General features: G+C 66.2%; 194 protein-coding genes, 2 tRNA genes, 3 pseudogenes and 1 riboswitch (1 of these 200 cut by a window edge). Of the genes and pseudogenes, 85 read left to right on the forward strand and 114 right to left on the reverse strand.

Going from position 1 to position 230,686, the window contains the following annotated elements:
* Nucleotides 1–304: 304 nt before the first annotated feature.
* The 7 genes and pseudogenes from ASG86_RS07650 to ASG86_RS07670 form a co-directional block, all read right to left on the reverse strand.
* A complete protein-coding gene (locus tag ASG86_RS07650) occupies nt 305–5,473 on the reverse strand; it encodes an Ig-like domain-containing protein (RefSeq protein ID WP_442854292.1) in 5,169 nt (1,722 codons plus the stop codon).
* 25 nt (nt 5,474–5,498) lie between these two features.
* Nucleotides 5,499–5,901: pseudogene (locus ASG86_RS21190) on the reverse strand (hypothetical protein); the annotation flags it as partial.
* A 1-nt stretch (nt 5,902) separates the two neighbouring features.
* Nucleotides 5,903–6,645, reverse strand: a pseudogene (locus ASG86_RS20975) (Ig-like domain-containing protein); the annotation flags it as partial.
* Between the two features lie 381 nt (nt 6,646–7,026).
* On the reverse strand, nt 7,027–8,238 hold the full coding sequence (locus ASG86_RS07655) for an adenylate/guanylate cyclase domain-containing protein (RefSeq protein WP_156386145.1): 1,212 nt from the start codon (nt 8,236–8,238) through the stop codon (nt 7,027–7,029).
* A complete protein-coding gene (locus tag ASG86_RS07660) occupies nt 8,228–8,842 on the reverse strand; it encodes a PH domain-containing protein (RefSeq protein ID WP_056332194.1) in 615 nt (204 codons plus the stop codon). The genes ASG86_RS07655 and ASG86_RS07660 overlap by 11 nt, the downstream gene beginning before the upstream one ends.
* Nucleotides 8,835–9,743, reverse strand: a complete 909-nt coding sequence (locus tag ASG86_RS07665) for a biotin--[acetyl-CoA-carboxylase] ligase (protein ID WP_056332196.1) — start codon at nt 9,741–9,743, stop codon at nt 8,835–8,837. Before ASG86_RS07665 ends, ASG86_RS07660 begins: the two co-directional genes overlap by 8 nt.
* A gap of 98 nt (nt 9,744–9,841) precedes the next feature.
* The gene (locus ASG86_RS07670; protein ID WP_056332199.1) at nt 9,842–10,729 is read right to left on the reverse strand and encodes an SDR family oxidoreductase; all 888 of its coding nucleotides are present in this window, start codon (nt 10,727–10,729) and stop codon (nt 9,842–9,844) included.
* A gap of 215 nt (nt 10,730–10,944) precedes the next feature.
* Between ASG86_RS07670 and ASG86_RS07675 the strand changes: the two genes are divergently transcribed.
* The 5 genes from ASG86_RS07675 (at nt 10,945) to ASG86_RS07695 (ending at nt 17,102) form a co-directional block, all read left to right on the forward strand.
* Nucleotides 10,945–12,528 carry an acyl-CoA carboxylase subunit beta gene (locus ASG86_RS07675; protein ID WP_056332201.1) on the forward strand — a complete coding sequence of 528 codons (1,584 nt, stop codon included), beginning with the start codon at nt 10,945–10,947 and terminating at the stop codon, nt 12,526–12,528.
* A complete protein-coding gene (locus tag ASG86_RS07680; RefSeq protein WP_056332203.1) occupies nt 12,525–12,776 on the forward strand; it encodes an acyl-CoA carboxylase subunit epsilon in 252 nt (83 codons plus the stop codon). The genes ASG86_RS07675 and ASG86_RS07680 overlap by 4 nt, the downstream gene beginning before the upstream one ends.
* A gap of 95 nt (nt 12,777–12,871) precedes the next feature.
* Nucleotides 12,872–14,557 carry a DUF885 domain-containing protein gene (locus ASG86_RS07685; RefSeq protein WP_056332205.1) on the forward strand — a complete coding sequence of 562 codons (1,686 nt, stop codon included), beginning with the start codon at nt 12,872–12,874 and terminating at the stop codon, nt 14,555–14,557.
* A 104-nt stretch (nt 14,558–14,661) separates the two neighbouring features.
* The gene (locus ASG86_RS07690; protein ID WP_056332207.1) at nt 14,662–15,531 is read left to right on the forward strand and encodes a phosphatase PAP2 family protein; all 870 of its coding nucleotides are present in this window, start codon (nt 14,662–14,664) and stop codon (nt 15,529–15,531) included.
* A gap of 119 nt (nt 15,532–15,650) precedes the next feature.
* Nucleotides 15,651–17,102 (forward strand): dicarboxylate/amino acid:cation symporter, encoded by a 1,452-nt coding sequence (locus tag ASG86_RS07695; RefSeq protein ID WP_056332209.1) that lies wholly within the window; start codon nt 15,651–15,653, stop codon nt 17,100–17,102.
* Between the two features lie 92 nt (nt 17,103–17,194).
* On the opposite strand, the gene ASG86_RS07700 is transcribed toward ASG86_RS07695, so the two are convergent.
* Entirely contained in the window at nt 17,195–17,758 is a 564-nt protein-coding gene (locus tag ASG86_RS07700; protein WP_056332212.1) for a hypothetical protein, read from the reverse strand.
* Nucleotides 17,759–17,923: 165 nt separating this feature from the next.
* On the opposite strand from ASG86_RS07700, the gene ASG86_RS07705 reads away from it, so the two are divergent.
* The 6 genes from ASG86_RS07705 (at nt 17,924) to ASG86_RS07730 (ending at nt 24,967) form a co-directional block, all read left to right on the forward strand.
* The gene (locus ASG86_RS07705; RefSeq protein ID WP_056332214.1) at nt 17,924–18,601 is read left to right on the forward strand and encodes a TetR/AcrR family transcriptional regulator; all 678 of its coding nucleotides are present in this window, start codon (nt 17,924–17,926) and stop codon (nt 18,599–18,601) included.
* Between the two features lie 18 nt (nt 18,602–18,619).
* On the forward strand, nt 18,620–21,142 hold the full coding sequence (locus tag ASG86_RS07710) for an MMPL family transporter (protein ID WP_056332216.1): 2,523 nt from the start codon (nt 18,620–18,622) through the stop codon (nt 21,140–21,142).
* A gap of 9 nt (nt 21,143–21,151) precedes the next feature.
* Nucleotides 21,152–21,796, forward strand: a complete 645-nt coding sequence (locus tag ASG86_RS07715) for a Maf family protein (protein ID WP_056332218.1) — start codon at nt 21,152–21,154, stop codon at nt 21,794–21,796.
* A 129-nt stretch (nt 21,797–21,925) separates the two neighbouring features.
* Nucleotides 21,926–23,737, forward strand: a complete 1,812-nt coding sequence (locus ASG86_RS07720) for an acetyl/propionyl/methylcrotonyl-CoA carboxylase subunit alpha (RefSeq protein ID WP_056332221.1) — start codon at nt 21,926–21,928, stop codon at nt 23,735–23,737.
* 17 nt (nt 23,738–23,754) lie between these two features.
* Nucleotides 23,755–24,192, forward strand: a complete 438-nt coding sequence (locus ASG86_RS07725) for a YybH family protein (RefSeq protein WP_056332223.1) — start codon at nt 23,755–23,757, stop codon at nt 24,190–24,192.
* Between the two features lie 43 nt (nt 24,193–24,235).
* Nucleotides 24,236–24,967: a glutamine amidotransferase gene (locus ASG86_RS07730; protein WP_056332225.1), complete on the forward strand. Its 732-nt coding sequence runs from the start codon at nt 24,236–24,238 to the stop codon at nt 24,965–24,967.
* Nucleotides 24,968–25,024: 57 nt separating this feature from the next.
* Here the strand turns inward: ASG86_RS07730 and ASG86_RS07735 are convergent, their stop codons facing one another.
* On the reverse strand, nt 25,025–26,437 hold the full coding sequence (locus tag ASG86_RS07735) for an MFS transporter (RefSeq protein WP_056332227.1): 1,413 nt from the start codon (nt 26,435–26,437) through the stop codon (nt 25,025–25,027).
* Nucleotides 26,438–26,713: 276 nt separating this feature from the next.
* Here ASG86_RS07735 and ASG86_RS07740 point away from each other — a divergent pair, with 276 nt between their 5' ends.
* The 3 genes from ASG86_RS07740 to ASG86_RS07750 are packed head-to-tail and all read left to right on the forward strand — an operon-like array spanning nt 26,714 to nt 31,891.
* On the forward strand, nt 26,714–28,126 hold the full coding sequence (locus ASG86_RS07740) for an MFS transporter (protein ID WP_056332229.1): 1,413 nt from the start codon (nt 26,714–26,716) through the stop codon (nt 28,124–28,126).
* Between the two features lies 1 nt (nt 28,127).
* Entirely contained in the window at nt 28,128–30,332 is a 2,205-nt protein-coding gene (locus tag ASG86_RS07745; protein WP_056332231.1) for a molybdopterin oxidoreductase family protein, read from the forward strand.
* Complete coding sequence (locus ASG86_RS07750; protein WP_056332233.1) at nt 30,329–31,891, forward strand: FAD-dependent oxidoreductase; 1,563 nt, start codon at nt 30,329–30,331, stop codon at nt 31,889–31,891. Before ASG86_RS07745 ends, ASG86_RS07750 begins: the two co-directional genes overlap by 4 nt.
* Before the next feature lie 40 nt (nt 31,892–31,931).
* Here ASG86_RS07750 and ASG86_RS07755 read toward each other — a convergent pair whose 3' ends face one another.
* From ASG86_RS07755 to ASG86_RS07785, 7 genes are all read right to left on the reverse strand, one after another.
* Complete coding sequence (locus tag ASG86_RS07755) at nt 31,932–32,180, reverse strand: hypothetical protein (protein ID WP_056332235.1); 249 nt, start codon at nt 32,178–32,180, stop codon at nt 31,932–31,934.
* Between the two features lie 139 nt (nt 32,181–32,319).
* The gene (locus ASG86_RS20745; protein ID WP_156386146.1) at nt 32,320–32,703 is read right to left on the reverse strand and encodes a hypothetical protein; all 384 of its coding nucleotides are present in this window, start codon (nt 32,701–32,703) and stop codon (nt 32,320–32,322) included.
* A 9-nt stretch (nt 32,704–32,712) separates the two neighbouring features.
* Complete coding sequence (locus tag ASG86_RS07765) at nt 32,713–34,299, reverse strand: radical SAM protein (RefSeq protein ID WP_056332236.1); 1,587 nt, start codon at nt 34,297–34,299, stop codon at nt 32,713–32,715.
* A 16-nt stretch (nt 34,300–34,315) separates the two neighbouring features.
* Entirely contained in the window at nt 34,316–34,681 is a 366-nt protein-coding gene (locus tag ASG86_RS07770) for a hypothetical protein (RefSeq protein ID WP_056332238.1), read from the reverse strand.
* 1 nt (nt 34,682) lies between these two features.
* Nucleotides 34,683–35,030 (reverse strand): hypothetical protein, encoded by a 348-nt coding sequence (locus ASG86_RS07775; RefSeq protein WP_056332240.1) that lies wholly within the window; start codon nt 35,028–35,030, stop codon nt 34,683–34,685.
* Nucleotides 35,027–35,785 (reverse strand): prolipoprotein diacylglyceryl transferase, encoded by a 759-nt coding sequence (locus ASG86_RS07780; protein ID WP_056332242.1) that lies wholly within the window; start codon nt 35,783–35,785, stop codon nt 35,027–35,029. The genes ASG86_RS07775 and ASG86_RS07780 overlap by 4 nt, the downstream gene beginning before the upstream one ends.
* Nucleotides 35,786–35,851: 66 nt before the next feature.
* Nucleotides 35,852–37,267 carry an NAD(P)H-quinone dehydrogenase gene (locus ASG86_RS07785; protein ID WP_056332244.1) on the reverse strand — a complete coding sequence of 472 codons (1,416 nt, stop codon included), beginning with the start codon at nt 37,265–37,267 and terminating at the stop codon, nt 35,852–35,854.
* A gap of 103 nt (nt 37,268–37,370) precedes the next feature.
* Between ASG86_RS07785 and ASG86_RS07790 the strand changes: the two genes are divergently transcribed.
* On the forward strand, nt 37,371–38,189 hold the full coding sequence (locus tag ASG86_RS07790; protein ID WP_056332247.1) for a purine-nucleoside phosphorylase: 819 nt from the start codon (nt 37,371–37,373) through the stop codon (nt 38,187–38,189).
* A gap of 56 nt (nt 38,190–38,245) precedes the next feature.
* A complete protein-coding gene (locus ASG86_RS07795) occupies nt 38,246–39,994 on the forward strand; it encodes a phospho-sugar mutase (protein ID WP_200946194.1) in 1,749 nt (582 codons plus the stop codon).
* 70 nt (nt 39,995–40,064) lie between these two features.
* Here the strand turns inward: ASG86_RS07795 and nirD are convergent, their stop codons facing one another.
* Nucleotides 40,065–40,445, reverse strand: a complete 381-nt coding sequence (gene nirD, locus ASG86_RS07800; RefSeq protein WP_056332251.1) for a nitrite reductase small subunit NirD — start codon at nt 40,443–40,445, stop codon at nt 40,065–40,067.
* Between the two features lie 258 nt (nt 40,446–40,703).
* Between nirD and nirB the strand changes: the two genes are divergently transcribed.
* The 6 genes from nirB (at nt 40,704) to ASG86_RS07830 (ending at nt 47,799) form a co-directional block, all read left to right on the forward strand.
* Nucleotides 40,704–43,346 (forward strand): nitrite reductase large subunit NirB, encoded by a 2,643-nt coding sequence (gene nirB, locus ASG86_RS07805; protein WP_056332253.1) that lies wholly within the window; start codon nt 40,704–40,706, stop codon nt 43,344–43,346.
* A 2-nt stretch (nt 43,347–43,348) separates the two neighbouring features.
* On the forward strand, nt 43,349–44,380 hold the full coding sequence (cobA, locus tag ASG86_RS07810) for a uroporphyrinogen-III C-methyltransferase (protein WP_056332254.1): 1,032 nt from the start codon (nt 43,349–43,351) through the stop codon (nt 44,378–44,380).
* Nucleotides 44,381–44,394: 14 nt separating this feature from the next.
* Nucleotides 44,395–45,576, forward strand: a complete 1,182-nt coding sequence (locus tag ASG86_RS07815) for a uroporphyrinogen-III synthase (RefSeq protein ID WP_056332256.1) — start codon at nt 44,395–44,397, stop codon at nt 45,574–45,576.
* Between the two features lie 224 nt (nt 45,577–45,800).
* Nucleotides 45,801–46,673 carry an FAD-dependent oxidoreductase gene (locus ASG86_RS07820; RefSeq protein WP_056332258.1) on the forward strand — a complete coding sequence of 291 codons (873 nt, stop codon included), beginning with the start codon at nt 45,801–45,803 and terminating at the stop codon, nt 46,671–46,673.
* Between the two features lie 90 nt (nt 46,674–46,763).
* Nucleotides 46,764–47,483, forward strand: a complete 720-nt coding sequence (gene deoC, locus ASG86_RS07825) for a deoxyribose-phosphate aldolase (RefSeq protein ID WP_056332261.1) — start codon at nt 46,764–46,766, stop codon at nt 47,481–47,483.
* 52 nt (nt 47,484–47,535) lie between these two features.
* Nucleotides 47,536–47,799: a hypothetical protein gene (locus tag ASG86_RS07830; RefSeq protein ID WP_056332263.1), complete on the forward strand. Its 264-nt coding sequence runs from the start codon at nt 47,536–47,538 to the stop codon at nt 47,797–47,799.
* A 126-nt stretch (nt 47,800–47,925) separates the two neighbouring features.
* Here ASG86_RS07830 and ASG86_RS07835 read toward each other — a convergent pair whose 3' ends face one another.
* Nucleotides 47,926–48,738 carry a metal-dependent hydrolase gene (locus ASG86_RS07835; protein ID WP_056332264.1) on the reverse strand — a complete coding sequence of 271 codons (813 nt, stop codon included), beginning with the start codon at nt 48,736–48,738 and terminating at the stop codon, nt 47,926–47,928.
* Between the two features lie 6 nt (nt 48,739–48,744).
* Nucleotides 48,745–52,386 (reverse strand): transcription-repair coupling factor, encoded by a 3,642-nt coding sequence (mfd, locus tag ASG86_RS07840; protein WP_056332916.1) that lies wholly within the window; start codon nt 52,384–52,386, stop codon nt 48,745–48,747.
* A gap of 380 nt (nt 52,387–52,766) precedes the next feature.
* On the opposite strand from mfd, the gene ASG86_RS07845 reads away from it, so the two are divergent.
* Genes ASG86_RS07845 through ASG86_RS07855 form a run of 3 tightly spaced genes read left to right on the forward strand, consistent with a single transcriptional unit; the run spans nt 52,767 to nt 55,039 of the window.
* A complete protein-coding gene (locus tag ASG86_RS07845; protein ID WP_056332266.1) occupies nt 52,767–54,272 on the forward strand; it encodes an SDR family oxidoreductase in 1,506 nt (501 codons plus the stop codon).
* Between the two features lie 44 nt (nt 54,273–54,316).
* Complete coding sequence (locus ASG86_RS07850) at nt 54,317–54,814, forward strand: DUF2505 domain-containing protein (RefSeq protein WP_056332268.1); 498 nt, start codon at nt 54,317–54,319, stop codon at nt 54,812–54,814.
* Between the two features lie 3 nt (nt 54,815–54,817).
* Nucleotides 54,818–55,039, forward strand: a complete 222-nt coding sequence (locus ASG86_RS07855; RefSeq protein WP_056332271.1) for an SCO4848 family membrane protein — start codon at nt 54,818–54,820, stop codon at nt 55,037–55,039.
* A 95-nt stretch (nt 55,040–55,134) separates the two neighbouring features.
* Here ASG86_RS07855 and sufU read toward each other — a convergent pair whose 3' ends face one another.
* The 9 genes from sufU to ASG86_RS07900 form a co-directional block, all read right to left on the reverse strand.
* The gene (gene sufU / locus ASG86_RS07860; protein ID WP_056332273.1) at nt 55,135–55,584 is read right to left on the reverse strand and encodes a Fe-S cluster assembly sulfur transfer protein SufU; all 450 of its coding nucleotides are present in this window, start codon (nt 55,582–55,584) and stop codon (nt 55,135–55,137) included.
* A gap of 23 nt (nt 55,585–55,607) precedes the next feature.
* Nucleotides 55,608–56,933 (reverse strand): SufS family cysteine desulfurase, encoded by a 1,326-nt coding sequence (locus tag ASG86_RS07865; RefSeq protein ID WP_056332275.1) that lies wholly within the window; start codon nt 56,931–56,933, stop codon nt 55,608–55,610.
* Between the two features lie 561 nt (nt 56,934–57,494).
* A complete protein-coding gene (locus tag ASG86_RS07870) occupies nt 57,495–60,086 on the reverse strand; it encodes a helix-turn-helix domain-containing protein (RefSeq protein ID WP_082566713.1) in 2,592 nt (863 codons plus the stop codon).
* Between the two features lie 52 nt (nt 60,087–60,138).
* The gene (locus tag ASG86_RS07875; RefSeq protein ID WP_056332278.1) at nt 60,139–62,874 is read right to left on the reverse strand and encodes a helix-turn-helix transcriptional regulator; all 2,736 of its coding nucleotides are present in this window, start codon (nt 62,872–62,874) and stop codon (nt 60,139–60,141) included.
* Between the two features lie 109 nt (nt 62,875–62,983).
* Entirely contained in the window at nt 62,984–63,589 is a 606-nt protein-coding gene (gene pth / locus ASG86_RS07880) for an aminoacyl-tRNA hydrolase (protein ID WP_056332280.1), read from the reverse strand.
* A gap of 106 nt (nt 63,590–63,695) precedes the next feature.
* Nucleotides 63,696–64,313, reverse strand: coding sequence for a 50S ribosomal protein L25/general stress protein Ctc (locus ASG86_RS07885; protein ID WP_056332283.1), 618 nt, complete (start codon nt 64,311–64,313; stop codon nt 63,696–63,698).
* Between the two features lie 269 nt (nt 64,314–64,582).
* Entirely contained in the window at nt 64,583–65,563 is a 981-nt protein-coding gene (locus ASG86_RS07890) for a ribose-phosphate diphosphokinase (protein WP_056332285.1), read from the reverse strand.
* Between the two features lie 2 nt (nt 65,564–65,565).
* Complete coding sequence (glmU, locus tag ASG86_RS07895) at nt 65,566–67,044, reverse strand: bifunctional UDP-N-acetylglucosamine diphosphorylase/glucosamine-1-phosphate N-acetyltransferase GlmU (RefSeq protein WP_056332286.1); 1,479 nt, start codon at nt 67,042–67,044, stop codon at nt 65,566–65,568.
* 101 nt (nt 67,045–67,145) lie between these two features.
* Nucleotides 67,146–67,217: transfer RNA gene (locus tag ASG86_RS07900), tRNA-Gln, on the reverse strand.
* Nucleotides 67,218–67,350: 133 nt separating this feature from the next.
* Here ASG86_RS07900 and ASG86_RS07905 point away from each other — a divergent pair.
* On the forward strand, nt 67,351–67,977 hold the full coding sequence (locus tag ASG86_RS07905) for a TetR/AcrR family transcriptional regulator (protein ID WP_056332288.1): 627 nt from the start codon (nt 67,351–67,353) through the stop codon (nt 67,975–67,977).
* Nucleotides 67,978–68,322: 345 nt separating this feature from the next.
* Here ASG86_RS07905 and ASG86_RS07910 read toward each other — a convergent pair whose 3' ends face one another.
* The 5 genes from ASG86_RS07910 to ASG86_RS07930 all read right to left on the reverse strand — a co-directional run bounded on the left by ASG86_RS07910 (nt 68,323) and on the right by ASG86_RS07930 (nt 74,500).
* The gene (locus ASG86_RS07910; protein WP_056332290.1) at nt 68,323–70,152 is read right to left on the reverse strand and encodes an ABC-F family ATP-binding cassette domain-containing protein; all 1,830 of its coding nucleotides are present in this window, start codon (nt 70,150–70,152) and stop codon (nt 68,323–68,325) included.
* Nucleotides 70,153–70,185: 33 nt separating this feature from the next.
* On the reverse strand, nt 70,186–71,163 hold the full coding sequence (locus tag ASG86_RS07915) for a 4-(cytidine 5'-diphospho)-2-C-methyl-D-erythritol kinase (protein ID WP_056332291.1): 978 nt from the start codon (nt 71,161–71,163) through the stop codon (nt 70,186–70,188).
* A complete protein-coding gene (gene rsmA, locus ASG86_RS07920) occupies nt 71,160–72,032 on the reverse strand; it encodes a 16S rRNA (adenine(1518)-N(6)/adenine(1519)-N(6))-dimethyltransferase RsmA (protein ID WP_056332293.1) in 873 nt (290 codons plus the stop codon). Before rsmA ends, ASG86_RS07915 begins: the two co-directional genes overlap by 4 nt.
* 111 nt (nt 72,033–72,143) lie before the next feature.
* Nucleotides 72,144–73,337 carry a resuscitation-promoting factor gene (locus tag ASG86_RS07925; RefSeq protein ID WP_235565134.1) on the reverse strand — a complete coding sequence of 398 codons (1,194 nt, stop codon included), beginning with the start codon at nt 73,335–73,337 and terminating at the stop codon, nt 72,144–72,146.
* Nucleotides 73,338–73,594: 257 nt separating this feature from the next.
* The gene (locus ASG86_RS07930; RefSeq protein WP_056332298.1) at nt 73,595–74,500 is read right to left on the reverse strand and encodes a TatD family hydrolase; all 906 of its coding nucleotides are present in this window, start codon (nt 74,498–74,500) and stop codon (nt 73,595–73,597) included.
* Between the two features lie 163 nt (nt 74,501–74,663).
* Here ASG86_RS07930 and ASG86_RS07935 point away from each other — a divergent pair, with 163 nt between their 5' ends.
* Genes ASG86_RS07935 through ASG86_RS07945 form a run of 3 tightly spaced genes read left to right on the forward strand, consistent with a single transcriptional unit; the run spans nt 74,664 to nt 79,774 of the window.
* Entirely contained in the window at nt 74,664–75,761 is a 1,098-nt protein-coding gene (locus tag ASG86_RS07935) for an AAA family ATPase (RefSeq protein WP_156386147.1), read from the forward strand.
* Between the two features lie 9 nt (nt 75,762–75,770).
* Entirely contained in the window at nt 75,771–77,252 is a 1,482-nt protein-coding gene (locus ASG86_RS07940) for a DUF58 domain-containing protein (RefSeq protein ID WP_056332299.1), read from the forward strand.
* Nucleotides 77,249–79,774: a transglutaminase family protein gene (locus ASG86_RS07945; RefSeq protein WP_056332301.1), complete on the forward strand. Its 2,526-nt coding sequence runs from the start codon at nt 77,249–77,251 to the stop codon at nt 79,772–79,774. Before ASG86_RS07940 ends, ASG86_RS07945 begins: the two co-directional genes overlap by 4 nt.
* Nucleotides 79,775–79,834: 60 nt before the next feature.
* Here ASG86_RS07945 and ASG86_RS07950 read toward each other — a convergent pair whose 3' ends face one another.
* Both ASG86_RS07950 and rsmI read right to left on the reverse strand, forming a co-directional pair.
* Complete coding sequence (locus tag ASG86_RS07950; RefSeq protein ID WP_056332924.1) at nt 79,835–81,334, reverse strand: NAD-dependent succinate-semialdehyde dehydrogenase; 1,500 nt, start codon at nt 81,332–81,334, stop codon at nt 79,835–79,837.
* Between the two features lie 182 nt (nt 81,335–81,516).
* Nucleotides 81,517–82,392: a 16S rRNA (cytidine(1402)-2'-O)-methyltransferase gene (gene rsmI / locus ASG86_RS07955; RefSeq protein WP_056332303.1), complete on the reverse strand. Its 876-nt coding sequence runs from the start codon at nt 82,390–82,392 to the stop codon at nt 81,517–81,519.
* Between the two features lie 45 nt (nt 82,393–82,437).
* Between rsmI and ASG86_RS07960 the strand changes: the two genes are divergently transcribed.
* Together ASG86_RS07960 and ASG86_RS07965 are read left to right on the forward strand one after the other, a co-directional pair.
* A complete protein-coding gene (locus ASG86_RS07960; RefSeq protein WP_056332305.1) occupies nt 82,438–84,165 on the forward strand; it encodes a dolichyl-phosphate-mannose--protein mannosyltransferase in 1,728 nt (575 codons plus the stop codon).
* Between the two features lie 67 nt (nt 84,166–84,232).
* Nucleotides 84,233–86,062, forward strand: coding sequence for an AMP-dependent synthetase/ligase (locus ASG86_RS07965; protein WP_056332307.1), 1,830 nt, complete (start codon nt 84,233–84,235; stop codon nt 86,060–86,062).
* Nucleotides 86,063–86,070: 8 nt separating this feature from the next.
* Here the strand turns inward: ASG86_RS07965 and ASG86_RS07970 are convergent, their stop codons facing one another.
* The gene (locus tag ASG86_RS07970) at nt 86,071–87,282 is read right to left on the reverse strand and encodes a TIGR01906 family membrane protein (protein WP_056332309.1); all 1,212 of its coding nucleotides are present in this window, start codon (nt 87,280–87,282) and stop codon (nt 86,071–86,073) included.
* 124 nt (nt 87,283–87,406) lie between these two features.
* On the reverse strand, nt 87,407–88,399 hold the full coding sequence (locus ASG86_RS07975) for a stage II sporulation protein M (RefSeq protein ID WP_200946196.1): 993 nt from the start codon (nt 88,397–88,399) through the stop codon (nt 87,407–87,409).
* Nucleotides 88,400–88,487: 88 nt separating this feature from the next.
* Here ASG86_RS07975 and ASG86_RS07980 point away from each other — a divergent pair, with 88 nt between their 5' ends.
* Entirely contained in the window at nt 88,488–89,288 is an 801-nt protein-coding gene (locus ASG86_RS07980) for an RDD family protein (protein WP_056332311.1), read from the forward strand.
* A gap of 1 nt (nt 89,289) precedes the next feature.
* Here ASG86_RS07980 and ASG86_RS07985 read toward each other — a convergent pair whose 3' ends face one another.
* The 4 genes from ASG86_RS07985 to ASG86_RS20120 all read right to left on the reverse strand — a co-directional run bounded on the left by ASG86_RS07985 (nt 89,290) and on the right by ASG86_RS20120 (nt 92,828).
* The gene (locus tag ASG86_RS07985) at nt 89,290–90,528 is read right to left on the reverse strand and encodes a L,D-transpeptidase (RefSeq protein ID WP_056332314.1); all 1,239 of its coding nucleotides are present in this window, start codon (nt 90,526–90,528) and stop codon (nt 89,290–89,292) included.
* A gap of 64 nt (nt 90,529–90,592) precedes the next feature.
* On the reverse strand, nt 90,593–92,059 hold the full coding sequence (ahcY, locus tag ASG86_RS07990; protein WP_056332315.1) for an adenosylhomocysteinase: 1,467 nt from the start codon (nt 92,057–92,059) through the stop codon (nt 90,593–90,595).
* 75 nt (nt 92,060–92,134) lie between these two features.
* Nucleotides 92,135–92,362, reverse strand: coding sequence for a Trm112 family protein (locus tag ASG86_RS07995; RefSeq protein ID WP_056332930.1), 228 nt, complete (start codon nt 92,360–92,362; stop codon nt 92,135–92,137).
* 79 nt (nt 92,363–92,441) lie between these two features.
* The gene (locus tag ASG86_RS20120; protein ID WP_082566715.1) at nt 92,442–92,828 is read right to left on the reverse strand and encodes a DUF3499 domain-containing protein; all 387 of its coding nucleotides are present in this window, start codon (nt 92,826–92,828) and stop codon (nt 92,442–92,444) included.
* Between the two features lie 117 nt (nt 92,829–92,945).
* On the opposite strand from ASG86_RS20120, the gene ASG86_RS08000 reads away from it, so the two are divergent.
* Nucleotides 92,946–93,458 (forward strand): metallopeptidase family protein, encoded by a 513-nt coding sequence (locus tag ASG86_RS08000; RefSeq protein WP_056332317.1) that lies wholly within the window; start codon nt 92,946–92,948, stop codon nt 93,456–93,458.
* 26 nt (nt 93,459–93,484) lie between these two features.
* Here ASG86_RS08000 and ASG86_RS08005 read toward each other — a convergent pair whose 3' ends face one another.
* Genes ASG86_RS08005 through ASG86_RS20125 form a run of 3 tightly spaced genes read right to left on the reverse strand, consistent with a single transcriptional unit; the run spans nt 93,485 to nt 99,154 of the window.
* Nucleotides 93,485–95,233 (reverse strand): DUF5719 family protein, encoded by a 1,749-nt coding sequence (locus ASG86_RS08005; RefSeq protein ID WP_235565135.1) that lies wholly within the window; start codon nt 95,231–95,233, stop codon nt 93,485–93,487.
* Nucleotides 95,226–98,591, reverse strand: a complete 3,366-nt coding sequence (locus ASG86_RS08010; RefSeq protein ID WP_056332320.1) for a glycosyltransferase family 2 protein — start codon at nt 98,589–98,591, stop codon at nt 95,226–95,228. Before ASG86_RS08010 ends, ASG86_RS08005 begins: the two co-directional genes overlap by 8 nt.
* A gap of 29 nt (nt 98,592–98,620) precedes the next feature.
* The gene (locus tag ASG86_RS20125; RefSeq protein WP_082566716.1) at nt 98,621–99,154 is read right to left on the reverse strand and encodes a WhiB family transcriptional regulator; all 534 of its coding nucleotides are present in this window, start codon (nt 99,152–99,154) and stop codon (nt 98,621–98,623) included.
* Nucleotides 99,155–99,542: 388 nt separating this feature from the next.
* On the opposite strand from ASG86_RS20125, the gene ASG86_RS08020 reads away from it, so the two are divergent.
* Nucleotides 99,543–100,244: a TIGR03089 family protein gene (locus ASG86_RS08020; RefSeq protein WP_056332321.1), complete on the forward strand. Its 702-nt coding sequence runs from the start codon at nt 99,543–99,545 to the stop codon at nt 100,242–100,244.
* 12 nt (nt 100,245–100,256) lie between these two features.
* Here the strand turns inward: ASG86_RS08020 and ASG86_RS08025 are convergent, their stop codons facing one another.
* Nucleotides 100,257–100,817, reverse strand: a complete 561-nt coding sequence (locus tag ASG86_RS08025) for a GtrA family protein (RefSeq protein ID WP_056332323.1) — start codon at nt 100,815–100,817, stop codon at nt 100,257–100,259.
* Between the two features lie 222 nt (nt 100,818–101,039).
* On the opposite strand from ASG86_RS08025, the gene ASG86_RS08030 reads away from it, so the two are divergent.
* The 4 genes from ASG86_RS08030 (at nt 101,040) to manA (ending at nt 105,790) form a co-directional block, all read left to right on the forward strand.
* Nucleotides 101,040–102,188 carry a 5-(carboxyamino)imidazole ribonucleotide synthase gene (locus tag ASG86_RS08030; protein ID WP_056332325.1) on the forward strand — a complete coding sequence of 383 codons (1,149 nt, stop codon included), beginning with the start codon at nt 101,040–101,042 and terminating at the stop codon, nt 102,186–102,188.
* The gene (purE, locus tag ASG86_RS08035) at nt 102,185–102,769 is read left to right on the forward strand and encodes a 5-(carboxyamino)imidazole ribonucleotide mutase (protein WP_056332328.1); all 585 of its coding nucleotides are present in this window, start codon (nt 102,185–102,187) and stop codon (nt 102,767–102,769) included. The genes ASG86_RS08030 and purE overlap by 4 nt, the downstream gene beginning before the upstream one ends.
* Nucleotides 102,770–102,779: 10 nt before the next feature.
* Nucleotides 102,780–104,432, forward strand: a complete 1,653-nt coding sequence (locus tag ASG86_RS08040) for an LCP family protein (protein WP_056332330.1) — start codon at nt 102,780–102,782, stop codon at nt 104,430–104,432.
* Between the two features lie 113 nt (nt 104,433–104,545).
* Nucleotides 104,546–105,790 carry a mannose-6-phosphate isomerase, class I gene (gene manA / locus ASG86_RS08045; protein ID WP_056332332.1) on the forward strand — a complete coding sequence of 415 codons (1,245 nt, stop codon included), beginning with the start codon at nt 104,546–104,548 and terminating at the stop codon, nt 105,788–105,790.
* 74 nt (nt 105,791–105,864) lie between these two features.
* Here the strand turns inward: manA and ASG86_RS08050 are convergent, their stop codons facing one another.
* Nucleotides 105,865–106,920, reverse strand: a complete 1,056-nt coding sequence (locus ASG86_RS08050; protein ID WP_056332334.1) for a lipid II:glycine glycyltransferase FemX — start codon at nt 106,918–106,920, stop codon at nt 105,865–105,867.
* An 87-nt stretch (nt 106,921–107,007) separates the two neighbouring features.
* Nucleotides 107,008–108,030, reverse strand: coding sequence for a class II fructose-bisphosphatase (gene glpX, locus ASG86_RS08055; RefSeq protein ID WP_181422425.1), 1,023 nt, complete (start codon nt 108,028–108,030; stop codon nt 107,008–107,010).
* 225 nt (nt 108,031–108,255) lie between these two features.
* Here glpX and ASG86_RS08060 point away from each other — a divergent pair, with 225 nt between their 5' ends.
* The 5 genes from ASG86_RS08060 (at nt 108,256) to ASG86_RS08080 (ending at nt 113,568) form a co-directional block, all read left to right on the forward strand.
* Nucleotides 108,256–108,936, forward strand: coding sequence for a DUF4245 domain-containing protein (locus ASG86_RS08060; protein ID WP_235565153.1), 681 nt, complete (start codon nt 108,256–108,258; stop codon nt 108,934–108,936).
* A gap of 9 nt (nt 108,937–108,945) precedes the next feature.
* Nucleotides 108,946–109,560 (forward strand): carbonic anhydrase, encoded by a 615-nt coding sequence (locus tag ASG86_RS08065; RefSeq protein ID WP_056332338.1) that lies wholly within the window; start codon nt 108,946–108,948, stop codon nt 109,558–109,560.
* 87 nt (nt 109,561–109,647) lie between these two features.
* A complete protein-coding gene (locus tag ASG86_RS08070) occupies nt 109,648–111,075 on the forward strand; it encodes a class II fumarate hydratase (RefSeq protein WP_056332340.1) in 1,428 nt (475 codons plus the stop codon).
* A 139-nt stretch (nt 111,076–111,214) separates the two neighbouring features.
* Nucleotides 111,215–111,886, forward strand: coding sequence for a TetR/AcrR family transcriptional regulator (locus ASG86_RS08075; RefSeq protein ID WP_056332342.1), 672 nt, complete (start codon nt 111,215–111,217; stop codon nt 111,884–111,886).
* On the forward strand, nt 111,883–113,568 hold the full coding sequence (locus ASG86_RS08080; protein ID WP_056332344.1) for an MDR family MFS transporter: 1,686 nt from the start codon (nt 111,883–111,885) through the stop codon (nt 113,566–113,568). Before ASG86_RS08075 ends, ASG86_RS08080 begins: the two co-directional genes overlap by 4 nt.
* A gap of 21 nt (nt 113,569–113,589) precedes the next feature.
* Here ASG86_RS08080 and ASG86_RS08085 read toward each other — a convergent pair whose 3' ends face one another.
* Nucleotides 113,590–114,060: an NUDIX hydrolase gene (locus ASG86_RS08085; protein WP_056332346.1), complete on the reverse strand. Its 471-nt coding sequence runs from the start codon at nt 114,058–114,060 to the stop codon at nt 113,590–113,592.
* Between the two features lie 41 nt (nt 114,061–114,101).
* Entirely contained in the window at nt 114,102–114,647 is a 546-nt protein-coding gene (locus ASG86_RS08090; RefSeq protein WP_056332348.1) for a prepilin peptidase, read from the reverse strand.
* A 59-nt stretch (nt 114,648–114,706) separates the two neighbouring features.
* On the opposite strand from ASG86_RS08090, the gene ASG86_RS08095 reads away from it, so the two are divergent.
* Together ASG86_RS08095 and ASG86_RS08100 are read left to right on the forward strand one after the other, a co-directional pair.
* Nucleotides 114,707–115,507: a hypothetical protein gene (locus tag ASG86_RS08095; protein WP_056332350.1), complete on the forward strand. Its 801-nt coding sequence runs from the start codon at nt 114,707–114,709 to the stop codon at nt 115,505–115,507.
* Between the two features lie 36 nt (nt 115,508–115,543).
* Nucleotides 115,544–116,191 carry a GNAT family N-acetyltransferase gene (locus ASG86_RS08100; RefSeq protein WP_056332351.1) on the forward strand — a complete coding sequence of 216 codons (648 nt, stop codon included), beginning with the start codon at nt 115,544–115,546 and terminating at the stop codon, nt 116,189–116,191.
* Between the two features lie 373 nt (nt 116,192–116,564).
* On the opposite strand, the gene ASG86_RS08105 is transcribed toward ASG86_RS08100, so the two are convergent.
* Nucleotides 116,565–117,983, reverse strand: coding sequence for a PhoH family protein (locus ASG86_RS08105; protein WP_056332353.1), 1,419 nt, complete (start codon nt 117,981–117,983; stop codon nt 116,565–116,567).
* Nucleotides 117,984–118,222: 239 nt separating this feature from the next.
* On the reverse strand, nt 118,223–118,984 hold the full coding sequence (locus ASG86_RS08110; protein WP_056332355.1) for an isoprenyl transferase: 762 nt from the start codon (nt 118,982–118,984) through the stop codon (nt 118,223–118,225).
* A gap of 146 nt (nt 118,985–119,130) precedes the next feature.
* Between ASG86_RS08110 and trhA the strand changes: the two genes are divergently transcribed.
* Entirely contained in the window at nt 119,131–119,874 is a 744-nt protein-coding gene (gene trhA / locus ASG86_RS08115) for a PAQR family membrane homeostasis protein TrhA (protein WP_442854293.1), read from the forward strand.
* Nucleotides 119,875–119,916: 42 nt separating this feature from the next.
* Here trhA and ASG86_RS08120 read toward each other — a convergent pair whose 3' ends face one another.
* On the reverse strand, nt 119,917–120,258 hold the full coding sequence (locus ASG86_RS08120) for a hypothetical protein (protein WP_056332358.1): 342 nt from the start codon (nt 120,256–120,258) through the stop codon (nt 119,917–119,919).
* 98 nt (nt 120,259–120,356) lie between these two features.
* Complete coding sequence (gene mca, locus ASG86_RS08125) at nt 120,357–121,262, reverse strand: mycothiol conjugate amidase Mca (RefSeq protein ID WP_056332360.1); 906 nt, start codon at nt 121,260–121,262, stop codon at nt 120,357–120,359.
* Between the two features lie 128 nt (nt 121,263–121,390).
* Between mca and ASG86_RS08130 the strand changes: the two genes are divergently transcribed.
* Both ASG86_RS08130 and greA read left to right on the forward strand, forming a co-directional pair.
* Nucleotides 121,391–121,849 (forward strand): DUF4307 domain-containing protein, encoded by a 459-nt coding sequence (locus tag ASG86_RS08130; protein WP_056332362.1) that lies wholly within the window; start codon nt 121,391–121,393, stop codon nt 121,847–121,849.
* Between the two features lie 151 nt (nt 121,850–122,000).
* Nucleotides 122,001–122,495: a transcription elongation factor GreA gene (gene greA / locus ASG86_RS08135; protein WP_056332365.1), complete on the forward strand. Its 495-nt coding sequence runs from the start codon at nt 122,001–122,003 to the stop codon at nt 122,493–122,495.
* 117 nt (nt 122,496–122,612) lie between these two features.
* Here greA and ASG86_RS08140 read toward each other — a convergent pair whose 3' ends face one another.
* Genes ASG86_RS08140 through ASG86_RS08155 form a run of 4 tightly spaced genes read right to left on the reverse strand, consistent with a single transcriptional unit; the run spans nt 122,613 to nt 126,811 of the window.
* Nucleotides 122,613–123,230: a rhomboid family intramembrane serine protease gene (locus tag ASG86_RS08140; protein WP_056332367.1), complete on the reverse strand. Its 618-nt coding sequence runs from the start codon at nt 123,228–123,230 to the stop codon at nt 122,613–122,615.
* Nucleotides 123,231–123,238: 8 nt separating this feature from the next.
* Nucleotides 123,239–124,477, reverse strand: coding sequence for a threonine ammonia-lyase (ilvA, locus tag ASG86_RS08145; RefSeq protein ID WP_056332369.1), 1,239 nt, complete (start codon nt 124,475–124,477; stop codon nt 123,239–123,241).
* 3 nt (nt 124,478–124,480) lie between these two features.
* Nucleotides 124,481–125,812 (reverse strand): AI-2E family transporter, encoded by a 1,332-nt coding sequence (locus ASG86_RS08150; RefSeq protein ID WP_056332371.1) that lies wholly within the window; start codon nt 125,810–125,812, stop codon nt 124,481–124,483.
* 36 nt (nt 125,813–125,848) lie between these two features.
* Nucleotides 125,849–126,811 (reverse strand): aldose 1-epimerase family protein, encoded by a 963-nt coding sequence (locus ASG86_RS08155; RefSeq protein ID WP_082566731.1) that lies wholly within the window; start codon nt 126,809–126,811, stop codon nt 125,849–125,851.
* Between the two features lie 109 nt (nt 126,812–126,920).
* On the opposite strand from ASG86_RS08155, the gene galT reads away from it, so the two are divergent.
* Both galT and galK read left to right on the forward strand, forming a co-directional pair.
* Nucleotides 126,921–128,078 (forward strand): galactose-1-phosphate uridylyltransferase, encoded by a 1,158-nt coding sequence (galT, locus tag ASG86_RS08160; RefSeq protein ID WP_056332374.1) that lies wholly within the window; start codon nt 126,921–126,923, stop codon nt 128,076–128,078.
* On the forward strand, nt 128,075–129,253 hold the full coding sequence (galK, locus tag ASG86_RS08165; protein ID WP_082566718.1) for a galactokinase: 1,179 nt from the start codon (nt 128,075–128,077) through the stop codon (nt 129,251–129,253). The genes galT and galK overlap by 4 nt, the downstream gene beginning before the upstream one ends.
* A 107-nt stretch (nt 129,254–129,360) precedes the next feature.
* Here galK and ASG86_RS08170 read toward each other — a convergent pair whose 3' ends face one another.
* The 28 genes and pseudogenes from ASG86_RS08170 to ASG86_RS08305 form a co-directional block, all read right to left on the reverse strand.
* A complete protein-coding gene (locus ASG86_RS08170) occupies nt 129,361–130,281 on the reverse strand; it encodes a Bax inhibitor-1/YccA family protein (protein WP_056332376.1) in 921 nt (306 codons plus the stop codon).
* Nucleotides 130,282–130,432: 151 nt separating this feature from the next.
* Nucleotides 130,433–131,146 carry an ABC transporter ATP-binding protein gene (locus tag ASG86_RS08175; RefSeq protein WP_056332379.1) on the reverse strand — a complete coding sequence of 238 codons (714 nt, stop codon included), beginning with the start codon at nt 131,144–131,146 and terminating at the stop codon, nt 130,433–130,435.
* The gene (locus ASG86_RS08180; protein WP_056332380.1) at nt 131,133–132,080 is read right to left on the reverse strand and encodes an ABC transporter ATP-binding protein; all 948 of its coding nucleotides are present in this window, start codon (nt 132,078–132,080) and stop codon (nt 131,133–131,135) included. Before ASG86_RS08180 ends, ASG86_RS08175 begins: the two co-directional genes overlap by 14 nt.
* Entirely contained in the window at nt 132,077–133,324 is a 1,248-nt protein-coding gene (locus tag ASG86_RS08185; protein ID WP_056332383.1) for a branched-chain amino acid ABC transporter permease, read from the reverse strand. Before ASG86_RS08185 ends, ASG86_RS08180 begins: the two co-directional genes overlap by 4 nt.
* Entirely contained in the window at nt 133,321–134,328 is a 1,008-nt protein-coding gene (locus ASG86_RS08190) for a branched-chain amino acid ABC transporter permease (protein ID WP_056332384.1), read from the reverse strand. The genes ASG86_RS08185 and ASG86_RS08190 overlap by 4 nt, the downstream gene beginning before the upstream one ends.
* 157 nt (nt 134,329–134,485) lie before the next feature.
* The gene (locus ASG86_RS08195; protein ID WP_056332387.1) at nt 134,486–135,718 is read right to left on the reverse strand and encodes a branched-chain amino acid ABC transporter substrate-binding protein; all 1,233 of its coding nucleotides are present in this window, start codon (nt 135,716–135,718) and stop codon (nt 134,486–134,488) included.
* Between the two features lie 241 nt (nt 135,719–135,959).
* Nucleotides 135,960–136,033, reverse strand: a tRNA-Leu gene (locus ASG86_RS08200).
* A gap of 60 nt (nt 136,034–136,093) precedes the next feature.
* The gene (locus ASG86_RS08205; protein WP_056332389.1) at nt 136,094–137,560 is read right to left on the reverse strand and encodes an NAD(P)/FAD-dependent oxidoreductase; all 1,467 of its coding nucleotides are present in this window, start codon (nt 137,558–137,560) and stop codon (nt 136,094–136,096) included.
* A 34-nt stretch (nt 137,561–137,594) separates the two neighbouring features.
* Nucleotides 137,595–139,004 (reverse strand): S8 family serine peptidase, encoded by a 1,410-nt coding sequence (locus ASG86_RS08210; RefSeq protein WP_056332391.1) that lies wholly within the window; start codon nt 139,002–139,004, stop codon nt 137,595–137,597.
* A 3-nt stretch (nt 139,005–139,007) separates the two neighbouring features.
* Nucleotides 139,008–139,955, reverse strand: a complete 948-nt coding sequence (locus ASG86_RS08215) for a Ppx/GppA phosphatase family protein (RefSeq protein WP_056332393.1) — start codon at nt 139,953–139,955, stop codon at nt 139,008–139,010.
* Complete coding sequence (locus tag ASG86_RS08220; protein ID WP_056332395.1) at nt 139,952–140,623, reverse strand: DUF501 domain-containing protein; 672 nt, start codon at nt 140,621–140,623, stop codon at nt 139,952–139,954. The genes ASG86_RS08215 and ASG86_RS08220 overlap by 4 nt, the downstream gene beginning before the upstream one ends.
* A gap of 27 nt (nt 140,624–140,650) precedes the next feature.
* Nucleotides 140,651–141,331 (reverse strand): FtsB family cell division protein, encoded by a 681-nt coding sequence (locus tag ASG86_RS08225; RefSeq protein ID WP_056332397.1) that lies wholly within the window; start codon nt 141,329–141,331, stop codon nt 140,651–140,653.
* Between the two features lie 122 nt (nt 141,332–141,453).
* Nucleotides 141,454–142,734, reverse strand: a complete 1,281-nt coding sequence (gene eno / locus ASG86_RS08230; protein WP_056332399.1) for a phosphopyruvate hydratase — start codon at nt 142,732–142,734, stop codon at nt 141,454–141,456.
* A gap of 118 nt (nt 142,735–142,852) precedes the next feature.
* Nucleotides 142,853–143,443, reverse strand: a complete 591-nt coding sequence (locus tag ASG86_RS08235) for a MazG nucleotide pyrophosphohydrolase domain-containing protein (protein WP_082566732.1) — start codon at nt 143,441–143,443, stop codon at nt 142,853–142,855.
* A gap of 61 nt (nt 143,444–143,504) precedes the next feature.
* On the reverse strand, nt 143,505–144,641 hold the full coding sequence (locus ASG86_RS08240) for an adenosine deaminase (protein ID WP_056332403.1): 1,137 nt from the start codon (nt 144,639–144,641) through the stop codon (nt 143,505–143,507).
* Between the two features lie 53 nt (nt 144,642–144,694).
* Nucleotides 144,695–145,420 (reverse strand): DedA family protein, encoded by a 726-nt coding sequence (locus ASG86_RS08245; RefSeq protein WP_056332405.1) that lies wholly within the window; start codon nt 145,418–145,420, stop codon nt 144,695–144,697.
* A gap of 134 nt (nt 145,421–145,554) precedes the next feature.
* Nucleotides 145,555–146,184, reverse strand: coding sequence for a DedA family protein (locus ASG86_RS08250; protein ID WP_056332407.1), 630 nt, complete (start codon nt 146,182–146,184; stop codon nt 145,555–145,557).
* 6 nt (nt 146,185–146,190) lie between these two features.
* Nucleotides 146,191–147,507 (reverse strand): thymidine phosphorylase, encoded by a 1,317-nt coding sequence (locus ASG86_RS08255; RefSeq protein ID WP_056332409.1) that lies wholly within the window; start codon nt 147,505–147,507, stop codon nt 146,191–146,193.
* Nucleotides 147,504–147,911: a cytidine deaminase gene (locus ASG86_RS08260; RefSeq protein ID WP_156386148.1), complete on the reverse strand. Its 408-nt coding sequence runs from the start codon at nt 147,909–147,911 to the stop codon at nt 147,504–147,506. Before ASG86_RS08260 ends, ASG86_RS08255 begins: the two co-directional genes overlap by 4 nt.
* Nucleotides 147,912–147,916: 5 nt before the next feature.
* Nucleotides 147,917–149,242, reverse strand: a complete 1,326-nt coding sequence (locus ASG86_RS08265) for an ABC transporter permease (protein WP_056332413.1) — start codon at nt 149,240–149,242, stop codon at nt 147,917–147,919.
* The gene (locus ASG86_RS08270) at nt 149,239–150,627 is read right to left on the reverse strand and encodes an ABC transporter permease (RefSeq protein ID WP_056332415.1); all 1,389 of its coding nucleotides are present in this window, start codon (nt 150,625–150,627) and stop codon (nt 149,239–149,241) included. Before ASG86_RS08270 ends, ASG86_RS08265 begins: the two co-directional genes overlap by 4 nt.
* A pseudogene (locus ASG86_RS08275) lies at nt 150,620–152,178 on the reverse strand (ABC transporter ATP-binding protein). Before ASG86_RS08275 ends, ASG86_RS08270 begins: the two are co-directional and overlap by 8 nt.
* Nucleotides 152,179–152,358: 180 nt before the next feature.
* Complete coding sequence (locus tag ASG86_RS08280) at nt 152,359–153,468, reverse strand: BMP family lipoprotein (protein WP_442854294.1); 1,110 nt, start codon at nt 153,466–153,468, stop codon at nt 152,359–152,361.
* Nucleotides 153,469–153,724: 256 nt separating this feature from the next.
* A complete protein-coding gene (locus ASG86_RS08285) occupies nt 153,725–154,741 on the reverse strand; it encodes an NADP-dependent oxidoreductase (protein ID WP_056332416.1) in 1,017 nt (338 codons plus the stop codon).
* Entirely contained in the window at nt 154,738–155,169 is a 432-nt protein-coding gene (locus ASG86_RS08290; protein ID WP_056332418.1) for an organic hydroperoxide resistance protein, read from the reverse strand. The genes ASG86_RS08285 and ASG86_RS08290 overlap by 4 nt, the downstream gene beginning before the upstream one ends.
* A 43-nt stretch (nt 155,170–155,212) precedes the next feature.
* Entirely contained in the window at nt 155,213–155,647 is a 435-nt protein-coding gene (locus ASG86_RS08295) for a MarR family winged helix-turn-helix transcriptional regulator (protein ID WP_056332420.1), read from the reverse strand.
* Nucleotides 155,648–155,799: 152 nt separating this feature from the next.
* A complete protein-coding gene (locus tag ASG86_RS08300; protein WP_056332422.1) occupies nt 155,800–157,017 on the reverse strand; it encodes an amidohydrolase in 1,218 nt (405 codons plus the stop codon).
* A gap of 100 nt (nt 157,018–157,117) precedes the next feature.
* Nucleotides 157,118–158,251: a mannose-1-phosphate guanylyltransferase gene (locus ASG86_RS08305; RefSeq protein ID WP_056332424.1), complete on the reverse strand. Its 1,134-nt coding sequence runs from the start codon at nt 158,249–158,251 to the stop codon at nt 157,118–157,120.
* Between the two features lie 276 nt (nt 158,252–158,527).
* Between ASG86_RS08305 and sdhC the strand changes: the two genes are divergently transcribed.
* From sdhC to ASG86_RS08330, 5 genes are all read left to right on the forward strand, one after another.
* The gene (sdhC, locus tag ASG86_RS08310) at nt 158,528–158,908 is read left to right on the forward strand and encodes a succinate dehydrogenase, cytochrome b556 subunit (RefSeq protein ID WP_081620212.1); all 381 of its coding nucleotides are present in this window, start codon (nt 158,528–158,530) and stop codon (nt 158,906–158,908) included.
* A 3-nt stretch (nt 158,909–158,911) separates the two neighbouring features.
* The gene (locus tag ASG86_RS08315; RefSeq protein WP_056332426.1) at nt 158,912–159,373 is read left to right on the forward strand and encodes a succinate dehydrogenase hydrophobic membrane anchor subunit; all 462 of its coding nucleotides are present in this window, start codon (nt 158,912–158,914) and stop codon (nt 159,371–159,373) included.
* A 108-nt stretch (nt 159,374–159,481) separates the two neighbouring features.
* Nucleotides 159,482–161,281: a succinate dehydrogenase flavoprotein subunit gene (sdhA, locus tag ASG86_RS08320; protein WP_056332427.1), complete on the forward strand. Its 1,800-nt coding sequence runs from the start codon at nt 159,482–159,484 to the stop codon at nt 161,279–161,281.
* 1 nt (nt 161,282) lies between these two features.
* Nucleotides 161,283–162,065, forward strand: coding sequence for a succinate dehydrogenase iron-sulfur subunit (locus ASG86_RS08325; protein WP_056332430.1), 783 nt, complete (start codon nt 161,283–161,285; stop codon nt 162,063–162,065).
* 91 nt (nt 162,066–162,156) lie between these two features.
* Nucleotides 162,157–162,930, forward strand: coding sequence for an alpha/beta hydrolase family protein (locus tag ASG86_RS08330; RefSeq protein ID WP_056332432.1), 774 nt, complete (start codon nt 162,157–162,159; stop codon nt 162,928–162,930).
* A 68-nt stretch (nt 162,931–162,998) separates the two neighbouring features.
* Here ASG86_RS08330 and ASG86_RS08335 read toward each other — a convergent pair whose 3' ends face one another.
* Nucleotides 162,999–164,300 carry an ABC transporter substrate-binding protein gene (locus tag ASG86_RS08335; protein ID WP_056332434.1) on the reverse strand — a complete coding sequence of 434 codons (1,302 nt, stop codon included), beginning with the start codon at nt 164,298–164,300 and terminating at the stop codon, nt 162,999–163,001.
* Nucleotides 164,301–164,439: 139 nt separating this feature from the next.
* On the opposite strand from ASG86_RS08335, the gene ASG86_RS08340 reads away from it, so the two are divergent.
* Nucleotides 164,440–166,674, forward strand: coding sequence for a hypothetical protein (locus tag ASG86_RS08340; RefSeq protein WP_056332437.1), 2,235 nt, complete (start codon nt 164,440–164,442; stop codon nt 166,672–166,674).
* A gap of 31 nt (nt 166,675–166,705) precedes the next feature.
* Here ASG86_RS08340 and ASG86_RS08345 read toward each other — a convergent pair whose 3' ends face one another.
* The 10 genes from ASG86_RS08345 to glyA all read right to left on the reverse strand — a co-directional run bounded on the left by ASG86_RS08345 (nt 166,706) and on the right by glyA (nt 175,993).
* Complete coding sequence (locus ASG86_RS08345) at nt 166,706–167,680, reverse strand: YihY/virulence factor BrkB family protein (RefSeq protein WP_082566719.1); 975 nt, start codon at nt 167,678–167,680, stop codon at nt 166,706–166,708.
* 58 nt (nt 167,681–167,738) lie between these two features.
* On the reverse strand, nt 167,739–168,443 hold the full coding sequence (locus tag ASG86_RS08350; RefSeq protein ID WP_056332441.1) for a 2'-5' RNA ligase family protein: 705 nt from the start codon (nt 168,441–168,443) through the stop codon (nt 167,739–167,741).
* A gap of 4 nt (nt 168,444–168,447) precedes the next feature.
* Nucleotides 168,448–169,491, reverse strand: coding sequence for a tryptophan--tRNA ligase (gene trpS, locus ASG86_RS08355; RefSeq protein ID WP_056332444.1), 1,044 nt, complete (start codon nt 169,489–169,491; stop codon nt 168,448–168,450).
* A gap of 16 nt (nt 169,492–169,507) precedes the next feature.
* The gene (locus ASG86_RS08360) at nt 169,508–170,341 is read right to left on the reverse strand and encodes an exodeoxyribonuclease III (RefSeq protein ID WP_056332950.1); all 834 of its coding nucleotides are present in this window, start codon (nt 170,339–170,341) and stop codon (nt 169,508–169,510) included.
* Between the two features lie 10 nt (nt 170,342–170,351).
* On the reverse strand, nt 170,352–170,915 hold the full coding sequence (locus ASG86_RS08365; protein WP_056332446.1) for a hypothetical protein: 564 nt from the start codon (nt 170,913–170,915) through the stop codon (nt 170,352–170,354).
* A gap of 61 nt (nt 170,916–170,976) precedes the next feature.
* Nucleotides 170,977–171,849, reverse strand: a complete 873-nt coding sequence (locus ASG86_RS08370) for an ABC transporter permease (RefSeq protein ID WP_056332448.1) — start codon at nt 171,847–171,849, stop codon at nt 170,977–170,979.
* Entirely contained in the window at nt 171,846–172,691 is an 846-nt protein-coding gene (locus tag ASG86_RS08375; RefSeq protein ID WP_056332451.1) for an ABC transporter permease, read from the reverse strand. The genes ASG86_RS08370 and ASG86_RS08375 overlap by 4 nt, the downstream gene beginning before the upstream one ends.
* A complete protein-coding gene (locus ASG86_RS08380; RefSeq protein ID WP_200946223.1) occupies nt 172,684–173,628 on the reverse strand; it encodes an ABC transporter ATP-binding protein in 945 nt (314 codons plus the stop codon). The genes ASG86_RS08375 and ASG86_RS08380 overlap by 8 nt, the downstream gene beginning before the upstream one ends.
* Nucleotides 173,629–173,787: 159 nt before the next feature.
* Nucleotides 173,788–174,690 carry a bifunctional methylenetetrahydrofolate dehydrogenase/methenyltetrahydrofolate cyclohydrolase gene (locus tag ASG86_RS08385; protein ID WP_056332459.1) on the reverse strand — a complete coding sequence of 301 codons (903 nt, stop codon included), beginning with the start codon at nt 174,688–174,690 and terminating at the stop codon, nt 173,788–173,790.
* A 4-nt stretch (nt 174,691–174,694) separates the two neighbouring features.
* Nucleotides 174,695–175,993 (reverse strand): serine hydroxymethyltransferase, encoded by a 1,299-nt coding sequence (gene glyA, locus ASG86_RS08390; protein WP_056332461.1) that lies wholly within the window; start codon nt 175,991–175,993, stop codon nt 174,695–174,697.
* 146 nt (nt 175,994–176,139) lie between these two features.
* A riboswitch (ZMP/ZTP riboswitch) is annotated at nt 176,140–176,225 on the reverse strand.
* A 43-nt stretch (nt 176,226–176,268) separates the two neighbouring features.
* Here glyA and purU point away from each other — a divergent pair.
* Nucleotides 176,269–177,129 (forward strand): formyltetrahydrofolate deformylase, encoded by an 861-nt coding sequence (gene purU, locus ASG86_RS08395; protein ID WP_056332463.1) that lies wholly within the window; start codon nt 176,269–176,271, stop codon nt 177,127–177,129.
* Nucleotides 177,130–177,211: 82 nt separating this feature from the next.
* On the forward strand, nt 177,212–177,736 hold the full coding sequence (locus ASG86_RS08400) for a gamma carbonic anhydrase family protein (RefSeq protein WP_056332464.1): 525 nt from the start codon (nt 177,212–177,214) through the stop codon (nt 177,734–177,736).
* Here ASG86_RS08400 and ASG86_RS08405 read toward each other — a convergent pair.
* Complete coding sequence (locus ASG86_RS08405; RefSeq protein ID WP_200946200.1) at nt 177,733–179,469, reverse strand: flavin monoamine oxidase family protein; 1,737 nt, start codon at nt 179,467–179,469, stop codon at nt 177,733–177,735. The two genes, ASG86_RS08400 and ASG86_RS08405, sit on opposite strands and share 4 nt — an antisense overlap.
* A complete protein-coding gene (locus tag ASG86_RS08410) occupies nt 179,466–180,896 on the reverse strand; it encodes an amino acid permease (RefSeq protein WP_235565154.1) in 1,431 nt (476 codons plus the stop codon). Before ASG86_RS08410 ends, ASG86_RS08405 begins: the two co-directional genes overlap by 4 nt.
* A gap of 267 nt (nt 180,897–181,163) precedes the next feature.
* Here ASG86_RS08410 and ASG86_RS08415 point away from each other — a divergent pair, with 267 nt between their 5' ends.
* Nucleotides 181,164–182,771, forward strand: a complete 1,608-nt coding sequence (locus ASG86_RS08415; RefSeq protein WP_056332958.1) for a PucR family transcriptional regulator — start codon at nt 181,164–181,166, stop codon at nt 182,769–182,771.
* Nucleotides 182,772–182,797: 26 nt separating this feature from the next.
* Here the strand turns inward: ASG86_RS08415 and ASG86_RS08420 are convergent, their stop codons facing one another.
* Complete coding sequence (locus ASG86_RS08420) at nt 182,798–183,667, reverse strand: nitrilase-related carbon-nitrogen hydrolase (protein ID WP_056332465.1); 870 nt, start codon at nt 183,665–183,667, stop codon at nt 182,798–182,800.
* 239 nt (nt 183,668–183,906) lie between these two features.
* Between ASG86_RS08420 and ASG86_RS08425 the strand changes: the two genes are divergently transcribed.
* The 4 genes from ASG86_RS08425 to ASG86_RS08440 all read left to right on the forward strand — a co-directional run bounded on the left by ASG86_RS08425 (nt 183,907) and on the right by ASG86_RS08440 (nt 189,267).
* Entirely contained in the window at nt 183,907–185,097 is a 1,191-nt protein-coding gene (locus ASG86_RS08425; RefSeq protein ID WP_056332466.1) for an ROK family transcriptional regulator, read from the forward strand.
* A gap of 132 nt (nt 185,098–185,229) precedes the next feature.
* Nucleotides 185,230–186,789 carry a multiple monosaccharide ABC transporter ATP-binding protein gene (mmsA, locus tag ASG86_RS08430; RefSeq protein WP_056332467.1) on the forward strand — a complete coding sequence of 520 codons (1,560 nt, stop codon included), beginning with the start codon at nt 185,230–185,232 and terminating at the stop codon, nt 186,787–186,789.
* Nucleotides 186,790–186,834: 45 nt separating this feature from the next.
* Entirely contained in the window at nt 186,835–188,118 is a 1,284-nt protein-coding gene (gene mmsB / locus ASG86_RS08435; protein WP_056332469.1) for a multiple monosaccharide ABC transporter permease, read from the forward strand.
* 45 nt (nt 188,119–188,163) lie between these two features.
* Nucleotides 188,164–189,267, forward strand: a complete 1,104-nt coding sequence (locus ASG86_RS08440) for a substrate-binding domain-containing protein (RefSeq protein WP_056332472.1) — start codon at nt 188,164–188,166, stop codon at nt 189,265–189,267.
* A gap of 78 nt (nt 189,268–189,345) precedes the next feature.
* Here the strand turns inward: ASG86_RS08440 and ASG86_RS08445 are convergent, their stop codons facing one another.
* On the reverse strand, nt 189,346–190,590 hold the full coding sequence (locus tag ASG86_RS08445) for a pectate lyase family protein (protein WP_235565137.1): 1,245 nt from the start codon (nt 190,588–190,590) through the stop codon (nt 189,346–189,348).
* Nucleotides 190,591–191,083: 493 nt separating this feature from the next.
* On the opposite strand from ASG86_RS08445, the gene ASG86_RS08450 reads away from it, so the two are divergent.
* The 7 genes from ASG86_RS08450 (at nt 191,084) to ASG86_RS08480 (ending at nt 199,085) form a co-directional block, all read left to right on the forward strand.
* A complete protein-coding gene (locus ASG86_RS08450; protein ID WP_056332473.1) occupies nt 191,084–192,511 on the forward strand; it encodes an ABC transporter permease in 1,428 nt (475 codons plus the stop codon).
* A 2-nt stretch (nt 192,512–192,513) separates the two neighbouring features.
* Nucleotides 192,514–193,218, forward strand: a complete 705-nt coding sequence (locus tag ASG86_RS08455; protein ID WP_056332474.1) for an ABC transporter ATP-binding protein — start codon at nt 192,514–192,516, stop codon at nt 193,216–193,218.
* Nucleotides 193,219–193,342: 124 nt separating this feature from the next.
* Nucleotides 193,343–194,413 carry a Gfo/Idh/MocA family protein gene (locus ASG86_RS08460; RefSeq protein WP_056332476.1) on the forward strand — a complete coding sequence of 357 codons (1,071 nt, stop codon included), beginning with the start codon at nt 193,343–193,345 and terminating at the stop codon, nt 194,411–194,413.
* Nucleotides 194,414–194,659: 246 nt separating this feature from the next.
* Nucleotides 194,660–195,592 (forward strand): hypothetical protein, encoded by a 933-nt coding sequence (locus ASG86_RS08465; protein WP_235565138.1) that lies wholly within the window; start codon nt 194,660–194,662, stop codon nt 195,590–195,592.
* 91 nt (nt 195,593–195,683) lie between these two features.
* Nucleotides 195,684–197,021 carry a hypothetical protein gene (locus ASG86_RS08470; protein WP_056332479.1) on the forward strand — a complete coding sequence of 446 codons (1,338 nt, stop codon included), beginning with the start codon at nt 195,684–195,686 and terminating at the stop codon, nt 197,019–197,021.
* A 283-nt stretch (nt 197,022–197,304) separates the two neighbouring features.
* A complete protein-coding gene (locus tag ASG86_RS08475; RefSeq protein ID WP_056332481.1) occupies nt 197,305–198,567 on the forward strand; it encodes a serine/threonine-protein kinase in 1,263 nt (420 codons plus the stop codon).
* Nucleotides 198,564–199,085 carry a hypothetical protein gene (locus ASG86_RS08480; protein WP_082566720.1) on the forward strand — a complete coding sequence of 174 codons (522 nt, stop codon included), beginning with the start codon at nt 198,564–198,566 and terminating at the stop codon, nt 199,083–199,085. Before ASG86_RS08475 ends, ASG86_RS08480 begins: the two co-directional genes overlap by 4 nt.
* Before the next feature lie 92 nt (nt 199,086–199,177).
* Here ASG86_RS08480 and ASG86_RS08485 read toward each other — a convergent pair whose 3' ends face one another.
* The gene (locus tag ASG86_RS08485) at nt 199,178–201,397 is read right to left on the reverse strand and encodes an NADP-dependent isocitrate dehydrogenase (RefSeq protein WP_056332483.1); all 2,220 of its coding nucleotides are present in this window, start codon (nt 201,395–201,397) and stop codon (nt 199,178–199,180) included.
* 329 nt (nt 201,398–201,726) lie between these two features.
* Between ASG86_RS08485 and ASG86_RS08490 the strand changes: the two genes are divergently transcribed.
* Nucleotides 201,727–202,713, forward strand: a complete 987-nt coding sequence (locus ASG86_RS08490; protein WP_056332485.1) for a trypsin-like serine peptidase — start codon at nt 201,727–201,729, stop codon at nt 202,711–202,713.
* Nucleotides 202,714–203,008: 295 nt separating this feature from the next.
* On the opposite strand, the gene purH is transcribed toward ASG86_RS08490, so the two are convergent.
* The gene (purH, locus tag ASG86_RS08495; protein ID WP_056332488.1) at nt 203,009–204,694 is read right to left on the reverse strand and encodes a bifunctional phosphoribosylaminoimidazolecarboxamide formyltransferase/IMP cyclohydrolase; all 1,686 of its coding nucleotides are present in this window, start codon (nt 204,692–204,694) and stop codon (nt 203,009–203,011) included.
* 143 nt (nt 204,695–204,837) lie between these two features.
* Here purH and ASG86_RS08500 point away from each other — a divergent pair, with 143 nt between their 5' ends.
* On the forward strand, nt 204,838–206,190 hold the full coding sequence (locus ASG86_RS08500; RefSeq protein ID WP_056332490.1) for an MFS transporter: 1,353 nt from the start codon (nt 204,838–204,840) through the stop codon (nt 206,188–206,190).
* Nucleotides 206,191–206,201: 11 nt separating this feature from the next.
* Here ASG86_RS08500 and purN read toward each other — a convergent pair whose 3' ends face one another.
* A complete protein-coding gene (gene purN / locus ASG86_RS08505; protein ID WP_056332491.1) occupies nt 206,202–206,783 on the reverse strand; it encodes a phosphoribosylglycinamide formyltransferase in 582 nt (193 codons plus the stop codon).
* A 39-nt stretch (nt 206,784–206,822) separates the two neighbouring features.
* Between purN and ASG86_RS08510 the strand changes: the two genes are divergently transcribed.
* Entirely contained in the window at nt 206,823–207,254 is a 432-nt protein-coding gene (locus ASG86_RS08510) for a hypothetical protein (protein WP_056332492.1), read from the forward strand.
* A 3-nt stretch (nt 207,255–207,257) separates the two neighbouring features.
* On the opposite strand, the gene ASG86_RS08515 is transcribed toward ASG86_RS08510, so the two are convergent.
* Together ASG86_RS08515 and ASG86_RS08520 are read right to left on the reverse strand one after the other, a co-directional pair.
* Entirely contained in the window at nt 207,258–208,574 is a 1,317-nt protein-coding gene (locus ASG86_RS08515) for a cell division protein PerM (protein ID WP_056332493.1), read from the reverse strand.
* A 439-nt stretch (nt 208,575–209,013) separates the two neighbouring features.
* Nucleotides 209,014–209,886 (reverse strand): DUF2382 domain-containing protein, encoded by an 873-nt coding sequence (locus ASG86_RS08520; RefSeq protein WP_056332494.1) that lies wholly within the window; start codon nt 209,884–209,886, stop codon nt 209,014–209,016.
* A gap of 258 nt (nt 209,887–210,144) precedes the next feature.
* Between ASG86_RS08520 and ASG86_RS08525 the strand changes: the two genes are divergently transcribed.
* Nucleotides 210,145–211,299, forward strand: coding sequence for a glycosyltransferase family 4 protein (locus ASG86_RS08525; RefSeq protein ID WP_056332496.1), 1,155 nt, complete (start codon nt 210,145–210,147; stop codon nt 211,297–211,299).
* Nucleotides 211,296–212,666 (forward strand): UDP-glucose dehydrogenase family protein, encoded by a 1,371-nt coding sequence (locus tag ASG86_RS08530; RefSeq protein ID WP_056332498.1) that lies wholly within the window; start codon nt 211,296–211,298, stop codon nt 212,664–212,666. The genes ASG86_RS08525 and ASG86_RS08530 overlap by 4 nt, the downstream gene beginning before the upstream one ends.
* Nucleotides 212,667–212,696: 30 nt before the next feature.
* On the opposite strand, the gene ASG86_RS08535 is transcribed toward ASG86_RS08530, so the two are convergent.
* A complete protein-coding gene (locus ASG86_RS08535) occupies nt 212,697–213,560 on the reverse strand; it encodes an HAD family hydrolase (RefSeq protein WP_056332500.1) in 864 nt (287 codons plus the stop codon).
* A 318-nt stretch (nt 213,561–213,878) separates the two neighbouring features.
* Here ASG86_RS08535 and ASG86_RS08540 point away from each other — a divergent pair, with 318 nt between their 5' ends.
* Together ASG86_RS08540 and ASG86_RS08545 are read left to right on the forward strand one after the other, a co-directional pair.
* Nucleotides 213,879–214,148 (forward strand): GlsB/YeaQ/YmgE family stress response membrane protein, encoded by a 270-nt coding sequence (locus tag ASG86_RS08540; protein WP_056332502.1) that lies wholly within the window; start codon nt 213,879–213,881, stop codon nt 214,146–214,148.
* A 202-nt stretch (nt 214,149–214,350) separates the two neighbouring features.
* Nucleotides 214,351–216,483 (forward strand): putative bifunctional diguanylate cyclase/phosphodiesterase, encoded by a 2,133-nt coding sequence (locus ASG86_RS08545; RefSeq protein WP_082566721.1) that lies wholly within the window; start codon nt 214,351–214,353, stop codon nt 216,481–216,483.
* A 30-nt stretch (nt 216,484–216,513) separates the two neighbouring features.
* Here the strand turns inward: ASG86_RS08545 and ASG86_RS08550 are convergent, their stop codons facing one another.
* On the reverse strand, nt 216,514–216,891 hold the full coding sequence (locus ASG86_RS08550; protein ID WP_056332505.1) for a hypothetical protein: 378 nt from the start codon (nt 216,889–216,891) through the stop codon (nt 216,514–216,516).
* 224 nt (nt 216,892–217,115) lie between these two features.
* Here ASG86_RS08550 and ASG86_RS08555 point away from each other — a divergent pair, with 224 nt between their 5' ends.
* Nucleotides 217,116–217,667, forward strand: a complete 552-nt coding sequence (locus ASG86_RS08555; RefSeq protein ID WP_056332506.1) for a dihydrofolate reductase family protein — start codon at nt 217,116–217,118, stop codon at nt 217,665–217,667.
* Nucleotides 217,668–217,804: 137 nt separating this feature from the next.
* On the opposite strand, the gene ASG86_RS08560 is transcribed toward ASG86_RS08555, so the two are convergent.
* A complete protein-coding gene (locus tag ASG86_RS08560) occupies nt 217,805–218,155 on the reverse strand; it encodes a DUF3846 domain-containing protein (protein ID WP_056332966.1) in 351 nt (116 codons plus the stop codon).
* Between the two features lie 71 nt (nt 218,156–218,226).
* On the reverse strand, nt 218,227–219,177 hold the full coding sequence (gene mmuM, locus ASG86_RS08565; protein WP_056332969.1) for a homocysteine S-methyltransferase: 951 nt from the start codon (nt 219,175–219,177) through the stop codon (nt 218,227–218,229).
* Between the two features lie 122 nt (nt 219,178–219,299).
* On the opposite strand from mmuM, the gene ASG86_RS08570 reads away from it, so the two are divergent.
* Genes ASG86_RS08570 through ASG86_RS08580 form a run of 3 tightly spaced genes read left to right on the forward strand, consistent with a single transcriptional unit; the run spans nt 219,300 to nt 221,302 of the window.
* Nucleotides 219,300–219,749 carry a hypothetical protein gene (locus tag ASG86_RS08570; RefSeq protein ID WP_056332508.1) on the forward strand — a complete coding sequence of 150 codons (450 nt, stop codon included), beginning with the start codon at nt 219,300–219,302 and terminating at the stop codon, nt 219,747–219,749.
* Complete coding sequence (locus ASG86_RS08575) at nt 219,746–220,495, forward strand: cyclase family protein (protein ID WP_056332510.1); 750 nt, start codon at nt 219,746–219,748, stop codon at nt 220,493–220,495. Before ASG86_RS08570 ends, ASG86_RS08575 begins: the two co-directional genes overlap by 4 nt.
* A 30-nt stretch (nt 220,496–220,525) precedes the next feature.
* The gene (locus ASG86_RS08580) at nt 220,526–221,302 is read left to right on the forward strand and encodes an IclR family transcriptional regulator (RefSeq protein ID WP_056332512.1); all 777 of its coding nucleotides are present in this window, start codon (nt 220,526–220,528) and stop codon (nt 221,300–221,302) included.
* Nucleotides 221,303–221,313: 11 nt separating this feature from the next.
* On the opposite strand, the gene ASG86_RS08585 is transcribed toward ASG86_RS08580, so the two are convergent.
* A complete protein-coding gene (locus ASG86_RS08585) occupies nt 221,314–222,090 on the reverse strand; it encodes an IclR family transcriptional regulator (protein ID WP_056332515.1) in 777 nt (258 codons plus the stop codon).
* 148 nt (nt 222,091–222,238) lie between these two features.
* Nucleotides 222,239–223,678 (reverse strand): amino acid permease, encoded by a 1,440-nt coding sequence (locus ASG86_RS08590; RefSeq protein ID WP_056332518.1) that lies wholly within the window; start codon nt 223,676–223,678, stop codon nt 222,239–222,241.
* Nucleotides 223,679–223,966: 288 nt separating this feature from the next.
* Between ASG86_RS08590 and ASG86_RS08595 the strand changes: the two genes are divergently transcribed.
* On the forward strand, nt 223,967–225,019 hold the full coding sequence (locus ASG86_RS08595; protein WP_056332521.1) for a homoserine dehydrogenase: 1,053 nt from the start codon (nt 223,967–223,969) through the stop codon (nt 225,017–225,019).
* Nucleotides 225,012–226,439, forward strand: coding sequence for an aldehyde dehydrogenase family protein (locus ASG86_RS08600; RefSeq protein ID WP_056332523.1), 1,428 nt, complete (start codon nt 225,012–225,014; stop codon nt 226,437–226,439). Before ASG86_RS08595 ends, ASG86_RS08600 begins: the two co-directional genes overlap by 8 nt.
* On the opposite strand, the gene ASG86_RS08605 is transcribed toward ASG86_RS08600, so the two are convergent.
* Complete coding sequence (locus ASG86_RS08605; protein ID WP_056332972.1) at nt 226,436–226,897, reverse strand: Lrp/AsnC family transcriptional regulator; 462 nt, start codon at nt 226,895–226,897, stop codon at nt 226,436–226,438. The two genes, ASG86_RS08600 and ASG86_RS08605, sit on opposite strands and share 4 nt — an antisense overlap.
* Nucleotides 226,898–227,102: 205 nt before the next feature.
* Between ASG86_RS08605 and rlmC the strand changes: the two genes are divergently transcribed.
* Complete coding sequence (gene rlmC, locus ASG86_RS08610) at nt 227,103–228,230, forward strand: 23S rRNA (uracil(747)-C(5))-methyltransferase RlmC (RefSeq protein ID WP_056332524.1); 1,128 nt, start codon at nt 227,103–227,105, stop codon at nt 228,228–228,230.
* 9 nt (nt 228,231–228,239) lie between these two features.
* On the opposite strand, the gene ASG86_RS08615 is transcribed toward rlmC, so the two are convergent.
* Together ASG86_RS08615 and ASG86_RS08620 are read right to left on the reverse strand one after the other, a co-directional pair.
* On the reverse strand, nt 228,240–228,863 hold the full coding sequence (locus tag ASG86_RS08615) for an FMN-binding negative transcriptional regulator (protein ID WP_056332525.1): 624 nt from the start codon (nt 228,861–228,863) through the stop codon (nt 228,240–228,242).
* Nucleotides 228,864–228,882: 19 nt separating this feature from the next.
* The gene (locus ASG86_RS08620; RefSeq protein ID WP_056332528.1) at nt 228,883–229,809 is read right to left on the reverse strand and encodes a DMT family transporter; all 927 of its coding nucleotides are present in this window, start codon (nt 229,807–229,809) and stop codon (nt 228,883–228,885) included.
* Between ASG86_RS08620 and ASG86_RS08625 the strand changes: the two genes are divergently transcribed.
* Nucleotides 229,808–230,686 carry the 5' portion of an aminotransferase-like domain-containing protein gene (locus tag ASG86_RS08625; protein ID WP_056332531.1) on the forward strand. Its footprint extends 531 nt past the window's final position, so 879 of the gene's 1,410 nt are visible here — the first part of the coding sequence; the start codon lies at nt 229,808–229,810; its stop codon lies beyond the right edge, outside the window. The genes ASG86_RS08620 and ASG86_RS08625 overlap by 2 nt on opposite strands.

Below are 230,686 nucleotides of genomic sequence, written 5' to 3' on the forward strand. Positions count from 1 at the left end.
CCCACACGCCACCGTCATTCAACTCCACCTCAGTGGTCTTAAACCCCGGATACAACACAGCACCCGTCACCACCACCGCCACCACAGCACCAAACGCAGTACCAGAGGCCAGTTTCCTATGCCGCTTTTTCAGCCCAAGCTTCCCCAGCAGAGTTGTCACAGCGTTACTTTTCCCTCAGATTGTGTGGCCGCACGGCAGCCGTGTCAGAGACCGGGACAAGGCTCTCTTTTCCCCGGCGCAAGCCTACCGAACCGGCGCAACCCCCGCGATGGGGAGCCCTCCCCACGTGCGGGCATGGGCCGCTCATGGCGTTGCCCCAACCGGGAAGGTGCACAGCGGCACGCCGCTCTGGGCGGGCGAACCGATGGAGGTGTGCAGCGACTGGATCCAGCGCGTGGCGTTCGGCGAGCCGCGCATGATGTAGTACCACTGGCCGTCCCCGCTGTACGTGGTGCCATGCGGTTTCCAGCACATGACGTCGAAGGTGTCCAGGTGCGACATCCAGGGCCGGTCGTAGCCGCCTTGGCCGTCGCAGGTATTTCTTGCCGGGTCGTAGGACGTGGCACCCGGCAGGTCGGTGCAGCTGCGGTCCATCCCGGAACCAAGCCGGGTAGTCCAGCGGGTCTTGGCCGCGCCCGACTGTGCGGATGCCGAGGCGATGGGGCCGCCGGTCCCCCGCGAGTTGACGGTCTGGACGTCGATGGAATGCCGCTCGCTGAAGCCGCCGGTGTTGATGGTCCGGCTGCCGGAAGCTGCTACCCGTTCCCAGCCTCCGCCGTCGATCCGGATCTGGGTGTAGGCGATGTCATGGCTTCCGGCAGGCGGGGACGCCCAGTTCAGGGTCAGGTTCTTTTGGTTTTCGGCCCCGTCCGTGCCGGACGCGGACGGCGTTCCGGGTGCACCATAAGGGTTGGCGGTGGCCGCGGCGCTGGCGTCCGAGCTGGGTGCGACGGCGGAGTTCGCTATCACGGTGATGGCGGTGGCGTCGCCGTTGGTGAAGCCGCCCACGGTCTGCCCGGGCCTGATGGGACCCGTTTGACCCGTACTGGCACGGAAGGTGTAACTGACCTCAGCGTATGTTGAGCCGTTGCGTTCGGCGGCGTTGAGCTCGCGGAAGTTGATGGTGACGGAGCGTCCGGCGCCCCCGGTGTTGGCTTCCGTTGCACTCACGCCCGAGACTTGGGCGAGCTTGCCCGTGGCACGGCGCGGAGCCGAAGGCGCACTGACCGCCCCCTTGCCGGCCTTGTTCTCCGCCTGGACCGTGAAGGTATACGAGGCTTCGGAGTTGTTGGCGGTGAAGTTGGCGGTCCGGACGGTTCCCGCCACGACCTGGGTCTGGTCCGCCCCGCCTCCGCCGCTCATGGTCACGTAGTAGTTCCTGATGGCGTCGCCGTTGATGTTCGGCTCGTTCCAGTCCACCTTGAGCTGGTTGGTGGTTCCTACGGCGGACGCCACGGACGACGTCGGTGCTCCCGGAGCGGCGGGGACGCCGGCAGGGTTGTCCTCGGCGGAGTAGAGGCCCCAGTCGGAGGGCCCGAGTTCGTTGACGGCCTGGGCGCGTACCTTGTACCGGACGCCGTTGGTCAGCCCGGTCCAGGTGTAGCTCAGCCCCGTCACGCCGTTCTTGACCGCTGCCCCGTTCGCGGGCGGCGGCGAGATCTCGAGGTTGTAGTTCTTGACCGGGGAGCCCTCTGTCCTGGCAGCAGGCCAGGAGATCTCCATGGTTTTGTCCCCGGCCTTGACGGCAGGGGCATCCGGCGGCGAGGGCTTCTCGTCCGGCCGGATCTCGTTGGACGAGGGCGAAGAATCGGATTCGTTGACCTCGTTGGTGGCGGTGACGGTGAAGACGTATTTGACGTCGTTGGTCAGGCCGGTGAGCGTGCAGGTGGTGGTGGCGCAGTCCTGGCTGAACCCGTTGGCTGAGCGGACGGTGTACTTGGTGATGGGGGCGCCGTTGTCCGACGGGGGCGCCCATTTAAGCACCGCCGTCCGGCTGCGTACATCCGTGGCCGTGGGCGCCGAGGGCGCGTCGGGCCGGTCCCGGACAGTGATCCGGACCCGCCCGTCCGTCTGCCGGGACACGTCTTCTGTCTTGTCCATGATGGTGTACCGCACCACCATCACGCCCTTGAATCCGTTGGCGGGAGTGATGGTGATCGAGTCGCCGGAGACGGCAGGCTGCCCAGCGGCGGAGCCCGTTTCCACGATGGCGGAGGTGATCCGCAGCGGGGTCTCCGGGAACGGGTTGAAGTCGTTGGCCAGGACGTTGATGGTTTCAGTCTTGCCGGCGTTGGCCTTGTCCACCACGTCTTCGCTGGCCGCGGGCAGCGGGCGGTTGGAAGCGACCACTGTTGCGGTGACGGTGGCCCGGACGGGTTCGGAGCGGCCATCGGTGACCTTGAGCGGAATGCTGCCCTTCCAACCCGCGGCCTTCGCGGAATCCGGGGTCACCTTCAAGGAGGCGTTGTCCAGAGTGGCCTTGAAGCCGTCCGGCAAAGCACCATCGAGTTCGAACTTGAGCTTGTCCTGGTCGCCGGAATCCACGTCCTTGGCCAGGTTTCCCAGCTCCAGGCTGGCGGATTCACCGGTGGGCACATCAAGCGTGGCACCGCTGAAGGTGGGCGGGTGGTTGGCGTTCGGGTCCGGGATGACCTTGGTGATGATGCTGAGCGTGGACTTGAGCCCGGCGGGATCGTCCGGTCCCGCGCCATCGGTTACCTCGAAGGTGACCGAGCCGGGACCTACATAGTCCTTGAGGGCTGCGTAGCGCAGGGCGTCGCCGTTTCCGGCCACCACGTTATCCGGCTCCGCACCCAAGACGCGGACCTTGTCCACCTGAGTGATGCGCGGTGTGCGGCCCTCCCGGACACGGACGTACTCGGCAAGGTCCAGGTTGATGTCCTTGCCTGCCATGACTTCGACGACGTCGGTCCTGGCGAGCGTGGGGTGCTGTGCACCCTGCCCGGGAACCCAGACGACCGCCGTCGCGCTTTGCCCGTCAACGTCCGTGACGGTGTACGGCACCAGCTGGTCCGCCGGCCCAAGCGTGACCCGGACCGTCCCATCGCCGGTGGCGCGGGCGTTGGGGTTGCCGTCGGGAAGGCTGATCTTCAGCTCGGAGGCCACGCCGTCGGGATCCGCGTCATTCTTGAGAACAGGGACATCGACGGCGGACTTGCCCAGCGTCTCCGCCTGGCTGACCACGTCGTCCTTGGCAACCGGGATCTTCAGCGCGGCGTCAGGGCTGATCTTCACCCGGATCACGGCGCCGGCCTGGGCCTTTTTGTCATCCTGGATCTTGTAGCTGACGCTTTCGTTCCCTGCCGCAGCCGGTGCCGTGAGCAGGACCTTCCCGCCCTCAACTGCCTCGACGGCGAGGTCGGGACGCGCTTCGAAGCCGTTCGACACCAAGGTGATGGGATCGCCGTCGGGGTCGGAATCGTTGGTGAGCGCGTCGACGGCGATCTTCCGGCCGGGCCGGACGTCGACGGCGTCGTCAACGGCAATCGGCTTTTGGTTGGTGGCTTCCGCGGGGGCGATACCGACAATCACGGTGCCGGTGTTTTCAGCGCCGATGCGGTCGCGGACACGGTAGGTGAACGTGTCCGTGCCAGCTGCGTTGCCGGCGGCGGTGAACTCAAGGTAGCCGTCCCTGAGCAAAGCGGTTCCCATGGCGGGAGCCTTGTCCACGCCTGTCAGCTGGACGGAGTCACCGTCAGTGTCGATGCCATCCAGGGGTACGGGGATGCGCACGGTCATGCCTGCGACCACCCGGGCGGTCAGGTTCTTCGGTTCTGGCCGGGTGTTGAGCTGGTCATCGCGGGCGCGGATCCGGATGGTCACCTGCTGGGAATCGGATTGGCCGGATTCGTTGGTGACCTTGTAGATCGCGTATACCGTCTTGGCCACATCCCCTGCGATGAACCGGATGGAGCCGCCTGACGTAAAGATGCGCCCGTCGGCGGGGTCCGGCTTCTGCGGCAGCTCCGGTTCGAGGGTGAGCTTGCCGCCGTTCGGATCGGTGTCGTTGGCCAGCACCGGGATGGTCACCACGTCTCCGGCGCGGACAGTTGCCTCGTCCGGTTTGGCCTGGGGCGCCTGCAGTTTCGCCGGCGCGGGGACCACCAGCACGGCGATTTCGCCGGTGGCCGAGGCCTTGCCGTTGGAGATGGTGTATTTGACCGTCAGCTGGCCCTGGGCGCGGACGTCGGTAATCCGGACAACGGAATGGTCCAGCACGGCGACGCTCAGCGGCAGCCCGTCCGCTGCGGTCACGGACTGGACCACCAGCACCCCGCCCGAGGGGTCGGAGTCGTTGCCGAGGACGTCCACCAGTACGCTGCCGCCACTGGGCAGGAGCGCCGTGTCGCGGACGGCCACCGGAGCGCCGTCGCCGCCACCGGGCACGACGTCGACACGCACCAGTTGCTGTGCGCTGGCCGGTCCGTTGGTGGCCAGGTAGGTGACGTAGTGCGCGCCCACGGCGGTGGAATTGAACCTGAAGGTTTGCTGGTCCGCGCCCATGGTGGCGGTTGAGTTGCCGTCCGGGGTCACCTGGGCAAGCCGCAGCGCGCCGCCCTGCGGGTCCGAGTCGTTCTTCAGGGGTGCGATCACCGTGTCCACCCCGGCGACGGCAACCACGTGGTCCGCGTTGGCGATCGGCGGCAGCGCTCCGGGCGCCCGCACGTCCACGGTGACCTTGCCGTCTGCCGTTGACCGTCCATCGGAGACGGTGACCGTCACGGTCTTCCGCCCCGGGTCCGCCCCGGAGTCCTGGAAGCTGAGCAGGCCGTCGGGGCGGATGCGAACCTGGTCGCGGGGGTCGCTGCCGGTGGCGCCCACCACGAAGAGGTCATCGCCGTCGGGATCGATCCAGTCGGGAAGGATATTCTGGCTGACCGCCTTGCCCGCCTGCACCACCAGGGTGGTGTTGCGGTTCGGTTTCTGCCGCGGAGCGGAGTTCTCCCCCGGCGGGACCACGTTGAGTGTGACGTCGGCAGTGGCCGAAAGGCCGCGTCCGTCGTCGACGGTGTACTTGAAGGTTTCCGCGCCGCTCTTGTCGGCGCCAACGCTGACCTGTAATCCCGTGGCTCCGTAGATGGGTGCGATGAGGCCTGACTGGACCGGATCCGGCGCCCGCACGGTGAGGACGTCGCCGTCGGGGTCGGAGTCGTTGTCCAGGATGGGGAGGATGGAGGTCTTGCCGGCGCGCACGCCGAAGGTGTCCGGTTTGGCCACCGGGGCGCTGTTGGGTTTGGTGCGGTCCGGCAGGACGGTCTGCTGCACTTCGTCGGCGGAGTCCTTGTCGGCGTCGTCCGAGGTCAGCTGCGGCGGGATGACGTCGTCCCAGTTGTTGACCAGCTGCATGTTCTGGTTCACCAACCACACATTGCCCGAGTTCACATCATTCAGGACCACCAGGTCCCGGTTCACCCGGAAAACATACGACGGCGACGCACTCGCCTTGGGCACGTCCACCTTCTTATCGTCCCCATCNGAGTTCACATCATTCAGGACCACCAGGTCCCGGTTCACCCGGAAAACATACGACGGCGACGCACTCGCCTTGGGCACGTCCACCTTCTTATCGTCCCCATCATTGACACAATCCCGGACGTACTTGTTCGCCCCCGACCACGCCGCATGCACACACCCGCCCAACTGCACCGGCGCAGCCGGAACACCCTCGCCGTCGAACCCCACCGTCTTCGCCGTGGAACCATCAAGGGGCTGCTTCAACAACGCCTTCCGCGTCGCCACCGCAACAACRTCACTGCCCGGGCCCGCCTGCTGCAACTTCGCATCCCGCGCCCCCTCCAACGCCAACCGCTTACCACCGGGCAAAAACAGGTTCCCCGCCGCAGCATCCTGGCGTCCCTGGGCATGCAGCCTGTCTCCTGNTCACTGCCCGGGCCCGCCTGCTGCAACTTCGCATCCCGCGCCCCCTCCAACGCCAACCGCTTACCACCGGGCAAAAACAGGTTCCCCGCCGCAGCATCCAACACCACCGGCTTATCCCCCACCACCGTGAGCTGCAGATCCCCGGCACCCTTCAACCCATCCCAGGTCTCCGACTCCGACGACACCACCGCCCCGTTCGCRTCAACCCCCGTCACCGACACMACACCGGTCTTCGGATCCGCCGAATARATCCGGTCATCAGCCCCCACCGCAGACACAAGACCCGCAGAACCCACCAACACCGGCTCCGACGAYTCCTTATCAAAACCATTCACCGTGGACGGCGACACCGCCCACACCTTCCCCGACGCAGCATCMGTCACCGAAATCGTCCGCGCCCCAAAACTCACATCAGCAGCCCCCGGCAACTGCTTATCCCCACCCAGACGCATATTCGCCGGCGAMACCTGGTTCAACGTCGAACCCGTCTCATCATCAACAAACACCTCGCCCGCATGCTGCAGGACATCAAACGTCGTCGACGCCGGCGTCACCGCACCATCAAGCACCCGGGAAGGATAATTCAACCGCCCCACAGCATTCYTCGACTTCGACACCACCCACACGCCACCGTCATTCAACTCCACCTCAGTGGTCTTAAACCCCGGATACAACACAGCACCCGTCACCACCACCGCCACCACAGCACCAAACGCAGTACCGGCGAGCCGGCGGGAGCGCAGAAATCCGCTGGCTTGTGACGTGCCTGCAGCAGATCAGGCGCAGCAGCACCCACACGCCACCGTCATTCAACTCCACCTCAGTGGTCTTAAACCCCGGATACAACACAGCACCCGTCACCACCACCGCCACCACAGCACCAAACGCAGTACCGGCGAGCCGGCGGGAGCGCAGAAATCCGCTGGCTTGTGACGTGCCTGCAGCAGGACTTTTAGGGCGCGCTTGTCCGCGACGGTTCATGGCTGGAAATCCCCCAAATAATCTCGGCGCTTTGCCGGCAGCCGGGGTCACAGGACCCCGGGCACCACAACCATACCGCTATACACCAACAAGTGGACAAATTCGTTCGGACCGGCTGCGGCAGCCCAGGCGTGGGCTGCCTGCTAGTCCAGGACCAGGCCCTTGCCGCGGCCGCGGGTGAGGCGGACGGGGTTGATTTCGCCGAAGCCGCGGACGTTTTCCGGGGCCTGGGGAATCATGACGAACCGGTCGTCGTGCTCCAGGGCGGAGGCAGTCATCGAGTCCACCAACACAGTGCCGGGGTCGGCAAGGGTGGTCAGGCGGGCCGCCAGGTTGACCGTGGGGCCGTAAATGTCGCCAAGCCGGGAGAGGATCCTGCCCCATACCATGGCCACCCGGGCTTCGGGAAGGATCTCGTCCTCGGTGAAGGCCTCGGCCAGCGCCAGGGAAATCTCGGCACCGGCCGCCGGAGTTTCGGCGATGTAGAGGACTTCGTCGCCCACGGTCTTGACCAGCCGGCCGCCGCCCACAGAGATGATTTCGGCGCACTTGTTTTCAAATCGCTGGACCAGCCGGGCCAGGGTCTTTTCGTTCATCCGGCGGGACAGGCTGGTGTAGGAGACCAGGTCCGCGAAACCCACCGCACGGGCCAGGGGCAGCGGAGCGTCGTCCTCATCGCCCTCCCGGCCTTCCTCGCTGGCCTGCAGCCCTGCTTCGGCGCGCACCGCCAGCCGCTGAACCCCGGCGTTGAGCTGGCGCCGCCAGGAGTACACCAGGACCTCTTCAAGGGCATCCACCAGCGCGGGAAGTTCGTTGACCAGGCGTTTGCGGGCCACGGCATCGGTGACGCCCTGCTCGTGGACCATGTCCTCCACCAGTGCTTCGATCTGCCAGACCACCATGCGGTCCGTCATTTGCCCGATGGAGCGGGTCACCGAAATGGCAGCTTCTTCCGTCAGCTTTCCGGCCCGGACCAGATCCACCACAGTGGACAGGGCGGCCTGGTCGCGTTCGGTGAAGGCGACGTCCTCGTCGCCGAAATTCGGGAATCCAAGGGCACGCCAGAGTTTGCGGGCAGAGAGGAGGGACAGTCCCGCGCCGGCAGCAACTTCACGACGGCGGAGCTTGCGTTCCCCGCCCAGGAGGCGGGCTTCGAGGGCCTTCATGGCCAGCCGCTCGGCGGACATGGCCCCGGTGGGCGGGTGCCGATCCACAGCCGGCGTGGCCGGGGCCGCGTCCGGTGTGGGCGCCGCGCCGCCGGCAGGGTTCAACCTGGCGGATGCATCGGCTGGTTCAAAGGCGGCAGTGGCAGGGGCGATGCTGTCAACGCGTTCCTGCTGGGCCTCATCGGTCATCCCGTCCACCTTCTCTCATGTCCTCCGGAAAAGCACCGGCGGGGTAATGCGTCGCGCCACCCGGCTGTGGCCCGCTGAAATCCGGGCTGTCATCCGGCAGTTCCCCGATGGCGTCGAGGATAAAGTCGCGGAACCTGGCAACCTCAGGCACGTCGCGAAAGATCACCACGCCCTGGTGCCCGGCTTCCAAGGATATATTCCCCGAGCGCACCAATCGCTGCGGCAGGGATTCATGGACTGTCAGGTTACGCACCGATGCCAGGTTCACCTGCTGGTCCCGCCTGTTGAGGAGTCCGTAACGGGCCACGATGCGCTGGCTGGTCAGTGTGTATCGGGTTCCCTGCCAGCGGAGGAGACGGGGCAGGCAATAGGCCAGCCATACGGCCGCGGCGGCGGCCACACATGCGGTGACAAGCCACGGCGTCCACTGGCGGCCAAGGGCAGGCGCCAAACGGGTTGCCCCGCCGCGGATGATCCAGGCACTTGCGTAGGCCGCCAATGCCGGCGCCAGCACGAAGGCCACCGCTGCCCCGGCCAGTTTCCTGCTGGGCTGGGGGCGGGTCGTGACGATGACCTGCTCCCCGGGAAGGAGGGTTCTACGCATAACCGCCTTGGTTGGGCGCGTCCGGTGCCGTCCAGGGCCGCAGGTGAACCACGTCTCCGGCGGTCACCACGTGCTCCCGCGCGTCACGGTCCACCACCAGCAGGGAGCCGTAGTCATCCAGGCGGGACGCGTGTCCGATGATTTCGTGGTCGCCGGGCAGCTGCGCGCGCACCTGCTTGCCCAAGGTGACCATCACGGCTTCCACCCTCTTGTGCAGGGACGGACCACCCGCCATTCCTGCCGCGGGGTCGCCGTCGGCGTTGCAGAAACTGCGGTACAGGACAGCAAAGTTGGTCAGGTAGCTCTTGAGCAGCGCCGTGCGGTCGGTGGTACGGGCACCTTCCAGGGCCACGGAGGTGGCGGTGGGAACCGGAAGTTCGCTTTCGCGCAGGGTGACGTTCAGGCCGGTCCCCAGGATGACCGGGGGCACATTGCCGTCGACCATGGGGCCCAGCTGGGCCAGGATGCCGGCGATTTTCCTGCCGCGGACCAGGACGTCGTTGGGCCACTTGAGTTCGGCCGGGATGCCGGCAGTCTCCAGGAGGGTTTCACGCAGCGCCAGGGCTGCGATCAGGGACAACCAGGAGTAGCTCTGCGTGGGCAGGGGCCGCCCCTCGGCGTTGACTGGACGCAGCACCACGGATACTGACACCGAGCTCAGCGGCGGAGCTTCCCACCGCCGGTCCAGCCGTCCCCTGGCTGCGGTCTGGTACTCGGCAGTGAGAACGGAGAGGTCCGGCCATGCCGACGGTTCCACGGTGACACCGCGCAGGAGGTCCGCATTGGTGGAGCCGGTGGAGTCCACGACATCGATCCGCGGTATTCCGGTGGCAGCGAGGAAACGCTGGTCGGCCAGGTCGCCTCGGTTCAGGGGGGTGCCCGGTGCGTGTGCGTCGTCCATATCCAAATCCTACCGAGCCCGGCCAGTCCCACCGAGCCGGTCACTGCCCAGCCCGTCACTGCACGAACTGGACAGTCCGGTCACGGCAGGAGATGCGGCTAAAGGAAGATGTCGGGAACCAGCTGGTCTTCGGGTGCTCCCAGGCTGTAGGGGCGGAAATCGTTGACTCCCGCTGCCGCCAGCACCTGCTCGTCGGTGTAGAAATTGCCCGACGCCGGGTTCCCGGTGGACAGGTTGCCGCCGGTGAGGATGGCGTGCGCTGCGTCCGCCATGATCTGCGGGCCGCGGGCGGCCAGCACCATAGTTTCGCCGTGCGGCATGTTGCGGATGGCGGCGGTGTCGATGAGGGTGCATGGCCACAGGGAGTTGACCCTGATGCCGTCAGCCTTCAGTTCCTCCGCAAGCCCCAAGGTGGTCAGGCTCATCCCGTATTTGGCCATGGTGTAGGCAAGGTGCTTTCCCGCCCAGGAGGGGTGGAGGTTCAGCGGCGGTGACAGCGTAAGGATGTGCCCCTGTTCCGATTTCCGCAGTGCCGGGAGCGCCAGTTTGGACAACAGGAAGGAGCCGCGGACGTTGATGTCCTGCATCAGGTCGTACTTCTTCATGTCCACGGCGTCCGTGGTGGAGAGGTCGATGGCGGAGGCATTGTTAATGACGACGTCGATGCCGCCGAACCGTTCAACAGCTGCGGCCACGGCGCCCGCCACGTCTTCATCCCGGCGCACATCGCCCACCAGCGGCAGCGCCTGGCCGCCCGCCTGCACCAGTTCCTCGGCCGCCGTAAACACGGTGCCGGCGAGTTTGGGGTGTGGCTCGCCTGTCTTGGCCAGGAGCACGATATTGGCGCCGTCCCGGGCCGCCCTTGTGGCTATGGCCAGCCCGATCCCGCGGCTGCCGCCGGAGATCAGGATGGTCCTGCCCGCCAGGGAACCTGCTGCCCGGTAGGGGCTTTCAGGGGCATGCACAGCATCATCGCTAGAAGTCATGGGAACACTGTAACCCAACTAAGTTACCGGTGAGTAACATTGGAGTGGTGCTGGTGGAAACTTAGAAAATTGTAGGTTCCCTACAGCTGTGGGGGCCTAAAGCGTCACTAGACTTGCCAGCAGGGTTGGTCTTTTGTGTGGATGCTACTTAATGCTCCGGACAACACAGGCCGCCAGCCAACAGAACTGACCTGCTACAGAGCCGGAGACACTTGATGAGCCACGATCTGACAACGACTGCGGGAAAGATTGCCGATTTCCGCGACCGCCAGGCGCGCGCCGAACAGCCCTCCGGCCTTGAAGCCATCGAAAAGCAGCACGCACGCGGTAAGAACACGGCCCGTGAACGCATTGCCCTGCTGCTGGACGAAGACTCATTTGTTGAATTCGACGCCCTCGCCGTGCACCGCTCCACCGCCTTCGGCATGGAGAAGAAGAAGCCCCTGGGTGACGGCCTGGTGTCCGGCTACGGCACCGTCGACGGCCGCCTGGTGGCGGTCTACAGCCAGGACTTCACCGTCTACGGCGGCTCGCTGAGCCAGGTCAACGGCGAAAAAATCGTCAAGGTCCAGGAGTTCGCCCTCCGCAACGGCTGCCCCGTGGTCGGAATTTTGGACGGCGGCGGCGCCCGCATCCAGGAAGGCGTGGCCTCCCTGGCCATGTTCGCGGACATCTTCCGCAACAACGTCCACGCCAGCGGCGTGGTGCCGCAGATCTCCCTGATCATGGGCCCGTCCGCCGGCGGCGCCGCCTACTCCCCCGCCCTTACCGACTACGTGGTGATGGTGGACAAGACCTCGCACATGTTCATCACCGGCCCCGACGTCATCAAGACGGTTACCGGCGAGGACGTGGACATGGAGACCCTGGGCGGTGCCCGGCAGCACAACGCCAACACCGGAACCTCCGCCTACCTGGCCTCGGATGAAACCGATGCCATCGAGTTCGTGCGCGAACTGCTGGACTTCCTGCCCTCCAACAACCTTTCCGAAGCACCGGTGCTGGGGCACCAGCAGGAGTTGGAGGTCGACGACGACGACCTCGCCCTGGACACGCTGGTCCCGGATTCGGCCAACCAGCCCTACGACATGCGCGCCGTCGTCGAACAGATCGTGGACGACGGGCACTTCCTGGAGATGCAGGCCCTCTACGCCCCCAACGTAATGATCGGCTACGGCCGGGTGGAGGGCCACACCGTGGGCATCGTGGCCAACCAGCCGCTGCAGTTCGCCGGCACCCTGGACATCGCCGCGTCGGAGAAGGCAGCCCGGTTCGTGCGGCACTGCGACGCCTTCAACATTCCCATCATTACGCTGGTGGACGTGCCAGGGTTCCTCCCCGGGAAGGACCAGGAGTTCCAGGGCATCATCCGCCGCGGCGCCAAGCTCCTCTACGCATACGCCGAGGCCACCGTCCCCAAGCTCACCGTCATCACCCGCAAGGCCTACGGCGGCGCTTACATCGTGATGGGCTCCAAGAAGCTCGGCGCCGACCTGAACCTCGCATGGCCCACCGCCCAGATCGGCGTCATGGGCGCGCAGGGCGCGGTGAACATCCTCTACCGGCGCGACCTCGCCGCCGTCGCGCAGGACGGCGGGGACGTTGAGGCGCGCCGCGCCGAAGTAATCCGCCAGTACGAGGAAGAACTCCTCAACCCCTACCAGGCAGCTGAGCTGGGTTACGTGGACGCTGTCATCGCCCCCTCCGACACGCGCATCCAGATCATCAAGGGACTGCGGGCCCTCCGCGACAAGCGCGCCAGCCTCCCCGCCAAGAAGCATGGAAACATCCCGCTGTGACCGCCGCACACGATCCCGAGGCGGGGGGAGTTGAAACTTCCGAAGCCCAGGCCGCTCCCCTGCTCTCTGTTGTCAAGGGACAGCCGAACGCCGAGGAACTCGCCGCGCTGACCGCCGTCGTCCTTTCCCTCGGCGGCGCGGAACCGGCGCGCGCGAACAAACCGTCGGTGCGGCACTGGGTGCGCCGGCAGCAGCTCAAGCTGGACCCCACGCCCGGTCCCGGCGCCTGGAAACGAAGCCGCGGCTGATCCCCACCGCCTCCCAAATCTCGCTTCGCTCGACTTGGGTCCCTCGGCGGCGTGGGCCCAAGCTTTCACACGGTCCGGGCGATTAGTCTCGTGATGTGACTACAGACACTGCACCCGCCGCGCGCCCACATACCCGGATCGACGCCGTCGCGGACAACTACACGGACACCCTGATCAGGCTCAATCCGACGTTCGCCACCACCCTCGGCCTGCCCGGACATGAGACGGAGTACCAGGACTTCTCCCCTGCCGGCATCGCCGGATTCGCAGAGGCGGCACGGGAAGCCCTGGCTGCCCTGGAGGGCCTGGAACCGGAAGACGACGTGGACACCGTCACCCTGGACGCCATGCGGGAACGGCTGGGCCTCCAGCTGCTGATCCATGCCTCCGGCTGGGAATACGCGGACCTGAACAACATCGCCTCCCCAGCCCAGGACATCAGGGCCATCTTCGACCTCATGCCCACGGATACCGAACAGGACTGGGAGCACATCGCCGGGCGCGCCCACAACGTGCCCGCTGCCATCAGCGGCTACATCGAGTCCCTCCGCATGGCCAGGGACTCCGGCAGGGTGGCCGCCGCCCGCCAGGTGCGGATCGTCATCGAGCAGGTGGCCAGGTACGCCGCTCCGGACGGCTTCTTCGCCAAGCTCGCCGCGGAGGCCGCCACCGCCGGCGGGCCGCTTCCCACTGCCCTGCAGGACAGGCTCGACGCCGGCGCTGACGCCGCCCGGGGTGCCTACACGCGGCTGGCGGAATTCCTGCGCACCGAACTGCTCCCCGCCGCGCCCGAGAAGGACGCCGTGGGCAGGGCCCGCTACGCGCTGGCTTCCCGGTCCTTCCTGGGTGCGGAAGTGGACCTGGAAGAAACGTACGCGTGGGGTGTCGAAGAACTGGACCGGCTCATCGCCGAACAGGAACGCGTTGCCGGCAGCATCAAGGCAGGCGCCACGATCGCCGAGGCCAAGGAGATCCTCAACATCGATCCGGCACGCCAACTCAAAGGCACCGAGGCGCTCCGCGCATGGATGCAGGACCTTTCCGACAAAGCCGTTGCCGAACTCGCCGGGGTGCACTTCGACATCCCCGACATCATGAAGAAACTCGAATGCCGGATCGCCCCCACCGACGAGGGCGGCATCTACTACACCGGCCCGTCCGACGACTTCAGCCGCCCCGGCCGGATGTGGTGGTCCGTGCCCGCCGGCGAGGACACCTTCACCACCTGGGCCGAAACCACCACCGTCTACCACGAGGGCGTTCCCGGCCACCACCTCCAGGTGGCCACCGCTACCTACCGCCGGGAACTGCTGAATAAATGGCGCCGGAACGTCTGCTGGACCTCCGGCCACGGCGAAGGCTGGGCACTCTACGCGGAGAAGCTCATGCAGGAACTGGGCTACCTCAACGATCCCGGCGACCACATGGGCATGCTGGACATGCAGCGCATGCGTGCCGCCCGCGTGGTCTTCGACATCGGCGTGCACCTCGAACTCGAGATGCCCCCGCGCTGGGGAACCGGCACCTGGACCGCCGACAAGGGCTACGCCTTCCTCAAGGAAAACCTCCCCATCAGCGAAGGCCAGCTCAACTTCGAGTTCACCCGTTACCTCGGCTGGCCCGGCCAGGCACCCTCCTACAAAGTGGGCCAGCGCCTCTGGGAACAGATCCGCGCCGAACTCGAAGCCCGGCCCGGGTTCGACCTCAAGGAGTTCCACACCAAGGCCCTCAACATCGGTTCCGTGGGACTGGATACCCTCCGCCGGGCGCTGCTCACGTAGCCCGCCCACTTCCCGGCCGGGGTCCTCCCCCATCACGTGGTGGACGTCGGGCAGTGTAATCAATAAGCTTGCTTACTAAATTGCGCTGTGCTGCGAATTGCCAAATGAACAGGGAGACCGCATTGTCTGACTTCCAAGGGACACCGGCCGGGACGGGAGTCCGGGGTGAACTGCGCCAGGACACGTCCGTAGGAGGCAAGGACCTTACCCGATGGGACAGCCGAACGGGCCGGGGCCTGGTAGGAGCGGTCCACCGCATCAGCCAGGTGCTGGGCCCGCACGGCGCACTGATCCTGACCCTGCTGGTGGGTGCAGTCATTTCCGCTGCCCTGACCGCCGCCTTCAGTGAGGTCTATGAGGCAGTGGTGGCGGCCGACGGGGTGGCGGGACTGGACCATCCGGTTTTGGCGGCCAGCAAGGACCTCCGCACCCCCGCGCTGGATCTGGTTGTCACCGCCTTCACGGATGTGGGCGGGACTATCGGCATGCCGGTCCTGGCCATCATCATCATGGCGGTTCTCGCCTTCCGCCGCCGCTCCTGGACTCCGGTCATCCTGATCATCACGGCAGGCCTGGGATCGCTGCTGATGACCATTGCCGGCAAGCGCCTGGTGGGACGCACCCGTCCGGACCTGAGCGACGCCGTGCCGCCCTACGAACACTCTGCCTCTTTCCCCAGTGGACATTCGCTGAACGCGGTAGTGATTGCAGGCATCGTGGCCTACCTCGTCATCCTGCGGCTTCATTCGAAGCGGGCCCGCATCCTCACAGGGGCAGCAGCAGCCCTTTTCGCCGTGGCGATTGGCCTGAGCAGAGTCTTCCTGGGCCACCATTGGCTCACGGACGTCCTGGCCGCCTGGGCCCTGGGTGCCGCCTGGCTGGCGGTCGTGATTACTGCCCACCGCCTGTATCTGACGGTGCGGAAACACCACGCCTCGCGAGATATTAAGCACACGACGCCTGGGAATAAGTAACAAACCCCTGCATCGGACTTGATTTCCCGGGGCTTTAGGGCTCCGGGCGCAAATATAGGTGCGTAATATTTCTCAATATTCTTTCGACGTGGTATTTGCTGGGGGTCTAGCTTGTTCTGGTGAGCACTCAGACAAGCACCCCCTCCCCCGCAGGGAAGACCGGATTCCAGCTGCCCAAGTGGGCGGGCTCGTTCGGCTTCCAGATCATCGCCGCCCTCATCGTGGGCCTGGGCCTCGGCCTGCTGGCAAAGTACACCGGCAGCACCAAGGCCAACCCCAACGCCCTCGGCGCCACCCTGCAGACCATCGGCTCAAGCTATGTGTCGCTGCTGCAGACCGCTGTGGTCCCGCTGATCTTCACCGCCGTCGTCAGCTCCATCTCCAATCTGCGCCAGGTGTCCAACGCCGCGCGGCTGGCCTGGAACACGCTGCTCTGGTTCGCCATCACGTCACTGATCGCCGTGCTGATCGGCATTGGCCTGGGCGTGCTGCTGCAGCCCGGCGCCAACACCGGCATCAGCGGGGACGCCAAGTACACCGGCAAATCCGGTGACTGGTGGGCTTTCCTCGTGGGCCTCTTCCCCAAGAACTTCCTGGGCCTGGGTGCCAGCTCCACCGTCGCCGAGTCCGGCGCCGTCACCACCTCCATCAGCTTCAACGTCCTGCAGATCCTCGTGATCGCCATCGCCGTGGGTGTCGCCGCACTCAAGGTGGGCAAGGCCGCGGAGCCGTTCCTGAACCTCAACGCCTCGGCCCTTGCCGTGATCCAGAAGGTCCTCTGGTGGATCATCCGCATCGCACCGCTGGGCACCGTTGGCCTCATCGGCAACGCCGTAGCCGTCTATGGCTGGGACACCATCGGCTCGTTGGGCAAGTTCACGGTGGCCATCTACGCCGGCCTGGTCCTGGTGCTGTTCGTGGTCTACCCCATCCTGGTCCGCAGCCACGGCCTGTCCATCAAGCAGTACTTCTCCGGTGTATGGCCTGCCGTCCAGCTGGCCTTCGTGTCCCGCTCCTCCGTGGGAACTCTGCCGCTGACCCAGCGCGTGACCGAACGCAGCCTGGGCGTCCCCCGCGCCTACGCCTCCTTCGCCGTGCCGCTGGGCGCCACCACCAAGATGGACGGCTGCGCCGCGATCTACCCGGCAATCTCGGCGATCTTCGTGGCCCAGTTCTTCGGCATCCACCTGGACTTCAGCCAGTACCTGCTGATCGCCCTTGTCTCCGTGCTCGGCTCCGCCGCAACCGCCGGCACCACCGGCGCCGTGGTGATGCTCACCCTGACGCTCTCCACGCTGGGACTGCCGCTGGCCGGCGTCGGACTCCTGCTGGCCATCGACCCCATCCTGGACATGGGCCGCACTGCCGTGAACGTGGCCGGCCAGGCCCTGGTCCCCACCATCGTGGCAAAGCGCCAGGGCATCCTGGATGAGTCGCTGTACAACGCGCCCCGCAACGGCACGCCCTTTGTTGAGGAAGAATCAGGCAGCGTCGCCGACAACGGCGAATCCGCCACCGACGGCACCACCGCAGACACCGCACCCCGCGAACTGCAGGATGCCAAGGCGTAACCAAACGCCGCCATAAGGAACGTCCCCGGGAGATTCTCCCGGGGACGTTCCTTGCTTTAAGGGATCAAATACCCGTCACCCGCCAGCTCAGGTCAGCGGCCGCCACCTCCGATGATCCCGTTCTGGACCGCTTTGGTGACGGCGTCGGCCTCAGCCTGGGTCAGCTTGCCGTCGGTGACGGCCTGGTCCAGGCGGGTCTTGAGCCCGGCGGCGCGTTCAGCCTGGGCCTCGGTGCGAAGCTCCTCCAGGGCCTGGGTCACCTTTGCCTCGTCGATACCCAGCGATTCAGCCAGCGACTTGGCCAGGGCCGCCTCGCGGGTGGCCGGATCAGGCTTCTGGCCTTCAGCGGGCGGTGTGGTGGGCTTGTTGGCGTCACGGAAGGCCTTCAGCGCGTCGCTCACTTTGGCTTCGTCCACGCCAAGCTTGGCAGCGAGGGCGGAAGCCTGCACCATGCCGTGGCCGCCCCGGCCGCCGTGGCGTCCCATGCCGTCAGGGGCCGTGCCGGTGCTTCCATCGGCCGAGGCGCTGGAGCTTGCGCTCGGTGAGGGGCTGGGTGTGGTGGTGGTCGCTGAGGCCATGCCGGCGAAACCGATGCCGGCAGCAAGCGCCAGCGCTGCCCCCGACATGCCCAGGGTCATCTTCTTCGTGGGGTTCATATCGTGTCTCCTGATCGAGCCGCCGCCTGACGGCTACTGGTGATGTGCCTCGTGGCGAGACATACCAAGCATCGCCAGGCCACTTCAGGAGAGGCTGTCGGGAACCTTTCGTTCTCCTGTGAATGTAAGTTGCATGGAGTGCAAACTTGCACATAGTGTAAGAGTGTGACCGATCCGATCGCACATACCGACGCCGGGCCTGCAGCCCCTACCCGGCGCGAACTGAACAAGGCCGCCACCCGCCAGGCAATCACCGACGCCGCGCTGGGACTCCTGCGGTCCAAAGGGCCGGGAAACTTCACTGTCGAGGACATCGCCGACACCGCGGGGATCTCCCGCCGCACCTTCTTCAACTACTTCAGCAGCACCGACGCCGCCCTGGCGTCCATCGTCCACGGCTTCCTGGACAACGCGATCAAGCAACTGCGCCTGCGTCCGGTGGACGAGCCCATGCTGGAATCGGCCCAGGCCGCGTTGATGGCGCTTGCCGACCCCAGGGCCGTGGCCCCGCTGGCAGAACTGTTCACGCTGACCCAGCAGAGCCCGCTGATGTCGCACACCGAACTCGAGGCATGGGACCACTGCCGGGCGCAGGTCTTCACCGTGGCCCGCGAGCGCCTCGCCGGAACCCCCGGAGCGCAGGACGAGTTGTACATCCACGCCCTGGCCGGCTCCATCATCTCCTGCGGAAAAGCCGCCATGGAGGTCTGGTTCAGCCGGCGCGGCCCGGACCTGACACCCGCATCCCTGGCAGAGCTCCGCCAACTGCTCATCGATGCCATGGCCCTGCTGGCCACCGGCTTCAACACCCCCGCTCCACCATCCGCCACCCGTTCCTCCTGATCAGATCGGTTCACCCGCATGGCACTCCTCCTCTACCGCCTCGGCACGTTCTCCTACCGCCGGCGCTGGCTGGTCATCTCCCTGTGGCTTGCCGTGCTGGTGGCCGTGGGCGGCTCGGCCGCGGCATTCCACGGCACCCTGTCCAACAACTTCCAGATCCCCGGAACGGAAACCCAGCGGATCGCGGACAAGCTCAAGCAGGAACTGCCCTCGGCCTCCGGCGGCAGCGCCACGATCGTTTTCGAAGCCCCGGACGGCGGCTTCACGGCCGAAAGCCGGGCGGCCGTGACCGATGCCCTGAAGAAACTCCAGACCCTTCCCGACGTCCGCGGCACGGTTGATCCTTTCGCCACCCAGGCGCAGGTGGACCAGGCCGGCAAGGCCATCACCGACGGCGAGCAGCAGTTGGCGGCCGGACAGGCACAGCTCGAGGCATCCCGGACCCAGCTGGAGGCCGGCAAGGCGCAGCTGGCCGCGGCCGAGCAGCAGCTCGCCGCCGCCGGGGCACCGGCAGCACTGATTGAAGCCCAGCTGGGCCAGCAAAAAGCAGCTTTGGCGCAGGGCCAAGCGAAGCTCGACGCCGGCACCCAGGAACTGGCGGCCAACAAGGCCAAGCTGGAACAGGGCAAACGTCAGGCCCAGGCAGCATCGGCCATCCGCTTCGTATCAGAGGACAACAAGGCCGCGGTGGCACAGGTGCAGTTCAAGACCTCCATCAACGGACTCGCCCCGGCCGTGCGTAAGCAGGTGCAGGCGATCGCCCACGAAACCTCCGCCGCCGGCGTCACCGCGCTGGCCAGCAAGGAAATCACCGAGGACATCTCAGCCCTGTTCGGCACCGCTGAAATCGTGGGCATTGCCGTGGCAGCGCTGGTCCTCATCCTCATGCTGGGCACGCTGATCGCCGCAGGGCTGCCGCTGCTGATGGCCATCATCGGCGTCGGCGTGGGTGTCGGCATCACCTTCGCGCTCTCCGGCTTGTTCGACATGAGCTCCATCTCCCCCATGCTGGCCCTCATGCTTGGCCTCGCTGTGGGCATCGACTACTCCCTGTTCATCGTCAACCGGCACCGGACCCAGCTGCTGGCCGGGATGGACCCCCAGGAGTCCGTGGCCCGGGCCAACGGCACGTCCGGCAACGCCGTCGTATTCGCCGGCCTCACCGTCATCATCGCCCTTGCCGCCCTGGTGGTCCCCGGTCTGCCGTTCCTCACCGTCATGGGCCTCGCGGCAGCGGGAACCGTGGCAGTGGCAGTCCTCGTGGCCATCACCCTGACGCCGGCCATGCTCTCCCTGATTGGCCCGCGCATCATCTCCAAGAGGGCCTGGGCCAAAGCGGAAGCCCACAACGCCGAACCGGACCATGAAGCGGCAGACCTTGCCACCGACCGCGAACGCAGCACCCGCGGCTGGGGCGGCCTGGTCACCCGGCACCCGTGGGTTGCCCTGGTCGCCGGTGTCCTCCTGCTCGGCACGCTGGCCCTTCCTGCCGCCCAGCTGCAGCTGGCCCTGCCGGACGGCGGCTCCGAGCCCGTGGAATCCGAGGCCTACCAGGCCTACGACCTGACCGCCCGCAGCTTCGGCGAAGGCGTCACGGGACCCATCGTGGCCGTCGGTGAGTTCCCCGCCAACCTGGACGAAGCGCAGGCGCAGACGCTGCAGTACGACATCGCCGACAAGCTTCGCGCCGTGGACAACGTGGTGGCCGCCGTGCCGGTGGCGCTCAGCGAGGACCGACGCACCGCCGTGTTCCAGGTCATCCCCAAGGAAGGCCCGGCCAGCGCCAGCACCGTCAAGGTGGTGTCCGAACTGCGCGGGCTGAACGGTGAGATCAAGGCGGACTACGACGTCACCATGGGCCTGACGGGGCAGACCGCCGGCAACGTGGACGTCTCCACCAAGCTCGGCGACGCCCTGCCGCCCTACCTGGCGATCGTCGTCGGACTCTCCCTGGTCCTCCTGCTCCTGGTGTTCCGTTCCATCGTGGTCCCGCTGCTGGCCACGGGCGGTTTCCTGCTGTCCCTGTCCGCGGCCTTCGGTGCCGTGGTTGCCGTGTACCAGTGGGGCTGGCTGGGGAACGTGTTCGACGTGGCCAACCCCGGCGCGGTGCTCAGCTTCCTGCCCATCATCCTGATCGGTGTGCTGTTCGGCCTGGCCATGGACTACCAGGTGTTCATCGCCTCCGGCATGCGCGAGGCGTACATGCACGGATCGTCCGCCAAGGAAGCGGTGCGGGTTGGCTTCCGGCACGCGGCCGCCGTGGTCACCGCCGCCGCGATCATCATGGTCAGCGTCTTCTCCGGCTTCATCTTCAGCCACCTCACCATGGTCCGGCCGCTGGGCTTTGCCATGGCGTTCGGCGTCCTGTTCGACGCCTTCGTGGTCCGCATGACCATCGTCCCGGCCGTGATGTACCTGCTCGGCGCCAGGTCCTGGTGGCTGCCGCGGTGGCTGGACCGGATCCTGCCGGACGTGGACGTGGAGGGCGCCAAGCTCAACCGCGGCAAGGCGGCACCGGTCTCCGGCGAGCTGGTCCACTAGGCTGAAGCGGTGCTCCATCTGATCCTCGCCTCCCAGTCCCCCGCCCGCACCAAGCTCCTGGCCGAAGCCGGCATCCGGCACACCGTGCTGGTGTCCGACGTCGACGAAGCAGCCGTGCAGGCGCACTATGGCGTCACGGACCCGCACGACACCGCTCTGCTGCTGGCCCGCGCCAAGGCCGAGGCCGTGGCGGCCCTGCCGGAAGCGGACGGTGCCCTGGTGCTGGGCTGCGACTCCGTCTTCGAGTTCGACGGCGAGGCGCACGGCAAGCCCTACACCGCCGACGTCGCCCGCGAGCGGATGCTCCGGATGAGCGGCAGCGCCGGGGTGCTGCACACGGGGCACTGGCTGGTGGACTGCAGGGACACGGACGACGCCGGCAGCGGCGGCCGCGGCTCGGGCGCCACGGTGGGGGCGGTCGCCTCAGCCGAGGTTTCCTTCCTGGAAATGGACCCGGCAGAGATCGACGCCTACATCGCCACCGGTGAACCACTCCACTGTGCAGGCTCTTTCACCATCGACGGCCTGGGCGGGGCCTTCATCCGAAAGGTCGACGGCGACCCCCACGCCGTCGTCGGCCTTTCGGTCTCCACCCTGCGCGGCCTGCTCGCGTCCGCCAACGTGCGCATCACGGACCTCTGGCCGCCGCGGTAAAACGCTCCCTTTCCGCACAGCTTGTAGCTTCCCTACAAAGGAAGGCCGCTTTACACGCGGATTCCGCAAGTAATATCGGCGGAACCCTCAAAACCGCGCTAGGCTCCCTGAAGGAAAGAAGGAGACGCCTTGTCAGCAAATTTGGAGCAGTCCGCAGGTACCACGCAGCCCAGCCTCACAAAGGTGCTGATCGCCAACCGGGGTGAAATCGCCGTGCGCATCATCCGTGCTGCGCGCGATGAAGGCATCGCCTCCGTGGCCGTCTACGCAGACCCGGACCGTGACGCGCTGCACGTGAAGCTCGCCGACGAGGCCTACGCCCTGGGCGGCACCACCGCCGCAGAGTCCTACCTGGTAATGGACAAGCTGATCGAGGTGGCCCTGCGCTCCGGCGCCGATGCCATCCACCCCGGCTACGGCTTCCTGGCCGAAAATGCCCAGTTTGCCGCACGCGTGATCGAAGCCGGCATCACCTGGATCGGCCCCTCCCCCGAGGCGATCTCCGCACTGGGCGACAAGGTCCAGGCACGGCACATCGCCGAGAAGGTCGGCGCGCCGCAGGTCCCCGGCACGGCCGATCCGGTGGAATCCGCCGAGGAAATCCTCGAATTCGTGGACAAGTTCGGCCTGCCCGTGGCCATCAAGGCAGCCTTCGGCGGCGGCGGACGCGGCATCAAGGTGGCACGAACCCGCGAAGAGATCCCCGAACTGTTCGAATCCGCCGTCCGCGAAGCCACGGCCGCCTTCGGCCGCGGCGAGTGCTTCATTGAACGCTTCCTGGACGCACCGCGGCACGTCGAGACCCAGTGCCTCGCCGACGCGCACGGCAATGTGGTCGTTGTCTCCACCCGCGACTGCTCACTGCAGCGCCGCAACCAGAAACTGGTCGAAGAGGCCCCGGCACCATTCCTCACCGACGAACAGAACCAGCGGCTCTACGAATCCTCCAAGGCCATCCTGAAGGAGGCCGGCTACCTCGGCGCCGGCACCTGCGAGTTCCTCGTCGGCCAGGACGGCACCATCTCCTTCCTTGAGGTCAACACCCGCCTGCAGGTGGAGCACTGCGTCTCCGAGGAAGTCACCGGAATCGACCTGGTCCGCGAACAGTTCCGGCTGGCCCGCGGCGAGGAACTGGGCTACGGCGACCCCGAGGTCCGCGGCCACTCGATCGAATTCCGCATCACCGGCGAGGACCCCGGCCGGAACTTCATGCCCGCCCCGGGCACCATCACAGGACTGAAGAACCCCACCGGCCCCGGCGTCCGGATCGACTCCGGCGTGGAGCAGGGCGACGTCATCAGCGGCAACTTCGACTCCATGCTCTCCAAGCTGATCATCACCGGCGCCAACCGCACCCAGGCCCTGCAGCGCTCCCGCCGCGCCCTGGAGGAAATGGTGGTGGAGGGTATCCCCACCGTCATCCCGTTCGACCTCGCCGTCGTCTCCAACCCCGATTTCGCCCCCGCCGAGGGACCGTTCAAGGTCCACACACGCTGGATCGAGACGTCCTTCGTGAACGACATCCCCGCCTGGACCCCGGACGGCACCGCGGACGCCGACAGTTCCGCCGAGGAGCGCCAGCGCGTGGTGGTGGAAGTGGGCGGCAAGCGCCTTGAGGTGGTCCTCCCCGCCTCCCTGGGCACGCCGGGCACGGCGGCAGCCGCCGCCGGCAAGCCGGGCAAGTCCAAGAAGCGGTCCCGTTCCGCCGGCCCCGCAGCCGCCACGGGCAACGCCCTCACCTCCCCCATGCAGGGCACCATCGTGAAGGTGGCCGTGACGCACGGGGACGTGGTGTCCGAAGGCGACCTGGTGGTGGTCCTCGAGGCCATGAAGATGGAGCAGCCCCTCACCGCACACCGGTCAGGCACCATCACGGGCCTGACCGCGACGGCCGGCGAAACGGTATCCGCGGGCGCCATCATCGCCACCATCGAAGACTAGAAAGCAGCCCGGCAGCCATGCTCGCACCAAGCTTCCAGGAAGAAGTGGACCGTTACCACCAGGCGGTTCCCGAAATCACCCAGGGCAACCCGGCCCCCATCAAGGAGCTCTACTCCCGCCTTGACGACGTCACCCTGGCCAATCCCTTCGGCGGAATAGCCCGCGGCTGGGCGCAGGTGGAGGCCCGCCTGGACCAGGCGGCACGGCAGTTCCGCGACGGCGAGATGCTGGGCTTCGATACCGTCACCTCCTATACGGCCCGGGACACCGCCTACCTGGTGGAAACCGAGCACTTCCGGGCACGCCTGGACGGGGCAGCCGCCACCGAGGAGTTCGCGCTTCGCGTGACCAGCATCTTCCGCCGCGAGGAAGGGTACTGGAAGCTGGTGCACCGTCACGCCGACCCCGCAGCCCGTCCTCAGTCCCGCCGGTCGCTGACCCAGCCCGCCGGCTGAGCGGGTGCTGGCAGGGGCCGCCGCCAGGATGCAGACTTAGCTCATGCTGCCTTTCCTGCTCCTGGCCTCCCGCGCGGAGGACGCCGCCGCGGAGGACGAATACGCCGCCTACCTGAGGTACGGCGGCCTGGAGGAACGGGAGCTGCGCCGGGTTCGGCTCGAGGCCGCTCCCCTGCCCGCGCTGGATCTGTCGGAATTCTCCGGCGTCATCGTGGGCGGCAGTCCCTTCACGTCCAGCGACCCGCCGGAGCAGAAGAGTCCGGTTCAGCACCGGGTGGAGCGGGAGTTGTCAGCCCTCCTGGACCAGCTGGTGGCCCGCGATTTCCCGTTCCTGGGGGCGTGCTACGGGGTGGGCACGCTGGGTAAACACCAGGGCGCCGTCATCGACCGGACCTATGGCGAGCCCCTGGGCGCCGTGGAGATCGAACTGACAGAGGACGGGCTGCACGATCCGGTGCTGCAGGGCATGCCGCGGACCTTCACGGCCTTTACCGGACACAAGGAGGCCGTCAGTTCGCTGCCACCGCATGCGGTGCTGCTGGCGAGCTCAGCCACCTGCCCGGTTCACATGTTCCGGATCAAGACCAATCTCTACGCCACCCAGTTCCACCCCGAGCTGGACGCCGACGGCCTGGTGACGCGGATCGACATCTACCGGCACGCCGGCTACTTCCCCCCGGAATCCGCCGAGGAACTGATGGACAACGCCCGAAGGTTCACCGTCACCGAACCCATGGCCGTGCTGAAGAACTTCGTGGCCCGCTACGCCCGCTGAACATGAGAATGCCCGGCGGGCCGGATGGCCGCGCCGGGCATTGCCGCATTCAAAGAGTCAGGCCACGTTGTTCTCGTAGTCCAGGTCGCGGGTTTCGCGGGTGAGGAACAGCGCAACCAGGGTGAGCACGGACATGGCAGTCAGGTAGACGCCCACCAGGACGGGGCTGCCCTTGGCCGCTTCCCACAGGGCCACGGCGATGAACGGAGCCACGGCGGCACCCAGGATGCTGGAGAAGTTGTAGCTGATGGCCGAGCCGGTGTACCGGACGTTGGTGGGGAACAGCTCCGGCAGCAGCGCTCCCATGGGTCCAAAGGTGAGGCCCATGAGGGAGAACCCAAGGATCAGCAGGCCCATGGTGCCCACAAAGCCGCCGCTGAACAGCGGCACGAACAGCAGGCCGAACACGAAGATGCCCGCAGTGACGGCCAGGAGCATCTTGCGGCGGCCGTACTTCTCGGCCAGCGGTCCGGAGACCAGGGTGAAAATGCCGAAGAAGACGACGCCGGCAATCAGCATCCAGAGGAAGTCGTTGCGGGTGTAGCCAAGGCCCGGAACGAACGCGGCAGCAGCCGCCTCGGTCATCGGCTTTCCGGCCTTTTCGGCTGCTGCCTTGGCAGCCTCGACGCTCGCGGGCCGCGTGCCGTAGGTCAGGGTGAAGGTGGTCATCAGGTAGAACAGCACGTACGTGGCCAGCATGATGAAGGTGCCCAGGATCAGCTGGCGCCAGCTGGTCTTGAAGACGCGGCCCAGGGGCAGCTTGGCCACCTCCTTGGATTCCACCACCTTGGTGAAGGCGGGGGTTTCGATGAGCTTGAGACGCACGTACAGGCCAATGATCACCATGATGGCGCTGAGCAGGAACGGCACGCGCCAGCCCCAGTCCATGAAGGCCTGCGGAGACAGCGTGTAGCTGGCCACCAGGAAGATCACGTTGGCGATGATGAAGCCGATGGGTGCGCCCAGCTGGGGGAACGTGCCGTAGATGGCGCGCTTGTTGGCGGGGGCGTTCTCGGTGGCCAGCAGTGCGGCACCGCTCCATTCACCGCCGAGGGCCAGTCCCTGGGCGAAGCGCATCACCACGAGCAGGGCCGGAGCCCAGAATTCCCAGCCTTCCACCTTTGCCGTGGGCAGGCAGCCGATGAGGAACGTGGCGATACCCATGGTCAGCAGCGAAGCCACCAGCGTGCCCTTGCGGCCGAATTTGTCGCCGAAGTGCCCGAAGACGATCGAGCCGAGGGGGCGGGCAATGAATGCCACGCCGAACACTGCGAACGAGCTCAGCAGCTGGGTGGTTTCGTTGGCGCTCGGGAAGAAGAGCTGGGGGAAGACAAGCACGGCTGCGGTGGCGTACACGTAGAAGTCGTAGAACTCCACGGTGGTGCCGATCAGGCTCGCAACAATGACGCGGCCGCGGGAGTTCACCGGCTGGTGCGAACCGGGCACCGTGCTGGTATCGGTGGATGACATAGGTAAACGCTTTCGTGAGACCGGCCGGGCACAGCGGACTGCCTCCCGGCTCGAATAGTTAGAGTTCGATCTTACTTCCCCCCGTCCAGTCAATGGACGAAACGTCCATTATGCGGACCAGTGTTGTGAGTCTCACGTTCTGGTCCTTCACCGGCGCCTCACGCTGCCGCCGCAGGCCGGATAGGCAAAAGTCACAGTGCGGAAACATAGATCGCCTGTCCTCGAAACGCGCCGTCCCTACCTTGGAGGAACAACATCCCCCAAAGGAGGTAACCCGTGACTGTTGACCGCACTGTCGATGCCGGCGTACAGCCCGGCCCTACCAGCACCACAGACACCCTTGCCCTTGAATTCCGCCCCGGCCGCTGGATCGCCAACTGGGATGCCGAGAACAAGGAACAATGGGAAACCGCCGGCCGCGCCATCGCCCGCCGCAACCTGAACTGGTCCATCTTCGCCGAATTCCTCGGCTTCGTCGTCTGGCAGCTGTGGTCCATCGTGGTGGTCCAGCTTCCCGCCGCCGGCTTCACCTTCTCCACCTCGGAAATCTTCTGGCTCATCTCGATGCCAAGCCTCGTGGGTGCCACCCTCCGCATCCCGTACACCTTCATGGTTCCCCGCTTCGGCGGCCGCAACTGGACCATCGTGTCCGCCCTGCTGCTCCTTATCCCCTCCACCGGACTGGCCCTGTGTGTCTCCAACCCGGAAACACCCTTCGGCGTCATGCTGCTCGTGGCCGCCCTCGCCGGCTTCGGCGGCGGCAACTTCGCCAGCTCCATGGCGAACATCACGTTCTTCTACCCGGCCAGGGAAAAGGGCTGGGCGCTGGGCCTGAACGCCGCTGGCGGAAACCTGGGCGCCGCCGTCGCACAGCTTGCCGTTCCCATCGTGATCACCCTGCTGGCCGCCGGCACCGTCAACCTGCCCATGGCCGGCTGGATGTGGGTTCCCTTCATCCTTCTGGCGGCCTTTGGCGCCTTCAAGTACATGAACAACCTCACCAGCGCCAAGGGCGACGTGGCCGGCTCGGTCGCGGCGCTCAAGGAACCACACCTGTGGATCATGGCGCTGCTGTACATCGGTACCTTCGGCTCCTTCATCGGCTTCGCAGGGGTTTTCCCCAAGCTGATCAAGGACTACTTCCCCGCGTTCTCCTCCATCGGAGTAGGCACCGTGGCACTGTCCCTTGCATTCCTGGGCCCCCTGGTGGGCTCGCTGGCCCGCCCCTACGGCGGACGCATGGCGGACCGCATGGGCGGGGCCCGGATGACCGTGGCTGCCTTCGCTTCCATGGCCGTCATCACGCTCACCATGGTCTGGACCCTGCCGTTGAAGAACTTCTGGCTCTTCCTGGTCCTCTTCCTGATGCTGTTCACCGCCAGCGGCTTTGGAAACGGCGCCACGTACCGGATGATCCCGGTCATCTTCGCCACCTCCAGCCGGGCCGCACGCAGGGGCGCAAGCCCGGTGGCCACCCAGCGCCTGGCGTCCTCGGCCCTCGGGCTGATCTCCGCGATCGGGGCGTACGGCGGGTTCGTCATCCCCCAGGTCCTGAACGCCTCCAGCACCGCCAGCGGCTCCTACACCCCGGCCTTCTACGGATTCGTTGGCGCCTACGTCCTGATGCTGCTGGTCTGCTGGGCCTGCTACATCCGCAACGCCGGCCGGAACGCGATGGGACACGTCTAACATGACCAAAAGCGCCGACACGCACTGCCCCTACTGCGCCCTGCAGTGCGCCATGACGCTCACGTCCCCTGCGGACCTGGCCCCGGCTGCCCAGCCGGGGCCAGGCCCCGCGCCTGCACTTCCCGCTCCTGCACTGGAGGTTGCAGGCCGGGACTTCCCCACCAACCGCGGCGGCCTCTGCCGCAAAGGCTGGACCTCCCCCGCACTCCTGAACCACGCCGGCCGGATCACCGAACCGCTCCTGAAAGGTCCCGACGGCGTACACCGGCCCATTACCTGGGACCAGGCCCTGGACCTCGCCGCCCAGGCCGTGAAGGACGCCCGGGCCCGCTACGGTGCGGACGGCGTCGGCGTTTTCGGCGGCGGTGGCCTCACCAATGAAAAGGCCTACATGCTGGGCAAGTTTGCCCGCCTGGCCCTCGGCACCTCCCGCATCGACTACAACGGCCGGTTCTGCATGTCCTCCGCCGCCGCCGCGGGAATGCGTGCATTCGGCGTGGACCGCGGCCTGCCCTTCCCACTCGAAGCGCTGGACACCGCCAGCACCATCCTGATGCTCGGTTCAAACGTTGCCGAGACCATGCCGCCGTTCGTGCAGCACCTGCGCGGAGCCCGCGACGCCGGCGGGCTGGTGGTTGTTGATCCCCGCCGTTCCGCAACGGCAGCCTTCACCGCGGACGGCGGCGGCCTCCACCTCCAGCCGCTGCCCGGCACCGACCTCACCCTGCTGCTGGGCCTGTCCCACGTGGTCATCCACGAGAACCTGGTGGACACCGCCTACATCCAGGCGCGCACCTCGGGCTACAGCGCCGTCGTCCGCAGCGTCAACGCCTTCTGGCCCGAACGCGTCCAGTCGTTGACCGGCGTCCCCGCGGACCTTATCCGCCAGACTGCCCGCATGCTTGCCACGGGGGCACGGGAAGGCGGGAGCTACATCCTCACCGGACGCGGCGTGGAACAGCACGTCGACGGCACCGACACCGCCACCGCCGCCATCAACCTCAGCCTCCTGCTGGGCCTGCCCGGTACGGCCCGCAGCGGTTATGGAACCCTCACCGGCCAGGGCAACGGCCAGGGCGGCCGCGAGCACGGCCAGAAGGCGGACCAGCTGCCCGGGTACCGCAAGATCACCGATCCCGCCGCCCGCTCGCACGTCGCCGCCGTCTGGGGCGTTCCGGAGGAGACCATCCCCGGCCCCGGCCTTCCCGCCGTACAGCTGCTGAAGTCATTGGGAAAGCCCGACGGCGTCCAGTGCCTTTTCGTGCACGCCTCCAACATTGCGGTGGCAGCACCGGACGCGAACGCTGTGATCGAGGGGTTGCGGAGCCTGGACTTCCTGGTGGTCTGCGACTTCTTCATGTCCGAAACCGCCGCCGAGGCGGACCTGATCCTCCCCGTGCTGCAGTGGGCCGAAGAGGACGGGACCTTGACCAACCTGGAGGGACGCGTGCTGCGCCGCCGCCGCGCCATTTCCCCTCCCTCCGGCGCCCGCAGCGAGCTGTGGATCATGGCCCGCCTCGCCGCGCGGCTGGACGCCCCATCCACCTACAGCGAGGATCCGGAATCAGTTTTCGAGGAACTGCGCCGTGCCTCCGCGGGCGGGCTGGCCGACTACTCGGGCATCGACTACGCCATGCTGGACCGCGGCGAGGCCGCCTACTGGCCCTACCCGGCCGGCAGCAGCGGAACACCGCGGCTGTTTGCGGATGGCTTCGCGCACCCCGACGGGAAGGCGCAGATGGTCCCGGTGGTGCCGCGCCGCCGTCGTACTCCTGCCAATAACGCCGCAGCCTCCGTGGACCCCGCCGGCAAAGCCATGACCCTCATCACCGGCCGGCTCCTGGAGCATTACCAGTCCGGCGCCCAGACCCGGCGCGTGGCCGAACTCGTCGCCGCCCAGCCTGAAGCCAGGGTCCAGATCCATCCCTCTGCGGCAGACGCCTTGGGCATCGCCGCCGGATCACTGGTCTCCGTGGTGAACGGGCGCGGTGAGGTGGTCTGCCGGGCGGAACTGAGCACCGCCATCCGTCCCGAGACGGTCTTCCTTCCCTTCCACTTCCCCGGCGCGGAAAGCGCCAACCGCCTCACCGAAGCCGCCACCGATCCCATCTCAGGGATGCCCGAATTCAAGTTCAACACCGTATGGGTCCGGCCCGTGGCCTCACCCAATTCCGCCCGCATGCTGCAAACGACGGAGGCCTCATGACCGAGCAGATTGTCATCGTGGGATTCGGCCCCGTGGCCGCCAGGCTGGTGGACGAGCTCCTCCCCGCTGTGCGGACAGGCCAGGTCAAACTCACTGTGCTCGGCGAGGAAACCGAGGCCGCCTACAACCGCGTCCTCGTGGCCGACCTCGGCGTTGGCCGGACCACCGCCGACGCACTGGCCCTTGCCGACGCCGCCGAACTCGCCGCCGAGGGCGTGGAGGTCCGGCTGGGCGTGCGCGTCAAGCGCGTGGACAGGGCCCGGCAGCAGGTCCTGCTCGCCGAGGGAGCACCGGTGCACTACGACCGGCTGGTGTTTGCCACCGGGTCCCGGCCCGTCATCCCTAACCTGACCGGAATCAACCCGGATCCGGCCTCGCCCGTGCTTCCCGCAGGTGTCACAGCGCTGCGGGACCTCCGTGACGCCGCCGTCCTGCGGCAGGCGGTGTACGGCGGCAAGCGCGTGGTGGTCCTGGGCGGCGGAGTCCTGGGCCTGGAAACGGCGCTGGCCGCCGCCGAGGAAGGCGCCACCGTCACAGTGGTCCACAACGGGCCGCACCCCCTGGGCCGCAGCATCGACCGCGGCGGCGGAGCCGTCCTGGCTGCAGGACTCCGGCGCTGCGGCGTCCGCGTGGCCGGCAACGCCCGCTCCACCGGCGTTGAGCACAACGCTCCCGACGGCGGCTTCTCCGCTTTGCTGCTGGACGACGGACAGGCGATTGACGGCGACCTCCTGGTCATCTCGTGCGGCGTGCGTCCCCGCACCGAGCTGGCCGATGGCTGCGGACTTTCCACCGGGACCGGGATCCTGGTGGACCACCGCCTGCGGGCACACCACGAACCGCACATCTTTGCCATCGGCGACTGTGCTGAGGTCCGCTGCCCGGACCCCGGCTGCGCCGCGTGCCGGAACTCCACCGGGCCGTTCGGGCTGGTGGGCCCGGGCTGGCGGCAGGCCGAGTGGCTGGCTGGCTATCTCATGCTGCTGGCCGCCGGGGAGGCGGAAGAGGCGGAACTGTTGCCCGCCCTGCCGCCTGAACAGCCCGGCGTCGTGGTCCTGAAAGCCCGTGGCATGAACATGGCTGTGGCCGGGAACAACGCCGCCGATCCCTGGGATGACGAAGCGCTTACGGCCGGGGCAGCCAACGGCAGGGCCCGCCTGCAGGTAGCCCAGTGGGCTGATCCCGAGCATGGCCGGTACGTCAAGATGACCACGCGCGGCGGAGTGCTCGAAGGCCTGGTGGCGGTGGGCATGCCCCGCACCGCCTCAGAACTGGTGGGACTCTTTGAACGGGGCGCCGAACTGCCTGCCGACCGCTCGCTTCTCCTCCGCCTGGACGGGCCGGACCAGCTGCCGGGGAATGCCGTTACGGACCCCGCCGGGACCGTGTGCAGGTGTGCGGGCGTCAGCGGTGCTGCCATCCAGGGAGCGGTGGAGGAAGGGTGTTCCACGGTGGCGGACGTCTCCAAGGCCACCCGCGCGGGCACTGGCTGCGGCGGCTGCCACGAGGACATCAAGGGCCTCATCGAACGGCACTTCCAGGCGGTGCCGGCAGCCTGACCGGGCCCTGCACAGGATCGGCAGGGCCGGCCGCCGCTTTCTAGGCCGTACCTGCCGGGTCAAGCTCCCCGTTGGCCACGGCCTCCGCGTACTGGGTCAGGTCCGGACCCGGCTGGAAGTCCACGAACTGGTCCTTGAGCTTTTCAAACAGGAATTTGTACACCTGGTCCTTGCCAGATCCGGACAGCGACGACGCCGCTTCGCGGACAGCCTCCTGCAGGGCCCGGTCGGCGTCCAGCAGGATCTTTTCCCGCGCCTGCTCGTTCCATTTCACATCCTGCAATTCCATGGGCTTCTCCTCGCTTTGACGGGTCAAAAAGGTACGGCCGGGAACTTCATTGGAAATTCCCGGCCCTGCCTTGTTCGAGTCTATGCAGATGCCCGTTTAGCGGTCCAGCCTCCAGGACATCCTGCTGCCGGGCGCCCTTTTACACCCCGAACATACGTCCCGCGAGCAGGTAGATTCCGTAGACACCGGAGGCCAGGAGGACACCCAGATAAGCCAGCACCAGCCGCGTATCGCGCAGGTAGCACTTGGACTTCTTGAGGCCGCGTCGGCGCGCTTTCCAGTATCCAATGAGTCCTATGGCCGAAAAGACGGACAGCGCCAGGGGGCCCGCGAGCCACCCCAGCAGGGCAATTGTGGCGAAGATGCACAGCCGCAGGGGGTCAAAAGGCGCTTCTTCCGTGCTGCCAGGGCCGGAACCCGGTGGGACCGAGGGTGTTTCACGAGCGGTGCCGTGCCTGCCGCCCAGCAGCTGTGAGGGCAGCGGCCCGGCGGCGATCCGCCTGGCACCCGAGGCTGGGTCCATCATTCCTCCCTAAACCTGGCGCATCGGGAGCAGCCGGACCCCGGTGGCGGTGCTCATGCGCTGCCTCGCCAACGAAGGCCATGCCTGCACGGCGCAGAACGGAGCGCACTGGTGGGCGCCGGCGTCGCTCTTGGTTCCTACGTGGACGCAGCATTGGGTCAGCCGCTCCTCGATCATCGTGGAGATGTCCATGAAGGGTTTGACCATGATCCGGGTGACGCGCTCCGCAAGGAGCCTGCGAAGGCGTTGTTGCTGGCCAGGGAGCTTGCCTGCCGCCAGGGTGGTCAGCGTCCCAATGCCCAAGTCGCACTGGGAGCAGATGTTCTTCCAGAGGTCCATGGTGCGGGGGTGGGACAGCGATGCCTGCTCGCTCAGCAGGTCCAGCAGCGAGGTTTTCATCAGGTTCCGCAGCTCCAGGGGGATGGAGCTGTCAGCGATCCGGTTCGCAAGGCTGTCAGGGTTCAACTCCAGCCACGTCAGCAGTTGGTCGTGCCCGATCAATGCCGTCAGGGACCTCCAGACTCCCGCGTCGTCCTTCAGCATGTAGCCCACGGAGGCGCAGTGCGGATGGGAGCACGGCAGTGCCGTCAGGTCATGCCAGGACACCACACCGTTGGTCTGCGCAGCCAACCTCTCCAGGACGCCTGTATGGGTGAGCCGGTCCAAGGGATCGATGCCGTGTCCGCGTCCTGAACCGAAGACGGGTTGCAGCGCCACCCCTCCAATAAAGGGAGTCTCCAGGGCGCGCATCACCACGGCACCGACTTCGCCGTCGTTGACGCCAAGGGATGCCGTCATGGTCAGCGTGGTGAAGATGCCGGCTTCCGACAAGCGGGAGATTGCCGCGTCTTTGTAGCGGGTCAGGTCCCCGCCGCGGTGGTAAATCGACGATTCCCTGGACGGACCGTCGTACTGGAGGTACACCTCCACCCTGTCCCGGTGCCGTGCGAGCAAGGCGAGGAGGTCGTCATCGGTAGCAATCAGCATGCCGTTGCTGTTCACCATGATCCGGACAATTGGCCGGGAAACGAGTTCGTCCAGCAGCTCGGCAAGATAGGGGTACAGCGTAGGTTCACCGCCGGAGAGCATCAGCACATCCAGCCGGTTGTTCTCCCGGCCCAAGCGGGTGTCCACATTGTCAAGCACCTCGTGGAGCGGTGCGACTCCCTGCAGTTGCGGGCCCGACGCCGTAAAACAGGTGGGGCAGCGCAGGTTGCAGTGCTCGATAATGTCCTGCAGGAGGATGCAGGTGTGCTGCGTCTGCATGGCCGGAAGCCCGAAGGCATAGGCCTCAGGGACAGGGCGGAAATTGTCGGTCTGGTCAGGGATGTGCTGCTTCGTGGGCGCCTGCCACTTCTCCAGGTAGCGCAGGATTTCCGCCGACTCGTCGTACAGGGTGCGGACCAGGCCATGGTCCGGGCAGCCGCGTTCGAGCCACACCCGGCCGTCACGGACAAGCAGCGCCCCGGACAGCCGCCGGACCTCGCTGAGTGGCGGGTTGGTTTCGTGGCATTGGGGGCAGAAAGCGGTCACGTAACGGTGGATCCTGTCACCGCGCAGCGGCTGGCCTGGCCCTGGCAACTGTTGAGTCCTCATGATTCGGCGCCCTTCTTTAAATTTCGGTCTGTGTGAGGGCACCCACGCAAAGTCCCCCGCCGAGCAACGTGAAAATGCCGAGCCCAATCAGCATCCCCGCTCCGGTGCGTGACGTGCGGGGACTAACGGCAAGAACTATGGCCAGCCCCAGATAGACGGCGATCGGGACGAAGGCAGCCGGCCCGGCGAAGATGCTGTGTGCCCATGCATTCGGTGGTCCGATGTTCGGCGCTCCGATGCCGATTGTTGCCCAAAGGTAGAGGATGTACAGGGCCAGAGCGCCGAACAAGGTTCCGGACCCCAGATAACCACCCCGGTTTTCCCGCTTCTGCCCGCTCCCCTGTTCCCTTGGCGGCGGAACCGGCTGGTCGTCGTGGTTCATGTCAGCCCCGGACCTGGGCGAGGAACGTAACGCAAAGGCCGCCGCCCAGCAGCAGGAAGGCGCCCAGGCCGATCAGCAGCCCTGTCCCCAGGCGCGAAGTCCGGGGAAAGACTGCCAGTGCGATCGCCACCACCAGATAGAGGGCGATGGGGATGAACGGGGCCGGTATGGAGAGGAATGTGGCCGACCAGGCATAAGGCCCCCGCGCCATCGTTCCCAGGACATAGATGGCGTACAGCGCCAGGGCCCCGAAAAAAGCCCCCATGCTCATTGAGCCGGATTTCGGGGACGGCGCCGGTCCCTCCCGGTGCGGCGGTGACGTCGGGATGTCGGGCGTGTCGTCACTCATGCTGCGGTTCCTTCCATCTCCCGGCGGAGCGGTGAACCGAAGACACGCCGGACCCGCCACACCAGGAGGGGCAACACCGCCAGCAGGAACCATTGGGGCCGGCTCATCCCCAGCCACAGCACCTCGTTGCCCCGGACGAATTCGACGACGAACCTGAAGAGGGCATAAGCGCCGACGAAGCAGATAAAGAGGTCGCCGGGGTGGGGCAGGCGGTCACGGTAGCGCCACATCAGGGCAAAGGCCGCAACGTGGAAGACAATCTCATAGGCGAACGACGGATGAAGTCCCACCCCGGCTTGGGCCCCGGTCAGCGCGGCCTGCTCAGGAGTGAGGATGACTCCCCAGCTTCCCCCGGTCGGCGTTCCGGGGAGCTCTGTCAGGAGGCAGCCGATACGCCCGATGATGAGCGCCAGGGCTACTGCCGGGGCCAGCAGGTCGCCCGTCGGATGCCGGTAACCGGTCAACCGTTTGGCCAGGAGGACGCCGAGCCAGGCCCCCACCAGGCCGGCCAGGATGCTGCGGTCACCATTGCCCCACCAGTCAGCCAGTGAAACCTGACGGGAGATGTCCCAGGTGAGCACCCGGGAACCGATGGCCCCGAACGCAACGGCAAAACCTGCAATGGGCCACAACCGGGGATCGCTGAGCCCGCGGCGGCGCTTCTCATACGCGTAGAACAGCAGGGCTGCGAGGATTCCCAGCCCGACGAAGCCGGCATGTACCAGCCCGTTTCCCGCGAAGGGAAGCCCGATCATGAGCAGAGTGTAACAACGTGTTGCCCGTGGAATGCGGGCCCTTCGGCCCTTACATGGGCGGGTGCCCTACATGTGGACGTGCAGGCGGCGGGCGGCCTCGGAGATGGATCCGGTCAGCGACGGGTAGACGGTGAAGGTGCTGGCGAGGTCGTCCACATGCAGCTTCTGCTTGACCGCGATGGAGATCGGGAAGATCAGTTCGGAGGCGTTGGGGCCCACCACCACGCCGCCGATCACCGTGCCGGAGCCCTTGCGCGCGAAGATCTTGACGAACCCGTCCTTGGCGTTGCGCATCTTGGCGCGGGCGTTGCTGCGCAGGGAGAGCTTGACGACGTCGGCCTGGTACTTGCCGGACTCGATGTCGGCTTCGGAGACGCCAACGTTCGCGATTTCGGGCGAGGTGAAGATGTTGGATGCCACCTGGTGGAGCTTAAGCGGGGTGACGACGTCGCCCATGAAGTGCGCCACGGCGATGCGGCCCTGCATGGCGGCCACGGAGGCCAGCGGCAGGACGCCGGTGCAGTCACCGGCGGCGTAGATGTTGGGGGCGGTGGTGCGGGAGACGCCGTCCACCTTGATGTGGCCGCTTTCGCTGACGGCCACGCCGGCTTCCTCGAGGCCCAGGCCTGCCGTGTTGGGGATGGACCCGAGGCAGAGCAGGCAGTGGCTGCCGGTTACCGTGGAGCCGTCGGAAAGGGTGACCAGCACGCCGTCGTCCGTACGTTCCACGGTCTGGGCGCGGGAGCGGGACAGGACCCGGACCCCGCGGCGTTCGAAGACTTCCTCCAGGACAACGGCGGCGTCAACGTCGGAGCCGGGCAGCACCCGGTCGCGGCTGGACACCAGGGTGACCTTGGAACCGAGGCCGTTGTAGGCGGAGGCGAACTCCGCACCGGTCACGCCAGACCCCACCACGATGAGTTCCTCGGGCAGCTCGTCCAGGTTGTAGATCTGGGTCCAGTTCAGGATCCGCTCGCCGTCCGGGCGGGCCGTCTCCAGCTCGCGGGGGTGTGCGCCCACGGCCAGCAGGATGGTGTCCGCTTCCACGGTTTCGGTGCCGTCCACCGTCAGGACTTCGATGGTGTGGCTGTCCAGGAGCCTGCCCGAACCGGCAATGATCCGCACGCCCAGCTTCTCCAGGGCGTCGCGGATGTCATGGGACTGGTTGCGCGCCAGGTTCAGGAGCCGGTCGTTGATGTGCTTGAGGTCGGCCCGCATCACCGGCACGAAGTCGCCGCCGTCGACGTCGAACTTCACCCCCAGCTCCCCGGCCTCGGCCACGCGGGTCATCAGGTCAGCCGTGGCAATGAGGGTCTTGGAGGGAACCACATCGGTCAGCACCGCGGATCCACCCAGGCCCGCGCGTTCGATGATGGTGACCGTCGCCCCGAGCGAGGCGGCCACCATGGCGGATTCGTATCCGCCCGGGCCACCTCCCAGGATTGCGATCCGGGGGGAACTGAAATCTGGATGCGTAGTCACAGTCATCCATTCTCGCCCATTTGCCGCTGACCACCAAGAAGACAGGGCCCTTCCCGGGCCAGCCGTGACGGGGGCAACACGGGCGGCACGATAACTTGTACTGGTGAGTACAACAGACTTCCTGAACACGGACCCGTTTGCCGCTGCCCGCGCCGCGGCGGACTACATCGCCGAAGAGACAGGCGTGGACCGGCACGATACCGCCCTGGTCCTCGGCTCCGGGTGGGGCGAGGCAGCAGACCTCATCGGCGAGACCACCGCCACCCTGTCTGCCGAAGAAGTTCCCGGCTTCCACGCCCCCGCCGTGGAGGGCCACGTAGGCACCATCCGCTCCATCCTCACCCCCTCGGGAAAGCGGGCCCTGGTGCTTGGCGCCCGTACGCACTACTACGAGGGCAGGGGCGTCCGGGCGGTGGTCCACGGAATCCGGACCGCGGCGGCCGCCGGGTGCGGCACCCTGGTACTCACCAACGGCTGCGGCGGACTCAACGAGGACTGGGCCCCCGGCACCCCGGTACTGATCAGGGACCACATCAACCTCACCGCAGCTTCCCCTCTGGAGGGCGCCACCTTCGTGGACCTGACAGACCTGTACTCGCCCCGGATCCGCGGCCTGGCCCGCGAGGTGGACCCCAGCCTGGCGGAGGGCGTGTACGCCCAGTTCCCCGGCCCGCACTACGAGACGCCGGCCGAGGTGCAGTACGCCAAGCGGATCGGCGCCGACCTCATCGGCATGTCCACGGCTTTGGAAGCCATCGCCGGGCGGCACGCCGGCATGGAAGTGTTTGGTATTTCGCTGGTCACCAACCTCGCAGCAGGGATCAGCCCGCAGCCGCTCAGCCACCAGGAAGTGATCGAATCCGGCCGCGCGGCGGGCCCGCGCATCTCCAGGCTGCTGGCCGATATCATCGCCCGGCTCTAACGCCCGCGGCGCCCGGGTGCGCCACGGGGCCGGGCAATGACGATAGCGTTATGCCCATGACGTCTTCCGATGCCGAACTTCGCCTGCTCACCGAGGCCCGCGAATGGGCTGCCCAGGACCCGGATCCCGCAACGAAGGCGTCGCTCCTTGAGCTTGTCCGCCTTGTTGAGGACGGCGATCCGGTGGCCCGGCAGGAACTGGACGACAGCTTCCGCGGCACCCTCCAGTTCGGCACGGCCGGGTTGCGCGCCGCACTGGGCCCGGGGCCGAACCGGATGAACCGGGTGGTGGTGCGCCGCGCCGCCGCAGGACTCGCCGTTTTCCTGCTGGACGCAGTGGCCAAGGCTGCGCCGGGCACCCGGCCGCGCGCCGTCGTCGGCTATGACGCCCGGCATAACTCCGACGCCTTCGCGGCCGAAACGGCGGCGATCTTCACGGCCGCCGGCATCGAGACCTTCCTGCTCCCGGCACCCCTCCCCACTCCCCTGCTGGCCTACGCCGTCCGCGCACTGGACTGTGACGGCGGCGTCATGGTCACGGCTAGCCACAACCCGCCCCAGGACAACGGCTACAAGGTGTACCTGGGCCGGCATGCCGTGGCGTCGGACGGTGAGGGCGCGCAGATCGTGGCGCCCTACGATGCGGAAATTGCCGCGCGGATCAGCGCCGTGGGACCGCTGGAATCCATCACGCTGGCAGAGGGCGGCTGGACCGTCCTGGATGGCTCGCTGGCGGCTGGGTATGAGCGGGCGACGGCGGCACTCACCATGCCGGACCGCTTTCCCGCCCGCGACCTGAAGATCGTCCTCACGCCGCTGCATGGCGTCGGCGGCGGAACGGCACTGGACGTCCTGAAGGCGGCAGGTTTCACAGATGTCACCGTGGTGGCCGAACAGGCCGAACCGGACCCCGATTTTCCCACCGTCAGCTTCCCCAACCCGGAGGAACCCGGGGCCCTGGACCTTGCCCTCGAAGCGGCGGCGCAGCTGGACGCCGATATCGTCATTGCGAACGACCCGGACGCCGACAGGGCCGCCGTGGCGGCAAAGGACCCCGACAGCGGGGCGTGGCGGATGCTCCGGGGCGACGAAGTGGGTTCCCTGCTGGGCGCCCATATGGTGGCGCGGCTCTCGGACGGCCAGGCCGGCGCGGAGGCCGACGGCCGGGGCGTCTTTGCCAATTCGATTGTTTCCTCGCGGCTGCTTGCCCGCATCGCCGCCGCAGCCGGCTTCGCCCACGAGGAAACACTGACCGGCTTCAAGTGGATTTCCCGGGTTCCCGGCCTGGTGTACGGCTACGAGGAGGCGCTGGGGTACTGCGTGGCACCGGACCAGGTGAAGGACAAGGACGGCATTTCGGCCGCCGTCCTGATCGCCGAACTCGCTGCCGCCGCCAAAGCCGCAGGCAAGACCGTCTTCGACACCCTGGATGAGCTGTACCTCCAGCACGGCCTGCACGCCAGCGACCAGTTGAGCATCAGGGTGGCGGACCTGGGCCTTTTGGACGCCATGATGAACCGCCTGCGGGTTTCGCCGCCGGAATCTTTCGGGCAGTCAGCGGTGGAAGTCTTCACGGACCTGGCCGAGGGCAGCACCCAGCTGCCGCCCACCGAGGGGCTGCTCTACATCACCCGCAACCTGACCCGGGTGATCATCCGGCCCAGCGGCACCGAGCCCAAGCTCAAGTGCTACCTGGAGGTTATCCACCAGGCAGGCTCCGCCGCGGAGTTGCCGGCAGCGCGCCAGGCCGCGCGTGCCTCACTGGATGAGGTACTGCACGACGTCAGCGAGGCGCTGGGTCTTTAACACTGCCGGGTTAAACGCCGAAGGGGCGCCAGGGCCGCTAAAGGCCCTGCGCCCCCTGAAGGTTCAGGTGCTACAGCTGTACCTCGACGAAGCCGTCGATGACGCGGGTGCTGAATGCTGCCAGCCGCAGGCCCGGGCTGGTGAAGCATTCGCCGGTCTCAAGGTCGTAGACCTCCTTGTGCAGCGGGGAGGCGATGGTAGGCCTGGTCCCCCTGGAACCAAGGATGCCGCGTGCCATGACATGGGCTCCTGTGGCCGGGTCCTCGTGTGCCACGGCGAATACTTCGACGGGGCCGGTACGGAAAAGCGCCACCTGGCGGCCTGCCACCAGGGCGGCCTCGCCCCACGCCGGTTCGAGGTCCTCCACCGTGCAGACACGGTGCCAGCCGGTATGGAATCCAGCGAGGTCTGATTCGGCGGCGAGCGCCCCAAGTTCCAGTGTTGCCGTCATGTCCGGCTCCTTTCCCTGTGCCTGTTGTCCGTGCAGCCGCTGCTTTTGCGGCCGTGTCCCACGCTAGGCTCCAGGTGTTTCAAGGGGGTGCGGCGAATGTGTCCGGCGCGTAAAAGAGTCCTAACCCGGCCGGAAATGCGTTCGTGATGCAGAAGTTAAGTTGGCGAAACAATTGGGAAACTGAGGCGAAACTGCCCCTCCCTAGGCTGGAGGCACAAGCTGCAGAGCACCGTCTGCGGCCCATGCGAAAGGCCCACAGTGACCGAACAGACTTCAAGCACAGAGACTCCGCGCCGCATCGTCGTCGCCGGCGGCGGCCCAGCGGCCCACCGTTTTGCGGACGCCATGCATGCCCGCGGCCTCGATGGCTGGCATGTCACGGTCCTCACCGAAGAAGCCCACCTCCCCTACGACCGGGTGGCACTCTCCAAGGCGCTGACCGATACCGGGGTGGACCTGACCCTGGGTACGGCTTCGATGTGGGACCACGGCTCCCTGGTCCTGAAGACCGGCGAGCGCGTGGTGAAGATCGACGCAGGCGCAAAGACGGTGCAGACTGCTGCCGGGAACGCGTACGAATATGACGAGCTGGTGGTGGCCACCGGCTCGGACGCCGTGCGCCTGCCCATCCCCGGTGCCGAGCACGCCCATGTCTACCGCACCCTTGAGGACGTGTGGGCCATCAACAAGGCCATCGCCGAACTCACCGCCAAGCTGGGCCGCAAGGTCAACGCCGTGACCATCGGCGGCGGTCTCCTGGGGCTCGAGTCGGCTGCCGGCACCGAGCAGCTGGGCGCCACGCCCGTTGTCATCAACGGGGCTCCCTGGCTGATGAACACCCAGCTGGACGAGGGCGCCGGCCAGGCCCTGGGCCGACTCATCGAGGCGAAAGGCTTCGAAGTGCACGGCGGCGTGTTCCCCTCAGAGATGTTGACGGACGACGACGGCCAGGTCACCGGAGTGCTGATGGCGAACGGGCGCATCATCCCGGCCGACCTGGTGATCGTCGCGGTCGGCGTCCGGCCCCGGGACGAGCTGTTCCGCGCCGCCGAGGGCGAAGACCAGCTCTTCAGCCTGGGCCAGCGCGGCGGCGTGGTCATCAACGACTACTGCGCCACCGAGGTGGATGGCATCTGGGCCATCGGTGAAGTGGCCAACTACGGCGGCATGTGCCTGGGCCTGGTGGCACCCGCCAACACCATGGCGGAAATCGTCGCCGACCGCCTGCACGGCGGGGACGCCACCTTCCCCGGCTTTGACACCGCCACCAAGCTCAAGCTTTCCGGCGTTGACGTGGCCAGCTTCGGCGACGCCTTCGCCCGCACCGAACACGCCCTCGAGATCGTCTACGCCGATCCCGCCCGCGGCGTCTACCAGAAGATCGTGACGACAGACGACGCCAAGACCCTCCTGGGCGGCATCTTCGTCGGCGACGCCTCCCCCTATATGAGCCTGCGCCCCCTCCTGGGCCGTGAACTCCCCGCCGAGCCCGGCGCGTTCCTGAGCGCTGCCGGCGGTGGCGAGGCCCCAGAAACCGAACTTCCCGACGACGCCACCCTCTGCTCCTGCAACAACGTCACCGCCGGCAGCATCCGCGACGCCATCAACGGCTGTGGTGCCTGCGAGGGCAACGCCCCGGTCCAGGAACTGGGTGAGCTGAAGGGCTGCACCCGGGCCGGCACCCAGTGCGGTTCCTGCGTCCCCATGCTGAAGAAGCTGCTCGAAACCGAGCTGACCAAGTCCGGCGTCGAGGTCTCCAAGGCCCTCTGCGAGCACATCGAACTGTCCCGCCAGGAACTCTTTGACGCCATCCGCGTCCTCGAGCTGACCTCCTTCGAGGAGATCATGGCCAAGTACGGCACCGGCGCCGGCTGCGACATCTGCAAGCCCACCATCGCCAACATCCTGGCCAGCCAGAACAGCGCCTATGTCCTGGACGCCGGCCGGGGCACCCTGCAGGACACCAACGACCGGGCCCTGGCCAACATGCAGAAGGACGGCACCTACTCCGTGGTGCCCCGCATCGCCGGCGGCGAGATCACCCCCAAGAAGCTTGGCGTCATCGCCGCGGTGGCCGAGAAGTACGGGCTCTACACCAAGATCACCGGCGGCCAGCGGATCGACATGTTCGGCGCCCGGCTGGAGCAGCTGCCGGAGATCTGGAAGGAATTGGTGGATGCCGGGTTCGAGTCCGGCCAGGCCTACGGCAAGAGCCTGCGGACGGTGAAGTCCTGCGTCGGGTCCACGTGGTGCCGCTTCGGCGTCCAGGATTCGGTGGCCATGGCCATCCAGCTGGAACTGCGGTACCGCGGCCTGCGCAGCCCGCACAAGCTGAAGATGGGCGTCTCCGGCTGCGCCCGTGAATGCGCCGAGGCGCGCGGCAAGGACGTGGGCGTGATCGCCACCGCCGACGGCTGGAACCTGTACGTGGGCGGCAACGGCGGAGCCACCCCGGCCCATGCCCAGCTCCTGGCCAAGGACCTGGACGACGAAACCCTCATCAAGTACATCGACCGGTACTTCATGTACTACATCCGCACCGCGGACCGCCTGCAGCGCACGGCCCGCTGGCAGGAGGAGCTCGACGGCGGCATCAAGCACGTTGAGGACGTGGTGGTCAAAGACACCCTGGGAATCGCAGCGGACCTTGAAGCCGCCATGGCGAAACACGTGGACACCTACGTGGATGAATGGGCGGACACCCTTAAGGATCCCGAGCGGCTGCGCAGGTTCCGCTCGTTCGTCAATGCACCGGACCAGAAGGACGACTCCATCACGTTCGTCCCGGACGAGCGCGGCCAGATGCGCCCCGCCACAGCCGAGGAAAAAGGGAAGGTCCTGATCGGCGCGTCCATCCCGGTCCGCCCCGCCACAGCCGAAACCATCGGAAACGAGGCATAGCCATGCAGCTCAGTATCGACCTCACCGGCCGGAACGTCCTGGTGGCCGGCAGTCCCGCTGCCGCGCGGCAGGCGGTGCGGCGGTACGAGGCCGCGGGCGCTGTCGTACACCGCCTGGGCAGCCCCGCCGAGGCCCTTTTCGTCCACCTGCCGGAGCGGCTGTTCCTGGTTGCCGCCGTCGAGGACGGACAGCCCGGCTGGGACGCCTTCCTGGAGCGCTGCCGGAACACCGGCATTCCCGTCGCTGCCGAGCCGGCCGCAGGCCCCGCCGGACACGTCACCCTTGTGGGCGGCGGCCCCGGCACCGGGGACCTGCTCACCGTGGCAGCCGTCAAGGCGCTCCGTGATGCCGACGTCGTGTTCTACGACCGCCTGGCGCCCTACCAGGAACTGCCGCTGCTGACGTCCGCGGACCTGGTGGACGTCGGAAAGAAACCCGGGCACCACAAGGTCAGCCAGTCGGACATCGAAAAGCTCATGGTGGAAAGCGCGCTGGCCGGAAACAACGTGGTCCGCCTCAAGGGCGGCGACCCCTACGTCTTTGGCCGCGGCGGCGAGGAAGTTGCCGCCTGTGTGGCCGCGGGCCTCAAGGTCCAGGTGGTGTCCGGCGTCACCAGCGCCATTTCAGTCCCGGCCGCCGCCGGCATCCCGGTGACGCACCGCGAAGTCAGCCACATGTTCACCGTGGTCTCCGGGCACGCGCCGCTGACGGAGAAGGAGCACCACCACCTTGCCGGCCTGGGCGGGACCATCGTGGTGCTCATGGGCATCGGCACCCTCCACCAGCTGGCGGCCGGATTGCGCCGCGCCGGCATGCGCCCCGACATGCCCATGGCCGTGGTGGAACGCGGCTACCGGCCCGGCCAGCGCACCACCATCGCAGACCTCGGCACCATCACCTCCGCCGCTGCCGGCTGCAGCAACCCGGCAGTGCTGGTCATCGGCGAGGTGGTCCGGGTGGCTGAAGCCAACCGGAACCACGCCGCTGCCGCCGCAGACCTGGACAGGCTTGCGGCCTCGCTGCTGGGATCATGAAAGGATTGACCCCCATGACTGCACTTGCACCGGCTGAACCGGCCCAGGCTGAACCAACCCAGCCCGAACCGGCGCCGCAGGCCGACGAAGCCACCGATGCCGCGGAGTCGCCGCTGGAGGGGTTCCGCATCGGCGTGACCTCGGACCGGCGCTCGCGCGACCTGATCGAAGCCCTGGAGCGCCGTGGGGCTGAGGTGCTGCATGCGCCGGCGCTGAAGATCGCCCCTGTCCAGGAGGACATCCGGCTCATCGAGGACACCAAGGCCATCATCGCCGCCAAGCCGGACCTGTGCATCGCCACCACTGCCTACGGCATGCGCCGGTGGTGCGAAGCCGCGGACTCCTTCGGCATCGGCGACGAACTGCTGGAAACGCTCGGGAGCACCCGCATGTTCGTCCGGGGACCCAAAGCCCGCGGTGCGGTGCGCGCGGCCGGCCTTGCCGACGTCGGCATCAGCAGCGACGAAACCACTTCCACGCTGGTGGACATGCTGCTCACCGAAGGCGTGCGCGGCAAGACCGTCGCCATGCAGCTGCACGGCTACACGGATGTGCGCCAGATCGAGCGCCTGCGGATGTCCGGCGCCACCGTCCTCACTGTCACGCCTTACCGCTGGGTTAAGCCGGACGGCGAGGACAAGCTGCCGCGCCTGATCGAGGCTGTCTGCAGCGGGAACCTGGACGTCCTGACCTTCACCAGCGCCCCCGCGGTGGACGCCATGTGGAGCACCGCGCATGAGATGGGCCTCTACAAACAGCTGGTGGAGAGCCTGAAACTGAACGTCACCACCGCCGTCGTCGGTCCCGTAACCGCGCAGCCCCTCCTGGACGCCGGCCTGAGCCCGCTGATCCCGGAGCGGTTCCGGATGGGCGCCCTCATCCGGCTGGTGTGCGAGCACCTGGCGCTGAACCATGTCCGGCGGCTGGACACCCGATCGGGGAACATCGAACTTCGCGGCCGGAGCCTGCGGATCGATGGCCAGGCAGTGGAACTGGCGCCCGCTCCCCTGCTGCTCCTGCGCGCCCTGCTGGGTGCCGGCGGCGCCGTCCTGTCCCGTGAATCACTCTCCGACCTGCTGGAACTCCGTGGCTCCGTGCACGCGCTGGACATGACCGTGAGCAGGCTGCGGTCATCACTGCCCGACGGCAAACTCATTGAAACGGTGGTCAAGCGCGGGTACCGGATCCGCGTCTAATATGTCCGGGCGGGCCGCCCAGAGAGCTGGTTACGGGGAATTGTGTCCGGCGCCGAATGGATGAGAGATGGGTCACGGGTTCTGTTACCGGCCGGTAAATACTGGCGAACACGGGCCCGCGAAACAGCAATGGACAGGTAACACAACGGAAAAAGCGCGCCCCTACGCTGGGTTCCATCACGAAGTTCCGGCCGGTTTCCGGCCACCAGCGAAAGGGCCAGCACATGTCCGCTCCGGCACCCTCAACGTCCACCTCCGCCGCAACCCGCATTGTCATCGCCGGCGCCGGCCCCGCCGCCCAGGCCCTGGTGGCACAGCTCGACCGCGCACAGTTCAACGGCACCATCACGGTACTGAGCAACCGCGACGACACCCCGGAAGAGCTGCTGGAGCTGGCCATGCTGCCCCAGGTCTCCGTGCGCTTCGGCCAGCCGGCCAGCCACATCGACGCCACCAAGCGCACCGTGGCAACGGCGGATGGCATGGAATTCGCCTACGACCAACTGGTCATTGCCACCGGATCGGCTCCCGTGGCCGCCCCCGTGGACGGCGCCGGACAGTGCCTGAGCTACTCCACGATCGATGACGCCCCACGCATTGCAGACGGAGTGCAGGAAGTCGCCCGGCAGCTGGGCCGCCGCCCGGTGGGCATCCTGGTGGGCACCGGCGCAGCGGCAGGGCAGGCCGAAGCGGTGCTCCGGGCCAAGGGGGTGCGGCCCATCCGCACCACCGCCCGGCCCGCCGCCGTCATCCCCGCCGTCGTTTCCAGCGGCTCCGGTTCCCCTCTCGCCTCCTCCGCCGTGGTCTTCGAGGACGGCAGCAGCATGGCCGGCGACCTGGTGGTCCTGGCCGAGGAGCGGGTCTCCCGGGACGGCCTCGCTGCCAGCGCCGGCCTGCGGACCGCTCCGGGCGGCGGCATCGAGATCAGCCGCGACTTCCGGACGTCCGTCCCGGGAATCTGGGCCATCGGTGACGCAGCAGCGTTCGACGGCGTCCGGCTGGGGCTGCTGGTGGCAGCCGCCTCCGCGGCGGGTGCCTGCGCCACCCAGTTGCTGTCCGCGTCGTCGGCGGCACCGGCCCTGCAGGCGGCTGCCTGAGCGGGCCGCCACCGGCACGGTGCGCTGTGACAAGATGGTTCCCGAAACCGAGTCAACGCCGGGCCCACAAGGCCCTTCGAGAGGACCATCATGAGCAACGAAGCCACCGTTCACGCAGGAACCGCTGATCCGGCCGGGACCGCGGACATCGCCTCCTACATCGACCACACGCTGCTCAAGCCCGAAGCCTCGGAGGCTGACGTGCTGAAGGTCTGTGCCGAGGCGGCCGAATACCGTTTCAAGTCAGTCTGCGTCAACGCCATCTGGGTCAAGACCGTCACCACCGCGCTCAAAGGCACGGGCGTCCTCACCTGCTCCGTAGTGGGCTTCCCGCTGGGGGCCACGCCCACTGATGTGAAGTCGTTCGAAGCCCGCGGCGCCGTGCTGGACGGGGCGGACGAGGTGGACATGGTGATCAACATTGCCGCCGCGAGGGCGGGCGACAAGGGCGCCCTGACGGACGACATCGCGGCGGTTGCCGAGACCGTGCACGCGGGCGGCGCCATCCTGAAAGTCATCATCGAGACCGCCCTCCTCACGGATGAGCAGAAGGTGCTGGCATGCCAGGCGGCCGTAGAGGCCGGGGCGGACTTCGTGAAGACCTCCACCGGTTTCAACGGCGGCGGGGCCACCGTGGAAGATGTAGCCCTGATGCGCAGGACCGTTGGCCCGGACCTGGGGGTCAAGGCCTCCGGCGGCGTACGGTCCCTGGCCGACGCGCAGGCTATGATTGCAGCAGGTGCAACACGAATTGGTGCCAGCTCCGGGATTGCCATTGTCAAGGGTGAACAGGGTTCAGCCGCTTACTGACCGGAACCGGAAGCAGCCGCAGAACAAGCCCCGCGGGGCCGAGGAGGAACACATGTCCAGCCAGATCAACGCGTCCAGCCGGGACACGGCGTCCAACGCGGACTCCGTCCGGACCCCGCAGAACGAGAATAACCTCGCCACCAGCGTGATCCTCTTCGTTGTCTGCTTCGTCCTGTTCCTGGGCGCCATCTACTCACTGTCATTCCTCACCCTGGGTAACCCGTGGCCCATGGCCGCCTGCCTGGTCCTGTTTGCGCTGGCATTCTGGATCCCGCAGACCATCCTCGGCCGTTCCGACTCTGCCGGCGAGCACTAAACTCCAAGCCCAAGAACGGCACAGCAAAAACGGACCGGCGGACATTGTCCGCCGGTCCGTTGCTGTCTTCAGCCGGCATGGCTCCTTCTGCCGGCATTGCTGCCCGCTGCTGAAAGGCGCTGCCCGCTAGAACCAGAGCCTGATCCATGCGCCCGCGGCGGCGGCCACCCGGCCCCAATGGTGTTGGGCGATGGCCCATCCGGCCATGGACATGCCCACCATGGCGTAGGCACTGACCGGGATCAGCACCAGCCACTCCCGTTTGGAACCGGCCCGCCCCAGCAGGGGCAGGGACAGGGCGCCGTTGGCCCGCCAGACGTTTCGCAGCAGCGGCAGCCGGCGCAGCATTTTCGGTGGCCGGACCACCAGCGGCCACAGCAGCGGCACTCCCCCGGTGGTGATGAGGTCGCCGACGATGTGCACCACCACCCCGATCAGCATCGACGTGGGCAGCCAGGTCCACTGGTCCGGCGCGTACACCGTGACCAGGCCGGCCATCACCAGCGCGAAAATCCAGTTGGAGATGAGGCCGCTCTTGGGAAAAAGCTTCAGCGCCTTGGCCGCAATGTTGATCAGGAACATGCACAGCAGCCCGGCCCCCACGGACAGGCGGCCCCAGCCGGTGTCCATGTGCACCTGCGACGCCAAACCGGCCAGGAACACGAAGACCGCAGCACCCAGGATGGAGTGGGTGCCCTGCCGATGGCCCCCGCTGGCGTTTTCAATGCCGCGCGCGATCACGTTGGACAGCGGCGGCAGTGAATGGGCCACCGTGCTTGCCCGGTGGTCCCAGTCGCAGACCAGGGCGGTGCCCGCGGTGGCCATGCCGCCGATGAGGATTCCCGTGGGGTCCAGCGGGTACCAGCCCAGGGTGTAGGGGCCGGTGGACGCAACAGCTACCCACGCCGCGGCTCCCGACGCGGCGTGGTGTCCTCCCATCAAGTCCTAGCTCACCGCCAGCGGGGCGTCGGAGAAGATGTTCCGGATGACGCCGTTGGCCCATTCCAGGATCTCCGCGTCCTGCAGGTCCCGGCCGCCGATCCGCGCTGTCTTTGGCTTGGGGATGAGCACGGCGTCCATGGCGGGCTTGGACTGCGATCCCGGGTACATCCTGTTCAGGCGCATGGTCTTTGATTCCGGGAGGGTGGCCGGGGAGAACTTGATGAAGTTGCCCTGGAGTGCGACGTCGGACAGGCCGGCTTCGCGGGCACCAACACGGAAGCGTGCCACTGCCACCAGGTTCTGGGCGGGCAGCGGAAGGTCGCCGTAGCGGTCAACGAGTTCTGCCTGGACCTCGTCGATGGCCTCATTGGTGAGGGCCGCTGCGAGCTTCCGGTACGCCTCAAGCCGCAGCCGCTCGCCGGGAACGTAGTCGTGCGGCAGGTGGGCGTTGACCGGCAGTTCGATCTTCATCTCCGCGGCCTTTTCCTCGGCCTCGCCCCGGAAGTCGGCCACGGCCTCGCCCACCAGGCGGATGTACAGGTCGAAGCCCACCCCCTGGATGTGGCCGGACTGTTCGCCGCCCAGCAGGTTGCCGGCGCCGCGGATTTCCAGGTCCTTCATGGCCAGCTGCATGCCGGCGCCGAGCTCGTTGTGCGCGGCCACGGCCTTGAGCCGTTCCAGCGCCACCTCGCCCAGCGGCTTCTCCGACGGGTACAGGAAGTAGGCGTAGGCGCGCTCACGGCCACGTCCCACGCGGCCGCGGAGCTGGTGCAGCTGGGACAGGCCGTACTTGTCCGCGCCGTCCACGATCAGGGTGTTGGCGTTGGAGATGTCCAGGCCCGTCTCGATGATGGTGGTGCACACCAGCACGTCGAAGCGCCGCTCCCAGAAGTCAACGATGATTTGTTCCAGGCGGCTCTCGGACATCTTGCCGTGCGCCACCTCCACCCGTGCCTCGGGCACCAACTCGCGGATCTTGGCGGCCGTCCGTTCGATGGTGGACACCCGGTTGTGGACCAGGAACACCTGGCCTTCACGCATGAGTTCCCGCCGGATGGCGGCGGAGGTCTGCTTGTCCGTGTACGGGCCCACGTAGGTCAGCACAGGATGCCGTTCCTCCGGCGGGGTGGCCAGGGTGGAGGTTTCCCGGATCCCCGTGAGCGACATTTCCAGGGTGCGGGGAATCGGGGTGGCGCTCATGGCCAGGACGTCCACGTTGGTGCGCATCTTCTTCAGCGCTTCCTTGTGCTCCACGCCGAACCGCTGTTCCTCATCGACGATCACCAGGCCCAGGTCCTTGAACTCGAAGTCCTTGGCCAGCAGCCGGTGCGTGCCGATCACCACGTCGACCGCGCCGCTCTTGACGCCCTCTGCCGTTTCCTTGGACTCCTTGGCGGTCTGGAACCGTGACAGCGGCTTGACCCGCAACGGGAACCCGGAGAACCGCTCGGTGAACGTTTCGTAGTGCTGCTGGGCCAGCAGCGTGGTTGGCACCAGCACCGCCACCTGTTTGCCGTCCTGCACGGCCTTGAAGGCAGCGCGCACCGCGATTTCGGTCTTGCCGTAGCCCACGTCGCCGGACACCAGCCGGTCCATGGGAATCTCCCGCTCCATGTCCGCCTTGACCTCGTTGATGGTGGTCAGCTGGTCCGGCGTCTCCACGTACGGGAAGGCTTCCTCGAGTTCGCGCTGCCACGGGGTGTCAGGGCCGAAGGCGTGGCCTCGGGAGGCCATGCGGGCGGAGTACAACCGGATCAGTTCGCCGGCGATTTCCTTGACCGCCTTGCGGGCCTTGGACTTGGTGCTGGCCCAGTCCGCGCCGCCCATCTTGCTCAGCACGGGGGTGTCGCCGCCCACGTAGCGGGTCACCTGGTCCAGTTGGTCGGTGGGGACGAACAACCGGTCACCGGGTGCGCCGCGCTTGGCGGGCGCGTACTCCAGCACCAGGTATTCCCGGACGCCCTGGCCTCCACCGGCCACCTTGCGCTGGATGAGTTCCACGAACCGGCCAATGCCGTGCTGTTCGTGGACCACGTGGTCCCCCGCCACCAATTGCAGGGGGTCGACGGCGTTGCGCCGCTTGGAGGGCATCCGCCGCATGTCCTTGGTGGACCCGGCCGAGGTCCGGCCCAGCAGGTCGGCTTCGGTGAGCAGGCCCAGCTTGAGGCCGTCCAGGACAAAACCACGGCCGACGGCGGCAGTGGTCACCTCGATGATGCCCGCCTGGGGTTCGTGGTCCAGGCTGTCCACCCTGGCGCAGGGGATGTCGTTCTCATGGAACAGCTCTGCCAGGCGCTGGGCCGGCCCGGGACCTTCGGTGGCAACAACGATCCGCCACTGGTCGCGGACGTGCGAGCCGATGAACTCCATCATTTCGGCCACGTCACCCTGGTAGCCGCGGGGTTCGCGGGCATGCAGGTTCAGCACATCGATCTCGGGGAGCAGTTCCGCATCCTGCACCAGGGAGGTGATGGACCACCAGGACACGCCGTGCTCCAGGGCGGACCCCCGGGTGTCGGCCAGCGAGCGGAAGCTTGCCGAATGAAGCGCCGCACTCGCCTGTGAGCTGAGGTCCAAAGGGGCCGCCCCGCCGTCGGACGCCGTGGACCACGCCGCCTCCAGGAACTCCTCGTTGGTGGCGGCGAGGTCGTGGGCGCGCGTGCGCACCTTTTCCGGTTCGATCACCACGGCGATGGATTCGGCGGGCAACTGGTCAACGAACGGGACCATCGCATCCACCAGCACGGGCGCCAGGGACTCCATGCCCTCCACGGCAATGCCGCCGGCGATCTTTTCCAGCATGTCCGCCGCGGCCGGGAGCTGGGCCTTCAGGGTGGCGGCGCGGGACATGACGGACGGGGTAATGAGGATTTCGCGGCAGGGCGGGGCGTGCAGCTCGGTGGGGTGGTGGATGCCGGGAGCGGAAAGCGAGCGCTGGTCGGCCACGGCGAACCAGCGCATCTGGTCCACTTCGTCGCCGAAGAACTCCACCCGGATGGGGTGGTCCTCCGTGGGCGGGAAAACGTCGATGATGCCGCCGCGGACGGCGAACTCGCCGCGGTGCGTCACCATGTCCACCCGGGCATACGCGGCGTCGGCCAGGCTCTTCACGACGTCGGAGAATGGAACCTCCTGGCCCACCTTCAGCGTGACCGGAATAAGGTCGCCCAGGCCCGCCACCACCGGCTGGACCACGGCGCGGACGGGCGCCACCACCACCTGGAGGCGTCCCGCCGTCGAGCTTTCCGGATGGGCCAGGCGGCGCAGCACTGACAGCCGGCGGCCCACCGTGTCCGAGCGCGGCGAAAGCCGCTCGTGCGGGAGGGTCTCCCAGCTGGGGAACTCCGCCACCGCGTCCGCCGGCAGGTAGGCGCGCAGGGCGGCGGTCAGGTCCTCCGCCTCCCGGCCGGTGGCGGTGACGGCCAGCACGACGCCCGGCCCGGTCCCGCCGGCCTGTTCCGCCTTGGCGGCGAGTCCGTCCGCCATTTCCGCAAGCAGCACCGGACGAAGTCCCGCAGGAGCGCTGATCTGGTAGTCCTGTCCGCGGACGGCGAATCCCCGGGCGGCCTCGGCACGGACCCGGGCGAACGTCCGGTCCGGTTCCAGCGCGCGGCGCAGTCCGTCCAGCGACGGGGCTGGGAACATTCCGGCACTGCCCTTGCCGGCACCGCTTTTGGCGGCGCGGGACGTGCCTGTGCTGGATGTGCCGGCGGCGGACTGGCCGGGAAGACTCATGGCAGAAGCTCCTGTGGTGTTCATTGAAGACAAGCAGGCAACGCGAAAACCCGAAATTCGCTGCGAATCCCGGGTACTCCCAGCCTACCGCGCAGGAACGACATGGCAGCGCGGCACCTGTCTTCGCGGGAATGGACCTAGGCTGGCAGGACCCGCACCATATCCGTTCGTAGCCAGCCGTCCGCATGGGCGGCGGCTACGAACCACAACGGACGATGGAACCGCAAGGGACGAACCGCCTGGGGCAAACAGGGTCCGCACGGACACCGCCAGGACGAACAGGAGCCAGCATGACTGCAATGAGCGCCCCGCCAACACCGAAGACTGTGCTTGTCACCGGCGCCACCGGGTACATCGGCGGCCGTCTGGTGCCCAAGCTGCTGGAAGCGGGCCACACCGTCAAGGTGCTGGTCCGCTCGCCTGACAAGATCGCCGGCGTGCCCTGGCGGGACAAAGTGGACGTGGTGGAAAGCAGCCTGGACGACGGCGACGCGCTCCGGGACGCCCTGGCCGGCGTCGACGTCTTCTACTACCTGGTACATTCAATGGCTGCCGGGGCAGGATTCGAAGCGAAGGAACAGGCCATGGCGCGGACAGCCGCGGAAGCTGCGGCGGCCGCGGGGGTACACCGGATCGTTTACCTGGGCGGCCTGCACCCCCAGAACGTGGAACTCTCCACGCATATGCGGTCGCGGGAGGCGGTGGGCAAAGTCTTCCTGGACAGCCCGGTGGACGCTGTCGTCTTCCAGGCCGGCGTGGTGATCGGCTCCGGTTCCGCGTCCTTCGAGATGATCCGCCACCTCTCCGAAACGCTGCCCCTGATGCCGGCGCCCAGCTGGGTGCGCAACAGGATCGAAGCCATCGCCGTGCGTGATGTCCTCTATTACCTGGTGTCCGCGGCATCGCTGGAGGGCACCATCAACCGCACGTTCGACATTGGCTGCCGGCAGGTGCTGACCTACGCGGCCATGATGAAGGAATATGCCGCGGAAGCGGGACTGCCCTACCGCGTGGTGCTAGCGCTGCCGGTGCCTGCGCCCAAGCTGGCAGGCATGTGGGTGGCCCTGACAACGCCCATCCCGCTTTCCATGGCCGTGCCGCTGGTCCAGTCGCTGCAGCACGACGCCGTATCCAATGAGCACGATATCGACCAGTACATCCCCCAGCCCGACGGCGGCCTGACCCCCTACCGGACGGCGGTGGCCCTGGCCCTCGGCAAGGAGCGGGACGGCCAGGTGGAGACCACCTGGGCAAACGCCGGCGCCGACTCCGATCCCCTTCCCAGCGACCCCGACTGGGCGGGGCACAAAGTGTACATCGACGAAAGGACCTTCCACGGCGACGTTGATCCGTCCCACGTCTGGACCATCATCGAGGGCATCGGCGGCCGCAACGGCTGGTATTCGCTGCCGCTGGCCTGGCAGGTCCGCGGCTGGCTGGACAAACTGACGGGCGGCGCCGGCCTGCTGCGCGGCCGCCGGCACCCCCACACCCTGGCCGCCGGCGAGGTGGTGGACTGGTGGCGGGTGGAGCGGATCGATCGGGGCCGCCTGCTCCGGCTGAGGGCGGAGATGCGGGCGCCGGGACGGGCGTGGCTGGAGCTTTCGGTTGAGCCCGACGGCGACGGAAGCCGGTACCGGCAGCGCGCCATTTTCTTCCCCAAGGGATTGAGCGGGCGGCTGTACTGGCTCGCCGTGCTGCCGTTCCACAGCCTGATCTTCCCGGCCATGGCGCGGAACATCACCGCAGCAGCGCAGAAACTGGCAGATGCGGAGCCCTCGCCGGCCACCCCGTAGGATGTTGGAGGCGTAAATCCTTTCCCCACGTCCCAGGAGGACCCATGGCGCTGAGCGCAACCACTTCCCTTCCGCACCCCGTTGACAGCGTTGCCGCAGTGCTCGTGAATGAAGACTTCCAGCGCCACGTCAGCCAGCTGGTGGGCGGCACCCTGGAGTCATTCACGGTGGACGGCGACACTGCAGGGGCTTTCAACGCCACCTCCGTGCGCACCCTTCCCACCACCCGCCTGCCCGAGATCGCCCGGAAATTCGTGGGTGAGCACCTCAAGGTGACCCAGGTGGAAAACTGGGAAGCCCCGGCAGCCGACGGCTCCCGCCAAAGCAACATTTCACTGAAGATCGCCGGCGCGCCCGTGGATGTCACCGCCGTCCAGCGCCTCGTGGCTGATGCCGGTGGAACCCGGGTGGAGCTTGAGGGCGCCGTCAAGTCCTCTGTCCCCTTCCTGGGCGGCAAGATCGCCGATGCCGCCGAACCCATGGTGGCCAAGGCACTGAACCTGCAGGCCGCACAGGCGCAGGCCTGGCTGGAAAGCCACTAGCCCATGCAGCTCCCCGTCCTCGCCGCGCTGGTCCTGATCCTTGCCGGCGTCTGGTCGCTCGTGGTCTGGCCGCAGTTCCTGCGCCGCGTAATGAAGGATCCGCGGGCCCGCGATGCGGCAGGCAAGGCCACCCGGTTCCTGACCGTGCATGTGGTGCTGGTGAGCATCTCCATGGTGCTCGGACTTGCCACGGCAGTGATCGGCGTCCTCGGCCTGCTGGGCTGAACCCGTCTGCAGGGCGGAACCACGCCTGCCCGGCTCAAGAAACAGCCCGGACGTTCTTCCTCTTGGAAGAACGTCCGGGCTGTTTTCGGTTTGGCTTAGGCCGCCTGGTTTAGGGCGTCCTCGGCAGCCACCCAGGAAATCATGGCGCACTTGACCCTGGCGGCGTAGCGGGCAACCCCTTCGAAGGCTGCGGCATCGCCCAGCAGCTCAGGATCGGCGTGGACCTTGCCGCGGGAGCGAAGGACTTCGCGGAAGCTGTCGATGACGTCATGCAGCTCGGCCACGGTCATGCCTTCGGCGAGGTCGCTGAGGACGGACGCGGAGGCCATGGAGATGGAGCAGCCGGCGCCGTCCCAGGCAACCTGCGCCACTTTCCCGTCCTGGACGGCAAGCCGGAGGGTGACTTCGTCCCCGCATACCGGGTTCAGCTGGTGCGACTGCCCGGTGGAGGTGCCCTGCGGCGCTTCCGTAGCGGCGAGCCCGCTGCCGTGGCGGGCCTTGGAATGGTCCAGGATGATCTGCTGGTACAGCTGGTCAAGGCTCATGATCTCAACTTTCGTCGTTTCCGCTAGGCGCGGAAGTAGGCACGGACGCCGGCTACGGCTTCAAGGAAGCGGTCCACGTCGTCCGTGGTGTTGTAGAGGTAGGCGCTGGCCCGGGTGGTGGCGGTCAGTCCAAGCCGGCGGTGCAGCGGCTGGGCGCAGTGATGTCCCACGCGCACTGCGATGCCCCGGGAATCCAGGAACTGCCCCACGTCATGGGCGTGGACGCCTTCGACGTCGAACGCGGCAAGGCCGATCCGTTCCTTTCCGGCTGCCGGACCCAGGACACGGATGCCGGGGATGGACTCCAGCCCCGCCACCATGCGCTGGCCCAGTCCGGCTTCCCAGGCATGGATCCGGTCCAGCCCGGTTTCGGTCAGGTAGTTCGCTGCGGCCGCGAGGGCCACTGCCTGGGAGATGCGCTGGGTGCCGGCCTCGAAGCGCTGGGGTGCCGGCAGGTATTCGGCCCGTTCCATGGTGACGGTGGTGATCATCGACCCGCCGGTCAGGAACGGCGGGAGGATGTCCAGAAGCTCCTGCCGCCCGTGCAGCACGCCAATTCCCGTGGGGGCGAGCATCTTGTGGCCGGAGAAGACCGCAAAGTCCACGTCGAGTGCCTTGACGTTCAAGGGCAGGTGTGGCGCTGACTGGCAGGCGTCCAGGACAACCAGGGCGCCGGCTGCGTGGCCGAGGGCTGCCAGCTCCTTTACCGGGTTGATGATTCCCAGGACGTTGGAAGCATGCGTGAAGGCAAGGACCTTGGTGCGCGGGCCAATAATCCCGCCGGCCTGGTCCATCCGGAGGTTGCCGTCGTCCCCGATCGGGATGTAGCGGAGCGTGGCGCCGGTGCGGAAGGCCAGTTCCTGCCATGGAATCAGGTTGGCATGGTGCTCCATCTCGGTCACCACGATTTCGTCCCCCGGCCCCGGGGCCAGCTCCCGGAGCCGCTGGTCGCCGCGGCCCTGCGCAGCCCACAGCCCGGCATTGGACAGCGCGTAGGACAGGAGGTTCAGTCCCTCCGTGGCGTTCGAGGTCCAGATGGTTTCCTCGTAATCGGCACCGATGAAGTCCGCTATGGTCTGCCGGGCATCTTCGAAGACTTCGGTTGCCTCCACGGCAAGGTGGTGGGCGCCCCGGTGCACGGCAGCGTTGCGTTGCTCGTAGAATTCCTGCTCGGCTTCGATGACGCTGACGGGGTTCTGCGACGTGGCCCCGGAGTCGAGGTACACCAGCGGTTGTCCGTTCACCAGCTGGTTGAGGACCGGGAAGTCATTGCGGATGCGCAGCACCTCGGCGTTATCCATGACAGGCACGGCACGTTCCAGTGTGGCTGGCGTTGATACTACGGCCAAAACGAACTCCTTGGGCTGCCAATGTCTGACACCCAATTGTCCCACACACGGCTGTGGCGGCCGCCCGGGAGGGGCGGCCGCCACCGCTGCCCCGGGCTTCAGCCGAGGGAGCAGAGGGCCGGCGACGGCTGGGGGGAGAGTCTCGGTCTCAGAAGACTCTGACGTCGCCGGCCCCGTCTTGGCCCGGTCCCTGGGGACCGGAAGTTGAGAGGGCCTCAATGTCCTGTGTGGCTGCTCCGCGGCTTCCGGTCCGCCGCTTTGCTTTGCCTCCTTAAGTACATCCCGTGGGGCCCTTCCGTACACGAGTAGGGTGTACTCGAATCCCGGCAGGCGCACTACGGGGGTAGGTTCTCCCGGACACCATCCGCCGTGGCGTGAGTGGCACATATGGCCCGACGGCGGCCCGGCGGTGGGTTTCCCCGGGCAGTCACCAGGCGCGCCCGGGCAGCCAGCGGCGGCACGTTCCGACCAACGGTCCATCGGCAGGTTACCGGGCAGCGGTGCGGCGGCACAGCAGCGTGATGGCACAGGGGTGCGGCAGAGGCGCTCGAAGGCCAGGGACTACTTTGGCAGGGCCGCTTCCAACTCGTCGCGGCTGCGGACCCCGAGCTTGACGTAGGTGCGGTACAGGTGGCCTTCCACGGTGCGGACGGAGACCATGAGCCGCTGCGCGATCTCGCGGTCGGTCAGGCCCTGCACTGCCAGCTCGACGATGTCCTGTTCCCGCCTGGTAAGCCGCACTGTGGGCGCCGCGGCGATGAAGCGTCCTTCACGGAACCGCTCCCCCAGTTCGTGGTCGCACTTTTCGCGCTGGGCAACGGCCTGCCGTGAGCGGCGGCGTTCCCCGGCCTGTTCCAGTATGGTGCTGGCACGGGCGTAGGCTTCACGGGCGAGGTTGACGAAGCCTGCCTCCTCCAGCGAGGCAGCCGTAGCCATCAGGGTGTCGCCGTCGGCATGTTCCCAGGCCGTGGCCAGGGTGAGCAGTGCCTCTGCCCAACGGCCTTCCACCCCAAGCGCTGTTGACTGCACCAGGGGAATCACGGAGGGGTCCCCAAGGTCCCAGCACATGGTCAGGATTTCAAGGAAGTTCCCTGTCCTGGCGGAGGCCTCGGTGGTGGTCATCAGCGTCTGCAGCGCGGCCAGGCCCTTGCCGTCACGAATCAGGTATTCGGCGGCCGCTGCCATGTAGGCTTCGGCAAGGAGATCGTGCGCCGGCCAGCCGGCGTCGGCGTCCTTGTGATCCTGTTCCAGGCGCTGTGCCTGCTCGGTGTCGCCAAGCCTGGCTGCAGCGTAGAAGCCAAGCGCGGTGCCGAAACGGTACAGCTGCAAGGGATCGTTGAGCCGGAGCGCCTCCACGGCGGGCAGCAGGACCTGATAGGCGCGTTCCATCCGGCCCTGCCGCAGCAGCGAGTATCCCCGCAGCAGTTGCAGGCTGCCGTTGAACGTGGCGGCGCCGGCTGCGTGTCCGGCGGCGTAATGGTTGATCTCCCGCTCCGCGGACTCCCATTCACCCATGGCCAGGTAGTCGGACACGAGCCGTCCCAGGACAAACTCGGGAAAGAAGAACAGGCTCCCTTCGAGCGGGGGAAGTTCAGAGGCTGCCAGCAATGCGGCCTCCAATCCCTGGACGGGGCGCCCCGCCGAGACGAGGGCATGGGCCAGGAGACCCTCGGCCAGGGCGCGGAGGGGCTCCCCGGCTTCTGCCGGGTTCTGCTTCCGCATCGCGTCCACTTCATTGTTCAGAACCTGGAAGTTCACCTCCGCACCAAGGTGCAGCAGGTGCAGGAGTCCCTCCTGCCAGCTCGTGTCGCCGGGTCCGGAAAGCGGCGCGTGCTGTTCCACGTCCTCTGCGGTCATCCCCAGGGGATGGCCGCTGGCCTGATGGGCCCAGACGCGGAGCAGCAGGACGGCCGGTCCCTGGGGGTCTTCAGCGAGCGGGAGCCAGCATTCGTCAAGGAGGGCAGCGGCTTCCCGGTACGCACCCTCGTTATACAGCGCCCGCGCCTGGATGGCCTGGGCCAGCGGAACCATGGCGGGATCCTGGATCCGGGCCGCAATGGAACGTGCGCTGTGGTTGCGGAACCTCAACAGGGCCTCTTTGGCCGCTGCCAGCATCTCGTCGTCACTGACCCTGACGCCGCACTCCAGGGCCCACTCCACGGCCCGCAACCGGCCCTCCCCCTGCAACTGGGTGGGGTCCTGGCGGGCCTTGACCTTCTCCAGCAACTGGAGGCTGCGGGATACCGACACGGTGTTCCTGATGGCGCCGGCAAAGAGCCCGTTCCAGATGGAAAGCTCGGCGGGGATGCCGGGCGCTTCGACGATGATCTGCTGGTCCAGCAGGGACCGGACCACTGCCGCCCCGCTGATGTCTTCGATGACCTTCCTGCCGACAGGTCCGGCAAGGGCGATGAGTTTCAGGGCTTCCTGCTCCTCAGTGCGGCGGCGGAGATGGTCTTTGGCAACCACGCCTGCCAGCCGGACCCCGTCCGCGGGCAGTTGGCCCAGCAGCATCCAGATTCCGTTGCGCTTGGCGAGGACGCCGGCTTCAGCGGCGTCGTGCAGCAGGGCGTCCAGGATCCGGGGGTTGCCGCTTGATGCGTTCCAGATGGAATCCACTGTTGCATCGGGTACGGTCCCGTCAAGGACGTGGGCCAGGACCTCTTCAATCTGTTCCCGGTTGAGGGGCCGGAGGTCCACGCGTTCTGCCAGGCCGTCATACCAGAGTTGGTCCAGCGGCTGCGGCAGGCCCGGCCGCGGCCTGGCGGCTGCAACCACTGTTGCCCACCCGGCGGATATCACTTCGGCCAGCACCCCTGCGGAAGCGTCATCCAGGTGGTGGGCATCGTCCACTGCCAGCAGGACCGCTCCCGCGTGGCCGGCCTTGAGCTTCTCGAAGTATGACCACATGGAACGAAGCACCGCGACGGGTGAGACGGACTCCTCGGCAGTGAGTTCCCCCGTATAGGGGGTCAGGACCCCGAACGGCACGCCGGCCAGGGCCGAACTGGCGTGGATGCGCAGGATTTTCATGTTGCCGGCAAGGCGCTCGGTTACGGCATCAGTGACCGCCGACTTTCCAATGCCCGGGCCGGCCATGATGAAAACGGCCCGGTGGGTTCCATTGCGGACCATGGTGCAGATGCGGTCCACCGGCTCCCTCCGTCCGGTAAGGAGCCGGTGCGCAGTGGCCGGCTTGTGGCCATTAGACGAGTCCAGTCAGATCACCCCTTGAAGTCACGCCAAGCTTGGTGAAGACCTGATACAGGTGGCCTTCCACCGTGCGCACGGAAACACCCATTTCCATGGCGATGTCACGGTTGGAGACGCCGCGGCCGGCCATCCGGGCGATCTGCCGTTCCCGGCTGGTCAGCAGCGGGCTCCCGCTGCTGGGAACGATGGGAAGGTTGGCGACAGTTGCGGCCAGGATGTCCAGCCGCGCCTGCGCCGTCCTCGCCGAAAGCGAGTCCCCGGCCTGCCGCGCAAAGTCCACCGCCAGCGCCATGCACCGGGCCTCAACGGCATCGAGTTCGAGCGTTGCTGCGATTTCACCGCCGGCAAGAAGGGTTTTGGCATCCTTTGTCCTGCTGCCGACGGCGATCAACCGCGAAACGTCCGCCAGCGGACCCTGCCGGTGGCCGGCGATCTCCTCGAGGAGGCGGAAGTCCGCGTCGCTGCCATTCACGGTTGCCGCCAGCAGGTAGATGCCGGCAACCGTGTGCCTGCCCGCCTCAAGGTTCCGGCGGGCCCCTTGCTTCAGGGCTGCCACTGCCTCCGAATCGCCCAGCCAGCGCCCGGCCACGAGCGAACAAAAATCGATGATGCTCTCCGTGGCGAACCCTGCCCTGCCGGGTGTCCTCTGCAGTTTGGCCAGGTACTTGCGGGCGAGTGCGGCATTGCCGGTCTGGGCGTAAGCCAAAGCCGTAGCCGCATAGGCGGTCCGTAGCGCGGCCTGGACAGGCTGCAACTCAAGCTGGGCAGCAGCGGAGATCAACGGCTCCAGGGCTGCCTCACCCCGGCCGGAGAAGACAAAGGCCACGCCGGCCGCGAGTTCGGTGGCGGCGCTGCGGTATGGAAGCCGGTGGGTCTGCCCCGTGCTGAAGGGGCTGAGGAGGTCGATGCAGCGCCGCCACTGGCCAGTGATCAGCGCGACGAAGTAAGCCTCCCTGGCATAGCGTTCGCGGAGGCCCACGACGTGCGAGGCGTCGGTGAGCTGGCCACCGAGCTTTCGCATGAGCCCCAGCGCATCCATCTCGCGCCCGGTCAGGGCGAGTGCGCTCATCAGGATGACTGCGGACTGGAGCCGGAACCCGGTGTCGGGGTTGGCGGACGGATCGGCCGCCCGCTCGAGTGCCGGGATCATGGCCTCGTAATCGCCCGCATGGGCCTGGTATTCGAACTCACTCAAGGAGATACGGTTTGCCGCAACCGCTGCGGGTTCAGGCCAGGAAGAGTTGTTGTCCGCAGCCTCAAGCCGTTCGCGCGCCGCGGCGAGCAGTTCCCGGACCTTGCCCGCCTGGTTTGGAATGCAGAGCATGACCCGCGCCTTGGCGGCGACCACCTCCGCGTACTCCTGGGGTTCAAGGGCTTCGAGTTCGGGCCGGGAAATGGCATCCAGGGCAGAAAGGGCCTGGTCCGGCATGTCCAGCTGAAGGTACGCCGCAGCCTTTTGCCGTTGCGCCGGTGCCCACCCGGCGTGGGTCCGCTGAACCATCTCGGCGTAGGTCAGGGCGAAGCGGGGGTCGAAGAGCTGGACTGCGGCCTGGGCGGCTGCGAGCGCCAGCGCCGGACTCAGTTCGGCCTCGCACTCATGGGTCCAGGCGGCGAAAGACATGAGCTCTTCCACGGTCATGGCCGCCGGATCCGGCTCCTGGCCGCCCAGCAACATGCTGCGCAGCTCCCGGCGCCGGGAGATGCTCAGCCAGGTCCTGACGACGTCTCCGATGTATTTCTCCCGCAGCGACACCCAGCGGTGCTCGGAGTCGTCGATCTCCAGCAGGCCGCCGTCCTCCATGTCCGCAACCACATCCGCGCCGTATATCGCGGTGAGGCCGGCCAGTTCCACCCGCCGGGCACAGGAAAGCATTTCGATGACGTCCCGCGTCCCGGGTGTCTCCCGGGACCAGCGCGAGCGGACGATGTCGTCAAGGCTGGCAGCGCCGTCGAGCACCACCTTGTCCCGCAGCGTCCACACCGAATCTGACAGGACAAGGTTCCCGGAGAGCTGCTGTTCGGTGACCAGGGCTTTGAGCAGCAGGGGGTTTCCGCCCACCATCTGGTGGTAGGTGGTAACCAGGGAGGAAGCGACACGGTGCCCCAGCAATGACAGCAGGACCTGCCGGGTTTGCAGCTCGTTGAGGTTGTTGAGCCTCACCTCCGTCAGCTTCCGCTCGGTCAGCAGCCAGTGGAAGTCCGCAGGCAGGTCGCTGGCGTTCGGAGCGACGGCGATGATCTTCGCCGTACCGGTCAACAGGACATTCAACAGCACCCCGGCGCTCATGTCGTCGATACAGGCGGAGGTGTCCAGGGTAATGACGCAGGGCCGGCCCGCGGCGTCACTGCGGATAAGCGAGGTGATGCCACGCAGAATGGCGGTGGGCGAGCCCATGTAGGCCTGCGGCAGCCGGGCCAGCAGGAACGAGAGGCAGCCGTACGGGGTGTTGGAACCGGAGGGGCCGCTCCGGAGCTGCAGCGACCAGACATCGGGACCCAGGTCTGCCACAGCCGCGCGCGCAAGGGAGGACTTACCCACACCCCTGGCACCGGTGATGACGGCTCCCAGGGAGTCCTCGCTGGTCAGGGCGGTGCGGGCGGCGTCGAGGTTGGCGCTTCGTGCAGGCATGGACCATTGCTGGCCCTCCGGCGCCGCGGAGGTTGGCGTGGGCAGCAGGTCACCCTGAGGTGTTGACCCACGTCCCCAGCTGAGTGGCTCGATTGACATGAACTTTTCCCCTACATCCTGCAATAGCGGGATGTAGCCCCATTGCTCCCCCGCATAGGAAGAAGAGTACCCCGTGGCACTGACAAGGAAATAGGGTCAAAGGGAACTTTTACGATTCCGGCTGTTGTGATCCCGACTTGGCCGGGTGGAACCTCTGCTGGGCGACAGTCAGCCCGTCACGCAGCAGGAGCTCGACGGCATCGGCTGCATCGTCCAGCAGGAAGGGCAGTTCCTTCAGTTCCGCAGTGCCGAAATCACGCAGCACGTAGTCAGCGGTGTCCATCCTGCCGGGCGGCCTTCCCACCCCTACCCGGACCCTCAGGTAGTCTTTGGTGCCCAGGGCCTTGGAGATGTCCCGCAACCCGTTGTGGCCGCCCTCGCCGCCACCGAGCTTGAGCTTGACTGTATTGAACGGGATGTCGATCTCGTCGTGGACGGCCACGACGTGGTCCTCAGTGATTCCGTAGAAATTGGCCAGGGCGGAGACCGGGCCGCCGGAGACATTCATGTAGCTCATCGGCTTTGCCAGCACCACCCGCGGACCACCGATGCCCAGCCGGCCTTCAAGGACCTGGGCACGGGCCTTGTGGGTCTTGAACCCGGCCCCAACGCGGGCGGCAAGTTCATCGAGCACCATCTGGCCCACGTTGTGCCGGTTGCCTTGGTATTGCGCGCCTGGGTTGCCGAGTCCGACGATCAGCCAGGTATCTGTCATGGAGTCAATCCTATGGGGGCGGTCTTGGCGGACATGAAGCCCGGCCTGCGGACATGACAGTGGCCGGACCCTTGGGGTCCGGCCACTGTCAGGAATTGCCGGGTAATTACTCTGCTGCTGCTTCTTCGGCTGCGGGAGCTTCCTCTGCTGCCTCGGCTGCCTCTGCAGCTTCGGTCTCTTCCTCTGTAGCGGTGGCCTCGGAGATATTCACCACGAGAGCCTCTGCGTCGGTCAGGAGAGCGGAACCCTTGGGCAGGACCAGGTCCGAGGCGTGGATGTGCTCGCCGGCGCCACGGCCTTCGATGCTGACGACGACGGACTCGGGCAGGTGCGTTGCCTCAGCCTCGAGGGATACAACGGTCAGTTCCAGGTTGTGAACGGTGCCGGGAGCGGTTTCGCCTTCAACGTGGACCGGAACGTCAACCGTGACCTTCTCGCCCTGGCGAACGGTCAGGAGGTCGATGTGCTCGATGATCTGCTTTACGGGATCGCGCTGGACGTCCTTGACCAGGGCCAGGTGGCCTTCACCGTTGATGTCCAGGGACAGCAGGGCGTTGGCGGTGCGGACGGCCAGGGTGGTGGCCTTCGCCGGCAGGGTGACGTGGATGGGCTCTGCACCGTGGCCGTAGATGACGGCGGGGATCTGGTTGTTCATCCGGGCGCGGCGGGCGTAGCCCTTGCCGAATTCGGTGCGCAGTTCTGCTGCGAGCTTCTGCTCAGACATGGATATCTCCTTGAAAGACTAAACGGTGTTCAGCAAGGGCGGAGGTCTGGTGTGACCTTCAACGCCGGGCGCCGGATGGCGGCCCTTCAAGAAGGCAGTCCTTCAGCTGAAGGACTGTTCAGACCCAGTCGATAACGGAGGCTGTGCCCTCCCTCGCCAAGGTATCGCTGACAATCCTACCAGCGCCGGAACGGAATACTGAAAACGGGTCCTGCCCCGCAGCGGCTGGGCGGCAGCCGCCGGGAGCAGGACCCGTCCGGGTCTGGTGCTTAGGCCTTGCCGTCGAAGAGGCTGGTGACGGAGCCGTCGTCGAACACTTCGCGGATGGCCCTGGCAATCAGCGGTGCGATCGAAAGGACCGTCAGCTGCGGGAACTGCTGCGAGGAATTCAGCGGCAGGGTGTTGGTGACCACTACTTCGCGTGCGCCGGACTCGGAGAGACGGCGCGCGGCCGGATCCGAGAAGACGGCGTGCGTTGCGGCGATGATGACATCCTTGGCGCCGGCGTTCTTCAGGACCGTGACGGCGCCGGAGATGGTTCCGCCGGTATCGATCATGTCATCAATCAGCACGCAGGTGCGTCCCTCGATCTGGCCCACCACGGTCTTGGAGACAGCCTGGTTGGGGACAGTGAGGTCGCGGCTCTTGTGGACGAAAGCGAGGGGCGCGCCGCCCAGCCGCTCAGCCCACTGCTCTGCCACCCGGACGCGGCCGGTGTCCGGGGACACCACGGTGATGTTCTCGGCATCAACGCGGGTACGGATGTAGTCCGCCAGGAGCGGGATGGCCATCAGGTGGTCCACCGGCCCGTCGAAGAAACCCTGGATCTGGGAGGTGTGCAGGTCCACGCTCATGATCCGGTCCGCACCGGCAGTCTTGTAGAGGTCCGCCACCAAGCGGGCGGAGATGGGCTCGCGGCCGCGGCCCTTCTTGTCCTGCCGGGCGTAGGGGTAGAACGGCGAAACCACGGTGATGCGCTTGGCGGAGGCCCGCTTCAGCGAATCGATCATGATCAGCTGTTCCATGAGGTGATTGTTCAGCGGTGCGGGGTGGGCCTGGATCACGAAGGCATCGGTGCCGCGCACGCTCTCGCCGGCCCGGACGTAGATCTCGCCGTTGGCGAAGTCGTAGGCATCGACGGGAAGGAGGTCAGTGCCGAGTTCCTTGGCGATTTCCCGGGCAAGCTCGGGATGGGCCCGCCCAGTGGCGAGCACCAGCTTCTTCTCGCCGTGCGCCGTAATTTCACTCATTGTTACTTGCCCTCTTCTGTAGATGCCGGGGTACTTGAGGAGTCTTTGGTGGCCGCCTGGGCCAGTTCGGCGGAGCGGGTTCCCGGCCGGTGCGCGGGGACCCATCCTTCGGCGTTGCGCTGGGCGGCAACGCTCAGCGCCAGCGCGCCTGCCGGTACGTCCTTGCGGATCACCGCGCCGGCGCCGCTGTAGGCGCCGTCCCCCACGGTGACCGGGGCAACAAAGACGGTATTGGAGCCTGTACGGACGCCCGAGCCGATGACCGTGCGGTGCTTCTTCTCGCCGTCGTAATTGGCTGTGATGTTTCCACAGCCAATGTTGGTGTCCTCGCCGATTTCGGCGTCGCCGGCATAGCCCAGGTGGGACAGCTTGGAGCCGCGGCCGATAGTGACGTTCTTGGTTTCATAGAAGGCGCCGATTTTCCCCTTTTCGCCCAGAACCGTGCCGGGGCGAAGGTACGTGAAGGGGCCGACGGCGGCGCGCGGGCCGATCACGGAGCCGGAACCGTGGGTGCGGATCACCGTGGCGCCCTCACCCACGGTGACGTCGGTCAGGGTGGTGTCGGGGCCCACGACGGCGTCCCTGGCCACGGAGGTGGCGCCGTGCAGCTGGGTGTTGGGCAGGAGGCGGACGTCCTCGTCCAGGGTGACGGAGGAATCGATCCAGGTGGTTGCGGGATCGACGACGGTGACGCCGGCCCGCATCCAGGCTTCCACGGTGCGCCGGTTCAGCTCGGCGCCGAGGGCGGCAAGCTGCACGCGGTCGTTGGCACCCTCCACCTGCCAGCGGTCGGCGGTGACCACGGCAGCCACCCGGCCGCCTGACTCGCGGGCCAGCCCCAGCACGTCCGTGAGGTATTTCTCACCCTGGGCGTTGTCGGTGGTGACCTTGCCCAAGGCCTCGCGGAGCACCGCGGCGTCAAAGGCGTAGATTCCGGAGTTGACCTCCCGGATCAGCCGCTCGGCCCCGGTGGCGTCCTTGTGTTCACGGATGCCGGTAACGGAGCCGTCGTCGCCGCGCAGGATCCGGCCGTAGCCGGTGGCGTCGTCAAGGACTGCCGTCAGGACTGTCACGGCGTTGCCGTCACGTTCGTGGGTGGCCACGAGTTCGGTGAGCAGTTCCCCGGAGAGAAGGGGCACGTCGCCGTAAGTGACCACGACGGTGCCCGCCAGGTCCTGTTCGGCGTGCAGTGCCTGGAGCGCGGCCTCCACGGCACGGCCGGTCCCGGGAACGTCGTCCTGGTCCACGATCACTGCCTGCGGATCCAGGGCGGCGACATGGCTTTCCACCAGGTCGCGTTCGTGGCGCACCACAATGGCCAGCCGCTGCGGGTTGATGCTGCGGGCGGCCCGGAGTGCGTGGCCCACCATGGACAGGCCGCCGATTTCGTGGAGGATTTTCGGTGTCCGCGACTTCATCCGGGTACCGGCGCCTGCTGCCAGAACGATTACAGCGGCCGGGCCGGTATTCTCGGGGATCACGTACGGGCTCTCCTTGCTTGATTGTGCTCACGCTGTGCGGCGTCCGGCGGTCAGCCCGCCGGGCACCGGATGCCATCCTCATGATCGCTTTTGCGCAGCAGTTCCGCCCATAGGATTCGAACCTATACTCCACGGCTCCAAAGGCCGGGGTGCTGCCGTTACACCAGAGCGGACCGTGCCGAAGGACTCGAGGCCCGGGCACAAGTCCCTATTTTGCCATGGGTTCAGGCCGCCGCGCGACACGGGCCATTCCGTTCCTGCCGGCCCGGCGGAATCCCGCCGGCGGCAGTGGGGCATGATGGGAAGGTGAGCAACAACCTTCCACGGATGCGGATGACGGGCCTGCAGCGCCGACGCCAGCTGATCGACGTCGGGCGCGGCCTTTTCGCCGTCCGCGGCCTGGACGGGACCACCATCGAGGAAATCGCTGCCTGCGCCGGAGTGTCCAAGCCGGTCATCTACGAACACTTCGGTTCAAAGGAAGGCCTGTATACCGAAGTGGTGGACTGTGAATTCCACATCCTCCTGGACGCGATCACCGCGGCGCTCACCGAGGAAGCCAAACCCCGCGTCCTCGTCGAACGCGCCGCGCTGGCCCTGCTGACCTATATCGAGGAACGCACCGAGGGCTTCCGGATCCTGATGCGCGACGCTCCCCCGTCCCAGCCGGAGGGCGCCTTCTCCACCCTGCTCTCCCACGTCACCGCCCGCGTGGAACACATCCTCTCCGAGGAGTTCTCCCGCCGCGGCCTCAGCGGCGAGGACGGCGCCATGTACGCCCAAATGCTCGTGGGCATGGTGGCCATGACCGGCCAGTGGTGGCAGGACAGCCGACAGCCGGACAAGCACACCGTCGCCGCGCACCTGGTCAACCTGGCCTGGAACGGCCTGACCGGCCTGAAGAAGGACCCGGAGCTGCAGAGCGAAGGGTGAGCTAAGGTCACCTTCGCAGGCGCTGTGATCACCTTCGCGGCACAGGAGCCCTTCGCCGTCGCTTAGACACAACGCATAGGTGACGCTCCGGTCGCTGGGCGACCTCCACATCACGATGCGCCGCGATGCGCTCCTACGCGAAGGTCTCCTGCGCCGCTCGTGCCGGACCTCACGTTCAGATCGGCGGCCACGCTGGAAGCCGGCGCGACTTTCCGGAGGCGGGCCTTCGGAAAGTCGCGCATCGCGACGTGTCAGGGCTTGAAGGTCGCCCAGCGACCGGAAAGCCCTCTACACGTTGTGTCTAAGCGACGTCGAAGGGCCGGTTCCGGACCCAACCAAGGTGCCTCAGTCGCCGAGGAGTTCGGAGGACTCCAGCCACTCCAGTTCCAGGGTGTCCTTTTCGTCGGCCAGGTCCTTGAGCTGCCTGTTCTGTTCGGCGAGGGCGTCGAAGTCGGACTGCTCCGTGCTCTTGACCATGTCGTCGTGGAGCTTCCTCTCCTGCTGGTCCAGCTTCTTGAGCTGCCGCTCAATCCTGTTGAGGGCCTTGCGGGCGTCCCGCTTCTCGGCTTCGGATGGTCCGGTCCGGCCGGCCGGCTGCTGGCCTTGGCCACCGCTGGTGGCCGGGTTTCCGCCGCCGGTCACGGTGGAACCGGCCAGGGCGGCTTCGCGCAGTTCAAGGTACTGGTCAACGCCGCCGGGCAGTCCGCGGAGCTTGCCGTCGCCGAGCAGCGCCATCTGGTGGTCGGTGACGCGTTCGAGCAGGTAGCGGTCGTGGCTGACCACCACCAGCGTGCCGGGCCAGCCGTCCAGTACGTCCTCGACGGCGGCGAGGGTGTCGGTGTCCAGGTCGTTGGTGGGCTCATCGAGCATCAGCACGTTGGGTTCACCCACCAGGAGGCGCAGGAGCTGCAGGCGGCGCCGTTCACCACCGGACAGGTCCCTGACCGGCGTCCACTGTTTTTCGTTCGTGAAGCCGAGCTGCTCCACCAACTGGCTGGCGCTGAATTCCTTGCCGCCGACGTTGAAGGAACGCTTTTCCCGCTCAATCACCTCAATGACGCGCAGGTCGGCGACGTCGTCGAGCTCCTTGACTTCCTGGGTGAGGACGGCGGTGACCACCGTCTTTCCCCGCTTCAGCTTGCCGGCGTCGGGCGTGATCTCGCCGTTGAGCAGCTTCAGGAGGGTGGTCTTGCCGGCGCCGTTGACGCCCACCAGGCCCAGGCGCTCCCCCGGGGCCAGGCGAAGGGTGATGTTGTCGAAAAGCTTCCGGCCGTCGTCGCTGCCCTGGAAGTTGAGGGATACGTGCTCGAGGTCCAGCACATCCTTGCCCTGGCGCGCCGTGGCCATCCTGCTCAAGGCCATGGAATCACGCGGAGCGGGAACGTCAGCGATGAGCGCGTTGGCCGCCTCGATCCGGAACTTCGGCTTGGCAGTACGGGCCGGAGCGCCCCGGCGAAGCCAGGCGAGCTCCTTCTTGACCAGCTGCTGGCGCTTGCCTTCCACCACGGACGCCATCCGGTCGCGTTCCGCGCGGGCCAGGACGTACGCCGCGTAGCCGCCTTCGAAGGGGTCCACGATCCCGTCGTGCACCTCCCAGGTCTTGGTGCAGACTTCGTCCAGGAACCAGCGGTCGTGGGTGACCACCAGGAAGGCGCCCTGGTTGGCGCGCCAGCGCGTCTTCAGGTGCCGGGCAAGCCAGGCCACACCCTCGACGTCGAGGTGGTTGGTGGGCTCATCCAGCATGATGACGTCGTGGTCCTCGATCAACAGCTTGGCGAGGGCCACGCGCCTCTTCTGGCCGCCGGAGAGGGCGTGGACGTTGGCGTGCCAGTCGACGTCGGACACCAGGCCGCCCATGATTTCGCGGATCTGCGGGTTGCGCGCCCATTCGTAGTCGGCCTGGTCACCCACGATGGCGGCACCCACTGTGAGGTCGCCGTCGAGCACGTCGCTTTGGTCCAGGTACCCCACGTTGACGTCGCCGCGTTTGGTGACCCGGCCGGAATCCGGGGTGGAGCGCAGGGCCAGCAGCCGCATCAGGGTGGACTTGCCGTCACCGTTGCGGCCCACCATGCCGATCCGGTCCCCCTCCTCCAGTCCCAGGGTGATGCCGTCCAGGACGGTGCGGGTTGCGTAGGAAACCGTGAGGTTCTCGCCGCCAAGAAGGTGTGCCAAAGGGAACTGCTTTCTGCTGCCGGACTGTACGTTTTAAAGGAGGGTGTCAGAGATGATGCGCGCGCCCGGGACCGGGCCGTGGACGGGGAGGGCTGTCAGGCCGTAGTGCTGCAGGTCCTCCGCCAGCGCCTCCGCCGCAACGGAGTCATCAGCCAGCAAAGCCACGGTGGGGCCGGAACCGGAAACGATTCCTGCGATGGCCCCATGGGATTCGCCGATTCCCAGCGTATCGCGCAGGGCGGGCGACAATTCAATGGAAGCCCGTTGCAGGTCATTCACCAACACCCGGCTCAACGATTCGGCATCCCCGCCCCGCAGCGCCGTCAGGATCTGCGGATCCACGCTTGTGGGCTCACCCGCATCGACCCCTTCGGACGCCCGCAGCCGGTCCAGTGTCCGGTACACCTCCGGGGTGGACAGGCCATAGTCGGCCACCACCAGCACCCAGTGGGTCTGCGCCTTGGCCAGTGCCGGGGACAGTTCATCGCCGAGGCCCAGGCCGACGGCGGTCCCGCCCAGGAGCGAGAAGGGGACGTCTGCCCCCAGTTCGGACGCCAGGTGAGCCAGTTCCTCCCGTGACAGCCCGCTGTTCCAGAGCGCATCACAGGCCAGGAGCGTGGCGGCGGCGTCGGCGGAGCCGCCGCCCATCCCGCCGGCCACGGGAACCCGCTTGGTGATTTCCAGATGCACGCCCGTGGCGTGCTCGGAGACGTCAGCCATAATGGCTGCCGCCTTATAGGCCAGGTTGTTGCCGTCCAAGGGGATGTCGACGGCGTCGAGGTCCAGAGTGCTTTCCGGGCTGAGGCTGATGGTGATGCCGGGGGCGGCGGTACTGGTCGCTGCCACTTCCTCATAGAGGGACACTGCGAGATAGACGCTGGCAACGGAGTGGTAGCCATCGGGCCGGAGCGGGCCTACGGCCAGGGAGACATTGACTTTGCCGGGCGCCTTGACCCGGACGGTCCTGGCGGCGAACCGCCCTCGGCCTGCCCTTTCAAGTCCCGCGCTCACGGGCGGTTTTCCCTGGCTTCGGCAATCCGGGCGAACGCGGCAATGTCAATGACCTCGCCGCGTGCGGTGGGGTCGACGCCGGCTGCGAGGAGGCAGCGCTCTGCTTCCGGGGCGCCCCCGGCCCAGCCGGCCAGGGCCGCCCGAAGCGTCTTGCGGCGCTGGGCGAACGCAGCATCCACCACGGCGAACACCTGCTCACGCGTGGCGGTGGTTGCCGGCGGTTCGCGGCGGGTGAAGGCCACCAGCCCGGAATGGATTTTCGGGGCCGGCCAAAAAACGTTCATGCCGATCACGCCGGCCTTGCGCATCTGGCTGTACCAGGCGGCCTTGACCGACGGCACTCCGTAGGTTTTGGAGCCCGGGCCGGCGGCCAGCCGGTCAGCCACCTCGTCCTGCACCATCACCAGGCCGTGGCGCAGGCTGGGGAAGTGCTGCAACAGGTGCAGCACCACCGGAACCGCCACGTTGTAGGGCAGGTTGGCCACGAGGGCCGTGGGCTCCACGGGCAGCTCGGTGACCTTCATGGCATCGGCGTGGACCAGGTGGAAGGCGTCGACGGCGGCCGGCCGCCATTCCTGCACGGTTTCCGGAAGCTTTGCTGCAAGGACGGGATCGATTTCGACGGCGACAACTGCCGCTGCCGCGTCAAGCAGCCCCAGGGTGAGGGACCCCAGCCCCGGACCGACTTCGAGCACCGTTTCGTCCGGGCCCACGCCCGCTGCGGCCACAATCCGCCGAATCGTGTTGCCGTCGATCACAAAGTTCTGGCCCAGGGTCTTGGTGGGCCTGATGCCGATTTCCTCTGCCATCCGGCGTATGTCGGAGGCACCGAACAACGGTGCGGGCACGGCGGGGATCGGTTCAGTCACCTAGGTATCCTATCCCGCGCGGCACCCCTGCCCTGCCGGATTAACGGCTGTGGCCGGGCCCGGAGTACCCGGGCCCGGCCACGGCCGTTCAGTATGAGCTTGGGCTGTGGATCAGCTGGTTGCTGCCCAACCGCAGCCCCAGGGCGACAAGCCGCGCTGCGCGTAAACGCGGTTGGCGATGTCGATCTGCTGTGCCTTGGTGGCCAGGCTGGCGTTGGGGGCGTAGGCACCGCCGCCGGCTCCGATCCAGGTGCGGATGTCGAACTGGAGACCGCCGTAGTAGCCGTTGCCGCTGTTAATGCTCCAGTTTCCAGTGGACTCGCACTGGGCAATCTTGTCCCACATGGCTTCATTCATCATGGCCGGTGCTGCCGCTCCGGTGTTTGCGCCGGCAGGTGCCGCAGGTGCGGCCTGCGGAGCAGGCTTGGCCTTGGTGCCGACGGTGATCTTCTCAGTTACGGGCTGCACGGCCACGTTTTCTGAGACCAGGGTGCGGGAAGCTTCGCGGCCGTCCACGAGCACCAGCTTGAAGGTACGCTCAAGCTTGCCGGCAGCGCCCGCCTGGGTCACTTCCTTCTCGCCCTTGAGCATGTCAGCGCTTTCGACGGTAACGGTCTCGAAGGGCACCCCTTCACTGGTGACGGCCGTTTGGCTGGTGTCCACGCGGGACACCTTGATGACCATGTTGTTCACCACGTTGGCGTTGGCCGGCTGCGAGGAGCGGTCGTTGGCGCCGAGGGTCACGCCGGAATCCTCCAGTACCTTGCCAACGGTAAGGGCAGTAGTGGTGGCCGTGTTCACCTTGCCGTCAGCCACGATGCTGACGGTCTTCGGGGTGGAAATCGAAACGTAGGAACCGGCCAGCGAGAGGGTGGCATCCTTGGGGGCCGAAACAGACGAGGCACTGGCGACGCCGAGTTCGGTCACCAGGTCTTCGACATCCTGGGCCGTGGTGTTGACCGTCTTTTCAGCCCCGTCAAGGCTGACCTTGACTTCCTTGGCCTGGTTGATGTTGATGACCGTGCCGTTGTGGACGGTCGCGTCAAGGGAAGGCGATACGCGGTCGCCGGGCTTCAGTTCCAGGTTGGCGGTCTTGACCACCTGTTCCACTGTTCCGCCAAAGGACTGCACGGACGACGCTTTGCCGTCCACGTTGAGCGTGATTGTTTTGTTATTGCCCACGAAGGCTACGAGGCCCGCGACCAGGCCGCAAAGCACCAGCAGCTGGGCACCAACTTTGATATAGCTGAACTTGCCGTCCGATGTGAAGAACTTGATCACGATTGCCCGTAACTCTCGGTCCATCCGGGCACGGGGAAACGCGCAATAAAATGCCCGGAGCAACCTTGAAAAGGACGGTCCGGGCACCAGTGCGCCGCCACACTCCGCACAGCGGCATGGCCGGATTCTGGACAGGCCGGGCCGGCTGCAACTGGAGTGAAATTACCCGTTGGCCTTCCCCGACCCCGGCTAATAGTTACCCACTGTAACCGTAGCGTTATAAAGCAGCCAACATTTCTGCATACCAGATATGCATCTAGCAGCAAACGCCGGAAGGAACCTCAGTCCCAGGATCCGTATGCCCGCACGGTATTTTCGCTGATCGCAGTGCATAGTCCAGCCAGGTCGGAGCCTGTCAATTCTGCCATGCTCCGAACCGTGTACGGGACCATATAGCTGGCGTTCGGACGTCCCCTGTGCGGGTGCGGCGTCAGGAACGGCGCATCCGTTTCCACCATGAGCAGCTCCCGGTCCGCCACGGCGAGCGCAGCGCGCAGGTTCGTGGCATTCCTGAACGTCAGCGTGCCGGCAAAGGACATCCACCAGCCCTGTTCGTTGCAGGTTTTCGCCAGGTCCTCGTCACCGGAGAAGCAGTGGAACACCACCCTGTCCGGGGCCCCCTCTTCCTGGAGCACCCGCACCACGTCGCCGTGAGCGTCCCGGTCGTGGATCTGGAGGGTGAGGTCCAGGCGTTTGGCAATGTCGATGTGCCGGCGGAATGAATACTCCTGGTGGCCCAGTCCCTCACCTTGGGTGCGGTAGAAGTCGAGTCCGGTTTCGCCGATGGCCCGGATCCGGGGATGCGTGGCCAGGCGTTCGATCTCGGCAAGGGCCGTTTCCAGTTCACCGCGGGCCGCATAGTGCGGAGCATCATTGGGATGCAGGGCCACAGCCCCCAGGAGCCGTTCGTCCTGGTCCACCGCCTCTACGGTGAACCGTGAGGATTCCAGGTCGCAGCCCACCTGGACGGCGCCCTGCACCCCCACGGCCGCCGCGGCATCCAGCGCAGCCTTGATCCCTACGGGCCCCTTTCCTTCGGGGAAATCCAAGTGGGTGTGGTTGTCCATGACCGGTACCGGCAGGGGCTCGGGCGCGGGCGGGAAATCCTTCCGGCGCGGGGCGTCAGGGTCCGGAGTCCGCTCGTCGGCGGGTACCCGGTAGGCGGCGGGAATCGAGGAATTGCACATCCACCCACACTATCGGCCGAAGGTACCCCTATATTTCCCGGAACTCTCTGTCAGGCACGGCAGTTGTGTTAGTAGTCTGGAACGAACACACGCGCACGCCCACCAAGGGGCGAAGGCAGGCTTGCTGTCCCGTCCAGGTGAACCCCGGGCTGAAAGGTTGCCGATGGAACCCCACCGACGCACTGCCAACAATGCCGGCGCACCGAACCTGAACCTGGCCGGCGTCGCTGATTCCGTCAGCCACCTGAACGGGCACCGGCCGGCGGCCATGGATTCGGGGTCCTTCCACGCCGCGGCGCAGCGCATCCTCACCACGGTCAACACGGTCATCGACGGCAAATCCGATGCCGCCAAGCTGGCGCTCACAGTCCTGCTCGCGCAGGGCCACCTGCTGGTGGAGGACGTGCCCGGGGTCGGAAAGACCCTGCTCGCAAAGACCCTCGCCCGGACCATCGACTGCACCGTCAACCGCATCCAGTTCACCCCGGACCTGCTGCCCTCCGACGTCACCGGCGTTTCCATCTACAACCAGGCCTCCAGGCTCTTCGAATTCCGGCCGGGTGCGGTCTTCGCGAACATCGTCATCGGCGACGAAATCAACCGGGCATCCGCCAAGACCCAGTCCGCCCTGCTGGAATGCATGGAGGAGCACCAGGTTACGGTGGACGGTACGTCCTACAAGCTGGACGAGCCGTTCATGGTGGTTGCTACCCAGAACCCCATTGAAATGGAAGGCACGTATCCCCTGCCCGAGGCCCAGCGGGACCGGTTCATGGCCCGGATTTCCATGGGCTACCCGGACAAGGCCGCAGAGATCGAAATGCTCGAAACCCATCAGGCGGTCTCGCCGCTGGCCAACGTCTCCCCCGTCGTCACCGCGGCGGACGTGGCGGCGATGACCGCCACCGTCCAGCAGGTCTATGTCTCGGAAGCCGTCAAGGAATACACGGTGTCAGTGGGCAGGGCCACCAGGGAGAGCCCGCTGCTGCGGCTGGGCGCCAGTCCCCGCTCCATGCTGCAGTTGCTGCGCGCCGCAAAGGCCACAGCCGCCCTTGACGGACGCGACTTTGTCCTGCCGGACGATGTGCGGGACGTGGCCGAGTCCGTCCTGGCGCACCGCATCATCCTTGACCGGAAGGCGGCGGGCGCAGGCGAGAGCCCAAACAGCGTGCTGCGGGGCATCCTGTCCCGGCTGCCCGTGCCCCAGGCCCAGAACGGGCAGCCCAACCGGGCCGCGGCCGCCGGCAGCAGGAACCGCTAGGCGCGGACCATGGCCCTGCTGGAGAAGCTTCCGCGGCACCTGTTCACCCTGCGCGGCTGGGGCATGCTCGCAGCCGGGGCGTTCACGCTGGCAGCTGCCCAGGTCATGGGGCGCCGCGACCTCCTGACGCTGGCCCTGCTGCTGCTGGTCCTGCCGCTGGTTTCCCTTGCCGGCATCCGGCTGGTCAAGCCGCGCTTCCGCGTCTACCGCGAATTCAACCCCTCCCCCGTGGAAGCCTCAGCCCCGGCAACGGTGCACCTTGCCGTGGCCAGGACGGGGCCGGGCAGCGGACGCGTGGCGATGGAGGAGCGCCTGCCGGCGCACTTCGGCCAGGCACCTTCCTTCTGGTTCCCGTCCCGTTCCGCCACCGGCGGCACAAGCCGCTACGAGTACCACCTCACGTCCAGGCACCGGGGGCAGTTCAGGATCGGGCCCGTGACAGCCGAGTTCACCGACCCCTTCGGCCTCTCCCTGCACCGCCAGGCCATCGACGACGGCGACGTACTCACCGTGACGCCTGCCGCCGTCGTCCTGCCCGCCACCGGGCTGGCGGGAGCGCGCGGGAGCGACGGCGTTACCGCCACCCGCGTCCGGGCGAACCCGAGCGATGACGACATCATGACCCGTGAGTACCGCCACGGGGACCCGATGCGCCGGGTCCACTGGCCCGCCACAGCGAGGCACGGATCCCTCATGGTCCGGCAGGAGGAGTCGGTCACCACTCCTGAGGCCACCATCATCCTGGACCACCGGGCCGGTGCCTTTAGTGGCGGCCCGGGCACATCAATGCCGGGCCTGCCCGACCCGGAGGGGCATGCACCGGCCACCAGCGACACCTTCGAGTGGTCTGTTGTTGCCGCCATGTCTGTCAGCGCGCACCTCACCGAGCGCAACTACAGTCTTCGGCTGCTGGATACCGGGGGGGAACCGGCGTTCCTCCACTCCCCATCGGCCCCGGAACCGGCCATGGAGGAATTCAGCGGGGCATCCGGCCTGCAGTCAATAGCCGAAAGCCTGGCCGCAATCCACCTGTCCGGGCCGGCCCACCCCCGGCGGGACGGACTGCTTCGGGACGCCATCCGCCGGGAGGCCCCGGCCAGGCACGCGGACCGCAGGGGCGCTCCGGGGGTGCGGACGCCGGCAGGTGCGGAGCAGGGGCCTCCGGCCTTTGATGACCAGCTGATGGACAAGCTGTCCGCGCACCGGATGCGGGGGCCTTTGATCGCCGTGCTGGGACGCATTACCGCCGAGGAGGCAGCGGAGCTGGCCCCGGCCGCGGCGTATGGCACCAACTCGTTCGCCATCCTGGCGGTGGAACGGCCCACGGATTTCCAGGACGTGCTGGAAGTGCTGAGGCAGGGCGGCTGGCGGGCGCTGGCCGTTGCGCCGACCACCCGGCTTACCGTCGCCTGGGGCCAGTTGGAGCAGGATGCGGCGCTGCCGGTGGCTCCTGCATCAGAGGTCCGACGCGGAGCGGGGGTGGCCACATGACCATGGCGCCGGCCCGGCCAACGGGGGCCGGTCACGAGGCACAGCCGCGTCCTCAGATGCCCGCGGGCCGGATGCGTGCGGGCGCCTATCCATGGGCCATGGCGGCATCCATCACGGTGGCTGTCTGCGGGGCCGCCCTGTCCCTGAATGGTGTCCTGCGCGGCTGGAACTGGTACTGGCCGGTGATGACCACGGTGCTGGTGGTGGCATTCACCCTGGCCGTCCTGCGTTCCGTCCGCGCCCAGCCGCTGCTGGTCACCGCAGGCGGGTTCCTGGCACTGGGCGCCGTCCTGACGTTGACGTTCTTCCGCAGCTCCAGTTTCCTTTGGTTTGTCCCCACCGGCGCCACCGTCCCCGAGTTGGACCGGCTGATCCGGCGGGCCAGCGAGACAGTCCTGGCAGAGACAGCCCCCGTGGCACCCAACGCCGGGATCGTCATGGTGGTCTGCGCGGTGCTTGGCCTGGCGGTCATCCTGGTAGACGCACTCTCGGTGCCGCTGGGGATGCCGGCCGCCTCCGGCACCGGCTTGCTTGCCCTGCTGGTGGTTCCGGCCATGATCAAGCCGCAGAGTGTGGGGGTGTGGAGTTTCGTTGCCACCGTGGCGGGATACCTCTTGATCCTTGCCTGCAGCCAGTGGTTTGCACCTGGCGGCAGGTTGCAGGGCGCCTCGGCCCGGAGCCCCGGCCTGCTGCGCAGCGCAATGTTGACGGGCGCGGTTGCCTTGGTGGCCACTCTGCTGCTGCCCCTGGCAATTCCGGGGTTCGACCGCGGCACGTTCCCGCAGGGCTCCCGGCTCAATCCGTGGGGCGCCTCAACCGGCCTGAACCCGATGATCACCCTGGGAAGCAGCCTCCGCACGCCTGACGGAAGCGGCAGGATCACCTACGCCACCAATTCGCCCAACCCCCTCTACCTGCGCTCTGTCACGGTGGACAATTTCGACGGCGATTCTTGGGGACCGGATGACCGCACCGCGTCCAGGGTGCCCCTTGACGGCCGGATCGACCCCGGGTACGCGGTCCTGGCCGATGAGCAGGTGCGGCTGGTGACGGCCATCGACGCCGGAGCCTTCACCAGCCCCTACCTGCCGGTCCCGTACCCGCCCGAAACCATCCGCGGGCTGGGCGGTCAATGGACGTGGGATCCTGCCACCCTGAGCATCAAAGGCACCGACACCACCACGCGGAGGCAGGAGTACCTGGTGACCTCGGCAGTACCCAAGCTTTCCGCTGTGCTCCTGGCCCAGTCCTCAGCGCCGGTGCGGGGTATTCCGGACATTTTCACCCGGATTCCCGGCAACGTCCCTGACATCGTCAAGAACACTGCCCGGACCGTGACTGGAGCTGCGGGGACGCCCTACCAGAAGGCCATGGCCATCCAGAAGTACTTGCGCTCGTCCGAGTTCACGTACTCGCTGCAGTCTCCGGTGCAGGGCGGCTACGACGGCAACGGCCTTTCCGTCCTGGCTGACTTCCTGCAGCAAAAGAGCGGCTACTGCATCCACTACGCCTCGGCGATGGCGGTGATGGCCAGGCTCGAAGGCATCCCCAGCAGGATCGCCGTGGGTTATGCCCCCGGCCGGCTGACCGGGGCCACCGTAACCGTGTCCGGCCAGGGCGCCCTCCCGGAATATGAGGCGGATGCGCGCGACGCCCATGCCTGGCCGGAACTGTACTTCCAGGGCCTGGGCTGGGTGCCGTTCGAGCCAACGCCATCGCGCGGGGTGGTCCCGGACTATGCCACCGAGGCCTCCGCACCTTCCGTTCCGGATTCCCTGGGAAACAACGACGGACTCATTCCGGACACGGCACCGGTTCCCGCCGCATCCCCCAGCGCCACCACGCAGGCCGTCCCCGGTTCCGGCGGCAGCAGCACCGGCGAGGGCGCGCAACTGACGCCCTGGCTCCTGGGTGCGTCCGCCGTGCTGGGCCTTGTTCTCCTGGCGGCTGCCCCGCACTTGGTCCGCCTAGGCACCAGGTCACGGCGGCTGCGTCCAAAGGACCAGGGCCTGGCAGTCCCGCTGGCATGGAATGAGATCAGGGATCTTGGCACCGATTACGGCCTGCCCGCCGCGGACAGCGAGACCCCCAGGGCCTACTCAGCCCGGTTCCGTGCTGAACTGCTGGGCGAGCCCGGCGGCATGGACCAGGACGCGCACCACGCAGTGTCATCCTTCACGTCGGCGTTCGAACAGTACCGGTACGGCCGTCCGGGCGGCGCCGGCGCCCCTGACACCGGCACCCCTGCAGAGGACATTGCTGCCGGTGTGGCGGCCGTGGAAGCTTCCCTCCGGGCGAACGCCACCCTGCCCAGGCGCTTGGCAGCGGCCTGGCTTCCGCCGTCGGTGACCCGCAGGCTGGGCCTGCTGCTCCGGATGCCGTTCAGTGCGGCTGGCAGGGCCATCCGCAAAGCGGTGCACGCTGTCGCCAGTTTCCGGCTGGTGAAGCCGGTGCAACCGACCACAGGAGGGCGTTCCGGGGCAGGAGCGGCCGACGGCGGCAGCAGGACCGGGCGGGGCTAAACGGGCTGTGCCGGCCGGGGAAGCCCCGGCCGGCACATGAGGGTTGGGTAACCGCCGGAACTAGCCGGCGTAGGGGTCGGCGATGCCGATGTACTGCGTGTAGAGGTATTCCTCGATGCCTTCCAGCCCGCCTTCGCGGCCCAGGCCCGACTGCTTCACGCCGCCGAAGGGAGCGGCGGCGTTGGAGATGACGCCTGCGTTCAGGCCCAGCATGCCGGTCTCGAGCTTTTCGCCCATCCGGATGCCGCGGTTCAGGTCCTTGGTGAAGACGTAGGCCACCAACCCGTATTCGGTGTTGTTGGCCAGCCGCACGGCGTCGTCCTCGCTGCTGAAGGTGATGATCGGCGCCACGGGACCGAAGATTTCCTCGGACAGGATGCGGGTGCCTTCGGTGACGCCGGAAAGGATGGTGGGCTGGTAGAAGTAGCCAGGACCCTCCACCGGTCCGCCGCCCAGGACTGCCTTGGCGCCGGAGGCAACGGCGTCGGACACCAGCTCGTGGACCTTGTCCCGGCTCTTGGCGTCGATCAGCGGACCCACCTTGGACTCCGGCTCTGTGCCGCGGGCGGTGGTCATCTCCTTCATCTTCGCGGCGAACTTCTCCGCGAATTCACCGGCAATGGACTCGTGAACGATGAAGCGGTTTGCTGCGGTGCAGGCTTCGCCCATGTTCCGCAGCTTCGCCAGCATGGCTCCGGTCACGGCAGCGTCCAGGTCTGCGTCCTCGAAGACCAGGAACGGGGCATTGCCGCCCAGTTCCATCGAGGTCCGCAGCACGGTTTCGGACGCGTCTGCCAGCAGGCGCCGTCCCACTTCGGTGGAGCCGGTGAAGGAAAGCTTGCGCAGGCGGGAGTCCTTGATCAGCGGCCCGGTGGTGGCCCCCGCCGTGGAGGTGGGAATGACGTTCAGGACACCTGCGGGCAGGCCTGCCTCCTGCATGACGGCAGCGAACAGCTGGGACGTCAGGGGCGTCAGGTTGGCCGACTTCAACACCATGGTGCAGCCGGCGGCGACGGCCGGCGCGATCTTGCGGGTGGCCATGGCCAGCGGGAAGTTCCAGGGGGTGATCAGCAGGCAGGGGCCCACCGGTTTCTTGGTCACCAGGAGGCGGGACTTGCCGTCGGGCGAGACCGAGTAGCGTCCGAAGGCACGGACAGCTTCCTCGGAGAACCAGCGCAGGAACTCGGCACCGTACGTCACTTCACCGCGGGCTTCGGCCAGCGGCTTGCCCATTTCCAGGGTCATCAGGAGGGCGAAGTCTTCTGCGCGCTCGGTCACCAGGTCGAAGGCCCGGCGGAGGATTTCCCCGCGTTCACGGGGCGGGACCTTTGCCCAGGACTCCTGGGCGGCTGCGGCGGCATCCAGGGCTGCCGCACCGTCCTCGGGGCCGGCGTCGGCAATGCTCAGCAGCACCTTCCCGGTGGCGGGATCCTCGACGTCGAACGTCTTGCCTGATGCGGCGTCGCGCCACTCACCATTAATGAGCAGCCCGGTGGGAACGGAGGCCAAAAGCCGGGTTTCGCGCTCGGCGGTAACAGCCGGCTGTGCAGTGACAGTCACGATGACTCCCTCGTCAGTAGGGTTGTGGCAGCCCGTGGCCGCGGCCGAAGTGACCGGGATCATGGGGCTGATTAACAGCCAGACTACTGCGGGCCACTCCCCCGGTCTACGCCGTTGCGCACTGCGGAATCACAGCCTCGCTGTGCACCTGCACAGGAACCGGAAGATGGGTTGGGGGCTGGCTACCGGGCGGCAAGGACAGCGGAATAGAGCTCCCGTTTGCTGACCCGGACATCTTCGGCGACGGCGGCGACGGCCTCCTTCAGCCGGATGCCCTGGGCCACCAGTTCGTTGACCGCGGCCACGTGGTCTTCCGGGGTACCGGCTGCCTGTTCCGGTGCCCCGCCGAGCACCACGGCGATCTCGCCGCGGACCTCCGTGTCCTCAGCCCACTGGAGCAGTTCGCCCACAGTGCCGCGGACGACTTCTTCGTAGGTTTTGGTCAGTTCCCGGCATACTGCGATGCGGCGGTCCGGTCCGAACCGCTCGCGCAGCGCGCGCAGCATGGCTTCCAGCCGGTGCGGTGCCTCAAAGAACACCATGGTGCGCCGCTCCCCCGCAAGGTCCGCCAGGCGGGAGGCCCTTTCGCCGGCCTTGCGGGGAAGGAACCCCTCGAAGCAGAACCTGTCCGTGGGCAGGCCGGACAACGCCAGTGCAGTGAGGACCGCGGAGGGCCCGGGAACCGCGGTGACGGGAAGTCCCGCCGCGATGGCACCCTCCACCAGCCGGAAACCCGGATCAGAGACCGCCGGCATCCCGGCGTCGGTGACCATGAGGAGTGTGCTGCCGGCACGCACCTGGTCCAGGAGTTCAGAAGTCCTGGTGGCCTCATTGTGCTCGTGGTAGCTGATGACGCGTCCCGCGACGGCAACGCCCAGGCTTTGCACCAGGCGGTGGAGGCGCCGGGTGTCCTCGGCGGCCACGATGTCCGCGGTGCCCAGCAGTTCCACCAAACGGGCGGAGGCATCTCCGGTGTTTCCGATGGGAGTGGCGGCAAGGACGATCCGCCCAGTGGTCGCAGGGGCGGTTTCGGAAAGGGAGCTGGGGTTGAGGTCCACCTCCCAAGCCTACTGCCGCCGGGTCTTCCAGCCGCAAAAGGTAGCATGGGGCTCGTGACGCAGACCTCGACGCGGCCCACGGGGCCCGGAAAGCCCGGCCAGGCGGAATCCCCTGACGGAACCGGCGCCACCGGGACGAAGCCTGCAGGGAAGGTTGCCCGGCCCTGGATCAGCCGGCCTGATGAGGCGTTTACCGTCGAGGCCCTGAGGGCACGGCTCAACGGCGCCGGCACGTCCTGGCGGGACTATCCACCGACGCTCCGGCTCTGGTTCGTCCTGGTCCCGGTCCTGACGGCAGTGGCCGGCGGCCTCCTCCGCTTCATCCGTCTTGAGGTGCCGCACAAACTGGTGTTCGACGAAACGTACTACGTCAAAGACGCCTACTCCTACCTCATCAGCGGCTATGAGCGCAGCTGGCCGGACAAGGCAAATGATTCCTTCAACGCCGGCAACCCAGGCGTCCTGCTGAACACACCCGAATATGTGGTCCACCCGCCCGTGGGCAAGTGGATGATCGCAGCCGGCATGTGGCTGTTCGGGCCGGAAAACCCCTATGGCTGGCGTTTCGCCGCAGCCCTCACCGGCACCCTCACGGTGCTGCTGGTCTCCCTGATCGCCCTGAAACTGTTCCGCTCGCTTCCGCTCGCCTGCGCCGCGGGGCTGCTCCTCGCCGTCGACGGCCACCACCTGGTGATGTCCAGGACGTCCCTGCTGGACATCTTCCTGACGTTCTGGATCCTTGCCGCCTTCGGCGCCCTGCTGATGGACCGCGACGACGGGCGGCGGCGCCTGGCAGGGCGGCTGGCCCGGACCGCTGCCGGGAACGGCGGGCAGCCCCCGGCCGGGGCGCTGCTGTCCGGGCCATGGCTGGGCGTGCGCTGGTGGCGGGTGGCTGCCGGAGTCTGCCTGGGCCTGGCGGTGGGCACCAAGTGGTCCGGCCTGTTCTTCCTCGCCGGATTCGGCCTCCTCACCGTGCTGTGGGACCTCAACGCCCGGCGCGTGGCGGGCATCCGCGGCTGGATCAGCGGCGGCGTGATCCGGGACGGAATTCCCGCATTCACCGCCATGGTGCCCGTGGCAGCAATCGTCTACTCCGCCACCTGGACGGGCTGGTTCCTGTCGGACAACGCCTACTTCCGCCACTGGGCTGAGACCAACCCCTCAGCGGAATGGGGCTGGCTGCCTGACTCCGTCCGGTCGCTTGTCCATTACCACCTCGAAGCGTACAAGTTCCATCAGGGACTGAGCTCCGAGCACCCCTACCAGGCAAGTGCGTGGAGCTGGCTGGTGATGGGGCGGCCGACGTCGTTCTTCTATGAATCCCCGCCCCAGGGCACCCCGGGCTGCAACGTGGAAAAGTGCACCTCCGCCATCCTGTCCGTCGGGAACCCGCTGATTTGGTGGGGCGCAGCCATCTCCCTGGTGGTCCTGCTCTTCTGGTGGGTGGGACGCCGGGACTGGCGGGCCGGGGCCGTGCTGGCCGGCGTCGGAGCGGGCTACCTGCCGTGGTTCATGTATCCGGAGCGGACCATGTTCTACTTCTACGCGGTATCCTTCGAACCGTTCCTGGTCCTGGCACTGGTGTACTGCCTGGGACTGGCCCTGGGCCGGGCCACGGACCCCCCGTGGCGCCGGCGCTCCGGAATGTACCTGGTGGTCCTGTTCCTGGCGGCGGCAGTCCTGCTGTCGGCGTTCTTCTACCCGATTTGGGCCGCAGAGGTCATCCCCTACGTCGACTGGAAGGTCCGGATGTGGATGCCGTCCTGGATCTAGGGCAGGATGGCAACAGAGACCTGAAGGAGCCGCTGCCGCGGCATGGCAGCGGAAACGGAGACCGGCTGTGAGAGAAGCGAGCACGGAACTGCTGGTTGAGCTTGACGCCAACAGCAACGTGACTGACCTGCTGCTGGAGCAGCACTCCGCCAACCCGGCCCACGCACTGTACCGCCGGAAGGGCCCCAACGGCTGGGTGGACGTCACGGCGCAGAGATTCCTCCAGGACGTCAGTGCCCTGGCCAAGGGGCTCATCGCCGGCGGCCTGGAGCCCGGCGACACGGTCGCCGTCATGTCCCGCACCTCGTTCGAATGGACGCTGGTGGACTTCGCCATCTGGTTCGCCGGCGGCGTCACGGTGCCCATCTATGAAACGTCCTCCGCCAGCCAGGTGGAGTGGATCATCAAGGATGCAGGGGTCCGCCGTGTCTTCGCCGGAGACCGCGCCACAGTGCAGCTGGTAAGCGGCGTGGTGACCGGTTCCGCAGAGCTCAGCGACCGCCTGGTCAACGTGCTGCGGATGGATTACGACGGCGAGGCTCCGGACCTTGCCAGCCTCACCGCTGCAGGCACCGGAGTCAGCGACGCTGAACTGGAACGTCAGCGCAGCCGCGCAGGGCTGGCCGACCTCGCCTCATTGGTGTACACCTCCGGCACCACAGGCAAGCCTAAAGGGTGCGAGATTACGCACGGGAACTTTGCCCTGGTGGCCAGGAACGTCGTTGCGTTCCTGCCCGAAATCCTGCAGAAGGACCAGGCCCGCACCCTGATGTTCCTGCCGCTGGCCCACGTGCTGGCCCGCGCCGTCCAGGTGGTATGCCTTACCGCCGGGGCAACCCTGGGCCACACCCCGGGTGCCGCCCAGCTTCTGGAGGACCTCGGAACGTTCCGGCCCACCTTCCTGCTGGTAGTGCCGCGCATCTTTGAAAAAGTCCGGGCAACTGCCGCGCATAAAGCCGCTCTGGCGGGCAAGGGCAGGCTCTTTGCGGCCGCAGCAGCCGCCGCCATCGACTACTCACGCGAACAGGACCGGCACAGCCGCGGCGAGGGACCGGGCCCGGGCCTGCTGAGCCGGATCAGGCACGGCGTGTACGACCGGCTGGTCTACCCGCGGTTGCGCCAGGCGCTGGGTGGCGAGGTGGGATACACCGTTTCCGGCGCCAGCCCCCTGGCTTCCGAAGATGCCCATTTCTTCCGTGGCGTGGGCATTCCCGTCCTGGAAGGGTATGGACTGACCGAGACCACGGCGCCGTGCACTGCCAATACGCCCTCCCGCACCAAGGTGGGAACAGTGGGCATCCCCATTCCGGGCACCACCATCCGCGTGGCCGAAGACGGTGAAATCCTGGTCAAGGGAATCGGCGTTTTCCGGGGCTACCATGCCAATCCGGAGGCGAACGCCGAGGCGTTCGTGGACGGGTTCTTCCGCACCGGAGACCTTGGGGAACTCGACAAGGACGGCTTCCTCACGGTCACGGGGCGCAAGAAGGACCTCCTGGTCACGGCGGGCGGCAAAAACGTGGCGCCCGGGCCGTTGGAGGAGAAAATCCGCAGCCACCAACTCGTGGGGCACGCCGTGGTGGTGGGCGACGGCAGGCCGTTCGTGTCAGCCCTGCTGACCCTGGACCCTGAGGGGGTTGCCAACTGGCGGTCTGAGCGCGGGCTGCCGCCGCTCCCCCTCAGCGAAGCCGCGGCTGACGCAGACATCCTCGCTGCCCTGCAGGAGGCAGTGGACCTGGCCAACCAGATGGTGTCCAAGGCGGAGTCGGTGCGCACGTTCAGGCTGCTGGACGCCGAGTTCAGCGTGGAGTCAGGTCACCTGACACCATCCCTGAAACTGAAGCGGTCCGCCGTCGTTCAGGAGTTCCAGGCGGAGATCGCCCGCATCTACTGCTGATCAGGCGTTTACTGGTTTGCCTGTTCCTGATCTGCCTGTGCCGGCTTGGGCGCCAGGCCGCGGCGGCGGCGCGTCGGCCAGGTGAGCACCAGGGTCACGACGGATGCCAGGAGTACCAGGCCGGCGATCACGATGCCGGCGTCAATCCAGAACTGGCTGGGGAACAGCCGGATCAGGGTGTCGTCCAGACTGAAGGTCCAGGATCCGTCGGCGAAGAAGACCCGGTGGAATTCGGTGAAGAACTGCTGCCAGCCCAGTACCGCCAGCGTACCGAGGCCCAGGATCAGGGCCAGCGTGATGATCGAGCCGGCGAAGAGGCCGCGCCGGATCCCGCCGTTGCTGCGCCTGCGCAGGTAGAGGATGGCGATCAGCGCGAGGAGGAGCAGCAGTGCACCTGCGCCAAAGGTGGACAGGATGACCGCTTTGACGTCGGCCATGTGGCTGACTTCGCCGTCCTTGAAGAGCTTCTCGCCGCCGCGGTGCACCAGGTCGCCCAGGTACCGGGGGCCTGCCCAGTTGCTCAGGTAGTCCACGGCGTAGGAGCCGTACGTCATCCTGTCGTCCGTGCTGAAGCCGTACCCGTCCCCAGGGAAGCCTGGACGGTTGTACTCCACCCAGAGGAACAGCGGGCTGGTCACGGCCCGGACGGCCAGGATCAGCAGGATCAGCGGGTAGATGATGGCCAGCAGGACCTGCATGACGCGTGGCGCCACGGGCTTGGCATTGGCGGCGCTTTCGCGCTGGGCGTTGCGGCGCTCCACTTCCTCCTCGGGGGGACGGACGTGCAGGGCCGAGGTGGGAAGGGGTTCCTTGAAGACCGGCGAACCGGCGCTGCCGCCGGTCCCCGCCGGGGAGGGGTCCGTGGCGGACGTTCCCCCAGCGGACGTGCGGGTGGTGCCGGCTGCGGCGGTCGCGGAGGATCCGACGGCGGCTTCCGCAGCCTTGCGGTCGGCCCGGCTTCCGGGCTGGGCTGTTGCGGTCCCTGCCGCTGGCAGGTTCCGTCCGGCTTTCTCCCCGTCCGGCTCCTCCGGGGCAGACCCACCGGGACCGGACTTGTCCGCGGCGGGCTTGTCCCCCGAGGGTTTGTTCCCCACAGGTTTGTCCCCGGCGGCGGGCGTCAGCCAGGAAAACGCGGGCTCGTCGGAATCCCCGGACGTATCCAGGAAAGGTTCCGGCTGCGGCGCGGCGCTTTTGGCGCGGGCCGGTGTCTCGTCATTCACAGCAGCGTCACTTCCGTTGGGTTCCGCACCGGTCCCAGTCAGCCGGTGCGATTCATTCTGCAGACGAGCCTACCGTCCGGAAGTTCCGCTGGGCGAGGAACCACCCCGGCGGGATTACAACGATTCAGGCAGCGATTTCCGTGTACCCGGCGTCTTCGCTGCGGAGGTCGCCACGCTCCCCGGCCAGGAAAGCCCGCCTGCCCAGCAGCAGGACATACAGCCAGTACGAAGCGAGAACCACCGCCCCGATGCCGATCCTGGCCCAGGCCGGCAGCGGGCTCGGAGTGACGAACCCTTCCACAAGGCCCGAGACAAACAGCACCACCACCAGCCCCAGGGCCACCGTGATCAGCGACCTGCCTTCCTCCGCCACGGCCCTGCCCCGGGTCCGCGGCCCCGGCGAGACCATCGCCCAGAAGATCCGAAGGCCTGCGGCGGAGGCAACGAAGACGGCGGTGAGCTCCATTAGGCCGTGCGGCAGGATGTAGCTGTAGAAGACGTCTGATTTGCCGGCGGACGCGAAAATCCCGGCTGCGATGCCCACTCCCTGGGCGTTGCTGAACAGGATCATCGGCACCCAGACCCCAGTGATGCCCAGTGCCACCGCCTGCGCACTGATCCACGCATTGTTGGTCCACACGGCACCGGCAAATGACGCTGCCGGGTTCTCCGAGTAGTAGTTGATGAAGTCCTCATTCACGTATTGGGCGGCAGCGGTTTCGGAAGCCACGGCCCGGAGCGCTTCGGGGGACGTCCCGATCCAGGCGGCGTAGGCGGCAGCGATGAGCACGAAGGCGCTGCCGCATGCCAGGGTCAGCCAGGTCAGCCGGTACAGCGCGGCAGGCAAGGCCACAACGAAGAACCGTGACAGGTCTGCCATGGCGTTTGAACGGGCGCCGGTAAAGCGGGTCCGTGCCTGGGCCAGGGTGGCCGAGAGCGAAGCGGAGAGCCCGCTTTCCGGAGCCACGGAACGGACCAGCGACAGGTGGCCGGACGTGGACTGGTACAGCGCCAGCAATTCGTCGGCCTCGGCACCGGTGAGCCTGCCTTTTCCGGCAAGCTCCTGCAGGCGCGCCCACTTGTCCGCATTAACGGCGGCGAAGGCATCCATGTCCACGGCTACAGCCTAGCGCCAGGCACTAGACTTTGACGGTCTGCACCATGTGGTCGTCCGAACCACCAGATGCGAAGGGCAGGGACGCAGCGTGAGCCCGATAATTACCGGCGAGGCGGTGGTCCTCGAGCTCCGTCCGGCGAGCTTCGCCGCGCGGGCCCTGGGCCTTGCCATTGATCTCGTCGTCCACGTGGTCCTGCTCGTACTGATCATGATTGGCCTGTCCGCCGCCGGCGCGGACCTCGATGAGGCAGCCGCGCGCGCTCTTGGCCTGGCCGCCGTCGTATTCTGCCTGGTGGTGGTGCCGGTGGGCGTCGAGACCCTGAGCCGTGGCCGGTCGCTGGGCAAACTGGCCACAGGCCTGAGGGTGGTCCGTGAAGACGGCGGCGCCATCCGGTTGCGGCATGCACTGATCCGCGGACTCACCGGGTTCCTCGAGATCTACCTGACGTTCGGCGGGCTTGCCCTCGCCGTGGCCCTCTTCAACGACAAGTCCAGACGGCTCGGCGACCTTCTGGCTGGCACCTACGCCGTGCGCAGCCGGGTTCCTGCCGACCAGGCGATCCGCGTTTTTGTTCCACCCCAGCTGCAGGCGTGGGCTGCAACGGCGGACATTGGCCGCATCCCCGACGCCACCGCCCGCAGGGCCGCCCAGTTCATCCGCCAGGCGGGCCGGATGGCGCCGCTGTCCAGGGCCGGGATGGCGGAGGCCATCGCTGCGGAGCTTTCCGCCCACGTAGCCCCGCCCCCACCGCCGGGCACGGGCGCCGATGACTACCTGGCCGCCGTCGTCGCCGAACGGCGGAACAGGGAGTTCACCAGGCTGTCCCTGTCACGCCGGCGGAACACGGAGACGGGACACCGGCTCCAGCGGCTGCCGTTCGTCGGCTGACTTAGTTGTCGTACTCGCTCCACGGGATGTTCCAGTCGCCGAATCCGTCGGTGTTCGCCGCGTAGTCACCCTCGGTGTTAATGATCTGGACCACGTCGCCGGTTCCCATGTTGTCGAATACCCATGCCGCGCCGTCGGGCAGGAAGCCGATGCAGCCGTGGGACACGTTGGCGTTCCCAATGAACGGGTAGGCCGACTCGAGGGCCTGGTGGATGTATGCGCCGCTCAGGGTCAGGCGGATGGTGTACTCAACGTCCGCTTCACCGTAGTAGGCAGGATCATCGGGCTTCAGTCCGATGCTGGCCGCCCTGAAGTGGTCGTAACGGTTCTTCTCCATCAGCACCGCGTATCCCTTTGCTGACGGGAAGCGCTTGTCCCCCATGCTGACGGGCAGGGTCTTGACGGGCTGGTCGTTGACGCTGAGCGTGAAGGTGTGTGCCGTGGCATCGGCGATGGCCACCTTCTTGTCTCCAATCGAGACATTCACCTTTTTGTTGAAGTTTGCGATCTGGCCGTTGCCCAGGTCAACGCCGAAGAGCTGCATGTCCATGGTGACCGTTGAGTTCGCAGTCCAGAAGTTCTCCGGGCGGTAACGGACCATGGTGTCGCTGTACCAATGGAAGGCTCCGGCCTGTCCCGCAGTCGTGGTGATCTTGATGGCCTTTTCCACGGCGGCACGGTTGGTCACGGGCTCGCTGAAGATGATCTGCAGGGGCTGTCCCACCCCCACCTTCATGCCGTTCAGCGGGTAGATGGCGGCATCTGCCTCATGTGAGCTTGTCACGGTGTTGAAGGACTGCGTGGTGCTGGTCTCGCGTCCTGCGCCATCCTTGACCACGTACGTGTAGCTGTATTCGGTGTTGAATTCCAGGGGTCCGGTGGCGGACCACGCCGTCCCGCCGGCGTTGATGCTGCCGTCAATGGTCTTGCCTGCAGTGCTGGCCAGGGTGACGCGCTGGATTGTCCCGTTGCCCACTTTCAGGGACACCGGGGCGGCGGGATTCACCTGTTTGGCGCCATTGGCCGGCGCAGTGTCCAGAGTCACCGGCGGTACAACCGGGGAAGCAATGCCGGGGGATGTCCGCAGCGCGGAGCCTGCTTCCGATTCAAGCGGGCCGCCGGCAAGGCCCGGGGCGACGGCGGCGAAGACCCCGCCCACGGCAGCCAGGACACAGACGGCAGCCACGGCAAGGATTTTCTTGGCAGTCCCCCGGCGACGGGGCTTTACATCAGGCTCCATGTTTTCGATCCTACGTGCAAAAAATAACGGCCCGGGCGCTCGACAGCGCCCGGGCCCTTACGGCTCAGTAACGATAGTGCTCGGGCTTGTACGGACCGGCGACGTCGATGTCCAGGTACTCCGCCTGGTCCTTGGTCAGTTCCGTGAGTTCAACACCCAGGGCGTCCAGGTGCAGCCGGGCCACCTTTTCGTCCAGGACCTTGGGCAGCACATAGACCTTGTTTCCGTACTCGTGCTGGTCCCGCTTGGTCCACAACTCGATCTGCGCAATGGTCTGGTTCGCGAACGAGTTGCTCATGACGAAGGACGGGTGGCCCGTGGCGTTGCCAAGGTTGAGCAGCCGGCCCTCGGACAGGACAATGATGGAGCGCTCCTTGCTGGAGCCTTCATCGAAGACCCATTCGTGAACCTGCGGCTTGATTTCGACCTTCTTGACGCCGGGGATGCGGGCCAGGCCTGCGATGTCGATTTCGTTGTCGAAGTGGCCGATGTTGCCCACGATGGCCTTGTTCTTCATGCCGGCCATGTGCTCGGCCATGATGACGTCCTTGTTCCCGGTGGTGGTGATGAAGATGTCACCCTGGGCCAGGACTGATTCCAGCTTGGCCACCTGGTAGCCGTCCATGGCCGCCTGCAGCGCGCAAATGGGGTCGATCTCGGTCACAATGACGCGTGAGCCCTGGCCGCGCAGCGCTTCTGCCGCGCCCTTGCCAACGTCGCCGTAGCCGCAGACGACAGCGACTTTTCCGCCCATGAGCACATCGGTGGCCCGGTTGATGCCGTCGGGAAGGGAGTGGCGGATGCCGTACTTGTTGTCGAACTTGCTCTTCGTCACGGAGTCGTTGACGTTGATCGCGGGGAAGAGCAGCTTGCCCTGGTCCGCCAGCTGGTACAGCCGGTGGACACCGGTGGTGGTCTCTTCGCTGACACCCCGGATCGTGGCGGCCGTCCGGGTCCACTTCTGCGGATCCGCCGCGAGGGAACGGCGCAGCACCTCGAGGAAGATGCCGTGTTCCTCGGAATCCTCGGGATCGGCGGAGGGCACGTTGCCGACAGCCTCGAACTCGACACCCTTGTGGACCAGCATGGTGGCGTCGCCGCCGTCGTCCAGGATCATGTTGGGACCCAGCTCAGGGTTGGACTCGGCACCCGGCCAGGTGAGGATTTGTTCGGCGGTCCACCAGTACTCTTCAAGGGTCTCGCCCTTCCAGGCGAACACCGGCACGCCCTGCGGATCCTCAACGGTGCCCTTGCCCACCACAACGGCCGCGGCGGCTTCATCCTGGGTGGAGAAGATGTTGCAGGAGGCCCAGCGGACCTCGGCGCCCAGCGCGGTAAGGGTCTCGATCAGCACCGCGGTCTGCACTGTCATGTGCAAGGAACCGGCGATCCGGGCACCCTTGAGGGGCTGGGTGGGGCCGAACTCCTCGCGGAGGGACATCAGGCCGGGCATCTCGTGCTCGGCCAGGCGAATCTGGTGCCGGCCGGCTTCCGCCAGGGAGATGTCGGCAACTTTGTAGTCAAAAGTCATGGGTGGTCCTTTGCTTGGTCCGGGTCCTGGTCCAGTCCCCGTTCTGCTTTTTCTGTGCGGGCGAATACAGGTGAACTAGTGTCCTGCAGCAGCCGGATCGTGCTGGTCGGACCCTGCCGAGGCTGCCGCGGCGAGCAGTTCCGGAGGCAGCAGCAGCGGGATCCCGTCCTCGATGGCGTACCGGTTCCTGATCCCCGTATCACCGGCGGCAGTGGCCACCAGCTCTTCCCCCTCCTGGACCAGTGGCGAGCCGGTCACGGGGCAACGCAGGACGGACAACAGCTCGGGACTGATCTTTGGCATTTGTTCATGCTCCCTGGCGGGCGCGCTCGCGCCGGTAGCGGAAAAGATGTGCAGCTCCCAGCCTACCGCCAGATGCAGGTCAGGAAGGTTCCCGAAGGACCCGCAGGTGGCCCCGGCGTACACCCTCAGCGCCTGCCGGAGCTTCAAGGGCGGAATGGTGGCCCCGCTGGGTCGGCGGCTGGGCCTCCGGCGGGAGTGCAGCGGCATCCCGCACGGCGTTGGCGAGCGCCAACAGGTCGTCGGGGCCCGGCTGCTGGGGAGTTGATGGCATGGCCAGGCGCAGTACTTCCCAGCCGCGGGGAACCGTCAATGAGTCGGCATGCTGCTCGCAAAGGTCGTAGCAGTGCGGCTCGGCGTAGGTGGCCAACGGACCAAGGACTGCCGTGGAGTCTGCATACACGTACGTCAGGGTGGCTACCGCCGACTGGCGGCAGGCTGACCTCGAACACTGACGGATAGCTCCCACGACATCACAGACTACCCCTTCACCGCGCAAAAACCGCGCATTGCCGCACGGGCCGACGCGCCCCCGTGCCCGAAGGGATGTATCGCGTAAATCCGCCACCGGGTTTACAGTCGATATATGCAGTCATCGAACCATGAATCAGGTTTTTCGGTCCGGTTGGCTGACCCGGATGCCCGCGTGGCAACGGGTGTGGAGACCGCTGGCAGGAGCTTCTTCAGGCGGCGCCGGAACCGCCACGGCCGTGGCCTTCGGGGCGAGATCATGCTGCCCACCCATCCCGGGTACCGGACCCGCGCAGACCGGTTTGACGATATGGTGCTGGATTCGGCCCAGCGGCTGCACGACATTTGGGGCAAAACCCTCGACGGCGTGCGCTTTGGTGTGGACGAGATCCCGCCGGACCTTGAGCAGCTGGCCGCCAACGCCTCCACACCTCCCATGGGCTCCTACACTCCCGCTGCCGGTGAGGATGGACCAATGATCACGGTGTACCGGCGGGTGGTGGAGCAGGCCTGCTCCGGTGTGGAAGAGCTCCAGGACCTGGTTCACGACGTGGTGGTGGAACACACCGCGGAGATGCTCGGCGTGGCGCCGGAGACATTGGATCCCGTTTACCGCCGCCGCTACTAAAGCCGCCGGCCGGGAAGCCTTAACCCCTAGTAGCCCAATGCCACCGGAACTGTTTCCCGGCCGGCCGCGGCCGCGAGGAAAGCCAGGGAGGAAACGTCGTTGCGGCCGTCCTGCCCCAAGAGCACCGCTCCATAGGCGGCGTCACCGGACGCAGACACTACATAGCCCACGACGTCGGCCCCGTCGGCCTGCGCCGGAACGCTGATGGAGGCTGTTGTTCCCCCGGCGATGTCCGCAGCAGCGGCTGCCCGCACCTTTCCATCAGCCGTAATGGCTGCGTAGGTGATATTGGCCCGGGCATCAAGGGCACCGAACACCAACTGGCGAAGGCCGCCCTTGGGGACGGGAACCACGTGCTGGCTTCCCAGCCGGACGGCGGAGGGGGCCCATGCGACATCCGAGGGCTGCCCCGCTTGAAGCCCGCGGCTCATCCGTGCCGCCGCGACGAAGGACACGTCGGACGAGGCCGCCACGGTGTACTGGCCGGCAGGAACCCCGGCCAGGGATACCTCCGTGGTGGACCCCGCTTTTGCGGTGATGACGCCGCCGGAGGGAAGCGCGTGCTGCCCGCCCCGCCCGTACAGCTTGATCTCCACCACGGCATCGGAAGCACCGGGAACGGTCAGTTCAAGGGCGGGCCCCGCGTCCCCGTATCCCGGCTGCCCCGTCAGCGCAGCGAGTCCGGAGGGGTCCTGGATGTCCACGCCCGCCATCACCTGGCGGACTGCAGGCGAAGTCCCCGGGCTAATGAAATCCACGCCGCCGGGGGTGAGGCCGCGCAGGACGCTTTGCTGGATGGACGCGGCAACCGGACCACCCGCGCTGCGCACGTGCACGGTCAGCTGGGACTCGTTGGGTGCCAGGCCGGCGAGGACGACGCTGCGGGTGGTGCCGGGCGCAACCAGCAGGCCGCGGCTGCCCGGAGCCTGGATTTGCCCGCCTGCGCCGAACAGCTCCAGGCTCACGGTGGCGGGTGTGCTGGAGGCGTTGGTCAGGGCGAGCACGGAGGTGCGGCCAACAGTGGTGCCGGCACCTGCCAGCCATTGATCGTTCGAGGGTTGCCCGCACGCGGCCGCGGCACTTCCCTGCAGATCGCCGTCGCTGGCGGTGTATTTCATGGCCCCTGCAGCTGAAGCATTCTGGTTTGCAAGGGCATCAGCCCTGAGGACGTTGACCTGGTCCACCGCACGGTCGGCAACCACTCCGGCAAGGAGTTCCTGGGGGGCGCCGGCAGTGGGCGCCGGACCCGGGTCCTTGGCGATTTCGACGGCGGCTGTTCCGTCGAGGCGCGCCAGCCGGCTTCCGGGCAGCACACCGCCCGCGCTGAGCACCGCGGCACTGACCCTGGTTGCCGCGGTGGCGGACTCGGGCCGGAATTGCGCGTCCGTACCAGCGTCGGTGCCTTCCAGCAGGCGCGCGGGGCCTGGGCAGACGCCGACGCTGGCACCTGCGGGGACCGCGGCTTCCACCGCCTGCATAATGCGGCTGCTCTCAGGATGCGGCACCAATGACCCGGCGGCCACCACGGCACCTCCCCCGGCAAGGATCAGGACTCCCGCCGCAACCCCGGCTACGGATGCCGCCCGGCCCTTGCCGCCAGGCAGCCGGGTAGCGCCGCGGCCCGATGCCTTCCTGCCTGCACCGGCCGTGGCTCCTTCCGGAGCCGGTTCTCCGGCTGGAGCCGTCGTGTCGCCTGCCAGCGGCGGTTTGTTTGCACCCGGCGTTTCGGCGCCTGCCGGTGGCGTCGCCGCAGCCGGTGGGGTGTGGTCATGCATGTTGGTGTTCCTTACGCAGGGAGCCCTCGTCACGGGAGAGGCCGGTCCGCGGCCGTCGGGCCGGCATGGGAATGGCAAGGATCACCGTCAGTCCTATCACCGTGATCTGTGCGGCGGCCGCCCAGAACGACCAGGGGTTTTCATAACGGACGGTCAGTTGGCCGCCAACTGCCGGAAGGGTGAACGCCTGGGACCAGCCGGAGGTGGTGGAGGTCAGCTTCCGCCCGTCGACCCAGGCAGTCCAGCCCGGGTCAGCACGCTCGGCAAGTACCACCAAGCGGCCCTCGGCACCTGCCGGGACAGCAGCGTCGACCTCATCGGTCCCGGAGGCCACCAGGGCGGTGGTTGCCCCGCGGGGATCGACAATGCGGACACGGTGGGCAACGTCGGCAGCCTGCAGAACGGGCGGGTTGAGCGGGCTGATCCGCCACAGCCAGCCAACGTCGGTCTGTCCCACGGCCACCAGGCCGGGAACTGCATCCATCCGGCTGGCGGTCAGCTGGGCTGCGGTATCCGCGGAGCGGAGCACCACGAATCCGACACCGAGTTGTTCGAGGTCGGAACGCGGATCCACGCCTTGCCCCGCTACGAGGGTAGCCACAACGCGGCGGACCGCAGTGGTGACGTCGTCGTCCTCACGCACGGCTTCCTCGCCCGGAGCGCCAATGATGTTCCGTGCGGAGGCGATGGACGAGAGGCTGTCCAGGGTGGTGCCGCTCCCGCGCATCAGGGATGCGTTGAAGGTGCCGTCGTCGCCGGTACTGAGCAGGAGGGTGCGCGTCTGCTCGGGACCCTCGCCCCGGTCAATGGCGGTAGCAGGCAGGGAGCGCCCGGGGGCGGCCTCAACCAGCCGCGGGGCGCCCAGCGCTCCCCCGCCCGCGGAAGCGGCTGGACCGGGAACACCTCCCGGCGTTGAGATCGCAGGTGCGGCGGCGGCGCCTGGACGCAGAAGGTTCTGGGCCGACCAGGCTGCCATTCCGGCCAGCGGTCCTGCCAGCAGCACCACCAGGCCCAGGGCGATGCCGGCGCGGGCCGCGGTCCTGGTCCTTGCCGCGCCACCGGAAGTCCGGTCAACCACGGACAGCAGCTGCTCGAATCCGAGGAGGGCTGCAGCGAGGAGGGCGAAGGACGCGGCGGACACGGCCGGTCCGGTGAAAGGAGTCACCATGATCCCTGAATTCAGGCCGGTGGCAACGTGGCTGGCCAGCCATCCGCCGGCCAGTACGATAACCGCTGCCGTCCAGAACCACCTGGCAGTCCCGGCCCGGCGCCCCGGGCTGAGGAGGCCCACCAGGGCAAGGACCAGCACCGGCCCGGCGATGAGCAGCGCCAGCAGCAGGGCCCAGGGCGCTGTTCCGCCAGTGAAGGCAGCAAGCCCCTGGAGTCCCGCGGCCGGGTCGAACGACAGGGGCTGGCCCAGGAGCTGCTGCCACAGCGGGGCGGCATCGAACCCCAGCGGGAGTCCGGGATCCGCCAGCAGTGCCCTCGGCCGGTCAAGCGTGGACAGCGCGAAGGGGACGAATAGGGCCGCGCTGGGTAACAGGGCCCACCACACAGTCCGCCCGCGCCGTCCCAGCAGGAGGCCGCAGAGCACGATGACAACAGCCGCCGGGATGAGCAGGGAGGGAGCCGACGCCGTAGTGACCGCCAGGGCCAGCCCGGCCGCTGCGGCGGCCGTCCAGGAAGGCATGCCGTTGACGCCCGCCTTGGCCGGAGGCAGTTCAGCCGGCCGGCCCTCGAGTGCCGGGGCAGGGTTGAATCGGCCATGGCCTATCGCCGACCCCGTAGCGCGCAGCAGGCCCAGGACCACCAGCGGCAGCATGATGTGCGCAACCAAGGCACCGGCGCGGCCCTGGTTCAGGGCTACCTGGAGTGCCGGCGCGGCAGCCCAAAAGACCGCTGCTACGAACCTGAGCCGGCGGCGCACGGTGACCCCGCCCGCCGCGAACCACGCGGTGAGTCCGGACAGCGGGGCCCCGAGCAGGAGCAGCCATGCCATGGCGGGGTTGGCGTCGCCGCCGCCGAAGAGGCCAAGGATCCACAGCACATAGTCAAAAGGGTCGCCGTGGCCGGGAAGGCCCGCGCCGAGGCTGACCCACCAGCTGGAGGCGTTGTGCCAGATGTCCCCGAGGTGGGAGGAAACGGGAATCAGGGCGCCGCCGGCTACGGCCCCAGCGCGGAACAGTCCTGCCAGGGCCAGCAGCGAGGCGATGGCTGCAATGATGACGGCTGCAAGGGCGCCGTTACCCACCCAGCCGCGTTTCGTGGTGGCGAGGGCAGCAAAATCGTCCGCTGCATCCCCGGTTGGCTGGTGCGCGAGCGGATCCTGAACGAGGTGGTCGCTGCCTGACCCGTCGGATCCCAGCGCCTCCATCAATGACCTGCGGTGGCTCCACACTTCGCGGCGGGGTGTTTGAAGCTTGCGGATGACCGACCGGCGGATGCGCCGGGTACGTTTGGCTGTCCGCCTGGCCCTCGCCACGGCCCCGGGGCGGCCCAGGGCAGCGCAGGTGGCCAACAGCTGGGAGATACCGTGGCCTGGATCCTTAACCACAACGCTCAGGACCAGCTTGAAGAGGCTGCCCAGCAGTGCACCGATGCCGTGGACGGGCACCATCCAGAGCGGGCTGTGCTTCAGGCGCAGGTGGACCTGCGCCTTCCGGGCGGCGGACGGGTTTCCAAGGGCGTGCGGCCGGTGCGCCACGTGGAAAACGCGGGCTGCGGGGACCACCACGACGCGGTGGCCGGCCAGGCGGTTCCGCCAGCAAAAATCGACGTCGTCGCCGCTGCCGGGCAGGGCAGGGTCGAAACCTCCCAGGTGTTCCCAGATGTCCCGCCGGACAAGCATGCCCGCCGAATTCACGGCGAAGGTATCGGTGCGGCCATCGTACTGGCCCTGGTCCATCTCATCGGCGTCGATCAGGGTCAGCCGCTCGGCCCATCGACTGGTGGAAAGGCCCACATCCATCAGTTTCCGCGGGGAATGCCAGTCCAGCTGTTTACAGCCGGCAACGGTCACCGAAGGCGCCCGCTCCACCGCGCCCAGGAGTTCAGCCAATGCCTCAGGCGCCGGCGACGCGTCATCGTGCAGAAGCCAGATCCACTCGGTCCCGGCAGAGTCAGCGGTGGCGTGGAAGGGCGCCAGTGCGCCCAGCCCGGCAGAAACGGCGGCGCCCATGCCGCCCTTTCCACGGGGGTGGCGGACAACGGCACCCTCACCCAGGGCTCCCTGAAGGAGGCTGTACGAGTCGTCGCGGGATCCGGTATCAACGCCAATGGCACGATCCACGGGCCTGGTTTGGGCCGCCAGGGCCGAAAGGGTTCTGGGCAGATAGGCACTGCCGTTGTGGGCGACCACAACGGCAGTGACATGGACATCCTGAAGAATTAGATTGCTCGCTTCCTTAGCCGCCGGCGCTCGCGCTCGGAAAGGCCTCCCCAAATGCCGAACCGTTCGTCATTGGCCAGCGCGTACTCCAGGCACTGTGACCTGACATTGCAGGCACCACAGACCTTCTTGGCATCGCGGGTGGAGCCGCCCTTTTCCGGAAAGAAGGCTTCCGGATCAGTCTGGGCGCACAGCGCATCGGTCTGCCAGCCAAGTTCGCCCTCGTCGTCAAAGTCCTGCTGGAGCGGCAGGCCGATCCATACCGGCTGGGCGGTACCCGGCGCAGCCAGTTCCATTGGCGGGTCAAGATCATCTTCCGGCTCCGCACCGCCGTCAAGGAGGGCTTCATGCGCCGCGAGGAAGGCCGTGGCCTGGTCCTCGAGGACACTGCTCGAATTCCTGTTGTACCGCTCTGCAGCATCAGGATCGGCGGGATCGACGTACCAATCGCTCGGCACCCCCCGCGCACGGTATTTTGCCGTTGCCTGACCGGCCACCACGGCATCTTCCTGGATACGCTCTGCTTGCCCCACGGCGACCCTCCTGATGTTTCAGCCACTGCCTGGATACGTGGGCACTCGGTTGTGTGCCGGTATTTGCGCAATTGCTTTAGTTACCTAATTACACGTGTGTAACTAGGGCGAGTCAAGCCGTTGCCGGGATAATAGACAGTCGGGGCCCGTAAGTTTGTGTACGCCACGCCCGGGATTTCCGTCGGTCCGGGCGTGGCGGATGCGGCGGGACGACCTCCAGCTGCAAAAAAGCCCTGAACTCTCTGCAACGGCGGGAAAAATACCCGGTCCAGGCGTAAATAGCAAGTACGCTTAGCAACGAGGGTGATTAATATCACTCGCAGCTTGTGCGGACCGAGGCGCCAACCGCACCCATGACCGGAAACTCCCGAAGTGGCAGGATGAAGCCATGACGACTATCCCCGCCATCGACCTGATGGGCAGCCTCCGCTCCGGCAACTCCACTGCACCCCGCCTGACCTGGTATGGGCCGGACTCAGAGCGTGTGGAACTATCGGGAAGGGTCCTTGACAACTGGGTGGCCAAGACCAGCAACCTGCTGCAGGACGAGCTGGACGCGGAGCCGGGCATGCGCCTGCGGCTTGCGCTTCCGCCTCATTGGAAAGCCCTGGTTTGGGCGCTGGCGGGCTGGCAACTGGGACTGGAAACCGTGCTCGACGACGGCCCGGCAGACTTCCTGGCCACGGACGATCCCAGCGGCGCCGGGGATCAGCACGACGCCGTCATTGCAGTTGCGCTGCCGGCTCTCGCGATGCGCTGGACCGGGGAGCTTCCCGCCGGCTGCCTCGACTACGCCGCCGAAGTACGTTCCCACGGGGACGTGTTCATGCCGCACTCCGATCCCGATCCGTCGGCCTGCGCGGTCCGGACCCACGATGGACGCGCCATCCTGCACAGCCAGCTGGCCAGCGGTTTCGCCCTTCACCATTCGGAAGGCGCCAGGGTCCATGTTCCTGCGGGCCATGGGCTGGAATCCGCTTTGGCCAACGCGTTGGGAGCCTGGCAGCAGGGCGGCTCGGTGGTTCTGACCCACGCTGATGTGGCGCTTACCGGCAAACTGCTCGCAGACGAACGCATCCACGGCAGCTAGCAGCGGCCCAACCTACGACTGGGGGCCACCGTCGGCCGGAGTGGGGGCCGGACGCTCGGCGGCACGGGAGGGCTCCCTGTGCGGGTGGGCTTCGATGAGTTCGTGGTCGTGGGAAAACTCCGGTTCCTGGTCCAGTTCCTCGTTGAACACCAGGAAGCGGTACGCGAAGAAGCGGACCACCGTGGCAACCAGGATGCCCGCCACGCCCGCAAGGAACAGCAGGTTCTTGTCGTCGATGCCCATCCCGTACTTTGCCAGGGCGGTGAAGCCGGTGGAGATGCCGATGCCAATGCCGTTGATGAGGACGAACATGGCGAACTCGCGGAGCACGTTGGCCTGGCGGCGGTGGCGGAACGTCCAGAAACGGTTGGCCACCCAGGAGAAGACTGTGGCGACGGTGGCCCCCACGAAGCGGGCCTTCGCCTCACTGTCAGACATGGGACCGTGCATCAGGTAGTAGGTCAGCCCGTTGTCAATGACAAAGGCCACGCCGCCTACCGCACCGAACTTGGCCACCTCGCGCCAAAAGAGTGAGGCGAGCCCCCGGATACGATCTGCAAGTGCGCTAAACATGACCCTCCATGGCCGTGATGAACTGTGGGCCGCTCGGCCAAATGACTATTTTAGCCCCCAAAGCTTTGAGCCGGTGCTGTCCGGCGGCCGGCGGTTGTCCCAGCGGCGTAAAATCTCCTCCCCCTGCCGGGCCGTAAAAGCAGGATTGGGCGCCTCTTCGGTAGGCTGGCAGATGTGACTTTTCCAGTGATAGGCGTGGTTGGCGGCGGCCAGCTCGCGCGAATGATGGCCCCTGCCGCTACAGCACTCGGCTTTGAACTCCGTGTCCTCGCCGAGGGCGACGACGTTTCCGCAGTGTCGGCGGTACCCGCCACACCCGTGGGCGACTACAAGGATCTGCAGACGCTGCTGGACTTTTCCAAGGGCCTGGACGTGATGACGTTCGACCATGAGCACGTTCCAACGGACCACCTCCGTGCCCTGCAGGAGGCCGGCGTCAATGTCCAGCCCGGACCGGACGCCCTGGTCCATGCCCAGGACAAGCTGGTCATGCGTGCCGCCATCGACCGCCTGGAACTGCCCAACCCCGCCTGGGCGTCTGTGGCGGATGTCGCCGCGCTGGTCCGTTTCGGCGACGAAACCGGCTGGCCCGTCGTACTGAAGACACCTCGGGGCGGATATGACGGCAAGGGCGTGAGGATCGTGGCATCGGCAGAGGAGGCCGCGGAAGCCGAAGACTGGTTTGCCGCCATGAGTCCCCTGCTCGCTGAGGCCAAAGTCGAGTTCACCCGCGAACTCTCGGCACTGGTGGCACGCACGCCCGACGGCGAGTCGCGGGCCTGGCCGGTCGTCCACACCATCCAGGTGGACGGTGTCTGCGACGAGGTGATTGCGCCCGCAATGGACATTCCGCTGGAGGTTGCAGCCGCCGCCGAGGACGCCGCCCTGCGCATCGCCGCCGAGCTGGACGTGACCGGTGTCCTTGCCGTGGAACTCTTCGAAACTCCGGGCAGCGGCGCTGGGTTCCTGATCAACGAACTGGCCATGCGGCCCCACAACACCGGCCACTGGACCCAGGACGGTTCCATTACCAGCCAGTTCGAACAACACCTTCGTGCCGTCCTGAACCTGCCTTTGGGTGCCACCGATGCGCTGGCCCCCGTAACCGTGATGAAGAACTTCCTGGGCGGAGACAACCAGGACCTCTACTCCGCGTACCCCATGGCACTTGCCGCCGAACCGGCCGCGAAAGTCCACTGCTACGGCAAATCCGTGCGCCCCGGACGTAAGATCGGCCACGTGAACCTGGTGGGAACCTCCACGGCGGAAGTCGAGTCGGTGCGCCGCCGGGCCACGGCTGTTGCAGGCATCATCCGTGACGGACGGGTTGGCAGCGAGGAACCGTCCGCAGTATTCGAGGAGAACGCATGAGCGCCGAAGCAACCACAGCCGCCGGTTCCGGTGCCAGTCCCCTGGTTGGCCTGGTCATGGGCTCCGACTCGGACTGGCCCGTCATGGAGGCTGCGGCAGACGCCTTGGCTGAGTTCGGCATCCCCTTTGAAGCGGACGTCGTCTCAGCCCACCGGATGCCCACCGAGATGATTCGGTACGGCCAAACCGCCCACGAACGCGGCCTGCGGGTCATCATCGCCGGCGCCGGCGGTGCCGCCCACCTGCCCGGCATGCTTGCCAGCGTCACGCCGCTGCCCGTGATCGGCGTTCCCGTTCCCCTGAAGACCCTTGACGGGATGGACTCCCTGCTGTCCATCGTCCAGATGCCGGCCGGCGTGCCGGTAGCCACCGTGTCCATTGCAGGCGCACGGAACGCCGGGCTCCTGGCTGTAAGGATACTGGCCTCCGGCACCGACGAACTGGCCTCTTCGCTGCGCGCGGATCTCCTCGACTTCGCCGCCGACCTCAACGCGGTTGCTTCCCGCAAGGGCGCAAGCCTGCGGCAAAAAGTCAGCGAAGTCTTCCCCGGCGGTTCCAGCGCCCTTCGGGGCAGCCGTTAGGGCGGCGGGCATGGCCAGCAGCAGCAGCGTGCTCAACACCGGTGGGGGCACGGCCATGACAGACCCGGTGCGCTATCCGGTCAGTGCTTCACCGGAGGTCCGCACCAAGCGTGCCTTTGTCCTGGTCCTGTTGACACTCCTGCTTCCGGGCAGCGCACAACTCGTGGCGGGCGACCGCAAGCTGGGCCGCGCGGCCCTGCGCGTAACACTGTGCGCATGGGCGCTCCTGTTGCTGACGGTGGCCATGCTGCTGCTAAACCGGAGCCTGGTCATCACCATCCTCACCAACCCTGTTACGTCGCTGGTGCTCGTGGTCCTGCTGGCGGCGCTGGCACTCGGCTGGGCCTTCCTCTTCCTGAACACCCTGCGGCTCATCCGCCCTGTCCTGCTGGCACCGAAGGCACGCCCCGCCGTCGGCATCGCTCTGGTGCTCGCCCTGGTGGTGGGCAGCGGCTCGGTGGGCTACGCGGCCTACCTGCTCAATGTGGGCCGCAACGCGATCGGCAGCATCTTCGGTTCAGGTCCGGCCATGAAGCCCGTGGACGGCCGCTACAACTTCCTCCTGATGGGCGGCGACGCCGGCGATGACCGTACGGGACGCCGCCCGGACAGCCTCTCCGTCCTGAGTGTGGACGCCGAGACGGGGCAAACGGCCATTATTTCCGTCCCGCGCAACTTCCAGAACGCCCAATTCAGCGCCGGCTCCCCCATGCGGTCCATCTACCCTGACGGCTACAACTGCGGCGACGAGTGCCTGATCAATGCGATCAACACCGAGGTCACCAACGAGCACAAGGATCTTTACCCCGGCGTGGCAGATCCCGGTGCGCAGGCCACCCTTGAGGCAGTAGCCGGAACGTTGGGAATGGATATCCAGGCCTACGTCCTGGTGGACATGGACGGCTTCTCCAAACTTATCGACGCCATGGGCGGCATCCGGATCAAGGCCGGCGGCTGGGTCCCCATCAGCGGTGAAACGATCGATGAGGCCAACGGCATCCACGGCATGCCGCTGGGCTGGATCCCGGCGGGCGACAACACTCTCGATGGCTACCACGCCCTGTGGTACGGCCGCTCGCGCGAATTCGTGGACGACTACGCACGGATCGCACGCCAGCAGTGCGTCCAGCAGGCCATGCTCAAGCAACTGGATCCAGCCACGCTGCTGTCCAAGTTCGAGGATATTGCCGACGCCGGCACCAAGGTAGTGGACTCCAATATCTCTTCCTCCCAGCTGGGCAGCTTCCTGGACCTGGCCATCAAGGCAAAGGGCAAGGAAGCCAAGCGGCTCACCATCGGGCCGCCGGACTTCAACGCATCCTTCTCCACCACCCCGGATTTCGGGCAAATCCACGAGCGCGTGGACCAACTGCTGGCCTCGGCATCCGCCAAGGGTGCACAGTCAGCCGGAATTCCGGACGACGTCGTGGCGGTTCCGCAGGCAGCCGCCGGTCACGTCCAGGCTGCAGGCACTGTCCCGGCCGCCCTGCCCGCCGCAGTCAAGGCGGAACAGCAGCCCTCGCCGTCGGACTTCACGCCCGTGACCACCACCCCGGACGGCGAGCCGATCACGGAGGAGATGCTGAACCAGTTCAAGCTCGAGGGCGACGAAGAGTCCATCCGCCAGCTCGTGGCCACCAACGGGCAGTGCGCCCCGCTGTAGCGGCAAACCAGTCAGTGCCCGGCCCTTGGCCATCAATCCGTGGCCTGCCCGCCAGTGCCCATCGATAAATGCCCAGCCACAAGGGTGCCCATCCATCAAGGAACGGAACGGTTTTGTACGAGATTGAGAACGTCCTCCGGGACTACGCCTGGGGTTCGACAACCGCCATCGCCTCGCTGCTGGGCCGCCCCGAATCGGGGCGCCCGGAGGCAGAGCTATGGATCGGGGCGCACCCGGACTCTCCGTCGGTGGCGCACCTGCCCGAGGACGGGTCCCGGAGCCCGCTCGATGCCCTGATTTCCTCCGACCCGGAGCATTTCCTCGGCGCGGAGTCCGTCGGTGCCTTTGGCCCGCGGCTGCCGTTCCTGGCCAAGATCCTCGCGGCCGCGCAGCCGCTTTCCCTTCAGGTCCACCCGAGCCTGGAGCAGGCGCGGGAGGGGTTCGCACGGGAAAACGAGGCGGGAATCGATCCGCACGCCCCGAACCGGAACTACAAGGATGACAACCACAAGCCGGAGATGATCTTCGCCCTCACGCCGTTCGAGGCGCTGTGCGGGTTCCGCCCTCCAGCGGAAACCCGGAAGATCCTGCAGCACGTTGCAGCTGCCTTCCCTGACACCGGGCAGATCCCGCAACTGCTTCAAGCGCTTGTCGAAGACCTCGACGCCCCGGATGAAGGCGCGGGACTCCGGCGGGCCTTCGAACGGCTGATCATGGGCGGGCAGGACGTGGCAGACGAAACCGCCCTGGTGGTGGCGGCCTTGGTATCCGGGGCTCCGCTCGAGCCGTACCAGGCAGAACTGGGCACCGTCATCAGCCTCAACGAAAAGTACCCCGGTGATCCGGGCGTCCTGATCTCGCTGCTGCTGAACCGCATCTCACTCAAGCCGGGCGAGGCGGTGTATCTTCCTGCCGGGAACGTGCACGCGTACCTGCACGGGCTGGGCGTGGAGGTCATGGCCTCCTCGGACAACGTCCTGCGCGGCGGCCTGACGCCCAAGCACGTGGATGTGCCCGAACTCCTGCACACCATCGACTTCCGTCCGGTGGCCGTACCGATGCTGGCTGCCGAAAAGACGGTGATGGACCAGGAGCTCTTCCGTCCGCCGTTCCGGGAGTTCCAGCTGCAGCGCATCGAGCTGGGGCCGGACGCCGGCCCCGTTCCGCTGGTGCAGGCCGGCCCGGCCGTGGTCATCGTGGTGGCGGGTGACGTGTACCTGGATTCCCCCAAGGGAGACCTGGAGCTGTCGCGGGGCGGCAGCGCATTCATCGCCGCGGCGGAAGCCCCCATCAACGTCCACCGCGCGGCGGGCAGTGAGGGGAAGGCGCTTGCCTTTGCGGTGACCACCGGCCTTTAGCCGCCCGGCCTCAACATCAAAAGGCGACGGCGGCACCCGCCCGGGTGCCGCCGTCGCCCTCGTGATGTGCCCAGTCAGTTGCCCGGGCGCAGCTTCCGGACCAGCGGCAGGACCCGCCCGGCCGCGGTCTTCAGCAACTGCCGACCCTGCTGGAGCCCTTTACGCGCCAGCGGCATGGCAGTGGAGTACGCGGGGTAGAACGGCGACAAGGGCTTGTCCCAGGTGCCCAGCAGCATGTTTTCGTGTTTGGCGAACTGCTTTTTGAAGTCGGAAATGCCGTCGTTGAGCAGGCCGTTGAAATCGTACCGGCTGCAGCCGTCCTCGCGCATTGACTGCAGGGCCGCCCACTTCACGCCGTAGTTCACGCGCTGCTTCTGGCCTTCGGCGGACACTCCGCCGTAGAGTTCGAACGCGGTGGCACCGCTGCGGGACAGCCAGGTAAAGGCGAGCATCTGCTCGCCGTCGAACGCGGCAATGATCGGCGAGGCGTCGCCGAGGTTCTTGAAGATGTCGCGGTAGTACTGGTCCTCGTGGATGCCGAAGCCGGCCCGCGCCGCCGTGTCGTGGTAGATGGCCAGCACCTGCTCCAGCTCGGAGTCGTTCTTGACCTTGCGGAATTCCACTTCGCTGCGCATGGCCTTGCGGATGTTCGCCCGTGTGGACTTGGACATCTCTGCCATCAACTCGTCGTCGGACCGGGTGAGGTCCAGGATGAGCGTGCGCGGGATAAGGACGGTGTTGGCCGACTCGCGGAAGCCTGCGGCGGCGACGGCGCCGCCGAAGGCGGAGTCCTTGTCCCAGTCGGGCTCGATGCTGAGGGCCACTCCCCTGTGGCGGAGGGCAGCGTGCTCGGCCAGCCGGTTGAGGACCACCTGTGCCTTCTCCGCGGAGCACATGGGGCCACGCGGAATGTAAACCAGCGCCCGGAAGGGAACGGGTAGCCTGCGGACCAGCAGCTGGGCGGCGCCGATGGTTTCCTCCCCGGCCTTGACCAGGACCCTGTCCACGGACCAGCCGTGCATGGCCTTGGTCTCGCCCCAGCCCCACAGCTGTTGCGGATGCCCCTGGAACCGGTCGACATTTTCGTCCCAAAGGGCGCGGTCAGTACAGGGAACAACAGCAGGAATCATGGCTTAAACCCTATACCAAGGCGTTAACGGCAAAGCCCCGGTGCGCACGCGGCGCCCCGGGGCCTGACATCCTGCAATGGCCGTGGATCAGCTCTTGCGGGCGTAGCCTTCCCACTTGTCGGCGCGGTGCTCGCCGTCGACGAAACGGATGGTGCCGGACTTGGAGCGCATGACGATGGACTGGGTGAGGACCTTGTCCTTGGAGTAGCGGACGCCCTTGAGCAGGTCTCCGTCGGTGATGCCGGTGGCGGCGAAGTAGCAGTTGTCGCTGGAGACCAGGTCGTTGGTGGAAAGCACGCGGTCGAGGTCGTGGCCGGCGTCGATGGCCTTCTGCTTTTCTTCATCGCTGGTGGGCCAGAGACGGCCCTGGATCACGCCGCCCAGGGACTTGATGGCGCAGGCGGCCACGATGCCCTCGGGGGTGCCGCCGATGCCCATCAGCGCATCCACACCGGTGCCGGAGCGGGCAGCGGCGATGGCGCCGGCCACGTCGCCGTCCATGATGAACTTGGTGCGCGCACCGGCTTCGCGGATTTCCTCCACCAGCGGCTTGTGGCGGTCGCGGTCAAGGATCATCACGTTGAGCTGGTTGACCTTCACGCCCTTGGCCTTGGCGATCAGGTGCAGGTTCTGCTTGACCGGCAGGCGCAGGTCCACCATGTCAGCGGCCTCGGGGCCGGTGACGAGCTTTTCCATGTAGAACACAGCGGAGGGATCGAACATGGAGCCGCGTTCGGCAACGGCCAGGACAGCCAGGGCGTTGTTGATGCCGAGGGCGGTCAGGCGGGTACCGTCGATGGGGTCAACGGCCACGTCGCATTCGGGGCCGGTGCCGTCGCCAACGCGCTCACCGTTGAACAGCATGGGGGCTTCGTCCTTTTCGCCCTCACCGATCACCACGACACCGTTGAAGTGGACGGTCTGCAGGAAGGAACGCATGGCATCGACGGCCGCGCCGTCGGCGGTGTTCTTGTCGCCAAAACCCACCCAGTGGCCGCCGGCGATGGCCGCTGCCTCGGTGACGCGGACAAGCTCAAGGGCGAGGTTGCGGTCCGGCTCGTCGTGGCCCACCGCAAGGGACGGTGAAATCGTGGAGTACTTCTGGGTCATGGACGCTGGTGACACGTGAACCTCTTCTTCGAGTGGCGATCATTGAACCCGCCCGCCGGTGCAGCAGGACGGTGATTCCTCTGCTATCGATCATAGTCGCGGCACCGCTCCGCGGGCGGCCCATGACGCAACCACGCAATGTGCACTGCGGCTACCGCCGTGCCCCAGGCCAGGGCCGAATGGAAGTACGGCTCCGGGATGGGCGACTATAGAGGGGTGAATGACATGCAGGAAGCCACCAGTCCCAGCTCCGGCCAGGAACAGCCCGAGGCACGTTCCGGCCCTGCCGGCAGCAGTGCGGACGCCCCTGTTAAGCCCGTCATTCCGGCGGCAGCCGCCAAGCGGGCGAACGCCTCGGTGATCGGCATGATCATTGCCCTGGTGCTCAGCATTGCGGCGTTCCTGCCCGTTGTCCTCATGAATCCCCAGCCCAAGGGCGATGGCTACCGGCCGGACATCGACGTTGCATCGGTGGCACGGAATGCGGCGGATGTGGCAGGATTCACACCCGTCGCCCCTGATACCGGCAGCGCCTTCCGCGCCAACTACGCCCGGTGGGAAGCCGGCACCGGCAGCGGCGTGCCTACCTGGGAGGTGGGCTACCTGACCCCCAAAACATCCTTCATCGGTTTGGTGCAGACCAGGAACTCCAACCCCACCTGGCTCCTCCAACAGACCAAAAACGCCCCCGTCACCGGTTCGCGGAATGCCGGCGGCCGGGAATGGGAACTGCGCGACACCGGCAAGGGTGAGAAATCCATGGTGCTGAACTACCGGGGCAGCACCGTCATCCTGTCCGGCGCGGCGCAACTGGACGAATTCGCAACCCTGGCCGCCGCCGTCGTCACCTCCCTTGAGAGCAGCCCCGCCGTCACAGTTTCACCCTCGGCGGCCCCCACGCCGTAAGGTGGGGCCGTGACGACTAACCTGACCCCTGCACTGGCCTGGCGCCGCCTGCGCGAAGGCAACGAACGTTTCGTAAACGGCGAGTCTTCCCATCCGAACCAGAATGCTTCGCGACGATCATCACTCGTGGAGACGCAGAATCCCTTCGCGGTGATCTTCGGCTGCTCTGATTCCCGGCTCGCGGCAGAAATCATCTTCGACGTCGGCCTGGGCGACGTCTTCGTGGTCCGCACAGCCGGCCAGGTCATTGACGACGCCGTCCTGGGCTCCCTGGAATACAGCGTCGGCGTACTGAACGTGCCGTTGATCGTCATCCTCGGGCACGACAGCTGCGGTGCCGTCACGGCCACCAGGGATGCCGTGGAGACCGGCGAGATGCCGGCAGGATTCATCCGCGACCTCGTGGAGCGCATCACGCCCTCCGTGCTGACGTCCCTGCGCAATGACCAGCCCGAGGTCAACGACATGGTGGTGGAGCACGTCAAGCAGACGGCGCAGCGCCTTGCGGACAGCTCGCGTGTGATTTCCGACGCAATCGAAGGCGGCCGCACCGCCGTCGTCGGCCTTTCCTACCGGCTGGCTGAGGGCCGCGCGGACCTTGTTTCCGGAATCGGCGAGCTTTAGGACCCCTATGCCGGCGGCCCGGCGGGCCGCCGGCAATGCTCCCTTAACGGTTTTCGATGGGGCACCGGATCGCCATAAGCTAGCCCCATGACTTCCACTGAAGAGTTCCGCATTGAACATGACACGATGGGCGAAGTCCGCGTCCCCGTGAACGCACTGTACCGCGCGCAGACGCAGCGGGCAGTGGAGAACTTCCCCATTTCCGGCAAGACACTTGAGCGCACGCACATCGAGGCGCTGGCCCGGGTCAAGAAGGCTGCTGCCCAGGCCAACGCAGAACTGGGCGTGCTCGACGGCGAGCTGGCCAAGGCGATTGCAGACGCTGCCGACGAGGTGGCTGCCGGCAAGTACGACGGCGACTTCCCCATCGACGTCTTCCAGACCGGTTCCGGCACGTCCTCGAACATGAACACCAACGAGGTCATCGCCGAACTGGCCACCCGTGCGCTGAAGGCCGCCGGCAGCGACAAGGTTGTCCACCCGAACGACCACGTCAACGCCTCGCAGTCCTCCAACGACGTGTTCCCCACGTCCGTGCATGTGGCCGCCACCTCCGCGCTGATCAACGACCTCATCCCCGCCCTTGACTACCTGGCCGGCTCGCTGGAGCGCAAGGCCGCGGAGTTCAAGGACGTGGTGAAGTCCGGCCGCACCCACCTCATGGACGCCACCCCGGTGACCCTGGGCCAGGAGTTCGGCGGCTACGCAGCGCAGGTCCGCTATGGCATCGAGCGCATCAACGCCTCGCTCCCCCGCGTCGCAGAGGTTCCGCTGGGCGGCACCGCCGTGGGCACCGGCATCAACACACCGGCCGGTTTCCCGGAGCGCGTGATTGAGCTGCTGGCCACCGACACCGGGCTGCCGCTGACCGAGGCCCGGGACCACTTCGAGGCACAGGCCAACCGCGACGGCCTGATCGAGGCGTCCAGCCAGCTGCGCAACATCGCCATCTCGTTCATGAAGATCAACAACGACCTCCGCTGGATGGGTTCCGGCCCCAACACCGGACTCGGCGAAATCGCCATCCCGGACCTGCAGCCCGGCTCCTCCATCATGCCCGGCAAGGTCAACCCGGTCATCTGCGAGGCGTCCATCATGGTGGCCGCCCAGGTCATCGGCAATGACACGGCCATCGCCTGGTCCGGCACCAACGGTGCGTTCGAGCTCAACGTGGGCATCCCGGTCATGGCGGCCAACCTGCTCGAGTCCATCCGCCTGCTGGCCAACACCAGCCGGGTCATGGCGGACAAGATGATCGACGGCATCACGGCCAACGTGGAGCGCGCCCGCTTCCTGGCCGAGGCCTCCCCGTCCATCGTGACCCCGCTGAACAAGTACATCGGCTACGAGAACGCCGCCAAGATCGCCAAGACCGCCGTCAAGGAGGGCCTGACCATCCGCCAGGCCACGGAGAAGCTCGGCTTCGTCGGCGACGGCGAGGGCAAGGTCTCCGAGGCCGACCTCGAGAAGGCGCTGGACGTCACCACCATGACGGCCCCGGCCCACAAGGCATAGTCCACACCACCTCCTGGACGCCCGACGGCGGCCGGCACCTTTCGCACGAAAGGCGCCGGCCGCCGTCGTACTTTAAGCTTCGCCTCCCGGGACCAAAATAAATTTGCACTAATCTCATAATGATGCAAAACTTCACTCTGTGAAAGAAAGTGCAACGTCGGAGTCCGGGCTGAGGCAGCGCAAACGTGCCGCTACCCGGGGTGCCATCACGGCAACGGCCAGGGCGCTCACAGCCGAGCGTGGCCTCAACGGCTATACCGTGGAGGAAGTGTGCGAGGCCGCCGGCATTTCGCGACGCACTTTCTTCAACTACTTCCCCACCAAGGAAGACGCCATCATCGGCCACGCCGAGGACGACATCCCGGCCGATGTGATCGACGACTTCGTCGCCGGCGGCGCGGACTCCCCCGCCGGCGAAATCTCCCCCACGCTCTTCCGCGACCTCGTCCGGCTCTCCCTCCGCCTGGCAGAAGGCATGTCGGCCTCCGAAGAGGAAACCCGGCAGCTCATTGGCGTAGTCCACAAGGAACCCCAGCTGATCCTGCGGATCATCGGCGTGACGGAGCAGCGGGAAGCCCAGTTCGCCAGGGACGTCGCCCGCCGCGAAGGGCTGGCCCCGGACCACCCCGTGGTGCAAATGGCCGTGGTGCTGCTCAGCACCATCGCCCGTAAGAGCAGCGTGGCCTACTTCTCCGACGGCAACACCCGCAGCTATACCGACCTGCTGCTGGAGAACATCTCCGCAGCCAGCGTTCTTTTTTCCCAACCGTTCGATATTCCGGACACCACCGCCGCAAAAGGACAATCATGAGTACCGCCACCACCAGGACGGCCGCGGGGCCCCTGCTGCTCACGCAAAAACGCATCTGGATCATCTTCTCCGCCTTGATTGCGGGCATGCTCCTCTCCAGCCTGGACCAGACCATCGTCTCCACCGCCATGCCCACCATCGTGGGCAAACTGGGCGGCGTGGAACACCAGGCCTGGATCACCACTGCCTACCTGCTGGCCACCACCATCGTGATGCCCATCTACGGCAAGTTCGGTGACATCCTGGGCCGGCGCAACCTCTTCCTGGCGGCCATCGCACTCTTCACCCTGGCCTCCATTGGCTGCGCACTGGCCACCGACTTCTGGGGCTTCGTCATCTTCCGCGCCATCCAGGGACTCGGCGGCGGCGGGCTCATGATCCTTTCCCAGGCGATCATTGCCGACATCGTTCCCGCCAAGGAGCGCGGGAAATACATGGGCCCTTTGGGTGCCATCTTCGGCCTCTCCGCCGTGGCCGGACCGCTGCTGGGCGGCTTCTTCGTGGACCACCTCACCTGGGAGTGGGCCTTCTACATCAACATCCCGGTGGGGCTTGCAGCGTTCGCCATCGCCTGGTTCGCCCTGACCCTGCCCAACAAGAAGGCCGAAAAGCGGATCGACATCCTGGGCGTGGTGCTGCTGTCCGCCGCCACCACGTGCCTGATCTTCTTCACCGACTTTGGCGGCAAGAAGGATGAGGGCTGGGATTCACCCCTCACGTGGGCGTTTGGAGCCGGCCTGCTGGTTTCTGCGGCCGCATTCGTGATGGTGGAGCGCCGCGCCGAGGACCCCATCATTCCCCTGAGCCTGTTCCGGAACCGGATCTTTATCAATGCCACCGCCATCGGCTTCACCCTGGGCCTGGGCATGTTCTCCGCCATCGCGTTCGTCCCCACCTTCCTGCAGATGTCCTCCGGCACCTCCGCAGCCGAATCCGGCCTGCTGATGCTCCCGATGATGGCAGGCCTCATGGGCACGTCCATCTACTCCGGCATCCGGATCTCCAAGACCGGCAAGTACAAGATGTTTCCCATCCTGGGCGCCGTCCTCACCCTGGCGGCCATGCTGTGGATGACCACGCTCGCGGCCAGCACCCCCATCTGGGTCATCTGCGTCCAGCTGTTCGTCTTCGGAGCAGGCCTTGGGCTGATCATGCAGGTGGTGGTCCTGGTAGTCCAGAACTCGGTGCCGGCTGAACAGATCGGCACCGCCACCAGCACCAACAACTACTTCCGCGAAGTGGGCGCCGCCATGGGCGTGGCAGTGTTCGGCTCCATCTTCACCACCCGTCTTTCCGAGGCGCTGACCAACGCCTTCACGGGGGCAGGGGCTTCGGCCGAGCAGGCCGGACAGTCCACCCGGACCCTGGATCCGCAGGCGCTGAGCCAGCTCCCGGAACAGCTGCGGGACGCCATCGTGAACGCCTATGCCGATTCGCTGGCACCGGTGTTCTGGTACCTGCTGCCGTTCATCGCGGTGGCGCTGCTCCTGGCGGTCACGCTGAAGCAGATCCCGCTCTCCGATACCGCCGGAATGGTGGCACGCGGCGAGGCAGTGGGTGGAGAGGAAGCCGAGCGGCTGGCAGCCGGCCTGTCCGGCTCAGCTGCGCACGGGCACGGCGCCGCAGGTACCGGCGCCGCTGTGAAGGACGACGACGGCGAGCTGGTGTCGCCGGGCCGCTGACCGCCGTCGTCCGGCTGGCTTTTAGGGCTCGAAGTGGACGGCGGCGGAGGGCACCAGCGCCTGCCGGATACTGGTGAGGTGGCCGGGCATGAGGTCGGGTAGTTCATCCGGGCTGAACCAGCCAACTTCAAGGGATTCGTCGTCGTTGACCCTTGCCTCCCCGGAGACGTAGCGGCACAGGAACACAACGTCCAGGAATTCGCAGATGTCGCCGTTGGGGTAGGTGACTGGCCCAACGGCACCCACCGACACCACCCGCTCGGCCTCCGCCACGACGGCGGTTTCCTCGAAGATCTCCCGGACAAGGCCCCGGGCAGGCTGCTCCCCCGGGTCCAGCATGCCGCTGATGAGCGCCCATTGCCGGTTGTCTGCACGCTGGGCAAGCAGGATCCTGCCGGCGTCGTCGATCACGACACCCCGGACCCCGGGGACCCAGAGGGGATCGTTGCCGATCTTTTCGCGCAGCTTCAGGACGTATTCAGGTGCAGGCATACCGCCAGCCTACCGAACAGTCACCGAACAACCGGGATTGCTCAGGCGGGCAGCAGCATGGCGGCTGCGGCCCCGGCGAGCATGAACGGGCCAAATGGTATGGCCGACTTCAGGGTGCCCCGGCGGGCCGCCAGCAGGGCCAGGGACCACAGCCCGCCCAGCAGGAACGCCAGGAAGGTGCCCGCGAAGAGGTGCCCCCAGCTGAGGTAGCCAAGGTACATCCCGAGCACTCCTGCAAGCTTGACGTCGCCGAAGCCCATCCCGGGCGGGTAAATGAACCGCAGGACAAAATAGAACAGCCACAGGATTGCGGCCCCGGCCACCACGCGGAGGGCGGGGATGGCCAGGAGCCCGCCGGTGTTGCCAGCGGCCGGGACGGGACCGGCCCACGCAACCGCGGCCGCCGCCAGGAGGAGCACTCCGGCCACCGCATAGGAGGGGAAAACGATCCTGTTGGGCAGGAGGTGGTGCCGGACGTCGATGATGGTGAGCCGGACCGCCATCACGGCGAAGTAGAGGCAGGCAGCCAGTACCAGCCAGAACGCAAGCGGAGTGTGCTGCCAGAGTTCACCGAGTCGTCCAATCACCCCTCGGATGCTACTGGATCCACCATTCCGGCCGGAGCACCCGTGCGTAAAATGTGGATATGTCGACCTGGGACTCCCGGCGCCGGCCGGTTCCGGGCCCTCCTGGCGTCCCGGTGGACCTGGCCGCGATGTTCCGGAACCTCTGCCGGTCTTCCCCATGGAAGTGGCAGACGTTGCGCTTTGAGTACTGGGACCAGGCCTTTGCGTCGGCTCCCGCTCCCGGCGCACCGTTCGTCCGTGCGTGGCTGCGCCGTCCCGGGGCGCTCCGCCTTGAAAGCCCGGACGGCCGCGTCCTGCACAGCACCACAGGGATCAACGATTCCCGTGACGGCATCTACGTCAGCGCCACCCGCAAGTCCTGGCTCCTGCCCCCGCACCTCGTCACGCCCGTGTACGACGACGCCGGACTGGTGCGCCGCCGGCCCGAAGCCGCGTACGGAGAGCCCGGGTTCGGGAACGCACGATTTTCGGCCGCACTGGACCCGGTGGAGCTCGCAGGCAACGCCCCCGTGCCCATCGAGTTCCCTGGCACCAACGCCCTGGACATCCGGGACACCCGCTTCGCCGAGCATGAAGGCCGGCCCGTCCTGGAGGCGGCTGCAACTCCCAACCCCGCCTACCGCCCGGGTGATCCTGCCGCTCCCCTCTGCCTTCCCGGCCGTTCCCTCCTCCGGGTGGACACGGGCACCGGCGTCTGCGTGTCAAGTCAGTCCCTGGAGCAGGAAACAGAGGAGTATGGCCACTGGATCCGGATCCTCGCCGTGGACGAGTACATGCTCGACGACCTGTTCCTGGCCGAGTCCATGAATCTCACCGACGTCCGCCGCCACATCAGCTGGGACATCCCTGCCAAAGCGTGACAAGCCTGCCCGGCGCCCATCGGCTAGGCTTCGCGGATGACTACCCTGGGCTCCATCTGGCCGCTGTTCGACCTCACGCTGAGCACCCCGCGGCTGGAACTGCGCCCCATGACCGACCAGGACATTCCCGCGGCTGTGGCTGCGGCCCGCGGCGGAATCCACGACGCCGGCCGGAATCCGTTCAGCACTCCCTGGACGGAGCTGCCGGATGAGGAACTGGGTCCCAACATGGCCCGCTGGTACTGGCGCTGCCGCGCTGAATGCAGGCCCGAAAACTGGACACTGCTCCTCGGAATCTGGCACGAAGGCCGGTTCGTCGGCTGCCAGGATGTTGAGGCCAAAGACTTCGCGGCCCTACGGACAGTCAGCACCGGGTCCTGGCTCAAGAAGTCCGTCCAGGGCCACGGCCTGGGCACGGAGATGCGTGCCGCCGTCGTCCTTTGGGCCTTTGACTGGCTCCAGGCGGAAGTCGCCGAATCCGAGGCCGCTATCTGGAACAGCTCTTCCCTGGGCGTGTCCCGCTCCCTCGGCTACGAACTCAACGGCACCACGCGCAAGGCCTGGGGACCCAAAGCCGAAACAGTCCAGCACGTGCGCGTCACCCCGCAAACATTCAATCGCCCGGACTGGCAACTCCAGGTCAAAGGCCACGAAGCAGCAGCGAACTTCCTGAAGGTCACGTGATTGCCGCATCTTGGCTGAGTTCGCCAGGCCACGATTCTTCTCCGTCGCTTAGACACAACGCATAGGGCCACGTTCGGTCGCGGGCGACCTCAGGCGGCCGATGCGTTGCGATGCGCTCCTACGAGAAGAATCGCAGCCCGGCTTGCGCCTGTTCGTGCACCTAAGGCGCGCTTCGCACACGTCCGGTCCGGGTGCTTCGTGTAGGAGCGCATCGCCGACCAAAGCGTTGCGCAGGTCGCTCAGCGACCGAAGCAACGCGTCGGGAGGTGTCTAAGCGACGGCGAAGGACCCGGGGCGGACGAACCCGGCCGTTGCCACACACGAAAAGGGCCGTAGCCCGGCGAACCCGGCCACGGCCCTTTGCTTAGTTGATTTAGCCCTCGAGGAGTTCCGTGACGAGTGCTGCGATCGGTGAACGTTCCGAGCGGGTGAGGGTGACGTGGCCGAAGAGGGGGTGTCCCTTCAGGGTTTCGACGACAGCGGCGATTCCGTCGTGGCGTCCGACGCGCAGGTTGTCTCGCTGGGCGACGTCGTGGGTGAGCACGATCTTGGAGTTCTGGCCGATACGGCTCATGACGGTGAGGAGGACGTTCTTTTCGAGGGACTGGGCTTCATCCACGATCACGAAGGCATCGTGGAGGGAGCGTCCGCGGATGTGGGTGAGGGGCATGACCTCGAGCATGCCGCGGTCCATGACCTCCTCCACCACTTCCTGGCTGACCAGCGCCCCGAGGGTGTCGAACACGGCCTGCGCCCACGGGTTCATCTTCTCGGATTCGGAGCCCGGCAGGTAGCCAAGTTCCTGCCCGCCCACCGCATAGAGGGGCCGGAAGACGATCACTTTGCGGTGTTCGCGGCGTTCCAGCACGGCTTCAAGGCCGGCGCACAAGGCGAGCGCCGACTTGCCGGTGCCTGCGCGGCCGCCAATGGAGACGATGCCGACGGCGGGATCCATCAACATGTCAATGGCCAGCCGCTGCTCCGCGGACCGGCCATGGAGGCCGAACACGTCGCGGTCGCCCTTGACCAGGCGCACCTGCTTGTCCGCGCCCACCCGGCCCAGCGCGGAGCCGCGGTTGGACAGCAGGACCAGCCCGGTGTTGACGGGCAGTTCGGCCGCCGCCGGGATATAGGCGGGTTCGTGGCCGTACAGGGTGGCTATGTCCTGTTCATCGGCTTCGATCTCGGCAACGCCCGTCCACCCGGAATCCTTGACCAGTTCGTTGCGGTACTCGTCGGCAGTGAGGCCCATGGCGGAGGCTTTGACCCGCATGGGCAAGTCCTTGGACACGACGGTGACGTTGCGTCCTTCGTTGGCCAGGTTCTTGGCGACGGCGAGGATGCGGCTGTCGTTGTCCCCGCTGCGGAAACCCAAGGGCAGCACCTCGGAGGAGATGTGGTTGAGTTCCACCATCAGGGTGCCGCCCTCGTCACCAATGGGGAGGGGCCGGTTCAGGCCGCCGTGCTTGACCCGGAGATCGTCCAGGAGCCGCAGGGCCTTCCGTGCGAAGTAGCCAAGTTCGGGGTCGTGCCGCTTGGCTTCGAGTTCGGTGATGACCACGACGGGAACCACTACCTCATGCTCAGCGAACCGCAGGAGCGCGCGCGGATCGGAGAGGAGGACTGAGGTGTCAATGACGAAGGTGTGGATGTCGGCTTCCCTTCCGGAGACAGCAAAACCGGCCGCAGCATCAGTTGCTGCGCCGGCTTCAGAGGTAGCTCGCTCGGCGCGAGAGGTAGCTTTTCCGCCCTGTCCAAACAGGACCTCGGGCAGTTGTTCAGAAGTAGCCACATCGACTCCAGCCCCGGGCGCCAGCCCGGAATTGTTATTGGTGAGGCGGCTCGGCCAGGAGGCCGGGTCCGGCCTCCCATACAACCGGTGCGATGTTTCGCTCCATGTACTGGCCTCCCCGATCAGCCGGCGGTTTTGCCTGCTGATGGATATAACGTAAATCCACTCAGGGTAATTTCCGCAACCATTACCCGGCGATTTCCCTTGCAGGTGTATGAACTCGTTATGAACCGGGGGTTTCAGGTGCCAAAGCGGCGCTGGCGGCCGGCGTAGTCCCGCAGGGCACGGAGGAAATCCACCTTGCGGAACGCGGGCCACAGGGCCTCGCAGAAGTAGAACTCGCTGTAGGCGCTCTGCCACATAAGGAAGCCTGACAGGCGCTGCTCCCCTGATGTCCTGATCACCAGGTCCGGGTCCGGCTGGCCGCGGGTGTACAGGAAGCGTGAGATGTCGTCGACGCAGAGGTCGTCGGCAAGCTGGGAGATGTCCATGCCCTTGGCGACGGCGTCGTGGAGGAGCTCCCGGACGGCATCGACGATCTCCCGGCGGCCCCCGTAGCCCACTGCCACGTTGACGTGGATCTTTTCGCGGACGGGGGTGCGGGCGGTGAGCTTGTTGAGGCGTTCGGCCAGGTAGTCCGGGAGCAGTTCAGGCGCACCCATGGCATGGACGGATATGTTCGCGTCTTCGTCCAACCGGTCCAAGGTGTTGGCGATGATGCCCATCAGGAGGTCCAGTTCCTCGCTGGAGCGGTTCATGTTGTCCGTGGACAGCATGTAGAGGGTCACTACCTTGACGCCCAGTTCCTGGCACCAGCCGAGGAATTCGTGGATTTTGTCCGCACCGGCCTGGTGGCCCTGGCTGGTGGGTGCATTGAATTGCTTAGCCCACCGCCGGTTGCCGTCTACCATGACGCCGATATGCCGGGGAATCCGGTCGCGTGGAAGATCCTTGAGCAGCCGGCGTTCGTAATAGCCATAGAGGAACCCGGGCAACTCCACGCGTCCACTCACCTGACTTTCCTGCCGTACGTACATCCACATCCTAGGCTACCGCCCGGGCCGGAATGGGAACGCCAGCACTGGAGGGGACCCATCCCGATTGTTACTGACCAGTAACTTACCGGTCCGTAAGTTATTCTGGTGCCATGAACAGCGACTCTCCGCATGCCTTCCGGGGGCCCCAGCCGGAGGACCCCAACACAGGCGCTGAAACAGAAACCAGCGCCGTGGATGAGGCCGCCGTCCGACTGGCGGAACTCCTGATGATCAAGCCGAAGTGGCGCGGCTGGATCCACACGGTCACCGCCCCGCTGGCCCTTGCCGCCGGCATCGTCCTGGTTGTCCTTGCCCCCACGGCGGACCGCAGGATTACTTCCGCCATCTACGCTGCCACCGGCGTTTTGCTGTTCGGTGTCAGCGCCGTCTACCACCGCGGCAACTGGTCCCCACGGGTCAAGCTCGTCCTGAAACGGCTGGACCACACCAACATCATGCTGGTGATCGCCGGCACCTACACGCCGCTGGCATGGACGCTTCTCGAACGCGGGCAGGCGGTGGTTCTCCTGTGGGTCATCTGGGCCGGAGCCATCCTCGGCGTGCTGTTCCGGCTGCTGTGGACTGACGCGCCCCGCTGGCTCTATGTGCCCATCTACATCGCACTGGGCTGCGGCGCGCTGTTCTACCTGCCGCAGTTCTTCCAGGCCAGTCCGCCATCAGCCGTGCTGATCTGCCTGGGCGGCGCCCTCTACATTACGGGCGCCATTTTCTACGCCCTGAAAAAGCCGAACTTCAGCTATCACCACTTCGGTTTCCATGAACTGTTCCACGCGTTCACCGTATTCGCGTTCGCTGCCCACTTCGCGGCGATCGCCATGGCGGTCCTTGGCTAAAGCCCGTCACAGCGTGGGGCTGGCATAGCCACCAAAAGATTTCTACCTGCGCGGCCGCGGGTGTCCGTTGCCGGCCCCGTCCCCTTCGGAATCGCCAACTCCCGGGTGCGTGCCGCCGTCGAGCCCATCCTGGGCATCCGCAGCATCAACGTCTGCAGCAGCGGCGGCCGCCAGGCGCTCTTCCTCCACCTGGGCCCGGTAGCGCACCCTGCGGATGCGCCGCACCATGTCCACGATGAGCAGGGCGGTTGCCACCACGAAGAAAGCCGTCATGATGAACCCCAGCAGGCCCGGTGTCACCTGGTCCTCCGAAATCCCCTCCCGCAACGTCGGAGTCGGCAGCGGTGACGGCGTGGTGGCGAGGCGGAGGAGCAGAGATTGCACGGTTGTTACCTTCTGGTGGAACGGATGAAGCAGGAAGCGGACGGGACCGGCCGTCGCCGCACCTATCTTCTACGCAAGATAGAAATAGCCTGCCGTGTCTATCTTAGCCCGGCGAACAGGTCCTTCTCGGGGAGTTCGGAGGGCACCCTGGAATGGATCAGCGAATAGTCCTCCCAAGGCCAGACCCGGCGCTGCATGTCGGGCGAAACGGCGAAGAAGAACCCCAGCGGGTCTACTTGGGTCCGGTGGGCACGCAGGGCGTCGTCGCGCACTTCGAAATAGTCACCGCAGTCAATCTGGGTGGTGGTGGCATGCGCGGCCGGCGGCGGAGTGTGCCCCTCTGCATCGGACTCCAGCCATGCGGCCAGGCGTTCTGCGTAGGGTGACTGCAGCCCCGCCTCTTCCAGTGCAAAGTGCAGCGCCCGGAACCGCTCGGGGCTGAAGGCGCGGTCGTAGTAGAGCTTGCCCGGCTCCCACGGCTCCCCTGCCTCCGGGTAGCGTTCGGCATCGCCTGCGGCTTCGAAAGCCTCCACGGCCACCCGGTGGGCCATGATGTGGTCCGGGTGGGGGTAGCCGCCGTTTTCGTCGTAGCTAAGGATGACGTGGGGCTTGAAGGAACGCACCAGCCGTACCAGGGGCGCCGCGGCCTGGTGCAGGGGAAGGGTGGCGAAGGATCCCGCCGGGAGGGGCGGGAGCGGGTCCCCTTCGGGAAGGCCCGAGTCGACAAATCCGAGCCACCGCTGGCGGATGCCGAGGATGGCGGCCGCGCGCTGCATCTCCAGCCTCCGCGCACCGGCCATATCCCGCTTGGGGTGCGGCTCCCCCTCCACCGCCGGATTCTGGATATCGCCGCGGGATCCGTCCGTGCAGGTGGCCACGAGGACATCCACGCCGGCAGCTGCATACATGGCCATGGTCGCAGCGCCCTTGCTGGATTCGTCATCCGGGTGGGCGTGGACTGCGAGCAGCCGGAGCGGCACCTGGTTGTTGCTGGACGCTGTCATGGAGGGGACGGCTCCTTATTCTTCTTTGCACGGCTTTGGCAGCTTGTGGATGTTGTTGCGGGTGCGCTGCCTCACCGGCAGCTGCAGCCACCGCAAAGAGCAGGCGGAAAGGGAACTAAACTGGTCTGGTGACTTCCCCGGACCAGCCGGCCCAATCCGCGCCCGCAGACACTAGCCTAGCCAATCGGTATGGTGCTAAAAAGCGCCGGCTCTCCCCTACCGCCGCCCGGGTTGCGGTCGGCCTGGCACTTACTGCGGGAATCGGCTTCCTTGCGTGGGTGACCACTTCGAACTCGCTCTCCGGAGTGACGTTCAAGGACGTGGGTTACAGCACCACCGATGCCACGGTCGCGGAGGTGGACTTCCAGGTGACGCGCGAACCGGGCAAGCCCGTCAAATGCGCCGTAAAGGCACTGGATTCGAAGTTTGCAGTCGTGGGCTGGAAAGTGGTGGACATCCCGCCGTCGGCAGCGGATGGAACGGCCGACGGCGGCAGGACGGTGGCTCAGCGCGTTACCTTGCGCACGGAGTCGGAGTCCGTATCGGGTGTGGTGGACAGCTGCTGGATTCCCGGCGGGACGTCCTAATGGGTGTGATGTGGGACGCTTCCGTGTTGGGTTATCTCCAGAGGATTGACTACAATAGGGAGATACCTTTACCCCGCTGAGCTGGTTACTGTTCCACAAGTGGCCACCGTGGCGGGGTCTTTTGCATGTAGGACCACTAGAGGAGAAGTCCGTGTCTACCACCAACAGCGCATCTGCAGCCTGGCTCACCCAGGAAGCTTTTGACCGCCTGAAGGCAGAGCTGGACCACCTTTCCGGCGCAGGCCGGGCGGAGATCGTCCAGAAGATTGAAGCAGCGCGGCAAGAGGGGGACCTCAAGGAGAACGGGGGCTACCACGCAGCCAAGGAGGAGCAGGGCAAAATTGAAGCCCGCATCCGCCAGCTGACGGTGCTGCTCCGTGACGCCCACGTGGGGGAATCGCCTGCCGATGACGGCATCGTGGAGCCCGGCATGATTGTCGTAGCCAGGATCGCCGGCGACGAGGAGACCTTCCTGCTGGGTTCACGCGAAATTGCGGGCGACTCGGACCTGGATGTCTTCAGCGAAAAGTCACCGCTTGGTGCCGCCATCCTGGGCCACAAGGAGGGCGAGACCCTCAGCTACGCAGCGCCGAACGGCAAGGACATTAAGGTGGAGATCCTCTCCGCAAAGCCCTACGCACCCTAGCTCAGCAGCGCCGGCCCCAAAGCAGCCAGCGCAAAAGCAGAACGCGGCGGCCGTCCCCCAGGGGAATGGCCGCCGCTTCCGTTTAATGTCCTTCTGCCGGTTTGCGCCACCCGGGCGCTAAAACTGCCGCGGCGTAGCGGGACCGCGCGGACGCAGCAGCAGAGCCGCCACCACGCCGCCCACGGCGCCGCCAAGGTGGGCCTGCCAGCTCACGTAGCCGGCCACAAACGGCAGGGCGCCCAGGAGGATGCTCCCGTAGCCCATGAAGAGGACCACGGCGAGCAGGATCTGCCGCCAGCTGTGGTTGAAGAAACCCCTGACCAGCAGGAACGCAAAAAGCCCGAAGACCAGCCCTGACGCGCCCACGGTGACACCGTTTCCGATGAGCCATACCGTCAGCCCGCTGCCGAGCCAGCTGAAGGCCAGGGCTGTGAGGAACACGCGCAGCCCGGAGAGAAACACCAGGAAGCCGAAGATGACCAGGGGCAGGCTGTTGGAGAGCAGATGGCCCAGGTTTGCGTGCAGGAGCGGGAAGGTAAAGATGTCCAGCAGCCCGTCGGCACTCCTGGGCCGCAGGCCGAAGGTTCGGGTGAGGGCCCCCATCATCAGGGTGTTGACCACTTCGATGGCGAACAGCAGGGCCACAAAACCACCCAGCACCACCAGCCCGCCCTTGGCACGGGAGGCGATGGCCTGCCGCTCGGGGACCCGCCCGTTACCCATCAGTCCGGCCACGGCCGCTCCTAATGCACAACAATCGGCTGGAAGCCCTCGGCACGGAGTGCGCTGAGGACCTGCTCCCCGTGCTGGTGGCCCTTGGTTTCCAGGTTGACGGTGATGGAGACGTCACCCATGCTGATGGAACCTCCCACGCGGGTGTGGTCCAGGCCGGTGACGTTGGCATCGTTTTCAGCAATGATCCGGGCAATGGTTGCCAGCGAGCCGGGGCGGTCATCGAGCATCATCCGCACCGTCATGTAGCGGCCGGCAGCGGAGAGGCCGCGCTGGATCACCTTCAGCATGAGCATGGGGTCGATATTGCCGCCGGAGAGCACCGCCACGGTGGTTCCCGGGTTCTCGATCTTGCCGTCCATGAGCGCGGCGACACCCACCGCACCGGCGGGTTCAACCACCATCTTGGCCCGTTCCAGCAGGAAGATCAGGGCACGGGCCAGGGAGTCCTCGCTGACGGTGACAACATCGTCCACCAGTTCACGGATGATGCTGAACGGCAGCTGCCCGGGGCGCCCCACGGCAATGCCGTCCGCCATGGTGGAGACCTTCTTCAACGGCACCAGTGCATCGGCTGCTAGCGAAGGCGGGTAGGCGGCAGCGTTCTCCGCCTGTACCCCGATGATACGGATCTCCCGGCCAAGTTCCCTGGCACGGGCCTTGATGGCGACGGCGACCCCAGCCAGGAGCCCCCCGCCGCCCACGCCCATGAGGATCGTGTCAACGTTGGGAACCTGCTCCAGGATCTCCAGGCCCACAGTGCCCTGGCCGGCCACCACGTCCACATTGTCGAAGGGATGGACGAAGACCATGCCGGTTTCGTTGCTGTAACGCTGGGCTTCGGCGAGCGCCTCGTCCACGTTGTGCCCGTGCAGGACCACTTCGGCACCATGGCTGCGGGTGGCGGCGAGTTTGGGCAGTGCCACGCCCAGCGGCATGTAGATCCGGGCCTTGATGCCCAGGCTCTTGGCGGCTACGGCAACGCCCTGGGCATGGTTGCCGGCGGAGGCTGCCACCACTCCCCTCTTTTTCTCGTCAGGGGAGAGCCGCGCCATCCGGACGTAGGCGCCGCGAACCTTGAACGAGCCCGCACGCTGCAGGTTTTCGCATTTGAAATAGACATCGCCGCCTACCATGCCCCCCAGCGCCCGCGACGATTCCACGGGAGTGCGCGCAATAATCCCGTCAAGCAGCTTCTGCGCCTCAAGGACATCGTCCAGTGTGACGGGAAGGGTTTCAAGGATCTTCACGGACTACTCTCCTCTGGGTTCTGCTCCGGTGCCTTCCGGGGAGGAAGCGCGGGCATCACGGTGTTCGGCGGGGGTGCCGGACGCCGTGTCCCGCCCCGAACTTGGTGCAGACGGCGGTTCAACGTCCTTGATGGTGTTGTCCCCGCCTGCTCCGGCCGTGATGGGCTTCCCGGCGATTACCGGCACCTGTTCATGTTCCCACGTTCTGGCGGCGATGTAGCGAACAGCCGAGTTTGCTACGGCCAGGATGGGTACGGAGAACAGCGCTCCGGGGATCCCGGCGAGGTAGGACCCCGCCGCAACGCTGAGGATCACTGCCACCGGATGCAGCGAAACTGCCTTGCCCATGACCAGCGGCTGCAGGATGTGGCCTTCGAGCTGCTGGACCAGCAGGACGATGGCCAGCATGATCAGCGCGTTGATGGGGCCGTTTGCCACCAGGGCCAGCAGAATGGCGACGATGCCGGTCAAAAGCGCACCCACCACGGGGATGAAGGAGCCGAGGAAAACCAGCACGCCCAGGGGAAGCGCAAGCGGGACACCGATGATGGCGGCACCCACGCCGATGCCAAGCGCGTCGACAGCCGCGACAAACATCTGGATGCGGGCGTAGCTGACCATGGACGCCCAGCCCTTGCGGCCCGCACCGAACGTCGCGGCGCGGGCCTTCCGGGGAAGCATCCTGACCAGGAACGCCCAGATCCGGTCACCTTCCAGGAGGAAGAAGATGAGGATGAACAGCGAGAGGAGCATTCCGGCGGCGAAGTGGCCGGCGGTGCTGCCGAAGGACAGGGCACCGCTGAGGATGCTGCTGCTGTTGTTCTGCAGCGCGTCGGTGGCTTCCTTGATGTACTGGTCGATCTGGGCGGCGGTCAGGTGCAGGGGGCCGGCTGACAGCCAGTCCTGGACCTGCCGCACGCCTTCGAGCGCCTGGGAGTAGAGCTCGCCGAAACCAACCACGAGTTGCCTGCCCACCAGGGCCAGCGCGCCGACGATGACACCGATGAACCCAAGGACTGTCACGGCAACAGCGAGGCCTGCAGGCAGTCCGCGCCGCTTCAGCCACGCCGTGACCGGGCTCAGGAGACCGGCAAGGAGGGCGGCCACCATGACCGGGATGATCAGGAGGGTGATGTGGCTGAGCAGCCAGACAAGCGTCCCCACCATCAGGAGGATCAGGCCCAGCCGCCATGACCATGAAGCGGCGATGCGGATGCCGTACGGTATGTCCTTGTCCAGTTCACGGTCCGTCAGGACCCGCAGCGGCGCAGCAGGTGCCGGCGCGGGTAGGGGGTCCGGGTGGGCCAGGGTAACGTCGTCCTCTTTTGGCGTCATATGCCAATACTTCCGCAGCGGTGGCCCAATGGGAAACTACTGCACTGCCGTGCCGGGCTTGTAGTCGATGCCCCATTCCATGCTGAAGGACTCCCCCGGCGGCAGCCACCGCAGGCCGTCGCCGGAGTTGAATGCATTCGCAGGGCCCGTCATGGGTTCCACTGCCACTGCCCGGCTCCGGTCAGGGTAGACCGTGCTCACGTAGACGTGGACGTACCGGCAGGCCTCGTCCTGCCAGAGCGATACCTCGCTGCCGTCGGCGGCTGCGAGGGTGTGGCGGGCTGCGCCGTCCTCGAAGCGGAGGTCCGTCAGGGCAACGTCCACTGCCAGGTCCGCTATGTGCCTGCCCGAACGAAAGTCGACATCCCCGTCGACAGGGGCGGAGCTGCGCGGAATCAGCCGCTCATCAGTCACCAGCCGGGTGGCGGCGGAAACGGTCAGCTGCAATTCCTCAACCGGAGTGTCGCCAAGCCGCAGGTAGGGGTGGGCGCCGAGGACAAACGGGGCGGCTGCCGCGGAGTCATTGGTGAGCCTTTGCCTGACGCGCAGTCCCAGGTCTTCGGAAATCCGGTACTCCACCCTGTGCCGGACCAGGAAAGGGTAGCCGTGCTGCGGAAAAACGGTCGCTTCCAGGGCCACGGCCTCCGGGGACTCCGCCAGCACCGCGTAGCCGGTGTTTCGCAGCAGGCCGTGGCTGGCATTGTTGCGGGACACCTCGGTGATGTCCAGCTGCTGCTTCCTGCCATCCAGGAACCAAACGCCGTCCTCCACCCTGTTGGCCCAGGGCGCCAACGTTATGCCAGCCCCGCCGGGAGCGATCTGGTCATCGCCGTAGGTTTCGGTCAGCTGGATCCCGCCCCGGCTGAACGAGCGGAGCCCCGCGGCCAGCTCGGTGACCACGGCCACGGCGTCGCCCCGGCGGAGTTCATGTTGCCGGCCCGTAGCGCAGGAGCGGATGGATGAGCGGGTGGACGTTCCGTCGTTGGAAGAGGCTGTCATGGGCATTACGGTACATGCCGCTGCCGGAATCGGGCAGCGCCCTGCCACCTGCTCTGTTACTTTTTGTTGTTAACTATTCATTCTTGATCGTTTATGCGAAACTTTCTACATGACAGGGATCACCAGTACCAGACTCTCCGACGGGCGGGAGCTGATTTACTTCGATGACGACAGCACCAGTACCTCCCGCGCCGACCACCTCACCACCGACCACCGCGGCCTGCCCGCCCGCGGGGAGCCCGGCGAGGTGCGCTTCGATGCCTTGACGGACGAATGGGTGGCTGTTGCCGCGCACCGCCAGACCCGCACCCACCTGCCGCCGGCGGACCAGTGCCCCATTTGTCCCACCACTCCTGCCAACGCGTCCGAAATTCCAGCCGCCGATTACGACGTCGTGGTCTTCGAAAACAGGTTTCCCTCGCTGGGACCGGCGTTGGGACCCGTGCCGGAGAATGCCGCTTGGGGAACGAAGGGTCCGGCGTACGGCCGCTGCGAAGTGGTGTCCTTCACCCCTGAACACACCGGGTCCTTCAGCGGCCTCAGTGTCGAGCGGTCCCGCACGGTGATTGAAGCCTGGTCGCAGCGCACCGCGGCCCTGAGCGCCATGACCGGCATCAAACAGGTGTTCCCCTTCGAAAACCGCGGCGCCGACATCGGCGTGACCCTGCACCACCCGCATGGACAGATCTACGCCTACCCCTACGTCACACCGCGGGCCGGCACCCTGGGCGCGGCGGCGCGGAAGTACTACGATGCGCAGGACGGCAACGCCACCCTGACCGGCTCCCTGCTGCGGGCCGAACGGGAGGACGGCAGCAGGATGGTCCTGGAAGGCACGCATTTCAGCGCCTACGTGCCCTTCGCGGCCCGGTGGCCCCTGGAAATCCATCTGGTCCCGCACCGCCACGTCCCGGACCTGGCGGCCTTGAGCGGAGAGGAAAAGGATGAACTGGCACAGGTCTACCTCGACCTCCTCAAGCGGGTGGATGCGCTGTACCCCACGCCTACCCCCTACATCTCCGCGTGGCACCAGGCGCCGCTGGATGACCTCCTCCGGCCGGCGGGCTACCTCCATCTCCAGCTGACCTCCCCGCGCAGGGCGGCCGACAAGCTGAAGTACCTGGCCGGCTCCGAGGCCGCCATGGGCGCCTTCATCAATGACACCACCCCCGAAACAGTGGCCGAACGGCTGCGCACTGTTGCCGTCCCGCCGTCGACCGTTCCTGCCGCCGCCGTGGCGGCAACCCCGGAAGGAGCCTCCGCATGACCAGTCAGGACCAGGCCATGGCCGCACCTGCCGCCCAGGACCTCAGTGCCCGCTTTGAGCATGAATTCGGAAGCGCACCCGACGGCGTATGGCAGGCTCCGGGGCGCGTGAACCTGATCGGCGAGCATACCGACTACAACGAGGGCTTTGTGCTTCCGTTCGCCATCGACCGCACCGCCCGGGTGGCCGTCGCCGCCCGGGCGGATTCGACCGTGCGGCTCCTGTCCACATACGGCGACCAGGGCGTGGTCAGCACAACGCTCGACACCCTGCAGCCCGGAACAGCGAAGGGTTGGACCAAGTACCCGCTCGGCGTCATGTGGGCCCTCCGGGAGCGGGGCGTTGCCGTTCCCGGACTGGACCTGCTCCTGGACTCAAACGTGCCGCTCGGTGCCGGCCTGTCGTCGTCGCACGCCATCGAATGTGCTGTGGTCACGGCGCTGAACGACCTCACGGGCGCGGGGTTGGCGGCCGAGGACATGGTGCTGGCAACCCAGCGGGCGGAAAACGACTTCGTTGGTGCGCCCACGGGGATCATGGACCAGTCCGCGTCCCTTCGCGGTGCAAAGGGCCACGCTGTCTTCCTCGATTGCCGGGACCAGAAAGCAAACCTGGTTCCTTTCGAGACCGAACCCGCAGGCCTGGTGCTCCTGGTGATCGACACCAAGGTGTCCCACTCCCACGCCGACGGCGGCTATGCCTCGCGCCGGGCATCCTGTGAGCTGGGCGCGGAGGTGCTGGGGGTGAAGGCGCTGCGGGACGTCGGGGTGGCTGACCTCGAAGAGGCCGCCGGTCTCCTCGATGAGGTCACGTTCCGGCGGGTGCGGCACGTGGTCACCGAGAATGACCGGGTGCTCCAGACCGTTGAGCTCCTGGGCGGCGCCGGGCCAAGCGCCATCGGCCAAATGCTCGATGCCAGCCATGCTTCCATGCGGGACGACTTTGAAATTTCGTGCCCGGAGCTGGACCTGGCCGTGGACACGTCCCGGGCCCATGGGGCCATTGGTGCCCGCATGACCGGGGGCGGGTTTGGCGGCGCGGCCATTGCGCTGACGCCGGTGGACGCCGAGCAGGCGGTGCGTGCCGCCGTCGTGAAGGCTTTCGCCGATGCCGGCTACAGGGCGCCGGATATCTTCACCGTCTCCCCTGCCGCCGGAGCCATGCGCGTCGCCTAGCGCGCGTCGGGCGGCTGAGGCCGGCTGCACGTTAACGACCGTGGGCCCCACCAGTCCGGTGGGGCCCACGGTTGTTTGGTTTACGACGGCGGAAGCTGCCGGGGTGCCTAGTCGTCGCCGCGCAGGATGGCGAGCAGGCGGATGATCTCCACGTACAGCCAGACAAGCGTGACGGTCAGGCCGAAGGCGGCTGTCCAGGAGAAGCGCTGCGGGGCTCCGCTGCGGACGCCTTCTTCGATGCTGGTGAAGTCCATGATCAGCGAGAACGCGGCGAGGCCGATGGCCAGCAGGCCGATGAAGACGCCCAGCGGGATGCCGAAGATCTCAAAGCTGGTGCGCAGGCCGAACGGGCTCTGCACGGCCCCTGTCCACATCATGATCATGTTGATCAGCGCAAACACGGCGTAGCCGATGATGGCGATCATGAAGAACCGCATGGCGCGGGGCGTGGCCCGGACCTTGCCGCTCTTGAAGAGGACCAGGGTCACGGCGAAGACGGACAGTGTGCCGATGACGGCCTGCAGGCCGACGCCGGGGAACATGCCGTCGAGGATCCGGGTCAAGCCGCCTAGGAACAGGCCCTCGAGAGCCGCGTAGGCGAGGATCAGCGCCGGCGACGGCTGCTTCTTGAAGGTGTTGACCAAGGCGAGTACGAACCCGCCCAGGGCACCGACGATCATCAGCAGGGAGGCCAGGCCCTGCGCCACCACAAGGGTGACTGCGGCGCCGGCGACCACTGCGGCGAGGCAGGCAGCAGTCTTCATGATGACGTCGTCGAACGTCATCCGTCCGGTGTCCGCCGGGCCGGCCGACGGCTGGCTGTACATCTGGCGCAGCTGTTCGTCGGTCATGCTCTGGGGCTGCGTGCCCCAGCCCTGCTGACCGTACGGCTGCTGTCCGTAGGGCGCCTGGCCGCCATAAGGCTGCTGGCCATAGGGAGCGCCGTAGGGAGCCTGCGGGACAGGCGGTGCCTGGGTGGCTCCACGGAAACTCTTTCCGTTGAAGATCGGGTTGCCGCCAAGTGCCATTGCGGGATTCCTCCATGTGGATGTGGGTGATGAGCTTTTTGTTACGCTACCAATTCCCACGTGGGGCAGGCAGGGAAAGTTCCCGCGGGGCCCGGTTGCAACCGAACCGTGACCGTTGCGCCTCTCAAAGCACCGGACCCCGTTGAGCCAACTACCCCACCCCCAGGTAGGCCTCCTTGATGGACGGATCCTCAAGCAGCTGCTTCCCGGTGCCGCTGTGGGTGATCTCCCCGGTTTCCAGCACGAAGGCCCGGTGCGCCCCGGCCAGGGCCTGGTTGGCGTTTTGCTCCACCATCAGGACAGTGGTGCCCTGGTTGTTGATTTCCTTGATGATCTTGAAAATCTGGCGGATGAACTGCGGCGCCAGGCCCATGGACGGCTCGTCCAGCAGCAGCAGCTTCGGGTTGGACATCAGGGCCCGCCCGATGGCCAGCATCTGCTGCTCGCCGCCGGACATGGTGCCCCCGTACTGCTTTTCCCGCTCCTTGAGCCGGGGAAAGAGGTCGAACACACGGTCCAGGTCCTTCCCCACTCCGCTGCGGTCCTTGCGTCCGAAGGTCCCCATGTCCAGGTTTTCCATGACGGTCATGCCCGGGAAGATACCGCGCCCTTCGGGAGCCTGGGAGATTCCATGGACCACCCGGATGTGTGCCTTCATCTTGGTGATGTCCTGGCCGGCGAAGGTGACCTTGCCTTCGGAGCAGTTCAAGAGCCCCGAGATGGTCCGCATGGTGGTGGTCTTGCCGGCACCATTGGCGCCGATGAGGGCCACGACTTCACCTTCGTCCACGGTGAAGGAGATGTTCCGCAGCGCCTGGATGCGGCCGTAGTGGACGGAAACGTCCTTAAGTTCAAGCAACGTCATCTTCGGGCTCTCCTAGGTAGGCGGCAATAACGCGCGGGTCTTCGCGGATCTCGCGCGGCAGTCCATCCGCGATCTTCTTCCCGAATTCCAGCACGACGATCCTGTCTGTCACGCCCATCACGAGCTTCATATCGTGCTCAATCAGCAACACCGTGTAGCCCTCATCCCTGATGGTGCGGATAAGCGCCATCAGTTCCTCCTTCTCGGCAGGATTGAAGCCGGCCGCAGGCTCGTCGAGGCACAGCACCTTGGGATCGGTGGCCAGGGCCCGGGCGATCTCAAGGCGGCGCTGATAGCCGTACGGCAGCTGCCGGGACAGGACGTGGGCGTGGCTGCCGATGCCGACGAAGTCCAGCAGGGCCATGCCCCGCTCGATGGCGGACTTCTCCTCCCTGATGTGGGTGGGCAGGCGCAGCAGTGCCCCGCCGACGCTGGTCCGGTGCCGCGCGTCCAGGCCCACCACAACGTTCTCAAGGGCCGTCATTTCACCGAACAACCGGATGTTCTGGAAGGTGCGCGACAGGCCCAGGCGGGTGATCTTGTGCTGCTTGATGCCGTTCAGGACCTGGCCCTCCAGCACCACCTTGCCGCTGGTGGGCTTGTAGACGCCCGTCATCGCGTTGAAGCAGGTGGTCTTGCCGGCACCGTTGGGCCCGATCAGCCCCAGGATCTCGCCCCGCTTGATGTTGAAGCTGATGTTGTCCAGCGCCACAAGCCCACCGAACTTGATGGTCAGGTTCTGCACCTCGACGATGTTGTCGCCAACCTTGACTGCGATATCGCGGTCCGGGGCCACCTTCTCGGCAAGCTCCTGGTCAACCCCGGCTTCGGCAAGGGCTTCAATGTCGATCTCGGGCGCAACAGCGGCGGAACCGTCAACTGCGGGCTGCTCCTCCACGCTGCTGGAGCCTCCGTGCCTCTCCTCGGAGCTCATGCCTCCGCTCCTCTCTGTCCGGCCGCGCGGGTGCCCGGCCCGGCTGATGGATTGTCCGTGTCCTTAGGTTCGGTGCCCTCGCGGCTGGTGACCTTGTTCAGGGCCGTCCGTCCGTAAGCGAGCAACCGCTGCCGTGCCGGCAGCAGCCCCTGGGAACGGAAGATCATGATCAGTACCAGGGCGATGCCGAAGATCAGGTACTTGTATTCCGCGATGGCGGTGAACCGGAGCGGGATGTAGCTGACCAGGGCTCCGCCCAGGATGGCGCCCACCTTGTTGCCGGCTCCGCCGAGCACCACGGCGGCGAGGAACAGGATGGAGGTGGTGACGTCGAACTTCTGGTTGTTGACGAACCCCACCTGGCCGGCGAACAGGGCCCCGGACAGGCCGCCGATCGCAGCGCCGATGGCGAAGGCCCACACCTTGTATTTGAAGGTGGGAACGCCCATGATTTCGGCGGCGTCCTCGTCTTCACGGATGGCGATCCAGGCGCGGCCCACGCGGCTGCGTTCCAGGTTGCCCACCAGGAGGGTGACGATGATGATGATGGTCAGCGTCAACCAGTACCAGGGCACGCCGTTCGAGTTGGAGAAGATGGGCGTTCCGTCGGCCTCGGTCCCCGGGGGGTGGCCGACGTTCTGGAAGCCCACCTGGCCCTTCATGGCCGGGATGATGGTGGCCAGGATACGGACGATTTCGCCGAACCCCAGCGTCACGATGGCGAGGTAGTCGCCCCTGAGGCGAAGGGTGGGCACGCCCAGCACCACGCCGAAGAACATGGTGACCGCCATGGCGATCGGGATGGTCCACAGGTAAGGGATGTGCAGGAAAGGCGAGTCCGGACTGGTCAGCATCGCTGCGCAGTAGGAGCCCACGGCGAAGAAGGCAACGTATCCCAGGTCGAGGAGGCCGGCGTAGCCCACCACCACGTTGAGGCCGACGGCGATGAGTGCGAAGCGCGCCATGTCGAAGCAGGCCAGGGCGAAGTTGTTGCCGGGCTCGGTGGTGATGATGGGCGGGTTCATCAGCGGGAGCAGGTAGGCCAGTACCACGACGATGATCAGGAACGCCCACTGCTGTTGCCGGGACAGTGCGTGCCACCGGTCCGAGAAATACCCTGGCTTGCGTCTGCCCCGCTGGGCGAGGTCGCTCTTTCCTGCGGCTTTCGAGGACGCCTCGCGTTCCTCTGCTGCCTGTTCGGCAGCCGCCGTCTGCAGCGGTGTGGGGCCGTCCGTCATGCTCATGCTTTGCTCCTTCCAAGGGAGGTTCCCAGGATGCCTTCGGGCCGCAGCAGCAGCACCAGCACCAGCACCACAAACGCCACGACGTCGGTCCACTGCGAGTTGCCCAGCAGGATCTGGCCGTAGTTGCCGATCAGGCCGAGCAGCAGGCCGCCCAGCAGGGCTCCGCGGACGTTGCCGATGCCGCCGAGCACAGCGGCGGCGAACGCCTTGATCCCCAGGACGAATCCACCGCTGTATTGGACACCGGAAGGGATTTTCATGACGTAGAACAAGGCGGCGGCTCCTGCGAGCAGGCCTCCGATGATGAAGGTGGTAATAATGATGCGCTCTTTGTTGACGCCCATCAATGTTGCGGTGTCAGGATCTTGGGCAACGGCCCGGATGCCGCGGCCGGTGCGCGACTTGCTGATGAACCTGTCGATGCCCACCATCATGATCACCGCGGCGATGATGATCACCAGCTGCTGGGAATCGACGATGGTCCCGAAGACGTCGAAGATCGGCGTGGGCCGGAACATGGTCAGTGCCAGCTCGGGGCTGGGGCCGCGCCACAGGTAGATCAGGTACTGGATGGTGAAGGAAGCACCGATGGCGGTGATCAGGAAGACCAGGCGGGGGGCGTTCCGTTGCCGCAGGGGTTTGTACGCGATGCGTTCCAGCAGGAAGGCTGTTACCGCCGAGGCAACCATGGCCAGGACCAGCGCCAGCAGCAGGTTCAGGATGATGGCCCAGATGTCGAGCCGGGGAACGGAGGGGCCGAAGCCCAGGCTGCTGAGGGTGAAGAAGACTGCGTAGCAGCCGACGATGAAGACTTCCGAGTGGGCGAAGTTGATCAGGTTCAGCACGCCGTAAACCAGGGTGTAACCAAGCGCTACGAGTGCATAAATGGCCCCAAAGGTGAGGCCGTCAAAGGTGGCACTCCAGAAGTTCTGGGCCAAGGACGGTATGTCGAAGGTGATCCAGTCGTTTTCAGTCGGGAGTAGTGGGACAAGAGAGGGAAGCATGGGAACATCCTGATCCAGTTGCACGCGGCCTTGTGGGCCCGGCCGTGGGACTTGTGTCTAGTGACGTAACTTGGTCCTGGGCTGCTGCCAAGCGAAGAAAAGGCTGTGGGGGCCTGCTGATGCTGGCCCCCACAGCCGATTGCCTTTCGCCGGGCTGCTACTCCCCGATGGGGCCGACGGGAACGATCTTGCCGTTTTCCACCTTGTAGCCGTACACGGTCGGAGCCTGGAGCTCGCCCTTGGCATCCCACTTGTAGTGCTTGCTCAGGCCGGCCTTGTCGTAGGACTTGACCCAAGACAGCAGGTCGGCGCGGCTTTGCTTGCCCGCGTCGATCCCGGACAGGAGGACGGTCGCTGCGTCGTAGCCCTCGATGGAGTACGTGCCGGGCTCTGCCCCCTTGGCGATGTCCTTGTACGCGGACGCGAAATTGGGGATCAGTTCACCCGGGATGCAGGGGCAGGTGAAGTACGCGTTGCTGGACGCGTCGCCTGCCTGCTTGATGAACTGGTCATCCTTGACACCATCCGGTGCCACGAACGTTCCCGTGAACCCCTTGCCCACCAGCTGCTGGTCGAAGGGTGCGCCCTCAGCGTAGTAGCCGGCGTAGAAGACGGCGTCTGCCTTGGCGTTCATGATCTTGGAAATGACTGCCGAGAAGTCCTTCTGGCCGGTGGTCACCTTTTCCGTCCCGGCCAGCGCGCTGCCCAGGCCGGCAGAAGTGGAGGTTCCCAGCCCGATGCCGTAGTCGGAGTCATCCTGGACCAGGTAGACCTTCTTGGCGCCGAGCTTCCCGGTGAGGAACTTGGCGGCAGCCGGGCCCTGGACGGCGTCATTGCCGAGGCCCCGGAAGAAGGTGGTCCAGCCGTTGCCCGTCAGGCCGGGGTTGGTGGCCGACGGCGTGATGTGGACCAGGCCCTTCTGTTCGAAGATATTGCCCGTGGCTTTGGATTCACCGGAGAACGGAAGGCCGATAACGCCCAGGATGTCCGGCTCGCTCACCAGCTGGGTGACGGGACCGGTGGCTTTGTTTGGATCGCCTTCCGTATCGAACTTCTTGAACTGGACCTGGCAGCCGGGGTTGGCCTTGTTGTGCTGGTCGATGGCCAGCTGGATGCCGTTGAAGATGTTGACGCCGAGCTGGGCGTTGGGGCCGGTCTGTGCACCGGCGTAGGCCAGCGTGGTGGTGGCGGGGCAGGTTGCCTTGCCGTCGCCGGCAGGCATGACAGCGTCGGCGGGAACGTCCACTTTCGAAATGGCGGGGATGTTCACTTTGTTGGACGAGCCGGAGCTCTCAGTGTTGCTGGGGCCTGCTTGGTTGGCGCAGGCCGACAGCAGCATGCTGAACGTGGCTGCCGCTGCCAACGAAGTGAGGACTTTCTTTCGGTACATTAATCTGCCTTCCGAAACAGGACCGTGCGATGCGGGTGCGGAACGGGCGCGGTGGCGCCCGGAGCGGGACCAGGTATTCCTGATTTAGGTTCAAGCTAGTGCATAGACGGCGGGAAACTAAGTGACTGAGGTCACAGCCTTATAACAGTAGTTTCCTGTGGGGCATTAAACGCCGAAAGCCGCCTGCTGGGCAGGCGGCTTTCGGTGGTCCGGGCGGCGCCGATGATGGCGGGACAGTGCGTACCCCAGGTGGGACTCGAACCCACAACACGCGGATTTTAAGTCCGCTGCCTCTGCCAATTGGGCTACTGGGGCGCCGGGTCAATGGTACCTGTGAAAGGCACGTCGGCGGTGTAGAGCGGTGGAACGGGCTCGCTACTTGGCGTTGGCCGCGACCGTTTCCTTGGGAGCAGCAGTGGCGGTTGAACCGGATCCGGCCGCCGGAGCGGGTGCCGGTGCAGCCGCGGGCTTCGGGGCGGGGGTGGCCGCCGAGACGAAGGCGCCGCGGGGATTGTCCAGGTCCATCAACTGGGTGGTGTCGCGGCCGGCGAAGAAGCCGATGATCCAGTTCAGGATGACGCGGAACTTGCGCTCGAACGTGGGCATGGCCATGCCGTGGTAGCCACGGTGGGCCAGCCACGCCAGTCCGCCCTTGAGGCCGATGCGGCCCAGGAGGTTGATGTTGGCAACACCCTTCCATTCGCCGAAGCCGGCCACAGCACCCAGGTTCTTGTGCTTGTAGTCCGCCATCGGCTTGTCCCAGCGGGAAGCCCACAGGTTCTTGGCAAGGCGCTTGGCCTGGCGCAGGGCGTGCTGGGCGTTGGGGACGCAGGTTCCGTCCGGCAGGCCCTTGCCGGTGAGGTCCGGAACAGCGGCGATGTCGCCGGCGGCCCAGGCGTTCTCCACGATGCCTTCGTCGCCGGCGATGCGCAGGTCCGGCAGGACGCGGACGCGTCCGCGGGGCTCGAGCGGGAAGTCGGTGGAGCGGACCATCGGGTTGGCCTGCACGCCGGCCGTCCACACGAGGGTGTCGGCTTCGAATTCCTGGGCGGGGGTCTTGTCCGGCAGGTTGATGAGCTTCAGGGTGCCTTCGGCGCTGTCCAGCGAGGTGTTCAGGAGGACCTCGATGCCGCGGCTGCGAAGGTGCTCAACCACCCAGTCAGCCTGCTTGGCAGTAACCTCGGGCATGATGCGGCCCATGGCTTCGACCAGGACGAAGCGGACTTCCTCCTGCTTGATACGCGGGTTGTTGCGAACGGCAGCGCGGGCGAGGTCTTCCATTTCGGTGATGCATTCGATGCCGGCAAAGCCGCCACCGACCACCACAAAGGTGAGGGCCCGGGCGCGTGCAGCCGGGTCCGTCATGGTGGAGGCAACCTCGATGCGTTCCAGCAGTTTGTTGCGCAGCGCAACGGCTTCCTCGATGGTCTTCAGGCCAATGCCCTTGTCCGCGAGGCCCTTGATGGGGAACGTGCGGGTGATGGCGCCGGCTGCAAGCACGACGTCGAAGTACGGAATTTCAAAGTTTTCGCCGCCATCGGCGGGAGCCACCACGGCCGTACGGTTTTCGTGGTCGATCGAGGTGACGCGGCCCTGGATCAGTTCCGTCTGCTTGAGGTGCTGGCGGTGGGATACCACCGCGTGACGGGCTTCGATGTTGCCGCCGGCTACCTCGGGAAGGAAGGGCTGGTAGGTCATGTAGGGCAGGGGATCAACGACGGTGACGATGCCACCGGCATTCGCGATCTTCTTCTGCAGTTTCAGTGCTACGTACAGGCCGACGTACCCGCCGCCGACGACGAGTACCCTGGGACGGTCCTGGAGCTGTGGGGTGGTTGCCATAGTTTAAGGATAGCGCAGTTTGTGAAAATCTTCACTAACTTGCGCCCCGGTCAGTAATGTGCGGATTACTGCGCGAATGCACCCGTTCCACCAGCCCGGTTTCGGGCTCTTCCCGGGCAAGCGCAGGGTTCCGGGCGGCCCTCCCGAGTTGGATGGCAGCACCGGCGATGATGGCCACGAACAGGACAGCGAAACCGATAACGACGGCGGCGCCGATGGCACTGTCACGCTGCGAAGGGGCCTTGGCAGCGGGAACGGTTGCTTCGGGCAGCGTGGGTGCCGCGCTGGGCACAGAGGTGGCGGTGGGCAGCGGGGTGGCCGGCGCGGCGTTGCCCCGCCGGTGCACCCGGATCCATTCGGCGACGGTGCCGAGCGGGTTGACGGAGACCTGGGGGACGTCGGCCTTCAGCGCCGCCTCCGCATTGAGGATGCCGTAGCCGTACAGCGGGTCCTTGCCCGGTGTGCCGGCGTCCTTTGCCGTGGAGACGATCCTGTTGATCACCTGTTCGGCGCTCATGTCCGGCCACTTGGACCGGATCAGGGCGGCAACGCCGGCAACGATGGGCGTGGACCCGGAGGTCCCGGCCCATTCCGCGTAGCTCCCGCCGGGGAGGCCGCCCAGCAGGTTCTCGGCCGGGGCAGCCACCCCGATGCTGATTCCTTGTGAAGAGGCGTCCACGCTGGCCAGGTTCCTGCGGTCCAGGCCTGCGACGGTGAGGACGCCGGGAATGGTGGCGGGCGCGCCCACCTGGGTGTTGCCGCCCACGCGGTTTCCGGCCGCGGCCACGATGACCACGTCCTTTTGCTCCGCATACAGGAATGCGGCATCCCAGCTTTGGGGCCATTGCGGGGTTGTGCTGCCCAGCGAAATGTTGATCACCTTGGCGCCGTTGTCCACGGCCCAGCGGACTGCCTCGGGAATTTGGTCCTGGTCGCTCTTGCCCGAAGGATTGGCTGAGCCGAGCCAGGTGGAGACGGAAAGGAGCTGCGCTTCCGGCGCCACACCCACGATGCCGTCCGGCGGCGTGCCCTGCGGCCCCGGACTGGGGCTGGGACTGGGGCTTGCGGGCTGGTGTCCGCGGCCGGCCAGCATGGTGGCCACCAGGGTGCCGTGTTCGGGCTTGGAGCCAACGCTCTTCTGGCCGTCCGGCTGGCCTGATCCGGAGGCGTCGTAACCGCCGACGACAGCCCCCTTGAGGTCCGGGTGCTGGGCGTCGATGCCGCTGTCGATGACGGCAACCTTGACGCCGGCGCCCTTTGACACTTCCCACGCCTTGGTGATGCCCGAGTCCGCCAGCCAGTATTCCTTGTCGCGCCATTCATCAGCATTTGCGGCGGGTGCCGTGAAGAGGCCTGCGCAGAGGCAGCACGCCGCCAGGAGCACGGCCAGGACGGCGGCCGCCGCCCGGGGTACCAACGGGGTGGGAGCTGAGGTGGAGTGCATGGCCTAACCGATGCTCAGCGCGATGCCGTCAAGGATGTCGTGTTCGCTTGCGGTGGCCGCGGTGATCCTCCCGCCGCTCAACTCCCCCATCCGTTCCAGGATGCGTCGCCACACCAGTCCCCCGGCACCGATGACGTCCACGCGTCCGGGGTGCATATACGGCAATGCTGCACGGTCCGTCCGGGTCATGGACAGCAGGTCGGTGGCTGCGGCGCGTACCTCCCCGATGGGCAGTACTGCGCCGTGGATGGCGTCCGGCGAATATTCCGGCAGGCGGAGCGCATGGGCGGTGATGGTGGTGACGGAGCCGGCAACACCGACGACGGCGGTGGCGCGTTCCAGCGGCACGTCGCGTCCGGCGCGGGCCATGGCGGCGTCCACATCGGCTTCCGCGGCGGCAATCTGATCCGCGGTTGGCGGATCGGCGCGCAGGTGCCGTTCGGTCAGGCGGACACAGCCGATGTCCACGGACTTCGCTGCCGTGACCCCGGCGGAAGTGCCCAGGACGAACTCGGTGCTTCCGCCGCCGAGGTCCACCACCAGCACCTGGTGGCCGTCCAGGATTGGCAGGACGCTGCTGGCGCCGGCAAAGGACAAGGCCGCTTCCTCGTCCCCGGAGATAACTTCCGGCTCCACTCCCAGCAGGTCCCTGATGCCGTCCACGAAGACGTCCCGGTTGCGTGCATCGCGGCTTGCGGAGGTGGCTACGAAGCGGATCCGCTCCGCGCCGTGTTCCTTGATCAGGCGGGCGTAGTCAGCAGTGGCGGCAAAGGTGCGTTCCAGGGCCTCCGGGGCCAGTTCGCCCGTGGCGTCCACGCCCTGGCCCAGCCGGACCACGCGCATTTCCCTGACAACATCGGTAAGGGCCGTGTTGCCGTTGCTGCGGTTAATGTCCGCGATCAGGAGGCGGATGGAGTTGGTGCCGCAGTCGATGGCGGCCACGCGGGTCATTCCCCGGCCTCCGTGGCGCCGGCGGACTTCCGCACGGGGGCAGGGCGGCCGACGATATCGGGCAGGCCCTGCGGTCCGTGCCGGCTGAGGTCCCTGGATGGCGCCTCGCCGGTGGTGTCCCAGGCGCCAGTGCAGTAGCACCGGTCCGCGGTCCACCATTCGCTGATCATGTCCAGCGCCTGGTCCCCCAGGGGATTGACGCCGCTGCCTGCTGCCAGGGAATGACCCACCAGGACGTGCAGGCATTTGACGCGGGTGGGCATCCCGCCGGCGGAGACGCCGTCGATTTCGGGCACGGGACCGATGCCTGAGCGCTCCCCGATGGCGGCACGGGCGGCCAGGTACTCCTCGTGTGCTGTCCGGTAATCAGCTGCGAGGCCGGAATCGCCGGCCAGCTGGTCGTTCATGCTGTTCATGACGCCTGCCGCCTCAAGCCTGGAAACCGCGGAGGTGATGACCGGGTGCGTCAGGTAGAAGGTGGTGGGAAAGGGAGTGCCGTTGCTGAGGCGGGGCGCGGTGGCTGCCACCAGCGGGTTCCCACAGACGCAGCGCGCCGGAATCTCCACCACGTCGCGGACGGGACGTCCCAGCTGCCTGCTCAGTACTTCAAGGTCGTGTGCTGTCGGTTGGCGGGATTCGTCCCGGGCGGCTGCCGTGTTGTGTTCCACTGTCGCGGGCCGTCCTTCCTGTGCGGTTCAGTCTGTGGCCGCGCGCCGGATGGACTCCCACAGGGAATCCACCCACGGCAGATCGGCGGGGTCTTGTGCTGCTGCGCCGGCGGGGCTACTGCTTTCTCCGGCCGGCTCGTCGCTGCCAAAAACCCAGTAGCCGGTTTCGCCCGGCATAACCATGTTAATGCGGTCGCGGGCCTGCTGTTTGACGTAGTTGGGGTCCTGCCACCGTGAAACCTGCTGCCGGAGGGCGTCGCCTTCGGCCTGGCGTGCGGCGATATCGGCGTTCAGCGCGTCGATTTCGGCTTTCTTGTCGAAGAAAATCTTCACCGTGGGCGCCAGCATGATGGTGATGGCAATCATCACAACGGCCAGGGCCAGCATGCGGCCGGAGAACGCCTTGGCCGGGACCGGGTGCTGCTCATCATCGCCGGCCCGGGCAGCCTTGCCGTCACCGGAACTGCTGCCTTTGCGTCCGGCCGAAGGCCGGGCCTTGGCCCCCTCCCCCGCCTTCCCGGCGGCGTGTCCCCCGGCTCCATGCCCCCGGTGACCGCCCAAAGGTGGGGTAGGCGCTTTGGCCTCCGCACCCTTGCCCGGCCGGAAATCCGCCCGGATGACCTCGGCACGGCCGGAGGATCCGTCGTCGGCCGTTGGGGCTGGACGGGCGGGGGCGACCTTGGGAACTTTGGGGCGGCGGGTAGCCATGACACTCCTGAAACGCAGCCTGCCTGGGCCGCCACTATCTGTGCTGGACAAATGCTGCTGCAAACAACAGCGGTGGCTATGGTCTTTCAACCATAGCCACCGCGGATGGGTTTAGGCGGTTACTAGCCCTTGAAACGCGGGAACGCGCTGCGGCCGGCGTAGCGTGCGGCGTCGTCCAGTTCCTCTTCGATGCGCAGCAGCTGGTTGTACTTGGCAACGCGCTCGGAACGGGCAGGAGCACCGGTCTTGATCTGGCCGGCGTTGGTGGCTACCGCAATGTCGGCGATGGTGGTGTCCTCGGTTTCGCCGGAGCGGTGTGAGGTGATGGTGGTGTAGCCGGCGCGCTGGGCCAGGCTCACGGCATCCAGGGTCTCGGTCAGCGAACCGATCTGGTTGACCTTGACCAGCAGGGAGTTGGCGGTCCTGGTGTCGATGCCGCGCTGCAGGATGGAGGGGTTGGTGACGAAGAGGTCGTCACCCACCAGCTGGACTTTGTCGCCGATGGAGTCGGTGAGGGTCTTCCAGCCTTCCCAGTCGTTCTCGTCCAGCGGGTCTTCGATGGAGACCAGCGGGTAGTCTGCCACGAGCTCGGCGTAGTAGGCGCTCATCTCGGTGGCGGACAGGGACTTGCCTTCGAACTGGTAGGCGCCGTCCTTGAAGAACTCGGAGGAGGCAACGTCCAGGGCCAGGGCGATGTCCTTGCCCGGGGTGTAGCCGGCGTTCTTGATGGCTTCCTGGATCAGGTCCAGGGCTGCACGGTTGGACGGCAGGTTCGGGGCGAAGCCGCCCTCGTCGCCGAGGCCGGTGGACAGGCCCTTTTCCTTGAGCACGGACTTGAGGTTGTGGTAGACCTCGACGCCCCAGCGCAGGCCTTCAGAGAAGGTCTCGGCGCCGATCGGGGCGATCATGAATTCCTGGATGTCGACGTCGGAGTCGGCGTGCGATCCGCCGTTGAGGATGTTCATCAGCGGCACGGGCAGGACGTGGGCGTTCGGGCCGCCCAGGTACTTGTAGAGGGGCAGATCAGCGGAGGCTGCGGCTGCGTTGGCGACGGCCAGGGAAACGCCCAGGATGGCGTTGGCGCCGAGCTTGCCCTTGTTGGGGGTGCCGTCCAGGTCCAGCATGGCCTGGTCGATGCTGCGCTGGTCGGTGGCGTCGAAGCCGGTCAGGGCGGGGGCGATCTGGTCGATCACGGCGTCGACGGCCTTCTGCACGCCCTTGCCGAGGTAGCGGCCCTTGTCGCCGTCGCGCAGTTCGACGGCCTCGTGCTCGCCGGTGGAGGCGCCGGAGGGAACGGCCGCCCGGCCGATCTGGCCGTCGGAAAGCAGGACTTCAACTTCTACGGTGGGGTTGCCGCGGGAATCGAGGATCTCGCGGGCGTGGATGGCATCGATAAGCGCCATGAATTTGCTCCTTATGGGCGATTAACGGGGGGAATCAGGCAGAAAACTCGACGTACTCGTCAGGGACTAGCGTAGTCGAGAGTGCTCCGGGTTACTCAAACCGGCCAAGGCCGGGACGTCATGATGCTGCTGGATGGTTTTGGTCAGCCTGGCCGCTTTGGTAACGGCGGACCGCTGCACGCAGGGCGCGCTCGGCGTCCATGCCGCTGTCCCGGGCGGAACGCACGACGGCGAGCAGCAGGTTTCCGAGTTCGTCCTCGTTTTCGGGAACGGGAATCCCCTCGGGGAGCCCCAAGCCCGCGCGGGCGGCCCGGTCCAGCGACTTGTGGGCCTTGGCCAGCGCGGGAAGGGCGTCGGGAATGCCTTCAAAGGCATTGACCCGCTCCGGGCGTTCGGCCCGTTTGACCGCATCCCACTTCTGCTCGATCTCCTCGACCGTTGCAGGGAAGCTGTCCTGCAGGGAACCGTCGGGTTTGAAGACGTGTGGGTTGCGGCGGATCATCTTGGCACCCAGGCCGCGCGCAACGTCGTCGAACGTGAACGCGCCGCGCTCCTCGGCCAGCCGGGCATGCAGCACCACCTGGAGCAGGACATCACCGAGTTCGCCGCGGAGTTCGGCGTCCGGGTGGCCGTCGTCGATGGCTTCGGCCACCTCGTACGCCTCCTCCAGGAGGTACTCCACCAGTGAAGCGTGGGTCAGGGCCCCCATCCAGGGACAGTGCTCGCGCAGCTGCCCGACGATGGTGACCAAGTCTTCAGTTGGTGGCTGGTCAGCCAAGGTTGGCGTAGGCGTCGTTGATGTATTCCACCAGCGCTTCCTTTTCCTCCAGGGGCAGGAAGGATGCCTCGGCGGCGTTGAGGGTCAGCTCCAGCAGGTCGTCGAGGTCGTAGTCGAAGGTCTCCACCAACAGGTTGAACTCATCGGTCAGGGTGACGCCGCTCATCAGGCGGTTGTCCGTGTTGATGGTGACGTTGAAGCCCAGCTGGTAGAGCATGTCCAGCGGGTGGCTTTCGATGCCTTCGCCGAATTCCGCGATCGCGCCGGTCTGGAGGTTGGAGGAGGGGCAGACTTCCAGGGCGATGCCGCGGTCGCGGACCCAGCTGGAGAGGTCCCCGAGGGTGACCAGGCCCACGGTGTCGCCGGCTTCCTCGTCGTCGTCGAATTCCACCATGATGTCCTCCGCGATGCGGACGCCGTGTCCCAGCCGCAGGGCCCGGCCGTCCACCAGCGCGGACTGGATGCTTTCCAGCCCGGCGGCCTCGCCGGCGTGTACCGTGGCGGGGAAGTTGTGCTGGGCGAGGTAGGTGAAGGCGTCCTTGAAGCGGCTGGGCAGGAAGCCGTCCTCGGCCCCGGCGATGTCAAAGCCCACGGCGCCCTTGTTGCGGTGGCGGACGGCCAGTTCGGCGATCTCCTGGCCGCGGTCGGCATGCCGCATGGCGGTGATCAACTGGCCCACCTGGATTTCGCGGCCGCTTTCGGAGACAGCTTCAACGCCGGCCTCCAGGCCGTCCTGGACTGCTTCGACGGCTTCATCGAGGCTGAGGCCCTTCTGGAGATGCTGTTCGGGAGCCCAGCGGACTTCGCCGTACACCACGCCGTCGTCGGCAAGGTCCTCGACGAATTCCTTCGCCACCCGGAACAGGCCATCGTAGGTCTGCATCACGGCAACGGTGTGGTCGAACGTTTCCAGGTAGCGGACCAGGGATCCGGAATCCGCTGATTCCCGGAACCACTGCCCCAGGGCCACGGGGTCGGTCGAGGGAAGCGTGTGGCCAACGGCCTCCGCCAGTTCGATGATGGTGGCCGGACGGAGTCCCCCGTCCAGGTGGTCGTGAAGGGACACCTTGGGCAGGCTCTTCAGGTCAAAATCGATGGCAGGGGCAGCGTCAACAATGGGCTCAGTCACGTTCCCACCTTAGGGTGGGGCGGCATTCAATGCCAGCCGTTCAAAGCCAGCCGCTACTTGGCCGCGGGGCCGGCCTCTGCCGACGGCATGACCAGGGCCTGGGTGCCGGGGCGCCCCTCATTCCCCGACGTGGAGGTATCATCGCCCCACTCGTCAGACTCAGGCGCGTCGTTGCGGCCCAGCCGCTTGTGCCACCAGCGCAGCAGGTGGTCGATGACGATGCCCAGGACAATGGCGAATACGACGGCGATTCCCGCGCTGAGCAGGGGGTTGTGGTGCAGCCAGGGGAACGAGCTGGCAAGAACGCCGATGCCCAGGGAGTAGCCCACCCACGTGACGCAGGCGAAGGCGTCGAAAACGAAGAACCTGCGGTGCGAGAAGCCGGTGCTGCCGGCAACGTAGTTGACGGCCACCCGGCCCCACGGGATGTACCGGGCGGTGAAGATCAGGACGGCGCCGCGCTTTTCCAGCTCATAGCGCGCCCACGCGAACACCTTCCGGACTTTAGGCCGGCGCATCCAGCCCCAGCGGTCCAGGCCGATCTTGCGGCCGAGCAGGTAGGCCATGTTGTCGCCGCAGATGGCACCGATCAGGGCCGTGATGCCCAGGATCCAGAGGTTGGGTTCGCCGCTGTGCCGGGAGAATGCCGCCAACGCAACAATAAGGGTCTCGCTGGGGACCACCATGGCGAAACCGTCCACGAAGAAGAACACCAGCAAGACGGGGTAAATCCACCACTGGCCCGCTGCATGGAGCACGGCCTCATTAATAAACTCCACGCGGTGTTGCTCCTGTATAAAAAATGACACAGCCAAAGTGCCGCAGCCAAAGCGGAAATCGTTCCTAAGTGTCCCACGCGGGGGGCGCAGTCCGCTACGCCCCAATGCCCGGAATTACCCCTTAAACGCGCTGGTCAGGCGCCTGGTTCCCTGATCCGTTCCACAACGTTGGGTTTGCCCCGGAATTTGTTGATCACGAGGTCCACCACGATGCCCAGGGCCACGGCGCAGACGATGGCGATTGCCGCGCCCAGGACGTGGTTGTCTTCGAACCACTGGCCGAAGAAGAGCCCGATCGCCACGGAGTAGCCGGCCCAGAGGCTGGCCGAAAGGACGGTCAGCCCGATGAACCGAAAATGCGGATAGTGGGTGGCCCCAGCGGTGAGGTTGACGGCCACCCGGCCGATGGGGACAAAGCGGGCCACGAGGATCAGCGAGGCCGGCCGCTTCCTGAGTTCGCGGCCCGCCCACCGGAATGCGCTTTGCATGCGCGGCCCGCGCATCCATGCCCAGCGCATGGTGCCCACCCGCCGGCCCAGCAGGTAGGCGATGTTGTCACCGGAGAAGGCGCCCACAGCGGCGACCAGGGCCAGGAGCAGCGGGTTGGGAACATCGGCGGTGGCGGCGACGGCTGCCAGGCCCACCACCACGGATTCACTGGGGACGGGCGGGAAGAAGCCGTCAATGATGCAGCAGGCCAGCACCAGGACGAGCACCCAGGGCTGCCCGGCTGCGGCGAGGATGAAGTCATTGATGGCCTGCATTGGTGCCTATGCTATGCGGTCGATGATGAGCTGCTGGGCGGGCCGCGAACCTTCCGGTGCGATAACCACCGCGTGTTCCAGGGCTTCCCTGGCACGGGCAAACCGCTCCGGGGTGTCCGTGAGCAGGGTCATCAGGGGTTCGCCGGCGCGGACCGTGGCGCCGGGCTTGGCGTGCATCCGCACCCCTGCTCCCGCCTGGACTGCGTCCTCCTTGCGGGCACGTCCGGCTCCCAGCCGCCAGGCGGCCACACCCACGGCGAGCGCGTCCAGTTCCACCAGCACACCGTCCGCCGGGGCGTAGACGACGTCGGATTCCCTGGCCACCGGCAGCGCAGCCCGGGGGTCGCCCCCTTGGGCGGCGATCATCCGGTTCCAAACGTCCATTGCACGGCCGTCCTTAAGGGCGGCGGCGGGGTCGGCGTCATGCACTCCTGCACACGCGAGCATTTCCCTGGCGAGCCGGACGGTCAGCTCCACGACGTCGTCCGGGCCGCCGCCGGCGAGCACCTCCACGGATTCCTCCACCTCGATGGCGTTGCCCGCGGTGAGCCCCAGAGGCGTGTCCATGTTGGTCAGCAGCGCCACCGTGTTGACGCCGGCATCCTTGCCCAGCGCCACCATGGTTTCGGCGAGTTCGCGGGCTTTGTCCTCGTCCTTCATGAAGGCACCGCTGCCCACTTTGACGTCCAGGACCAGCGATCCGGTGCCCTCGGCGATCTTCTTGCTCATGATGGAGGACGCGATCAGCGGGATGGCTTCCACCGTGCCGGTAACGTCACGCAGGGCGTAGAGCTTCTTGTCTGCGGGCGCCAGGCCGGCACCGGCGGCGCAAATCACCGCCCCGATGTCCTGGAGCTGGGCCAGGATCTCCTCATTGGAAAGGTTGGCCCGCCACCCCGGAATGGACTCCAGCTTGTCCAGCGTTCCGCCGGTGTGCCCCAGGCCACGGCCTGACAGCTGCGGCACGGCCACGCCGAACACGGCGACAAGCGGGGCCAGCGGCAGGGTGATCTTGTCCCCCACGCCGCCGGTTGAATGCTTGTCCGTGGTGTACTTCAGGCCCCCGTCGGGCCGCCGGAGGCTGGAGAAGTCCATCCGTTCCCCGGACGCGATCATGGCAGCGGTCCACCGCGCGATCTCGGCGCGGTCCATGCCGTTGAGCAGGATGGCCATGTTCAGTGCTGCCATCTGCTCATCCGCGATCGCGCCGCGGGTGTAGGCGTCGATGGTCCAGTCGATCTGTTCGGGGCTCAACGTGCCTTTATCCCGTTTGGTGCGGATGATGTCAACGGCGTCGAACGCCTCGGTCCTGCTCTCGGTCACTGGGTCTCCTCCAGGTGTTCGGGACCAAAGGCGTCGGGCAGCACCTGGTCCATGGTCTTGATGCCTTGGGTGGTCATGAGCTGCATGTCCGGGGCACGGAATTCGTACAGCAACTGCCGGCACCGGCCGCAGGGCATGAGGACATTTCCAGCCCCGTCGACGCAATAGAACGCGCGCAGCACACCGCCCCCGGTCATGTGCAGGTTGCCCACCAGGGCGCATTCCGCGCAGAGCGTCAGCCCATAGCTGGCGTTCTCCACGTTGCAGCCGCTGACAATCCGGCCGTCCCCGGTAAGGGCCGCTGCCCCCACCGGGAACTTGGAGTACGGGGCGTAGGCATTTTTCATGGCGGCGACGGCGGCAACTTCGAGGGCCGCCCAGTCCACCGTTTGTGAGCTGTCCATGGCGGTCATCCCTTGACGTAAGGGATGCCGCTGGCGGCGGGGCCCCTGGATTTGCCAACCAGGCCGGCGACGGCGAGGACGGTCACCAGGTAGGGCAGCATGGCCATGAACTGGCTGGGCACCGGTGTGCCGATGATGGTCACGATGCTTTGGAGGTTGTCGGCGAAGCCGAACAGGAGTGCCGCGAAGAAGGCTCCCACTGGGTTCCAGCGGCCAAAGATGAGGGCGGCCAGGGCGATGAAGCCGCGCCCACCGGAGATTTCCTTGGTAAAGCTGTCAATGGCCACCAGGGTGAAGAAGGAGCCTCCGATGCCGGCGACGGCACCGCCGAGGGTGACGTTCCAGAACCGGGTAGCGTTGACGTTGATGCCAAGGGTGTCCGCCGCCTGGGGGTGCTCCCCCACTGCCCGGACACGCAGGCCCCACCTCGTCTTGAACAGGCCAACCCAGACCACTGCGACGGCCACGTACATGAGGTAGCCCACCAGCGACTGGCGGAACAGGATGGGACCGATGATCGGGATGCTGGAGAGCACGGGAATGTCGATCACATCCAGGCCCGGCGGTGAGTTGAACTGGGCTTTGTTGGTTTGCATCACAGTGCTGAACAGGAAGCCCGTCACCCCGGAGACCAGGACGTTGAGGACGACGCCGACGATGATCTGGTTCACCAGGTACTTGATGCTGAACAGGGCCAGGACCATGGATACCACCGCACCGGCGATGGCCGCTGCCAGCAGGCCGATGATGGCGTTCTTTGTCATGCTGGCGACGATGGCTGCGGTGAATGCCCCGCCCAGGAGCTGCCCTTCGATGGCGATGTTGACCACGCCCACCCGCTCGCACAGGACACCGGACAGCGACCCGAACACGAGCGGAACGGCAAGCGTGACGGACCCCGCGATGAGCCCTGCAAGCGAGATGGCCGGCGTACGGGCGCCGCCCACCACCCAGATAAGGAATGCGGCCACGAAGATCACGATGAAGGTGACGGCCAGCCAGCCCGGAGCCGGCTGGTTCTTTATCTTCAGGTAGACGGCGTATCCCGCCAATGCCACGAGGAGCACGGATAAGACGATGCCGCCGGCAAACGCGTTGATTTCCAGTGCGGGCAGCTGGAAAAAGTCTTCCCCGGTGGAGATTCCGAAGCTGGCAGTCTGGCTGGGGGCCAGGAATCCGAAGAACACCAGGGAGACCAGGGCGAAGACGGTGAGCAGGACGGGCGTCTTCCAGCTGACTGGCCTGGTGGCCGGTGCTGCGGATGGAGCACCTGCGGTGGGTCCTCCGGGCTGGGGTTTGCCCGGCCTGGACGAAGAAACTGTTGTGCTCATGCGGCACCTCCGGTAGTGGCCGCCTGCCGGGACCTGGCTGCTCGCGCGGGCTTCCTGCGCCGCGGGTTCAGTCCGAAGACGGCCCGGACCAGCGGCGGTGCGGCGATGAAAAGGACAATCAGGGACTGGACCACCAGGACGATGTCGATGGGGGTGCCGGTCTGGATCTGCATCTGGACCGCGCCGGCGCGGAAGGCGCCGAACAGCAGGCCGGCAGCGAAGGTGCCCCACGGCGTCGAACGTCCCAGCAAGGCGACCGTGATGGCGTCAAAACCGTACGTGGCGGCGACGCCGTCCGTGAGCACCTTCTCGGTGCCGGCAACCTGGGCCACACCTGACATGCCGGCGAGCCCGCCCGCGATGGCCATGACCAGGATGGTGGAGCGGGAGACGTTGATGCCGGCGGTCTGCGCCGCCTTGGGATTGGCACCCACCGCACGGAACTCAAAGCCCACTGTGGACCGGTTGAGGAGCCACCACACCAGGACCGTGGCGGCGATCGCCAGGACGAAACCCAGGTGCAGCCGGTACTGGCTTCCCAGGATCTGCGGGTAGACGGCGCTGGGATCCAGGATGGGTGAAATGGGGTTGGACTCCCCCGGCCGCTGGAACGCCGGGGTGTTCAGCAGGTAGCGCAGGAAGTACAACGCAATGTAGTTGAACATGATGGTCACGATGACCTCGTGGGCTCCGGTGCGGGCCTTCAGCAGCCCGGCGAGTCCGCCCCATAGGGCGCCGCCAACGATGCCCGCCACCAGCACCAGCAGCAGGTGCAGGCCGAACGGAAGGTGGAGGGCGAAGCCCACCCAGGCTGCCAGGATGCCCGCCACGATAATTTGCCCCTGGGCACCGATGTTGAAGAGCCCTGCCCGGAATGCCAGCGCCACGCCCAGGCCGGCGGTGATGAGCGGTGTGGCGATGGTGAGGGTCTCCATGAAGGGCGCGAACTGGGCCGCCAACCCATTGCCGCGCGGGTTGAACACCGAGCCCTGGAACAGGGCGATATAGGAGCGCGTGGCCGCATTCCAGACAGCCGCCAGCATGTCCGTGGGCCGGGCGAAGAAGTAGCCCGCCGTGGTGGCCACCTGCTTGTCCGTGCTCGCGATGAGCAGGCCGCCGATGATCAGCGCCAGCAGCACCGCCAGCACGGACACGATGCCGCTTCCAGTGAAGATCCGCCGCAGCACGGTCCCGGAGCCGCCGGGAAGCTGCCCGCTCTGGGCCGTGGCCGGAACAGCAGAGGGCTGCATGGCGCCGCCGGCGGTATCGACGGCCACAACTGCAGCCGTGTCCTCCGCGGCCGGGCTGTCCTGGCTGGCGGCGTGCTGGGTGTCTTCGACCCGGGGGTCGTCTTTGGCGTGTTTGGGGGAAGGCTGGTCAGGCATGGTCGGCTCCCTCGGCATTGGAGGTGGCGGCCGGGGTGCCGGCCTGCGGGGTCTGTGCGTGTTCTTCCGGCGGGATGCCGGCCATCATGAGGCCCAGCACGTCGCGGCTTGTCCCGGCGGGGACGGTGCCCACCAGCTTGCCTTTGTAGAGCACCGCGATGCGGTCGGCCAGTTCCATCACTTCGTCAAGCTCGGTGGAAATGATCATGACCGGGGTCCCTTGGTCACGCTCCGCGACGATCCGCCGGTGCAGGAACTCGATGGAGCCCACGTCCACGCCGCGGGTGGGCTGGGAGGCAATGAAGAGACGCAGGGGCCGGGAGAGCTCCCGGGCCATCACGAGCTTTTGCTGGTTGCCGCCGGACAGCGTTCCGGCGGCCGCTGCGGCAGAGGGGGTGCGGACATCGAATTCGCCTATGCGTGCCTTGGCGTTCTCCATGATTTTCGCCGGGCTCATGCTGATTCCCTTGGCGAAGGGCGGTTTGTCGTAAAGATCAAGGACCAGGTTTTCCGCTACGGAGAAGGTACCCACGAGCCCGTCCACTTTGCGGTCCTCAGGGACAAACCCGACGCCGGCCTGCAGGACTTCCTTGACGGACCGGCCCACGAGTTCCCTGCCGTCCAGGACGATGGAACCGCTGACGCGTTCCTGCAGGCCCAGGATGGCCTCAGTGAGTTCGGTCTGCCCGTTGCCCTGGACGCCGGCAATGGCCAGGATCTCACCGCGCTTGATATGGAAGCTGAGGTGATCCACCACGTGCTGTCCGTTGGGCGCGATGACGGTGAGGTCGCGGACCTCGAAGGTGGTTTCCCGCGGCTGGGCCGGGGCCTTGTCCAGGGTCAGGCTCACGGCACGGCCCACCATCATCGAGGCAAGCTCGGTGGTGGAGGCGGCAGGATCGGCAGTACCCACCACCTTGCCGCGCCGGATCACCGTGATGGTGTCCGAGACTGCCTTGACCTCGCGCAGCTTGTGGGAGATGAAGACGATGGAGGTTCCGCGCGACTTGAGCTGGCGCATGATGTCCAGGAGTTCGTCGGTCTCCTGCGGGGTCAGTACGGCCGTGGGCTCATCGAGGATCAGGACCCTGGCGTTGCGGACCAGCGCCTTGATGATTTCCACCCGTTGCTGGACGCCTACGGGCAGGTCCTCCACCAGGGCGTCCGGGTCCACGTCGAAGCCGTACTGGTCCGAGATCTCCTTGATGCGCTGCCGGGTCTGGTCCAGGTTGAGGAAGCCGGCCGCCTTGGTGGGTTCGGCACCCAGTGCCACGTTCTCGGCCACGGTAGCATGAAGTGCTGGTGCACCATGCCGATCCCTGCCGCCATGGCATCACCGGGACCCCTGAAGGTAACGGGCCTGTCATCGATGAGGATTTCGCCTTCGGAGGGCTCGTACAGCCCGTACAGCACGTTCATCAGGGTGGATTTACCCGCCCCGTTTTCACCAAGGAGGCAATGGATCTGGCCCGGCTCAACCACCACGTCGATGTGGTCGTTGGCCAGGAGCGTGCCAAAGCGTTTGGTGATCCCTCTGAGTTCAAGTTTCAAAACTCTGACCAATCTCGAAGCGCCCGGTGATCGACCGGACGGGATATATGGCTGCAGCACCAGCCTAGTGGCTGCAGTACCGGGAGGAGCCGGCCGGGCGCGGTAAACGTTCGGCCAGCAAAAAGCGCCACCGGCCGGCCAGTGGGTGACGGACCGGCGGTGGCGCTTCCTGTTAGTGGATCAGGCCTTGGGGCTTGCTGCGGACTCAACCTTCAGCTTGCCGTCGACGATGTCCTTCTTGATCTTCTCGAGGTCGGACTTCACTTCCGCGGGGACCTGGGAATCGAGGTCGTGGAAGGGCGCCAGCTGCACACCGTCGTTGGCAAGGGTGCCCACGTACGGGGTGTTGTTGAACTTGCCCTCCTTGTCCTCGGTGACAACCGTCTCCACGGCCTCGCCCATCTGCTTCATGACGGAGGAGAGCATGATGTCCTTGTAGTCCGGGGCGGTGAGGTAGCCGTCGGAGTCAACCCAGATCAGCTTGACGTCCTTCCCGGCAGCCTTGGCCTCGTTGAGCGCCGCGCCGGCGCCCTTGCCCACGGGACCGGCCACGGGCATCACAATGTCCGCACCCTGGTCCAGGAAGTTCTTGGTCAGCTGCTTGCCCACGTCCTGCTTTTCGAAGTCACCCGTGAAGCTGCCGTCCTGGGCGTCCTTGTTCCAGCCGAGCAGCTTGACGTTCTTGCCCTTCTGCTGGTTGTAGTACTTCACGCCGTCGGCGTAGCCGTCCATGAAAATGGTCACGGTGGGGATCTTGATGCCGCCGAAGGTGGCCACGGTGCCGGTCTTGGTGGTTCCTGCGGCCAGGTAGCCGGCGAGGAAGGCTGCCTGCGCGGTGTCGTAGATGATGGGCTTGACGTTGCTGATGGGCTTGTCGTAGCCAAAGTCGATGATGGCGAAGTGCTTGTCCGGGTTGGCGGTGGCCTGGGCCTTGGTGGCGTCGCCCAGCAGGAAGCCGACCGTGATGGTCAGGTTGCAGCCGGCCGTGACCATGGCGCGCAGGTTGGGTTCGAAGTCGTTGTTGGTCTTCGACTCGATCTGGTTGACCTTGATGCCGAGGTCCTTCTCGGTCTTCTTCAGGCCCTCGTAGGAGGACTGGTTGAAGGACTGGTCGTCGAATCCACCGGAGTCCGAAACGATGCAGCCCGTGTAGTCGCTGGCACCTGCGGATGAGGTGCTGCCGGCTTCGGGGGCTGCACCGCAGGCGGTGAGCACAAGCGCGGACGCACCGAGGGTGGCCACACCGGCCATTGAACCGCGCTTGAAGACGGCACGCAGTGATTTCTTCAATTTTCCTCCAGGGATGATGCGAGTGGCGCTACGGGCTGGAATTCAATGAGTGTCCGTTTCGGCGCTGAAATTCTGTTTTCACTGAAGGCACGCAGCACTGCGCCGGAGCGCACTGATGGCACTTACTTTAGTGGCCTGCGCCACGTCCCCATAGCACGCCAGGAGCCCATCCGGGAGATTGTTTACAAGTTGTTACCAAGCAGTAGGGGCACCGCGGAAACGCGGTGCCCCTACTGCTTATGCCTGGTTCTGGTGGCTACAGCCGGACCAGCATTTTGCCGGTGTTTGCGCCGTCCAGGAGATCCATGAATGCCTGCGGAGCGTTCTCCAGCCCGTCGACGATCGTCTCGTCGTAGCGCACGGTCCCGTCCGCCAACCACCCGGCCATCTTCTCCGCGAACTCTGCCGCATGCTGCCGCTGCCCGCCCACCAGGAAACCGCGCAGGGTCAATTGCTTGCCGATGGCCTGCATCAGGTTGTGGGGTGCGGGAGTGGGTTCGGTGGAGTTGTATTGCGCGATGGCACCGCACATGGCCACCCGGCCGCCCACGTTCAGGACTGCCAGGGCCGCCTCGAGGTGCTCGCCGCCCACGTTGTCGAAGTAGACGTCGATACCGGCCGGGCCGGCCGCCTTCTCCAGTTGCTCCACAACCGGACCGTCGTGGTAGTCGAACGCGGCGTCGAAGCCAAGCTCCAGGAGCCGGGCCACCTTGGCCGGCGAGCCGGCGGAACCGATGACACGTGAAGCCCCCATGGCCTTGGCAATCTGTCCCACCAGGGACCCAACCGCACCGGCCGCACCCGAGACAAACACAGCGTCCCCCGGCTTGAATTCGGCGACCTTCAGCAGGCCGGCGTAGGCCGTCAGGCCGGTCATGCCCAGCGCGCCAAGGAAAGCCGACGGCGGCGCCAGGTCAGTCCGGGCGGGGGTGGCAGCAGTGCCGTCAACCACCGCGTACTCGCGCCAGCCAAGGGAATGCACGACGACGTCGCCCTCCTGGTGTGCGGATGAACGGGACGCGATCACCTCGCCTACCGCGCCGCCATCGAGCGCCTTGCCCACGGCGAAGGGTGCCGAGTAGGACTTGACGTCATTCATCCTGCCGCGCATGTAGGGGTCCACGGACATGAAAAGGTTGCGCACCAGGATCTGGCCGTCTTCAAGCGCGGGCAGCGGCGACTCGGCAAGTTCGAAATTTTCGCCCGAGGGGCGCCCCACGGGACGGGAGGCCAGCCGGATTTCACGGGTGGTGGTTGCAAGGGCTGTGCTCATGCTGCGTACTCCAGAATCTTGAGGTCAACGTTGATGTTGCCGCGAGTGGCATTTGAATAGGGGCAGACCTCGTGCGCCTTGGCCACCAGCTCTTCGGCGGCAGCGAGGTCCAGCGCCGGCAGGGCAATTTCGAGCTCGGCGGCCAGCCCGAAGCCTGCACCGCCGTCCAGCTGCCCCAGGTGGATCTTCGCCGCCACTGCCGAATCCGTCAGGTCAGCTCCTGCCTTGCGGCCCACCAGGCGCAGAGCGGAGTGGAAGCAGGCGGCATACCCGGCGGCAAAGAGCTGTTCGGGGTTGGTGCCCTGGCCGCTGCCACCGAGTTCGACCGGGCTGGCGAGGGCCACTGCCAGCTTGCCGTCATTGCTGCGTGCAGCGCCGTCGCGGCCTTCACCCGAGGCCAGTGCCTCGGCGGTGTAGAGAGTCTTCACGAAAAATATCCGTCCTGTAGGTGGGATGGTGCAGTATTCGGGTTCAGAGCGATTCATGCAGGGCAGCCGTGAGCTTGCCCAGGGTGGTCCGCAGCTGTTCAAGTTCGTCCAGGGAGAGACCTGCGGCGTCGGCCAGCCGCTGCGGAATGGCACTTGCCTGGCCACTGAGGTTTCGCCCGGCGGACGTCAGGTGGATGGCAACGCGGCGTTCGTCCTCGCCGGAGCGCCGCCGTTCCACGAGCCCCAGGGCTTCCAGCCGCTTCAGGAGCGGCGACAGGGTGCCGGAGTCAAGGCCCAGCTCCCCGCCGACTTCCTTGACGCCCCGGGGTTCGTTCTCCCACAGGACCAGCATCACCAGGTACTGCGGGTAGGTGAGTCCCAGTTCCTCCAGGACAGGCCGGTAGACGGCGGTAGCGGCACGGGAGGCCGAGTACAGCGCAAAACAGACTTGCCGGTCCAGGCGGGGTGCTTCGGTCATGGTTATAACGATAGCCCACAACTAAGTTGTGCACAACTTACCGCACCTGTGGCTGCCCTTGTGCGCCGCCGTCGTCGTACTTCCCTTGTTGCTGTCCTGAAACAGCGATGCCTGATATCCCCACCCGGGGCGGGGATACCAGGCAGGGCTTGTCAGGAAACCGGGGTCTGTTCCAGGTCGCGGATGGTGCGGAGCGCCGCTGCGGTGAGGACCCGGATACCCAGGCCAAGCGAGCGCTCGTCCAGGATGTAATCCCCGCGGTGGAGGTCGTAGTCCTCGCCTCCGGGCGTCTTGGTGCCCAGGCGCATCATGGCGCCGGGAAGTTCCGCGAGGAACCACGCGAAATCCTCGCCGCCCATTGACTGCGGGGTGAGCACCACGGCGCTTTCGCCGATTTCGGCCCGGGCGGCGGCCTCGATGATGGCTGTCTCGTGTTCGGAGTTCACCACCGGCGGCACTCCCCTGGTGTGCTCCAGGTGGACGTCCACGCCGTAGGGCGCAGCCACCTGGTGGACCACTTCGTCAAGGAGTTCACCGGCGGCGTGCCAGGCGTCCCGGTCCAGGCAGCGCATGGTCCCGGCCATGTAGCCGCTGCCGGGGATGGCGTTGGGTGCCGAGCCTGCGGTGATCTGGCCCCACACGACGGAGACGCCGCTGCGGACGTCCACCCGGCGGGACAGCACGGCGGGTACGTTGACGGCGATCTGGGCCAGCGCGAACACCAGGTCTTCGGTCAGGTGCGGGCGGGATGTGTGGCCGCCGCGGCCGGAGAGTTCGATCCGGATGGTGTCCGACGCCGAGGTGATGGCACCGATGCGGGTTCCCACCTTGCCCACTTCAATGCGGGGGTCGCAGTGCAGCGCCAAAATCCGGGGGACGCCGTCCAGCACACCCTGTTCAATGCAGGAATGCGCGCCGCCGGGCATGGTCTCCTCAGCGGGCTGGAAGATGATCCTGACGGTGGCGCCGAGGGGTGATTCCTGGTGCATCCGGTGCAGCACCAGGGCGATGCCCAGCATGGTGGTGGTGTGCACGTCATGGCCGCAGGCGTGGGTGACGCCGTGGTTCTTCGACGCGAACGGCAGCCCGGTCTCCTCGATAATGGGCAGGGCATCGATGTCGCCGCGAAGCGCCGTGGCGATGGGGCCTTCGCCCACGTCCACCGTCAGACCGGTGCCTTCCAGGCGGCGGGGGCTCAGGCCGGCAGCTTCGAGCCGCTCGGCGAGCTTGTCGGTGGTGCGGAACTCCTTGAAGGACAGTTCCGGGTGCGCATGCAGGTCCCGCCGGAATTCGATCAGTTCCGGCAAAAGCGGTTCGAGCCAGGGAGCCACCAGGGCGGTGGGCTCGGCTTCAGTAGTGTAATTGCGCACTGCTTCACTCTAGCGAGGGTGTTGGCTTTCGTGCCCATTCACTGACGCCTCATTACATCCCGTAACCTGCCGGCGCGGGTTGGGCCGGCAGGTTACGGGATCAGAGAACGTCCGTGTCGCCGCTTGCCTTGAGTGCGTCAACGGCAGCCTTGACGCGTTGGGAATTGGCCATGGTGGTCACCAGCAAAGCGTCCGGCGTATCCACGATGACAACGTCCTGGATGCCGATCAGGGCGATCACGCGCTTGGTGTCGGTGACCACAACGCCGCTTGAGTTCTCGGTGAACACGCGGGCACCTTCGCCGAGGACCGTGACGTCGTCCACTTCCTTGGCGCTGTTGAGGCGCCCCACCGAGGCAAAGTCGCCAACGTCGTCCCAACGGAAGGTCCCGGGTACGACGGCGACGTCCCCGGCTTCGGCGGCGGGCTCGGCCACTGCGTAGTCGATGGCGATCTTCGGCAGCGTTGGCCAGACGCGCGCGGTGACCTCGTCGCGCCGGGGGGTGTCCCACGCGCGGGCGATTTCCTGCAGGCCCTGGAACAGTTCGGGCTGGTTCGCCTCAAGGTGCTTGAGCATCAGCGCCACCGGCGCCACGAACATACCGGCGTTCCACACGTAGTTGCCGCTGTCGACGTACTGCTGGGCCACTTCCTCGTCGGGCTTCTCGACGAACTCCACCACGTCCTGGGCGCTGGGCGCGCCCTCGATGTGCAGGTCCTGCCCGGAACGGATGTAGCCGAACCCGGTGGACGGGTGCGTGGGCTTGATGCCAATGGTGACGATCTTGCCGGCAGCGGCAGTAAAGATGGCCTCACGGACGGCCTGCTGGAACAGGTCGTCCGGACTGATGACCTGGTCTGCGGCGAAGGAACCCATGATGGTGTCAGGATCTCGCTCGTGCAGGATGGCAGCGGCAAGGCCGATGGCCGCACCGGAGTCCTTGGGCTCCGATTCGAGGACCAGGTCCGAATCGTGCAGCTCGGGCAACTGCCGGCACACGGCATCGCGGTGCGCCTTGCCAGTGACGACCAGCATCCGGCTGCCTGCCAGCGGATGCAGCCGGTCGTAGGTGGCGCGCAGCAAGGTGCTGCCCGATCCCGTGAGATCGTGAAGGAACTTGGGAGCTGCGGCACGTGACAGGGGCCAGAGGCGGGTCCCCACTCCGCCTGCCGGAATCACCGCAATGAAGCGGTCAAGGGGTGAAGCCGGGCTTGTCACTTTGTCTGTACTCATCAGGGCTACTTTAGCGGAACGGCCGCAACCGGTCCCTTTGCAGACCCACCGGACCCGCATTTTCCGGTACCGTCCCGGCCAAAAGCCGGAACAGATGTGGCGTTCGTCTCATTTCACCGGAAAATCCGCTCCAGTACTGGACACCAAGAAACTCCTAAATTGAATAAGCTGTTAGCGGAGCCTAGATTTAGGCCTGAGCTACGAGTGCTCTCGCAGCAGGCGTTCCCCCCGCATGGATCTCATGCCAGCGCCGCTGTGTTGCAGGGAGGTTTATCAGTGCCGACAAAACCAGCTGGCACCTTGTACCGCGGCCGTGAAGGCATGTGGTCCTGGGTAGGACACCGCATTACCGGTGTAGTGATCTTTTTCTTCTTGTTGGTCCACGTCCTGGACACCTCCTTGGTGCGTGTGTCACCGGAGGCCTACACCGCTGTGATCGGCGCCTACAAGAACCCCCTGATGGCGCTGGGCGAGACCGGCCTTGTTGCCGCCATCGTGTTCCACGCCTTCAACGGCCTGCGGATCATTGCGGTCGACTTCTGGAAGAAGGGCGCCAAGTACCAGCGGCAGATGCTGTGGGCAGTCCTGGCCCTGTGGGTCGTGACCATGGTCGCTTTCTCCATCCGCCACCTGTCCCTCGCCCTCGGAGGTCACTAAGCCATGACTGCAACGATCGAGAGCCCCCGCAGCGGGCGGATCGCCCCCCAGTACCGCCGCAGCGGCGGCTCCCGGGGCAATTTCGAGATGATCGCCTGGCTGTTCATGCGCCTTTCCGGCGTGGTGCTGGTGGTCCTCATTTTCGGCCACCTGTTCGTGAACCTCATGGTGGGCGAAGGCATTCACGCCATCGACTTCGGTTTCGTCGCCGGCAAGTGGGCAGACCCGTTCTGGCAGTTCTGGGATCTCGCCATGCTCTGGCTGGCCATGCTGCATGGAACCAACGGCGTGCGGACCATCATCAATGACTACACCGAGAAGACCTCCACCCGCCGGTGGCTGAAGACCGTCCTGTACGCGGCCGCCGTCGTCATCATCCTCCTGGGCACGCTGGTCATCTTCACCTTCAACCCGTGCCCTGTGGTGAACGGTGTTGCCCTTCCTGGTGGATTCTGCCCTGCCTAGCACTGGCACAACCCCGGGCCCGCGGGCTTTTCCGCGGGCCCTGTTTTGCGGAGCAGGCAAAGCCGCCCCGTTGTTTTATAGCGAATTTTGAGAGAAAGAGCATCTGGTATGCAGGTCCATAAGTACGACGTCGTCATCGTCGGTGCCGGTGGCGCTGGCATGCGCGCCGCGATCGAATCCGGTCAGCGTGCGCGCACAGCAGTACTGACCAAGCTCTACCCCACCCGCTCGCACACTGGTGCGGCACAGGGTGGCATGTGCGCAGCCCTTGCCAATGTCGAGGAAGACAACTGGGAATGGCACACGTTCGACACCGTCAAGGGCGGCGACTACCTGGTTGACCAGGACGCCGCCGAGGTCATGGCCAAGGAAGCCATCGACGCCGTGCTGGACCTGGAAAAGATGGGCCTGCCCTTCAACCGCACGCCCGAAGGCCGCATTGACCAGCGCCGATTCGGCGGCCACACCCGCGACCACGGCAAGGCTCCGGTCCGCCGCGCATGCTATGCAGCGGACCGCACCGGCCACATGATCCTGCAAACCCTGTACCAAAACTGCGTCAAGCACAACGTTGAGTTCTACAACGAGTACTACGTGCTGGACCTGCTGACCGTTGAAGAGGACGCTGTCCGCGCAGACGGCACGCCGTTCAAGCAGAAGCGCGTTGCCGGCGTGGTCTCCTACGACCTCGCGTCCGGCGAGTTGCACGTTTTCCAGGCCAAGTCCGTGGTGTTCGCCTCCGGCGGCGCCGGCAAGGTCTTCAAGACCACGTCCAACGCCCACACCCTCACCGGTGACGGCATGGGCATCGCCTTCCGCCGCGGGATCCCCCTGGAGGACATGGAGTTCTTCCAGTTCCACCCGACAGGCCTGGCCGGCCTGGGCATCCTGCTCTCCGAGGCTGCCCGCGGTGAAGGTGCCATCCTGCGCAACTCCGAGGGTGAGCGCTTCATGGAGCGCTACGCCCCCACCATCAAGGACCTGGCACCCCGTGACATCGTGGCCCGCTCCATGGCCAACGAGGTCCGCGAAGGCCGCGGCTGCGGTCCGAACAAGGACTACGTCCTCCTGGACCTGACCCACCTTGAGCCGGCGCACATCGACGCGAAGCTGCCGGACATCACCGAGTTTGCCCGCACCTACCTGGGCGTGGAACCGTACACCGAGCCGGTGCCCGTGTTCCCCACAGCGCACTACGCCATGGGCGGCATCCCCACGAACATCACCACAGAGGTCCTCCAGGACAACGACACCGTAGTCCCGGGCCTCTACGCAGCCGGCGAAGTGGCCTGCGTATCCGTCCACGGTTCCAACCGCCTGGGCACCAACTCCCTGCTGGACATCAACGTTTTCGGCAAGCGGGCAGGTATCGCCGCAGCGGAATACGCCAAGACCGCCCAGTTCGTGGAGCTGCCGGAGAACCCGCTGGCCTACACCACCGAACTGCTGGACATTGCCCGCAACGGCACCGGCGATGAAAAGGTGGCGCAGATCCGCAAGGAACTGCAGGACACCATGGACGCCAACATGCAGGTGTTCCGCACGGCGGACACCCTGAACCAGGTGCTGCGGGACATCGCCTCCTTCGAGGAGCGGTACAAGCGCATCAACGTCCAGGACAAGGGCAAGCGCTTTAACCTGGATCTGCTCGAGGCCGTTGAACTCGGCTTCCTGCTGGAGCTGGCCAAGGTCATGACCGTGGCCGCCCTGCACCGCGAGGAATCCCGCGGCGGACACTTCCGCGAGGACTTCCCCGAGCGTGACGACGAGAAATTCATGAAGCACTCCATGGCGTACAAGGATGACCACGCCCCGGCTGACGGATCGGCAGAAGCAATTGCCGGCATCCGCCTGGCCACCAAGCCGGTTGTCTTTACCCGCTACGAGCCGATGGTGAGGAAGTACTAGGATGAGCACCGAAATCGCTGAGCCAGCCTCAAAGGTCGAACTTCCTGCCGGCGTTGGCGGGGGCGGGGAAATCCCCACGTTTGACGTCCACATGCGGGTCCGCCGGTACAACCCGGAGGTTTCCGAGGAAGCCACCTGGGATGATTTCCACCTGACCATGTACGGCACGGACCGTGTCCTGGATGCCCTGCACAAGGTCAAGTGGGAGATGGACGGTACGCTGTCCTTCCGCCGCTCCTGCGCCCACGGCGTGTGCGGTTCCGACGCCATGCGCATCAACGGCCGCAACCGCCTTGCCTGCAAGACGCTGCTGAAGGACCTGGACACGTCCAAGCCCATCACCGTGGAGCCCATCAAGGGCCTGCCGGTGGAGAAGGACCTCATCGTGGACATGGAGCCGTTCTTCCAGTCGTACCGCGAGGTCATGCCCTTCCTGATCAACAAGGGCCACGAACCCACCCGGGAACGCCTGCAGTCCGCCGAGGACCGTGAGCGCTTTGACGACACCACCAAGTGCATCCTGTGCGCCGCGTGCACGTCCTCCTGCCCGGTGTTCTGGACCGATGGGCAGTACTTCGGTCCCGCCGCAATCGTCAACGCGCACCGCTTCATCTTCGACTCGCGTGATGATGCCGGTGACATGCGCCTGGAGATCCTGAACGACAAGGAAGGTGTGTGGCGCTGCCGCACCACCTTCAACTGCTCCGAGGCATGCCCCCGCGGCATCCAGGTCACGCAGGCCATCGCGGAGGTCAAGCAGGCCATCCTGGCCCGCAAGATCTAGGCGCGTTCACCAACAGATACAACGGCCGACGGCGTCGCTCACCACGTGTGGTGGCGGCGCCGTCGGCCATTTCAGCAGAAAGGGGTCCTCCTTGTCCCGCTCCGAAAAAGTGTCCTTCACCGGGTCCACCGGCGAGACGCTGTCCGGCATCATTGACGTCCCGGAGGGCCCCGTCAAAGGCTGGGGCGTCTTCTCGCACGGTTTCACACTGGGCAAGGACAGCCCCTCCGCGTCCCGCATGTGCAAGGCGCTGGCGGACAGCGGCATCGGCATGCTGCGCTTCGACAACCTGGGCCTGGGCGGCTCGGCAGGGGAATGGTCAGCGGGTTCATTCAGCCACAAGGTGGCGGACACCGTGAAGGCTGCGGAATTCATGCGCAGCCAGGGAAAGGAAATCTCCCTGCTGGTGGGCCACTCGTTCGGCGGCGCCGCGGTCCTTGCCGCCGCGCGGGAAATTCCTGAGCTGGACGCCGTTGCCACCGTGGGGGCACCCTTCTCCCCCAAGCACGTGGCCCACGTCTTCGATGCGGCGCTGGACAGGATCCTGAGCGAGGGCAGCGCCGAGGTGGACCTGGGCGGCAAGCGGGTGGAGATCCGCCGGCACTTCGTGGAGGACCTGGAGAACGCGGACCTGACGGACTGCATCAGGCAACTGCACAAGCCGTTGATGGTATTGCACTCCCCCACTGACAACACCGTGGGGATCGAAAATGCCAGCACCATCTTCCAGACGGCACGGCATCCGCGGAACTTCGTCTCCCTTGAGGGCAGCGACCACCTCCTGACCGGCAAGGGCCAGGCCGCCCGGGCAGCAAGGATCATCGCCGCCTGGGCAGACCAGTACCTCGACGCAGCACCCGCCTGAGCGGCTTCCTTGCTGCCTTCCGGATGGATGCACCGCGCCTTAGCGGAGACACCGCGGCCGCCGGAAGGCTACTTGCCGATGGCCGCCTTGCTCTCGCTGATCCACTGCTCGGCTGCCTTCTCCGGCGTGAGGCGCTTGAACAGGACGTCTGTATTGATCCGGGCAGTAATCTCGGAAACAGCCGTTGATCCGGTGGGGCCAATGTACGTGGGGGCGAAGTCCATCTTGCCGATCTGGTCGATGTACTCCGCTTCCACCTTGCCCTGTGGTGTCAACAGGCCCTGAATGGCTGTCCGCATTTCAGCGTTTCCGGGAATGCCCCTGTCGCTCTGGATGATCTTGGCCGCTGACGGGTTGTTGACCAGGAAGTTCACCAGCTTTGCGGCGGCGTCAGTGTGCTTGCTGCGGGCGGAGATGGTGTAGAACTGCGAGGACTGAAGCCAGATTCCCGGAGTGGGCTTTTCGCCGGGAAGCTTGAGCAGCCTCAGGTCAGCGCCCGAGGCCTTGCTGAGGGCTGTCAGTGAATTGCTCCATGTGAGCATCATTCCGGCCTTCCCCATGCCCATGAGGGTCTGCTCGGTGCTGACGTTGAGCTTTTCGACAGTTTCCGAGGCACTGGGAGCAGCACCGGAACCGCTCAACTCCAGGGAGTAATCAAAGTAGTCCTGAACCGTTTGCTTGCCCAAACCCAGTTGGCCGTCCTGGGTGTAGAGGGATTCCCCGCGCTGGCGGGCAAAGGCGTCCAGGGAGTCGTGGGTGAGGACGGTTGCCGTTCCGTATGTACCCTTCGGGCTCTTGTTGGTGATGTCAGTGGCGATCCTGGCGAAGTCGTCCCAGCTCCAGGTGCTGTCATCCGGAAGGGGAACGCCGGCTGCGGCGAAGACGGCCGGGTTGACCACTATCGCCAGCGCGTTGGCTCCGGTGGAGACGCCGTACTGTTTGCCCTTGACCTGCCCGTTCTCCCGCGCCCCTTGGTCAATCCTGGACAGGTCAAGCGATCCCTCCACCTTCGACAGGTCCAGCAAGGCCCCGCGGTTGGCATACTCGGCTGGATAGGCCCCACCCATGGTGATGACGTCCGGGGCGTCGTTGGCGGCCATCTGGGTGGCGAGCTTATCGAAGTAGCCGCTGATGTCGCCGTATTCCGGTTTCACTTTGATATTGGGGTTCGCTGCTTCGAATTCCGCGATCGCCTTGTTGGTCAGGTCCGCGCGGCCTGCGTTGCCCCACCAGGAAAAACGGATTTCGACCGGCCCATCCTCTGCCTTGTTGGAGGAGGGACCCGAGCAGGCGGCAGTAGTGGCCAGCAGGGCTGCGGCCGACAGGACAGCGATCGATTTACGAATACCTCGGATACCTTGACGCGTCATTGGGCAGGCTTCTTCCTCAGTCAGAAGGGGTGGGAAAACGTTTCCTGAAACGTATCAAAGGTGTATGTTGGGGTCAATAGTTTCGACTTTGAACTATTCTTCAAACGTCAACGCGGACACCAACAGGAGGGCGTGCGGAGTGCACAGCCAAAGCACCAGCGAAAGCGGGGTATCCCATGCAGGCATCGACCGCAAGGAACTCGTGCAGCGCCACAACATCAGGCAGCAGCACCTCGACCCGCGAAGCCCGGTCTCGGTGGGAAACGGAGAATTCGCTTACACCGTCGATCTCACCGGCCTCCAGACCCTTCCCGACGAATACCCTGTAGGCGCGCGCGGCGATCTGCCGCCGGGCACGCTGCTGGGCACCCAGGCCCAATGGGGATGGCACTCTGTGCCCGCTCCCCAAACATACGACCTGGCCGGCTCGACAGTTCTCTACGATTCGCCCCGCGGCCCGGTGCCCTACGTGGACATGGTGGGCGACATCGTCAACGACCGCGAAACAGATACCTCCGCTGCTGAAACCTGGCTCCGCGCGAACGCCCACCGACTGGACCTGGGACGGATTGGTCTGCGCTGGATGGAGGACGGCTCAGAGCGTGCAATCACAAGAGGTGAGGTGACGGACACCGAACAAACCCTGGATCTGTGGACTGGGGTGGTGACCAGTCACTTCACAGTTGCAGGCCAGCCGGTAAAAGTCACAACTGCCTGCCACCCGGACCGGGACGAAGTCGGCTTCCGTGTGGAGTCCCCTGCCCTTGGCTCCGGCCTGGTGGTCGGCGTCGGCTTTCCCTATGGCTCTGAGGCCTGGCACGACGCCGCCGATTGGAACAGCCCGGATGCCCACACAACGTCGCTCACTGAAGCGGTAACCGCAGAAGGCAGTGCCACCAGGATGTGGACCGCCGGCCGGAGGTTGGACAACTCCCTCTATCAGGTGATGATCACTGGGCAGGATTTCACGGTGATGCAGACGGAACAACACCGTCTGCGGATCGTGCCCGGCACTTCGGACGGGCCGGGGGGCGGAGTGTTGGACTTCTCCATTGCCTTCAGCTCCGGGGAGGACGGTGACTGCATTCCACGGGCAAACAACCGGCCGGCTGCCGGGGCGCCCAAGGGCAGCAGGCCCGCCCCAGGGGGTAACGGCGTCGTGCTTTCACCGGCGGACAGTGTGGCTTCAGCGTCCGCGGCGTATTGGCAAAAATTCTGGTCCTCGGGCGGCGCTATTGAACTTGCCGCAACGGACGACCCCCGTGCCAAAGAGCTGGAACGCCGCATTGTGCTGTCCCAGTACCTCACGGCGGTCAACTGCTCGGGATCACTGCCGCCGCAGGAAACCGGGCTGGTCTGCAATTCCTGGCGGGGCCGCTTCCACCTGGAGATGCACTGGTGGCACGCTGCCCACTTTGCGCACTGGAACCGGCCGGAACTCATCCTGCCGTCCCTCCGCTGGTATTCAACAGTGCTGGAAAGTTCCCGGCAGACGGCCAGGATGCAGGGGTTCGACGGCGTCCGCTGGCCGAAACAGGTAGGTCCGGATGGCAGGGAGAGCCCCAGCCCCATCGGAACCTTCCTGATTTGGCAGCAGCCGCATCCCATCCACTTGGCGGAACTGGTTTACCGCGCCAACCCCAGTCCGGCGGTACTCGAGGAATTCGCGGAGATCGTCTTCGAATCCGCTGCCTTTATGGCCAGTTTCGCCCACCCCACGGCGCGGGGGTTCGAACTGGGGCCGCCGCTCATTCCCGCACAGGAGAGCTATGGGCCGCTCCGTGCCACCGTCACCAATCCGACCTTCGAACTGGCCTACTGGCAGTGGGCTCTCCGGATTGCCGCAGCATGGCGGGAGCGGCTGGGCCTGGAACCGGTCCAGTCATGGATGGAGGTGGCCGATGGCCTGGTGCCTCCGCGCGTGATCAATGGCGAGTACGCAGCCATGGATGTGGAACCGTTCACCATCAGGACAGACCACCCCTCGATGCTCTGCGCACTTGGCGTCCTCCCACTGACGGACCTGATCGACGAAACCGTCATGCGGGCCACGCTCGCGGGTGTCCTTGCTGACTGGGACTGGGACAGTACCTGGGGCTGGGACTATCCGGTCATGGCCATGACGGCCGCCCGGCTGGGCGACCCTGAAACGGCTGTGGACGCACTCCTGCAGGAAACGCCCAAGAACACCGTCCTGGTCAACGGGCACAACCGGCAGACGGAGTCCCTGCCGCTGTACCTTCCCGGTAACGGCGGTCTTCTCGCCGCCGTCGCCCTGATGGCTGCCGGGTGGGACAACGGCCCGGACCGGCATGCACCCGGCTTTCCATCCGGTTGGACAGTAGCGTGGGAGGGACTGGTGCAGGCTCCTTAACTGCCAGGAGTGGAGGACCTCCTCCTGCGCCTCAGGTTTGCGGAGTTGTCCGCCGGGCCCCCAGGATCGTCTTTCGCGGCACGCCGTCCGCCTCCTGGTCTGCCTCACGGACTGCCGTCCAGCCGGCGGAGACAAGGTAGACCTGGCTGACCAGGTTGAACCAGATGAGCAGGCCGATGATGATGGCAAACGGCGCCAGGATGGGGTTGCGGCTGGCACCGCCAAGGAGTTCGGTGCTGAAGATCTGCAGGATTGTGGTGCCCACGGCGGACAGGACAGTGCCTTCGATCAGTGCCCGGCGGGACAGCTTGAGCCCGGCGGCCAGCCGGAACATGATCAGCGCCGTGACCCAGTTCAGGACCAGCGGAACAACGATCTTGACCGACGTCGTCAAGGGGCCGGCCACGGCATCTGTGAGGTGCAGGAAGTCCGCTACCCACCCGGCCAGCGTCCCGAACACCAGTGAAGCTCCGGCGCTGATCACCAGGGCCACGCCCAGCAGCAGGAGGGTTCCGGCGTCGCGCAGCTTCATCAGGATGGGATTAACCACGGGCGGAGGCATCCGCAGCACGCCGCGCAGGCCGTCCCTGATGCCGTTGATCCAGCCCAGCGATGTGATGACGGTGACCACGGCGGCAATCACCGCGGTCCACCCGAGGCCGTCCGGGTTCAGGAGGTCTTTCGGGTCCACCAGTCCTTCGCCGCCGTTGACCTTCAGGAGTCCGGGGGCGCTTTGCGCCACTGTGGCAATAATGGTGTCAAGCAGGGCCGGCTGGCTCCGGAGGACAAGCCCGGCCACCGAAAAGCCGGTCGTCAGGAGGCCGGTGATGGAGAAGAACATCCGGAAGCCAATGCCGGCGCTCAGCAAGGGGCCGTGCTGGAGATTGTAGTGCTGGAATGCCCGCATGGGCCGCAGCGTGTTGAGCTTGGCCTGCAGCCATTGGACCGTGGCCATCAGGCTCGGCAACAGCCCGCTCCCGGATCTCCTGGCCTTGCCCCATTCCATCCGCTTCTGGATGACCGCCAGCCTCAGCTGGGCGCGCTCGGTGGGCAGCGGCGGCCGGTCAGCCGCCTTCGGTTGCGGAGTCCGCGGCAGCGTCCGTGAAGCGGGTGCCGGCGTGGTTGTCAGTTTCGGTCCCAAAGTCCAGCTCTTCCCGTAGCTGCCAGATGCCCTCGGCATCATGCTCATAGAGTCCCATGCTAACCACGGGGAAGGTTGCTCTGTAGTTCTTCAGCACCGTTTCGGCCTCATCCAGGCTTTCCGGTGCGACGTCATGGGCGATGGTGACGTGCGGATGGTAAGCAAAGGGAAGTTCACGGTGGAGCGGGCCCTGCTGGAGCCTGCGGTGCAGGTCCACGCACTCATTGAACCCGTCCTCCACGTTAATGAAGACCACCGGAGAGACGGGCCGGAATGTTCCGGTCCCGGCGATGGTCACCATGAAGGGACTCTGGCAGCGCGCAACTTCACGGACGTGGCGGCGGGTCGCTTCCCAGTCCTGGGTCGGGGTGGTGGTGACCAGCGTGATGTGGGCCGGAACCACGTCCGCCAGGGGGTCGCCAAAGGACGCCCGCCAGCGCTGCAGTTCCCCGGCGATTTCGGCTGGGAAGCCAAGGATGACGCCGACGCTGATTTCTTCGCTGCCTGTCACGTCACGGTCCGTGGCCGCACTCCGGCCCGACTGGTCTTCGAAGCGGTCGGCCCGGGTCCGCTCCACCTGGCCGGCAGAACAGGCACCTCCCCTGGCGGTGACGTTTCCCGAAGACATGGCGCTAGCGGACACCTGCGAGGCTGAGGGACGGCAGGAAGCCCATCCGCTGGTACACCTGGCCAAGGGTTGCGGAGGCAATCTCGCGGGCCCGTTCCGCGCCCAGGGCCAACAGCCGGTCAAGCTCGGCGGGATCGGCCATCAGTTCGTTGGTCCGGTTTCGGAGCGGGGTGATGAAGTCCACCACCACTTCGGCCAGGTCAACCTTGAGGTGGCCGTACATCTTGCCCTGGTACTCGGCTTCAAGCTCCGCCACCGACTTGCCCGTCAGGGAGGAGTAGATGGTCAGCAGGTTGGAAACCCCGGGCTTCTCCTCGGCGTCGAAGCGGATGTCCGTGCCGGCGTCGGTCACTGCAGACTTGATGCGCTTGGCCGCGATCTTGGGATCCTCCAGCAGCTGGATGGCACCATTGGGGGACTCCCCCGTCTTGGACATCTTGGCGCTGGGATTCTGGAGGTCGTAGATCTTGGCGCTTTCCTTGACGATCGTTGCCTCAGGGACCGTGAACGTGTGGCCAAACCGGGTGTTGAACCGCTGCGCCAGGTTCCGGGTCAGTTCCAGGTGCTGCCGCTGGTCCTCGCCAACAGGCACCAGATCGCTTTGGTAGAGGAGGATGTCCGCGGCCATCAGCGTGGGATAGGCGAAAAGGCCCAGCGTGGCGGCGTCTGCGCCGGACTTCTGGGTCTTGTCCTTGAACTGGGTCATCCGGGAGGCCTCGCCAAACCCGGTGATGCAGTTCAGGGCCCAGGCGAGCTGCGCGTGCTCGGGGACATGGGACTGGACGAAGAAGATGCTCTTGTCCGGGTCGATGCCGGCCGCGATGTACTGGGCAGCCACAATGCGGGTCCGCTTGGCCAGTTCCGCGGGGTCGAAGTCCACCGTGATGGCATGCAGGTCCGGGATGAAGAAGACGGCGTCGTACTCCGCCTGCATGTCCACCCAGTTGCGCACGGCACCGATGTAGTTGCCCAGGTGCAGGGAGTCGGCAGTGGGCTTGGCGCCGGAAAGGATGCGCTTCTTGGCAGTGGGGGAAGTCTGGCTGGTCATGGAAAAACTTTCGGGCTTAGAGCTGGTAGTCCACTACCAGCGGGGCGTGATCGGAGAAGCGGGTGTCCCAGGAGGCTGCACGGTCCACCACAGCCGTAATGGCGGACGCCGCCAGTTCGGGAGTGGCCATGTGGTAGTCGATGCGCCAACCGGTGTCATTGTCGAATGCCTTGCCGCGCCAGGACCACCACGTGTACGGCCCGTCGATGTCGCCGGCAAGGGTCCGGTGGACGTCATGCCAGCCGATCTCCTCGCCAAAGAACCGGTCGAAGTAGGCACGTTCTTCCGGCAGGTGCCCGGCCTTCTTCAGGTTGCCCTTGGAGTTCCTGATGTCCCGGGGCGTGTGGGCAACATTCAGGTCTCCCACCACCAATGCATGGTCGCTGTGCTTGGTCAGCTCGGGCAGGCGGGTGCTCATGACGTCCAGGAAGCGGAATTTGTCATCCTGTTTTGGAGTCCCTACTTCACCGGAGTGCACGTAGGCACTGGCAACGGTGAGCTGCACGGGGTTCCCTGCGGAATCGCGGACGCGGAAATCGGCTTCGACCCAGCGTCCGGCGGTGGCGAAGTAGTCGTCCCCGATGCCGTTCCTGGTGTCCAGCGGCTCTTCCCGGGAGGCTATGGCGACGCCGGCACGGCCTTTCGCTTCGGCCTCGGCGTGCAGGATATGCCAGCCCTCCCCCAGCAGCTGCCGGACGATGGCATCAGGTGCGCGGACTTCCTGCAGGCAGAGGATGTCCACTTCGCGCGGCTCCAACCATGCCGCCATGCCGTTCTTGTAGGCAGCCCGGAGGCCGTTTACGTTAACGGATGCGATGCGAAGGTGGTCCTTCTTCAATGCCGAGCTCACCCGCTCCACTCTAGTCGATGATGGTTCCGGTCACCGGCTCCCCGCTGCCGCCGGCGGACTTGATCATGTCCCTGGCATTCGTGGCTGTGATCTCGATGGTCTCAAGGGCGCGGTTGATGGTGTCCTGGTTGGCGGCGGCGCCCTTGGCGCGCTCCTCCTCCACCACACGGACCTGCACCTGGACGATCTTGAAGGAGTGGTCAAGCTTCAGGTCCCGCACCTCGTCGGCCTCGGAACGTTCGTAGACCACCTGGGTGCCGCCGTGGTCGGCGGACTGGCGCGCCGGTATCCGGCCCGTTGCGGTGTTGAAGGCGCTCTGGGCCTCGGACAGCTTGGCACCGGCCTTCTTGGCGGCACGCTGGATGCTGAAGACAACGAACGCAGCCAGCGCCAGCCAGAAGGCGGCAATGACGGCGACGACCCAGCCCACGACGTCGTTCTGGTTCGCAGCGAAGATGACGGCAACGATGAACGCCGTCACCAGGACCATCAGGCCCGGCCCGCTGATCCGGAACATCGAAAAACCGCCACGGGCGGGTTTGGAGGATGACGAGGAGCTGCCCAAAGTTCGCATGCAGCTATTGTCTCAAACAGCGCACTGTGCTCCCGCCGCCTTCCACCCCCGGCGAACAGGGCTACTTCAGGAACAGGCTTCGCAGGCGCAGGGTGGTCAGCAGCATGCCGGCGGCGGTCATCACCAGGTAGTAGCCAACATGCACCGGCGTGGCAACCGTAAAACTGCCGACGCTGATCTGCCGCAGCAGTTCCACGCCGTGCCAGAGCGGCATGGCCTGGATGAACCACTGGATGGGCTGCGGGTAGACGCTGAGCGGGTAGAACGTGGCACTGAAGAGGAACATGGGCAGCAGGATGAAGTTGATCCAGTCCATCTGCTGGAAGGTCTTGAGGAAACTGGTGATGCCCATGCCCAGGCTGGCGAACCCAAAGGCGATCAACACCGACGCAGGAATCATCAGCACCGCCCAGGCCGTGGTGATCAGTCCCATGACGCCCATCACCGCCGTGAAGCCGGTGGCGTAAAGCATTCCCCGCAGCAGGGCCAGGAAGATCTCGCCCAGCGCCACATCCAGCGGACCCAGCGACGTGTACAGCATCCCCTGGTAGAGCTTGGCAAAGTTCATCTTGAAGAACACGTTCCAGGTGGAGTCATAGACCGCGCCGTTCATCGCGGAGACGGCCAGCAGCGCCGGCGCGATGTAGGCCGCATAGCTGATGGTGGTGCCGTCGGGCCCCTGGACATCGCCCACGAGGCCGCCCAGTCCCACCCCCATGGAAATAAGGAACAGTACCGGTTCGAAGAAGCCGGACACCATCACCAGCCAGTTGCTGCTCCGGGTGGCCATCAGGCCGCGGGCAATCACCGCCCTGGCGTTGTGCGAATACAGGGGTCCGAACGTGCGGCTGCGCGCCTGCTCCGCCGCACTTCGCGGGGCGTCTCCGGGGACCCCTCCGCCGGTGCCACCGGCGGGATCGGAAAGTGTGCTCACTGGCCCATCCTCAGGGCAAACCGCCGCCGCGTCAGGACCCAGCCAGTGACTGCCATCCCCGCCAGGACAGCGACGTGCAGGACTGTGAGAAGCGGCGGTTCCCCGTAACCGAAGCTGAGCACCCGGCCCAGTTCCGTGCCATGCCAGATGGGCGAGATCCACCCCACCCAGCGGACGGCCGGCGGCAGGTTGTCCAGCGGAAAGAACGTCCCGGAAAACAGGAAGAGCGGCATTACGATGAACCGCATCACCAGCGCGAACTGGCCCTTGTCCTCGGTGATCGAAGCAGAATAGGCCATCAGCGGCAGCCCGAAGGCCAGTCCCGTCAGGGTGGCCACCAGGATCCCGGCCCAGCCCCATTCCGAGGGCGAGGCCCCAAACAACACCACCGCTGCAAAGTACAGGGCCGACTGCAGCACCAGGCGCAGCGTTACAGCCATGATGTGCCCGGCAGCGATCTGTCCCGGGGTGAGCGGCGAGGCGTGCGGCCCGAAGTACGTCCGGCGCCACTTGAATCCGGCCATCACCGGAAACGTGAACTCGTTGGCCGCAGTCATCACGGCGGCCGACACCAGCAGCGCAGGGGCGATGAAGACCAGGTAGGACACCCCGCCGATGGCCGCGTTGCCTGTGTCCACCAAGCTGGCCAGGCCAACTCCCATCGCGAACAGGTACGCCACCGGCTGGCCCACGCTGTACATGAGGATGGACCAGGTGTAGCCCTTCATCACCCGCAGCACCTGTTCGGCATAGTAGAAGGCGCCCCAGCGCCGGGCCTTCGCAGCCGCGACGGCAGGGCCGTGGGCACGGCGGCCCGCGCCCACCAACGATTCCTCAGTCAACGAGGCTCCTGCCGGTGAGCCGAAGGAACACGTCCTCCAGGGATGACCTGCGGACCAGCGATGTCAGCGGCCTCAGGCCGCGGGCCGATACCTGCTCAAGGGCTGACTCGCCGTCGTGCGCGTAGACAAGCACCCGGTCCGGCAGCACCTCAAGACGCTCCCCGATCCCTTCCAGCTGCGCCCCAATGGTGGCGTTCCGCTCGGAACCGAAGCGCAGCTCCACCACCTCCCGGGTGGAATGCTCCCGGATCAGCTGCGCGGGTGAACCCTCAGCCATGATCCGGCCCTTGTCCACCACGATCAGCCGGTCACAGAGCTGCTCTGCCTCGTCCATGTAATGCGTGGTCAGGATCAGGGTGACGCCCTGCTCCTTGAGCCGGAACAGCCGGTCCCACAGGATGTGCCTGGCCTGCGGATCCAGCCCGGTGGTGGGCTCGTCCAGGAGCAGGATCCGCGGTTCGTTGATCAGGGAACGGGCGATGGTGAGCCGGCGCTTCATGCCGCCGGAGAGCGCGTCCACCTTGGACCTGGCCTTGTCCGTCAGCTGGGCAAACTCCAGCAGTTCGTCGGCCTTGGGTTTCAGGTAGCTCATGGGCAGACCGAAGTACCGGCCGTAGACCAGCAGGTTGTCGCGGACGCGCAGTTCCTCATCCAGGTTGTCCTGCTGCGGCACCACGCCCAGGTGGGCGCGCACCTCCGGCCCGTGCGTGTCCGGGTCCAGGCCCATGATGCTTAGCTGTCCAGCGGTCCGGCGGGTCACACCGCCGATCATCTTCATGGTGGTGGATTTGCCCGCTCCGTTGGGTCCCAGCAGTCCGAAGGACTCCCCCGCGGGCACGCTGAAGGAGATGCCGTCCACAGCGGCCGCGTCACCATAGGTCTTGACCAGGTTCGCGGCGGAGATGACGGTGCCGGACTGCGGGTCTCCGGTGAGCATTCCGGAGGAGGTCAGGGCGTGGTTGTGCACCTGTGCAGACTAGTGGAGGCGGGACGCATCCGGAAGTGTGCTTGCAGGTTCCTTTTTAAACGGACGACGGCGGTACGGCGCCTTCCATGCGAAAGGTGCCGTACCGCCGTCGGACGTTTAATGCCGGGACTAGCGTGCCTGGGCTGCGGCGCGTTCCGCAGCCTCCACCACGTTGGTCATCAGCAGCGCCACGGTCATGGGACCCACGCCGCCGGGGTTCGGCGAAATCCAGCCGGCGACGTCGGCCGCGGCGGGATCGATGTCGCCGTAGACGCGGCTCTTGCCCGTCTCCGGATCGGTCTCGCGGGTAACCCCGACATCCAGCAACGCCGCGCCCGGCTTCACGTCCGAGGCCTTGACGATGTGCTTCACGCCGGCGGCGCCCACAATGACGTCCGCCTGCCGCAGCAGCACCGACAGGTTCTTCGTACCGGTGTGGGTCAGGGTCACGGTGGCATTCACGTCCCGCCGCGTGAGCAGCAGGCCGATTGAGCGGCCGATGGTGACGCCGCGCCCCACCACCACAACATGCTTGCCTGCCAGGCTGTAGCCGTTCCGCTCCAGGAGCTCGATGACCCCGCGGGGCGTGCACGGCAGGGGCGTGTCGATCTTGTTGTTGACGTTCAACACGAGCCTGCCGAGGTTGGTCGGGTGCAGGCCGTCGGCATCCTTGGCGGGATCGATGCGCTCCAGGATGGCGTCCTGGTCCAGGTGCTTGGGCAGCGGCAACTGCACGATGTAGCCGTGGCAGGCCGGATCCGCATTGAGTTCATCAATGAGGGCCTCCACCTGCTCCTGGGTGGCATCGGCCGGGAGCTCGCGCTGGATGGAGTTCATCCCGATCTGCTCAGACTGCTTGTGCTTCATGGAGACGTACAGCTGCGAGGCAGGGTCCGCGCCCACCAGTACGGTGGCGATGCCGGGAGTGACGCCCCTGGCCTTGAGTGCGGCCACGCGTTCGGTCAGCTCGGCCTTGATGGCGGCAGCGGTAGCCTTGCCGTCAAGGATCTGTGCGGTGGTGGTTTCAGTCATGGGATCACCACTGCTCGTGCTGGGGGTAGAGCGGGAAGTCGGCTGCCAGCTTGTCCACGCGTACCTGCAGGGCCTCGACGTCGGTGCTGTTGCCGGCCTTGAGGGCGGTGGCGATGATCTCGGCAACCTCGGTGAATTCGGCAGCGCCGAAACCGCGGGTGGCCAGGGCCGGGGTGCCGATGCGCAGGCCGGAGGTGACCATCGGCGGGCGGGGGTCGAACGGAACGGCGTTGCGGTTGACCGTGATGCCCACCGAGTGCAGGAGGTCCTCGGCCTGCTGGCCGTCCAGCTGCGAGTTCCGCAGGTCCACGAGCACCAGGTGGACGTCCGTGCCGCCCGTGAGGACGGAGACACCCGCTTCTGATACGTCGGACTGGTTGAGGCGGTCGGCGATGATCCGGGCGCCTTCGAGGACGCGCTCCTGGCGTTCCTTGAATTCCTGGGTGCCGGCGATCTTGAAGGCCACAGCCTTGGCGGCGATGACGTGCATCAGCGGCCCGCCCTGCTGGCCCGGGAAGACGCTGGAGTTCAGCTTCTTGGCCCACTGTTCCTTGGCCAGGATCACGCCCGAGCGGGGACCAGCCAGGGTCTTGTGCACGGTGGAGGTGACGACGTCGGAGTGCGGCACCGGGCTCGGGTGCAGTCCGGCGGCCACCAGGCCGGCGAAGTGTGCCATGTCGGTCCAGAGCAGTGCTCCCACTTCATCGGCGATGGAGCGGAAGGCGGCGAAGTCCAGGTGGCGCGGGTAGGCGGACCAGCCGGCGATGATCACCTGCGGCTTCTCGGCGATGGCCTGCTCGCGGAGCTTGTCCATGTCGATGCGGAAGTTGTCTTCCTCGACCTGGTACGCGGCAACCTGGTACAGCTTGCCCGAGAAGTTCAGCTTCATGCCGTGGGTGAGGTGGCCGCCGTGGGCCAGGGACAGGCCCAGGATCTTGTCGCCCGGGGTGATCATGGCGGAAAGTGCGGCAGCGTTGGCCTGCGCGCCGGAGTGCGGCTGGACGTTGGCGTATTCGGCGCCGAACAGTCCCTTGACCCTGTCGATGGCCAGCTGCTCTGCAACGTCCACGTATTCGCAGCCGCCGTAGTAGCGGCGGCCGGGGTAGCCCTCGGCGTACTTGTTGGTGAGGACGGAGCCTTGGGCTTCCATCACGGCGCGGGGTGCAAAGTTCTCGGAGGCGATCATTTCCAGCGTGCCTCGCTGGCGGCCGAGCTCCTGGTCCAGGACGGCGGCGATTTCGGGGTCAAGCTCGGCCAGCGGCTGATTGCTGACGGCTGTTGTTGAGGTGGCTGTAGTAGTCACGAAGAACTCCTGGCTAGGGATACGGGCACTGCTTAGGTCAGGCTACCGGCTTACGCAACTTCACACCCCCATGTGACGGGACGTGAAAGAGCGGCCATGGCGCTGCTGTGCTGACGCGGGTGCAGCCCCAATTCCGGCAAGACATGACCCTCGGCCCAGGCGTACGATCCGTGGTCTTCGTGATTGCCGCTCCCTGGTGGTTAGCCACCCAACGCCAGTTGCGACCACCCCAGCCTACCAAAACCGGCGCCCGCAGCGCGGGTAGGCTATTACGCGTGAATGAAGAGCAGCTGAACCAAGCGTACGTTGTAACCCTGTCCTGCCCGGACCGTCCCGGAATCGTCCACGCGGTGGCCGGAGCACTGCTGGTGGCAGGGTGCAACATCATGGATTCGCAGCAGTACGGCAGCCCTTCAACCGGGAACTTCTTCATGCGGGTTGAGGTGACCACGGCAGCTGCCAAGTCCGAACTGCGTGCCGCGCTGGAGCCGGTGGCCGAGGCCTTCTCCATGCAGTGGAACCTTAATACTGTGGGCGACAAGGTCCGCACCCTGGTGATGGCCAGCACCTCGGCCCATTGCCTCAACGACCTGCTGTTCCAGCAGCGCTCCGGCACCCTTCCCATCGAGATTCCCGCAATCGTGTCCAACCACCAGGACCTCGCCGGGCTGGCCGAGTTCTACGGCATCCCGTTCCACTACATCCCGGTGACCAGGGACACCAAGGTCCAGGCGGAGGACAAGCTGCGGGCCATCATCGCCGAGCACGATATCGAGCTGACCGTCCTGGCCCGCTACATGCAGATCCTCTCCGACGAACTCTGCACCGAGCTGACCGGCAAGGCCATCAACATCCACCACTCGTTCCTGCCGTCCTTCAAGGGCGCCAAGCCGTACCACCAGGCCCACGCCCGTGGCGTCAAGCTGATCGGTGCCACGGCACACTATGTGACGGCTGCCCTGGATGAGGGCCCGATCATCGAACAGGAAGTCATCCGGGTGGACCATGCCCGCACCCCTGAGCAGTTCGTGCAGATGGGCCGCGATGTCGAGGGCCGTACCCTGGTCCAGGCCGTGCAGTGGCACGCCGAGCACCGGGTGCTCCTGGACGGCAACCGGACGGTGGTCTTCAACTAAGTAGCAGCAGATGCCGTTTTGGGGCCCCAAAACGGCATCTGCTGCTACTCAGTTGGGGGCAGGGGTGGCTTAGGGTGAACCCATGGCTCCTCTGTACCCTTTCGCCGGAAACTCACCGGCTGTCCATGACTCGGCATTCGTCGCCCCGTCGGCGTCGATCATTGGCAACGCCGCCCTGGGCCCGGATTCCAGCGCCTTCTATGGCGTCTCCGTCCGCGCCGACACCGCGGCCATCACCGTGGGTGCCGGCAGCAACCTGCAGGACAACGTGGTGCTGCACGCCGACCCCGGCTTCCCCTGCACGGTGGGCGAACGGGTCAGCGTGGGGCACGCCGCCGTCGTGCACGGCTGCACTGTGGAGGACGACTGCCTCATCGGGATGGGCGCCACCGTCCTCAACGGCGCGGTGATCGGCGCCGGCTCGCTGGTGGCGGCCGGCGCCGTCGTGCTCGAAGGAACGGTGGTTCCGCCCCGGTCACTGGTAGCGGGCGTGCCCGCCAAGGTGCGCCGCGAACTCTCGGATGAAGAGTTCGACGGCGTCCGCGCCAACGCCACACGCTACGTGGAACTCGCGGCGAAGCACCGCGAGCTGCACTCCCACAGTTAGTCCAGGCTGATCGGGCCGAACTCGTCCAGCAGGTCGCCCGGGCCGGGGTTGCCCGGCGCGGCTGACCCGCCCAGGTGCTTCACGACGCCCCATACGGCGTTCAGCCCCGTGGTGACCGCCCCCTCGGCCCAGCCGGCGGTGAAGGAGACGTCATCGCCGGCCAGGAAGATGCCGCGCTGGGACTCCGGCAGCTTGTCCTGCTTGAAGTGCGTGAACAGCCGCTGCTGGTAGCGGTAGTGCCCGGGCAGGTTGGCCTTGAAGGCGCCCATGAAGTTGGGGTCCGCCTCCCAGGACACGGTGATGGGCTGCCCCACGATGTGGCCGGCGATGTCCACACCCGGGTAGATCTGCTCCAGCGAGTGCAGCATCAGTTCCACGCGTTCGTCCGCGTCCAGCGCCAGCCACTTCAGCGCGTCGTCGTTCCAGGTGTAGGAGAGCAGGATGACGGCGGGCTGGTCGGGGCCGTTGTCCAGCAGGTAGGTGGCCCGGTTCAACCTGTCGGTCAGCGTCATGGACAGGACCTCGTTGCCGGTGTCCGGGTCGGTGTCCTTCCAGAACGGCCGGTCCACCATGACGAACGTCTTGGAGGACTGCATGTAGTGCGATTTCTCCATCGCGGTCCAGAGCTCGGCCGGGAACAACGCCTCCTCCGTGTGGATCCGGGTGGACAGCAGCCAGGACTGGCAGGTGGTCACCACGGCAGGGTAGCTGGCCTCGCGGCCCCAGCGTTCGCGGATCCGCAGATTCCCGTCGGGGTCGCGGCTGATCCTTCCCACGGCTCCGCGGGGCGAGCCGGAGTGCAGCGACGCAAGGGAGGTGCCGGCTGGCCAGTGCACCATGTCCGACGGCGCGTGCTGCCACAGTGCCTCGGGGAGCCGCTGCGCTCCGCCCCGGATGAACCGGTGCTGGTCGTCCGCGTCGGTGTAGACCACTCGCAGGATTTCCAGGATGGAATTGGGGAAGTCGGTGTCCCAGCCGCCGGTGCCGAACCCCACCTGGCCAAAGGCCTCCCGGTGGGCGAACCCTGCCTTCTTAAAGGACTCGCTCGCGGCAATGAAGCCGTAAAAGGTCTGCTCGTCCATGAGCGGGAGCAGTTCGTTCCAGAGGTCCTTGATGCGGGCCATGTCCCGGGCACGGATGGCCTCCTGCATTTCCACGAACTTGGCACCGTCATTGACCGCCGCCTTCCAGGCATCGGCCACCTCCCGGAAGAACGGCGGCAGGTCCCCCGGCTTCTCCGCGTAGTGCTTCCTGCCGGCCAGTTCGATCACGGTGCTGGAGGTAGCCTCGGCGAGCGGGTTGGGGAAGTCCTGGGTCTCCAGGCCCAGCAGGTCCACATAGTGGTAGAAGGCCTTGCCCGATACCGGGAAGCGCATGCCGCCCAGGTCCGCCACCACCCCGGGAGCCGCGGGGAAGGCTGCGGTACGGAGCCGCCCGCCGATTTGGTCCGCTTCATAGACCACAGGCCGCAGCCCGAGCTTCATCAGTTCATAGGCGGTCACCAGGCCGGAGACACCGGCGCCGATAACAGCCACTTCCGTACCGTGCAGTTCCGGCGGGACGGAGCCCAGGCCGTCCGGGTGGGCCAGGTAGTGGTCATAGCTGAACGGAAAGTCGGGGTTCAGCATGGTGATGGGGCCCGGGTGCCGGTCGAGGACCTGTCCGGCGGCATCCGTGGGAGCCGCGGACGTGCTGGAGGGGTCGAAGGCCGGCAGTTCGGTAGCGGTGGTCATGATAGTTCTGCTTTCACAGGTTCCTGGCTCGGGGCCTTTGCGGTCAGTTCACGGTAGTTGGACTCGCTGAGAGCCGCTACCTTCGAGTTCCGGCGTCCGTAGCCGAAGTAGATGGCGATTCCCACGAGCATCCAGGCGCCGAAGACAACCCAGGTATCGGCGCCAAGGTTGGCCATCAGGTAGGCGCACATCAGCGTGCCCAGCACGGGAGTCACGGGGTACAGCGGCACCCGGAAGCTGCGCTTCAGGTCCGGGCGGTTGCGCCGGAGGTAGATGACGGCGACATTGACCAGCGCGAAGGCAAACAGGGTTCCGATGCTGGTGGCATCGGCGAGGGCGCCGAGCGGGACCAGCCCCGCAGTCAGTGCGACGGCGGTGCCAACAATCAGGGTTCCGGCGGCCGGGGTGCCGGTCCGGGCGGAGACGCGTCCGAAAACCTTGGGCACCAGGCCATCCCGGGACATCGAGAGCAGGATGCGGGTCTGGCCGTACAGGACCGTGAGCACGATGCTGGCGATGGCAAGGACGGCGCCGACGGAGAAGACCAGGGCGATCCATGGCTGGTGGGTGGTCTCCTCCAGGATCTGGACCAGGGCGGCTTCGGTGCCGTCGAACCAGCCCCAGGGCCGGGCGCCGATGGCGGCGACCGCCACGAGGACATAGATGCTGGTGACAATCACCATGGACAGCAGGATGGCGCGGGGAAGATCGCGCTTGGGGTTCTTTGCCTCTTCACCGGCAGTGGATGCCGCGTCGAAGCCAATATAGGAGAAGAACACCCGCGAGGCTGCTGCGGACACACCCGCGGCGCCCATGGGCAGGAGCGGTTCAAAGTTGCCGGCGTTGAAGGCGGTAAAGGCAACGGCGCAGAAGAAGAGCAGGATGCCGACCTTGATGATGACGATGGCCGTGTTGATCCAGGCGCTTTCACGGGCGCCGCGGACCAGCAGGACCGTGGCCAGCACCACGATGGCCATCGCTGGAAGGTTCACCAGTCCGCCGTCTCCGGGAGGCTGCGACATGGCATCGGGGAGCACCTGGCCGAACACCGCCAGCGTCTCGTTGACATACTGGCCGGCGCCCACGGCAACCGCAGCGACCGAGACGGCGTATTCCAGGACAAGGCACCACCCGCAGATCCACGCCATGCCCTCACCCATGGTCGCGTAGGAATAGGAGTAGCTCGAGCCCGCGACGGGGACCAGGCCGGCCATTTCGGCGTATGACACAGCGGAGAGCAGCGCAGCCAGGCCGGCAATAACGAACGAGACCCAGATGGCCGGGCCGGCGAGCGGAACCGACTCCCCAAGGATCACCAGGATGCCGGTTCCCAGCGTGGCGCCGACGCTGATCATGGTCAGGTGGAGGACGCCGAAGCTGCGCACCAGTCCTGTCCCTCCCTGGCCGCTCCCCGCCTCGCTGACCATCTGGCCGATCGGTTTACGGCGCAGCAGCTGAGCCCGGAGGCCGGGCCGCCCGACGCTGGGCGCAATGGTTTTTTCGGTGGTCACAGGCACAGTCACCGTTGACGTCCCTTCAGAGTAGTTGTCGTTTCCCCTCCCCAAGGTTGGCATGTGAGCCAACTCTCAGCCCGGTGCAAAATGACTTATAGTGGTCCACCATGAGACTTAATGCACAGGGCTGCCATGCGGTTGCGCAGCGCAAAAGCCGCAGCCGGGCCGATATATCAAACCATGCCGGCTGAGTCCGCCGAGTCCGGACGGCTGAGCTTCGTCACGCTCCAGCAGTTCCTCGACCAGCTGCCGCCGGTGTTGAAGATGCTTCACGACGGCGGCAGTGGCGGGCGCCTGCTCCGGTGGGTTGAGCCCAGCGAACTGGAGGACCCCACGCCCTACCTTCCGGAAGGCGAGTTCCTGCTCACCGCCGGCCTTCCCTTCCTTGGCGGCGGCGGATCAGCCGCGAGCGTTGACGCTTATGTCCGGCGGCTGGTCGGCGCCAAGGTCGCGGCCCTGGGTTTCGGGATCCGGCCCTACTTCGACGCTGTCCCGGCTGTGGTCCTCGATGCGTGCCGCCGGCACAACCTCACCTTGTTCGAAGTGCCGGAGTCGCTCCCCTTCGCGGCGATCGGCCTGCAGTTCTCCCAGCTCCTGGAGACCGACAACGCCAGGGTCTTCCGGCAGCTGGCAGAGACCAACAGGCAACTCATGCGCGCCGTCCTCTCCCCCAAACCGGAACACGAACTGCTGGCCGCGCTGGTCCAGCGCGTGCCCGTTTGGGCCGTGATGGTGGGAGCCGACGGCCGGGTGCGGGCGCGCGGCACCAGTGGCGGCGGCAGCACCGCCGTCGAACTTTCCCTGCTGGAACCCATGCTGGAACGGCTGCTGTCCGGCCGCGGCCCCCGCGTGGAAATGGATGGCTTTGACCAACCCGGCTCGGCGCTGGTGGTGGGCCACCCGCTGCGGAGCACCAGGGACGCCAATCTCGGCGCCCTGATCCTGGGCTCCGACGTTCCGCTGACCCCCGCACAGAACAACATGGTCCAGTCCGCCGTGGGACTGCTGGAACTGCTGGTCCGGCAGCGCACCAGCGGATCCCTGGCTCCAAGCCAGCTGGCCACCGCCGTCCTGCTGCATCCCGAAAGCCTCGCCGGCGGTGACACCAAGCACCTCAACGGACTCAAGGACCTGCTCGCCCAAAGCCTGTCCTCCACCCGGTCCGCGCCCATCCGCGTCCTCCAGGGCGTCAAGGTGGAGGCACCGGAGTGGCCGGCGGGAGAGAGTCCCGTGCGGGAACTGCTGCAATGGCGGCGGATGTTCGACACGAAGCTGGTGGAGATCACGGACTACGGGTTCGCGGCAGTGACCCGGCTCAAGGTGGACGATGCGCTGCTTGCCGACGTCGAGAAGCTCGGATGGCGCCTGGTGATTGGCGAACCCACCGAGCTGGCCAGCCTTCCCGCGGCGTACCAGCGCGCAACATCCCTGCGGAGCCGGGTCCAGAGAAGCGGACGAAGCATCCGGGCCGATCAGGTCTCCTGGTCGGTCACCGGCCTGCTTGGCCGCGAGGCCGGGACCCTGCTGGCCGAACGGCTCCTGCATCCGGTCCTGGCGCTTGAACCGGACCGGCGCGATCCGCTGCTGGCCGTCCTCCGTGGCTGGCTGGGCGAAAACGGCAGCTGGGACGGTTCGGCCAAGCTGCTGGGTCTCCACCGCAACAGCGTACGGCGGCAGATCGGGGTCCTCGCCGAGCTGCTCCAGATGGACCTGAACCAGGCACAGGTGCGGGCGGAGTTATGGATTGCGCTGCAGTACACCGATGGGCTGACCGGCGGCGCGGGCTAACCAGGCGGGGCGGCGGACAGCGGCGGCTAGGGGGTGCTATCTCCGGGCCGGCCTGTTTCCGGCGCCATGCCGGCCTCCCATTCCCGGTACAGGTCCGGCCGGCGCTCCCGCAGGTACGGCACGTCGTCCCTGGCTGCGCGGACGGCGTCCGATCCCACCTCGGCGAACAGCAGTTCCGGAGCGTCGCCTGCTTCGGCGAGGAGTCCGCCGTCGGGCCCTGCCACCACACTGCCGCCGCCGAAAGTGTAGGCGTCCTCGGAACCACAGTGGTTGGCATATGCCACGTTCAGCTGGCTTTCGAGTGCCCGGGCGCGGATGAGTACCTGGGGTACGGCCTCGTAACCGGCGGACAGTGCCGTGGGGACCAGGAGCAGTTCCGCGCCGCGGCCGGCTGCTGCCCGGGCGGCCTCGGGGAACTCGATGTCGTAGCAGATCAGCAGCGAGGTGCGGACACCGTTGAAGTCCACGACGGCGGGAGGTTGCGCGGCTGCCACGAACGCCTTGCGTTCCTCGTCGCCGAAGAGATGGACCTTGGCGTACCTGAGGAGTTCGGTCCCGGCGGCATCCACCAGGGTTGCTGAAATGTGCCAGCTTTGGGTACCGGCGGCTTCCACGCCACCGCCGCTGCCACCGGCGGCTTCGGCGGGCAGGCTGTAGACAAGTGCAATGCGGTTCCGGCGCGCAATCTGGGCCAGCCGTTCGCGAATGGCGGGAAGGCTTGCATGGTCCAGCTCGTCCCGCACCCGCAGCGGGGCGTAGCCCACGGGGAACAGCTCCGGTGTCAGGAGCAGATGCGCGCCCGCATCCGCAGCCCGGCTGGCCGCGTCCTCGATGGTCCGAAGATTGGCCTCCACGTCCAGGACCACAGCGTTCGCCTGCAGGACGGACAGCAGCATCGTTACCACCTTCTGTTTCCCTGTCCATGGAAAAAATGGAAGGGCCGACTGATCTTATGTTCCAGCGTAGCCAGCCGCGTCGAAAGGACCCTGGGTCGTTTGGACCCGGCAGGGACGGACCCGGGACAGAATGCACGGAAACGGCGGAGCCGTTATTTGGCAGGCGGTTTGCGGCACACCCGCGGCGCCTTGCGTTAACTTCTTGACTACAACAGCAGCGATAGGGCAATCTTCTTAGCATGTCCGCAACCACGCGCTCAACGAGGAGCAAGCCCAAGAACCCCGGTTCGCAATCCGCCCTGCGGCAGCTGAACCAGCAGCGGATCATTGAGGCACTCATGGGCGGCCCGTCCACACAGGCGGAGCTCGCCCGGCAGACAGGACTCTCCACGGCCACCGTCTCGAACATCGTCAAAATCATGCTGGACTCCGGCCTGGCGTCCACCGAACCCATTACCAGCTCCGGCCGCCGGGCACTGAACGTTCGGCTCAACAGCAACGGTGCGGTAGCAGTGGGAATCGACTTCGGGCGGCGGCACCTGCGGGTGGTACTGGCCTCGCTCAGCTACCACGTCATCGCCGAAGAATCGGTCCTCCTCCCCTTGGGCCACCAGGCGGAGGAAGGCATCCGGGCGGCGGTGGACCTGCTGGAGAAACTCCTCCGGGAAAGCGGGGTGGAACGCACCTCGGTGGTGGGCGCCGGCGTCGGCATTCCAGGCCCCATCGACCGGCGGACCGGGACGGTGGCCCAAGGCGCGATCCTTCCCGAATGGGTAGGGATCAACATCCTTCAGCATCTTGAGGAAACCTTGAGAATCCCCGTCTTTGTTGACAACGACGCCAATCTTGGGGCTTGGTCCGAGGTGACGTGGGGGCAGCATTCGGGGGTCAGCAACCTGCTGTTCCTGAAGATCGGATCCGGCATCGGCGCCGGCCTGATCCTCAACGGTTCGCCCTACTACGGCAACGTGGGGATCACCGGCGAAATCGGCCATGCCACCATCCACGAGCAGGGCCTGGTGTGCCGTTGCGGCAACCGCGGATGCCTTGAAACCATAGCGTCCACCACCACCATGATTGAGCTCCTCAGCCGGGGCGAGGACCCTCCCCTGACGCCCGCGGACATTGTCCGCAAGGCCCTGAACCGGGACTCCGCCACCCTCCGGGTGGTGGACGATGCAGGATTGGCGGTAGGCCGCGCGCTGGGCAACGTGGCCAACCTGATCAATCCCGAGGTGATCGTGGTGGGCGGGCCGCTGGCAGGCCTTGGGGACATTCTGCTGGACCCCATCCGGAGGGGCCTCATCCGCCACGCAGTGCCGGTTATCGGCGAGACCACCACCCTCACCATGTCCTCCCTGGGAGACCGGGCTGAGGCCCTCGGGGCAGCCGCCCTGGTCTTCCAGCATGCCGGGATCAGAAAGTCCTAGACCACATCGTTACCCGGCAATTGCGTTAAAGACTTGACGACAACAGCTGTGATCCAGTTTACTTTTGGTTCAGACGGCCCTGCGCTTTGCCGGCCGGACAAAGAAGTCATTGCATTGGAGGGTTAGGGCAACATGACGTCCCAGACCACGCAGACGGATCCGATCATCCTTGAGATGCGGTCCATCACCAAAGAATTCCCGGGCGTTAAAGCGTTGGATAACGTAAGCCTCCGGGTCAAGGCCGGTGAGATCCACGCCATTTGCGGCGAGAACGGCGCCGGCAAGTCCACGCTGATGAAAGTCCTCTCCGGCGTTTACCCGTACGGCAGCTACGACGGGGACATCGTCTACCAGGGCCAGGTCCAGCAGTTCAGGGATATCCGGGCCAGCGAACACGCCGGCATCGTGATCATCCACCAGGAACTGGCGCTGATCCCGGAGCTGTCCATCATGGAGAACATCTTCCTGGGCAACGAACCCACAAAGCGGGGCGTGATCGACTGGGCCGAAGCCAGGCTGCGGTCACTGGACCTCCTCGCGAGGGTGGGCCTGCGGGATGATCCGGACACGCCCATCAAGGAGATCGGCGTAGGCAAGCAGCAACTGGTGGAAATCGCCAAGGCGCTGAACAAGTCCGTGAAGATCCTGATCCTGGACGAGCCCACTGCCGCCCTCAACGAGTCCGACTCCCAGCACCTGCTGGATTTGATGCTCGGGCTGAAGGCCAAGGGCATCACGTCCATCATCATTTCCCACAAGCTCAACGAAATTGAGCAGATCGCCGACTCCATCACCATCATCCGTGACGGCAAATCCATCGAGACCCTTGATGTGAAGGCCGACGGCGTGGACGAGGACCGGATCATCAAGGGCATGGTGGGGCGGACCCTCGAGTCCCGCTTCCCGGACCACACGCCCAAGATCGGCGAAGTGTTCTTCGAGGTCAAGGACTGGACCGTGGGCCATCCTCAGATCCAGGACCGGCTGGTATGCAAGAATTCCAGCTTCTTTGTACGCCGCGGCGAGATCGTCGGCTTCGCCGGGCTGATGGGCGCGGGCCGCACCGAGCTGGCCCGTTCCGTCTTCGGCCGGTCGTACGGCCATTTCGTCTCCGGCCAGATCTATATCAACGGCAAGGAAGTCACCCTCAAAAGCGTCCACCAAGCTATCGACGCCGGGCTGGGTTATGTCACCGAAGACCGGAAATCCCTCGGACTGAATTTGCTTGACGACATCAAGACCACAACGGTCTCCGCCAACCTCGAAAAGATCAGCAAACGCAGTGTGGTGGACACCAACCAGGAATTCGCCGTGGCGGAGCAGTATCGTCGGTCACTGCGGACCAAGGCCCCTTCAGTACAGGAAGGGGTGGCCAAGCTGTCCGGCGGCAACCAGCAAAAGGTGGTCCTGGCCAAATGGATGTTCACGGACCCGGACCTGCTGATCCTGGACGAACCCACCCGTGGCATTGACGTGGGCGCCAAGTACGAGATCTACGGCATCATCCAGGAGCTCGCCAACCAGGGCAAGGGCGTCATCGTGATTTCCTCTGAACTGCCGGAACTTCTGGGTCTCTCGGACCGCATCTACACGATCTTCGAGGGTGCCATCACCGGGGTGCTCAACAAAGAGGAAGCCAGCCAGGAAAGCCTGATGAAGCTCATGACCTCCACCACTCGAAAAGTTGCCTAACCCTCTGGAGCTTTCCAGAACCTTCCAGATACAAGGACCAAAACAATGAACGCGCTCAAGAAACTCTTCGGTGGTGACACCCGCCAGTTCGGGATGATCTTTGCCTTGGTGGCTCTGATAGTTCTCTTCCAGTGGCTCACCGGCGGCATCACACTTACCCCGGGCAACGTCATCAACCTCTTTAATGGCAACTCCTACATTCTCATCCTCGCTATCGGCATGGTTCTGGTGATCATCGCCGGGCACATCGACTTGTCGGTAGGCTCGGTGGCGGCGTTCGTCGGGATGATGGTGGCCATCACGATGCGGGACTGGAACCTCCCGTGGTACCTGGCTATCCTCTTAGGCCTCGGCCTGGGTGCCGTTATCGGAGCCTGGCAAGGGTGGTGGACGGCCTATGTCGGCATCCCTGCATTCATCGTCACCTTGGCGGGCATGCTGATCTTCCGTGGGGCGCAGCAGTTTGTTGGCCAGTCCAACTCCATTCCTGTCCCAAGGGAGTTCCAGTACATCGGCGCAGGCTACCTGCCTGAAGTGGGACCAGACACGGGGTTCAACAACCTCACGCTCCTCCTTGGGCTTGCAGGGGTCGCGTTCGTGGTCTTCAGTGAAGTCCGGCGCCGGCGCATGGCCAAAGCCCTCGGCGCTGAGGTTTCGGAGACCTGGGTGAGCATCCTCAGGCTGGTCCTGATTTGCGGCGCAATCCTGTACGCAACCTACCTGTTCGCCACTGGCCGTCCGGGCACCTCCTTCCCGATCCCCGGCCTCATTCTCGCTGTCCTGGTCTTGATTTATGGCTTCATTTCCTCGAAGACGGTCGTTGGACGCCACGTATATGCGGTGGGTGGCAACCGCCACGCGGCAGAACTTTCCGGCGTGAAGTCAAAGAAGATCAACTTCCTGGTCATGATGAACATGTCCATCATCGCCGGACTGGCCGGAATGATCTTCGTTGCCCGTTCCACCTCGGCGGGACCTTCTGACGGCACAGGTTGGGAACTTGATGCCATCGCCGCAGTCTTCATCGGCGGTGCGGCGGTGACCGGCGGCGTAGGTACGGTCATCGGCTCCATCGTCGGTGGTTTGGTGATGGCCGTATTGAACAACGGTCTGCAGTTGCTCAGCGTCGGCGCTGACTGGCAGTCCATGATCAAAGGCCTGGTGCTGTTGGTGGCAGTTGCCATCGATGTGTACAACAAGTCGCAGGGACGGGCGTCAATTATCGGATTGATGATGAAGAACTTCAACCGTCCTTCCAGCGGGCCCGGCACCCCTCTTCAGCCGGACGAGGTTACCTCTACAAGAGAAACCATTTCCAGGGAAGCCTGAGCAGGACTTCCTGACCCCAACACCCCAAAAGAAAGTGGACAAGAAATGCGAATGTTTGGCAAAGCAGGGAAGGCAGCAGCGGTAGCTGCCATCGCAGCATTGGCGCTGACGGGCTGCGGACGTTCCGAACCCAGCAACTCTGGCGGTGGCGCCAGTGGGGGAGCCGGAGGCTTCCCGCAGGACTCGGCGATCGGTGTGGCACTTCCGAAGAAGACCAGCGAGAACTGGGTTCTGGCGGAGAAGCTGTTCAACGACGGTCTTTCCAGTGCCGGTTTCAAGCCCACAGTCCAGTTCGCCAACAATGGTGTGGCCGAACAGCAGAACCAGATCAGTGCCATGATCGCCAAGGGCGCCAAGGTGGTTATCGTCGGCGCATTGGACGGCTCCCAACTGGGTACCCAGCTCAAGCAGGCCAAGGACGCCGGAGCCACGGTCATCGCTTACGACCGCCTCTTGCTGAACACGGAAAACGTGGACTACTACGTGGCTTACGACAACTTCAAGGTCGGCCAGCTGCAGGGACAGGCGCTGTTGGACGGTATGAAGGCCAAGAAGCCCTCTGGCCCGTACAACGTTGAGCTTCTCGCCGGCTCGCCGGATGATGCCAATGCAAAGGTGTTTTTCGACGGTGCCATGAGCGTCCTGAAAGCCAAGATCGACGACGGCACGCTGAAGGTGCTCTCCGGCCAAACAACGTTTGAAAAGGCTGTGACCCAGGACTGGAAAGCTGAGAACGCCCAGCGTCGCATGGACACCATCCTGACCGGGTCGTACGGAACCGAGTCATTGGACGGCGTCCTCTCCCCTAACGACACTCTGGCCCGTGCAGTCCTGACTTCGGTGAAGGCCGCCGGCAAGCCGCTTCCCGTCGTCACCGGGCAGGACTCCGAGGTGGAGTCCGTCAAGTCGATCCTTGCGGGCGAGCAGTACTCCACCATCAACAAGGACACCCGCAAGCTCGTTGAGCACGCCATCACCATGGTCAAGGACCTCCAGGCAGGCAAGAAGCCTGAGGTCAACGATGACAAGTCCTACAACAATGGCAACAAGGTGGTTCCCGCGTACCTGCTGGAGCCGGTCATCGTGACGGCCGCCAATGTGAAAACTGCTTACAAAGGTGACCCGGTCCTCGAACCGATCATCAAGTAACAGCTTCTAGAACCAGCCGGTACACCCGGCAACCGGAATGCCCGGTCCCATCGTGGGGCCGGGCATTCCTGCGTCTTCCTAGCGTTGAACGCGGAGCACTGCCGGCCCTGTGAACTGAAGGGCGTGATTTCGAACAGCCTCCGGAGTCGTGAACGACTTGTAGCTGTAGACGTCGGCAGGGTTCCAGCCCACATCCGTAGTGAAATCCCAGCCGGTCCAGTCCGCGGCGGGGGTTCCGGTCTCTTCCGCAGCGGCAAGTGCCTCAGCGCGGTGTAGCTCAAAGGACGCACGGGCCACGGCGTTCAGATCGGCTTCCGCCCCATTGAACCAGGATCCGGTATCGCTGAAGCGGTTTCCGTTGTAGCTGCTGACCATGACGCTCTGGTCAGCTCCGGGTCCGGTGTATTCGAAGGCATTGCGTTCGGAATAGATTCGCGACTCATATCCAGCGCCGAGGAAGTAGCTGTGACCGCCCTGCCCCTCGCTGATCATGGGGTAGTCAGGATGCTCCGTGCTGCCAGCAAAGTAGTTGTTGACCACGTGGACCTCGCCGAAGCGCACGCGCGGCCCACGCTGCTGGATGTTCTCAAATAGGTTCCCGATGTAAGTGACACGTAGCTTTCCGCCGTCCTTGTCCACGTGCTCATCACCCGATCCCAGGAGCATTGTCTTGTCGTGGTTGGACAGCCTGCTGTTGGAAACGGTGACAAAATCGGTGCCGTCCTTCAGGTCCAGCAGTCCATCGTGCCGGTTTGCGGGCTTGCCGCGGAAGCCCATTGGCGCCTCACTGTCCGGGAACCTGCCGTCGGACAGTTGGACGTGGTCTATCCAAACATGGTTGGAGGTCACGGATGACACGGCATCGAAGCGTGCGTTCCAGGCTCCGTCACCGTCGTCGGGAGACCAGGTGGTAAAGAAGTCCACGGGCGCTTCAATGTTGAGGTTTCGTACGACCACATTCGAGGCGTTAAGGATCACGATGTTGGCACCAACTAATCCGGCTCCGCCATCCACCCCAACGACGGTGGTGTTGCTGGGGATGCTGACCTCGATCTGCCGCTTCATGTTGTTGCTGCCCGTCTGGCGCAGTTGGCGCTGCTTTTTGCAGTAATCGAAAGTTTGGTCGCTCCACACCTTGCCCTCCGGCCCGAAGCAGGACATGTACTTGGTGATGTCGTATCCAGGCGCGTAATCCTGCTCCCCGAGGATCCGGCCGTCCGGTGTCTCGTTTCCGTTAATGGTGCCGCTTACGTAAATCACCTTTGGTGCCATCGGATCGCCATGATTGGCCAGCGCAACCTTCAGTTCGACAAGGGTGCTCACCTCGTATGTGTTTGCTGCAGGTGCGCCGGCGCCGCCATTGGTACCGTTTCCGACGGCGGCCCATCCAGTGGGTGCGGCATCATCACCACGAATGATGCCGCCGCCAGTAGGCGCCGGGGTTGCCGGGGCGGGAACTGCCACGGCAAGTCCGACGGCCAGCGCGCAGGCAACAGAAGTGGTAATCGCGGCGACACGCGGCAGGAATTGCCGCGTTGATAGGAAGGTTCGAATCCTTTTCATGGACGTCATTGGCCTGGTTTCCGGCATGCGAACTAGACCACATGCCTTGGTACGTGGTGCATCGAATGGGTTACGCCTCGTCATTAGAAACCGCTTTCTGAGGAGGCTCTTAATATCTAGTCCTCCTGTGACAAACCTGTCAATAGCACTTCACAGTGCAGGCACAGGTTGGCCCGGACTCCTGCACAGGATGTCCGGCGAGGGTTGACGCGAAGCCGGCCCTCCGCGCCGGCACCTGAGTCATAGGAGTAACGTGAGTGTTCTTGCCCGAAGCGTAGGCAATGCCTTCAGAAACAAGGTCCGCACCGCAGCAGTTGTCGCGGTGCTGGCCGTCGCCATAGGCCTTGCCCTGGCCATGCTGGTGGCCAACCAGGCGGTCGGGGCGAAAGTCCAGGAGCTCAATGCCTCCGTCGGCACCGTCCTGACCGTCAACCCCGCCGGCGGGCAGGGCTTCGAAGGCGGCGGTGAGCCGCTCACCACCGACCAGGCAACCACGGCCGCCGGTGTGCCCAACGTCAGTGCCGTCGTCGGGACCTCCTCACTACGCCTGCGGAACGCCGCTGAAGCCGCCGCACAGGCCGCTGCGCAGACTGGACAGACCGGCCAAACCGGGCCCGGAGGCCAAGCCGGGCAGGGCGGCCCCGGCGCCCAGGCCGCCGCCACGCTGACCACCAGCCTGACGGCGGCCGTGGATGCAGGCACCCTTGGCAACCGCAACCAGCAGGCCAACGGAACCGCGGGCGCTGCGGGAACCACCCAGCAGCCCGTACGGTCCCTGCCCATTACGGCCACCGGCATCGGCGCCGGGGTGGACACCACTGGCAAGGCACTGAACATCACCCAGGGCTCCGGACTCGGCGACTACACGGCGGCCTCCACGGCCGCGCTGCTGGGCACCACCCTGGCGGAGAAGAACAACCTCACCGTCGGATCCACCTTCACCATCAATGATCAGACCTACACGGTCTCCGGCCTGTTCGACGCCGGCACCACCTTCGGCAACAACGCCGTCTTTGTAACCCTCCCCAGCGCCCAGGCCCTCGCCGGCACGCCCGGAGAACTGTCCAGCATGATCGTCACGGTCAATTCCATGGACAACGTCGCCACCACCAAGACGGCTCTGCAAACAGCCCTTGGCGCGGACAAGGCTGACGTAACCCAGGGCCAGAACCTGCAGACTGCGGTCAGCTCCCTGGACAGCGTCAAGAACATCTCCTTCATCGCGTTCGTCGCCGCCCTGGGCACCGCCGGGCTCATCATCCTGCTCATCATGGTGATGCTGGTCCGCGAGCGCCGCCGCGAAATCGGCGTGCTGAAGGCGATCGGCGCGCCCAACCGCACCATCGGCCTGCAGTTCGTCCTCGAAGCCCTGGTCCTGGCAGCCCTGGGCAGCGCCGTGGGCGCCGCCATCGCATCGTTCGCCAGCGGCGGCATCGCCTCCGCCCTGATCAGCAGCAACACCACCACTACCACTGCCACCACAGGCCGCGGCTTCCCGGGCGGCCAGGGTGGACCCTTTGGCGGCGCTTCCCAGCTGTTGAACTCGGTCACCGCCACCGCCTCACCGGGAGTTATTGCCGGTGGCATCGCCGCCGTGTTCGGCGTCGCCATTATCGGTGCCCTGGTTCCCGCGCTGCTCACGGCACGCATCCGTCCCATCGAAGTCCTGCGAGGAGAATAGCCATGATTGAAGTCCAGAACCTGGTCCGCACCTTCAACTCCGGTGACCGCACCATCAAACCGGTCAACGACGTCAGCTTCGTCCTTGAACAGGGCACCCTGGCCTCGATCGTGGGCAAGAGCGGCAGCGGCAAGAGCACGCTGTTGTCCCTCCTTGGCGCACTGGACAAACCCACCAGCGGAGACGTCGTCGTCAATGGTGTCAGCCTGGCCGGCATGCCCGATGCAAAGCTGACCGAGTACCGCCGCCGGGACATCGGCTTCGTGTTCCAGCAGTTCAACCTGATTCCCAACCTGTCCGCAGTGGACAACGTCATGCTCCCCATGGAATTCGCCGGAGTGCGCAAGGCGGCCAGGGCGCAGCGCGCCGGGGAGCTGCTGGAGCAGGTCCAGCTGGATCCCTCCAAGCACGGGCGGCGCATTAACCGGCTCTCCGGCGGGGAGCAGCAGCGTGTGGCCATCGCCCGGGCGCTGGCCAACGAGCCCAAGCTGATCCTCGCCGATGAGCCCACGGGCAACCTCGACGAGCAGACCGGTGACCACATCATCGAGCTCCTCAGCTCGCTAAGCCGCGACCATGCCACCACCATCCTGGTGGTCACCCACGACCGGGCCCTGGCCAACAAGACGGACCGCCGGTTCCGCCTGCAGCAGGGCAAGCTGACGGAGGAGCCGGTCCGGGGCAGGGCGGTGGCGGCCAACGTTTGACACCAGTCCAAGAGGGCCAAAGGATGAGGACAATCCCGTCCCATCTTTGGCCCCTCTTGGTCTCTTGGGCCGTCCCGCTGGAGGTTCCCCGTGCCTCCCCCGCCGCTGTGACAGGATTGCAGCTATGACTGCTCCCATCGCCACGCCATGGCTTTCCAGCCAACCCGACCAGGATCCTCGTTCTGCCACCGGTGCCCGCCTGCGTTGGGGAATCATCGCAACGGGCAGCATCGCCCGCGCCGTGTCGCAGGATCTCGCGCTGCTTGAAGACGCCGAACTGTATGCGGTCAGCTCCCGGACACAGGACACTGCCGACGCTTTTGCAGTGGCCTATGACTTTGCAAAGGCCTACGGGGACGACGGCGGTGTTCCCGGCTACCAGCGGCTGCTCGCCGATGACGCCGTGGACGTCGTCTACGTCGCCACGCCGCACGCACAGCACCACGAGATTGTCCTTGCCGCCCTTAACGCCGGCAAGCATGTGCTCTGCGAGAAGGCTTTCACCATCAACGCCCGTGAAGCATCGGAGCTCATCGACCTCGCCCGCAGCCGGGGGCTCTTCCTCATGGAGGCGGTATGGAGCCGGTTCCTGCCCTCGATGCAGCGGGCGTTCCAGATCGCAGCTTCGGGTGAACTGGGAGACATCCACTGGATCACCGCGGACCTCGGATTCCCGGCGCCGTACTCCCCCACAGCAAGGCTGTGGGCCCGGAAGGACGGCGGTGGCGCCTTGCTGGATTTGTCCGTCTACCCGCTCCTGTGGGCGCTGGGCACCCTTGGCTTTCCCCAGACCGTCAGCGCCACCGGCTTTGTCAACGATGACGGCGTGGACGCGCAGAACGCCATGACCCTTGGGTACAGCCACGCAGCCCAGGTGCAGCTCACCTCCTCGCTCCTGGCTCACGGTCCGCGCACGGCAACCGTCGCGGGGAGCCTGGGCTTCCTGCAGAGCGTCGGTTCCATCAACAACCCCCGTGAGCTCATCATCACCAAAGGTTGGGAAGACCGCCGGACGGAAACCTTCGAGGTGGTGGGCAAGGGCTACGCATACGAACTGCGCGAAGTCATGCGGTGTGTCCAGCAGGGGCTGACGGAAAGTCCGGTCATGCCGCTTGAGGACACCCTGAACACCATGCGCCTGTTCGACGGCGTCCGCGCCCAGCTCGGTGTGAGCTACCCCAACGACGGCCATTAGTGGCGCACGCCGCAAGGAAGTACGACGGCGGCAAGCCCGGCTTTCGCAGGACAGTCACGCATGTGACTTCCTGCTTTCGCCCGTGACACGTTGCGCGCTTTTTCGCGCCATTTGTAAAATCTCTTTATCGAAGTCTGGACTTGCAGCGACTTCCGGTCATAGGCTCTAGGCAACATCGATTGCACTGATCACTGGGGGGTGGTACGCATGGCTCGAACGAGTTCGCCATGGCGTGCCCTGCGCCCTATGATCCTTGCCGGAGCAGCCGCAGTTTCCTGGCTGACGCTTTCGTCAACGGGAGCATCCGCCGACTCCGGTCCTGACACCTCGTCGCTGCTCGGCAGCGCCACCAGCTCAGTTTCATCGCTGGTCCAGGATGTTGCGGACACGGTTTCGCCGGCTGCCGCAAGTTCTCCGGCCGGGGCTGCTGCAGGGCCCGGCTTGTTGCAGCCTGTGGTAACCCCGGTTTCCGGCCTGGCAGACAACCTGATTGCCGCCGTTCCCGTGATAGACCAGGTGGCTCCGGCGGGGACTGTTTCCGCGGCCTCCGCCCCTGTTGTTGAGCTTGCCGATAGCGTGACGGCCGGGGTGGCGGAGGTTGTTGTAACCCCTGCAGCCGAGGCCGTTCCGGTACTCGAGCCGGTGCTCCAACCCGTTGCTGACCTCCTGACCGGCACCGCCCAGCTGCCCCTCCCGCTTCCGGATCCGCCCGTAGACGCGGTGCCTGTGGGACTTCCTGAAGGCGTAATCCCTGATTCCGCGGCAGGCCAGAGCGCAGCCGTGGAAGCACTTCCAGATGTACCCCAGACGGCCGCGGAACCGAATGTTCCCGCGGAGCCGTCAGCAGCAGTGCAGGTTACGGGCAGCAAGCCGGGGTCGGAAGCGTCAGGTGCTGCAGTCCTGGCGGGCACTTCCGGCCTGCGGGCTGCAGTGCCTGTACCCTCTGACCCGTCTTATGAGCAGCCCCTTCCGGTTGACCCGGCCCCGCTGCCTGCCCAGGTTCCTGCCCCGGCATCGGGTGCGGGGAGTGGTGGGTCGTCCGGCGGCCCGTCCGGTGCCGTGGCATGGCTTAGCCGTTTCGGCTTTGGTTTTGAACGTCCGGGCGCTGTTCCCGCCATTGGGGCGACTGAACACGCTCCCGCGCCGGTGTCATTCGACCCCGGTTCTTCCCCTGACTAGTTGAGGCACGGTGCCCGATATTGGGCAGCACGTGGCTTTACGGGCAGCTGACCTGCGCCCGAACAACCTCAACTTTTCAGGAGTATCCATCATGAACTGCACTCTTCGCAGGGGGCTGCTGAGCACCCTCTTTGCCGGCGGCCTTCTGGCTTTCGGTTGCGCTGCTGCGAACGCAGCGGACACCACCAGCGGGACGGACCTTTCCGCCTCCGCCCTCATCTCGGCGGCGGCACCCGCTGAGTCGACGTCGTTGGGCATGCTGGGTGACCCAACGCCGGCCGGTTCAACGGGTGTCGCCGCCGCAGTGGACGTCAACCTCGGCCTGGGAAGCACCGGCACGGGGGCAACGGACGCCACCACGGCAGACCTCGCCGTTGACGCAGCCGTAGACCTCGGCCTCGGCGGCATCACCACCGACCCCGCCACCACCGAAACCACCGACCTGGCAGCCGCAGCCGACATCAACCTCGGACTCGGCGGCATCACCACCGATCCCGCCACCACCGAAACCACCGACCTGGCAGCCGCAGTGGACGTCAACCTCGGCCTGGGAGGCACCGGCACGGGGACCACGGACGCCGCCACGGCAGACCTCACCGCCGACGCGGCCGTAAACCTGGGCCTCGGCAACGTCACTACCGACCCCGCCACCACCGGCACCACCGACCTGGCAGCCGCAGTGGACGTCAACCTCGGCCTCGGCAGCACCGGCACGGGGACCACGGACGCCACCACCGCAGACCTCACCGCCGACGCAGCCGTAGACCTCGGCCTCGGCGGCATCACGACCGGTGATACCACTGGGCTTGGCACCACGGTTGATGCAGCCCTCGACCTCGCCATTGGCGGTGTCACCAACGGTGATACGGCAAGTGGAGTCGACGCAGTGGTTGACCTTGGAGCTGGTCTGGGTACCGGAACTGCAGGAACCGGCGGATTGGATGCTGCTGTGGACCTGGGCGTTGACCTGGGTATCGGACTCGGTAGTGACAGCAGCACCGGCACCCCGGGCACGAACGCACCCGGCACCACTGACCCTGGAACCGCCAATCCGGGAGACGGTACCAGCGGGGACACCGGCACGCTTGATCCGGGAACCAGTGCCCCAGGTACCGGTACCCCGGGTTCAGGTGACCCTGCCGGCAACGGCGGCACCACTACCGGCGATGATTCCGCAAACGGCAACGACGGCACCGCAGGCAGCGGCAACTTCACCGCGGCCCCGGCAGGTTCCACCGCGGTAAGCGGAGCCATCGCCACGGTTACTGCACCCCGCAGCACTCCGGCCAGCGGCAGCCCTGCCCTTGCCACTACGGGTTCTGCCCACACCGGCCTGGCCAACACCGGCTGGGACGGATCGCTGGTTCCCCTGGCCCTGCTGCTCCTGGCAGGCGGACTCCTGATGCTCCGCAAGCGCAAGGTCTCCTAGAAACATCAAGGTAGTAGCGGAAACCGCCCGCATACGCGCCTGAAGCGGCAGCATTCAGCGGGCTGACGAAAGGAGGACCCGACACAAGAAACCAAGCAAACAGTACAAACATGTCTTCAGCACACATGTCCTTGTAGCCGATGGTCCGGCGGCGAAGGTAGTTGAAATCGCCGCCGGGCCGTCGACGTGCGCCAGGCGAAAGGCTAGTTCAATCGTTGGTTTAACCGGTCCCCCCGTATAATTTGAGGTACGACAGTGCCGCAGAGCACCGGGAGGAACGGTCATGGTGGCGGAATCGCCTAGCTCCATCAAGAATGAAGTTGTCGGCGGTCGCTACCGTTTGGGCGAAGTTGTAGGCCGCGGCGGAATGTCATCGGTGTACTGCGCCCTCGATGAAAAACTGGGCCGTGACGTGGCGTTGAAACTCTTCGCCCCGCAGGCACCGGATGCGGACGAGCTCAAGCGGCAGGAAGCCGAAATCCAGCTCCTTGCCACCCTGAACCATCCGGGCCTCGTGACGCTCTTCGATGCCGGAATCGATGACCGTATTCCGGACGAGCCCCGCCCCTTCCTGACCATGGAACTCGTCGAGGGCCAGGACCTGCGCAGCCGCATCCGGCACAGCAGGGTGCCGCTGGAGGAGCTGTCCGTCATCGGCGCCGGCGTCGCCGACGCACTGGCATACGTGCATGGCCTGGGCATCATCCACCGCGATATCAAACCGGGGAACATCCTCCTGGTCCAGATCCGCCCCGGCGAGCCGCTGAGGCCCAAGCTCACGGACTTCGGCATCGCCAGGATCGTGGATTCCACCCGCCTCACAGCCACCGGCACCATGGTAGGCACGGCTGCCTATCTCAGTCCCGAGCAGGCCCTCGGCAAACCACTGTCTTCAGCCACGGACATCTACTCCCTGGGTCTGGTGCTGCTGGAGTGCATCAAGGGCACCGTTGAGTATCCGGGCAGTGCAGTGGAATCCGCCGTTGCCCGGCTCCACCGCGCCCCGGAAATCCCCGACGACGTCCCCGCGGAATGGGCCGACCTCATTCGTTCCATGACTGCCATCGAGCCGCTGGAACGGCCGGCAGCCGCTGACATTGAGACGGCGCTGCGCCAGGCCCTGGTTTCGCCAGCATCAACGCCCGGCGAACTGGTACCGGAAACCACGCGTGTACTTCCGGCCATGCCCTTCCACCCGCCCTCCATCACTGCCGAAGAATCGGTGGAAGAGGTGCGCGAAGCCGCAGCAGCCGCGGACGCTGAAGAGCCAGCACCCGGCGGCCGGCCTGCCGCCCCACCGTCTGGTTCCGGAGCGGCAGCTTCCGGAGCCGGCCTGTCCACCGGCAAGGCTCCCCGCAAATCCCGCCTGTCCCGGACCCAACGGATCTGGCTGGCCGTCGTGCTCGGTGTCCTGGTGATTGCTGCAGCCGCCGCTGCGGTGATGATGAGCCTCTCCGCCCAGCCGGCCGACGTCGTCCCTTACCCCACCGTGACCGGTGTGCTGGGCGACCATCTGCAGGAACTCCAGAAGAGTGTTGAGCCGTGACCTTGCGGTATGCCATGCGCGGCCGGATGGTCCTGGCCTGCTCGGCGGCCCTCCTGGCGGCGGGTTTGCTCAGCGCGTGCGCCGGACCAGGGAGCGGGCTTAAGCGCGAGGCCGCGGCACAACTCCAGGCGCGGGTGCTGGAAGTGACCCAGGCGTCGTCCCAAAATGATCCGGCAACGGCACTGAAGTCGCTGGAGGGTCTTGAGGCGGACCTCTCGGCGCTGCAGGAAAAGGGCCAGTTGTCCGAGGAACGGCGCCGAAGCATCACCACCGTGGCCACCGCTGTCCGTGCGGACCTCAAGGAAGCCGTCGACGCACAGCAGGCGGCAGCCAGGGCCGCCGAGGAGGCCCGGGCCGCCGCCGGCCAGGCAGCTGAGAGTCCCTCCCCCAGCGCCGAGGTGCCCGCACCCCAGCCAGCCCCCGCGCCGGCGCCCGCGCCGGCCCAAGGCAATGCGGGTGGAAACGGTGCCGACGCCGGCAAGAACAACAACGGCGACAAGGGTAAGGGCAAGGACTAGCCCCGGTACGAAGCGCATAAAAAAGAGGCGGTGCTCCGGACTGATCCGGAGCACCGCCTCTTTTCGCAGCTGCCGCAGCAGCGGCGTTGATGCTAGGCCAGGCTGGCGATGACCTCGTTGAGGGTGGCAGAAGGACGCATCACGGCCGAAGCCTTGGCGTCCTCCGGGTGGTAGTATCCGCCGATGTCCACGGGTGAGCCCTGGACCTTGGCCAGCTCGCCCACGATCGTTTCCTCCTTGGCGGAAAGCTCGTTGGCGACGGAACTGAATGCGGCGGCCAGGTCGGCGTCGTCCGTCTGCTTGGCCAGCTCCTCCGCCCAGTAGCGGGCCAGGAAGTAGTGGCTGCCACGGTTGTCCAGCTCGCCCACGCGGCGGCTCGGGGACTTGTTCTCCAGCAGGAACGTGCCGGTGGCGCGGTCCAGGGTATCGGCCAGGACCTGTGCGCGGGCGTTGCCCGTGGTGGTGGCCAGGTGTTCGAAGCTGACGGCCAGTGCCAGGAATTCACCCAGGCTGTCCCAGCGGAGGTGGTTTTCCTTGAGCAGCTGCTGGACGTGCTTCGGGGCGGAACCGCCGGCACCGGTCTCGAAGAGTCCACCGCCGTTCATCAGCGGAACAACCGAGAGCATCTTGGCGCTGGTGCCCAGTTCCAGGATGGGGAACAGGTCCGTGAGGTAGTCGCGGAGCACGTTGCCGGTGACGGAGATGGTGTCCTCGCCCTTACGGATGCGCTCAAGGGTGAAGGCGATGGCGTTGACCGGGGACATGATCTGGATGTCCAGGCCCTCGGTGTCGTGCTCCTTCAGGTACTCGTTGACCTTGGCGATGAGGTTGGCGTCGTGCGCGCGTTCCTCATCCAGCCAGAACACGGCCGGGGTCTGGGAGGCGCGGGCGCGGGTAACGGCCAGCTTGACCCAGTCGCGGATGGGGGCGTCCTTGGTCTGGCAGGCACGCCAGATGTCGCCTTCGGCCACCTCGTGCTCGATCAGGACGTTGCCTGCAGCGTCCACGATCTGGACCTTGCCGGCTTCCTGGATCTCGAAGGTCTTGTCGTGGCTGCCGTATTCCTCGGCTGCCTGCGCCATGAGGCCAACGTTCGGCACGGTGCCCATGGTGGTGGGGTCGTAGGCACCGTTGGCGCGGCAGTCATCGATGACCACCTGGTAGATGCCGGCGTAGGAGCTGTCCGGCAGGACGGCCAGAGTGTCTGCTTCCTTGCCGTCCGGGCCCCACATGTGGCCGGAGCTGCGGATCATGGCAGGCATGGAGGCGTCCACGATGACGTCGCTGGGGACATTCAGGGTGGTGATGCCCTTGTCCGAGTCCACCATAGCCAGGGCGGGACCGTCGTCCAGGCCCTTCTTGATGAGGTTCTGGACGCCGTCGCGGACGTCCTCGGGCAGATCCTCGAGGCTGCTGAGGATGGCGGCGAGGCCGTTGTTCGGGCTGATGCCCGCGGCCGAGAGCTGCTTGCCGTAGGTATCGAAGAGTTCGGTGAAGTAGGCCTTGACCACGTGGCCGAAGATGATGGGGTCCGACACCTTCATCATGGTGGCCTTCAGGTGCGCGGAGAACAGCACGCCTTCTTCCTTGGCGCGGGCAACCTGGGCCTTCAGGAATTCATCCAGGGCGGCGGCGCGCATCACGGTGCCGTCGATGACCTCGCCGGCCAGCACGGGGAAAGCCTTCTTCAGGACCTTCACCGAGCCGTCTTCGCGGACCAGCTGGATGGCGATGGTCCCCTCGGACTCGATGATGACGGACTTCTCATTGGAGCGGAAGTCGTCCTGGCCCATGGTGGCCACGTTGGTCTTGGAGTCAGGGGTCCAGGCGCCCATGGAGTGCGGGTTCTGGCGCGCGTAGTTCTTGACGGACAGCGGCGCACGCCGGTCCGAGTTGCCTTCGCGCAGGACCGGGTTCACGGCCGAGCCCTTGATCTTGTCGTAGCGCGAGCGGACGGCGGTTTCCTCATCAGAGGAAGGGTTGTCCGGGTAATCCGGCAGCGCGTAGCCCTGGCCCTGGAGTTCGGCGATGGCTGCCTTCAGCTGCGGGATGGAAGCACTGATGTTGGGCAGCTTGATGATGTTGGCTTCAGGCGTCTTCGCCAGCTCACCGAGTTCAGCAAGGGCGTCGCCGATCTGCTGCTCGGGGGTCAGGTAATCACCGAACTGGGCAATGATGCGGCCGGCGAGCGAAATGTCGCGGGTCTCCACCTCCACACCTGCTGTCGAAGCGAACGCCTCGATGATTGGCAGGAACGAATAGGTAGCCAGCATCGGCGCTTCGTCGGTGTGGGTGTAGATAATCTTGGACATGCGCGGGCGTCTCCCTGTGGGTCGGCTTGGTTGTGAAAATTCGGTCTATTTCACCATGTACAACTTACCCGAGGAGGCCGGTTTGAACCGTACCGGAGTCCCAGCGTTACCCCTGCGATGGGCAGGATTACAGCGATGGAGAACGTACGACGGCGGCAGGAACCTGCGTGCACTGCTCGCCAGGGCGTCCGTCCGGGTTGGCCGCTTCTAGCGGCGGGGCGGCCATACATGATACGTCACTACTATTTACAAAACTGTCATGAAGGGGATAAATTCGCAGGGTCACACTCGGCTTTTCCAGGCCTTTTCCCCGTTCAGACAGGACAACAATGACAAGCACCAGGTCTCTGGCTACCGCCCTCCTGAGCCTCTCCGCCGCCACCGTTCTGGCTCTCACCGGCGCAGGTGCTGCCACGGCTGCACCTGGAGCGTCGGACGACAACAAGAACCCGTCCGTCACCAGTGCTGTCCTCAACGCCGCCGGCGCCGCTGACTACTGGACGCCGGAGCGGATGCAGAGCGCCCTCCCCGGCGACACCCTGGCCGGCAAGGCACTGGAACGCGGCAACCGCTCCAGCGCCGCCATCGTGGAGAAAGGCAAGCCGTCCTCCACCAAGGGCACCAAGGGCACGACCACAACCGCCACGGCCCAGAGCGAGCAGCCGGTCAGCCACATCGGCAAAGTCTTCTTCACCCTGGGCGGGGCAAACTACGTGTGCTCCGGCAACGCCGTCTCCTCCACCAACGGCAGCACAGTGGCCACCGCAGGACACTGCGTGAATGAAGGCCCCGGCGCGTACGCCACCAACTTCATCTTTGCGCCCGCCTATGAGAACGGCGCAACACCCTACGGCAAGTGGTCCGCGCGGGCCCTATACGCGCCGAGCCAGTGGGTCTCCGCCGGTGACATGACCTACGACACCGGCTTTGCCGTGGTGAACCGGAACGCACAAAACCAAACCCTGACGTCGGTCGTGGGCGGGTCCGGCGTGGCCTTCAACCAGGCCCGCGGCCTGACCTACAAGTCCTACGGCTACCCGGCGGCTGCACCTTTCAACGGCGAGACCCTGAAGAGCTGCACCGGCAAGGCAAGCAACGATCCCAACAACCCGCAGTTCAACACCCAGGGCATCCCCTGCGACATGACGGGCGGCTCCTCAGGCGGCCCGTGGTTCATCCAGACGAGCTCCTCCACCGGGGCTGCCGGCATCCAGAACTCCATCAACAGCTACGGCTACAACCGTTCCGCCGTGATGTACGGCCCGTACTGGGGCTCCGTCATCCAGTCCACCTACGCCAGTGCAGCAAAATCCTAAGGAACCTCACCGCGACGAGGACCCTGTCAGCCACGTGGACTTGAGCCAGACTCACGAGGAAGTCCTCGAGTACTGGACCAAGCAGCGGATGGCGGAGGCCAAGCCCCGGGAGATTCAACTTCCGGAGCCCGGCCCGCCTCCAGGTGACCAGGACTAACGGCACAACCACGACGGCGCCCGCTCCCTTTCGAAGGGGGCGGGCGCCGTCGTCGTTTAACCACCATCGACTGCTCCGTATCTGCCCTTTTCGGATGCGAAAACGGCAGGTACGGAGCAATCGATGGGTGGGTGGGGCTTAGTGGAAGAAGTGCCGCGCTCCGGTGAAGTACATGGTGATGCCGGCCGCGTTGGCTGCCGCGATCACTTCTTCGTCGCGGACGGATCCGCCGGGCTGGACCACGGCGCGCACGCCGGCGTCGATCAGGATCTGCAGGCCGTCGGCAAACGGGAAGAACGCGTCGGAGGCGGCCACGGCGCCGCGGGCCCGCTGCGGTGCGCCGGCACCGCTGGCGTTGGAGGCACCGCCGGCACCTTCGACGTCGGACTCCACCGTGACGCCCAGCGTGTTGGCCCGCTCCACGGCCAGCCGGCACGAATCCAGGCGGTTGACCTGACCCATGCCAATGCCCACCGCCGCGCCGTTCTCCGCGAGGAGGATGGCGTTGGACTTGGCGGCCCGGCAGGCGGTCCAGGCGAAGGCGAGATCCGCGAGGGTCTTCTCGTCAGCGGCTTCGCCGGCGGCGAGGGTCCAGTTGGCGGGGTTGTCGCCGTCGGCGTCCACCTTGTCAGCAACCTGGACCAGCATGCCGCCGGAAACCTGGCGGAACTCCGTGGGGTAGCGGCCGTAGCCCTCGGGCAGGGCGAGCAGACGGATGTTCTTCTTCTTGGAAAGGATCTCCACGGCTTCCGGTTCAAAGCCGGGAGCGATGACAACCTCAGTGAAGATGTCCTTGACGGTGTTGGCCATGCCGGCAGTGACCGTGCGGTTAGCGGCGATGACGCCACCGAACGCGGAGACGGGATCGCAGGCATGCGCCTTGGCGTGGGCATCGGCGATTGGGTCCGCGGCACCCTGCGAGCCGACCGCCACACCGCAGGGGTTGGCGTGCTTGATGATGGCGACAGCCGGTTCGCTGAAGTCGTAGGCGGCGCGCAGGGCGGCGTCGGCGTCCACGAAGTTGTTGTAGCTCATGGCCTTGCCGTGCAGCTGGTCCGCCTGGGCGATGCCCACCGGGGCGGCCTTGTCCACATACAGCGCAGCCTGCTGGTGCGGGTTCTCCCCGTAGCGCAGGACTTCCGAGCGTTCCAGGGACAGGCCGGCGTAGGCGGGCCAATCGATGACGCCGTCGCCGTCCTCATCCAGGAACTGGCTGGCAGTCCAGGTTGCCACGGCGTTGTCGTAGGCAGCGGTGTGCGCGAAGGCCCTGGCGGCAAGGCGCCGGCGGGTCTTCAGGTCGAAGCCGCCGGCGGCGGCAGCTTCCACCACCTGGCCGTAGAAGGACGGGTCCACCACGATAGCGACGGCGGCGTGGTTCTTGGCGGCCGACCGCACCATGGCGGGGCCTCCGATGTCGATCTGCTCCACGACGTCGTCCTGCGCGGCACCGGACTTGACGGTCTCGACGAACGGGTAGAGGTTCACCACCACCAGGTCGAAGGCTTCGATGTCCATACTGGCGAGGGTTTCCATATGGGCCGGGACGCGCCGGTCCGCCAGGATGCCGCCGTGCACGCGCGGGTGCAGTGTCTTGACGCGGCCGTCCAGCATCTCGGGTGAACCGGTGACCTCTTCCACCTCCTGAACCGGGATGCCCGCGGCGGCGATCTTCTTGGCCGTGGACCCGGTGGAGACGAGCTTCACGCCCGCTGCGTGCAGGCCCTGGGCGAGCTCCTCCAGACCGGTTTTGTCGTAAACCGAGATCAGGGCCCGGCGGATGGGTACACGGTCTATGGATACGCGCTCATGCTGCGTGAAGCTCACAAATGTCTCCGTCTTATCTCGCGGTACAGGGCCGCGGTTGGTGGGGATAGGGCCAGTTTATCGCGAAGGGCGCGGTTGCCCGGCGTGGCCGCCGGAGTGTGAACGGGGTGGGGCCGGGCTAGAGTTTTGGACAGGAGGCGGCGATGAATACTTACACCACTGTGCCCAGCGGCGAACAGGTGGTCCAGGAACTGCCCTGGCGATGGAAAGTCCAGGGCAGGATCTTCCTGATCGGGGGCCTCGGCTTCATGTTCGATGCCTGGGATGTGACCCTGAACGGCATCCTGATTCCACTGCTGTCCAAGCACTGGTCGCTCTCTGCAGGGGAGGCCGCCTGGGTGGGCACTGCCAACCTGATCGGCATGGCGCTGGGCGCCTTCATCTGGGGAACCATCGCGGACACCGTGGGACGCAAGAAAGCCTTCACGGCCACCCTCCTGCTGTTCTCCGTGTTCACCGTGTTCGGCGCCTTCGCCCCCGACTTCGCCTGGTTCTGCATTTTCCGGTTCATGGCAGGGTTCGGCCTGGGCGGCTGCATTCCTGTGGACTACGCCCTGGTGGGTGAGTTCACGCCCCGGAAACAGCGCGGCAAAGTGCTGACGGCCATGGATGGCTGGTGGCCCATCGGCGCTGCCCTGGCAGGGTTTGTCTCCGCCGGGCTGGTGGCCCTATACGGTGACTGGCGCCTGACCATGCTGGTGATGGTCCTGCCCGCCCTGCTGGTCTTCTGGGTCCGGCGCAGCGTGCCCGAGTCCCCCCTGTTCCTCATCCGTAAGGGCCGGCGCGAAGAAGCGGCGCGGATTATTGACGGCCTGGTGGAAGCCACCGGGGCAGAACCCCGTGCCTACAGCCTGCCCGATGCCAGGGACGTCCCGCGGCTCTCCGCCGGCAGCGCGTGGACGCAGCTGCGGTCGGTCTGGCAGTTCAACTGGAAAATCACCGCTGCCGCCTGGTCCTTGTTCTTCAGCATCCTGCTGGTGTACTACCTGTCCCTGACGTGGATGCCCCGCATCCTCATCGGCGCAGGGTTCGCAGAGTACAAGGCGTTCGTCACCACAGCCTCCATGGCCGCCGTCGGATTCCTCGGCGTGGTGGTGGCGGCACTCCTGGTGGAGCGCGTTGGGCGGAAGTGGATCCTGGCCGTCACCGGTCCGCTGTCCGCGCTGACCCTGGTGATCGTGGCGTTCGTGGTGGACATCCCCACGGCCGCGGTGTTCTGGCTGCTGGTGTTCGGGTTCGTGGTGCAGGTGGCCATCCCCGTGCTCTACGCCTATGTCTCCGAGCTGTATCCCACGGAACTGCGGGGCACCGGGTTCGGCTGGGCATCCACGTTCTCCCGCCTCGGCGCCGGCTTTGGCCCGCTGATCTTCGCGAACTACTTCTGGCCCGAGCTCGGGCTGGCCACGTCGTTTGCGCTCGCGGGAGCCCTGGTGCTGGCGTCTGTCCTGTGGATGGCGTTCTTCTCCCCCGAAACCCGCCAGCGCCGCCTCGACTAGCGGGCTGGGAGCTAGGAGGGGGAGAACGAGGGGTCGGCGGCGAGGGCGGCCAGGGTGGAGACCAGGAGCCGGCGCTCCACGATTTTGATGCGCTCGTGCAGGGATTCCTCGGTGTCCGCGTCCTGGATGGCCACGGCTTCCTGGGCAATGATGGGCCCGGTGTCCACGCCCGCGTCCGCCCAGTGGACGGTGCAGCCGGTAATTTTCACCCCGTACGCCATCGCGTCCCGCACGCCATGGGCACCGGGGAATGCCGGCAGCAGCGCCGGGTGCGTGTTCAGGTACCTGCCGTTGAACGCGTCGATGAAGCCTGGGCTGACGATCCGCATGAACCCTGAGGACACCACCACGTCCGGTTTGTAGCCGGCCACGGCCTCGGTCAGTGCCGCGTTCCAGTCGGCACGGTCGGGGTAGGCCTTGAAGTCCACCACGAACGTGGGGATGCCTGCCGCAGCTGACCGTTCGACGCCGTACGTTCCTTCGCGGTCCGCACCCACCGCCGCGATCTCCACGGGGAGTTCGCCCGCTTTGACGGCGTCGATAACTGCCTGGAGATTGGACCCGGTGCCGGAAACGAGGACGACGATACGCATTGGTCCAGCTTAGGTGCAGGCTCGCGTACGCTGGAAAACATGAACAGCGAACCGGGCCGGAGCGGGCAGCAGCAGGTCAGGCCCCCGCTCAGCCAGGCGGCAAAAGCGTCCCTCACCAAGACCCACACCCTGTTCCGGATGTTCGTGGTTTCGGTGCTCGGCGCGTTCTTTGTGTACCAGCTGGATGTGGGCTACCTGTGGCTGACCACGGTGCTCACCGCCGCGGGCCTGGTCCTGGGAATTGTCCTGCTGGTGCGGGCAGTCCGGCTGAAGGAATCCAAGCTGGTTCTCTTCGGCACCATCTCGGGCTTGGTGGTTGCGGCCGTCATGGTGCTGCTGATTGTCACCACCATGGTCCTCTTTGACCAGGTGCGGGAGTACCAGGCCTGCCTTGGCCGCGCCCTGACGGACCGGGCCACCCACGCGTGCATGGTGCAGTTCCAGGATGTCCTGCCCACCAAGGTGCGCTGACCCCTAGTGCACCAGCTCGGCGTCCTGTTCCACCGGCGCGGTTGTCTCGCGTTCCAGCCATGGTCCGGCCGCGTAGCCAATCACGACGCCGGCAGCCACCTCGGCGGCCACCCACAGTCCCGTCCAGAGAGGGTCAGGTCCGATGGCGGTCAGGCGGCCCACGCCGGCTGATCCCCTGGCAAGCCAGGCCAGGCACACGGTCAGCAGCCCCGCGGCCAGGCCGGCCAGCACGCCAAGCGCCAGGGTGGAGACAGCCGCGGTGAACCAGCGGGCGTGGATCTTGATGGCCAACCACTCGTCAAAATGGTTCTCCCCCTCCCGCAGGAACCACCATCCCGCCATGACGCCGGCCAGCACCGGAACGATCATGGCCACCAAGGCGTAGTCCAGTGGCCCCGACGGGATGGCCGCCAGGACGGGGACGGACGGAAGCGGCCCCACGGCGGTGCCCAGCGGACCCACCTGGGAACCGACACCCATGGCGAAACCGGCGCCGGACGTCCAGGCGAGGGCAAAGACCACAAGGTTGGGCAGGAAGCCGAGCTGCGCGATGGTGAGGGCGGCACCTCCCACCGGGCCGGCGTCGAGCGCTTCATAGACAGACACCACAAGGTTCCAGTGGATAAACAGGTCTACTGCCAGCAGCGCTGCGGCCAGGGCAAGCGCGGACATCACGGCCACGAACCCTGCCTTCGCCGCGGACGCAAAGTACGAACCCGCCCAGCGGGAATGCTGGCTGGTGCGCGAAATCCAGTCCACGGCATCGACGCCGATGAGCCGGCTCCAGGAGCCTGCCTCCCTGCGGGCCCCAATCACCATGCCGAGCGCATACGGAACCAGCGGAACCAGCAGGGCGTACCAAAGGTTGATTACGACGTCGGCATTGCGGCAGACGAATCCGGTGGCTGCGCCGAACGCCCCGTAGACCACCCACGATCCCAAAAGCGCCTGCCACAGCTGGTCTGTGTAGGAGGCCCGGGCCAGCCGGCGGCCTGCACGCCAGGCCAGGAGGAACGGAATCAGGGTCAGGCCCAGCGGGATGAGGCTCAGGACACCGGTTCCCCCATGCGAAGCCCCCTCCGGTCCCGCTCCCGCCAGCTCCAGGGGCACGCCATGGACCAGCAGCCAGGACTGGCCGGCCAGCCGTGCCAGGACCTCGAATTGACCGTTCTGGAAACCGGCAGTGGCCCAGACGGCGACAATGGGCGCCACCACCACCAGCGCCGAAATGATGGCTGCCTGCGCCGTCTCAAGGCCGCCCTGCAGCCACAAAGGCATGGGAAGGCCACGGTCTCCGGTCTGGTCAGCGCGCAGTTTCATCGTGTTCCATGGTGTCACGCCGGGTGGGCTCTACCGGCGAACGACAGGCTCCATGCGGCCATGGATGAACAATCAAATGACCGGCAGGCCAGCGCTTTTTCCCAACCCCCGCCGTAAAATTGGTAGCAACCAACACCAGAGGACCCGCCGAGGGCGTACTGCGATTTCTGCTGGCCGCCGCCTTTGATCCGGCGCCAGCCAACAACCCGGATTCCGTAAACCGGGAAAACAGGAGCCGCGAATGAAAGATGAACCGTAAGTTCTGAAGATATTCGTCCTACTGGCTGGTGCAGTCACCGCCCTCGGCGTGGCTGCACCAGCGTTTTAAACGACTGCGGCGCCGGGAGCCCCCAAGGTAGCTCCCGGCGCCGTTCACCGTGTCAGGGCGGCTGGTCCAACCAGCCCACCCGCGGGGCGGGGGCCGAAGCCCCCGCGCCGGTCAGCGGCGGTGATCACCGTCTGTATCGATGTTCTCCTTGCGGACTTCCTCGTTGACCGTGACATCGTCGCGGACAACGTCCTTGTCCAGCCGGACCCGCTCCACCGGAACGGCTTCCTTCTCAACGACGGGGCGCTCCTCGTGGAGGACCACTTCGTGCTCTTCCTCGCTGATGGCAGGTCCGTCGAACGCGGCACCGCGGTTGGCGTCCGTGATGGGCTCACGCTCAATCCGGACTTCTTCGCGTTCCACCGGGATGGTCTTGGTGACGTTCTCGGTGGTGACGTATTTGCGCAGCCGTGCCCGGCCGGTGGCTTCACGTTCCTTGCCCACGTGCAGCCTCTCCTCGGACCGCGTCATGGCGTCGTCCGTGGTGGGGCCGGAAGTGTCGTGGCCAACCGTTCCCCGGGCATCCGTGTCGCGGTCGTACGTGTCGCGGTCGCTCGTGTCGCGGCCCGCCCCAAGCCCGGCGGTGGGGGTGCCGGCGTTCAGGTCGGCGTCGCCCTGCAGGTCAACGTCCCTGTCAGTGCCGGTGCGGGCCTCGGTGTAGGTCCGTGCGCCACGGTCGTAGTACGTGTACAGCCGGTCCTCTTCCTCGGGGGTGAGGTGGCCATCTGCGTCCACGCGGGGGGCGTCCTTGACGTGTTCCTTGCTGTAGGGCACCACCAGGTCTTCGCCCTGGTTGTGTGCACCCTCAACCGGAATGAATGACTCCGAGGTGCCGAAAAGGCCGGTCTTGACCGTGACCCATGTGGGCTCACCCGTGTCGTCATCTGCGTACAACTGTCCGATCGAACCGATCTTGGTGCCATCGGAACCGACGACGTTGCCGCCCTTGGTGAGCAGGTTTTCAAGATTTTCCCTGTTGAGCATGACTCTCCTTGGATGTGTCTTTGCACTGGGTCTGCCAGCAATGGATGTCCTGGCGCGGGTTGTCCCCGACGTCTGGCTTCCGCCCCGGCTGCTTGAGGCTTTGCGCTGACTGCCCCACTACCGTAAGCATGCTTAGCATCGGATGCCAAGCCTACTTACTAAATAATTTGAAACCCAGGGGCAGTTGTTCATCCGGCCTTTTCCTTCGGGTAACGCTTTCTCCCCCGCCATTTCAAGGAAGGCGCCCACGGTTGAGGGGTGCGGATCGCAATTGTTGCCGAATCTTTTTTGCCGTTGATGAACGGTGTCACCCATTCCATCCTGCGGGTCCTGGACCATCTCCAGGAGCGGGGCGACGAGGTCCTGGTCATAGCACCTTCCGCCCACGACGGGGAGGCAGACGAGGTCAAAGGCGCCGAGGTACACAGGCTCCCGTCGGTTCCGCTGGCGGGCTATACGAACGTGCGGGTGGCGCTGGGAGGGGTGTACCGGGTCAAGCGAATCCTTGCCGAGTACGCGCCCGAGGTAGTGCATCTTGCCTCGCCGTTCGTGCTGGGCTGGCGCGCCGCCCAGGCGGCCAGCCAACTGGGAATTCCCACCGTGGCCGTCTACCAGACCGAGGTCCCCGGCTACGCCGCCCGGTACGGTGTTCCATTCCTGGAGAACTGGGCCTGGAACCGGGTGGAGAACATCCACTTACTGGCAACACGCACGCTGGTGCCCTCCACGTTCGCGCTGAACCAGTTGCGCGGCCGGGGCATCCCGCGGGTACAGATGTGGCGGCGGGGTGTGGACACCGCACGGTTTTCGCCGGAAAAGCGCGACGACGGGTGGCGGGCCGCGGTGGCCCCCAACGGTGAACGGATCATCGGCTACGTGGGCAGGCTGGCGGTGGAAAAACAGGTGGAGGACCTGGCCGCCTTGTCCGGCATGCCCAACACCAGGTTGGTGATCGTGGGCGACGGACCGCAGCGCACAGCGCTGGAGACTGCACTCCCCCGCGCCGTATTCACCGGGTTCCTGGGCGGCGAGGAGCTGGCGCGGGCGGTGGCTTCCCTTGACCTGTTCGTCCATCCCGGCGAGTTCGAGACTTTTTGCCAGACCATCCAGGAGGCTATGGCATCGGGGGTTCCGGTGGTGGCCACGGGGCGTGGCGGGCCTTTGGACCTGGTGGAGAATTCGCGGACCGGGTGGCTTTACGAACCGGGCGACCTGTCAGCGATGCGCGCCAGGGTGCAGGACCTGGTGGGCGACGACGCCAAGCGCCGGGCGTTCGCGGCCGCCGCCCACGCCTCAGTACAGGACAGGACGTGGCCGGTGCTGTGCACGGAGCTGGTGCAGCACTACCGGGACGTCCTGCCGGCGGTTCCGGAAACCCCGCAGAAAATTTCCAGGGCAGGAGCAGCGTCATGAGGATTTCAGTAATCGGCTGCGGGTACCTGGGAGCCGTCCACGCGGCAACCCTCGCAGCAATGGGCCACGAGGTGGTGGGCATCGACGTCGACCCCGGGAAGGTACAGCACCTGGCACAGGGAGTGGCCCCCTTCCACGAGCCCGGGCTGGACGAGCTTCTCCAGGACGGGCGTGCCACCGGGAGGCTGACGTTCGCCACCGATCCGGCGGCCGCCAGGGACGCCCAAGTGCATTTCCTCTGTGTGGGGACCCCACAGGACAAAACGTCCGACCGCGCCGACCTCACGTTCCTGGTCTCCGCCCTCGAAACCCTGCTGCCGCACCTGGCTGCGGGCACCGTCGTCGTGGGCAAATCCACTGTGCCCGTTGGAACGGTGGACATGCTCCGCGGCATCCTGGCGCCGCGCCCCGACGTGCTGCTCGGCTGGAACCCCGAGTTCCTGCGGCAGGGCACCGCCGTCAAGGACTCGCTGGTGCCGGACCGGCTGGTCTATGGCGTGGAAGGCGGCCGGCCTGCTGGCTTCAACGCGGCAACGGGTGCGCCGTTGGGGGTCGCGGCAGCGCTGGATGCGGTCTACGAACCGCTGCTGGCAGCCGGGATCTCCCGCCTGGTCTGCAGCTTCGCCACGGCGGAGCTCATCAAGTCGGCTGCGAATGCGTACCTGGCCACCAAGATCAGCTTCATCAATGCCGTGGCCGGGCTGTGTGATGCCGCGGGCGCGGACGTGACGGAGCTCAGCGAGGCGATGGGGCTGGACCCGAGGATCGGCAGCCGGTATCTGCATGCGGGACTCGGCTTTGGCGGCGGCTGCCTGCCAAAGGACATCCGCAGCTTCAGCGCCCAGGCGGCCACACTCGGCGTGCCCGCGGTGCAAGACTGGATGCGCCTGGTTGATGGGGCCAACCTCGGCCAGCGTGAGCGCACGGTCAGCCTCGCCACGGAGTTGTGCGGCGGATCGTTGGCCGGGCGCGCAATCACCGTGCTGGGCGCGTCCTTCAAGCCCGACACCGATGACATCCGAGACTCCCCGGCACTGGACGTGGCGGACAGGCTGGCAGCTGCCGGGGCCCACGTCACCGTCACGGACCCCAAAGCGGTGAACCTTGCCTGGCGCCGCTACCCGCGCCTCCGCTTCGAGGCCTCCATTGAGAAGGCGCTCCAGGGCGCCGAACTGGTGCTGCTCCTCACCGAATGGGACGAGTACCGGCAGCTCTGCCCCGCGGTCGCCGGCCGGCAGGTACGACGGCGGGTGGTCCTGGATGCGCGGAACGTGCTGGATGCAGCGGCGTGGCAGGAAGAAGGCTGGGCAGTGCGGGGCCTCGGCACCCCCGCCGGGGCCGCGGTCACGGTTCCGGCGGTGGGTTGAGGCCCACCCGGCGCTCCAATCCAGCCTGGTCTAGCCCAGGAGCCCGAGTTCGGCGAAGGCCAGCGCAACGCCGTTGCCCGCGGGCGGGGCGGTGATCCTGTCCGCCACGGCAAGAACGGCGGGATGGCCGCCCTCCACGGCGATGCCCACGGCTGCGTACTCAAGCATTTCAATGTCATTTGCGCTGTCGCCGATGGCAATGATGTCCGCCCTGTCCAGGCCGAGCCGGGCTTCCACGGCCTGGATGCCCACCGCCTTGTGGGTGCCGGCCATGAAGATCTCCCCCGCGCGGTCACCCAGCGCTGACAGGGAGCTGGGGATCAGCCCCACGTTCGGGCCGAAGGATTCCATCAAGTGGGTCAAAGGTACCGGTGAATCGAAGCAGGAGACCTTGGCATAGGAGGTGTTGCGGAGGTCATCTCCGTACTGCATCGGCCCCAGGATGTCCTCGAGCGGATCCACGTCCGTGCTAAGAACTCCGTCGTGCTGTGGACGGCCTGCGAAGACGGGGCCCAGCACCTCCCTCAGCCGCCGGTCCACCCCGATCCGGCCGTACAGGGCCTCCGGGGCTTCCAGGATGTAGGCGGCGTGGTGCGCATCCAGGGCCTCCACAATGCGTGCCGCCAGTTCCGGTTCAAAACGGGCGTCCTTCAGGATCTCCCCATTGACCTCTACGCGGGCACCGGCCCCGGTAATGGTGCCGTCAAATCCCGCGTCCAGGATGTGCGTAGGGACCATGGACAGTGGGCGGCCGGTACAGACAAAGACCAGGTGTCCGAGTTTCCGGGCAGTCCGCACCGCATTCACATGCGCTGCCGGAGCGAGTCCATGGTCGGCGTACGTTCCGTCGATGTCGAGAAAGATGGCACGGGGCCTGGCGGTCTGGCTGGGCATGCCTGCGCTCCTTGGTCTGATCCGGGACTTGCCATCCTATCCGCGGAACACGGCGCCGGCCCGGCAGCCAAGCTGCGGTCCGCACGGGCGATGAGCCGCGGCGCACACCGAAATGCGCGATTTATGAGCCATGAACCAAGCCGGCCACCGGGAAATCAAGGATCTCCAACACCGTCATGGATAAAAGATCCGCATTCCTGCCGCGAAACTGACAGTCATCCTGTGATATTCAAAGTCTTGCACAGTAGTAAGCCTGCTGATTGAATGATGGAACCGGAAATGGGGGCCCGGCACAACTTACTGACAAGGAGTGGCAACATGGGCATTATCGGATTTCTCATTTTGGGCCTGATTGCTGGAGCCATTGCGAAGGCCATCCTGCCAGGTCGCCAAGGCGGCGGCTGGGTAGTGACCCTGGTCCTCGGCGTAGTCGGAGCCATCCTGGGCGGTTGGATCGGATCGCTCATCTTTGGCGGTGGACTGGCCGAATTCTTCGATCTCAGGACGTGGCTGCTGGCCATCCTCGGCTCCATCATCGTTCTCCTGATCTATGGAGCAGTCACCAACCGCAGCGGCCGCCGGGTGTAGCCGCAGCACATAAATAATTAAGTAAGAAGCGCCGGACTCCGCAAAAGGAGGACGGCGCTTTTTACGTCCAACGTGGCAAATTTGCGGCTCCCCGTACGCATCCAATTCCCGTGGATGGCCTTTATGATGGCGAAGGGGTGGTGTGATGACCAGTTTTACGGGCCGTGACAAGAATGTGGCATTACAAACTTTTGGTGTTGTCATGGACGAGAGTCCGGACGCGCTGCTGGCACTGACTACAGAGGGCATCATTCTTGCGGCCAACCCGGCAGCATCGAGGCTCTTCGGCTTGGCGGAGGAGGCCCTTACCGGCAGGGACCACCGCCAACTGATCGCGGAGGGCTTCCGTGACGAGGTGGGCCTGTTGTTCCACCAACTCCTTGCAGAGCCGGAAGAGTATCCGCGGCCGCGCGAGATCATGGGGCTGCGCCAGGACGGTGCCGAGATCCCCATCGAGGTTGCGGCCGCACTCCTCCCCCAGCGAGCCGCGGCCGACACTCGTGGGGAGCCTGGACCGGCGGGGCATGCAGGAGAAATGACTGCGCAATCCGAAGCGCGCCTGCTGCTTTCAGCCCGCGGCACGGCTCACCGCAAGGCGGCGGACGATGGCCTGCGGGAGGCGATGTCCTTGCTGACGGCCACCCTTGAATCCACTGCCGACGGCATCCTGGTGATGGGCAACGACGGCAGGGTTGCAGGCTTCAACGAACAATTCCTGACCATGTGGGGCATCCGGCCGGAACTTATGGAAGCGGACAGCGAAGAACCGGTCATGCAGCTCGTCGTGGAGCAGGTGGCAGATCCTGTGGCCTTCACGGCCCGGCTGGGGGAACTCCAGCAGGACCCGGCCGCCGAAAGCCATGACGTGGTTGAGTTCAGGGACGGCCGTACCTATGAACGGTATTCCCGCCCCCAGCGGGTGGGGGAAAAGATCGTCGGCCGGGTTTGGAGCTTCCGCGATGTCACGCCGCGGCGGAAAGCGCAGGAGCAGGCGCACCGGGCCATGATGGACCTGGCCGTGCAGGCTGAAAAGCTGCGGGCCATGGCGTTCCAGGACCCGCTGACCGGACTGGCGAACAGGGCGGTGTTCAACGACGCCCTGGCCGAAGCACTGCTGGAACCCCGGCTGAAGACGGTGGACGTCCTGCTCCTTGACCTGGACGACTTCAAGGAGGTCAATGACATCCTTGGCCACCAGGCGGGCGATGACATGCTCATCGAAGTGGCACGCCGGCTCCGGGGCTGCGTCCCAACGGCAGACGTTGTTGCACGGCTGGGCGGGGACGAGTTCGTGGTGCTCATGACGGCGTGCCCGGACGCCGACGCCATCGCGGCGTGTATCGTTCGCTGCCTTCACGTTCCGGTGACCATCAACGGCAGCGTCCTGCGGCCCAGCCTGAGCCTGGGCCTCGCCTCCCTGGGGCAGGACAGCGTTGGGCCGTCGGAGCTGCTGCGGCACGCGGACATCGCGATGTATGCAGCCAAGGCGGCAGGGAAGAACCGGTTCCTGCGCTTCCATCCGGACATGATGCAGGCTTTGGTGCAGCGCACGCACATGGAAAGCGGGCTGCGGCTGGCCGTACCGCGCGGCGAAATCACCGTGGACTTCCAGCCCATCGTTTCGCAGCGCATGGGGCAGGTGGTCCAACTGGAGGCGCTGGCCAGGTGGGACCGCGATGGCGAGCGGGTGCCGCCGTCGATCTTTATCCCGTTGGCCGAGCGGACGGGGCTGATCAGTGAAATCGGGGCCGAAGTGATGGCTTCCGGGATGGTGCAGTTGGCACATTGGCTCAGCGAGGATCCCTCGCGTTCCCTGGCCGTCAACGTCTCCGGCGTCCAGCTGCAGGAACCGGACTTCGCCGAGTCCGTCCTGAGGCTGGCGAAGGCCAGCGGCGTGGCCCCCTACCAGCTGGTCATGGAAGTCACCGAGAGCGTGTTCTTCGACGCCGACTGCAGCCTGATCCGGCAGCTCAGCACGCTCCGCGACGCCGGGGCCAGGGTGGCGCTGGATGATTTCGGCACAGGCTACTCCTCGCTGGGCCGGTTGCAGGACCTGCCGGTGGACACGGTGAAGATCGACAAGTCGTTCGTGTCCATGGTGCGGACCGGAAACGAACGCCTGCCCATTCTCAGCTCCATGATCAACATGGCCCACAGCCTGGGACTGACAGTCACTGCGGAAGGGATCGAGACGGTGGCACAGGCAGATTACCTGGCGGCGCTGGAGTGCGATTCGCTGCAGGGTTATTTGTTCTCACTGCCGGAGCCCGGCGACCGGCTCGGGCAGGCCCTGCACCACGCAGAGGAGGCGCTGAACGCTTTGAAGGGGCGCTAGGCACGGCGCCCGCAACCTGGGCTGCTTCGCCTAGGCTGCTTCCTGCCGGCCGGAACGCTGCGGCTTGGCCGGTGCCTGTTGGGAGACGGCGGGTTGCGCAGGGGAAGCTTCAGGCTGCGACGCTTCCCCAGCCTCGGAGGAAAGGTTGGCCTCCACGGCAGGTGCGGCGCCGCGGTTACGGCGCCAGCGGCGGACCAGATCGACGGCGGCAAGCAGCCCCGCGAGGGGGGTCAGAACCGCGGCGCCGTAGACGAACAGCATCCAGGTCAGGGTGGTAAGCGGCGGCTGGTTGTTGTTGAGCAGTGACAGTCCGCCGAGCATGCCCACGACCCAAAACAGCACCACGGCCGTCAGTACGGCGCCGGCAGGAAAATACTGGTTGGTCACGACTTTTTTCAGGGTTTCCATGCACTTCCTCCTGCCTGGCCGGGGGACGGCAAAAGCCGCTCAAAGACAAGTATGGGGCCCGGCCGGCATGAAACTGCGCAAGACGACACGGCGAGTGATGAAGCTAACGCAAGCACCCGCCGTCGTAAGGCTTCCCTGGCCAAAAAGGCCCTGCCCGCGCCCTTCCCGGAACAGCCTTGGGCGAATACCGTAATGCCTGTCCGCCCAAAAAACTGGAGGTTCCCATGCGCAAAGTCACTGCCGGCCTGTTCCACTCCGTGGACGGGGTGGTGTCCGAACCTTTCAAGTTCCAGTTCGACAGCTTCGACGAGGAACTTGGCGCGGGCCTGACCAGGATGATGGACACCGTGGATACCGTGGTCCTGGGCCGCGTCAGCTACCAGGAGTGGGCCGATTATTGGCCGAACGCCTCGACTGACCAGGACTTCGCCGCGTTCATCAACCCGGTGGAGAAGTTCGTTGCCTCCCGCACCCTCACCGGGCCGCTGGAATGGCAGAATTCCCAACTGATGGACGCACCGCTGGAGGAGTTCGTTGCCCGCTTGAAGGAGCGCGACGGCGGCGAGATCGCCGTGTGCGGAAGCATCTCCGTGGTGCGGCAGCTGCTCTTCGCCGGGCTGCTGGACTCGCTGCAGTTGATGACCCATCCGGTCATTGCCGGCAGCGGCCGCAAGCTGTTCCAGGACGGCGACCCACTGACCCGGCTGGTGCTGCAGGACCAGTCCACCACCAGCAAGGGCAACGTGCTGAGCACGTATGGGGTCCGCGGGGACTAGGTTTTGCACGGCCTGCTGCGACGGCCGCCCCGGAATTGGGGCACATTGACACGGACCCGCCGGAGATCAGGGCCTGCACGGCCCGTTTCCCATTCAATGTGCCCCACGACGGAAGGCCACACCGGAGGTACGCGGACCTACGCGGCCAGCGGCGCCCCGAAAAGCTCCTCCGCGAGCCGGGCCAGATGGTCCGGGATGTCCGCTTCAGCCCCGTGTTCGCCGCGGCCAAGGAAGACGGCGGTGCCGCGGATCCCGTCAAGGTCCAGGCCGCATTCGTGCATCAGCTGCCCGGCGCGGACGTTGACCGGCAGGAGCATGGTGACGCTTTCGGCGTTCAGGTAGACATGCCAGTCGCCGCGGATTACCGACTCCAGCGGCCCATCCACCAAGGCTTCCAGGGCCTGCAGGTCCGCGGGCACCTGCTCGATGCGGATCGGTTCGGAATTGCCGGCCGGTACTACAAGTGCTGTGTAAGTTCTGTTGTCCATGGTTCGTTTCTCCATAGGTTTTAACACCTGTGGATCCGCCAGTGTTCCTGAACCGGCGCAATGACGTGAAGCTAGGCGTTGCCCGCCCGCCGGGCCAATACGGCTATGTCGCGGGGTGTGGTCCGGCAGCAGCCACCCACGATCCGGGCACCAAGCTTCCTCCACTCAGGGGCGGCTGAGCCAAGGCTGGCGGGGGCGCCTGCTGCCGCGGTCAGGTCCTGGCTCCACGTCTTTGTCCCCGGATCGTAGGTCTCCCCCGAGTTGGGGTAGGCCACCAGCGGCTTGTCCGTGTGCTCCCGCAGTGCTGCGAGCGCCGGCGTGACGAGGTTGAGCGGGACGCAGTTCACCCCTATTGCGGCGACGTGCGGCTGGCCGTCAAGGAGCCGGGCCACGTCGGCAAGCGGAGTTCCGTCGCTGATGTGCCCGCCGTCGCGCAGTGAAAAGGAGAACCAGGTGTCGACGCCGCGTTCCCGGCTGAGTGACAGCAGGGCTTCGGCTTCGGCGAAGGAAGGCAGTGTTTCAAAGGCCAGGAGGTCGACGCCGGCGTTGACCAAGGCGGCCATCCGGGGGCCATGGAAGTCCCTGAACTCCGCCGGGCTGAGCACGTAGTCACCGCGGTATTCGGAACCATCAGCGAGGTAGGCGCCATAGGGTCCCACGGAACCGGCGACCAGCAGCGGCCCGGCATCGGGATGCCCGGCCAGGTGCTCCTGGCGCGCTTCAGCCGCCAGCTGGACGGACAGGGCAACCAGTTCCAGGGCTTCCCGGCCTCCAATCCCCCGCGCGGCAAAACCCTGGGGCGTGGCCTGATAGCTGGCGGTGGTGGCGATGTTGGCACCCGCCGCGAAGTAGTCCCGGTGAACGTCCCGGATGAGGTCGGGCTGTTCCAGCAGCACTTTGGCAGACCACAGGGGGTCTGCCAGGTTGCAGCCGCGGGCCTCCAGCTCCGTTGCAAGGGCGCCATCGGAGACCAGGGGGCTTTCCTGTGAAAGGAGGCTGGACAGGGGTGCGTTGCTGGGCATGCCGACTCCGAACTGGATAACTGCGTTGACAATAATCATTATAAACAATTTCTCATGCTTGTAATGAACATCACTGTGTGCCACGATGACAGGCATCTACGAGCCATATAGGAGGACCACACGTGAGTGTGCAGCTGAATACAGTCCGCAAGCTTCGGGTGCACTGGCCCATCAGCACAGAAACCTTCACACGGATAGCGGCCGGGGAGGTCTCCGCTCTCCGGCAGGACCCGGGCCTGGCCGCGCTTCTGCATGCCGTGGAGCAGTTCCGCGAGCTCGGCGACTTTGGGAACTACAAGCACGTTTTTGAGTCGGGCGTTGGCCTGGAAGGGTTCACCTGCGGCGAGGGTGCCGTACCCACCCTGGGCACGGTGGGGGAACACACGGTTTCGCCCACCTTCGTGTTCACCACGTACTTTGATGCCGCCCTTGAGGACCATGTGGTGGAACAGTTCATCAAGGAGTTAGTGGATATCCATCCCTGGGAGTTGCCGGTCATCGAGGTGACCGGGCCCGTGAGCGTGGCCGGGGGCCTGCGCGCCAAAGACCGTTCCGGAGCGGCTGCCTCATGATTGACACCGCCACCGGCCTCTGGCCTACCCTGCAGTCCGTGTTGGAAGGACGGCAGTTCACCGACCTCACCCACGCTTTTCATCCCGGCCAGCCGCACTTTCCCGCCTTTCCAAACGAAACCCGGGAAGCGCTTTTCGATCTCGACAAAGGCGACGGCTTCACGGCGCACAGGTATTCCATCGTGGGTCAATGGGGAACACACGTGGACCCGCCATCACATTTCATCCGGGGCGGCCGCACCCTGGACTGCATTCCTGTGGAGGACATGATCCTGCCGCTGGTGGTGCTGGACATCACCAAGGACGTTTCCGGTAACCCGGACGCCACACCCAGCCTGGACCATGTCCGGGACTGGGAGGAGCGGAATGGCAGGATTCCGGCCGCTTCCTTTGTAGCGCTGAGGACCGGTTGGAGCCGGCGCTGGCCGGACAGCGAGGCCATGGCCAACCGGGATGCTTACGGCGTCAGCCACACGCCCGGCTGGTCACGGGAAGTTCTGTCCTTCCTCGTCGAGGAACGCTCAATTTCCGCCATCGGGCACGAGCAGACGGATACAGATCCCGGCCTGGCAACCTCCAACGGGGATTTCGGCCTGGAAACGTACATCCTCGCCCAGGACCGCTGGCAGATTGAACTGCTGGCGGATCTCACCGGCCTTCCGGAGGCAGGAGCCGTAATTGTGGCCAGTTGGGCCAAGCCGCTTCAGGGAAGCGGCTTTCCCGCCCGCGTCTTTGCCATCTCCTAACGGCAGGCAACAGTCATTTAGACTCGGACCATGTCGAGGACTTCAAGCATGGGACGGGGAATCACGGCGGTCCTGGCTGCCGGGGAGCGCCACGCCCACGGCCTCCCCGGCGGCACCGTGGCCGAAATTGCCGCCGACCTCGGCAAGGACCGCAGCCAGGTGTCCCGGAGCCTGCGGACGGCAGAGCAGGAAGGGTTCCTGCGCCGAACAGCGCAACGCACTTTTGCCCTGGACTGGAGCGTGCTGACCGATGCCCACCTGTTGACCCGGCGCCGCCTGCACACCGACGGTGCGGCCGCGTTGGAGCGGCTCTCAAGCGAGACTGATGAAGGATGCTTCCTGGGTGTCCTCAGCGGGGACAGCACCGTTACGGTGGGCGAAAGTATCCCCGCAACCAGCAAAATGGTGGGCTCATGGCTGGGCCGGCCCTACCCTGCCTACTGCAGCGACGCCGGCCAGGCACTCTTCTGGGAGGCCTCCGAGGCGCAGGTGCGTAAGGTCTTTGCGCAGGTCCCTTTCGTGAAGCACGGCCCCAACACACCGGCCGACGTCGAGGACTTCCTGGCGCGCCTCAAGGCGGCGAGGCGGCGCGGCTATTCCGTGGTTGATGAGGAAGCTGAACCTGGCCTGTATTCGCTGGCCGTTCCCGTGCGGGACTTCAGGGGCGACGTGGTGGCCGCCCTGCAGATCGTGGGCCCGAAAAGCCGGCTTGAGCCCCGCCAGGCTGACCATGCCAAGGCGTTGGCAGCGCAGGGGACGTGGCTTGAAGCCATGCTGGGCTGCCCGTCCCCCAGCAAACAGCCCTAGGCTGCGGCCCGCTACCCTTCGGGGGTGGGCCGGGCAGCCCCCAGCCTGGCCGCGGCCCCGGCGAGGACATCGGCCAGTTCCCGGGCCTGGGAACCCATCTCCGCCCGGCTTCCAAGAACACTGAGCGAAGCAACGATTCCACCCTGGGGATCGCGGATGGGGACAGCAACTTCGACAATGCCGTGTTCGAATTCCTCCACGGCAGCAACACAGCCCTCGGCTTTGTCCCGGACCATCAACTCCCAGGCCTCGGGGATGGAGTGGGCGGCACCGGGACCACCAACGCCGATGAAATTCACGTCGGAAAGCAATGCCTCGAAGGCCCGCTGCTTGTGGTCCCACAACAGGGCCCGCCCGGATCCCGTGCACCAAGCCGGCGTCACCATGCCGGGCTGGACAAAGCTGCCTGCACGTGAATCGTTGCTCGATGCCAGCAGCAAAATGACGCGGTAACCGTCCCGTACGGACACACGGGAGCGCAGACCGGTGGCGGCCACCAGGCTCTCCAGTTCAGCCCCGGCGTGCTGTATCCAGCCCGTATTGAGGTTGGCTGCAAGGCCGAAGAAGCTCCTCCCGACCCGGAACGGACCGCGTTCGGGCCGCTCCAGGAGGCCAAGGTCGCACAGTTCCTGGGTGAGGCGGGATACCCGGCTCTGGTCCATGTCCAGCTCAGCGGCCAGCTGGGAAACGCCCAGGAGCTGCTTGCCGGTCTTTTCCCTGTCAACCACCAGGCGCACAATCCGCAGTCCCTGCGCCAGCGACGACGCCTCCGGGGCAGTTTCGTCCACCCTTGCTGCTCCTTCCACCGTCAACCGGTCTATCTTCACACGTGAGGGGTGCCCCTGATGCCACACGCTTCTCCGCGCCCCGAATGCAGCCATGGCCCGGCGCAGACGCTTTACGCGTCTGCGCCGGGCCTCAGCTATGGTTCACGTCCTAGGCAGGCACGCCGGCAGAGCGCTTCCGCCCGTACCTGAAGTGGAAGTAGCCGTAGCAGGCCGCAACGAAAGGAATACCGAAGTACAGGGCCGCGACCTGGTTGGGGTCAAAAGCTATGCCGACGAGTGAGATGACGCAGAGGGTAAATGCCAGGATGGGCACCACCGGAAAGAACGGGGCTTTGTAGGCCAGTGCAGCCACGTTCCCGCCGTTCCTGACGAATGAGCGCCGGTGGAAGAAGTGCGAAGCGGTGATGGACATCCACACACCCACCACAGCGAAGCCCGCCACCGACACCAATGCCAGGTAGACAGTTTCAGGAGCCACCACGCTGCTGATGAGGGATGCCAGCCCGCCGAGCATGCTCACCGACAGTGCGGTCATGGGGATACCCCGGCGCGTCAGCTTCTTGAGCGCCTGCGGCGCGTGGCCTTCATTTGCAAGGGAATAGAGCATCCTCGCACAGGAAAACAATCCACTGTTGCCGGCGGACAGCAGCGCCGTGATGATGACAAAGTTCATCAGGTCAGCAGCGAAAGGAACACCGGTGGCCGTAAACACCGTCACAAACGGGCTCTCGTCAAGCCCTACTTCCTGGTACGGAATAGTAGCGGCAATGACAGCGATGGCCCCGACGAAGAACACCAGCAGGCGGATGACGGTGCTTCGCATCGCTTTGGGAATGCTCGTGGCGGGATCCTTCGTTTCCCCGGCCGCCACACCGATCAGTTCAGATCCGGAAAAGGCGTAAAAGACGGCGAGCGCGGTAATCAGAACGCCAGTGAATCCGTTGGGAAACAGGCCTCCCTCAGTATTGAAATTCTCGAAGAGGAAAGGGTGGCTGCTGCCTTCGCTGAGCGGATGGAAGCCCAGCAGGGCTGCACCCCCAAGGACGATGAGCGCGATGATCGCCGCGACCTTGATGATGGCAAACCAGAACTCCGACTCGCCAAAGAACCTGGACGAAACGGCGTTCAGACCGAACAGCGTGGCCGCAAATACGAGACACCACACCCACACGTCAACGCCGGGGAACCACCGTTGCATCAGCAGGCCCGAGGCGGTGAATTCCGACCCGATGGCCACTGCCCAGCACAGCCAATAAAGCCAGGCGGTTGCGAAGCCGGTGGCCGGTCCGATGGACCGGGCAGCGTAAATGTGGAACGCCCCGGAGACGGGGTACGCGATGGCGAGCTCACCAAGGCATGCCATCACCAGGTAGACCACAAAGGCGCCAACGAGATAGGCAAGGACGGCGCCGAGTGGCCCTGCCTGCGAAATGGTGTAGCCCGAGCTGAGGAACAAGCCGGAACCTATCACTCCGCCCATGGCGATCATGACCAGATGCCCAGGGCCCATGGAGCGGTGGAGTCCCGCTTCTGCGGAAGGGGGCGCGCCAGGTTCTGGCTTGAGGGTCAGGGGGGTCGAAGATTCCAAGGGATGCCTCCAGTTGGGGAAAGGGTCGGAAGGGCGGCCGCATTTCGCCTGCCTGTCCGAAAGGGGCTATGAGTGCGTCGACAGTGACGAAAGTAACACAAAAACGCGTTTTTAGTCATCAAAGTCATATGAAGATGCAAATGTTGCACGTTTACTACGTGACACTGACATGTCGAACCGGCAGGTCAATGGTCGTTCTGCCTGCCCGTTTGGGCATTTGGACATGTCATGACGGACAGCTGGTGGGGCCACGATGGGAGCAACCAATGAACAGATTGAAGGAGCACCATGACCACATACGACATCGCGCTGATCGGTTTCGGCGGCGTCAACAGGACACTTGCTGAATTGATCGCCACCCGCGGGGATGAACTCAGCCTCAAACTGGGTTTCGGCCTGCGGGTGGTGGCCATTACGGACCTTCGCCTCGGCTCGCTGGTGCAGGCCGGGGGAATTGACCTGGCCGCAGCCTTCCGGCTCGATCCTGGCGTGGAGACCTTCGCAGCATGCGGGGGGTCCGCAGAGCCGGACAACGAGCATGTCATCCGGACGTGCCCTGCCGACATCATTTGCGAAGCAACCTTCACCAACCCCACGGACGGTGAGCCCGCAGCATCCCACGTCCGCTGGGCCCTGGAATCAGGGAAGAGCGTCTGCACCACCAACAAGGGCCCAGTTGCATTGCATGGCGCGGAACTGGCGGAGCTTGCCCGGAGAAATGGCCTGGGCTTCGAATTCGAGGGCGCGGTGATGAGCGGAACCCCCGTGCTCCGTTTCGCGAAGCAACTGCTTCCAGGCCTGGCCCTCAACGGGTTCGAGGGCATCCTCAACGGCACCAGCAACTACGTTCTGGGCCGGATGGAAGAAGGCCTCAGCTTTGACGAGTCAGTGCGCGAAGCCCAGCAGCGGGGGTACGCAGAGGCGGATCCCACCGCTGACATCGAAGGCTACGACGTCCAGCTCAAAGTCCTGATCCTGGCGAATGAACTCCTGGGCGCGGACCTCACCCTTGCCGATGTGCAGCGCCAGGGCATCTCCGCGCTGACCCACCAAGTCCTCAGCAGGGCCGCTGGCCAGGGCCGGAGGTGGAAACTGGTGGGCTCGGCGCGGCGCAACCCGGACGGGACAGTAAGCGCCGGCGTTGCCCCCGCCGCACTCCCCCTTGACCATGGGCTCGCGGGAGTTTCCGGAGCGAACAACGCGGTGTCCTTCAACACCGACCTCCTCGGCCCGGTAACGGTTTCCGGCCCCGGGGCCGGACGGGTGGAGACGGCCTATGCCCTGCTCTCGGACATCATCGCCATGCACGGCGCCAGGAACCAGGTGGCCACCAATGCGTGAATCGACACTTGCGCCATTTGAGAAGGCACTGCCCGCCTTCACTGAGGTGCAGAGCCCCTACGATGGCCGGGTAGTGGGAGCAGTGGCACTGACCGCACCGGAGGCCATGGAAACGATCTTCGAGACAGCCCGGGCCGGGGCCGTGCAGGCCAGGGGAATGTCCCGCCACACCCGCGGGAAGCTCCTGGACTCGGCTGCCATGCTGATGGACGCGCGGGCGGAGGATTTTGCCGGGACCATCTCCGCTGAAAGCGGCAAGACCATCCGGCAGGCACGCAAGGAAGTGCTGCGGGCGGTCAACACCCTGCGCCTGTCGGCGGCAGAAGCACGCCGGAATGCAGGAGAAACGATCCCCTTTGACTCCTATGAGGGCTCGGAAGACCGCATTGGCTGGTACTCCCGCGAGCCCTTGGGCATCATCGCGGCCATTACGCCGTACAACGACCCCCTGAACCTGGTGGCGCATAAGGTGGGCCCGGCCATCGCGGGAGGAAACGCCGTGATCCTCAAGCCGTCGGCCTTGACTCCCCTGTCCGCCCAAATGCTGGCGGACGTCCTTACCGAAGCGGGCCTGCCCCACGGAGTGCTTACGGTTGTCCATGGGGGCAGGGACGTTGCGGAGGCCATCGTCAGGAACCGTGACATACGGATGGTGTCCTTCACCGGCGGGTTTTCGACCGGTGAGGCCATCGCCCGGACAGCAGGGCTGAAGAAGCTGTCCATGGATCTGGGCGGCAATGCACCGGTGATCGTGATGGAAGATGCCGACATTGCTGCCACCGTGGAAGCCTGCGTCTCCGGTGCCTTTTGGGCCGCCGGCCAGAACTGTGTGGGAGCACAGCGCCTCCTCGTGGCCGAGACCGTGTACTCGGAGTTCCGCCGGCGGTTCCTTGACGAAACGTCCCGGCTGGTGGCGGGCGATCCTGCAGCGGAAAGCACGGATGTGGGTCCGATGATCACTTCGGCAGCGGTGGAACACCTCCAGGCCAAAATTGATGCGGCCGTCAGCGCAGGCGCCGTGGTCCTGGCCGGCAATATCCGGAACGGCAATGTCCTGGAGCCTACGGTGCTGGAGAACGTCCCCATGGGGAGCGAGCTCTGGAACGAAGAAGTCTTTGGACCAGTGGTGCTGCTGCAGCCGTTCAGCACCTTTGACGAGGCGGTGGACCTGGCGAATGCGGTGGACTTCAGCCTACATGCGGGAATCTTCACGCGCTCCCTTGGCACTGCACTGGAGGCTGCCGGCCGCATCGATGCAGGTGGCGTGATGATCAACGATTCCTCGGATTACCGCTTCGATGGCATGCCGTTCGGTGGGTCCAAGTACGGGAGCATGGGCCGCGAAGGTGTGCGGTTCGCCTACGAGGAGATGACCCAGCCGAAGGTTGTCTGCATCAAGCGCCGGGACGGCGGGGTCTAGGTGGGCTGGACTGCCGTGCCCCGCCGGACGTAGTTGGACAGTGTCATGGCCGTCACCGTGTCCGTCACTCCGGGAGCGGCAGCAATCTGTTCCCAGATTTCCTGGATGCGCTCCAGGGAACGGGCTTCCACCCGGACCAGCAGGTCGAAGTCGCCGCTGACAACATCGCAGAGGACCACTTCCGGGATCGATTGCAGCAGGGATATCACATCGGATCCGCGCACCCTGTCCTTCCGGTAGACCATAAGGAAGGCCGAGACAGGCCCTTGTCCGGGCGCACCGGTGACCACCGTATAGCCCTGGATATACCCCTGCCGTTCCATGCGGTCGATCCGCTGCCGCACGGCATTGCGGGACAGAAGCACCTTCGCTGCCAGCTCCGCATGGCTGATCCTGGCGTTGCGGGTCAGCTCCGCAAGGATGCTCTGATCGATCCGGTCAAGACTTGCCCGCTCCATGTCCACCCTTCACCGCATGAGATTTCAACAGCAGACACGAGTCGGCCCGGCTCCAGAACGAAAGCACTAGGAGATGATACGTCGCACCTGGCAGGGCCGGTCCGCTGACCCGCCCTGGAAAGGGCGACGTCGGCACCTGGCCGGGTGCCGTCGTCGGACCTTCACGTCGTGGCCGGGATGGCGCACCGGGTAAACTTGTCCGGTCATGCGCTGTTCCTATTTTGATGCCGGCACCTGCCGCTCCTGCACCCAGATGGGCAGGCCCTACGGCGAGCAGCTGGCCGGCAAGCAGCTGCACTGTCAGACCCTCCTGTCAGATCACACGACACTGGAATGGCTGCCGCCGGTGGCGAGCCAGGAATCGGGCTTCCGCAACAAGGCCAAAATGGTGATTGGCGGAACCGCCCAGAACCCCACCATCGGGATCCTCGACGCCGACGGCCATGGCGTTGACCTGCGCAAGTGCGGCGTCTGCTCCCCCGGCCTGCTGGCCTGCTTCCCCGTGCTGGCCAATTTCATCCGCCGGGTCCGCCTGACGCCCTATGACGTTCCGGGCCGGACCGGCGAGCTCAAGCACGTGATCATCACCGAATCACCGGACGGGGAGATCATGCTCCGGCTGGTCCTGCGCTCGGACCAAACGGTGCCGCGCATCCGGAAGCACCTCCCGGAACTGCTGGCCGCACTGCCGCAGGTGAAGGTGGTCTCCGTCAACCTGCACCCGGAACACAAAGCCGTGCTGGAAGGCGACCGGGAAATCCTGCTGACCCGGCAGTCCACCCTGAACATGCGGGTCAACGACGTCAACCTGCACCTGCGCCCGCAAAGCTTCTTCCAGACCAACACCGATATGGCCGCGGCGCTGTACCGCCAGGGGCGCGAGTGGGTCAACGAACTGGCGCCGGCCTCGGTGTGGGACCTGTACTGCGGCGTGGGCGGGTTCGCCCTGCACAGCGCCGCCCCGTCCCGCACCGTCACCGGCATTGAAACCAGCAGCGAGGCGATCGTGTCTGCCCGCATCAGCAGTGACGAGGCCGGGCTGCAGGGGATGGACTTCCAGGCCGGCGACGCCACCGCGTTTGCCCTTGCCAGCAGGCAGTCGCCGGACCTGGTGATCGTGAACCCGCCGCGGCGCGGCATCGGGAAGGAGCTGTGCGGCTGGCTGGAATCCTCGGACGTGCAGCACGTGGTGTACTCCAGCTGCAACGCACAGTCCCTCGCCCGAGACCTGGCCGCCCTCCCGTCGTTCACCGCCCGGCGCGCCCGGGTCCTGGACATGTTCCCGCAGACCACGCACTACGAGGTGATGGTGCTGCTGGAACGGGCCGCGTAGGTTCCCGGCTCACCTGCCGCGGACGCGTTCGACAGCGGCCGCGGCGGCTTCACGCCCGCCGGCCCGGAGTCCCGCAGCCACTCCTTTAGCGTCGGCGTCGGAGCGGTTCTGGCTCAGTTTTTCCTTCGCCTCGATCCGGGTGATCACCAGTTCCACGCCGACGATCGCCCGCAGCTGCCCGGCAATGAACTTCTCCGGCGCATCGTCCACGGTCCAGGGGTCCTCCCGGCGGTTCTCGTGCAGGCCGGTCAGGTGCCGGACGTGCGTGGCCAGCCAGCCGGCGTCGTCATGGACCACCAGCTGCCCGTACACATGTGCCGTGCTGTAGTTCCAGGTGGGGACCACGCGGCCGTGCTCGGCCTTGGAGGCGTACCACGAGGGCGAGATGTAGTCGTCCGGCCCCTGGATGATGGCCAGGGCATCGCCGGCGGGCGTCGCGGACCACTGCGGGTTGTTCCGCGCCATGTGGGCCTGCAGCGCGCCGTGCTCCCCCACCGCCGGGTTGAAGGCGAAAGGCAGCAGCGTTGCCAGCAGGCCCCGGTCCGTCATGGTGACCAGGTTGGCCGCGCCGGGCGCCGCAAGGAGGTTTTGGACGGCCTGGGGGTCGGCGGCGAAGTGGGCGGGAATGTACATGGGGAGTCCCTTCAGGAGGTCACAGGGCTGGTTTGAGGCGGACGCGGACGGCCGCGGCGGCGCAGAGGATGACGGCAAGGGCGCCGATCACGGTGGTCCAGGTGAGCGCTTCTCCCAGCAGGAGCGCGGCCCAGCCGATGCTGAGGACCGGCTGGAGCAGCTGGATCTGGCTGACCTGCGCCATGGGGCCGATGGCCAGGCCGCGGTACCAGGCGAAGAAGCCCAGGAACATGCTCACCACCGCGAGGTAGGCGAAGGCCGCCCACTGGACGGGCGTGGCCGACGGCGGCTGGTCCAGGACGGAGAGCACGGCCAGGACCAGCATGGCCGGGGCGGCAAGGACCAGCGCCCAGGCGATGGTCTGCCAGGAGCCGAGCTGGCGCGCCAGGAGACCGCCTTCGGCGTACCCCACCGCGGCACAGGCCACGGCACCGAGCAGCAGGAGGTCGGCCCAGTGCAGATGCCCCACACCGCCGGACTGCAGGAAGGCAAATGAGAACGCCGCCAGCGAGCCGAGCGCCATCACCGCCCAGAAGACGGCAGGCGGCCGCTCGCCGGAGCGCAGGACCGCCACCGTGGCCGTGGCGGCCGGCAGGAGGGCGATCACCACGGCCCCGTGCCCTGCCGGCACCGCGGTGAGCGCGTAGGACGTCAGCAGCGGAAAGCCGACGACGACGCCGCCGGCCACGAGCGCCAGGCGCGGCCAGATGCGCGGTTGCGGCAGCCGCTGGCGGGTGATGGCGAGTGCTGCGGCCGCGAGAACAGCGGCCATGACGGCCCGGCCGGAGCCGATGAACAGTGGCGGGATGCCTGCGACGGCCACGCGGGTGAACGGGACGGTGAAGGAGAAGGCCGCCACGCCCAGCAGGCCCCACCAGATTCCGGTGGCATTTTGCGGCAGTATCACTGGGCCATTCAGCACAGTAGCGCTACTATGATATTTCATGAATAACGATAGCAGTTCGCGGATCGTTGCGGCACTCCGGCAATGGGTCGCCGGCGCGGCTCCGGGAGCCCAGCTGCCGTCCACCCGCCAGCTCGTGGCCGAGTACCAGGCCAGCCCCGTGACCGTGCAGAAGGCGCTGCAGGTGCTGACGGCCCAGGGGCTGGTCGAAAGCCGGCCGGGCGTTGGGACCTTTGTCCGTGCGGTCCGCACGGCACGCCCCTCGGACTATGGCTGGCAAACGGCTGCGCTGAGGTCGCCGTCGTCCCCGCTGCCGTCGTCGTCGGGCACCATGCGCAACGTTCCCGGCGATGCCATCTGGTTCCATTCCGGCTACCCGGACCGTGAGCTGCTGCCGGAGCGCCTGGTCCGCGCCGCGCTGACGCGCGCTGCCCGTGGTGACGCCGCACTGGCACGGCCGCCGGCCGCCGGCATGCCCGAGCTGCAGCAATGGTTCGCGCAGGAACTGGGACTGGCCACCCCCGTGGGGATCACGCCTCCCACCCCGAACGACGTGGTGGTGCTGCCCGGAAGCCAAAGCGGCCTCAGTTCCATCTTCCGGGCGCTGGTGGGCGCGGGACAGCCGCTGCTTATTGAGTCGCCGTCGTACTGGGGCGCCATCCTCGCCGCCGCCCAGACCGGGGTGCGGTTGGTTCCGGTGCCCACCGGTCCTGACGGGCCGGACCCCGCGGACGTGGACCGCGCCTTCGCCGAGACCGGTGCCCGTGCCTTCTACGTGCAGCCCAACTATTCCAACCCCACCGGGGCGCAGTGGGCGGCGGGCCGGGGCGACGGGATCCTGGATGTGGTCCGCCGGCATGGCGCCTTCCTGGTGGAGGACGACTGGGCCCACGATTTCGGCATCACCTCGGATCCTGTT

The sequence above is a fragment of the Arthrobacter sp. Soil764 genome (genome assembly GCF_001428075.1).
Classification (GTDB): Bacteria; Actinomycetota; Actinomycetes; order Actinomycetales; family Micrococcaceae; genus Arthrobacter.

Excerpts from the sequence above, each read along its gene's own strand:
- ASG86_RS07655 (WP_156386145.1), bottom strand. The coding sequence starts at position 8,238 with ATGACCGATGAGGCCCAGCAGGAACGCGTTGACAGCATCGCCCCTGCC.
- ASG86_RS07660 (WP_056332194.1), bottom strand. The coding sequence starts at position 8,842 with ATGCGTAGAACCCTCCTTCCCGGGGAGCAGGTCATCGTCACGACCCGC.
- ASG86_RS07665 (WP_056332196.1), bottom strand. The coding sequence starts at position 9,743 with ATGGACGACGCACACGCACCGGGCACCCCCCTGAACCGAGGCGACCTG.
- ASG86_RS07670 (WP_056332199.1), bottom strand. The coding sequence starts at position 10,729 with ATGACTTCTAGCGATGATGCTGTGCATGCCCCTGAAAGCCCCTACCGG.
- ASG86_RS07675 (WP_056332201.1), top strand. The coding sequence starts at position 10,945 with ATGAGCCACGATCTGACAACGACTGCGGGAAAGATTGCCGATTTCCGC.
- ASG86_RS07690 (WP_056332207.1), top strand. The coding sequence starts at position 14,662 with ATGAACAGGGAGACCGCATTGTCTGACTTCCAAGGGACACCGGCCGGG.
- ASG86_RS07700 (WP_056332212.1), bottom strand. The coding sequence starts at position 17,758 with ATGAACCCCACGAAGAAGATGACCCTGGGCATGTCGGGGGCAGCGCTG.
- ASG86_RS07710 (WP_056332216.1), top strand. The coding sequence starts at position 18,620 with ATGGCACTCCTCCTCTACCGCCTCGGCACGTTCTCCTACCGCCGGCGC.
- ASG86_RS07725 (WP_056332223.1), top strand. The coding sequence starts at position 23,755 with ATGCTCGCACCAAGCTTCCAGGAAGAAGTGGACCGTTACCACCAGGCG.
- ASG86_RS07730 (WP_056332225.1), top strand. The coding sequence starts at position 24,236 with ATGCTGCCTTTCCTGCTCCTGGCCTCCCGCGCGGAGGACGCCGCCGCG.
- ASG86_RS07735 (WP_056332227.1), bottom strand. The coding sequence starts at position 26,437 with ATGTCATCCACCGATACCAGCACGGTGCCCGGTTCGCACCAGCCGGTG.
- ASG86_RS07745 (WP_056332231.1), top strand. The coding sequence starts at position 28,128 with ATGACCAAAAGCGCCGACACGCACTGCCCCTACTGCGCCCTGCAGTGC.
- ASG86_RS07750 (WP_056332233.1), top strand. The coding sequence starts at position 30,329 with ATGACCGAGCAGATTGTCATCGTGGGATTCGGCCCCGTGGCCGCCAGG.
- ASG86_RS07755 (WP_056332235.1), bottom strand. The coding sequence starts at position 32,180 with ATGGAATTGCAGGATGTGAAATGGAACGAGCAGGCGCGGGAAAAGATC.
- ASG86_RS20745 (WP_156386146.1), bottom strand. The coding sequence starts at position 32,703 with ATGGACCCAGCCTCGGGTGCCAGGCGGATCGCCGCCGGGCCGCTGCCC.
- ASG86_RS07765 (WP_056332236.1), bottom strand. The coding sequence starts at position 34,299 with ATGAGGACTCAACAGTTGCCAGGGCCAGGCCAGCCGCTGCGCGGTGAC.
- ASG86_RS07770 (WP_056332238.1), bottom strand. The coding sequence starts at position 34,681 with ATGAACCACGACGACCAGCCGGTTCCGCCGCCAAGGGAACAGGGGAGC.
- ASG86_RS07775 (WP_056332240.1), bottom strand. The coding sequence starts at position 35,030 with ATGAGTGACGACACGCCCGACATCCCGACGTCACCGCCGCACCGGGAG.
- ASG86_RS07780 (WP_056332242.1), bottom strand. The coding sequence starts at position 35,785 with ATGATCGGGCTTCCCTTCGCGGGAAACGGGCTGGTACATGCCGGCTTC.
- ASG86_RS07795 (WP_200946194.1), top strand. The coding sequence starts at position 38,246 with ATGACGTCTTCCGATGCCGAACTTCGCCTGCTCACCGAGGCCCGCGAA.
- nirD (WP_056332251.1), bottom strand. The coding sequence starts at position 40,445 with ATGACGGCAACACTGGAACTTGGGGCGCTCGCCGCCGAATCAGACCTC.
- cobA (WP_056332254.1), top strand. The coding sequence starts at position 43,349 with ATGCAGCTCAGTATCGACCTCACCGGCCGGAACGTCCTGGTGGCCGGC.
- ASG86_RS07815 (WP_056332256.1), top strand. The coding sequence starts at position 44,395 with ATGACTGCACTTGCACCGGCTGAACCGGCCCAGGCTGAACCAACCCAG.
- ASG86_RS07820 (WP_056332258.1), top strand. The coding sequence starts at position 45,801 with ATGTCCGCTCCGGCACCCTCAACGTCCACCTCCGCCGCAACCCGCATT.
- deoC (WP_056332261.1), top strand. The coding sequence starts at position 46,764 with ATGAGCAACGAAGCCACCGTTCACGCAGGAACCGCTGATCCGGCCGGG.
- ASG86_RS07830 (WP_056332263.1), top strand. The coding sequence starts at position 47,536 with ATGTCCAGCCAGATCAACGCGTCCAGCCGGGACACGGCGTCCAACGCG.
- ASG86_RS07835 (WP_056332264.1), bottom strand. The coding sequence starts at position 48,738 with ATGGGAGGACACCACGCCGCGTCGGGAGCCGCGGCGTGGGTAGCTGTT.
- mfd (WP_056332916.1), bottom strand. The coding sequence starts at position 52,386 with ATGTTCCCAGCCCCGTCGCTGGACGGACTGCGCCGCGCGCTGGAACCG.
- ASG86_RS07845 (WP_056332266.1), top strand. The coding sequence starts at position 52,767 with ATGACTGCAATGAGCGCCCCGCCAACACCGAAGACTGTGCTTGTCACC.
- ASG86_RS07850 (WP_056332268.1), top strand. The coding sequence starts at position 54,317 with ATGGCGCTGAGCGCAACCACTTCCCTTCCGCACCCCGTTGACAGCGTT.
- ASG86_RS07855 (WP_056332271.1), top strand. The coding sequence starts at position 54,818 with ATGCAGCTCCCCGTCCTCGCCGCGCTGGTCCTGATCCTTGCCGGCGTC.
- sufU (WP_056332273.1), bottom strand. The coding sequence starts at position 55,584 with ATGAGCCTTGACCAGCTGTACCAGCAGATCATCCTGGACCATTCCAAG.
- ASG86_RS07875 (WP_056332278.1), bottom strand. The coding sequence starts at position 62,874 with ATGTCAATCGAGCCACTCAGCTGGGGACGTGGGTCAACACCTCAGGGT.
- pth (WP_056332280.1), bottom strand. The coding sequence starts at position 63,589 with ATGACAGATACCTGGCTGATCGTCGGACTCGGCAACCCAGGCGCGCAA.
- ASG86_RS07885 (WP_056332283.1), bottom strand. The coding sequence starts at position 64,313 with ATGTCTGAGCAGAAGCTCGCAGCAGAACTGCGCACCGAATTCGGCAAG.
- ASG86_RS07890 (WP_056332285.1), bottom strand. The coding sequence starts at position 65,563 with ATGAGTGAAATTACGGCGCACGGCGAGAAGAAGCTGGTGCTCGCCACT.
- ASG86_RS07925 (WP_235565134.1), bottom strand. The coding sequence starts at position 73,337 with ATGGACCGAGAGTTACGGGCAATCGTGATCAAGTTCTTCACATCGGAC.
- ASG86_RS07930 (WP_056332298.1), bottom strand. The coding sequence starts at position 74,500 with ATGTGCAATTCCTCGATTCCCGCCGCCTACCGGGTACCCGCCGACGAG.
- ASG86_RS07935 (WP_156386147.1), top strand. The coding sequence starts at position 74,664 with ATGGAACCCCACCGACGCACTGCCAACAATGCCGGCGCACCGAACCTG.
- ASG86_RS07940 (WP_056332299.1), top strand. The coding sequence starts at position 75,771 with ATGGCCCTGCTGGAGAAGCTTCCGCGGCACCTGTTCACCCTGCGCGGC.
- ASG86_RS07945 (WP_056332301.1), top strand. The coding sequence starts at position 77,249 with ATGACCATGGCGCCGGCCCGGCCAACGGGGGCCGGTCACGAGGCACAG.
- ASG86_RS07960 (WP_056332305.1), top strand. The coding sequence starts at position 82,438 with ATGGGGCTCGTGACGCAGACCTCGACGCGGCCCACGGGGCCCGGAAAG.
- ASG86_RS07985 (WP_056332314.1), bottom strand. The coding sequence starts at position 90,528 with ATGGAGCCTGATGTAAAGCCCCGTCGCCGGGGGACTGCCAAGAAAATC.
- ahcY (WP_056332315.1), bottom strand. The coding sequence starts at position 92,059 with ATGACTTTTGACTACAAAGTTGCCGACATCTCCCTGGCGGAAGCCGGC.
- ASG86_RS07995 (WP_056332930.1), bottom strand. The coding sequence starts at position 92,362 with ATGCCAAAGATCAGTCCCGAGCTGTTGTCCGTCCTGCGTTGCCCCGTG.
- ASG86_RS08000 (WP_056332317.1), top strand. The coding sequence starts at position 92,946 with ATGCAGTCATCGAACCATGAATCAGGTTTTTCGGTCCGGTTGGCTGAC.
- ASG86_RS08005 (WP_235565135.1), bottom strand. The coding sequence starts at position 95,233 with ATGCATGACCACACCCCACCGGCTGCGGCGACGCCACCGGCAGGCGCC.
- ASG86_RS08020 (WP_056332321.1), top strand. The coding sequence starts at position 99,543 with ATGACGACTATCCCCGCCATCGACCTGATGGGCAGCCTCCGCTCCGGC.
- ASG86_RS08025 (WP_056332323.1), bottom strand. The coding sequence starts at position 100,817 with ATGTTTAGCGCACTTGCAGATCGTATCCGGGGGCTCGCCTCACTCTTT.
- ASG86_RS08030 (WP_056332325.1), top strand. The coding sequence starts at position 101,040 with ATGATGGCCCCTGCCGCTACAGCACTCGGCTTTGAACTCCGTGTCCTC.
- purE (WP_056332328.1), top strand. The coding sequence starts at position 102,185 with ATGAGCGCCGAAGCAACCACAGCCGCCGGTTCCGGTGCCAGTCCCCTG.
- ASG86_RS08040 (WP_056332330.1), top strand. The coding sequence starts at position 102,780 with ATGGCCAGCAGCAGCAGCGTGCTCAACACCGGTGGGGGCACGGCCATG.
- ASG86_RS08050 (WP_056332334.1), bottom strand. The coding sequence starts at position 106,920 with ATGATTCCTGCTGTTGTTCCCTGTACTGACCGCGCCCTTTGGGACGAA.
- glpX (WP_181422425.1), bottom strand. The coding sequence starts at position 108,030 with ATGACCCAGAAGTACTCCACGATTTCACCGTCCCTTGCGGTGGGCCAC.
- ASG86_RS08060 (WP_235565153.1), top strand. The coding sequence starts at position 108,256 with ATGCAGGAAGCCACCAGTCCCAGCTCCGGCCAGGAACAGCCCGAGGCA.
- ASG86_RS08070 (WP_056332340.1), top strand. The coding sequence starts at position 109,648 with ATGACTTCCACTGAAGAGTTCCGCATTGAACATGACACGATGGGCGAA.
- ASG86_RS08080 (WP_056332344.1), top strand. The coding sequence starts at position 111,883 with ATGAGTACCGCCACCACCAGGACGGCCGCGGGGCCCCTGCTGCTCACG.
- ASG86_RS08085 (WP_056332346.1), bottom strand. The coding sequence starts at position 114,060 with ATGCCTGCACCTGAATACGTCCTGAAGCTGCGCGAAAAGATCGGCAAC.
- ASG86_RS08095 (WP_056332350.1), top strand. The coding sequence starts at position 114,707 with ATGTCGACCTGGGACTCCCGGCGCCGGCCGGTTCCGGGCCCTCCTGGC.
- ASG86_RS08100 (WP_056332351.1), top strand. The coding sequence starts at position 115,544 with ATGACTACCCTGGGCTCCATCTGGCCGCTGTTCGACCTCACGCTGAGC.
- trhA (WP_442854293.1), top strand. The coding sequence starts at position 119,131 with ATGAACAGCGACTCTCCGCATGCCTTCCGGGGGCCCCAGCCGGAGGAC.
- mca (WP_056332360.1), bottom strand. The coding sequence starts at position 121,262 with ATGACAGCGTCCAGCAACAACCAGGTGCCGCTCCGGCTGCTCGCAGTC.
- ASG86_RS08150 (WP_056332371.1), bottom strand. The coding sequence starts at position 125,812 with ATGACGCCAAAAGAGGACGACGTTACCCTGGCCCACCCGGACCCCCTA.
- ASG86_RS08155 (WP_082566731.1), bottom strand. The coding sequence starts at position 126,811 with ATGACAGCCTCTTCCAACGACGGAACGTCCACCCGCTCATCCATCCGC.
- galT (WP_056332374.1), top strand. The coding sequence starts at position 126,921 with ATGACAGGGATCACCAGTACCAGACTCTCCGACGGGCGGGAGCTGATT.
- galK (WP_082566718.1), top strand. The coding sequence starts at position 128,075 with ATGACCAGTCAGGACCAGGCCATGGCCGCACCTGCCGCCCAGGACCTC.
- ASG86_RS08170 (WP_056332376.1), bottom strand. The coding sequence starts at position 130,281 with ATGGCACTTGGCGGCAACCCGATCTTCAACGGAAAGAGTTTCCGTGGA.
- ASG86_RS08175 (WP_056332379.1), bottom strand. The coding sequence starts at position 131,146 with ATGACGTTGCTTGAACTTAAGGACGTTTCCGTCCACTACGGCCGCATC.
- ASG86_RS08180 (WP_056332380.1), bottom strand. The coding sequence starts at position 132,080 with ATGAGCTCCGAGGAGAGGCACGGAGGCTCCAGCAGCGTGGAGGAGCAG.
- ASG86_RS08185 (WP_056332383.1), bottom strand. The coding sequence starts at position 133,324 with ATGAGCATGACGGACGGCCCCACACCGCTGCAGACGGCGGCTGCCGAA.
- ASG86_RS08190 (WP_056332384.1), bottom strand. The coding sequence starts at position 134,328 with ATGCTTCCCTCTCTTGTCCCACTACTCCCGACTGAAAACGACTGGATC.
- ASG86_RS08195 (WP_056332387.1), bottom strand. The coding sequence starts at position 135,718 with ATGTACCGAAAGAAAGTCCTCACTTCGTTGGCAGCGGCAGCCACGTTC.
- ASG86_RS08205 (WP_056332389.1), bottom strand. The coding sequence starts at position 137,560 with ATGGCAACCACCCCACAGCTCCAGGACCGTCCCAGGGTACTCGTCGTC.
- ASG86_RS08210 (WP_056332391.1), bottom strand. The coding sequence starts at position 139,004 with ATGCACTCCACCTCAGCTCCCACCCCGTTGGTACCCCGGGCGGCGGCC.
- ASG86_RS08215 (WP_056332393.1), bottom strand. The coding sequence starts at position 139,955 with ATGACCCGCGTGGCCGCCATCGACTGCGGCACCAACTCCATCCGCCTC.
- ASG86_RS08225 (WP_056332397.1), bottom strand. The coding sequence starts at position 141,331 with ATGGCTACCCGCCGCCCCAAAGTTCCCAAGGTCGCCCCCGCCCGTCCA.
- eno (WP_056332399.1), bottom strand. The coding sequence starts at position 142,734 with ATGGCGCTTATCGATGCCATCCACGCCCGCGAGATCCTCGATTCCCGC.
- ASG86_RS08235 (WP_082566732.1), bottom strand. The coding sequence starts at position 143,443 with ATGGGGGCCCTGACCCACGCTTCACTGGTGGAGTACCTCCTGGAGGAG.
- ASG86_RS08250 (WP_056332407.1), bottom strand. The coding sequence starts at position 146,184 with ATGCAGGCCATCAATGACTTCATCCTCGCCGCAGCCGGGCAGCCCTGG.
- ASG86_RS08260 (WP_156386148.1), bottom strand. The coding sequence starts at position 147,911 with ATGGACAGCTCACAAACGGTGGACTGGGCGGCCCTCGAAGTTGCCGCC.
- ASG86_RS08265 (WP_056332413.1), bottom strand. The coding sequence starts at position 149,242 with ATGAGCACAACAGTTTCTTCGTCCAGGCCGGGCAAACCCCAGCCCGGA.
- ASG86_RS08270 (WP_056332415.1), bottom strand. The coding sequence starts at position 150,627 with ATGCCTGACCAGCCTTCCCCCAAACACGCCAAAGACGACCCCCGGGTC.
- ASG86_RS08285 (WP_056332416.1), bottom strand. The coding sequence starts at position 154,741 with ATGAGCACAGCCCTTGCAACCACCACCCGTGAAATCCGGCTGGCCTCC.
- ASG86_RS08295 (WP_056332420.1), bottom strand. The coding sequence starts at position 155,647 with ATGACCGAAGCACCCCGCCTGGACCGGCAAGTCTGTTTTGCGCTGTAC.
- ASG86_RS08305 (WP_056332424.1), bottom strand. The coding sequence starts at position 158,251 with ATGAGTACAGACAAAGTGACAAGCCCGGCTTCACCCCTTGACCGCTTC.
- ASG86_RS08315 (WP_056332426.1), top strand. The coding sequence starts at position 158,912 with ATGACTGCAACGATCGAGAGCCCCCGCAGCGGGCGGATCGCCCCCCAG.
- sdhA (WP_056332427.1), top strand. The coding sequence starts at position 159,482 with ATGCAGGTCCATAAGTACGACGTCGTCATCGTCGGTGCCGGTGGCGCT.
- ASG86_RS08325 (WP_056332430.1), top strand. The coding sequence starts at position 161,283 with ATGAGCACCGAAATCGCTGAGCCAGCCTCAAAGGTCGAACTTCCTGCC.
- ASG86_RS08335 (WP_056332434.1), bottom strand. The coding sequence starts at position 164,300 with ATGACGCGTCAAGGTATCCGAGGTATTCGTAAATCGATCGCTGTCCTG.
- ASG86_RS08345 (WP_082566719.1), bottom strand. The coding sequence starts at position 167,680 with ATGGAATGGGGCAAGGCCAGGAGATCCGGGAGCGGGCTGTTGCCGAGC.
- ASG86_RS08350 (WP_056332441.1), bottom strand. The coding sequence starts at position 168,443 with ATGTCTTCGGGAAACGTCACCGCCAGGGGAGGTGCCTGTTCTGCCGGC.
- trpS (WP_056332444.1), bottom strand. The coding sequence starts at position 169,491 with ATGACCAGCCAGACTTCCCCCACTGCCAAGAAGCGCATCCTTTCCGGC.
- ASG86_RS08365 (WP_056332446.1), bottom strand. The coding sequence starts at position 170,915 with ATGCGAACTTTGGGCAGCTCCTCGTCATCCTCCAAACCCGCCCGTGGC.
- ASG86_RS08380 (WP_200946223.1), bottom strand. The coding sequence starts at position 173,628 with ATGCTCACCGGAGACCCGCAGTCCGGCACCGTCATCTCCGCCGCGAAC.
- ASG86_RS08385 (WP_056332459.1), bottom strand. The coding sequence starts at position 174,690 with ATGACTGAAACCACCACCGCACAGATCCTTGACGGCAAGGCTACCGCT.
- ASG86_RS08400 (WP_056332464.1), top strand. The coding sequence starts at position 177,212 with ATGGCTCCTCTGTACCCTTTCGCCGGAAACTCACCGGCTGTCCATGAC.
- ASG86_RS08405 (WP_200946200.1), bottom strand. The coding sequence starts at position 179,469 with ATGACCACCGCTACCGAACTGCCGGCCTTCGACCCCTCCAGCACGTCC.
- ASG86_RS08410 (WP_235565154.1), bottom strand. The coding sequence starts at position 180,896 with ATGGTCAGCGAGGCGGGGAGCGGCCAGGGAGGGACAGGACTGGTGCGC.
- ASG86_RS08415 (WP_056332958.1), top strand. The coding sequence starts at position 181,164 with ATGCCGGCTGAGTCCGCCGAGTCCGGACGGCTGAGCTTCGTCACGCTC.
- ASG86_RS08420 (WP_056332465.1), bottom strand. The coding sequence starts at position 183,667 with ATGCTGCTGTCCGTCCTGCAGGCGAACGCTGTGGTCCTGGACGTGGAG.
- ASG86_RS08425 (WP_056332466.1), top strand. The coding sequence starts at position 183,907 with ATGTCCGCAACCACGCGCTCAACGAGGAGCAAGCCCAAGAACCCCGGT.
- mmsA (WP_056332467.1), top strand. The coding sequence starts at position 185,230 with ATGACGTCCCAGACCACGCAGACGGATCCGATCATCCTTGAGATGCGG.
- mmsB (WP_056332469.1), top strand. The coding sequence starts at position 186,835 with ATGAACGCGCTCAAGAAACTCTTCGGTGGTGACACCCGCCAGTTCGGG.
- ASG86_RS08440 (WP_056332472.1), top strand. The coding sequence starts at position 188,164 with ATGCGAATGTTTGGCAAAGCAGGGAAGGCAGCAGCGGTAGCTGCCATC.
- ASG86_RS08455 (WP_056332474.1), top strand. The coding sequence starts at position 192,514 with ATGATTGAAGTCCAGAACCTGGTCCGCACCTTCAACTCCGGTGACCGC.
- ASG86_RS08460 (WP_056332476.1), top strand. The coding sequence starts at position 193,343 with ATGACTGCTCCCATCGCCACGCCATGGCTTTCCAGCCAACCCGACCAG.
- ASG86_RS08465 (WP_235565138.1), top strand. The coding sequence starts at position 194,660 with ATGATCCTTGCCGGAGCAGCCGCAGTTTCCTGGCTGACGCTTTCGTCA.
- ASG86_RS08470 (WP_056332479.1), top strand. The coding sequence starts at position 195,684 with ATGAACTGCACTCTTCGCAGGGGGCTGCTGAGCACCCTCTTTGCCGGC.
- ASG86_RS08475 (WP_056332481.1), top strand. The coding sequence starts at position 197,305 with ATGGTGGCGGAATCGCCTAGCTCCATCAAGAATGAAGTTGTCGGCGGT.
- ASG86_RS08485 (WP_056332483.1), bottom strand. The coding sequence starts at position 201,397 with ATGTCCAAGATTATCTACACCCACACCGACGAAGCGCCGATGCTGGCT.
- ASG86_RS08490 (WP_056332485.1), top strand. The coding sequence starts at position 201,727 with ATGACAAGCACCAGGTCTCTGGCTACCGCCCTCCTGAGCCTCTCCGCC.
- ASG86_RS08500 (WP_056332490.1), top strand. The coding sequence starts at position 204,838 with ATGAATACTTACACCACTGTGCCCAGCGGCGAACAGGTGGTCCAGGAA.
- purN (WP_056332491.1), bottom strand. The coding sequence starts at position 206,783 with ATGCGTATCGTCGTCCTCGTTTCCGGCACCGGGTCCAATCTCCAGGCA.
- ASG86_RS08510 (WP_056332492.1), top strand. The coding sequence starts at position 206,823 with ATGAACAGCGAACCGGGCCGGAGCGGGCAGCAGCAGGTCAGGCCCCCG.
- ASG86_RS08515 (WP_056332493.1), bottom strand. The coding sequence starts at position 208,574 with ATGAAACTGCGCGCTGACCAGACCGGAGACCGTGGCCTTCCCATGCCT.
- ASG86_RS08520 (WP_056332494.1), bottom strand. The coding sequence starts at position 209,886 with ATGCTCAACAGGGAAAATCTTGAAAACCTGCTCACCAAGGGCGGCAAC.
- ASG86_RS08530 (WP_056332498.1), top strand. The coding sequence starts at position 211,296 with ATGAGGATTTCAGTAATCGGCTGCGGGTACCTGGGAGCCGTCCACGCG.
- ASG86_RS08535 (WP_056332500.1), bottom strand. The coding sequence starts at position 213,560 with ATGCCCAGCCAGACCGCCAGGCCCCGTGCCATCTTTCTCGACATCGAC.
- ASG86_RS08540 (WP_056332502.1), top strand. The coding sequence starts at position 213,879 with ATGGGCATTATCGGATTTCTCATTTTGGGCCTGATTGCTGGAGCCATT.
- ASG86_RS08545 (WP_082566721.1), top strand. The coding sequence starts at position 214,351 with ATGGACGAGAGTCCGGACGCGCTGCTGGCACTGACTACAGAGGGCATC.
- ASG86_RS08550 (WP_056332505.1), bottom strand. The coding sequence starts at position 216,891 with ATGGAAACCCTGAAAAAAGTCGTGACCAACCAGTATTTTCCTGCCGGC.
- ASG86_RS08555 (WP_056332506.1), top strand. The coding sequence starts at position 217,116 with ATGCGCAAAGTCACTGCCGGCCTGTTCCACTCCGTGGACGGGGTGGTG.
- ASG86_RS08560 (WP_056332966.1), bottom strand. The coding sequence starts at position 218,155 with ATGGACAACAGAACTTACACAGCACTTGTAGTACCGGCCGGCAATTCC.
- mmuM (WP_056332969.1), bottom strand. The coding sequence starts at position 219,177 with ATGCCCAGCAACGCACCCCTGTCCAGCCTCCTTTCACAGGAAAGCCCC.
- ASG86_RS08575 (WP_056332510.1), top strand. The coding sequence starts at position 219,746 with ATGATTGACACCGCCACCGGCCTCTGGCCTACCCTGCAGTCCGTGTTG.
- ASG86_RS08580 (WP_056332512.1), top strand. The coding sequence starts at position 220,526 with ATGTCGAGGACTTCAAGCATGGGACGGGGAATCACGGCGGTCCTGGCT.
- ASG86_RS08595 (WP_056332521.1), top strand. The coding sequence starts at position 223,967 with ATGACCACATACGACATCGCGCTGATCGGTTTCGGCGGCGTCAACAGG.
- ASG86_RS08600 (WP_056332523.1), top strand. The coding sequence starts at position 225,012 with ATGCGTGAATCGACACTTGCGCCATTTGAGAAGGCACTGCCCGCCTTC.
- ASG86_RS08605 (WP_056332972.1), bottom strand. The coding sequence starts at position 226,897 with ATGGAGCGGGCAAGTCTTGACCGGATCGATCAGAGCATCCTTGCGGAG.
- rlmC (WP_056332524.1), top strand. The coding sequence starts at position 227,103 with ATGCGCTGTTCCTATTTTGATGCCGGCACCTGCCGCTCCTGCACCCAG.
- ASG86_RS08615 (WP_056332525.1), bottom strand. The coding sequence starts at position 228,863 with ATGTACATTCCCGCCCACTTCGCCGCCGACCCCCAGGCCGTCCAAAAC.
- ASG86_RS08620 (WP_056332528.1), bottom strand. The coding sequence starts at position 229,809 with ATGAAATATCATAGTAGCGCTACTGTGCTGAATGGCCCAGTGATACTG.